Source organism: Streptomyces sp. NPDC050085 (genome assembly GCF_044460595.1).
Lineage (GTDB): Bacteria > Actinomycetota > Actinomycetes > Streptomycetales > Streptomycetaceae > Streptomyces.
The window spans coordinates 115,344-346,029 of the sequence record NZ_JBITJZ010000001.1; the positions used below are offsets into that span (position 1 = coordinate 115,344).

The following is a 230,686-nucleotide window of genomic DNA, read 5'->3' on the forward strand; positions in this document are numbered from 1 at the left end:
CGCACTCACGTGCATCCGGATCTGCTCCTCGCACCCACCCAGCGCGACCAGCACCCCCAGAGTCACCAACTCCCGTTGCTGGGACGTCAGCCCGGGCCTCGTATAGATCTCGCCATAGGCCCACCCCACGATCTGCTCGGCCAGCGCGGGCGAGACGTCCGCCAGCGCCTCCACGACCCGCCGCGCCGCATCGGGCTCCACCCCGGCCAACACATCCAGGCCCCGCTGCCACCGCTCCTCGTCCCGCCCGTTCACCATGACCGTCAGCCTTCGCTCTTTCCGGGTGATCTCCGAATACGTACGTACAGACACTGCCCAGAGAGGCGGATGATCACAGCTGGAACGGCCCGTGTCCGGGAGTCCCCTCGATCCGATAGGGACCCTTCCCCGAAGCGTGGACACGTCCTATGCCACTGGTTCATCTTGCCAACGCCATCCCGGAAGCAGGGACTTCACACCAATCCCCAAACGCTGGGCGGTCGAGCGGACCTACGGCTGGCTCATGCTGAACCGCCGCCTCGCCCGCGACTACGAGAACCTCCCCGCCCGCTCCGAAGCCATGATCCGCCTCGCCATGACCGACCTCATGGCCCCCGCCTCACCGGCGAGAACACCACCTCCTGGCGCGACCCGACACCAGCACACCAAAGCCGCATCTCCGGATGAAACAACAGGATGAGACGACCTCTTGGTTTGGCTCTTATCCTCTGTCCGTGTCGTACGGCGGTGACGGATGGTTCCAGACGTCGTCGAACCTGCTGATGATCTGACGGAGTTCGCGAGCAGTTCGAGGTGACATGGCCTGCGTCACGGTGTCGAGGAGGGCACGCGCTTCAAGGGGATTGCCGCAGCAGTACCAGTGCACGTTGCCCCACTCGTAGTCGTGCCACAGCTCGCGCTCAAGACGACGGGCGTAGTCCTTCCACTAGCGCATGGCTACGCTGACGTCGCCAGACCGCAGATAATTGCGGGTGCGCTCAAGACGGTAGATCCCTGACAGCGCACGCGAGGACAGGCCGTCGATGACGGGGTTTGCGTCTGGCGTCCGGCGGCGCGAGATGCCAGCCCGGTTGCGTCCTGGCCGTCTACACGGCAGTTCGCCTAGAGCTCCTCCACCTGGTCGCGGGCGGGCAGCCTCCCGGACCTCCAACTCCTCGGACAGCGAACCCATCGAGCACCCCTCCCCCGCCCCAAAGCAGAGACGGACCACTCCGAGGACACCCCACCCGGCGATACCGCTCAGGCATCCCTTGGGAGGAACCGCACCCAATGAGCATTGTGCATCTTGAAAACGGCTGGTCATCAGGGCTGGTGTCGGTGGGTGGTCGTCTCCTCGGCTGGTCGCGGGCGGGTGCCTGTGGTGAAGATCGTCCGTCAGGGCGATGAGTAGGGCCGCCATGCCAGGTCTACATGCAGTGAAACCAGTCTGGCGGAGGACCACAGGAGGTCGAAGTGTCCAGATCAGTGCTCGACATGTCGGTGTCAGTCGACGGGTACGTCGCCGACACAGAGGATTTTCTCGGCGGCGACGACGGCGAGCGGCTGCATAAGTGGGCCGACGCTGACGGGGAGTCCGGCCAGCCGTCCGGGCCGGCCGCGCAATTCCAGGACGAATGGAATGCGGCCGGTGCGGTGCTCGCGGGACGGCGGACTGCCGAGCTCATGGATCACTGGGGTGGTGATCACGGCGGTCTCCCCATCTTTGTGCCCAGCCACCGCCCGCCCGGCCCGGCCGCCCGCTGGGGCTATCCACTGGTGACGTACGTGACCGATGGGATCGAGAGCGCGATGGCACAGGCCAAAGCCGCAGCCGGAGGCAAAGACGTGCAGGTGCGCGGCGCGTACACGGCGCAGCGGGCGCTCGAGGCCGGGGTGCTGGATGAGGTGCAGATCCATCAGATACCGGTGCTTCTCGGGCGTGGCCATCGACTGTTCGACGTGTTGCCGTCAGAGATCGAGTTGGAGATCGTCCAGGTGATCGACACACCGCAGGCCACCCACATCCGCTACCGGGTCCGTCGCTGAGCGCACGGGCAGACGATCTTGAGCGTGAGCAACCGCCCGTAACCAGCACGAGTACGCGATCAACGATCCGCACCAACCCCGTGATCAGCAACTTCAAGTTGCACAAGCTGCAATTGGAGGTGTGCAAGCTGAAGTTGCTGGTCACAGGACTGGTGCGCGTGGGCATCAGGATGCTCGTGCCGGTCGCTGGCAGGTGACTTTGGTGAAGATCGTCGGCCATCGGGCGACTTCGCGGTTCGTGAGGACCAGCAAGGCCCTGACCAGGGCTGTCACCCAGGCGGGGGCGGTGCGCACCTTGCCGAGGACGCGCCAGTTCTCGAGGTGGGCAAAGCCGTGCTCGACGGGCGCCCGGACGGCCGCCAGTGCCGTATCGGACAGCTTCCGGCCTCGCGTCAGGGGCCGGTTCCGGGCGGCCGTGCAGCCGGTGATCACCGTCGGGTCGGCGTCGGGGCCGCCGCCGTCGAGGCCGACGAATCCCAGGTCGGCGATGGCCCCGAGCCCGACTTCCCGCAGTTTCTGGGTGAGCGTGTCGTGCCGGCACACGGTGATCTCCGAGCTGCGCCCGGGGCGGGCCGCCGAGATCCACAACAGCAGGCCCCGGTCGTCGGTGAGGGCGATCACGAGTACCCTCCCGCGTTCTCACGGCGTGTCGACCTGCTGACGGATCGTAGGCGGGGGCCGGTCGTGGGCGAGGCCGAACCCGGCATCCCGCCGGACCCGGACCCGGACCCGGACCCGGACCCGCCCGATGATCTACTCGATGGTCATTGGCCGCCGACCGGCACGAGTGTCCAACTCGCCCTTCACACCAGACCTGTGATCTGCGACTTCACGATGCGCACCGCTCCATGCCGAGCACGAGGATCAACGTTGGACAGGAGATCATCACGTCGATCAGGCGCAGGCCCGCCGCTGCCCTTGCGAGTACGGCAGTGACGATCTCGGTGACGCCGTCCCAACCGCCGGTTGGCCCCGTGCCGCAACGGACTGCGCCCAAGGCGGACTGGATCGCACCGATGTCAAGAAGCATCGGCAACGGCGCAGACCCCACAGCTCCATCACTCTGCGCCGCCGCCTGCAGCCGGCCCAATCCGCTGTCCGCCTGGGGTGCGGTCACGAGACACAGGATGTCGTCGGGCCTCCGGTGTCGTCGAAGTTGTCCGCCAGCCCCCGCGACGTGGTGCGGGCCTGCCAGCGGTGGGCGGTGAGACCCAGTCCTGCTGTCAAGGGACCGATGAACGCGCGGACGCGGTCCAGGCGGGCGGGAACCTCTGTCCGCAGCGCTCGTGTCTGTGCGGCCGTCAGCGTGCCGTTCTCCAGGTGCCAGGCGGCCGCATCCCGCACAGTGAGCAGGCCGTACAAATCCCGTACCGCTTCCAGCGCCTCCCGGTCACTCTGCGCGGGCGTCCGCCGGACCAGGGCGTCCAGGGCCTCACACATCAACCGGGTCGTGTGCGCCTCCGCGAACGTCAGGGCGTCGGGGAGCAGCTCGTTCCAGAGCCGGAATCCCTCCTGACCGGATGTGGTCCCTTCCGCGACGCGATCGGCGTGCTCGCGGTGGAGACCGGCCTCCCGGGCCCGCGCCAACGCCACAGGGCCGTCCGCCGTGAGAGGGTCCGGTGCCGTGCCCGGCGGTGGCGGCACGGGCGGGGAGTACTCGACACCGCACAGCAGGCTGCGGGCGGCGTCCGCGGTCATCAGAAGGTTGTCCCCGGCTGCGGAGTTGGACACCTGAGCCAGGCCCTCCATGTCCGTCAGGCGGAACGACGAGACATTGCCCTGGCCTCCGCAGCGTCGCCGCGCCTCACCGGTGACCTGCTCCGCGACCGCCGTGGAACGCGCCTTGAGCAGCGCCAGCGAGCGGTTGACGGCCGCCCAGGGCGCCGTGTTCATGCGCTCCTCGGCGCCGGGGGCGGGTGCGGCTGTGGGGCCGCCCCGGGCCGCGTAGTCGCCGATGACCTCACCGGCCCAGGCCGTGAGGGCGTAGGCGCGGGCCATGCCCCCGTACAGGGCTTCCTGTTGGGTGCGGTGGTCCATCAGGGAGCGCACCGGTCCGTTGCGCTCACGGCTGGGGCGGTCCGCGCAGAAGCTCAGGGCTCCGTAGACCGCGCCGCGGGCGGCCGTGGACACCGCCGCCGCCATCGTCGCGGCGGCGGGCGCGAAGGTGACGAGCGAGCGCAGCAGCCTCTGGTCGGTGTTCGGCACCGGGTCGCACACCGCGCCGTCCACGATCTCCGCCGAGTCGCGCAGCCAGTACTCGTACGGGATGTGTACACCGTCGAGGCGGACGGCGGCGTAGTCCAGGGGCGCGCCGGGCATCTCGACCCGCTCGCCGAACCGCAGTCCGGGCGGCGCAAGCCCGTCGGGTCCCTGGAAGGGGAGGAGAAAGACGTGGGTGCCGAACGGGGTTCCGTCGACGACGAGTTGAGCGAAGACCACGTCGTGGCGCGGGTTGTCCGTCAGGGCCGCGCCGGCCAGGAGCTTGACCGCTCCGGGATGCGGGGTGCGCAGAATGAAGCCGTGCCGGTCCGGATCGTAGTGGGCCTCGGTGTCGACTCCCAGGTGGCTGTTGCTGCGCCCGGCCTCGGTCAGCAGGATGCCGCCGATGTGGGTGCCCCGGTCGAGTTCGTCGAGGGCCTTGTCGATGGCCGGACCCGGGCGGTGCAGGGCGAGCACCGTGGGCAGGGCGATGGCGTAGTGGATGAGGCCGGCCAGTGCGAGCGACGGGCCGCGCACCGCGCACCACTCCACGAGCGCGGTGAGCGAGAGGGGGTCGTTCAGCAGTGTGCGGCCACCGCCGACAACCGCGTTGACGGCGCGCAACTCGCGGTACGCCTGACGGGCCTGCCCCGCGTGCGTGTCCGGCCGGGGAGCGGTGAAGGGCGGTTCGTCCAGGCAGCGGTCGAGTGCCGCGATCAGTTCGGGGCGGGTCGCTCCGGTGCTGATGTCCAGAACGCTGCGGTCGAGGCGTGCAGGGGGCGGGAGTGCACTCATACGGGTGGCTCCGGGAAGTAGAGGGTGCAGGCCGCGCTGGGGCCCGCGCCGGCTGTGAGGAAGAGGAGGGGGCCTTCCGGGGACGAGGCAGGGGGTGAATCCGGGGTGGGCCTGCGGGCGTTGAGGTAGCCCAGGACGGGTGCCGCCGTGTGGGCGCGGATGTCCGGGAGCCCGCAGGAGACGAGTGAGTCCGGGGGGAGCCCGAGTCGGCGTGCGACCTCCGCGTCGAGGCCCGGCGGGCTGCTGGAGGAGATGAGCCGGACCGACTCGGTGCCGAGCCCGGCCTCCTCCAGCGTCCGCAGCGCGAGCGAGGCCGCGCACCGGGCGATGCGGTCCACGGCGTCCGGGGCCGTGCGGACGGTCACGGCCCCTGGCGCGTCCGGGGCGGACAGGTCGCAGTAGCCCTCGACGGCCCAGCCGCCGGTGGTGGTGAGCGCCGTGCGTACGGGCCCGAACCCGACCCCGGTCCGGTCGCCCCCGGTCAGGAGAAGGGCACCGCCGCAGGCGTCGTGGGGGAAGTCGGGTGGGGGTGATCCGGGCCCCGGGTGGGCGTCCGCGGTCACGACCAATGCGTAGGCGATCGGGTCGACCGCCAGGAACGCCTGGGCCACGGCGATGGCGTCGAGCATCCCGCAGGCGCCGTTGGCCACGTCGAAGGAGACGGTAGGGGCGGGATGAGTGGTGTCGCAGGCGAAGTTCGGGTTGATACCGAGCTGGTGCTGGACCAACGCGGCCATGGCAGGCTCCATGAGGTTGCCGTCGCGGTAGACGCCCGCGTGGATGAGCAGGCCGATCCGCTGCGGCGCCACGTCTGCCTGCGCCAGGCATGAGCGTGCCGCGCGAACACAGTGCGCGATGGAGCCGCTGTCGTCCGGCCCGGCGGCGTCCGGCAGGGAGCCGGTCCCGCCGTCCGTGCTGAGAGCAGCGGACTTGATGACCACACTCATGTCGGCTCTCCGGGGGGCGAGATCGTCAGGGCCATGAATCCGGCGACGAAGCCGGAAGCGCTGGCGACGAGGAGGTAGGTCGACGGGCCCTCACTCCGCGAGGCCAGGTGATCGTGCAGCGTGACGAAGAGCGAGTTGGATGCGGTGTTCCCGTAGCGCTCCAGGCTGGAGAGCATGGGCGGCATGGGACCGACTCCCTTCTCACCGGCCTCCTTCACCCTGTCGATGAAGCTCCGGCTCACCTGGTGCGCGATCAGATGGTCGAAGTCTCCCGGCGTGAAGGGCCGCCCGGTCCGGGCGAGGAACGCCCGGTACAGGGCGGGCCACTGCTCCATGACCGATGTGTCGTGCAGCGCCCGGCTGTCGGTGAACATCGACATGCCGGTGTGCGGGCCGCTCGGGCCGGCCAGGCAGAGCCTGGCGAAACTCCCGCTGGTCATCTGCTCGACGTAGTGCACACGATCCGGGGCGTCGTCGGTGGCGGCGTCCATGATGACGGCGCTGGCGGAGTCCCCGACGGTGAGGGAGGCCAGCCGTTTGTCCCGCAGTCCGGTGATCTCCCGAAGAGCGGTGTCCGTGATGGTGGTGACGCACTCGCCGCTCACCACCATGCCGTTGCGCACGGTTCCCGCCTTGATCATCCGGTCGAGTACGAGCACCCCGCTGAACATGCCCGCGCAGGCGTTGGAGAGGTCGAAGTGGAGGGCCGACGCCGCCCCGGTCTCCCTGCACAGCAGCGCGGCGAACGACGGTTCCCAGCGCATGCGCGGCCCTTCGTGCAGCCGCGTGATCGACGCGGAGATGACGACGTCCAGATCGCGGGGGCGGTAGCGCGAACGGCTGAGGCAGTCACGGGCCGCTCGCAAGGCGAAGAGGTACGAGTCGTCCGCGCCGTCCGGTGGAGCACGACGGACCCTCCGCTCGCGGATACCGGTCAGGGCAGCGAGATCCACCCGTACAGGACAGTCCAGTTCAGCGATCAGCCGTTCGCTGGTGACCACGGTCTCGGGCACGAACGCCGCCAGGGACTCAATTCGGGTCAGCACGGGTTCCGGCCCCTTCCCGTGGGATGGTGCCGTTCGTGCCACGGGCGTCGGACGGCACCGGTGGCTGCGACAGCACCGTGCGTACGGTGAAAGCGGGCGCCACTGCCTTCATCAGCGGAGTGAGCAGCAAACGCGGCGCCGCCTCGATGACGACCGTCGTGCCGGCCAGGGCGAGGACACTCGTGGTCTGCCGGAAGCACACGGGCCGGGTCAGATGGTGGGTGACGGCGTCCCGCAGTGCGGCAGGGTGACGGGGCGGTGGGACGGGTGCCGCCGAGCGCACCGGGAACCGGGGCGTGGCGAAGGGAAGACGTGCAGCGACATCCCTCACGTCGTCCGCGACCGCGCGCAGCACCGGGCTGTGGAACAGCGTGCGTGTGGCGACACGCACCGTCTTGACCGAGCGGCCCCGCGCGGCGGCGCTCAGTGCATCGAGCTGCTCGGCCGGGCCACAGACCACGCTCTGGCGCGGCGCATTGTCGCAGGCCAGACGGAGACCGGGAAGGCTCTGCTCCCGCAGCAGCCGTGCGGTGTCGGACGCCGAGAGCCGCAGGGCCAGCAACCCGCCGGGGGGTACGCGGTGGCGACGGCGTGCGGCCTCGGCTGCCAGGAGCAGCTTGGCGCCGTCCCCCGCCGTGACGGTGCCGACGGCTGCGAGCGCGGCGATGTCACCGAGACTGTGCCCGAGGACGGTTGCGGGGCGCATGTCCTCGGTCGCCAGGAGAAGGCGGAAGAGGGCGAGCGCCTGTGTGTAGACGGCGAGGTGCAGTGCGACTTCGACGGAGCCCGACGCACCGGAGGTCCGCTCCTCCGAGGCCCCCAGGAGCAGCGACGAGGGCAGCGGCCCGGGGTAGGCGGCTGCGACCGCCTCGTCGACCTCGGACAGCGTTGACCGGACCGCCGGGTGGTCGCCCACCTGCGCGAGTGCACCGGGCACGTACGAGCCGATGCCGGGAAGGAGGACGGCGCATGTCGTACCGCCGCCGTTCACGCCGGCCGGCCGGGGGCGGAGGAGGGAAGGGTGCGCAGCACGACGGCAACGTTGTGCCCGCCGAAGCCCAGGGAGTTGTTGAGCGCGACCACCGGGCCGTCCGGCAACGGCCGGGGTTTGTCCCGCACCAGTTCCAGTCCCATGTGCTCGTCCGTGTCGTAGGAGTTGAGCGTGGGTGGGACGGTCCTGTGGCACAGGGACTGGGCGGTGATCACGGTCTCCACCGCGCCTGCGGCCCCTTGGAGGTGCCCCATGCCGGACTTGGGAGCGCACACCGGTACCTCCGGCAGCCGCTCGCCCAGGACGGTGTGCAAGGCCCGCGCCTCGGCGGCGTCGCCCATCGGGGTCGACGTCGCGTGGGCGTTCACCAGCCCCACCCGCTCAACGGGCTCCCCGGCCTGACGCAACGCCAGGCCCATGGCGGCGGCCAGCCCTCTCCCGTCCGCGAAGGGCTGCGCGATGTGATGGCCGTCCGAGGTCACGCCGCCTCCGGCGACCTCGCAGTACGCCTTCGCTCCCCGGCTCCGTGCCAGGGAGGCGTCCTCCAGCACCACCATCCCGGCGCCCTCCCCCACGACGAAGCCGTCCCGGGCCCGGTCGAAGGGGCGCGACGCGGCGGCCGGGTCCCCGCTGTGCCGCGAGAGGGCGCGCATCGCGCAGAACGCGGCGATCGTCAAGGGAGTGACGGTCGCGTCGGTTCCGCCCGCCACCACCACCCTGGCCCGGCCGGTCCGGATCAGATCCAGCCCGAAGGCAACGGCCTCCGCCCCGCTCGCACACGCGCTCGACACCGTGTGGACGCCTGCCCGCGCACCGACCGCGATACCCACCTGCGCGGCAGCCGTGTTCACCAGGTACATCGGCATCGCATAGGCGGAGACCAGCTCCGCTCCATGGCTCTTCAGACGCTCATAAGTGGACAGGATCGTGTCCTGCGGGCCGTGCCCCGTACCGACGACGACCGCGACGTCCTCGGGGCGCATGGGGCAACCTGCCCGGTCGCCGCCGCCCCCGAGGCCCGCGTCCGCCCACGCCTCCCGGGCCGCCACCATGGCCAGTTGGGCTGAGCGGTCGAGTCGTGCGAAGCCCCGCTCCCCCGGAGCCGCCACGGGTTCGGCCGCAACGGGTGCGGCGATGCGGACAGGGAGCTCCTGGGCCCACGGTTCGGACAGGGCACGGATTCCGGAGGTCCCGGCGAGCAGGGCACGCCACATTGATGGGGCATCTGCTCCGAGCGGGGTGAGGGCGCCCACTCCGGTGACGACGACAAGCGGTGGTTCCGAGTCCATGCCAAATCCCCTTCCAGCAGCCGGATCCGGATGACTCAGAGTTCGCCGCACACACGGGCGACGACATCGTCCACGGTGAGCAGCACCTCGGCCTGGTCGTCGGGAACGAGCACCCCCAGGCGGTCGTGGAGGGCGGTGAGCAACTCGACCAGCCCCAGCGAGTCGAGGCCCAACCCCTCGCGCAGGGACTGGTCGGGGCGGACCTCTTCCAGCGGAGTCTCGGCGATCTCCGCGACGATCTCCGAGACGCGGGGCAGGACATCGTGGGCACTGGCAGCCATGGACAGCTCCTCTGCTGACGGGAGAGGCGGACGACAGGCCGATGGCCGACCGTCCGGGGACAGGGACCATTAGGCGGCCGGACCCGTGGGATGAGGAATCGCTCGTCCGGGCAGAGCGTGTTGAATGGCGTTGAACACCCGGAAGCGCGACGCGGTACACGCCGACCCCACCGGTACCGCGCATGTCAGCTGCCCCAGCGATGTATCACCGGCATATGCGCCCCCTTTGCCGCAGAGCGCCCTGTTGCTGTCGGGGAAGACGCAGGCTGAATGGATCATGCCGACCCGCCGCCGGAAGTTGACCGGGATGGTTGCCATGCCCCTCACGAAAACCCCGAACCCTTCGCTGCGCGCGCTGCTCGCGGAAGCGGGCTGGACCCAGCAGGCACTGGCCCGTGCCGTGAATCTCATCGCCGCCGAAGCAGGCGGGGAACTCCGTTACGACCGCACCACGGTCGCCCACTGGCTTCGCGGCAGCCGCCCCGCGGCCACCATCGTGCCCCTCGTCTGCGAGGCCCTCGGCCGCCGCATCGGCAGAACCGTCACGCCCGAAGACCTGGGCTTCACCGACCCCGTGCGCGTCGTCCGCCAGCGGGCCCGCCCCGGTCCGCAGCCATCGCCGGGCCAGACACTGGACCGCCTGTTCGCAGTGCCCCTGAACGCCATGCTCTACCACCCCAGGGACTGTCTCCCCCCTGCCCCGCCCTCCTCCTGGCTCACCCCACAGCCACCCCACGGCACGGCGGCTCGCGCTCTGCCCGGGGCGAGGCCCGTCCAGCCCGCCTCGACCGCGGTGCAGTTCTTCGCGGAACTCCTCGGCACGCAGGGCGGCGCCCACGCGCCGGCAACCCTGCGGACCTACCTGAGCGAAGTGGTGACCGGCCGGCTGCGCAGACTCGGCATGGCGACGCAGGAGGAGTACGTGGAGGGTGCCCGCCTGGTGCTGCTGCTGGGCCGCATGTACGAGGACCAGCTGCTCCACGGGCCAGCTCAACGGTGCTACATCACCGCCAGGGAACTGTCCGTGACGGCGGACGACCCAGCCACCTGGGCCGTCGCGGTCCGGATGGTGAGCACCCAGGCCCAACGACTGGGGCATCTGCGCGCCGCGGGCTTGAGCGCGCGGGCAGCCGTATCCGCGGCAGCCGCCGCGCAGCACGGAATCCAGGCCTACACCCAGGCACAACTCGCCGTCGTCCGAGCGGTGGTCGGCGACCGCGCCGGGGTGCAACTGGCCCTGTCGGACGCGCTCGTGTCCCTCCGTCACCAGGGTGCCACGGGCGAGGCGTTCGTCACCTACTCGGCCACCTCGTTCGAGTACCAGCGGGCAGAGGCCCTCCTCGCCCTGGGCGACGTACCCGGAGCCGTGACGGCACTCGAACGCTCGCTTCGGCTACGGCCGGCTCAGGACCAGTGTGGGACGGCCCTGATCCAGGCACGCCTGGCCTGCGCTCTGCTGTATGCGGGCCGGGTCGACGAGGCCCTGCGCCACGGCCGCGACCTGTGCGAAGTCGGTCCCTCGCTGAGATCGGCCGCGGTGGGGCGGGCCATGGCTCAGTGGCGGGCCGCGGCGCGCGGGCTGCTGGGGCGGGAACCTCCCGCACCGCCCGCGGGATGCCGTTCAACAGAGTTCAACAGGCGCCTGCTCCGGACCGGTTGCCGCAGCCGGGCGAGGCAGGGCTCACTGGGAAAGCGGCCGGTCACCGCCCGGATCATGCGATCCGCCTTCCGCACCGGCCGCGGGCCGAGGCTCGTTCCGCCCCACCACAGGAGTGTGTGATGTCCGTATTCGACGCCTTTCGCATCGACGGAGCGAAAGCACTGGTCACCGGTGCGTCACGCGGCATCGGCCGCGCCGTGTCCCTGGCACTCGCCGAGGCGGGAGCCGATCTCGCGTTGTCCGCGCGGACAACGGACGCGCTCAAGGAGACCGCGTCCCTCGTCACGGGCCTCGGCCGCACCTGCGTCCTGACCTCCGGCGAACTCTCGGAACCGGGAGCCGCGGCGCGCGTCGTCGACGAGGCCGCCGGGCAACTGGGCGGACTGGACATCGTGGTGCACAACGCGGGGATGCTGCCGTCCGGCGCCGACGGCGCGACCCGCGTCGTCCCGCTGGAGGACTCCGCCCAGGAGGACTGGGACGCGGTCCTGTCCGTGAACCTCAATGCCACCGCCGCGGTGTGCCGCAGCGCCTACCCCCACCTGGCCCGGTCCTCCCGCGCCGCCGTGGTCCTGATGTCCTCGGCCGCGGCCCTCGTGGGGGCTTCGCGCATCGAGGCGTACGGGGCCTCGAAGGCGGCCCAGATCTCACTGGCCCGCAGCCTGGCCGTGCACTGGGCACGTGACGGTATCCGCGTCAACGCGATCTGCCCGGGCTGGATCCGCACGGACCTGACCACCTTTGCCTCCGGAACCGATGCGCTGTCCGACTGGCTGATGGCCCATGTCCCGATGGGGCGTTGGGGCGAGCCGCACGAGGTCGCCAGCGCCGTGCTGTACCTTTCCTCGCCTGCCGCGGCGTTCATGACGGGCCATGCTCTGGTCCTCGACGGCGGCGTCTCCGTCCCGGACGGTGGCCTCGCGGGCATCCCCAAGCCCCCGTCCCCGTTCGCCGCCTGAGCCACTGTCCTGCTCCTGCGTCTTCAGAAGCCCACGACCGGAGGAACGGGACGCCCTTCGTGAACCTGCGAACAGGGAGGCCGGGAGAATGGCGTCCATCGGCTTCCGCCCTCGGAGACCTGTGCCCCGGCCTCGGAACCGATCCTGCTTGGCCAAGGTCCAAGACCGCTGGGTTCGTTCGTTCGAGGGCGAGCCGACGATCCGGCGGTCCGGGCGCCGCTCCAGCGGATCGCCGGAACGCTCGACACGGTGCTTCCTGAGCTGTTCGCGCCTGACTACGAAGTTCCGTCGCTGAGCATGGCAAAACTCGTCAGTGGAATGCGCCTTACAGCCAGACGGGTTCCGGCCGCCGCGTGGGCGATGCCAGCAGTTCTGTTCAGGTACGGGCGAAGGTGCGCAGGTCCTCGTTGAGGCGGTCCGCGTGGGTCGCGAACAGTCCGTGGCCGGCGTTCTCATACACGTGCAGTGCCGCACCCGGGATCAGGGCGGCTGCGCGGCGGCCGCTGAGGTGGAGCGGGGCGGAAGCATGCGTGACGAGGACCGGACGGTCGATCTTCGCCAGTTCCGGTACGAGGTTCAGTGAGGGCAGAAGGTCGTTGAGGGCGGTCCCGGCCCGTGCCGTCGCCCCACGGCAGAGGCCCACCATGTGCGCCACGTACGCGTCCGGCGCCGAGGGGCCCGGAAGATGGCGGGCGAAGAAGGCATCCGCCCCGTCGGCGAAGAACTTCGCCCGGTCCTGCCGGAAGGTCTCGTTGAACGCGCGAAGGAGCTCTGGATCAAGTCCCTCGGCGTGATCCGAAGACCGGGCCGGCCCCGGCGCCACTCCGCTGTTGGAAACGACCCGGGCCACCCGCTCACCGCTGAGGGTCAGGTGGCGGACGGCCTCGGCGGTACCGAAGGAGTGCCCGACAAGCGTGACGTCGCGCAGGTCCAAGTGGTCGAGCAGGGCACCCAGGTCGCCAGCCAGCATGTCGAGGTCGAAGCCGCCCCAGACGTCCTCGGACCTGCCGTGTCCCCTGCGGTCGAACGCCACGTACCGGAACCCCTCGGTTGCCAGCGGCAGCATCTGGCACTCCCCCATCTCGGTGCCGAAGTAGGAGCCGTTGACGAAGACGATGGCGGGGCCGCTCACCGGACCGTGGTCGACGAAGTGGAGCGGCTGTGGGGGGGCGCCCTCCTTGCCGGGTGCCACTGGCCGGGCCATCGCCTTCGAGGTCATGGCTGCGGCAGACCGGTCATCGCGGTGGTTCATCAGATGCCCCCGAGGAAGTCCCGGACCGCGGTGGCCAGGCCCTCGGGGTCGGCCTGTGCGACGAAGTGGTCGGTGTCCAGCGGGCGGTAGACCGTGCCGGGGCGCCTGGAGCACATGGCACGGGCCTGTTCGGCGGGCAGGACCTGGCTGCGCAGCCCATGGACGAGGAGCGCGGGGCAGTCGGTGGCGAGCCACTGCTTCCAGTGGTCACCGTGGACGAGGTTCTCGGAGTCGACGGTGTCCTGCGGGTGGAAGGGCAGCCGCCAGCCGGCGCCGCCGGGCAGCGGGCGCAGCACGGGGCCGAGAGCGGCGGCGAGGGGTCCGCAGGCGGCGGCCAGTTCCTCGCGGGTGGCAGCGGTGTAGGGGAAGTCGAGCACGAAGGCGAGGGGGCTGGTTCCGTGGTCGGGGAGGTCGACGGCGGTGTCGATATTGATCAGGGCCTCGACCAGTTCGGGGCGTTCGGCGGCCAGGTGGCAGGCGTTGACCGCTCCGAGGGAGTGGCCGAGGAAGACCGCCCGGTCGATGCCGAGGTGGTCGAGGAGGGCGAGGAGATCGGCGAGGTAGCCGGCGCGGGTGTACTCGTGGGCACGCTGGGAGTCGCCGTGGCCGCGCTGGTCAGGGGCGATCACGCGCCACTCGGGGCCGAGGGCGGAGGCCAGGGCGGCGAAGGACGCGCCTTCGGAGAGGTGGCCGTGCAGCGCTACGAGGGGGCGGCCGTTGCCGCCGTGGTCCAGGTAGGACAGGGTGCGACCGTCGAAGGTCAGGGCGGCACGGGTGGGCAGGGCGGTCATCGCGTTGACAATCCCTCGGTTCGACGTGCGGGGCAGTGGGTCCTGGGGCGGGGTCAGGCGATCTGCTTCTGCGGGTGCAGGTCGAGGGTGATGTGCGGGGCGAGCGCGTGCAGGAAGTCCGGGGCGTCGAAGATCTCCCCGGCGGAGGCGACGCCGGTGGTCTTGGTGCGGCCGGCCAGGACGCGCTCGAGGGCCTCGGCGACCAGGGGCGCGGTGACCGCGTAGATGTCCTGGCCGCCGGCCGTGGCCCGGCGTTCGGCTCCGCCCGAGCGCACGACGACATCGATGAGGAAGGTCTGGTCCGAGCGCCCGCTCTGGTCGGCGGCGGTCGGGGCCGGTGTGTCGGGGGCGGCGATGTCGCGGACGGCCTCGGTGGTCATGTAGGTGGTCACATCGGGAATGGACAGGTGCTGGGGGACGGTGACGACGTCCGCCATCGTGAACTCCCCGATCACCTGCCGGGGTCCCATCGGGTCCGGGAAGGTCCACTCCAGGGTGGGCGCCTGGTCGATGCGGCGCTCCCACTGTCCGCCGCTGTAGCGCAGGCGGTGGTCGCCGCGCCGCTCACGGGAGACCGCGCCCGAGAGCCGGGTGCCGGCGGTGGGGTGCCAACTGCTCAGCGCGTAGGCGATGTGCGCCTCGTCGGCTTCGGTCCAGTCGCCCATCGCCGCGGTGGCCAGCAGGTCGCCGAGACCGCCGAAGAAGGCCATGGCCGGGACGATCACCGCTCCCGCGTCGCGGGCCCGCTCGCGGTAGTGGGCGAAGGTGTCGAGATTTGCCTCCAGTTCGGCGGCCACGTCCAGGTACGGGATCCCCGCGCGCAGCGCGGCCTCGATGACAGGGCCGGTGGTCGAGGCGAAGGGGCCGGCGCAGTTGATGACCGCCGCCGTTCCCGCCAGAGCCCGGTCCAGCGAAGCCGGGTCCCCGACCGATGCCACCCGGGCCTCCAGCCCGTGCTCGCCGGCCAGTTCCGCCAGAGCCTGCGCGTTGCGCCCCGACGGCACCGGGACGAACCCGCGCGCGGCCAGCTCTGCGACCACGAACCGCCCCGTGTGACCGTACGCGCCGAAAACCGCTACCAGCTGACCCGACCCCATGTGACTGCTCCCCTGCACTCGGACTCCCGCTGCGATGGTGATCCGCTGCGGCCTGACACCCTCATCCTGTCCTCGTGGCAGCACCCCGCACGAGCGTCGGAAACGACATGGTGCGTACAGTTTCGGACATGACCGCTGTCGCGCTGGCCGTCACCGACGGCATGCTCCACTACGAACTCTCCGTGGCCATCGAGATCTTCGGGTCCGACCTGACCCACGTCGTGGACCCCTGGTACGACTTCTCCCTCTGCGGGAACAGCCCGGTGCGCGTCAACCGCTTCCTCCTCGAACCCGATCACGGACTCGACCACCTCGCGCAGGCGGACACGGTGATCGTCCCCGGCTGGGCCGACACGGACCGCGAACCTCCCGCCGAACTGGTCGAGGCGGTGCGCGCCGCTCACGCGGCCGGTGCCCGCGTGGCCTCACTGTGCACGGGCGCCTTCGTCCTGGGCGCGGCAGGACTGCTCGACGGCCGGCGCGCCACCACACACTGGGCCCACACGCGGGAACTGGCCCGGCGTCACCCGGCGGCCACCGTCGATCCGGACGTCCTCTACGTCGACAACGGAGACGTCCTCACCTCCGCGGGCAAGGCCGCCGCCATGGACCTGTGCCTGCATCTGGTCCGCCTCGACCACGGCTCCGCCAACGCCAACAAGATCGCCCGACGTCTGGTCATCCCACCCCACCGCGACGGCGGCCAGGCCCAGTTCATCGCCACTCCCCTCCCCGCCCCCGGCAACCACCCCCTGAGCGAACTCTTCCCCTGGGCACTGGAGCGACTGGACCAACCGCTCACCGTGGAGGACCTGGCCCGCCAGGCCCGCATGAGCTCACGCCACCTCGGCCGGCACTTCAAGCACCTCACCGGCACCACACCGCTGCAGTGGCTCCACACCCAACGCATCCGCCACGCCCAGCAGTTGCTGGAGACCACCAACGCCACCGTGGACACCATCGCCGCTGCCACCGGTATGGGCACCGCCACCACCCTGCGCCGCCACTTCCACCGCAGCGTCGGAGTCCCACCCGACACCTATCGCCGCACCTTCCGCCCCTGAGAGCTCGTCTCCGTGTGCCTGCTCCAGCAGTAGCGGCATCCACGATCCGTACGGTCGCTCGATGGGGTCACTCGACCGTGAGTTCTTCCGCTGTCGCGCCCCGTGGGACGCGATGCTCGAAAGGACGGCGTGTGTCCAGGGTCGGCCGGAGGAACGACGGACGAGGGAGATGGCGTGACGCAAGAAACCGGACAGCGCGCAGGCTTTGGCCACCAAGCTCTGCTGCTGGCTGCCGGGCTGGCCGATCTGACGGTGAGCACCGTGGGTTCGGCCCTGGGGACCGTGCGGGGACTGCTGCACCGGTCGGACGCCGCGGAGCTGACGGCGGAGGCCGAGCACGAGCTCGTGGCGCGTGGGCGTCTGGTGCTGGACCGGTACGCTGCCGTGCCGCCGGCCCACCTGGAGATCCTGGCCCGGCGTGCCCTGGCCCGGAAGGCCGCCGACGGTGTCTGACCGGTGGGAGCCGGACGCGTTCAAGGCCCGCGTGGACAAGGTGCTGCGGCAGTTCGTCGCCCGGGAGGCCGACGAGTTCGCGGCGGTCGATCCGATGCTCGGCGCGGTCGCCGAGAGGTTGGAGGCGGCGGTCTGCGATGGCAAACGGCTGCGGGCGGCGTTCTGCTACTGGGGGTGGCGGGCCGTGAGGCAGCCGGACAGCGACGCGCTGGTGCGGGCGGCGGCCTCCATGGAGCTGGTGCACGCGGCCGCGGTCGTGCACGACGACCTCATCGACGACAGCCCGCTGCGGCACGGGCGGCCCACCACCCACGTCGCCCTGCTCGGGGTCGTAGGAGATCGTCCGGACGCCGAGGCCGCCGCACGGTCGTTGGCGATGCTGGTGGGAAACCTGCTGATGGCGCTGGCCGGGCAGTTGTTCGCCACCAGCGGTCTGCCCGCCGCGTATCTCGTCCGGGCCCGCCCCTTGTGGGCGGTGATGGCCCGTGAGCTGATCGCGGGCGAGTGCCTGGAGATCCTGCGTACCGGAGCCGGTCCTGACACCGAGGTGTCGTTGAAGGTGATCCGGTACAAGACCGCCAAGTACACCGTCGAACAGCCCTTGTTGATCGGTGGCGCACTGGCCGGCGCGGGTGCGCGGCTGCGCGAGGGCCATCCCGCGTACGGGCTGCCGCTGGGCGAGGCGTTCCAGCTCCGGGACGACCTGCTCGGGCTCTTCGGAGACCCCGAGCACACCGGCAAGGCCAACGCCGATGATGTGCGCGGCCGTCGCCCCACCGCGCTGCTGGCGGAGACATGGCGGCTCGCCGACGACGCGGAGCGGGAACTGCTGCACTCGCTGCTGGGCAGGGACGACCTGGACGGAGAAGGGCTGGACGCGGTGCGCGAGGTGATGCGCCGGCTGAGGGCGCCCGACCGCATCGAGGACATGATCAGGACACGGGTCGAAGAAGCCCTCGGCGCCCTCCACGACCTGGACCTACCGGCGCACGCCGCCACCGAACTGACCGCGCTGGCCCATTCCGCGGCAGTACGCCTGTCCTGACGCCCGCATCCGGGCGGCGCGAGCCCGGCCCTCCCGGGCAGGCGCCGCTCGCGTCTGCCGTCAACGCCCCCGAAGAAGACGAGGAACTCTGCCATGACCTACACGGACGCATCGCTGGACGCCCTGAGGCGGGCCGGTGACGAACTCGCCGATGCCACCGTCGCCGAGCTCTTCGAACGCGGTGAAGTGGGCAAATTCAACTCCCTGATGCGCTACGTCTCCACCGCCGGAGCGCCCCTGCCGGACGGTCTGCCCGCCGTCGCGCGTGAGTACCTCGAAGCCACCCGCACCCCGCCGAGCTGGGTGGACTGGGCGGAGATGGAGAAGGCCCGGCTCTTCTTCATCGACAACAACGTGCACATCTCCACCGCGCTGGCCTTCGCCTCCATGCCCGCCTGCTACCTCGTCCAGCGGGGGGCCAAACTGCTGTCGGCCACTCACGGGCTGCAGTACCCCTCCAAACGAATGGCGGAGACCGGCCAGTTCACCGTCCATCTGATGCAGCCCGACGCCTTCGAGGCCGGAGGCCGCTTCATCCCGGCCGCCCAGAAGGTCCGCCTCCTGCACGCCTCCATCCGCCACCACCTCGTCCGCGAGAACCGCTGGGACACCGCGGCCCACGGAACGCCAATCTGCCAGGAGGACATGATCGGCGGGCAGATGCTCTTCTCACTGCACGTCCTGGACAGCCTGCATCGTCTGGGTATCCACATGTCGACGGAGGGCGCGGAAGCGTACTACTACGCGTGGCGCGTCGTCGGCGCCATGCTCGGCGTCGACCAGAGTGCCGTTCCCCAAACCCTCGACGAGGCCCGCCAGTTCCTCGACCTGTACATGGTCCGGCACATGGGGCCCTCCGAGGAGGGCATCCAGCTGACCCGGCAACTGATCGACCTCTACGAGGAAGTAGTGCCCGGTACCTTCTTCGACCCCGTCGTCTCCGCCCTCATCCGCCACCTCATCGGCGACACCTGCGCCGACTGGCTCCACGTGCCGCGCACGCCGTGGGACACCGTCGTCAAGGCCGTACCCCACCTCCTCGGCGTCCTGGAAACCGTCGAGGACCGCTCCCCGCTCGGCGCATGGGCCCTGGACCGCCTTGGCCACCTCACCACCATCCTCGAACTGTCCTCCCTCACCCGTGGACGCGTCATGCACTACGCGATCCCCGAAACCCTCCAGAAGGACTACGGCATGTCCGACGCGGTACCTCGCACCCGCCGGTGGATCCCGCCGGCTGCCACCGTCTGACGCCCCTCGCCCCCCGTGACAGCGACTCTTGAGCAACCGTATCCAGCGTTCTTGTCGACGCCGATCCCCACAAGGCTCTGCAGGCTGCGGAGTTGGAGTGCCAGAGGTGCGCCATCGTGGTGTCCGAGACGTCTCCGCATGCCACGGCGGCGAGCGATTCGCCCTGGCCTCCACGCCCCACTCGGCGGTGGCGACGTCGAGGAGCGCGCGGATGTCGAGGTTGATGCGGTCGATCCCCGACAGGGTCTCGTCCAGCGTATGGCGGCCGGCGACCTTGCGCAGGGTGGTCCGGGCGATCCGGTTGGTCGCGGCGTGGACGCTCTCGATGGCGACGAGCGACTTCACGGCGTCCACGACGCGGAAGTCCCGTACGAACCCTCACCGCCCCCCGGGGACCCATACTTCAAGCTCCGGTTCCTCTTCGCCGGGCAGCTCGACCCCGACATCACCCGCGAACTCCTGCGCACGGCGCTCGACTACCGACTGGCCCAACTCCGTGAACCGGGCTGGATGGACTTCACCAGCACCGGCCTCGGCCCGGTCCCCACATCGAGAGGACGTGGCGCGCACCGTCCAACTCGCGACCCACGAGTTCGGCTACAGCAACACCGCCCGTACATCGCCTGGTTCCGACTGACCCTCGCCAAGAAGCAGATCGCACCGGGCCTGCCTCCCGGCGTCACCCCCTTCCGCGGCGCCGCGACCACTACCACCCCACACGACCGGTAGGCGGGACCGGTACGACGACTACCGGCATAGGCCTCGACGCCCGCGCCGTCGCAGATCTACGGGAGGCAGCGACACGCGGCAGAACCCAGCCCCACAAGCAACTCCACCGGCGCCACCACCAAGAACGGGCCAGGCGGGCGGCGTGAACGCCGAGACGTGGTTGGGAGTTGGCAGCAAGCCGACGCGAGCCACGAACGCAGGGCGACCGCCCGCAGCATCAGATGTCGCACCGATCACCCTCGTCCTGCCAGGGGTTGCGCTGCCACCGCGTCATGTTCCTGCCGCCGGTGACCGGGTGAATCCCGGGCGGTGTCGAGCGTGTCCCGGGCGGCGGCCCTCACCTGCCGTAAGGGTGCGCGGCATGGACATCACCCCTTCCCGCCGCGTGGTGCTCGCCGGTTCGGCGAGCGCCATGGCCGCCGTCGGCGCCGCCGCGCTCCCTGCCCACACTGCCGCACCACGCGGACCCGCCGCCCCCGCGACGCAGGATGCGGACGTCTGCCGGGCGGTGGCCCGCGCCGTTCTCGTCCTCGACGAGCACGGTGAACCGCTGGTGCCCCGCTACAAAAAGGTACTGCTGGACGGTGGGCTGCCACGTCGCCGCGCGGCGGGCAAGAACGTGCTGATCGTCGGCGCGGGTCCGGCGGGACTGGTGGCGGCCCGACTGTTGAGGGACGCAGGTCACCGGGTGACGGTGATCGAGGCGAACGCCAACCGGGTCGGCGGCCGCATCAAGACCTTCCGGACCGGCGGGCACGAGCAGGCGAAGCCGCCGTTCACGGACCCGCACCAGTACGCCGAGGCCGGCGCCATGCGCATCCCCGACAGCCACCCCCTGGTCACCGGACTGCTCGACCAACTCGGCCTCGCACGCCGCCCGTTCTACCTGACCGACGTCGACCACGACGGGCAACCGGCCCTCCGCACCTGGATCCACGCCAACGGGATCCGGGTGCGCCGCGCCGACTACCGGAAGCGGCCGTACGCCCTGAACCGCTCCTTCGGCGTGCCGAAGAAGTACGAGAACACCCCGTCGACCGAGATCCTGCGTCAGGCCCTCGCCCCGGTCCGCACCCTCATCGACGGCAAGCAGGGCACCGAACTGGTCGACGGCTGGGCGAAGATCCTTCGCGTGTACGGGAACTGGTCGATGTACCGCTACCTCACCGAGGCCGCCGGTCTCGACGAGCGCACCATCGACCTGATCGGCACGGTCGACAACCTCACCTCCCGCATCCATCTGTCCTTCCTGCACAGCTTCTTTTCCACCGCCCTGATCAGTCCGGCCACCCGCTTCTTCGAACTGCCCGGCGGCACCGCCACGTTGGCCGACGCACTGTATGAACCGGTGCGCGATCTGGTGCGCCTCGACCGGCGGGCCACGCGCATCGAGCACCACGAGGCCGGGGTAACCGTGCACACCGTCTCCGAGAACCGGACCGGCGCCGACGTGGTCGAGGAGGCGTTCACGGGCGACGCGGCGATCCTCACCGTGCCGTTCGCCGGGCTGCGGCACCTCACCTTCAGCCCCGCCCTCTCGTACGGCAAACGGCGCGCGATCACCGAGCTGCACTACGACGCCGCCACCAAGGTCCTGTTGGAATTCTCCCGCCGCTGGTGGGAGTTCACCGAAGCGGACTGGCGGCGCGAGCTGGAGGCGGTACGGCCCGGCCTGTACGACGCCTATCGCCTGGGCCGCGCCCTCGCCGACGGCTCACTCCTCGGCGCCCATCCCTCCGTGCCGCCCGGACACATCAGCACCGCCCAGCGCGTGCACTACAACGCCTGCCGCGCCACCCAGCGCGACCAGCCCGCGGCCGCGCACGTCATCGGCGGCGGGTCCACCACCGACAACCCCAATCGCTTCATGTTCCAGCCCTCCCACCCGGTCCCCGGCTCGGCCGGAGGCATCGTCCTGGCCTCCTACAGCTGGTCCGACGACGCCCTGAAATGGGACGCGTTCGACGACGAGGAACGCTACCCGCGCGCGCTCGGTGGAGTGCAGGACGTATACGGGCAGCGCATCGAGGTCTTCTACACCGGCGCGGGCCGCACCCAGTCCTGGATGCGCGACCCCTACGCCTACGGCGAGGCATCGGTCCTGCTCCCCGGCCAGCACACCGAACTCTTCCCCCACGTCCCCACCCGCGAGGGCGTCCTCCATTTCGCGGGATGCCACACCTCCGTCAAACCCGCCTGGATCGAAGGCGCCCTCGAGTCGGCGGTACGCACCGCCCTGGAGGTCCACGCCAACTGACCCGTCCTCGCCCACGGCGAAGACGACGCGGATGCGGCACTACCTCTGCATCACCTGCGACCGCAGAGCTGATCGCCGGCCTGCTCATCGACAAGTTCCAGGTCGACCCGGCGGCCTCACGACATCGCCTATCCGCCCGGGGGCCGCAGCGATGCCCGCCCCGGCCGGGGCCGAAGGCCCGGCAGAAGTGGTCCACGGCCTCGGTGATCCGCCCGCCCGAGCAGGTCGTCGCCGACGCCTTCGCCCAGGCCCAGGCCCGTGACCCGGCTGGTCGACGGCGCCCGCCACCAACTCGATGTGATCCACGCCGAGGCAGCCCGCCGCGGCGCCGGTATTCAGGTCCTGCTCGATTTCGTGCACGTCACGGAGTACACATGGGCTGCCCCGCACGCCTTCCATCCGCCCGGCAGCCCAGAGGCCGAAGCCTGGGCCGCGGACACACTCACCGCGATCCTCGCCGGACACGCCGAGCGCGCGGCCACCGAGATGACCGCCCAGGCCAGCGCCGACCGCCTCCCGGCCGCCCGTCGCGACGCGGTCGCCGCCTGCCACCGCTACCTCACCGGCCACCTCGACCAACTCCACTACGACACCGCACTCACCGCCGGCTGGCCGATCGCCACCGGCGCCCGCTGGGGACTGAACGGCGCCGAAGCCGTCCTCCAACTCCGCGCCCTGATCACCAACGGCGGCCTCGACGCCTACTGGCGCTTCCACGCCGCCCGCGACTCATTCCATACCGAACCGGAAGACCATGTCGGGCCAGTCGGTGTCAGGCATTCCGTCGTCGAGTGCCTCGCTGATCGCCCGCTCTTCATAGCTGAAATGTGATTCCATGATCGCCGCCAATCCGTCAAGCTCACCCCCGATCGCCTCCAGGACCGGGCCACGCGATTCGGCAGCCCTGTCAGCGAGTTCGCGCACCCGGGACAGGATCGAGGCGATCATTCCATGATCTTCAACAAGATTCGCGACCGTCGTTGCGAGATCCGGGCGTGCGCGCAGCAACTGGGAGAACATCCCGTCGTCCTCGCCCTGATGGTGCGACGTCAATGCGGTACAGAAGGCCAGGCAATGGGTGACAAGTGCCTCGTCGCTCAACCGGCGGTGTCCGAGACTTTTCCTGATCTCGTTGATCTGGCGACGCAGTTCTTGATGTGCTTGTGAGAGCTGCAGGCTCAAGGCGGCGGCACGGCAAGCACGCCGCCCGCCCGCCCGCCCGCCCGCACCTAAAACCAGCTCCGTACCCCCGTTCTGCCAGCTCAGCCCTTCACCCCAGAACTGGGCTCATACAAGATGGGCACACGCTCACTTCAACTGAGCCGAACTGCCGGTGGACTGGGTCTGTACCGTGAGCGGTTTAACTCCCGAGCTGGAAGCGACAGTTGATGACTGACGTGGCGAGTGACATCAAGGCCGGGGAGGTCGCTGTGGGTGCGAGGGACGCCGTGGATGAGGGGCTGCCGCCGAGCTGGTGGCCCGGGCCCAGGCCGGTGGCGTGAAGCTCACCGGCGAGGGCGGCCTGCCAGTGAGGGTGGAGGCTCTGGCAGGTGAGTCGATCGGTTCGCGAGTCTTGATCGCTACCTGAGCCTGCTGATCAGCTAGCCAGCCTGCGACCGAACGGCTCCGGGCTCGCCACGGCCCTTACGGAAGCGGACACCGCTGACACGACCGTCCGATGAGCCGCGCACGACCTATTACTCGTCGACGGCCGCCTGCACTACAACGCTGCAGTCCTCTCGCAGGAGGGGATGAGGACCTGCTGGCGCACTGGTTCGCCTTCAGGCAGAGGGCTGCGGGGTCATGCGGTGCAGACCCTTGCGGTCGTAGTAGCGGGTCATCATGAACCCGAAGGCCGCAGCGACTGCGGCGCCGATCGCGATCATCAGCCAGGCGCGGGAGAGGCCGGCATCGGCGCGGGCGTCGAAGAACAGGATGGAGCGGACTCCGCCGCTGAGCTGGCGCATGGGCTCGAAGATGCCGAGGAAGCGGTAGAAGCCGGGGACGGCCTCCAGCGGGATGGTCGCACCGGAGGAGGGCAGGCCCAGGACGATGAACACGAACATGGACACGAGCTGGCCGATCCCGCCGAAGGCGGCGTTGATGGCTTGGACTCCCAGGCCGACCGCCAGGCTGGCGCAGTAGGAGAAGATCCACAGCAGCGGCAGGTGGGAGGCGTCCATGCCGAGGATCGCGATGGTGGCCACCATGACCAGGGTTGCGGTGAGGACGGTGATACCGGCGGTCATGGCCATCTTCAGCAGCAGCGTCTGGGTGCGGCTGATCGGCACGGTCGGGCGGCGGGTGTGCCAGGGGCCGATCTCACTGTCCGCGTACCCGAGAGCAGCGTCCGCGCCCATGTTGATGAGGTTGGCACCCAGGAACCCGGCCAGTACGAGCAGCAGGGTGTAGTAGAACGCGCTCAGGCCCAGGCCGCTGTTGTCGCCGATGGGGTGGCCGACCTGCGTGATGACGCCGACCGGGTCGGCCAGCAGCGGGCTCGCGGTGGTGCCGGCTGCGTGCGTGGCGGCCGCTGTCGTCAACTGCTTGCCGATGCTCTGGGACGACTGCTGGGCGGCCGTCGTGGTGATCTTGCTGGCCAGGGAGGAGCCGAGGCTGCCCATGCCGGGGTTGGTCAGCACTGTCATCGTCGGCCGCTTTGTGGCCTGGGAGGTGGTAAGTGCGGCGACGGAGTCGGTGAAGTCCGCGGGGATGACCAGGGCGCCGTAGATCTTGCCGGAGGCCATCTCGTCCTGGGCCTGGGCCTGGGTGAGCGGACGCCAGTCGGCTTTGCCGCCGGAGGTCTCGGCGAGGACGGCCCGGGTGACCTGCGCCCCCAGGTTCTCCTTCTGCCCGGCGAGCGGTTTGCTCCGATCCGTATTGACGACGGCGATGGGCAGATCTCGCAGGTCGCGGTTCGGGTTGATGATGCCACCCATGTAGAGCAGCGACAGCAGTAGCGCGAGCAGCCCCGTCAGGGCGGTGGGCACCAGCCACAGCTTGGGGAGACGCAGAAGCGCGAAGGCGCGGGCCCCTGCAGCAGGGGGAGGGGGAGCGCTGTCGTCATCCATGGTTCTCCGTAGTTCGGCGGTTCTGGGACAGGCGGCCGTATCGAGGTCCGTGCTGTCGTCCGCTGACGCACCCTGGTCCGCGGATGAACAGCGGCATCACGTCTTGTGACGCCTGAGAGCAACTGACTCCCGAAACCACCTCGAAACGGCTCTCTCTCGAACTGACACAGACAGGGGACGCTGCTGGGGTGGCCGCCGTCGCGCACGGGCGGGGGACGTCGAGCGGTGGGCGGTCAGCCCAGCGGCTTGTCCAGCACCGCCTTGGTGTGGCTGAAGGTGTCGATCGAGTACTCACCGTGGTAGCGCCCCATCCCGCTCTCGCCCACGCCGCCGAACGGTAGCTCCGGGGCAGTGAGATGAGCGACCGGCAGGCCGAAGGTGAGTGCGCCGGAGGAGGTCTCGGTCAGCAGCCGATGCTTGGTGTCGTCGGAGTCTGTGAAGGCGTACAGCGCCAGCGGCTTGTCCCGGTCGTTGATGAAAGTGATCGCTGCGTCCAGGTCGGGGACCGCCACGATCGGCAGGATCGGGCCGAAGATCTCCTGCTGCATCACCGGGGCGTCGGGGGAGACATCGGCGAGGACGGTGGGGGCGAGATAGCGCTCGGCGCGGTCGTGGCCGCCTCCGATGACTGTGCGGCCGCTGTCGAGGAGCGCGGTCAGCCGGTCGAAGTGGCGCTCGTTGACGATCCGCGAGTACTCGGCGGCGGTGGCCGGGTCCGCTCCGTAGGTCTCGCGTACGGCCTCGGCGAGGTGCTGTTCGATGTCCCTGGCGGTGTCGCCGATGGCCAGGACGTAGTCGGGGGCGACGCAGGTCTGGCCTGCGTTGAGGAATTTGCCTGCGGCCAGCCGACGGGCGGCGGCGGCCAAGTCCGTTCCGGAGTCGAGGAGAGCGGGGCTCTTGCCGCCGAGTTCCAGGGTGACCGGTGTCAGATGCTGGGCAGCGGCCGCCATGACGATCCGACCGACGGCGCCGTTACCGGTGTAGAAGATGTGGTCGAAGCGCTGAGCCAGCAGTGCGGTGGTCTCCGGGATGGCGCCCTCCACGACGATCACCGCGTCGGTGTCCAGGTAGCGCGGCAGCAGCCGGGCGATGGCGGCCGAGGTCGCAGGGGCGAGCTCGCTGGGCTTGACGACGGCGCAGTTGCCCGCGGCCAGCGCGCCGACAAGCGGGGCGAGCGCCAGCTGCAACGGATAGTTCCAGGGGGCGATCACCAGGACGACGCCGAGCGGTTCGCGGACGACCTCGGCGGTCGCCGGGAGCAGCCGCTCGGGCAGCTCCGCGGGCCGGGGCGTCAGCCAGTCGTCGAGCCGGTCGAGGGTGTGGTCGATCTCGTTGACGGTGAAGCCGATCTCGGTGCGGTACGCCTCCTCGGGGCCCTTGCCGAGGTCGGTGGCGAGCGCGGCGAGGAGGTCGTCGCGATGGTCCGTGAGGAGGGCGCGCAGGGCGGTCAGCTGGCCGCGCCGCCAGTCCGGAGCGGCGGTGCGGCGGGTGGCGAAGGTCGCGCGCAGCCGGCTGACAAGGGCGGCCGCGTCCAGGTCGGCGGTGGGGTCCTGTGATGCCATGACGACGACGCTACGCCCGCCCGGCCCTGGCCGCCCCCGGACACAGAACGTGACCGGGCGCTACTGGAGGCCACCGTCCAGGGCCCGCAGGCGAGCGGCTGAGGAGGGCTGACCACGACCGCGTTCGGCCAAACGGACCGGAGTGTCCACCCAGGCTCTCTGCTGCCGCTGGCGCTGCAAGGAAGACCTGGTCGTGGGCTCCGTCGGCACCGGCGAGCGCCCTTGACCCCAGCCGGACACCGGCAGCCGCGAAGGCGACCTGGCCGCGCTGCTCCGCGACGAAGACGAGACGCTGGAGGTCCGGGAGATCGGCTGCTGCACGTCCTGATCGGCGAGTCCGCGGGCTACGAGGCGCTGGCCCTGATGGGGCGGCCCTGGCTGGCCGGCGTTGGCAGGGCGCCCGCAGCGGGGGTTGGTGCCGGGCGGGTAGCTGCCTGCCGGGCCGCTGCTGGACTGCAGAGCAGCACAATCCGCACAACAGGGCAGTGGAGTCGATTTATGTCATTGGATGACAATATTCCGGACGACGTCAAGCATCGAATTCACGTACCAGATCCCGAACGCAGGCTGTGCAACGAGCTCGTGCATGGTTGGCGGTGGCGCGTCGAAACCTTGAGCGTCGATCATGGTCGGTGCGGTGGGGAGCCGAGCGCGTGCAGCAATCATCCGAAGCCTGCAGATCACCGGGCTGGCCTCTGGAGTGATCACTGAACTCGTCGCCGAGATAGGTCCGTTGTGGCACGAGCGGCAACAGGCCGAACTAGAGTCACAGCCCCGCCGCCGGGCAGTCGGCGCGGGAGCGAAACACAAACCGGTCTTCGTCGACCGGCTGTTGGCGACCGGATCAACCTCCGCCACGGAACGACGCAGTGCAGCTCTGCTCTCTGAGCAGAGCTGCACCGTCGTACCCGGTATCCGCCTTCGCGCGCTCGTCGAAGTCATCGAACACCTCAGCACCGACGGACAGACCGGCATCATCGACGGCACCGAGGTCCACGTCCGCCGCCCGGCCGCGGGGCGCAAGGATCGGGAGAAGTTCGCCTCCGGCAAGAACAAGCAGAACGCCATGAAATCGATGGTCGTCACGGACGCGGAGGGAAGGCTCGCAGTCTGCAGCCCGGCCGAACCCACGCATCACACCTTCAAACCTCTTCAGGTTGGCTCCGTTGAGGTTATCCGGCTCATCCAGGAATTCGTCGGGGTGCGCATGGAACTTCTTGCTCATTACCTTCTGGCTGGAGAAATCAGCCTTGTCCCGGATCCTGCCCTGAAGATGGAGCTTCCAAGATCAAGGCAGTCCCGCATTCGGGTGGGCGGTGTGGTGCGGATTCCAGGACGGCACGGCAGAGCCTACTGCCTTGTGTGGTGGTGACTTTGCGCGCCAGATGTGCCTCGGCTGCCCTTCGGCGTAGGCGAGGCGGGAGCAGTGACCTGCGGGGGCTTCGTCGCGGCCCTGCGGGCCGACGCACGGTCAGCCGCTGGCGCGCAACGCCGTGAGGCGCGAGCCGTCGGCGTAGACGAGCCGGTTGTCGCCCAGGAAGAACGGCGGGCCGCTGACGAGCCGTCGCCAGGTGACCGTTCCGTACACGTTCACGGCGATCACCGTGCCCTTCCGGCCGTCACCGGGCGCGTACCAGATCCCGCCGCCCAGTGGCTGCGCGGCAGGTGGGAGCTCTGCGGGGCGGAGCGCCGCATCGTCCGGCTTCGCGGGGTTCGGATCTCGGAATCCGCGGCCGGCCCGATAGGCAAGGACGCGAGCTCCGTATGCCACCGGATACTCACCGCGACGCAACCGCAGTGGGAACTCGCCGTCGTAGTCGTTCCCGATGAGTGCGCCCGCCGCGTCCGGCAGAGTGAGGTCGTAGCCCATCAGCAGGGGGATCGTTGGATCCTGGCGGCAGCCGTCGCGAACGGCCGCCTGGGGCTGCTCCCAGGCGAAGTCCCGCTGCCAGACCGGTGCCGGAGCCTGGTTCCCCGTGTCGTACGCCGCTACCCGCACGCGGCATGCGGGGCCGTGCGGGACCGTGACCACCAGGGTGCGGTAGGTCGTGGGGTACACCCCTGCGACCTCGCCCGGTGGGAGTTGCACCCGCCAGCCGTGGGGCCGTTGCTCACCTTGTCGGAGGACTTCGATGCGGCCGTCGGCGACGAACGTCATGGGATGACAGGCATGCGGCACCGGCTGGCCCGGCACCTTCCAGCCGCGCTGTTGCACGCAGGGTGCGGCGAAGGCAGCGGGGCCGCGTGTTTGCCGCGTCCACTGGACCTGGCCTGTGCCGGTATCCCAGGCGACGAGGGAGCAGGAGCCGTGTGACCGGCAGGTCGCAGCCACGGCCTGCCGCGAAGGCGACACGGTGATCGTCTGCAACTCCCCTGCGGGGCGCGGCGGGGAGGGTGCGAGCCGCTGGAACCGGCCGGTGTTCGGGTCCACGGAAGCAAGGGCGGGAAGCAGGCCCGGCGAGGCGGTGCCGACAAGTACGCTCGGGCTCGGGCTCGGGCCGGAGGCGGCTGCGTGGGGTTGGCCGGGACGCGTCGTCAGGGCGAACTCGGCGGGGAGATGCGTGCGCCACAGGGCTCGTCCGTCCTCATCAACCCTCGCGATCCATCTGCCCTGCCCGATGATCCCGTTGGGGGCGTCCACCAGCGACCAGTCGCCCACGTCGTCGGTCGGTACGGGCAGCGGCACGCTGAAGGCGCGTTCTGGCTCGTCCCGCGCGTCCAGCTGCGGCGGTTGCGGCGCGAAGCAGCCGGCGAGCGTGACCACCAGGAGCAGCAGGACGAATAATCGGCGCATGTGCACCACAGTGCCCACGGCGCGCATGGCTGGGTGAGCACGGAATGCCACCAGATCGATCACAGTTTGATGCGGTCTCTTCAGCACACCAGGGTCCGCCTGGCGTATCGCTCTCGTCCGGCTCGGGCCAGGGCGCCAGGTGACGGCCAGTTCGATCAGATGACGCCTGTCGCGCAGAGTCGCGGTCGTGCCCACTCCCACTCGACGGAGAAGCGATGTCAGACCTGCATGCAAGGATCAACGCGACCTGGAACACGCCCAGTTGACTGCGGAACACTGACAGATCACGGACCCACGGAGGCCACAGATGTCCACCGACCCCATGTATCTCATCAACGACGGCATAGCGCGCATGGAGCACACCCCGTATGACACCGAGGCCGAGCTCCAGACCCTGATCGCCGACTTCCCGCAGCTGCTGGCATGCGGCCCGCTGGCGCACGAACCGGACCTCGTGCTCGTACGCCAGGAGATGCCCACCCCGCTGAGCGAGGACAGCTCCGGAGGACTGAGCCTCGACCACCTCTTCATCGATGCTGAGGCCCTGCCCACCCTGGTCGAGGTCAAGCAGGCCAGTGACACCCGCATACGACGCGAGGTCGTGGGCCAGATGCTGGACTACGCGGCGAACGGCGCCCGCTACTGGACCGAGGACACTCTCAGGTCCAGCTTCGAACAGACCTGGGGTGCCCGGGGTATGCAGCCCGAGCAGGCGTACGCCGAGCTCCTCGGCGACAGGGACCCCGAACTCTTCTGGCGCGAGGTGCGCCAGAACCTCCGCCAGGGCAGGATGCGGCTGCTCTTCGTCGCCGACCACATACCCGACGAGCTGCGCGTCATCGTCGAGTTCCTCAGCGGCAGCCTGACCGGAGCGAGCTTCCTGGCGATCGAGCTGCCCAGATTCCGTCACGACGGAGGCGCTGCGGTGCTGTCCCCGCGGGCCTACGGTGCGACTCCGCCGAAGTCCGTCCACCGCCCTGCGATCGAGAACGGCAAGGTGGACGAGTACTTCTGGAGCGCCCTGGAGAAGCACGGCGGCCCCGAGCAACTCCGCGTGGTCCGAGACATCGCCACCTCCTGGGAGGCCAAAGGCGGCGACCTCTGGTTCACGGTGGCCGAGGGCGGCGCCAGCACGATGACGTTCCGGGCCCCCACGCCCGACGGCCACTACGCGTGGCCGGCGTGGATCGGCGTCAACGCATCCCACCAGGTCTCCACCAAGGTGACCGTCGACCTCACTTCCGCCTCCCAGAAGCGAGTCCTCGCCGACGACTCCGTGCGCGAGGAGCTGCTGTCCAGGATGAGCACGGTGGCCGGTACGACGCTGCGCACCTCGGGTTACCCGAACTTCCCGTTAGCTGAGCTCCTCGACGAAACGGCGCTCAAAGAGTTCAAGAGCGCTGCGTCCTGGTATCGACAGGTTGCCGGGTCCGTAGCGCTGGGGTTCGACGAAGGCGCCCCCGAGGGGTAGACATCCGTTCCACGAGGAGGAGTGGAGGTGGCTGGGGCCGAAGAAGACCGTCCACGGTGCGGGTCCCACCGGGCGTTCCGCCACCCAACTCGGCGTCCACCACGGCCTGTTCTCGCATCTCCTCGCACTGACCGGCATTCACGATGGCCTGCAACGGCACCTTGCGCACCACCACGAAGGTGCCCCCAAGGGCGTCCCCGACGCGGAACCTGCGGCCGACGAGCAGCGGGTCGCGAGACGAGCGCACCACGATCAACACGTCCCTCAGCGTTGACGCAGGGGCCGTGAGCGGCAACAGAGCCGAATACGTGGTCCCGGCCCTCTTTGAGAGAACGAGCGCCTTGCAGCATTCCCCTATCATCGCTCTCAAGGCTGATGAATCGCGCGCGCAGCTCAATCACGACCTTCCACTCAGGACCGCCGCGATGCCACGTGGAAAGATCGAGGTTGAACCACCGCGACTTCCGCGACCTGAAACCACATTTCCGATCCTTCGGCGTCAATGGACACGAAGATGCCATTCGCACACGCAGGGAGCGGTGTCCACGTTCATCATCACGTGGAACACCTCGGTTACTGTGAACGGCGTGCCGCCGTCGGAGCGGCCGACAACTTCGAGGCCGACCTGACGGAATCATTCAGGCTTCGTCGACGTAGGCGGTCAGCGTCGAGATGAAGACTGTTGCGGCATTCGCCTGAAGGTGGACCCCAGGAGCTGTCACACGCACATTGACTCCGTCACCTTCGGTGATCGACACATCGGCTGAGATTTCACTTTTGAATCCACCCAAAGAGACGGAGCGAAGGCCGCTGAACGAGATCTCGATCTGCACGGTGTTGAATTTCTGGACCGCCCATTTCCGTGGCGGCCGGTCAGGATATTCGGGCAGATCGAGGCGGAGTTTCAGCGTCGGACCTTCGACTTGGAGGGTCACTTCGTGCACACGAACCCCACGGAGGTCCGGCGGGTTTCCCTGATATGCAGCGTTGACGCCTTCAGGGTTGTGTAGCAATGATGTCCACCGCATGCCGACTCGATTCTCCATTTCGCGGCTAGTACTCGTAGTGCTGAGCAGTCCCGGGGACCTTACCAGTTCGCGGGTTTTCCGATGGGCGGACGTTGAAGTGTGAACCTTGGTCCCCAACTCCACCTTCACCGTAATAATGCCCGTACCCGTGATCCTGAATGATCACTTTACTGCCGTCGCTTCGCGTGAATGTGTATTCGCGCGTCATCACCGGGTTATGCGAAGCGTCCATAATTTGTTGACCTGTTCGGTCCGTCATAGGGACCCTGCTGATCGCGTCAGGCTGCTGCGACATGGGGATGTCCAGGTCGCGTTTCGCCATCCTGAAGGCTTCGTTTCGACTGCTCGCCGTCTTGTGTGAGATCGCGTCGGGGCAGCCCTCATCAGGTGCAAGACCGAGCGGGTCCCTCCATGTGTGAGGATTGTGAACATACGTGGACGGGTTGGGTGCCGGGACAAATCCGAGGGGGTCCGACGTCAGGTATCGCGCGCTGTCCGGGGCGTAGTGGCGGAAGTAGTTGTAGTGCAGCCCTGTCTCGGGGTCGAAGTACTGGCCGGGAAAGCGCAGGGGCGTGTAGGCCGTGGAGTCAGTGCTCCAGGTCGTGGTTCCCCAGAGTGTGCTGCGGGTGTGCCAGGCGATTTCGCCGTCCTCACCGACAAGTTCGCTCGGAGTGCCGACGAGATCGGTGACGATGGCGAAGAAGCGGGAGTCGATGGCCTCTTGCGAAGCATCGGACGCGGTGATGCGTTCCGTCTGGGCGATCGGCCGCAGGCCCTGGTGGTCCCAGGTGAGCGTGACCGGGTCGGGCAGCTCGGGTGCGTGCGCGATCTGTTCACACAGCGTGGTGCCATCCCACGTGAACGTGACCCTGCGCCTGCCGAAAATGTCATCCATGCAGATCAAGGGCGTCATCGATGGTGCGGCAGGATGATTTCGTGTTGCTTCGTCTCGCCTACCTGACCGTCACCAACCTGTTCACCGCCCTGCGATTGCTACCGATGAGCGACCGCGACAAGGACGCGGAGATCCTCTCCCTACGCCACCAGATCACCGTCCTTGAGCGGCAACTCGGCACGGACCGCATCAAGTTCACTCCCGCGGACCGGGCGTTCCTCGCCGCTCTGCTGACCCCCCTGCCACGCCAGGCCCTGCGTCAATTCCGGTTACTGATCCGGCCTGACACGGTGCTGCGCTGGCATCGCGACTTGATGAAGCGGCGCCATGCCCGCACCAGCCGGCCCAAGAAGCCCGGTCGACCGCCCACGGTCCACTCGATCCGCAGACTGGTCCTGCGCCTGGTCCGTGAGAATCCATCGTGGGGCTATCGCAGGGTGCACGGCGAACTCACCACCCCCGGCATCAAAGTCGCGACCTCCACCGTCTGGGAGATCCTCACCTCCGAGGGCATCGACCCCACGCCCGACCGAGCCGCCACCACCTGGGCCGACTTCCTGCGCTCGCAGGCAGACGCTCTCCTGGCCTGCGACTTCATCGAGACAGTGACTTTGGCGGGGCAGCGCCAGTACATCCTCGCGGTCATCGAGCACGCCACCCGCCGCATCCGGATCCTCGGCACCACCGCCCACCCCACCGCGGCCTGGGTGGCCCAGACCGCCCGAAACCTGGCCATGGACCTCACGGACGCCAACACCACCTTCGTGTACCTGATCCGGGACCGTGACGCGAAGTACCCCGCCCGATTCGACGACATCCTGCGCAACGCCGGAATCCAAGTCGTGCGCACCGGCGTCCGGATCCCCCGCATGAACTCGATCATGGAACGCTGGGTGCAAACCTGTCGCCACGAACTCCTGGACCGCACTCTCATCTGGAACGAGCGCCATCTACGCCACGCGCTCCACCAGTTCGAACTGCACTACAACCTCCACCGGCCCCACCAAGCGATAGTCCAGGCAGCACCCCTACGCGCCGCCCCCGAACCGCTCCCCCACGCACAGATCACCCAGCTGACGGTACGCCGGAGAGACCGCCTCGGCGGAGTGCTGCACGAGTACCAACATGCCGCTTGAGCGGCGCGGATGAGGTTTTCGGCAGGCGCACGGCCACGTACGGCGCGCATATGGGCGAGGGCTTCATCTCGGTTCACCCGGCCCGCCATGCGACCGACGACGCAGCGCCCAACCTCTGCCTGCCCCGCGGTGCCTCCACCTACTGCCACCCATGTCCGCGACACACACCGCCCTGCGCCCGGCGTCCCTCAACGTCCGCCAATTGCTCCCGCGTTCAACACCTCCATGCATCCCGCAACGGTGCTCGACGAAATCCGACATACCCGTCCATCCCGAATCGGAACTGGGGTCAAGATTTCGCATGACCCCATACCCTCGCCGCCGGACAAGGTGTCACCGCTCCCACCCCGCTCCCGACCCCACTCCCACTGGGAGCACCCCTTGCCAGCACGAAGAGCGCCAGCCCATAACCAGAAGTCGACCCGATCGACGGCAAATGGGCCGCGAACCCAAGTCACAAACCGGGCACGAACGTGAACGTACGCGCAAGGAATCAAACATGCGCGCAGCGGCCCGAGTGGGAGTGAACAGACAAGGGGACAGTGGGAGCGCGCTCCCACTCCCGTCGCTCCCACCGGGAGCGCGCGAGCAACAGAAAAAGGGCCGTTCGAAAACGGCCCTTCACCTGCGACGTTCGATACGTTCGAACTGTCGGGACGACAGGATTTGAACCTGCGACCCCTTGACCCCCAGTCAAGTGCGCTACCAAGCTGCGCCACGTCCCGATGCTCGCTGACCTGGGCTTTCCCCGGGCCGAACGTGCACGGAAACCATACCGCACTCGGGGCCGTGGTCGCGCATCCCTTTCCCGCGCGGGGCGGGCTTGACCTCAAGCAAAGTTGAGGTTGCACGCTGCGTGTCATGACGACAACAGCGCAACGCAACGGGTACGGGTACGACGATCTGGCGCGCCTGATGGGCGTGCTGACCGGGGACGAGAAGCACGGGCCCGCCGCCACGTCCACGCTCGACGTGCTCTGGGTGCTCTACGACCGCGTGCTGCGGGTCACGCCGGAGACCGCAGAGGACCCGGGTCGCGATCGCTTCCTGCTCTCCAAGGGGCACGGGCCGATGGCGTACTACGCGGTGCTGGCCGCGAAGGGGTTCGTGCCGGTCGAGTGGCTGGACGGGTTCGGCCGGTTCGACTCGCCACTCGGGCACCATCCCGACCGGGTCCTCGTGCCCGGCGCGGAGATCGGCAGCGGGTCGCTCGGGCACGGGCTGCCGATCGCGGTGGGCACGGCGCTCGGGCTGCGTGCGCAGGGGCTGCACGAGCCTGCCGTGTGGACGCTGGTCGGGGACGCGGAGCTCGACGAGGGCAGCAATCACGAGGCCATCGCGTTCGCCGGGGCCGCCGGTGTCGAGCGGCTGCACACCGTCGTGATCGACAACCTGTCGGCGACCTACGGCCGGGCGGGAGGCATCGCGGCCCGGTTCGACGCGGCCGGGTGGTCGACGGTGTCCGTGGACGGTCGTGATCACGCCGCGCTGTACGAGGCGTTCACCGCGCCGCATCCGGGGCGGCCGCACGTGGTGGTCGCGCGCGTCGAGCCGAAGTTCTCGTGAGCCCGACACTGCCGCGCCTACCGACTCCGCCATCCCCATCGCCCATCCCCATCCCCATCCCCATCCCCATCCCCATCCCCCATTCTTCTGGTCCAGGAAGGACGCCGTCATGGACACCATGCGTGACCGCTTCGCCCCCGTCGTCTCCCGGCTGCTCGACGAGGACCCCCGGGTCGCCGTCGTGCTCGCCGAGATCGGTCTGGCGCAGTTCGCCGGGGCCGCGCGCCGCCACCCGGAGCGGGTGATCAACGTCGGCATCAGGGAGCAACTGCTCGTCGGCGCCGGGGCGGGCCTGGCGCTGACCGGGATGCGGCCCGTGCTGCACACGTTCGCGAGCTTCCTCGTGGAGCGGCCCTTCGAGCAGATCAAGCTGGACTTCGGGCATCAGGACGTGGGCGGGGTGCTGGTGAGCGCCGCCGGTTCGTACGACGTGTCGGCCGGTGGCTTCACGCACATGGCGCCCGGCGACGTGGCCGTGCTCGACACCCTCGACGGCTGGACCGTGCACGTGCCGGGCCACCCCGACGAGGCGGAGACGCTGCTGCGGCACGCGGTCGGGGACGGCAACGAGCGGGTGTACGTCCGTCTGTCGACGCAGTCCAACCGGGAGGCACTCGCGCTGGACGGCTCGCGCTTCCTCACGGTGCGCGAGGGGCGCGGGGGCGTCGTGGTGGCCGTGGGGCCGCTGCTCGACAACGTGCTCGCGGCGACCGAAGGGCTCGACGTGACCGTGCTGTACGCGACGACGGTGCGGCCCTTCGACTCCGGTGCCCTGCGCCGGGCCGTCGGGGACGTCGCCGACGTCGTCGTCGTGGAGCCGTATCTGGCGGGCACGTCGACGGCCGCCGCGAACGACGCCCTCGCCGATCTGCCGCACCGCGTGCTCGGGCTCGGCGTGGGCCGCCGGGAGCTGCGCCGCTACGGCGGTGTCGAGGAGCACGTCGCCGCGCACGGGCTCGACGCGGCGTCGCTGCGTGAGCGGATCAGCGGCTTTCTGGCCGCGCCGGTTCCCGCCTAGGCGCGGGTGGCGCGGGCAGGGAACGCAGCCGCGGGGCGTCGGCGCGGACGAGGCCGCGGATCGCCGGGACCGCGAGCAGTGCCGCCGCGCACAGGACGGCGACGCCGCCGCCGGTCAGCAGGACGTGCCGGGTGCCGAACGCTCCGGCGGCGGGCCCGGCGAGCGCCTGGCCGACCGGCGCCATGGCGAGCGAGCCCGCGACGTCGTAGGCGTGGATGCGGTTGAGGACGTCGTGCGGCACCTGCGTCTGCACGCTGGTCGCCCACATCACTCCCCAGAACGACATCCCCGCTCCGGCGATCACACAGCCCGCCATCATCCCGGGCACGCCGAGGCCCGCGCCGACGGCCGCCGGGAAGAGCGCGAAGCCGAACAGGGCGACCGTCCCGGCCCGCAGCATGCGCCGGGGCCGCACCCGCAGGGCGATCAGGCCGCCGATGACGGTGCCCGCGCCGAGGGCCGAGTTGACCAGGCCGTAGGCGCGCGGCCCGTACTCCTGCGTGACCTGGGTCGCGACGAGGGGGACGGCCGGGCCCGACGCGCCGATCTGCAGGACGCACCAGACGGCGATCACGGCCCACAGCCAGGTGCGGGACCGGAACTCCTGCCAGCCCTCGATCAGGTCCTTGCGGAACCCGTTGCTCGGGGCGTGGCTGTCCGGGGCGGCCGGGGGCAGGCGCAGGAGCACCAGGCACAGGGCGCTCAGTGCGTACGTTCCCGCGTGCGCGGCGAAGACGAGACCGGGCGATGCGAAGGCGACGAGGAGGCCTGCGACGGCAGGGCCCGCGAGCTGCGAGCCGGACTCGGCCACGCGGATCGCGCCGTTCGCGGCCTGTACGTCATCGGCGAGGCGGGGCACGGTGCTCGCGACGCCCGGCTGGAAGAGCGCGGAGGCCGCTCCGTTGACCGCGCCGATGACGCAGATCTCCCAGAGCACGACGTGTCCCGTGAAGAACATGACGGCGGCCAGGGACTGCGAGACCAGGCGCGTGACGTCGGCGCCGATCATCAGCAGGCGGGTGCTGAAGCGGTCCGCGAAGACGCCGCCGAAGATGACGAGTCCGGCGAAGCAGCCCACGGACGCGGCCATCGCGAGGCCGACGGCGCCCGCCCCGTATCCGTACTGGAGCAGGCCCGCGGCGAGTGCGACGGGCAGCATGGTGTCGCCGAGCTTGGCGACCGCCCGCGCGGTGAAGAACAGCCCGAAGTCCCGTGACCAGATGCTGTGTCCGACCCGTCCGACCCGTCCGACCCGTCCGACCGGTCTGCCCGTGCCGTCCCCGCCCATGTCCGCCCGACTCCGTCCCCGGCTCACCGCCGTGCCGTCCACCCCTACGGGCGGATCATGCCACGCACCGCGCGGCGGGCCCCAGGGAGTTTCAGCCCGCTGAACGGCCGCCGCTCCGCGTGCCGTTGAGCGATCCGCCGGGTCCGGTCAGCGCGCGCTGCCGGGCGCGCCGAGCTTCGGGTGTGCCTCGAGCAGGCGGGGCGGTGCCGCCTGGCTCCAGGAGTCGGTGAGGATGTCGCGCAGCTCGTCCGTGTCGTCGAGCGCCGCGAGCCGGACGCGGACCCAGGCGAAGGACGCCTCGTGATCGGCGATCCAGAACTTCTTCGGCTCGGCGAGCACCAGCTCGTCCCGCTCCTCCTTCGGGCAGCGCACGGCGATCGACGTCTCCTCCTCGGGCAGCGTGGCGAACATCTTTCCCGCCACCCGGAACGTGGGCATGCTCCAGGCGATCTTCTCCGTCGTGTCCGGCAGGGACAGGGCGATGGTGCGTACGTCTTCGGCATCCGGCATGACAGGAACCGTAAGGGGCCGCACTGACAATCGCGGACGACCGGCAGGTCACGGCACGCGTTTGTCCAGCCATGCGGTGAGGTCGGCCTGGACCTCGGCGCGGTTGGTCTCGTTCAGGATCTCGTGGCGGGCGCCCTCGTACCCCCGCCAGGTGAGGTCGGTGACGCCGGCGTAGCGGAAGTCCTCGAGGAGTTCGTGGACGAGGGTCATGCGCTGGTTGCAGGGGTCCTCGGTGCCGACGGCGACGTGGATCGGCAGGTCGGCGGGGATGCGGGCGAGGTTCGCCGGGTCGTTGATGCGGCGCACCGCGCGGACGAAGTCCAGGGACAGGCCCGCCGAGAACGGGAAGCCGCAGCGCTCGTCGGCGACGTACGCGTCGACCTCGGCCTCGTCGCGCGAGAGCCATTCGAAGCCGGTGCGGTGCGGGTAGGGGTCGTTGAAGGAAGTGAACAGGTCGGGGACGAAGGAGGAGAGCGCCGCGCGTCCCTCGCGGGCGATCTCGGCCTCGAGCAGCGCGATCGATCCCTCGTTGTCGGCGCCCGGCAGGGAGCGGAAGGTGCCGGACAGGACCAGGCCGACCAGGTCGTCCGCGTACCGCTGCGCGTAGTCGCGTGCGAGCAGTGAGCCGAGGCTGTGGCCGAGCAGCACGAAGGGCACGTCCTGGTACAGCGCCCGCGTGCTGTCGCCGATCGCCTTGAGGTCCTCGACGATCGCGATCCAGGCGTCGACGGTGCCGGGGCGTTCGTCGTCCGTCACGCCGAGGCCGCCGGTGGTCGCGGCCGTGGCGCCGTGGCCGCGGTGGTCGGAGGCGATGACGGCGTAGCCGTGGGCGGTGAGGTGGCGGGCGAACCGGTCGTAGCGCAGGGCGTGTTCGGCCGCGCCGTGCGCGATCTGGACGAAGGCGCGCGGCCTGCCGCCCTCGGGCAGCCAGGTGTACGTGGCCACGGCGGCGCCGTCGCCTGTGCTCAGGGCGCTGGTGGTGTACGCCGGGTGGTCGGTCATGGGGCGGCTCCTGTTCGCGGGAGGGCGTGGGCTGTCCTGCACCTCCCCTGCCCCGCCCGCACTCATGCCCGCCGGCCGCCGGGGCGCTTGTAGAAGAGCGTGGTGGGGCGCGGGATCCCGGCCGGGTCGCCCGCGTAGTCGGGGATGACGCCGACGGGGGTCCAGCCCGCCGTCCGGTACAGGGGCTCGGCGGGGCTGCCGGTCTCCGTGTCGAGGACGAGGAGGGTGAGACCGGCGTCGGCGGCGACCTGCTCGACGGTGGTGAGCAGCGCGCGGGCGAGACCCTTGCCGCGGGCCGTCTCGTGCACCATCAGCTTGACCACCTCGCCGCGGTGGCGGCCGTTGGGCCAGTCGTTGAGGGCGAGGGAGACGGTGCCGACGCAGCGGCCCGAGGCCTCGTCGACGGCGACGCACACGACGAGGTCGCCACGGTCGACGGCGGGCGTGCGCGCGCGCCACCAGTCGGCGGCCTGCTCGGCGGTGAGTCCGGCCAGAAAGCCGAGCGAGGCGCCCCCGGCGACGACGTCGGCCAGCAACCGCCCCAACTCGTCGGCGTGGGAGGTGAATTGAGCTGCCGTCAGCGTGCGCACGGGAGGTGTCACGGCAGCACCACCACCAGCGCGTACCGTACGGCCTCGGGCCCGGGGCAGTGGAAGTGCGTCGGCCCCCACAGCCGGAAGCGCAGGCAGTCACCGGCGACGAGGGTGTGCGTGACGCCCTGCACGGTCAGGTCGAGTCGGCCGTCGAGCACCCAGATGTGCTGTTCGAGACCGGGCACGGGCGGCCGGTCGTACACGATGTCGGCGTACGGTTCGAGGCGCCCCTCGACGACCTCGGCCCGGAGTCCTGCGAGTGGCGGCGACACGGAGCGCCGCACGAATCCGCTCGCCTCGTCGCGCCACACGGGCTGTTCGGCGGCGCGCACGACCTGCGCCGGAGCGGACTCCACCTCGCTCAGCAACTGCGACATGGTGCGCCCGTAGACGGCGCACAACCGGTTGAGGAGCGCGGCCGTCGGGCTGATCTCGGCGCGCTCGGCACGGGACAGCGTGGACCGGCTCACGCCACTGCGGTCGGCCAACTCCCCCAGGGACCAGCCGTGTTCGGCCCGCAGCTCGGCAAGGCGCGCGCCGAGCCGGGCATCGACGGGGTCCGACTCGGGTCCGGTGTCGCCTCTGGGAGGCACTTCACTCTCGCGTCTCATATTCGGCACGGTATCCCAGATATGAAACAACGCGGTTACGTGCGTTCCGCCACTGCGGGCGTCAGTCCCGCGCCGCCTCCCCGAGGGCGTCGAGCACCGGCCGGATCAGCGGATGCGTCTCCGCTCCGTGGCGGACCGCCGCGAAGACCTTGCGGGTGGGGGCGACGCCGTCGATGGGGCGGACGACCACCTCGGTGAGGTCCATGCCGACCAGGGCCGAGCGCGGCACGAGGGCGACGCCCGCGCCCGCCGAGGCGAGGGCGACCACCGCACGGAAGTCGTCGGAGGAGTGCTCGAACTGCGGGGAGAATCCCGCGTGTTCGCAGGCGAGCACGACCACGTCGTGGCAGGGGTTGCCGGGGTAGGGCCCGATCCAGGTGTCCTTGGCCAGGTCGGCGACCGGCACCCGCTCGGCGTCGGCGAGCCGGTGCGCGACGGGCAGGACCGCGTCGAAGGGTTCCGCGTAGAGCGGCACCCGGGTGATCCGGTCGTCGTCGGCGTCGGGCGCGCCCCGGTACTCGACGGCGACGGCGACGTCGATCTGCCGCTCGAGGAGCATCGGCAGGCTGGCGTCGCCCTCGGCGTCCCGGACACGGACGCGGATGCCGGGTGACTCCTTCGCCAGGCGGGCGAGGGCGGGGCCGACGACGAGGCCGATGCCGGTCGCGAAGGAGGCGAGCGTCACGGTGCCCGCGTCGCCGGTGCTGTACGCGGCGAGCTCCGCCTCGGCCCGCTCCAGCTGGGCCAGGACGGCGTTCGTGTGCGTGAGCAGGATCTCGCCGGCGGGGGTGAGCCGGACGCCGCGGGCGCCGCGCTCGACCAGCTTGTGGCCGGTCTCCTGCTCCAGGGCGGTCAGCTGCTGGGAGACCGCTGAGGGGGTCAGGTACAGCGCGGCGGCAGCCGCCGTGACCGTGCGGTGGTCGGCCACCGCTCGGAGGATGTGCAGCCGCCGCGCTTCAATCATGTTCCCGATTGTCGCAAACCGGTCAGCCCAGCTCGGCGCGGGCCTCGACGAACGCGTCCACGGCCCGGTTCACGTCCTGGGTGGAGTGCGCGGCGGACAGCTGGACGCGGATGCGGGCCTGGCCCTGCGGCACGACCGGGTACGAGAAGCCGATCACGTACACGCCGCGCTCCAGGAGCAGCTCGGCCATCCGGCCCGCGACGGAGGCGTCGCCGATCATCACGGGGGCGATCGCGTGGTCGCCGGGGAGGATGTCGAAGCCCTCCTCGGTCATCCGCGTACGGAACAGCTTGGTGTTGGCCGCCAGGCGTTCGCGCAGGTCACCCGCCTGCTCCAGGAGGTCGAGGACCTTGAGCGACGCCGCCGCGATGACCGGGGCCAGGCTGTTGGAGAACAGGTACGGGCGCGAGCGCTGGCGCAGCAGGGCGACGATCTCGGCGCGGGCCGCGACGTAACCGCCGGAGGCGCCGCCGAGGGCCTTGCCGAGGGTGCCGGTGATGATGTCGACGCGGTCCATGACGCCGTGCAGCTCGGGGGTGCCGCGGCCGCCGGGGCCGACGAAGCCGACGGCGTGCGAGTCGTCGACCATGACCATGGCGTCGTAACGCTCGGCGAGGTCGCAGATGTCACCGAGGGGGGCGACGTAACCGTCCATGGAGAAGACGCCGTCGGTGACGATCAGCTTGCGCCGGGCGTCACCGGCCGCCTTGAGCTGGGCCTCCAGGTCGGCCATGTCGCGGTTGGCGTAACGGAACCGCTTGGCCTTGGACAGCCGGATGCCGTCGATGATCGAGGCGTGGTTGAGGGCGTCGGAGATCACCGCGTCCTCGGGGCCGAGCAGCGTCTCGAAGACGCCGCCGTTGGCGTCGAAGCAGGAGGAGTAGAGGATCGTGTCCTCCTGGCCGAGGAAGGAGGACAGGCGCGCCTCCAGCTCCTTGTGGACCTCCTGGGTGCCGCAGATGAAGCGGACGGAGGCCATGCCGTAGCCCCAGCGGTCCAGGGCGGCGTGGCCCGCGGCGATGACCTCGGGGTGGTCGGCGAGGCCGAGGTAGTTGTTGGCGCAGAAGTTCAGCACCTCACCCGGGCGGCCGCCCGCGGTGACGCCGACGGTGGCGGACTGGGGGGTGCCGATGACCCGCTCGGGCTTGTGCAGGCCCGCGGCGACGATCTCGTCGAGGGTGGCCTGGAGGTCTTCGCGTACGTTGTCGAACATGCCGAGAATCCTTACGGGCGTGGGGAGTTCAGGAGGTCCAGTCCAGGATGACCTTGCCGCCGCGGCCGCTCGCCGCGTCGTCGAAGGCCGCCTCGAAGTCCGTGTGGGCGTAGCGGCCGGTGATCACGGGAGCGAGGTCGAGGCCGCCTTCGAGGAGGACGGACATCGCGTACCAGGTCTCGAACATCTCGCGGCCGTAGATGCCCTTGATGGTGATCATCGAGGTGACGATGCGGGCCCAGTCGACGGCGAACTCCTGCGACGGCAGGCCGAGCATGGCGATCTTGCCGCCGTGGGTCATGTTGGCGAGCATGTCGCGCATCGCGACCGGGTTGCCGGACATCTCCAGGCCGACGTCGAAGCCCTCGCGCAGGCCGAGCGTGCGCTGGCCGTCGGCGATGGTGGACTCCCCCACGTTCAGGGCCAGGCTCACGCCCACCTTGCGGGCGAGTTCGAGGCGCTCCTCGCTGACGTCGGTGATCACGACGTTGCGGGCGCCTGCGTGCTTGGCCACGGCGGCGGCCATCAGGCCGATCGGGCCCGCGCCCGTGCTCAGCACGTCCTCGCCGACCAGCGGGAAGGACAGGGCCGTGTGCACGGCGTTGCCGAACGGGTCGAAGATCGCCGCGACGTCCAGGTCGACGGGGACGCGGTGCACCCACACGTTCGACGCGGGCAGGGCGACGTACTCGGCGAACGCACCGTCGCGGCCGACGCCGAGGCCGACGGTGGCACGGCACAGGTGCCGGCGGCCCGCGAGGCAGTTGCGGCACTTGCCGCAGACGAGGTGGCCCTCGCCGCTGACCCGGTCGCCGACGGCGATGTCGGTGACGCCTGCGCCGGTCTCGACGACCTCGCCGACGAACTCGTGGCCGACGACGAGCGGCGCGGAGATCGTGGACTGCGCCCACCCGTCCCAGCTGCGGATGTGCAGGTCGGTGCCGCAGATCCCGGTGCGCAGCACCTTGATCAGCACGTCACCGGGGCCGATGGACGGCTCGGGCACGTCCGTCAGCCAGAGTCCCGGTTCGGCCTTCTCCTTGACCAGCGCCTTCAACGGCTCGGCTCCTGTCGTCGCGCACGCGGGCAGGGCGGAGCACGGCCCGGCCCGGGTACGAGGGAAGAGTGGGGTGGCGGTGTACGGAAGAGCCTGCCGCCACGACAGACTCTTCCGTACGAAGGTGCCCCCGGTCCATCGAGGTTTGCTTAAGCGCCGCCACAGCTTTCCTACAGGCCTATGCCGTGCGCACCTGTCCGCGCTCGAAATACGCGATCAGCTCCGGGGCGAGACCGGGGATCTCGCGGGGCGTGCCGCCGTCGCGCAGGGACTCGGTGGCCCGCACCCCGGCGGCGACCGCCATGCGTGCGGCGACGGGCGAGGTGTCGGTGGTGCCGCCCTCGCGGGCGAAGCGCACGAACTCGTCGATGAGCAGCGGGTCGGCGCCGCCGTGCCCGGCGTTGTCCTCGGCGTCCGGCACGGGGTACTCGGCGTCGGCCTCGCCGCGGTACGTGGAGCGGCGGGAGTTCCACACCTTCACGACTCCCCCGGGTCCGTCGCCGAAGTTCTCCAGGCGGCCCGCGTCGCCGATGACGGTGTAGTTGCGCCAGTAGTCGGGGGTGAAGTGGCACTGCTGGTAGGCGGCCAACACCCCGTTGTCCAGGCGCATGTTGACCATCGACACGTCCTCCACGTCGATGACGGGGTTGAGGCCGCGCTGGGTGTGCGGCGGCCAGTGTCCGTCCTTCGTGTACCAGTCGGCGTGCTTGGCCTCGCCGGGCTCGCGCCGGTGCGGGTTGTCGCCGTACACCATGAGGTCGCCGAGGGCCTGGACCTGTCGCGCGTATCCGTTGGCGAGCCAGTGCAGTACGTCGATGTCGTGGGCGGCCTTCTGCAGCAACAGGCCCGTGGTGTACTGCCGTTCGGCGTGCCAGTCCTTGAAGTACCAGTCGCCGCCGTACCCCACGAAGTGCCGTACCCACACCGTCTTGACCGCGCCGATCTCGCCGCGCGCGATGATGTCGCGCATCAGGCGGACGACCGGCATGTGCCGCATGTTGTGGCCGACGTAGAGCCGGGTCCCGGTCTCGTACGCGGTGCGCAGGAGTTCGTCGCAGCGTTCGACGGTGACGTCGAGGGGCTTTTCGACGAAGACGGGCTTGCCCGCCTTGAGGGCTTCGCAGGCGACGTCGGTGTGGGTGTGGTCGGGGGTGAGGACGACGACCGCGTCGACCTCGGGGTCGCCGATCACCTTCTTGTGGTCGCTGGATATCAGGGCGCCGGGAAACGCGAGGGCGGCCTCCGTCCGCGCCGCGGGGTCGTGGTCCGCGAGGGCCGTGACCCGGGAGCCGGCGCCGGGCCGGTGGGCGGTGCGGGCGAGCGAGCCGCGCAGGCCGTAGCCGAGGACACCGAGGCGCAGATCGGAGGAGCCGGTCATGGAAGTTCCTTTGCTCGTGCGGGCGTTGCGGGCGCTACGGGTGGACCAGGACGTGCGCCAGGGCGACGCGTCCCGTGCCGGTGAGCTTGATCCTTACGTATCGGGCTTCCGTGTCGGTGTCCAGCAGGGTGGGCCTCAGAGCCTTGCCGGTGACGTGCGTGGTCGTGGCGTCGGAGAAGTCGGCGGACCGGGCGAGCTGGACGTCGAAGTCGGTGGTGGTCATGGAGGTGTTGTTCCAGACCTCGACCTGTCCGACGTGCCGCGCCGCACCCAGGTCCACCTGCCACCAGGCGCCCGGCTCGGCGAGCGTGCGGGTGTCGGTGGAGGTGTCGCCGTCGGTCGCGTACGCGGCCGTGGCCGTGCCGTCCGTGGAGGACTGCGTGGCCGTGCCCGCGCGGGCGAGGTCGGGGCGCAGCTGTTCGACGCGGCCTGGCCCGTCGGCGCCCGCGGCCGCGGCGACCTCGATCGCCTCCGCCGGGAGCCGGTCCAGTTCGGTGTGGTTGTCGGCCATGGTGGAACCGGTGCCGGCCAGGGCGGGGGCGTCGGTGTCCGTCCAGTTGCCGGTGGCGTGGTTGTCGATGCCGTAGTCGGCCCAGTTGGAGACCCACTTGTAGCCGAGGCGGGTCAGCACGTTGCCGGTGACGGTGATGTGGCTGGACTGTTCGTCGAGGTAGATGCCGTTGCCGTCGCGCTCGGTGTTCCCGTAGGCGCTGCGGTTGATGTAGTTGCCGGAGACGACGGTGCCGGGCTGGGCGCCCTGGGTGTAGATGGCACCGCCGTCGTGCTGGGCGTACGCGACGCGCATGACGTTCGTGATGCGGTTGCCGGTGATGCGGTTGTCGCGCAGGACGGACTGCTTGGCCTCGGGCTGGTTCCAGCCCCAGCCGACGGAGATCCCGGAGTACGGCAGGTCGTCGAGGGAGTTGTGGTCGATGACCGTCGCGGCCTCGTAGCCCGCCCAGATGCCGACGGAGTCCGTGTACTCGACTCCGGTACGCCGAACGGTGTTGTACGAGACCGTGTTCCGCGTGCCTACGCGTTCAGGGGCGGGCACGGGTTCCGTGTCGCCGACGTACACGCCGCCGGAGGACAGGTCGGTGAAGCGGGAGCGGGTGAGGGTGGAGTCCTGGGTGCCCTGCTCGAGGACGGCTCCGGCGCCGCCGAGGTGGGTGAACTCGGCGTGGTCGACGGTGATGTGCCTGCCTGCGCGCACGGTGAGCGCGGCGGCGGGCTTGGTGTAGTAGCGGCCCGCGTGGTCGACCGGGCCCGTGGCGCCGGTCAGGGTGAGTCCGGCCTGCATGCCCGCGTAGCCCTCGTCGGTGGAGGGCTGCTGGTAGGCGGCGTACACGAAGCCGATGCCGGTGACACGGACGTCATGGGCGCCGTCGAGGACGAGGAGGTTCTCGGTGACGGGGGTGACGGCGTGGGCCCGCCGCATGTTCTCGCCCTTGCGCGGCAGGTACGTGACAGTCCGTGCGGCCGAGTCCCAGACGAACTCCCCCGGCTGGTCGAGCAGTTCGCGGGCGTTCTCGAAGTAGGCGACCCCGGAGTAGCGCGTGGAGTCGACGGCGGTCGAGTCCCAGGCGGGGCCCGTGCGGTTCGTCCCCGACGCGGAGTTGGCCCAGCAGGGCTGCGCGAAGGTGAGGTTGTCGCCGCTGACGCCCGTGATCCGGCAGTGGTAGTTGCGCCACCGCACGCGGATGACGGCCTCGGCGTCGGTGGGCCGCGCCCAGGTGGCGATGCCGGTCTTCTCGGCGCCGCTCATCCCGGTCGTGGTGGCGTCGCACACGGAGGCGGCGCAGGCCTCGCCGCGGGCGCGCACGGCACGGACCCCGTCGACGAAGAGCTGGCGCGGGGTGACGCCGTCGGGCACGTCCGCGCTCCAGGTCCCGTCGGCGTTGGCGCTCCAGCCGGTCAGCGCGCGGCCGCCGGAGAACACGGGGTGAGCGCCGCGTTCGGCGGCCCAGGTGACGCCGGAGTCGTCGGCGTCCAGCGTCAGCGGCTTGTTCAACCGATAGGTGCCGTCGGCGAGTTGGATGCGGTCACCGGAGTCCGCCGCGTCGCGTGCACCCTCCGGCGAGCAAGGGTGTCCGACGGTGCAGGAGGTGCCGGATCCGTGAGGCGCGGCGTGCAGGACCTTCGCACCGGGGGCCGCCTGCGCGGCGGGCAGCGGGACGAGGGCGACGGCCGCGGCGACGAGGAACGCGGCGGCCGCGCTGCGGAGCGTGCGGGTACGTGGGCTCATGCGAGGACCTTCCGATGGGGCGGGTCGACGGCTCGGTCGGGGGGTGGGTTGATGGATGGGGCGGGTCGACGGCTCGGTCGGGGGGTGGGTTGATGGATGGGGCAGGGCACGGGCAGAACAGAGGCGAGCCAGGGGCGGGGCGCGGACGGGGCAGGGACGGGACAGGGCCAGCCAGGGGCGGGGACGGGCAGAGACGGGGGCGGGGACGAGCCGGGTCCGGGGCGCGCGGTCGCGCGCGGCGTCCGAGGCCCGGGGGTGCCGGGGCCCAGGGGTGCCGGGGCCCAGGGGTGCCGGGGCCCAGGGGTGCCGGGGCCCAGGGGTGCCGGGGCCCGGGGGTGCCGGGGCCCGGAGGCGACGCTTGAGGCCCACAAGCCCGGCGGCCGACACTCGACACCCGAGGCCCGCAAGCCTGGCGGCCGACACCCAAGGCCCGACGCCCGGTGGCCGGGGGCCGGAGGCCAAGACCCGGAGGCCCGGAGGCCCGGAGGCCGACACTCGACGCCCAGGGCCCGGAGGCCGGAGGCCAAGACCCGGAGGGCCGACACTCGACACTCGACGCCCGACGCCCGACGCCCGGAGGCCGGGGGCCAAGGCCCGGAGGGCCGACACCCGACGCCCCGACACCCGACGCCCGGAGGCCGGAGGCCGGAGGCCGGAGGCCCCGGAGCCGAAACCCGACACTCGAGGCCCGCAAGCCCGGCGACCGAAACCCAAGACCCGACGCCCCGAAGCCCGACGCCCAACGCCCAACGCCCGGAGGCCGGAGGCCCGGGAGCCGAAATCCGACACCAAGCACCCGACACCCGAGGCCCTGGGCCGACACCCGAAGGTCCCGGGGCCTATGCGGCACGCAGCGCGGAGCCGCATCCGGCGGGGGATCCCCGCCGCGCTCACACCACGACGGAGGCACGGGCCCCGTGCGGCGCGGCGCGGCGATCCCGAGCGCACCCGGACGGCGGGGCGAATGCCCAGGTCCGAACAGCCCCGGTCCGAACACCCGGTCCGGACACCCGGTCCGGACACCCAGGTCACCCCAGACACGGGACCTCGCCCACGCGGGCCCCGGCGGGCGGAACGTGGGCCGACCCCTGTCCGGCCCCTGGCCGGGTGTCACGCCGCGGCGGACCAGTCCGGATGCCCCGGCATCGGCGGGTTCTTCGCACCGAAGAGCCAGTCCCGCAGGAACGCGTCGAGGGACCGGTCCCCGGCCACGTCGACCGCGTGCCGGATGAAGTCCTCGCTGGTGACCGTCCGGTCCTTGAAGCGGCGCGGCCACTGCCCCATGATCCGGTCGAACGTCCGCTGCCCGGCCTGGAGTCGGAGGGCGTACAGGACGAGGGCGCCGCCGTCGTAGATGTTGGTTCCGCCGAGCGCCTTGGGCAGTCCGGGCGGGCCGTCGCTCGCCCGGATCGCGTCGAGCTTCTCGTACGTCGTCTTCATCTTGTCGACCATCAGCGACCAGCCGCGCTCCTCGCTGTGGAGAGCGGCGTAGTACGTGGCGGGTCCCTCGTTCAGCCAGGCCTGCTGCCAGTCGTTCGGGGTCACACAGTCGCCGAACCACTGGTGGGTCAACTCGTGGACCATGGTGTTCTCGTACGTGGGGTTGCCGTCGGCGTTGAGCTTGAACCAGTTGGTGCCCATGAGGGTGAGCGTCGAGTTCTCGAGGGCGTCGGTGTACCCGTCGTAGATGTGGATGCCGTAGACGGAGAAGGGGTACGCCCCGAACTTCGCCTCCAGCCAGGCGAGATGGTCCGGCGTGCGGGCCACGATCGGGCCGTACTTGTCCTCCTGGCCCTGCGGGACGACGTGCCGCAGCGGCAGGCCCGTGTGCGAAGTGCCGTACAGGTACGTGCCCTTGACCACGGCGATGCCGAGCAGCTCGGTGGGCATGCGCTCGCGCAGCGCGAAGTGCCACACGGTCGAGCCGTCCGACCGTTTGTCCTTGCCGGTCAACCTGCCGTTGGCGGCGGCGACGTAGCCCTCGGGCGCCGAGATGTGGAACGTCCAGGTGGCTTTGTCGGACGGGGTGTCGTTGCACGGCAGGAAGGTGTCGGCGCGCGAGGACTGCACGGCGGAGGCGAAACCGCCGTCGGTGCCGAACTTCCAGCCGGACAGGCCGGTGCGGGGCGCCTTGCCGTTTCCGTGATAGGTGACGGTGGCCGTGAACGGCGCGTTCTCGTGCAGCGGCCGCGCCGGCGTGACGGTGAGCTCCTGGCCCGACTTGCCGACGGACAGGGCGAATTGAGCGGCGCGGCCGTTCACGGTGACCGCGTCGATCGTGTGGCCGTCGGTGTCCAGGTTGAAGGAGGACAGGTCCTGCGTGGCCCGGGCGGAGAGCGTGACCTCGCCCGTGAAGTCGTACGTCACGGGTGTGAAGTCGAAGGTCAGGTCGTAGTGCGTGACCTGGTAGCCGCCGTTGCCGAGGGTCGGGTAGAGCGGGTCTCCGACGCCGTCCGAGCCGGGCCGGGGGTCGAAGCCGTGGGCGGCGAACGCGGGTGGAGCCAGGACCGGTACGGACACGGCCGCGGCGACCGCGGCCGTGGTGAGGAATGAGCGTCTGCTGGAGGTCACGTCGTCCCCTTACTTGGAAGCCTTGGAAGCCTTGGAGGAGCTGGAGGAGCTGGAGGCCTGCTCGAACTCGGCGCGGCACGTGTCGCCGCCGGCGTTCCGCCACTTCTTGACGAGGGCGTCGTAGTCGGACATCGACTTGCGGCCGGTGATGATGTCCTTCTCGCCGTCCAACTGGATGGTGTAGAGGCTGCCGAGCCCCTTGGAGTCCCAGGTCGGTGAGGAGTAACTGAGGGTCGGGTCCTCGATGAGCTTCGGGATGAGTTTCGTATAGGCCTCGTGCGCGTACTTCGCGGCGTCCGGCTGCGTGGCGCTGAAGAGCGGCTGGCCGGCGGAGGCGAGCTTGGTCCACGGCACGGTGACGTCCTGGGCGCCCTGATCGGTGAGGACCGGGGTGCCGTCCTTGTCGCGCTTGTAGTCGGTGCCTTCGACTCCGTACGTCATGAGGGTGTACTCGACCGAACCGAACGGCGAGGCGGCGAAGTCGGCGAGCCTCAGGAGCTCCTTGACGCGCGACTCGCTCGCCTTGCTGATGTAGCAGTTCTGCAGCGAGACGTTGTCGGTCCACGTGACCGCCTTCTCGCCGACGGGCACCATGGGCCGCACGTCGAAGGTCTTGTCGATGGCCGCCATGGCGTCGACGTAGCCGGTGCCCGGGGTGAAGTAGCCGGGCATGCCGTCGTACACGTAGGCGGCCTTGCCGTTCTTGAACAGGTCGGTGTACTGGGCCTTCTGGGCGCCGGACATCTGCACGGTGCCGGGGTAGAAGCAGCCCGCCTTGTAGAGCTTGGCGAGGGTCTCGATGGCTTCCCGGTAGGCCGGGTCCTCCAGCTGGTACGTCCACTTGCCGGTGGTGTGGTCGCGCTTCCAGTAGTGCTGGCCGCCGTTCGACATCGCGAACAGGTTCTTGGCGCCGCCGGAGAAGAAGTACTGCTTCTTCTTCTGGTTCGTCAGCTCCTTGGCGAGCTCGACGAGCCGGTCGAGGCTGTCGATCTGGTCGAGGCTCGTGACGCCCGCCTTCGCGAACAGGTCGGCGCGGTAGAAGCCGGCGCCCGCGCTGCCCGCGCGGGCGATCGGGATGCCGTAGAGCTTGCCGCCCTTGATGGCGTCCTGCCAGGCGAACTTCGGGATCGCGGCGAGGTTCGGGTAGTCCTTGACCTTGTCGCCCGACAGGTGCGGGCCGAGGTCGGCACACTTGGTGCTCAGGAACGCCGCCATGTTGTCGACGCCGCCGGTCTCCGGGTACATGAAGATGTCCGGCAGCTGGTCGCCCGCGACCATCGTGGAGAACTTCGCGGGGTAGTCGTCCGCCGGCACGGCCGTGAAGTCGACCTCGGTGCCGAGCAGCTTCTCGATCGCCTGCCAGGCCGCGTTCTTGCCGCGCGCGGGCGGCAGGGGCGTGAAGGTCTCGGTGACGGCCGAGATCTTCTTGGCGCCCTTGAGCGGGGTGCCCTTGGTCGCACGGGTGAGCTCGGTCGGGTACTTCAGGTACGTGGCCGGCACCCCGGCCGCGGTGCCCGGCAGGTCGGCCGTGATGCCGATGTTGCGCACGGTGGTCGTCGGCAGCAGCGTGGCGCTCTTCGCTTCGGCCTTGGCGGCGGTGCCTCCGTCGCCGCACGCGGCGAGCAGCGGGGCGGCGGCGACGGTGAGACCGACCCCCGCGCCCCAGCGGAACAGGGTGCGGCGGTTGATGGACGTGGCCGGGTACATCGGGGGCATCGAGGGCTCCTCAACAAGGAGAGGGAAAGGGGAAGTCGGGGGGGTGCGAGGGACGGTGCACAGGACGGTGGGAGGGGGCGGTGCAAGGGGGGGCGGTCAGCCCTTGACGGCGCCGGTGAGCACGCCCTTGGTGAAGAACCGCTGGAGGAACGGGTAGACGAGCAGGATCGGCACGACCGCGATCACGAGGACGGCCATCTGCACGGCCTGCTGCGGGGCGACCGCCTCGCCCGCCGTCGCGGTGTCGATGCCCTGGCCCTGAAGGATGAAGGTCCGAAGGACCATGGGCAGCGGCCACTTCTCGTTGTCGCCGAGGTACAGCAGGGCGTTGAAGTACGCGTTCCAGTACGCGACCGCGTAGAAGAGTCCGACGACGGCGATGACCGCCTTGGACAGCGGCAGGACGACCTGGATCAGCGTGCGGAAGTCGCCCGCTCCGTCGACCTTCGCGGCGTCGTACAGCTCCTCGGGCAGGTTCATGAAGAACGCCCGCATGACGACCAGGTTGAAGGCGCTGACCATGGTGGGCAGGACGAGGGCGGCGAAGGTGTTGTAGAGCCCGAGTTCCTTCACCAGGAGGAAGTTGGGGATGACGCCCGCGTTGAACAGCATCGTGAACAGGGCCGTCATGAGGATGAAGCGGCCGCCGACGATGCCGCGCCGGGAGAGGCCGTACGCCATGCCGATGGTGGCGAGCAGGCTGCAGAGCGTGCCGAGGACGGTGATCCCGATGCTCACGAACAGCGCGCGGGTCACGCGGCCGCCCGTGAACGCGCTGCGGTAGGCGTCGAGGTTGGGATGGTCGGGCCACAGGACCAGGCCGTTGGACCGGATGATGTCGGCCTGCGAGGCGAAGCTGGTCCCGATCACGCCGAGCAGCGGGTACGCGACCAGGCCGACGACGATCACGAGGGCGAGGCCCTTGAAGAACAGGCCGAGTTTCGTGGGTCGTTCCATCCAGGGCGGACGGGCGCCGGAGGGGCGCAGGTCGCCGGCTGCCGGTGCGGTGGCGCGGGCCGGGCGGCGCGTCTTCACTGCGGTCGTCTCAACGGTCAGCACCGCGGTACACCCCTTCGTGGCCGAGTCGGTGGGCGAACTTGTTGGCGCCGATCACGAGCACCGTGCCGATCACGGCCTTGACCATGCCGACCGCGGCGGCGGTGCCCCACTGGTTGTCCTTGATGCCGTGGAAGTAGACGTAGGTGTCGAGGACTTCACCGGCGCCCGCGCCCACCGCGTCGCGCTGCAGCAGGATCTGCTCGAAGCCGACGGTGAGGATGTTGCCGAGGTTGAGGATCAGCAGGAGGACGAGCACCGGGGACAGGCCGGGCAGCGTGACGTGCCAGAAGCGGCGCCGGCGGGCGGCGCCGTCCATGGCCGCGGCCTCGTACAGGCCGCGGTCGATGGAGAGCAGCGCGGCAAGGATGATGATGGTGCCCCAGCCGGCGTCCTTCCACATGACCTGGAGCGCGAGCAGCCAGGGGAAGGCGTTCGGGTCGGTCATCATGTCGTAGCGCGGCAGGCCGATCGTTTCGAGCAGGTCGGGGACGACGCCCGCGCCGCCCAGGATCTGCTGGAAGATCGAGACGATGATGACCCATCCGATGAAGTGCGGCAGGTACACGACGCTCTGCACGAAGCGGCGCAGTTTGTCGCTGACGATGCTGTTGAGCAGCAGGGCGAGCCCGATCGGGACCGGGAAGAACAGGACCAGTTGGACGAGCGCGATCTTCAGCGTGTTGCCGGTCGCGGACCAGAAGTCGGGGTCGGCGAAGGCGTTCGTGAAGTTCGTGAAGCCGGACCAGGCGCTGTGCATGTAGCCCAGGTAGGGCTGGTAGTCCTGGAACGCCACCATGTAGCCGAGCAGCGGCACGTAGTGGAACACCACGAAGTACAGGAAGCCCGGCAGGCACAGCAGCAGCATGACCCTGTCGCGCTTGAGGCGCTGCCGGAGGGTCCTGCGGGGGACGGCGAGTGGTGGTGCCGCGGCGGATGGTGTGGGAGCAGTCATGGGGCGGTCCTGTTCGGCTTCGGCCGGCTGGCGCAAGAACTGCGGTACTGCGGCGGCAAGTTAGTAAGCGGTTAACCCCATCGTCAAGAGATGCGCGAAACAGCTGGGTTACGCGCACCTTTCAACATGCCTTTCCTGGCAGGCATTTCAGGCATCACTGGACAACTCCCTCCCTCAGAACGTCACTTGACCTTGACGGTCGAGCCGCACGCTCCCTAGCGTGCGGTCACGTCATAGAACACGTTTACTGTCCGGAGGCAGGGTGCGTACCACTGACGAAGTGCCGGTCGAGGCCGGGACCGCCGACGCCACACCGCCCCCGCGGCGACCCCGTACGGTTCTCGCGATGGACTCCGCGGCCGTCGACGACGTCTTCCCGCCGGCCGTACGGGTCCGCCTCGAGGAGACCGCGGACATCCAACCGCCGCACGTCGTACGGGAGTTCAGCAGCCCGCAGGCACGGGCCGCCCTGGCCGACTGCGAGGTCCTGCTGACCGGCTGGGGCTGCCCGGCCATCGACCGCGCCGTGCTCGACCGGGCGCCCCGACTGCGCGCGGTGATCCACGCGGCCGGCACCGTCAAGACGTTCCTGACCAGGGACGCGTACGAGCGGGGCATCACGGTCTCCTCGGCGGCCGCGGCCAACGCGGTGCCGGTCGCCGAGTTCACCCTCGCCGCGATCATCCTGGGAGCCAAGCGGGCCTTCCCCCTCGCCCACCTCTTCCGCACCCGGCGCACCCATCGCACCGGCGCCGACCTGGACCGGCACCACTGGATCGGCACCCGCGGCATCACCGTCGGCGTGGTCGGCGCCTCGCGGATCGGCCGCCGGGTCGTCCAGCTCCTGCGCTCCCTCGACGCCGAGGTGCTGCTGTACGACCCCTACGTCGGCGACGCCGAGGCCGAACTGCTCGGCGCGACCCGCACCGACCTGGACACGCTCGTCGCCACCAGCGACGTCGTGACCCTGCACGCGCCCGACACCGACGAGACCCGGCAGCTGCTCGACGCCCGGCGGCTCGGCATGATGCGCCCGGGCGCGCTGCTCGTGAACACCGCGCGCGGCCCGCTCGTGGACACCGAGGCCCTCACCGCGCACCTGGTCAGCGGCCGGATCGATGCCGTGCTCGACGTCACGGACCCGGAGCCGCTGCCGCTCGACCACCCGCTGTGGAACCTGCCCAACGTCTTCATCACCCCGCACATGGCGGGCGCCCAGGGCAACGAGGTGGGGCGGCTCGGCGCCCTCGCCGTCGACGAACTGGCACGGTACGCGCGCGGGGTGCCGCTGAACCACCCCGTGCTCCTCGAGGACCTGGAGCGCATCGCGTGACCGGCCGCACGCCGCACCGCTTAGGCTCTGCAGCGGGCGGACGACCAGCGCGGGGCGGCGGACGCGCCCCGCGGACCAGCACGAGCATCAGGGGGTGAATCGGATGTCCCGGCAGAGTTCCACGGCACCCGGAGACGGCAGGGCGGCCGGCCGACGGCGCGCGACCGTCGTCGACGTGGCCAAGCACGCCGGCGTCTCCACGGCGACCGTGTCCCGTGTGATGAACCGCAACTATCCGGTGGCCGCCGAGACCCGCGAGCGCGTCGAAGCGGCGATGCGCGAGCTCGGCTATGTGGTCAACGCCCACGCCCGGGCCCTCGCCGGCGTCTCCGGCCGCACGGTCGGCATCATCGTCAGCGAACTGATCGACCCCTTCTACGCGTACATCGCACGCGGCGTGGAGCGCGAGGCCACCGACGGCGGACGCCTGTGCCTGGTCTGCTGCACCCAGGGCGAACCGCAGCGCGAGCTCGCCTTCATCGAGCTGATGCACGAGCGGCGCGCGGACGCCGTGGTGCTCGTCGGCGGCAGCGTCGACGACCGGGCGTACAAGGCGGAACTGGCGCGCCGCGCCCGGGAGTTGGACGCGGGCGGCTCCAAGCTCGTGCTGTGCGGCCGTCCGTCGATCGGCGCGGACGCGCCCACGGTCGGGGTGGAGTACGACAACGAGGGCGGCGCCTTCGCCCTCACCGACCACCTCATCTCCCAGGGGCACGAGCGGATCCTGTACCTCGGCGGTCCGCCGGGCCTGTCCACGGCCATGGACCGGCTCGCCGGGCACCGCCGTGCACTGGAGCTGCGCGGTGTCGCGCGCGATCCCGAGCTCGAGCAGCCCGGCGCGTTCAGCCGCGCCTTCGGCTATCGGCGCATGACCGAACTCCTGCGGGAGGGCCCGCGGTTCACGGCCGTCTTCGCCGCGAACGACATCGTGGCGGCCGGTGCGGCGCAGGCGCTCGAGGAGGCCGGGGTATGCATCCCGCAGGACGTGTCGCTGGTCGGCTACGACGACATCCCGGTGGCGCAGGAGCTGCGGCCGCGCCTGACGACGGTGCGGATCCCGCTGGAGGAGATGGGCCGCCAGGCCGTGCGGGTCGCGCTCAACGGGGGCGACGAGGACGACTGGCGCGCGCCCACCACCGGCACGCTGCGGCTCGGCACGCACCTCGTGGTCCGGGACTCGGTGGCCCCGCCACCGGCGCGCCGCCGCCCGGTCTGAGCCGCAGCACCGGCCCACCGGATGCACAATCCTGCTCGCATCCGGCCCTGTTGACGTAGTAACGAACAGAAACTCTCCGGACCCTCTTGCGGTCGGATAGCAAACGCTTACATGCTGGCGCGCAGCTCGCACGCTCGTCCCGCCCATCACCCCGACGTTCCTCGTCCCCATGGGAGTCCCCGGATGCGCCCTGCCCCCTTGCCCCGTCACGCCCTCGCCGACTCCCGCGGCCCCGGTCGCCGTGCCGTGCTCGCCGGACTCGCGGGGGTCGGTGCCGCCGCGGTCGTCGGCGCCGGCGCGACCGCCGCCGCGGCCGCTCCGTGTGCCGACGCCCTGCTGGTCAGAGCGTTCCCGGACGCCGAGTCGGAGCGGCTGCGGCTGGCCACCACCTACCGCGGCAGCGACTTCGTCGCGACCGGCCACTACGCCCCCGCGGGCGCGCAGCTCACGGTCCGGGTGCAGGCGCTCGACGGGGTCCTGCCGACGCTGCACATCGGCACCTTCGACAACCACCCCGACAACCCGGACCTCATGACGCCCCGCGCGACCACCCTGGCCGAGGGCGTCAACACCGTCAGCGACCCCTACGGCGGCCCGATCCACCTGCGCCTGCCCGGCCACGGGGAGCGCGCCCGGGTCACCTTCGTCCAAGGCGCCGTGCGCATGCCGACGTTCGTCCTGGGCACCACCACCGAGGCCCAGTTCCAGAAGCAGCTCGACACCTTCACCGACTCGCTGTACGTCGAACTGTCCTCGCCGCACGCCCTCGTGACCGTGACCCGGGCGAACTTCCTGCCCTACCGCGCCGAGGACCACACCGCGCTGATGCAGACCTTCGAGAAGGTCATCGCCTCCCATGCCGAGGTCGCCGGGCTCGACGGCTCCGCCCCGCTGCACCGGCGCAAGGCGGGCCCCTACCAGTTCAGCGAGGTCCCGAAGGTGCCCGCCGGGGTCGGCGCGTACGCCACGCACTACTACAACGCCTTCCCGCCCGCCTACTTCGACCGGCTGCTGACCGTCCAGGGCCTCAACACGCGCGGGTGGGGGCTGTACCACGAACTCGGCCATCTGCACCAGCAGTTCGCCTGTCGCCCGTCCGGTCTGACCGAGGTCACCGTCAACATCTACTCCCTGGCCGCACAGCGCGTCCTCGGGCAGCCCTCCAACCTCCTGACCCCGGACGCGAAGACCGGGCTCACCCCGTTCCAGTCCGCGCTGCCGAAGCTCGGCACGCCCGGGCTCGCCTTCGGCACGTCGTTCGGCGCGTACGAGAAGCTCGTGTCGCTGCGCCAGCTGGAGCTCGCCTTCGGCACGGACATCTGGCCGCGCCTGCACCGGCTGATCCGCACCGAGAACCCGCAGTCCGACTGGCAGACCCAGGACGCGCTGCGCTGGACGAACTTCGCGGTGTACACGAGCCGCGTCACCGGCTACGACCTCACCGACTTCCTCGTGTCCAAGTGGGCGTACCCGATCGACGCCGAGGGGCTCTCCACGCTGGCCGCGCTCGGCCTGCCGAAGCCGCCCGTCGACCCGGCCACCCTGTCCGACTGAGCCGGAGGGCGACGACCGACCATGGACCTGACCCGACGCCAGTCCCTCACGCTCGCCGGAGCGGGCGCCGCCGCGGCCCTCCTCCCGGTGGCGGGCTCCGCCGCCGCGGCCGACGCGGCCGACGCAGACCCGTACGAGCCACTCCTCGCGCGCGCCGAACAGCAGCTCACCGGCGGCCCGTTCGACCCCAACGACCCCGATTTCGCGGCCGCCCTCACCGCGCTGGACACGCAAGCCGCCGCCTGGTGGGGGCAGCTCGACACGTCGGCGGGCCGCACCGCCCTGTGGGCGGACCTGTCCCCCGCCTCCGATCCCGGCATGTTCGGCCAGAGCTACCAGCGGCTGCGCACGCTCGCCACCGCCTGGGCCACCCCGGGCACCTCGCTGTCCGGTGACGCGGCCGTACTCGCCGGGCTCCTCGACGCCCTGCGCTACGTGGGCACGGCCGGCTACCGCGCCGACCGGTCCGAGTCCGGCAACTGGTGGTTCTGGGAGATCGGCGCACCCCGGGCGCTCATGGACACCTGCGTCCTGCTGCGCGCGCACCTGCCCGCCGAGGACCTCGCCGCGTCCGTGCGGACCGTCGCCCGCTTCGTCCCGGACGCGGACCGCCGCACCAACTCCCCCACGCTCGCCGAGACCGGCGCCAACCGCGCCGACAAGGCCGTCATCGTCGCCCTGCGCGGCCTGCTCGCCCGGGACGCGGCCACGCTGGTGCTCGCCCGCGACGCCCTGTCCGACGTCCGCGACCAGGGGCGCAACAGCCTCTTCCAGTACGTCGCTTCGGGCGACGGGTTCTACGCCGACGGCTCCTTCGTGCAGCACGGCAACGTGGCCTACACGGGCACCTACGGCAGTGTCCTGCTCGGCAGTGCGGGCCAGCTCATCGCCCTGCTCGCCGGGTCCGCCTGGGCTGTTGCCGACCCGGCGGTCTCGGTGCTCCACGAGGCCGTCGACCGGACCTTCGCTCCCTTCCTGTTCGACGGCGTGATGATGGACGCCGTGCGCGGCCGTGCGATATCGCGCGAACGGGCCCGCGACCACACCGACGGCGCCGTGACCGTCTCCTGCATACTCCAACTCGCCGAAGGCGCACCGCAGTCGTACGCGGACCGCTGGCGTGCGGCGGCCAAGGGCTGGATCCTGCGCAACAAGGAGACCCCGTACACGAGCCTCGTCGGCGTCCCCGCGCTCGCGCGTGCGAAGGCCGTGCTCGACGATCCGGCCGTGCGGCCCGCGCAGCGGAGCACCGGGCACTTCGTCCTCGCCGACATGGACCGCGTCGTGCACCGGCGGCCCGGCTGGGCGTGCGCCCTGTCGCTGTCCTCGAAGCGCATCGCCGCCTACGAGGCGGGCAACGGCGAGAACCTGCACGGCTGGTACACCGGCGACGGCATGACGTACCTGTACGACGGCGACGACCTCGACGCCTTCGGTGACGCCTTCTGGCCGACCGTCGACCCGTACCGGCTGCCGGGCACGACGGTGGACACCCGCTCCCGCACCGACCTCGGCACGGGCGGCGGAACCGGCACGTTCCGCCCGGCCAACGCCGTGGCGGGCGGCGCCGTCCTCGACGCCCGCCACGGCGCGGCCGCCATGCAGCTGATCGCCGACGGATCGACCCTGCGCGCCAAGAAGGCGTGGTTCTTCGTCGACAACGCGGTCGTCGCGCTCGGCGCGGACATCACGGCGAGCGACGGCCGCACGATCGAGACGGTCGTGGAGAACCGCAATCTGCACGGCGGCACCGCACCCCGGCTCGTCGTCGACGGACGGCCCCAGCCCACCACGCAGGGGTGGTCGGCCTCCCTCCCGGACGCGCACTGGGCGCATCTGGAGGGCACCGGCGGCTTCGTCTTCCCCGCCGGCGGACCCCTGCACGCCCTGCGCGAGGAACGCACCGGCACCTGGCGCGCCCTCAACACCGGTGCGGACACCGGCGGCAGCACCACCCCGGTCACCCGCCGCTACGCCACTCTCTGGTTCGACCACGGCACCTCCCCCTCCTGCGCCACCTACGCCTATGTCCTGCTTCCGGGTGCGACCGCTGCCGCCACCGCGGTCTGGTCCCGCTCCCGGCCGATGCGGATCCTCGCCAACGACGCCACCGTCCAGGCCGTCACCGCACCCCGGCTCGGGCTGCTCGCCGCGCACTTCTGGACGGCGGGCACCGTCGACGGGCTGCGATCGGACGGGCCCGGCACCGTGCTCGTGCGCCACGACGGCCGCACCTGGTCGGTCGCCGTCGCGGATCCCGGCCGTACGGGGACGACCCTGACCGTCCAACTCCCCTTCCCCGTGAGCCGCGTGGTCCGGGCCGACGACACGGTCACGCTCACCCCGGGGCGCCGTCCGGTCCTCACCGTCCGGGTCGGCGGTTCACGGGGTCACACGCACACCGCTCAACTGGCTTGACGCCAGGCACACTTCAGTGACCGGACATCCAGCCGTCCCGCGTCTGCACCGCACGCCGATCGAGGAGCCAGCGAACCATCATGCCCGCCCCGCACTTCTCCCTGCCGCCCACCGACCGCGTCCGCTCCCCGCTGACGGGCTGGACGCGGGCGCACTGGGAGGCCCTGGCCGACCGGCAGCTGGACGCCCTGCTGCCGTACGCGACTCCGGGCCTCGCCCAGTACCGGCTGCCGGGGCGGGCCAGCTGGTCCGGGGTCGTCTCGGACGGGCTCGAAGGGTTCGCTCGGACATTTCTGCTGGCCTCCTTCCGGATAGCGGGCGCGGGCGGCGGGGACGACGATCCCGCCGTTTCCCCCTTGATCGAACGGTATACGCAGGGTCTGACAACGGGCACGGACCGTGACAGCGGCGAGGCCTGGCCCGAACTCACGGACTGCTCCCAGCAGATGGTCGAGGCCGCCTCGATCGCGATCGGGCTGCACGAGACCCGCCCCTGGATCTGGGACCGGCTCGACACCCGGGTCCAGGAACGGGTCGTCGACTGGTTCTCGGGGTTCGTCGGCGGCCGCACCTGGGACAACAACTGGCGCCTGTTCCAAGTGGTGTCGGAGCAGTTCCTGGCGTCGGTCGGCGCCCCGTACAGCCAGAGCGACATCGACGGCGGACTCGACCGGATCGAGGACTGGTACGTCGGCGACGGCTGGTACACGGACGGCGACGGCCGCAACTTCGACTACTACATCGGCTGGGCGATGCACCTGTACCCGCTGCTGTGGGCCCGCATGACAGGTCCCGAGGGCGACGGCGGCCGCGGCAAGGTCTACCGCGAGCGACTGACCCAGTTCCTCACCACGTACCCGCGGTTCTTCGGCGGGGACGGTGCGCCCGTGCACCAGGGCCGCTCCCTGACCTACCGGTTCGCGGCGACCGCCCCCGTGTGGATGGGCGCCCTGGCCGACTGCACGCCGCTCGCGCCCGGCCTCACCCGCCGCCTCGCCTCGGGCACCGCCCGGCACTTCGTGGAGCGCGGGGTGCCGGACGAGCGGGGGCTGCTGCCGCTGGGCTGGTACGACACGTTCCTGCCCGCCACCCAGGCGTACTCGGGGCCCGCATCCCCGTACTGGGCGAGCAAGGGCTTCCTGGGGCTGCTGCTGCCCGCGGACCACCCGGTGTGGACGGAGCGCGAACTCCCGCTGCCCGTCGAGCAGTCCGAGCGGGCCGATCACTGCACGGCGCTGCCCGCACCCGGCTGGCTGCTGCACGGCACCCCGCACGACGGCATCGTCCGCCTGATCAACCACGGCAGCGACCACAACGCACTCGACGGGCCCGCCACCGACGACCCGCACTACGCCAAGCTCGCCTACTCCACGGCCACCGCACCCGAGTCCGCGGCGCACGCCTGGGCGCGCACCATCGACAACCACCTGGCCCTGATCGCCCCCGACGGCACGCCCTCGCGCCGCCTCCGCATCCACCCCCTCACCTGCGAGGGACGCCGCGCCTCTTCCCGTCACCACGCTCAACTGCCGGGCAGTGACGAAGAGTTCCCGATCGAGTCGACGAGCGTGCTGCACGGGCCGTGGGAGCTGCGCGTGCACCGGGTCCAGGCTCCGGCGGGCGTCACCGTCCGCGAGGGCGGGTACGCGGTCGCCGACGCGGTCCGGCCGCAGGCCGAGCAGGGTCCCGGCTGGGCACTGACCCGCACCGAGTCGGGCCTGACGAGCGCGCTGGTGGCCCTGTACGGCTGGGACGAGGAGGCCTGCGTCGCGCGCGAGGTCGAGGCCAACGCGTACGGACCGCACTCCGCGACCCCGTACCTGCGCAGCCCACGGCATCCCGGCGGAGCGAGCGTCCACGTCACGCTGGTCGCCCTGACCCGCGACCTCGTCCACCCGCAGGCACTGCGCGAGGCGGTCGACTGCGCCGTGGACGAGGACGGGCAGGTGCACCTCACGTTCCCGGACGGCGAGACGGTCACGGTGTAAGTACGTGAGCGCCTGAGTGCCTGCGGGTCGGGGCCGGTCACACCATGAGGTCCCCGCGCCGTCGCACCACGTCCATGAGCTCCCTGGCCATGGCTTTGATGGTCTCGAGCCCGGCCCGTCCCCACGGGCACGGTTCGGTGTCCACCACGCACACGGTGCCGAGCGCGAGGCCCGTACGGTCGTCGATCAAGGGCGCGCCCAGATAGGAGCGGATTCCGATCTCGTCGACCACAGGGTTGCCCGCGAACCGCGGGTAGTCGCACACGTCTTCAAGGACGAGCGCTTTGCGCCGTGCGACTACATGAGGGCAGTAGCCGTGGTCGCGCGCCATGTAGCGCCCCGTCCCGCCGGCGGCGGACTCGGCGGCCACCGCGCCGAGTTCGCCGCCGCGGTGGTCGCCGTCCGGTGTGTGCAGTCCGGCGAAGAACTGCCGGTTCTCGTCGATGAAGTTGACCATGCCGTACGGCGCTCCGGTCACCTCGGCGAGCCGGTCCGCGAACAGGTCGAAGGCCGGTTCCGGACGCTGTCCCAGGTCGAGGCGGCGCAGTCGGCGGGCCCGCTCGGGCCCTTCCCGGTCGACCGGTGTCAGCAGCAGCCGCCCGGTCGCGTCGTACGTCATGCGGCGGCTCCGCGGCGATCGACCGTCATGTGTGGACCCCGAAGCCCGAGGCCGTCGGGGCGGCATGGGCCAGCAGGTGACGGACCAGCTGCAGCAGGGTCTGGATGCCGGAGCTCGAGATGCGCGCGTCGCACCGCACGACCGGCACCTCGGGGTCGAGGTCGATGGCGGCGCGCACCTCCTCGGGTTCGTAGCGGTAGGCACCGTCGAACTCGTTGACCGCCACGATGAAGCCCATCCCGCGCTCCTCGAAGAAGTCGACGGCGGCGAAGCAGTCCTCGAGGCGGCGGGTGTCGGCGAGGATCACCGCGCCGAGGGCGCCCTCGGACAGCTCGTCCCACATGAACCAGAAGCGCTCCTGCCCGGGCGTGCCGAACAGGTACAGCACGTGTTCCGGGTCGAGGGTGATGCGTCCGAAGTCCATGGCGACGGTCGTCTCGACCTTGTTCTCGATGCCGTCGAGGTCGTCGGTCGCGGCGCTGACGGTGGTGAGCAGCTCTTCGGTGCTGAGCGGGGCGATTTCGCTGACCGCACCGACGAAGGTGGTCTTGCCGACCCCGAACCCGCCCGCGACCAAGATCTTCAGTGCGGTGGGGAAGGGGTCAGAGCTGTCGTCGTAGTCCATCGAGCACTGCCTCCAGTAGGGACCGGTCAGTGGGGTTTTCGTGGAACATGGGGGGCTTGGTGGTGAGCGCCCCGCAGTCGACGAGGTCGGACAGCAGGACCTTGGTGACGACCGCGGGAAGTTTCAGGTGGCCGGCGATCTCCGCGACCGATGTGGGCTGGGCGCACAGTTCGAGCGCTTGGTTGTGTTCGGGCCCCAGGTAGCCGAGGGGTGTCGTCCCGGTCGCCATGACCTGGGACAGCAGGTCCATCGACGTGCTCGGCCGGGTGCGCCCGTTGCTGATCGTGTACGGGCGCACGAGCCGGCCCGCGGCGCCGTCGAGCCACGGCCCGTCCTGCGGGGCCGACACCCTCAATTCCTCATCGCCGTGGGTTCGGCCGAGTGCTGCCGCGGTGCCGTCACCAGGTAGGGGCGCACGCTCTTGACGAGCATGGCCATCTCGTAGCCGAGGACGGCCGCGTCGGCCTCCCGTCCGGCGAGCACCGCGAGGCAGGTGCCGGACCCGGCGGTCGACACGAACAGCAGCGTCGAGTCCAGTTCCACGACCACCTGCCGGACGTCTCCGCCGTCCCCGAACCGCACACCGGCGCTGCGGCCGAGCGAGTAGAGCCCGGAGGCGAGGGCCGCCATGTGGTCGGCGCTGTCGGCGTCGAGCCCGTGCACGGACTTGACGAGACCGTCGGAGGACAGCAGCACGGCGCTGTGGGTGTGGGGAACGCGCTGGACGAGGCCGCTCATCAGCCAGTCGAGATCGGACACATGACCCGTCGGCACATCGCTCGCCATGGGGGATCGACTCCTTGGTGGACTGCTGGGTGTGGTGCTGGTCGGGGGGACGGCGGGGGCGGGACGCGGCCCGCCGGGTATCGCCTCGCGGTGCGCCGCCGCGGGTGCGGGGGTCATCCGGTACGGCCGCTCTCGTCGTCCCCGGGCCGCGGCGGCGTGCCGGGCATCTGGCGCGGCTCGGCCGCCTCGGCGAGGGTGATGCCGCGCTGGAACGCGGCCATGAGCCCGGGGTCGTGCCCGACCGGCGGTTCGTCGTCCGGGCGCTGGGCGGGGCCGCCGCGCAGTTGCGGGGCGAGGTGCTCCTGGGCTCTGCGGCGCGGGAGTTGGGGGCGGCCCATGGTGCCGCGCACCGGGGTGGGCGGGGTATCGGCGTGTGCGGCGTGCTCGGCGGCGGCCTGCCGGTCCTCGGGCCGGATGCCGGGCAGCGCGTCGGCGGGGGTGGGCCGCGGGTCGCCCGTGTGGCGCTGCGGCAGCGGTGCGGGTCCGTGCACGCCCGGTGACGCCGCCCCGGTGCGCGGCTGACGCGGCACGGCGGCGACGGCCCCGTGCGGCGCGGCCGGGGCGGCCGGGGCGGCCTGCACGGGCTGGTTCTGCGGAGCTGCCGCCGGCTGGACGCCGGAGGGGTGGACGAGTGCGCTGTGCCCGTTGGCCGCCGCGGCCCCGGGCGCGAGGACGCTGTCGGCGGTCGCCGCGGCGGCGGCCCGGCGGACGTGGGGCGCTCTGTCGGCCCCGTCGTCCCGGTCGGCGCCGAGCAGCCCCTGCGGGAGCACGAGGACGGCCTGGACGCCGCCGTAGATGTTGGTCTGCAGCCGTACGGTGATGCCGTGGCGCCGCGCGAGCTGCGAGACGACGAAGAGCCCGATGCGCCCGTCCTGGAGCAGGCTCGCCACGTTGACCTGGTCGGGGTCGGCGAGCAGCGCGTTCATCTTGTTCTGCTCGGTGACGGGCATGCCGAGGCCCCGGTCCTCGACCTCGACGGCAAGCCCTGAGGTCACCAGGTTGGCGCGGAGCAGGACTTGGGTGTGCGGGGCGGAGAACACCGTGGCGTTCTCGACGAGTTCGGCGAGCAGGTGGATGCAGTCGGCGACGGCGTGCCCGCGCAGGGTGCCGTCGATCGGCGGCACGAGTTTGACGCGGGAGTACTGCTCGACCTCGGCGATCGCGGAGCGCATCACTTCGGTCATGGAGACGGGGTGGCTCCACTGGCGGCGCGAGACGGCGCCGCCCAGTACGGCGAGGTTCTCCGCGTGCCTGCGGATGCGGGTCGCCAGGTGGTCGACGTGGAAGAGGCCCTTGAGCAGGTCGGGGTCCTCGACGTCGTTCTCCAGGTCGTCGAGGATCGAGATCTCGCGGTGCACCAGGGACTGCAGGCGCCGTGCGAGGTTCACGAAGACCTCGACCTTCTGCTGGCTGCCCGCCTGGCTGGACAGCTGGGTGGCCTGGACGACGGCGGTCACGGCGACGTCCTGGGCGCGCGCGAGATCGGCGGCGAGCTGGTCGAAGTCGTCGGCGCCCGGCGCGAGCGGCTTGGGCGCGCGACGCGGCGGAGGACCTTCGCCCTTGCGCAACTGGTCGACGAGTCCGCGCAGTTCGGCCTGCCCGCGCGCGCTGGTGCGGCGCAGGGACACGACCCGGTCGCGCACGGCGGTGGCGGCCCGGTCGGCGGCGACGGCCGCGATGACGATCCCCGCGACGGTCACGAGACAGGCCCCGGCGAGCACGCTCCACAGCGCGAGGCCGGGGCGCGCGCCGGTGGAACGCACGGTGAACAGCACGGCCGCGCACGCGCTGAGCGCCACCGCGAGCGGCGGCAGCACGGCCAGGCGCAGCAGTTGGGACCGTATGTGGGTCTCGGCCGGGTGCGGCGCGGCCCGCCCGGCCGGCCTGCCGTGCCGACCGCTTTCGCGACGGTCTGCGCGAGCGGGCGGCTGGCGGAGCTGAGACATACGGCGTCCTCGTCCTCGGTTTCTGGGAGGCTGTGGCAGAACGGCGCGACGACAGGCAGGGGCGACCGGGCGTCGCGCGGCGGGCACTCACGGTAGTCGTCAACGCCTCATGTGCGGTGGGCAGTTGCCAAACTCCGACGGCCGAGGTCCCGCTCTGGTATGAGCCCTCGCACGGCCGACCGATTACGCCGCTGGACGCTTGTTCGCCGATGGGGAACCTCGGAGTCAGGACCAGCGGATCTCGCCGCTCCCCCGGTGGACCCGTCCGTCGCGGGTGACGACCTCGGCGCGGCCGCGCGGCCGCAGCGCGCCCGATCCGTCGGGGTGGACCGTCAGCACGCGGCTGTCGAAGAACGCGCCGCCGCCGACGGCGAGTTGTCCCCGGTCCGTGGGTTCGACCCCGAGGAGGCGCAGGTGGCCGAGGAGTGGCTGGGCATGGCTGTGCAGGTTGCCCACGGGCCAGGCCTGCATGGCGACGCCGACGTCGGGCAGCGCCCAGGTCTGCCCGGGCCGCTCGCTCCCGGGCGCGAGGTAGGCGTCGGGTCCGGACAGGGTGCCCTCCCAGATCTCCGGGTACGCGGCCGCGTGCGCCCGCAGCGACATGCGCCGCCACTGGTCGTGGGCGAAGGCGGGGTCGATGCGGGCGGCGGCCCACACCAGCGTCTGGTTGATCGCGTACCAGATGGAGCCCCGGTCGGTCTCGGGCGCCGGCCAGCGCAGGCGCGCGCCCAACGGGGAGCCCTGGACGCAGAGTTCGTCGATGGTGGCGAACAGCTCGCGCGCGCGGGAGTCGTCGGCCGCGCCGCACAGGACGGCCCACGGCTGCACTTCGAGCCACAGGTCGTGCTCGCCGACGGGCGCGTCTCCCGGTCCGTGCGCCCGGCGGAACCAGCGGCCGTTCCACTCCCCCGCGACGGCCTGCCGCAGCCGCTCCGCGAAGGTGCGCGCCTCGGCGGCGGTGGCGCGGTCGCCGAGGCGCTCGGTGAGCCCCGCGTAGACGGGCAGCACCCAGGCGGCCATCGCGGAGTTGAGCACGGACTCGCCGCGCTCGATCATGGTCTGCCGGTCGGTCCCCGGCTCGTCGAGGGCGAGGTCGTTCCAGTCGGCGTTGCGGATCCGCACGTGCCCGTGCTCGCCGGTGCCGACGACGTCGACCTGGTAGCGGAACTGTCGCCGCAGATGCTCCGCGAGGGTCACCTCGGCCGCCCCGTGCACCGGGTGGAACCCGACGGGCTCGGCGAACGCGGCCAGGTCGCCGGTGGCCGCGGCGTACTCGGCGGCGAGCCACAGCGCCCACAGGTTCTGGTCGGAGGGGCTGAACAGGTCGGTGCGGGGCTGCTGTTCGGCGTCGAGGCTGTAGGGCAGCTCTCCGTCGGGGCTCGCCCAGGCGCAGGTGTTGCGCAGCACGGAGAGCGCGAGATCGGGCTCGGTGTAGACGAGCGGCAGGGCGTGCTGCAGCGGGTCCCGGGCCGCGCCGTTGAAGCCGTGCCGGTACGAGTAGGCGGATGCCTGGTCGAGCGTGTGCCCGCCGAGCAGGCCGTCCGCGCAGGCGCCACCGGTCAACAGGGCGGCGTGCCAGGGGATTTCACAGGTGGCCTCCGGGGCCTGCGGGTCGGCGGCGCGCGGCAGCCGGGCCCGTACGCCCTCGATGCTCTTCTCGTACGTGACCGAGGGGTCACCCTCGTAGGTCGCGTCGGCGAGGCCGAACCGGAACCAGTAGGTGCCCTGCCCGCCGGGCCCGAGCTCCACCTCACGCCGCACTTCGAGCGTGCCCCGGTCCCCGACGACGCGCGGCCCGCCGATCTCGTCGAGCGCCAGCGCCGCGCCTCCCGGATGTGCGGCCGGCTCCGTGCGCTCGCCCACCTCCAGGTACGCCAACTGCCGCTGCCGTACGTCCCACTGCTCGGCCAGCACCCAACGGACGCTGTCCGACGAGAGGTTCGCGACCTCGACCCGCACCAGCACCCAGGGCGCTTCCCCTTCGGGACACAGCACGGTGCGGACCAGCTCCGCCCTGTCGCTACGCGTGCGCACACGCGCGTAGGTGGGTCCGAACCGCACCTCGCCGCCGGGCGCGTCCGAGCGCACGAGCGCGTCGGGCGTGGTCAGCAGGCTGATGCCGGTGCCCTGCGGCTCGGGTTCGGTCAGCCAGCGCAGCCCGTCGTGCTCGTCCCACAGCCCGCTGCGGCCGTCCGTGTCGGCGACGAGGGTGATGCGGCGGTTGCCGAGGTGGATCCAGCGGCGTCCGGTCGGCGGGTCGATGATGCGGTCCCACGGGGTGCGCGGCGCGCTCGGCGACACGTCGAAGACGGGCAGCGCGCCCTCCTCGGCCCAGGCGCCGTAGGCGCTCGGCGGGCCGGGGAGGGCGCGGCTGTCGTCGTCGGGGGTGGGGCGGCTGTCGAGGTGCATGGTGCGATGTGTACCCGCGAGGGCCGTCGCGCCACAGATGTCCCCCGGTCAGAGTCCGACGTCGCGGCTGCGGTAGTCGTCGAGGGACTCGCGGCGCACCAGGAGGCGGGCGTGCCCGTCGGCCACGGCGATCACGGGCGGTCGGCCGACGAGGTTGTAGCCGGAGGCCATGGACAGGTGGTAGGCCCCGGCGACCGGGACGGCGAGGAGGTCGCCCGGGTGGATGTCGCCCGGGAGTTCGACGTCGGCGGCGAGGACGTCGCCCGCCTCGCAGTGCCGGCCCACGACGGTCGCCGTGGCGGGCGCCGCGGTCGAGGCCCGGCCGATCAGCCGGGGCGCGTAGCGGACGCCGTACAGGGCGGGTCGGGGGTTGTCGCTCATGCCGCCGTCGACGGCGACGAACACCGTGGCGCCGGTGTGCTTGACGGCGAGGACGCGGTAGACGGCGACACCGCCGGGTCCTGCGACCGCTCGCCCCGGCTCGATGAGCAGGCGCGGCACGGTCAGGCCCGCGCCTGCGCAGGACTCGACGAGTTCGGCGCGCATCCGGCGGGCCAGTGCCGTGATGTCCAGCGATTCCTCGCCCGGCCGGTACGCGATGCCGTGGCCGCCGCCCATGTCGAGCTCGGGCAGGACGACGCCGTGGCTGTCCCGGATGCGGGCCATGAGCCCGACCATCCGGCGGACCGCGGTCAGATAGGGCTTCACGGTGGTGATCTGTGAGCCCAAGTGACAGTGCAGTCCGGTGAGTTCGAGCTGCGGCTGGTCGAGGATGCGGGCGATGGCGTGGTGCGCGTAGCCGTCGGCCAACGAGAGGCCGAACTTCTGGTCGTCGGTGCCGGTGCGGATCTTCTCGTGGCCGCCCGCGGTGATGCCGGGCACGATGCGCACCATCACCTTCTGGTGGCCGTCCGGGCCGACGGCCGCGGCGAGCCGGGCGATCTCGGAGGGGCTGTCGATGACGATGCGGCCGACGCCGAGGCGCAGGGCGGCCTCGATGTCGTGCGGCGACTTGGCGTTGCCGTGCAGCACGATCTTCTCGGCGGGGAACCCGGCGGTGACGGCGAGTTCCAGCTCACCGGCCGAGCACACGTCGAGCCCGAGGCCTTCCTCCTCGACCCAGTGGACCATGGCTCGGGACAGGAACGCCTTGGCCGCGTACAGGACTTCGGCCTCGGGGAAGGCGGCGCGGTAGGTGCGGCAGCGCTCGCGCACCTCGGCCTCGTCGAGGACGTAGGCGGGTGTCTCGAAGCGCTCGGCGACCTCGGTGAGCGGGACACCGCCGACGGCGAGTCCGCCGTGCGGCAGCCGGGTGGCGGAGGTCGGCCACACCGACAGGTCGTCCTCGACGGCGGGGGCGGGAGCGGAGGGGTGCGTGAGGGTCATGGTGTGCGTACTCCCTTGTTCATGTACGTACTCCCTTGTTCAGTGGATCCACAGGGCGAGGGCGTCGGCGACGGCGGCGATGCCGGTCACGCGCGCCACGCCGGTCACCTGCTCCTGCCACCGGTCCCGGGCGAGCGGGGCGGCGGCGGCCGGCGCGGAGAAGGCCGGGTCGACGGTGACGGAGGTGACGCCGAGGGGCTCGGCGAGCGTCCTCAGCGCGTGTTCGCCGAGGCGGATCCACTGCTGGTGCGGGCCGAGTGTCGCGGTCAGCCGCTCGCGGCTGGTGAATCCGACGGCGGTGCGCTCACCGAGCGGGGTACGGAACATGCGGGCGGTGCATCCCGTGGGTCCCGGCCGGACAGGGACGTAGAGCGGTCCGGCCGGGACGCGTTCGGAAGGCTCCGGGTCTTCACCGCACAGCAGGTCGGGCATGGGACTCCCCCTGGAGAATCCTCGTGGTGGACATGGGCGCCCCGCCCGTCACTCGAAGGCCGGGGCGTGACACGGACGCTATGCCCGCACCCCCGGGTCACCGGACGCCTCATGACGCGACGCTGACGCCGCGCGCCCGACAACTGACGCGCCACTGACGCACCACTGACCCGCCACTGGGACACCAGGGCGTCGGGGACTAAGGTGCCGCCGCCATGACCAGATCGACCACGTAGCTCTCCTCCACCGCGTCTCCGGGGAACAACTGCCGCAGGCGCGCCCCCTCTTCGGCGAGGAAGTCGCGGACGGCTGCCTCGTCGCGCACGAGGAGCGCCGACCGGCTGCCGATGTTCGCCAGATGCGTCCGCAGGGGTACCGTCCGGGTCCACGGCCGGCGACGCCGCACGGCCCGCAGGCCCGTGAAACCGGCCAGGGCGATGGCCTCCGCGTCGTCGGGACGGGTCCGGGCGCGCGCCGGTACACCTCCGAAGCGGGCGATGCGCTCGTGCTGGGCGGCGATCCACGGCACGTCGAAGTCGGTGGTGTTCCACCACACGGCGAGCACACCGCCGGGTCGCAGCACGCGCAGCGCCTCGGGTACGGAGCGGTCGGTGTCGGTCCACTGCCATGCCTGCGCGTACGTGATCAGGTCCAGGCAACTGTCGTGCAGCGGAAGGGCGTTGCCGTCGCCCCGCACCACCGCGGCATCGGGAAGGTCGGCGCGGAGCCGCGCCGCCATGTCCTCGCCCGGTTCGACGGCGAGGACCTCGGCTCCGCGCTCCCGCAGCAGGGCGGTGGCGATCCCGGTGCCCGCCCCGACGTCGGCCGCCCGGGCGCCGGACAGGGGACGCGCGAGGAACTCCTCGACCGCGTCCAGCACGAAGGGCGGATAGGAGGGGCGGCTCTCGGCGTACCGGGCCGCGGCCCGGTCGAACGAGCGGGCGCGGGACACAGCTGACATCGCCGCATCGTCGCACGTACCACCGCGATCTCCCCTCCGGGCCCACCGCGGCGAGGCATTCCCTAAACTGCGGCCGATGACCACCTCATCGACCGCGGCGCTGGGCCCGGACTTCAACACCCCTGTACAGGAACGGTACTTCGAGGACTACGTCCCCGGATCGACGTACACCTACGGCAGCATCACGGTGACGGAGGCAGAGATCCTCCGTTTTGCCGCGCAGTTCGATCCGCAGGACATCCACACCGACCCCGAGGCGGCGGCGTCCGGTCCCTTCAAGGGCCTCATCGCCAGCGGCTGGCACACCGCGTCCGTGATGATGCGTCTCTACGCCGACCACTACGTCAGCAAGGTCGCGAGCCTGGGTTCGCCCGGCGTCGACGAACTGCGCTGGGTCCGGCCCGTGCGCCCCGGCGACAGCCTGTCCATCCGTACGACCGTGAAGAGTGCCCGGCCCTCGCGCACGAAGCCGGATCGCGGGATCGTGCACACGGACATCGAGGTCCTCGACCAGGACGGCGAGGTCGTGCTCACCATGGCCGCGATGAACCTGCTGCTGCGCCGGAAGACGGGCTGACACCAGAGCCGGACCCGTGCCCGGGCCCAGGGGCAGGCCACGGGCGCGGGCCAAGGGGGCCAAGGGTGCGGGTCAGGCGCTCACCGCTCGCCCGCCATGTCGAGCTCGCCGCGCACCGGCGGCGCGGCGACCGACCCGTCGGCGCGGCGCCAGGGCCGCGCGACGGGCCCGGACACGGCCCGCCACCACGGGTCGACGGGAAGCTTCCCGCCCGGCTCGAACGGCTCGCCCGGGCGGGGCAGCGCCACCGCCTGTCCCGCGTCCTCGGCCGCGTCCTTCGTCCACTCGCCGGGCTCGGCCCACGCGTGCGGGGCGAGGTTGAACGTGCCCCAGTGGATCGGCATCAGCACGCCGCCCGGCTGCCCGCCCTGCAGATCGAGGTGGGCCCGCAGGCCCTCCTCGGGCGTCATGTGGATGTCGGGCCAGAACTCCGAATAGGCACCGACCTGGATCATGGCGATGTCGAACGGGCCGTGCTGCGCCCCGATCTCCCGGAAGCCCTGGAAATAGCCGGTGTCCCCGCTGTGGAACACCCGGTGGTCCGGGCCCGCGGCGACCCAGGACGCCCAGAGCGTGTGCTGCGGATTGCGCAGGCCGCGGCCGCAGAAGTGCCGGGCGGGCGTCGCGGTGAGCGTCACCCCGCGGACCTCGGTCGACTCGTGCCAGTCCAGCTCGCGCAGCCGGCCGGCGGGGACGCCCCAGTGCTCCAGGTGCGCACCGACGCCGAGCGGCACCGCGAAGACCGTGTCCGTCCCGGTGAGCGCCTTGATCGTGGGCATGTCCAGGTGGTCGTAGTGGTCGTGCGAGATGACGACGACGTCCACCGGGCCGAGCGCCGCGAGCGGCAGCGGCGCGGGGTGCAGCCGCTTGGGTCCCGCGAAGGCGAACGGGGAGCAGCGCTCGCCCCACACCGGGTCGAAGAGCACCCGCACGCCGTCGATCTCGGCGAGCACGCTCGAGTGCCCCATCCAGGTGATCCGCAGCCCGCTCGCGGCCGGCTTCGCCAGGTCCGCGAGGGTCGTGGCGTGCACCGGGACGGTGCCGGTGGGCGCACGCAGGGCGCGCTCCTCCTTGCGGAAGTAGGTCTTCGCGAATTCGAGCATGGACCCGTCGGGACGGGTGCGTGCGTCCTCCGGATTCCGGAAGGAGCCGTCCACGAAGTTCGGCGACGTGCGGATCCGCTCCAGGCGCGCACCCTCGGCCTCGGCGCCGAAGGAGGCGGGCTGCAGTGAGCGCAGTCCGGTTGTCAGGGAACGTGGCACGGCGCCTCCCGTTGATCGATCAGGTTTCTCCATTATGTGCCGCGGCACGGACAACGTGCCTGTCCCCCTGAGGAGCACCCTCGCGGCACCGGCCGTCACGCCGCCATGAACTGATCCATCATTCAGTAGCCCGTCCATTGACAGGGCTCTCGACCGCTTCAGATACTGACTGGCGATTCAGTAAAGCCATCTGGAGGCAGCGTGTCGGAACTCCCCACCGAGCTGGTCCCCCTCACCGCCGAACAGCGCACCGTCGTGGATCTCGCGCGCACGTTCGCGGCCAAGGAGATACGTCCACGCGCGCGTGCCGTCGACGAGGCGGACGTCGAGACGCCGTGGGACCTGTGGCGCAAGGCCGCCGAGGTCGGCATCACGGGCTTCATGCTCCCGGAGGCGTACGGGGGCGGCGGCTGCACGGACGTCTTCACGCAGGTCCTCGTCCAGGAGGAGCTCTGCGTCGGCGACCTGGGCATCGGCAATCTGCTCTGCTCGAACGGGTTCTTCGCCGACCCCGTGCTCGCCCTCGGCACCGAGGACCAGAAGCGGGCCTGGCTCACACCGCTGACCGGCCCCGACTCGCCCATGACGGCGCTCGCGACCACCGAGCCCGGCGCGGGTTCCGACGCCGCGTCGATCACCACGACCGCCACCCGCACCGAGGGCGGCTACCTCCTCAACGGCCAGAAGGCATGGATCTCGAACGCCGGGGAGGCCGAGCAGTACGTCGTGTTCGCCAAGACGGACCCCGCGCTGCGCTCGCGCGGCGTGAGCGCCTTCCTGCTGCGCAAGGGCGCCGAGGGCGTCTCGTTCGGCGAGCCGATGCGCAAGATGGGACAGCGCGCCATCGTGTGCCGGGAGGTCTTCTTCGCCGACGCGTTCGTGCCCGAGGAGAACCGGCTCGGCGCCGAGGGCGAGGGCTTCGTCGGGCTGATGCGCACCTTCGACGTCTCCCGCGCGGTCCTGGGCGCCGCGGCCACCGGAGTTGCCCGGGCCGCCTACGAATACGCACGCGACTACGCGCGCACGCGCGTGCAGTTCGGCAAGCCGATCATCGAGCACCAGGCGGTCGCCTTCCGCCTCGCCGACATGCGCACGCGCATCGAGCAGTCCCGCCTGATGACCTGGCGTGCGGCCCGGCGCCTGGACGCGGGGCTCGACGCCACCGCCGAGGCCGCGATGGCGAAGCTCACCGCTTCGGAGACGGCCGCGTACTGCACGTGGGCCGCGGTGCAGACGCTGGGCGGCTGGGGCTACTCGCGCGAGTTCCCGGTCGAGCAGTGGATGCGCGACGCCAGGCTGGAGGAGATCGAGGAGGGCACCTCCGACATCATGCGCCTGATCATCTCGAGGTCGCTGTGACCGGGAGCCCCCGCGTCCTCACCGGCGGCGAGGCCGTCGTCCGCGCCCTCGCCGCCCACGGCGTCAGTCGCGCGTTCGGCATCCCGGGCACCCACAACCTGGAGGTCTACCGGCACCTGCCGGCCTACGGCATCGAGCACATCGTCCCACGCCACGAACAGGGCGCCGGGTACGCGGCGGACGCCCACGCGCGCGTGACGGGCACTCCTGGTGTCGCGATCACCACGACGGGCCCGGCCCTGCTGAACATCGCGGCGGCGGTCGGCCAGGCCTACTCCGACAGCGTGCCGCTGCTCGTGGTCTCGCCCGGCATGCCGCTGCGCCACCCGCGCCAGTCGACGGGCCTGCTGCACGAGATGCGCAGCCAGACCGAGGCGCTCCGGGGCGTCGCCGCGTTCAGCCACCGGGTGTCGTCGGTGGCCGAGATCGGCGCGGCGGTGGCACGTGCGTTCACCCTGTTCCGTACGGAGCGGCCGCGCCCGGTGCACCTCGAGATCCCGCTCGACCTCCTGGAGACGGCGGATCCGGCGGGCCCTGTGCGGCTCGCCCCGCCGGCCGGGCCCCGGATCCCCGACACGGCGGCGCTGCGGGCCGCGGCCGCACTCCTGGCCGGCGCCGAGCGCCCGGCCCTGGTCCTGGGCGGCGGCGCACGCGGCGCCGCCGTCCCATGCCTCGCCCTGGCCGAGGAGTTGACCGCCCCGGTCGTCACGACGGCGAACGGCAAGGCCGTGGTCGACGAGCGCCACCCGCTCTCCCTCGGGGTGTCCCTGCACAGCCCGGCGATCCAGAAGTGGCTGTCCACCCGGGACGTGATCCTGGCGGTCGGCACGGAACTGGCCGAGTCGGACCTGTGGGCGGAACTCCCGCCCCTTCAGGGCCGCTTGATCCGGTTGGACATCGACCCGGCACAGATGTACGCGGGCACTCCGGCGGACATCCCCCTCGTCGGTGACGCGCAGGCCACGCTGAACGCCCTCAGGGGCGAGGGACTTCGTGAATCAGCGGCTCCGTCGCGGGCCCCCGTGGGCGCCGTACAAGAGGCGGCAACCCTCAGAGCAACCCGCAACGAGGAGACCGGCCCGCGGGACGCCCGCTGGCTCCCGTACCTGGAGGCGATCGGCTCCACCCTCGCGCGGGACGCGATCGTCACCTCCGACAGCGCCCAGTGCTGCTACTACGGAGCCCTGCCGCACCTCCTCCTGGGCCCTCGGGCCCGCTATCTGCATCCCACCGGATTCGGCACGCTCGGCTACGCCCTGCCCGCGGCCATCGGCGCGAAGGCCGCTCACCCGGACCGCCACGTCGTCGCCCTCAGCGGCGACGGCGGCCTGCAGTTCACCGTGCAGGAGCTCGCCACGGCGGCGGAGCTGCACCTGCCGCTCCCCGTGGTCGTGTTCGACAACGGGGGCTACGGCGAGATCCGCGAGGAGATGACGGCCCGCGGCGACAGTCCTCTCGCGGTCGACCACGCGCGCGTGGACCTGTCCGTCCTGGCACGCGCCTACGGAGGCCGCGGCGCACGTGCCCACTCCCCCGGGGAACTCGCGGCACTGCTGGCCCGCGCCCTCACGACACCGGGCCCCACCCTCATCACCGTTCCCGAGGAGCTCTCATGACCACCCCCACGCCCCCCACCGCACCGCTGATCGAGCTCACCTGGACCGACCACGTCACCGGCCGCACCGGCTACTTGGTGGTCGACCGCCTGGTGCGCGGCGTGTCCAGCGGCGGCCTGCGGATGCGCCCGGGCTGCACCCTCGCAGAGGTGGCGGGGCTCGCGCGCGGCATGACCATGAAGGAGGCCCTGCACTACAACCCGCAGGGCCGGTACGTCCCGCTCGGCGGGGCCAAGGGCGGCATCGACTGCGACCCGCGCTCCCCGGAGGCGTACGGCGTCCTCGTGCGCTACCTGAAGGCGATGCGCCCGTACATCGAGGCCTTCTGGACGACGGGCGAGGACCTGGGCCTCACCCAGGACCTGGTGGACCGGGCGGCCGCTGAGGCGGGCCTCGTCTCCTCGATCCAGGCCGTGTACCCGCTCCTCGACGACGAGACAGCGGCCCGGGAGCGGCTCGCCGCCGCGTTCGCGGTGGACGTCGACGGGATCGGCCTGGACGAACTCGTGGGCGGCTGCGGTGTCGCCGAGTCGGTCCTCGTGGCCCTCGACCGGGCCGGCGTCCCGTACGCGGGCACCCGGGTCGCGTTGCAGGGCCTGGGCACCATGGGCGGAGCCACGGCCCGCTTCCTGTCGCGGGCGGGCCTGAAGGTGGTCGCCGTCGCCGACCTGAAGGGCACCGTCGCGAACCCCGAGGGGCTGGACGTGGAGGCGCTGCTGGCCGCCCGGGACGCGTACGGCACGGTGGACCGCTCGGTGCTGCGCCCCGAAGACCGTGAACTGCCGGGCGACGCCTGGCTGTCGGCCGACGCCGAGGTGCTCGTGCCGGCCGCCGTGTCCTACGCGATCGACGCGGCGAACCAGGCGTGCGTCACGGCCCGCTGGATCGTGGAGGCGGCCAACATGCCCGTCCTCGCCGACGCCGAGGAGCTCCTCGCGCGCCGCGGCATCACGGTCCTGCCCGACGTGGTCGTCAACTCCGGGACGAACGCCTGGTGGTGGTGGACCCTGTTCGGCGACATCGGCGCGGACGCGGACGAGGCGTTCGCCCACACGCGCCGCTCCATGCGCGCCCTCATCGACCAGATGCTGGCTCGCGCGGAGGCCGACGGGACGACGCCGCGGGCCGCCGCGCACGCCATCGTGGCGGACCGGCTGCCGGTCATCGCGGAGCGCTTCGGGTGGCACAGGTGACCGCGCCCGTCGCACCGCACGGCCTGGACGCGCTGTACGACCCGGCGTCCGTGGCCGTCGTCGGCGCCTCCGACAACCCCGCGAAGTGGGGCTACTGGCTGGCCTCGGGCGCGCTGACGGGCCGCACCCGGCGCGCCGTCCACCTCGTCAACCGCAGGGGCGGGCACCTGGAGGGCGAGCCGTTCCTGCCGGACCTCGCGTCCCTGCCCGCGCCGCCGGAGCACGTCGTCGTCGCGGTGCCGCCGGGGCAGGTGCGGCCGGTCGTCGCCGAGGGCATCGCCGCCGGGGCGCGCTGCTTCACGGTCATCACGTCCGGCGGTGCGAGCACGGACGAGGAGCGGTCCCTCGCGGACCTCGTCACCTCGAACGGGGCCCGCCTCCTCGGCCCCAACTGCATGGGCGTCGTCGACACCACGACCCAACTACGGCTCAGCTGGGGCGACTTCCCCGCGGGCGGCCTCGGCCTGGTCTCGCAGAGCGGCAATCTCGCCCTGGAGATCGGCCGCCACCTCGCGCGCGCGGGCCAGGGCTTCTCCCGGTTCGTCTCGCTCGGCAACCAGCGCGACATCGACGCCGCGGACGCACTGGCGTCGCTGATCGCGCACGAGCCCACGAGAGCGATCGCCGCGTACGTCGAGGACTTCCGGGACGGGCGGCGCCTCGCGGACGTCCTGGCTGCCGCTCACGCCGCTGCGAAGCCGGTCCTGCTGCTGACCGTGGGGCGCAGCGCCGCGTCGGGCCGTGCCGCCGCCTCGCACACGGGCGCCCTGGTCAGCCCCTACGCCACGGTCGCCGCGGTCTGCCGGGACGCGGGAGCCCTGCTGCTCGACTCGGCGGGTGAACTCGTGGACGTCGCCGTGCACGTGATGGCGCGGGACGTACGGGAGCGGCGAGCGCCTCGCGGCAGGCCCCCGGTTCCCGTCCGCCGCATCGCCGTCATCGGCGACAGCGGCGGCCAGGGCGCGCTCGCCGCCGACGCGCTCGCCGCGCGCGGACTCGACGTCCCCGCGCTCTCCGCGGACACGGTCGCGAGCCTCGGCGCACTCCTGCCGTCCGGCGCGGGCACGGCCAACCCCGTCGACCTCGCCGGTGCGGGCGAGGCCGACCTGGGCACCTACGCGCGCGTGGCGGCCACCGCCCTGCACAGCGGTGACGCGGACGCGGTCGTCCTCACGGGCTACTTCGGCGACTACGCGACCGCCCACCCGGCGCAGGCGGACCGCGAGTGCGAGGTCGCCCAGGCCCTCGCCGACGCCTCGCTCGCCTCGGGCCGCCCGCTCGTCGTCCACACGATGGCCCGTGACACCCCGGCCCTCACGGTGCTCAGGGAGCGCGGCATTCCCGTCTACGAGCGGGTCGAGCAGGCGGCGACGGCCCTGGCGGCCGCGGCGCGCCTGGACACGGCCGCTCCCCCGGTGCGTCCGGCGCGGACGCGGACGGCGCCTGCACCCACGTACGAGCTCGAGGACGGCGGCTACGAGAGCGTCCGCGAGCTGCTCGCCTCCTACGGACTCGCCTTTCCTGTCGCGGAGTTCGTCGGCGACGCGGACGCGGCCGTGGCGGCGGCGCAGCGCACGGGCTTCCCCCTGGCGCTCAAGGCGATGGGGCTCGCCCACAAGACGGAGGCCGGCGGCGTCGCGCTCGGCATCGGCGACGAGCGTGCGCTGCGGTCCGCGTTCGAGCGGATGAGCGCGGCCACCGGAGCGGCCCGCTACGCGGTCGAGGCGATGGCCACGCCCGCGTACGCGCGCGAACTCATCGTCGGGGTGCGGCGCGACGCGGCGTTCGGCCCGGTCGTCATGGTCGGCGCGGGCGGCGTCACGGCCGAGCTGCAGGCCGACACGGCGCTCGCCCTCGCCCCGCTCACCCCGGCACGCGCGCGTGCCCTGCTGGCGGAGTTGCGGCACGCGCCGCTGCTCACCGGCTGGCGCGGCGCCCCCGGCGTACATCTGGAGGCGGCCGCGGCGGCCGTGTGCGCAGTGGCCCTGGCAGCCGCCGACCACCCCGAGCTCACCGACTTGGAGGTCAATCCGCTGCTGGTGCATCCGGGCGGTGCGATCGCCCTGGACGCCCATGGTGTGCGAGGGAGTTGAGCCGCTGCGCGGTCTCGTCGTCGAGCGGCAGGAACGCCTCGAGCCGCAGCTCGGCGACGGTGACGTCCACGGCCGTGCCGAAGCGCGTGAGCGTGCTCAGCAGGCGCAGCTCGCCGACGTGGGAGCGCAGCCGCAGCGGGACGGCGTAGCCGAGGTAGTCCGGGTCGGTCCGCGCGGGCCGCTCCGGCATCAACGAGTTCAGTTCGGCGAGGACTTCGGCCGTGCGCGGATGCGGATTGTCGGCTGACTCGTCGCGCAGCGCGTCGACGACGTGCCACGCCCACTCGGCGAAGTTCTCGATGCGCGGCGCGAGGCCCCGCGGATGCAGCAGCACGCGCGCGAGGTTGAACGGCGCCACCAGCAGGCTCTCGTCCACGCCGTGCGTCAGCGCGTGGAAGGCGTCGTTGGCGGCCACGAGGTCGGCGCCCCGGTCGATGATGACGGCCGGGTACGGCTGATGCGCCTCCATGATGCGCTCCAGCGCCCTACGGACCGCGGCCAGGCCGGGATCGCCGAACCGCGTCTCCTTGTAGGCGGGCGCGTAACCGGCGGCAAGTAGGAGCGCGTTCCGCTCCCTCAAGGGCACCTGCAGCGCCTCCGCGAGGCGTACGACCATTCCGCGGCCCGGCGCCGAACGCCCGCTCTCTATGAAGCTCACATGACGCTGGGTGGTGCCCGCGCGCGTGGCGAGTTCCAACTGGCTGACCCTGCGCCGCACTCGCCATGAGCGCAGTGCTTCGCCGAGGTCAGGCCGTCGCGTCGTCTCCGTGGTCACCGGCCCGTGTCTACCCGATGCCGGGCCGATCGGCCATTCCCTGCCGGGAATTGAGGCGATACCCGGCAGAGCGGCACAGTCCTGAGCACAGGGCATTCCCGCGCTCAGGGCATTCCCGACCACACCGCATTCCGTACGAGGAGGAACCGTGCCGCACATCGACGCACAGGACCTGGCCGCCCGTTACGCCGCCGTCTGGAACGAGCCCGACCCCGATCAGCGCCGCAAGGCCGTGTCCGACCTCTGGGCGCCCGACGGGGTCCATGTGCTGCAGCCGCCGCAGGAGATGATCGAGGAGGCGCGGCGCATCGGTTTCGCGCAGCCCGCCCTCACGGCGCGCGGCCTCGACGAGCTGGAGGCCCGGGTCGCGCGCGCCCACGAGGAGTTCGTGGCGACCGGCGAGTACACGTTCCGGGCCGCGCCCGACACCGCGGTCGCACTGGAGGACGTGGTCACGTTCCGCTGGCAGACCGTCCTCGTCGCCTCGGGTGAAGTGACGGGCGGCGGACTGGAGTTCGTGACCGTGGACGAGGACGGCCGGATCAGCCGCGACTACCAGTTCCCGGGTCGGTAGCGGCGCCGCCCCTGCGGGCCCGCGCCCCGCAGGCGTAGAAGACGAGGCCGATGCCGATGAACAGCGCGAGCGGCACCACCTGGCTGAGCGTGTACGCGAGCCGCTGCCCGGCGAAGGACGCGGGCAGCGAGTCCGCCGCGCTGCCCGCCGTGCCGAACCAGCCCACCCCGAATCCCGGCCAGACCAGCACGACCACCGTGAACGCCACGAACGCGGTGGCCAGCAGGCTCACGACCCGGGCGCCCGTCCGGCCGCCGGGCACGGCGTACGGGCGGGGCTGGTCGGGGTACTTGCGGCGCAGGACGGCGAGGCTCGGGAACGTGATCACGTACGAGATGAAGGTGGTGCAGATCGTCAGGCCGAGGCCGGCCGCGAAGTACTTCTCGCCGTTGCCGCCGGTGAGGTTGAGGGCGACGACGAACAGGAGCGAACCGAGCACCGCGGACAGGAGGTTGACCCGTACCGGCGTGCCGTGTTTCTCGGAGATGTGCCCGAGCCAGGCGGGCCCGGCCCCGTCCGCGCACGCCACGGCCTGCGCCCGGTGGGCGCCCATCGCCCAGGTGACGCCCGAGGTGAGCAGCCCGACGATGAGTCCCGCGGCGGCGACCCCGCCGAAGACGGCGCCGAGCCCGGTGAGCGTGACCGTGCCGTCGGCGGCGACCGATCCTCCGTAGACGGTGAAGACGGCCTTGCACGCGTCGATGAACCCGCCGAGGCTGCCGATCTCCTTGCCCGGCAGGACGAACAGGATGCCGAGGATGGGGCCGCCGTACAGGAGCACGGCGGCGAGCCCGGAGCGCAGGATCGACAGGGGGATGTCGCGGCGCGGGTTCGTCATCTCCTCGGCGGCCGAGCTGGGCAGTTCGAAGCCCACGTAATTGAAGATGAGCACGGGAACCAGAGCGACGAAGCCCGCATACGTAGGCGTGAATTCGCCCGCGGGCAGCGCGTGCACGCCGTGCTCGGCGGCGAAGACGACCACGGAGACGAGGAAGAAGCCGAGCAGCACGATGCGCGCGACGGCGCCCGCGATGGGCACCCACTTGCCGATGCGCACGGACTGTACGACGGCGAGCGCACCGCCCCAGATGAACAGCAGCCCGCCGACGTACTTCCACGCTCCCGGCAGCGGCGTGAAGAACTCCTCCCAGGTCGTGAGCGCGATGATGCACAGGCTGCCGCCCACCCAGACCGGGTTGGATATCCAGTACAGGAGCTGGTTGACCCCGGCGACGAGCCGGCCGAAGGCGAGCCGCGTCCACACGTACGGGCCGCCCTGCACGGGGAAGGCGGAGCCCAGTTCGGCGACGAGCAGGCCGTACGGGAGGAAGAAGACCAGGGCCAGGATCGCCATCCAGGTCAGCCCCTGCGGGCCCTGGGCCGCGACCGAGCCGATGGTGTCGAGTCCGACGAGGGTGCAGATGAGGAAGAACAGCACGTCCAGGCGGCGCAGATCCTTGCGCAGCCGGGAGCGCTGCTCGCCGAGGGCTGCGGAGAGGTCGGGCGCCTCGGCGGCGGACGGGTTCGGGGGGACGGGCGGCGCTTGGGTCACGGGGATGCTCCTGGCGGCGACAGGACTGCTCCGGCGGGGACGACAGCCCCTCCGTCGACCGGCTATTGACTGAACAGCCAGTCAGTAGAGGGGAGTAGGAGGGACTGTGGCGCGCCCATCAAGAGGGTGTCAAGACTCCTGCACGAAGCCGCTGCGCACGCGGCCCGCCGCCTGCCCGCACGCCGCCTGCATGCCACCCCCGCCGCGTGAACAACTAGGGTGACCACGTGACCAGAGTCCGGTTGAGCGTGGCCGAGCGGCGCGAGGAGCTGCTGCGGGCCGCCATCGAGCAGATCGAGGCGCGCGGGGTCGCCGCCGTGCGCATCGCCGACGTGGCATCGGCGCTGGGCGTGAGCAACGCGCTGGTGCTGTACCACTTCTCGACCAAGGAGCAACTCGTGTCGGCGGCGTTCACGTACGCGGCCGAGGACGACCTGGCCCGGCTGCGCAAGCTGCTCGGCCGGCGCACCACGGCGCTCAAGCGGCTGCGGGCGGCGGTGCGCTGGTACGCCCCGACGGGCCAGGCCAAGGGCTGGCGCCTGTGGATCGAGGGCTGGGCGGTCTCCCTGCGCGAGCCCGCACTGCGCGACGTGACGCGCGACCTCGACCGGCAGTGGAAGGCGGCGCTCGCCGAGGTCGTCACCGAGGGCGTGGCGGCGGGCGAGTTCACCTGCCCCGACCCGACGGCGACGGCCCTGCGCCTGACCGCCCTGCTCGACGGCCTGGCCGTGCAGATGACGGCGTACGAGGGCGGCGTGTCCCGGGCCCGTACGCAGGAGTGGGTGGACGAGGCACTGGCACGCGAACTGGGCCTGGACCGGGCCGAGTTGACACGGACCGGGAGCTAGCCCCGGTCCCCTCGCACCACGTCCCCCGCTCCCTCTTCCGCCTCGAAGCGCGCCCCGACCTTCCGCAGGAACGCCGTCCAGCGCTCCACGAACCCCGGGTCGTCCGGCGCGAAGCCCGTCACCATGCGGGTGATCTGCGGAAGCAGCCGGGGGTAGCTGGCGACGGCGAAGCCGAGCAGGCGCAGCAGTTCCGGGTCGAGGTCTGCGGGCAGCCGGCCCGCGCTCTGCCGGCGGCGCACCTCCTCGACCTGGGCGCGCAGCGCGGGCACCCGCTCCGCTTCGTGCGGCACCGTTCCGTCGGCGTGGGCGAGCGCCTCGCGCTGGAGGTACGCCAGCCAGGCGGCGTCCTCGGCCAGGGCCCCGTAGTGGTAGGCGAGGAAGTCGCCGAAGCCCTCGGGGGCCTCCTCGACGCGGCGCAGTCTGCGCTCGCGCACGTGCCGCAGGACGTCGGCGAAGAGCCGGTCGCCGATCCGTCCGCCGCTGGCCAGGAACATCGAGTACGCGAAGCCGCTCGCCCACCCGGGCAGTCGCTCCACCAGGGCGTTCGACGCCTCTCCGACCGGCGCGGGGAAGCGGGCGATGCACACCGCGCCGAGCAGCAGCAGGGCCGCGCACACCGGCAGCACGACCGCGAAGGCGTGGGCCGAGTCGGCACCCGTGCGGCCGTCGCCGAGGACGGTGAAGAAGAGCAGGCCGCCGAGTGCGACGCCCAGCACATTGCCCGTCTGGAGCGTGGTGGTGACCACGCCCGCCCCTGAACCGGCGTCGCGTGGCGGCACCCCGGCGATGATCGTGCCGACGAGCGGGCTCATCGCACACCCCTGCCCGAGCCCGGTGACCAGCAACATCGGCGCCAGCTGCCAGGGTTGGAGGTCCGCCCCCGCCGCGGCGACGGTCGCCGCGGCCCCGAGCAGGCCGAGCGCGGCGGTGACCATGCCGAACGTCAGGACGTGCTTGCCGAGCAGCGGCACGATCCGGGGCGCGGCCAGCGAGGTGAGGAAGAAGCCGACGGCGCCGGGCGTGAAGGTGAGCGCGGAGCGCAGCGGCGAGTAGCCGAGCCCGGTCTGCAGGTGGACGGCGAGGGTGAGCAGATAGCCCGCGTACGCGGCCATGAACAGCGCCGCGGCGGGTACCCCGAGCGCGAAGCCGCGGTTGCGGAAGAGCTCCATCCGCACCAGCGGTTGCCCACCCGCCGCGGCGACCTTGCGCTCGTACGTGACGAACGCCCACCCCACGGGCAGCGCCGCGACGAGCGCCACGTCCAGCCAGAGCGGCCAGCCCAGATCGCGGCCCTCGAGGAGCGGTACGGAGAGCAGCAGCAGGAACGCCACGCCGAGCCCGACGCCGCCGCGGTCGATCGTGGTGTCCTCGGCGGGTTGGTCGGCGGGCAGCACGCGCAGGGCGGCCAGCGCGGCGAGCACACCGAGGGGCACGTTGACGAGGAAGACCGAGCGCCAGCCGAGCCCGAACGGATCGAGCGCGAGCAGCGAGCCCCCGACCAACTGGCCCGCGATGGACGCGATCCCGATGACCGCACCGAAGGTGCCGAGCGCCCGCCCGCGTCGCTCCCCGTCGTACGTGGTCTGAATGATGGCGAGCACCTGCGGGTAGAGCAGCGCGCCACCGATGCCCTGCAACGCCCGTGCGGCGACGAGGACTTCGACGTTCGCGGCCGCCCCGCACAGTGCGGAGGCGGCCGCGAACACGAGCAGCCCGGCGATGAACATCCGTTTGCGGCCCAGCAGATCACCGAGCCGCCCGCCGGTCACGAGCAGACAGGCGTACGTGATCGTGTACGCGGAGATGACCAGCTCCACGCCGCCGTAGCCGGTGTGCAGATCGGTACGGATGGCGGGCACCGCGACGTTGACGATCGCCACGTCGAGGATGGCCATGAACGTACCGACGAGGACGGTGGCCAGGATCAGGCCGGGACGTGGCTGCCTGGGCATGACGGGCTCCCCCGGGACGGTCGTGCGCAGCTCGGACGCGTCACACAAACATCAACTGCCCTGCGCTCCAAGGTTCCTGACGAACACTTGGACCAATCCTGACCGCCCGTTCACCCTCCCGTGCACCCGCCCGCGTGGCGTCAGTTCAGCTCGTAGACCGCCGTCACGCTCACCTCGTCCTCGATCTCGCCGGGCGCCACCGGCACCTTCGCCGCGGACTCGTCGAAGGCGACGGCGGGCATCGCCACCGGGCGCGGGCGGCCGCTCGCGCCCTCGTCCAGCGAGACCAGCCGGCCGAGCTTGCGCCCGCTCAACTCGGCGTACTGGACGGCCTTTTCGTGTGCGTCGGCGTGCGCGGCCGCCCGGGCGTCGGCGCGCAGCCGGCTCGGGTCGGCGACGTCGAAGACAACCGCGTTGACCCGGCCCGCGTCACCGGTGGCGTCCACGATGGCCTGGATGACGGCGCCGGTCTTCTTCAGCGCGCGGACCTTCACGGAGAATCCCTGCGCGGCCTGGTACCCGGTGAGCTTCGGGGCGGCGCCCGGCTCGGGTCCGGTCTCGTACACGGCGGACAGGGACAGGCTCTCGGTGCGGACGTCGCGGTCGGCGACACCCGCCTTGTGCACGGCGGCAAGCAGTGCGTCGGCGGCGCGGCTCTGCGCGGCCAGGGCCTCCTTCGCGGTGCCGCCCTTGACCTCGACGCCCGCCGTCACGGTCGCCATGTCGGGCGCCGCACTGGCCAGCCCCTCCCCGGTCACGGTCAGGGTCGTGGGCCTGGGCGCCACGGCGCTCGCCGCGGGCGGTGCCCCCTGCGCGGCGACGGCGGGAACCGCGGGCAGTCCGACGGCGAGCAGGGCCACGGCGAGCGCGGCGCAGTGGCGGGTGCGTACAGACATGGGATCGGGGTCCTTCCCGGTCGGGCCCGCCGGACGGCGGGCAGCCGACATCCCAGCACCCGCGCACACCCGGCCCGCGCACGCCACTCCGCCCGGTCACCTCACCGGCGGGACAGGACCCCTCTCACGAGGACCCGTCCCAGGAAGACCCCTGTCAGGAGGCGGACTCCAGGTGCGCCTTGATGGTGTGCGGGTCCAGGAACCCCTTCGCCTCCACCCGGTCGCCGGAGGACTCGCCGCGCAGCCGCCGCCCGATCCACGGCACGAGGAACTCCCGCGCCCAGTGGATGTCGTCGCGCCGCACCTCCAAGGTGCCGCGCGGCGGCAGCGGCGGCCAGGCCTGCTCCGGATCGGCGGGCACCTCGAGGCCGAGCGCCTGACCTGCGCGCAGGGCGACCCGGGTGTGCCCCTCGGCCGACAGGTGCAGCCGGTCCTCGTCCCAGGCCCGGCGGTCCTGGATGGACTTGAGGGACCACAGGTCGAGCACGGGGCAGTCGTACCGGTCGGCGATCGCGCGCACGTGCATGTTGTACGTGGCGATCTTGCCGCGCAGATGCTTGAGGACGGCCACGTCCCGGGTGTCGAAGCCGGTCGCGACCATGACGGTCCCCACAGCCTCGGAGAGCCGGGCCACGGCCTTCTCGAAGCGCTCGGCCACGTCGTCCGGGTCGGTGCCGGGCCGGATGATGTCGTTCCCGCCGGCGACCAGCGTCACCAGGTCGGGGGCGAGGTCGATCGCCCGCGGGACCTGGTCCTCGACGATCTGGTCGATGAGCTTGCCGCGCACGGCGAGGTTCGCGTACTGGAAGGTGTCCTCGGGCACGCGGTCGTCCAGGAGGACGGCGAGCCGGTCGGCCCACCCCACGAAGTTCCCGTCCGGCCCAGGGTCCCCGACGCCTTCGGTGAAGCTGTCCCCCACCGCCGCGTAGGACCGAATCGTGCCGCCGCTGAGTGATCTCGATTCGTTTGCCACGACCACACATCTTTCACCCTCGGATGTGACCTACGCGATCGTAGGGAGGGGTTGACGGGTGGTGAGAAAACCCACTCGGCACCCGGGGAATATCCCCGGGTGCCGAGTGGATCGCGCGTGGAGCGGCCTCGCGGACCGGCCGGTCGGGCAGACCGGTCGGACGGGCAGACCGGTCGGACGGGACCGTCAGACGGAGACGCCGTGCGAGCGCAGGTACGCCAGCGGGTCGACGTCCGAGCCGTAGCTCGGCGAGGTGCGGATCTCGAAGTGCAGGTGCGGGCCCGTGACGTTGCCGGTCGCACCGGACAGGCCGATCTGCTGGCCCGCGGTCACGGTCTGCCCGGCGGAGACGCCGAGGGACGACATGTGGGCGTACTGGGAGTAGTAGCCGTCGGCGTGCTTGATGACGACCTCGTTGCCGTACGCGCCGTCCCAGCCGGCCGAGACGACGGTGCCGGCGCCGACGGCCTTGATGCCGGTGCCCGTGGGCACGACGAAGTCGGTGCCGGTGTGGTAGCCGCTGGACCACATGGAGCCGGACTGGTGGTAGGCGGTGCCCTCGGTGCCGTCGACCGGCTTCACGAAGTCGGCGGTGGTGGTGGCGCTCGCCGTCGTGGCCGTGGTGGCGGAGCCCTTGGCGGCCGCGCCGTCCAGCGTGAGCTTCATGCCCGGCTTGATGAGCTCGGCGTTCGCACCGACCACGCTCTTGTTGGCCGCGTACAGCTTCTTCCAGCCGCCGTCGACGTCCTGCGCCTTGGCGATCTTCGAGAGCGTGTCACCGGCCTTGACCGTGTACGTCTTCGCGGTGGTGTCGGCCGTGGCCGCGTGGGCGCCGGTGGCACCGATCAGCGGCAGGGCGAGCGCGGCGCCACCGGCCGAGGCGACGGCGGCGGCACGGGTGAAGCGGCGGGACGTGGAACGGCGGTGCTTTCCCTTGGCGGGCATGGCGGATTTCCTCTCCGTCGCCTACGAGGTGAGCTGTCGGGTTCGGACTGGAGATGTCCGGCCGGGCCCGGGGAACGGGCACGGCTTCACCCCTAGCCGCATGGGGAATTCCCGGGCGGCGTACTGCCTGTGGGTCCCCCGCTCCTGCCGTCACGGGTCGTGGTTCGGAAATCCGGATCGGTGGCAGGACTAGGCGTTCCGACCGGAGTGATTGGCGACCGTAAGGCAGTGGGAATGACGGCGACAAGCGGCGAATTCACCCGCGGTGCCACTTTCTTGATCGTCTGAGAGTTCCCTGTGTCACCCTGCGTCGACGGCCCTGCTTTACCGGTGCCTTACCTGCGGGAATTTCCGGGAGGGAAATCCGGGACGGCAACCACGGACCGTCACGGTTATGAGCCTGCTCACGCGCCGTCTCTCAACCCCCCGTGAATTAGGGACAGTTAGCCAAGAACGGATCAATTCGGACAGATCGTTGCCCTGGGAACCCATGTCGTATCGTCAGGAACGCGCGGCGGGCGATTCACGCCCGCGACCCGACCGGGAGGAGCCCCCGTGACGCAGCACGCCCCGTCCACCGAGCCCGAGCTGAGCGGAGTGCGCAACTTCCGGGACGTGGGCGGCCTCCCCACCGTGGACGGCCGGCGCGTGCGCCCGGGCGTGCTCTACCGCAGCGGTCACCTGGCGCACGCCACGGACGAGGACGCGGCGTTCCTGACCACGCTCGGCCTGCACACGATCTTCGACTTCCGCAACGCCGCCGACCAGCGGCTCGAGGGCGCCGACGTCGAGCTCCCCGGTGTGCGCAACGTGAACCTGCCGCTGTCCGACCCGGCGGACGGCGCCGGGTTCTGGGAGATGGTCCGCGAGGGCGACATAGAGCAGCTACGCACCCTGCTCGGCGAGGGCCGCGCCGCCGACCGCATGATCGGCTCGTACCGCACGATCGTCACGGAGCGCACCGCAGAGCACAGCCACGTCCTGCATGCGATGGCCGAGGACAGCACGCCGGCCCTGATGCACTGCGCGGCGGGCAAGGACCGCGCGGGCCTGTCGATCGCGGTGACGCTGCTCGCCGTGGGCGTGGAGCGCGACGCCATCGAGGCGGACTACCTGAAGTCCAACGAGAAGCACCGCCGCTACAAGGTCCGCCGCAGCGGCACCGCGGGCAGCGACGCCTACTCCCCCGAGATCATGGAGCTGCTCAGCCCCCTCTTCGACGCCCGCGCCACCTATCTGAACGCGGCGTTCGACACCATCGAGCAGACCTGGGGCAGCACGGACCGCTACCTCGAAGAGGGTCTGCGCCTCACCGCGGCCGAGCGCGACCGGCTCCGCGAGCGCCTGCTGGACTGAGCCCTGACCGGACCGGGCTCCTACTGGCCGCCGCCCAGCATGAAGAGCAGATAGATGAAGGCCGCGAGGGCATGCCCCGCGAAGACGTACACGAGGACCCGGATCCAGATGCCGCGGGGCAGCTTGTCCTCGATGTCGCGGTGTTCGCTCACGGTCAGACCTCCCGGATCTGGCCGGCCGCCGGGCCGAGGCACAGCGCGGCGGTCGGGCTCTGGAGAAGGGTGTGTACGAAGAGGAGCTCGGCCCCGCCCTCGTCCGCGGCCGCGAGCCGGTGCGGGGTGAGCGAGTCGAAGTGCGCGCTGTCCCCGGGGTCGAGCCGGTACGACGTGTCCCCGAGGCGCAGCCGCAGCCGCCCCTGAAGGACGTAGAGCCACTCCTCGCCGGGGTGGACCCGCACCATGTCGCCCTGCGACCCGTGCGGGATGTGGACGCGCAGCGCCTGCATCCCGCGCCCCGGGGCGCCGGCCTGGAAGTAGGTCCAGCCGCCGGCCTCGGTGGGCTCCATGGCGCGGGCGCGGACCACGGCGTCCCGGTCTGCGGGGGTCTCGCCGAGCAGTTCGGAGACCGTCGTACCGTAGGTACGAGCGAGCAGGAGCAGCATCGGCAGCGACGGCTGACGCTGACCGGTCTCCAGGCGGGACAGATGCGCCGGCGACAGGCCGGCGGAGCGGGCCGCCACCTCGAGCGTGAGGGCGGCGCGGCGGCGCAGGGCGCGCAGCTGGGGCGCGACGGCGGGCAGCTCCGGGGGCTCCGGGCTCTCCGCCGGGAGGGCAGGGCTCATGCTGACGATTCAGCCAGAGCCCTGCCTGTGCGGCAACTTTCTTGCCTCAGAGGCAAGGCGGGAAAGGCGCCTCCGAGTCCCGGAGCGAACGGTCAGCGGTTGGCGACCGCCTGCTTGATGAGCGTCTTGCTGAAGTCCCACATCAGGCCGCCCCCGCTGTGCGCGTCATCCATGACGGCGGTGAACGCCTCGACGAACCGTTCGACGTCGGCCTCGTCCACGACGAGCGGCGGGATGAGCTTGATGACTTCGAGGTGGTCGCCGGAGACCTGGGTCAGGATCCGGTGCTTCTGCAGCAGCGGCACGACGACCATCTGCGCGAACAGGCCCTTGCGCGCGGCCTGCAGCATGGTCCAACGGCTGCGCAGCTTCAGGGACTTGGGCCTGCCGAACTCGATGCCGATCATCAGCCCGCGGCCGCGGACGTCGCTCAGCAGCTCGTAGCGGTCGATGAGGGCGGAGAGCCGGGACGCCAGCAGGTCCCCCATCACCCGCGCGTTGGCGACGGTCTCCTCGTCCTCCATGACGGACAGGACGGCGAGCCCCGCGGCCATGGCCTGCGCGTTCGAGCCGAAGCTCGCCGAGTGGACGAGGACGCGGTCCATGGACGAGTAGACCTTCTTGAAGATCCAGTCCTTGCCGAGGGTCGCGCCGACCGGCACGTAGCCGCCGGAGAGCGCCTTCGCCACGCACACGAGGTCCGGCTCGACACCGTCCTCGTGCTGGTACGCGTAGAAGTCGCCGGTCCGTCCGAGACCGGTCTGCACCTCGTCGGCGATGAGCAGCGCCTTGTGCTTGTGCAGGAGTTCCTGCGCGGCCCGCAGATAGCCGGGCGGCGCCTCGTGCACGCCCTTGCCCTGGATCGGCTCGACGATGAGCGCGGCGACGTCGCCCTTCTTCAACTCCCTTGCCAGGGCGTCGAGATCACCGAGGGGAACGGCGGTGTCGGGCAGCAGCGGCGCGAATCCGTCGCGGAACCCGTCCTCGCCGTTGACCGACAGCGAGCCCGTCGTCAGCCCGTGGAAGGAGTGCGCGCAGTACAGGACGCGGGGCTTGCCGGTGGCGTACCGGGCGAACTTGAGCGCGGTCTCCACCGCCTCCGTGCCGCTGTTGCCGAAGAACACCCGGTCCAGGTGCGGGCTGTGCGTGAGCAGCTTCTCGGCGAGCAGCCCCGGCAGCGGCTGGCAGTCGAACCGGGTCAGGTCGGCGAGCGAGGCGTCGAGGACGTCGTGCAGCGCCTTGCGGACGACGGGGTGGTGCCGGCCGAGGCCCATGACCCCGAACCCGGCGAGCATGTCCAGGTAGTCGTTGCCGTCCGCGTCCCAGAAGTGCGCACCCTCGGCCCGCTCGTAGACACGGTCGAATCCAATGGTGTGCAGCATCTTCGGCAGTTGGTGGTTGAGGTACTTGGCGTGCAGCTCGTACCGTTCGGCACCGCGCTCGGCCAGCAGCGTGCCGAGGTCGAACTCCTTGCTCATACGTCGTTCTCCTTGCCGGCTTTCAATGACAGGCTGGTGCCGATCCGCCCCGCGATCTCCACGGGGGTCAGGCCGATGTCGGCGAGCACCTCGCCCCGCTTGGCGTGCGCCAGGAACTGCTCGGGAATCCCGAACCGCCGTACGGGTACGTCGACTTCGGCCTCCCCGAGGGCGAGGGCGACGGCCGAACCGACGCCCGCCGCACGGGAGTTGTCCTCCACGACGGCAACGAGTTCGTGCGCGGCGGCCAGCGGCGCGAGGTCGGGGTCGACGGGCTTGACCCAACGGGGGTCCACGACCGTGCAGTTGATGCCGCGCTCCTCCAGGAGCGCGGCGGCCTGCAGACACACGGGAGCCATGACGCCGACGGAGACGAGCAGGACGCGCGGGGCGTCCGTCCGGTGCAGGACGTCGATGCCGCCGATCCGGTCGATCGCCGGGATCTGCGGGCCCACGGACTCCTTGGGGAAGCGCAGCATGGTCGGCGCCTCGTCCACGGCGACGGCTTCCCGCAGCTGCAGCCGGAGTTGATCGGCGTCGCGCGGCGCGGCGATCCGCAGACCCGGCACGACCTGCAGGACGGACATGTCCCACATGCCGTTGTGCGAGGCCCCGTCGACGCCGGTCACGCCGGCCCGGTCGAGCACGAAGGTCACCCCGCACTTGTGCAGGGCGACGTCCATCAGCAGCTGGTCGAAGGCGCGGTTGAGGAAGGTCGCGTAGACGGCGACCACGGGGTGCAGCCCGCCCGTCGCGAGCCCGGCGGCCGACACGGCGGCGTGCTGCTCGGCGATCCCGACGTCCCACACCCGGTCGGGGAACTGCTCGGCGAACTTGGTCAGCCCCACCGGGTGCAGCATGGCCGCGGTGATGGCGACGACGTCCTCGCGCTCCCGCCCGATCGCGGCGATCTCGTCCCCGAACACGGAGGTCCAGGAAGGCCCGTTGGAGGGCGCGAGCGGCTCGCAGGTGAGCGGGTCCATCACGCCGACGGTGTGGAACCGGTCGGCCTCGTCCGCGAGCGCGGGCTCGTAGCCGCGCCCCTTCTCGGTGAGGCAGTGCACGAGTACCGGTCCGTGGAAGCGTTTCGCGCGACGCAGCGCGGACTCGACCGCCCCCAGGTCGTGTCCGTCGATCGGCCCCACGTACTTCAGGCCCAGGTCCTCGAACATGCCCTGCGGCGCGAACGCGTCCTTGAAGCCCTTCTTGGCGCCGTGCAGCGACTCGTACACCGTGGGCCCGACGACGGGGGTCCGCAGCAGGACGTCCTTGCCCCAGGCCAGCACCTTCTCGTACGAGTCGGTGGTGCGCAGGGTCGCCAGGTGGTTGGCGAGGCCGCCGATGGTCGGTGCGTAGGACCGCTCGTTGTCGTTGACGACGATGATGAGCGGGCGGTCCTTGGCGGCCGCGATGTTGTTCAGCGCCTCCCAGGCCATGCCGCCGGTCAGCGCCCCGTCACCGATGACGGCGACGACGTGCCCGCGCTCGCCCTGCACCTGCCGCGCCTTGGCGAGGCCGTCGGCCCAGCCGAGCGCGGTGGAGGCGTGGCTGTTCTCCACGATGTCGTGCTCGGACTCCTCGCGCGAGGGATAGCCGGACAGGCCGCCCTTGCCGCGCAGCTTGGAGAAGTCCTGACGGCCCGTCAAAAGCTTGTGCACATAGCTCTGGTGGCCGGTGTCCCAGACCAGGCGGTCGACGGGCGACTCGAAGACCCGGTGCAGCGCGATGGAGAGTTCCACCACGCCCAGGTTGGGCCCGAGGTGACCGCCGGTCCTCGCGACCGCGTGGATCAGGAACTCCCTGATCTCGGCGGCCAGTTCGTCGAGCTCCTCCTCGCTCAGCGCCTTCAGGTCGCGCGGCCCCCGGATGTTTTCCAGAATCGTCACGCTCGAGCCCCCTTCCCGTCCGTCCTCAAGAACTCAGCTCACGGTGACGTCGGGCTGTCCCGACGCGACGCCGTCCTGCTCCATCTGCTCCGCGATCTTCATCGCCTCGTCGATGAGCGTCTCCACGATCTTCGACTCGGGCACGGTCTTGACGACCTCGCCCTTCACGAAGATCTGCCCCTTGCCGTTGCCGGAGGCGACCCCGAGGTCGGCCTCGCGGGCCTCGCCAGGACCGTTCACCACACACCCCATGACGGCCACGCGCAGCGGCACTTCCATGCCGTCGAGCCCGGCGCTCACCTCGTCGGCGAGCTTGTACACGTCGACCTGGGCCCGGCCGCAGGAGGGGCACGACACGATCTCCAGGCGCCGCTGGCGCAGGCCGAGCGACTCCAGGATCTGGATACCGACCTTCACCTCCTCGGCGGGCGGCGCGGACAGTGAGACGCGGATGGTGTCACCGATGCCTTCACTGAGCAACGCCCCGAAGGCCACAGCGGACTTGATCGTGCCCTGGAAGGCGGGCCCCGCCTCCGTCACCCCGAGGTGCAGCGGATAGTCGGACGCGGCGGCGAGCTGCCGGTACGCGTTGACCATCACCACCGGGTCGTTGTGCTTGACGGAGATCTTGATGTCACGGAACCCGTGCTCCTCGAAGAGCGACGCCTCCCACAGCGCCGACTCGACGAGCGCCTCCGGCGTCGCCTTCCCGTACTTCTTCAGCAGCCGCCGGTCGAGCGAACCGGCGTTGACGCCGATCCGGATCGGGGTGCCCGCGTCGGACGCGGCCCGGGCGATCTGCTTGACCTGGTCGTCGAACTTCTTGATGTTGCCCGGGTTCACGCGCACTGCCGCGCACCCGGCGTCGATCGCGGCGAACACGTACTTCGGCTGGAAGTGGATGTCCGCGATGACGGGGATCTGCGACTTGCGCGCGATGGTAGCGAGCGCGTCGGCGTCGTCCTGCGTGGGGCACGCCACGCGCACGATCTGGCAGCCGGAGGCGGTCAGTTCGGCGATCTGCTGCAGCGTGGCCCCGATGTCGGAGGTCCGCGTCGTCGTCATCGACTGCACGGACACCGGCGCACCGCCCCCCACGGCCACCGGTCCGACCTGGATCTGACGGCTGACGCGCCGTACAGCCAGAGGTCGGACCGGCACCTCGGGGAGGCCCAGTGAGACAGGCTCTCCGGAACTCATGGCGTCGTCACCGGTTCCCGGCGACGGTCTCGGTCATGGCCCGCAGCGACTCCTTGAGGGAGCCCATGGTGGCGAGGACGGCGGTCGGCTCGTAGCCGCAGTGCGCCATGCAGTTGGCGCACCGCGGATCCTTGCCGCGGCCGTAGGCGTCCCAGTCCGTCTTCTCGATCAGCTCCCGGTACGTGGGCACGTACCCGTCGCTCATCAGGTAGCAGGGCTTCTGCCAGCCGAAGAGCGAGTAGTTCGGGATCGCCCACGCGGTGCAGGGGAAGTCGACCTTGCCCTCGAGGAAGTCGAGGAACAGGGGCGAGTGGTTGAGGCGCCAGCGCCGCCGGTTGCCGCCCGCGAAGGCCTTCTTGAACAGCTCGCGGGTCTGCGTCACGCCGAGGAAGTGCTCCTGGTCGGGAGCCTTCTCGTAGGCGTACGCGGGCGAGATCATCATCTCGTCGACCGAGAGGTCGTCGTTGAGGTAGTTGAGCACCTCGATGATGTTCTGCGGGGTGTCGGTGTTGAAGAAGGTCGAGTTCGTGGTGACCCGGAAGCCGCGCTTCTTGGCCTCCTTGATCGCCTCGACCGCCTCGTCGAAGACGCCTTCCTTGGCGACGGACTCGTCGTGGCGCTCGCGCATGCCGTCGATGTGCACGGTGAACGCGAAGTACGGCGACGGCTTGAACTTGTCCATCTTCTTGCGCAACAGCATCGCGTTGGTGCACAGGAAGACGTACTTCTTCTTGGCCACCAACTGCCGCACGATCTCATCGATCTGAGGGTGCATCAGCGGCTCGCCGCCGGCGATGGACACCATCGGCGCACCGGACTCGAGCACGGCGCCGACGGCCTGCGCCACCGGCATCCGCTGCTTGAGCACGCCCGCCGGGTGCTGGATCTTTCCGCAGCCCTCGCACTTCAGGTTGCAGGCGAAAAGCGGTTCCAATTCGACGATGAGCGGAAACTTGTCCCGCTTGCGGATCTTCTGTTCAGCGAGATAAGTCGCAACCTTGATGGACTGACGCAGCGGCATGGCCATCTGGCTCACCTCCGAGGGAGCAGCAAAGAACGGTGCCATTCGAAAAAAGCGGGAAGGACGGAACGAAGCACGCGGAAAGCCGATAGTCCACCGCGAACCGTGCCGATCCTGACGAGTTCATGTTCTGGAGCGTCCACGACCACCCGGACGGCCGCAACAGGACGGCCCTCCCGTGCGGCGGCCGTGCGCAGCGTGGCCGCCGACTCCATGTCGACCGCGATCGCGCCCGTGGCGAGGAGATCGCCGCGCTCGTGACCTCGTACGACGTGATCGGAACCGGTGAGCGGACCGGTGTGCACGGTGCGCCCGGGCACGGCCTTCACCAGCTCCTTGACCAGCAGGTCCGTGCCCGCGCAGGGCGTCGCGCCGTGCGCGTCACGGGTCTCTTCGGCCACCACCAGGTCACCGGGGTGCATCCCGGGCGCGAGCCCGGCGCAGAACCCGGTGGCGACCACGGCGGCGTCGCTCAGCGCGGCGTCCCCGAGGGCGCGCGCCATGGCCCGCTCGGCGGCCTTGGGCCCCATGCCCGTACGCAGCACCTTCACGTGGCCGTGGGTTCCGGCCCGGCTGCCCGTGCGCAGGGCGACGTGCTCGATGCCCAGCGCACACGCGACGAGCAGCGGGGTCGTCTCCGACGGGCTCGGGGCCGCCGGGTTGTCGCCCATCAGCGGTCCTTGAACGGTTCGCCGTGGACGTAGCGTCCGAGCGCGGTGAGCGGGAAGACCTGGCGGTACAGGTGGTAGTTGATCGAGAAGTCCCAGGGGAAGCCCGTGCCGGTGAAGTACGGCTCGTCCCAGGTGCCGTCCTCGGTCTGGGTGTCGACGAGGAAGGAGATCCCCCGCTCGACGGCCTTGGAGTCGCGCGCCCCCGCCGACAGGAGCGCCATCAGCGCCCAGGCGGTCTGCGAGGCGGTGGAGGTGCCGCGGCCCTTCCAGTCCTCGTAGCGGTACGAGCGCAGGTCCTCGCCCCAGCCGCCGTCGTCGTTCTGCACCGACTCCAGCCAGCTGACCGCGCGGCGGATCGCGGGGTGCGAGGCGGGCAGTCCGGCCGCGGTGAGCGCGGGCACCACCGACCCTGTTCCGTATACGTAGTTGACGCCCCAGCGGCCGAACCAGGCGCCGTTCGCCTCCTGTTCGGCGAGCAGCCACTCGATGCCGCGCCGGGTGCGCGCGTCGTGCGACCGGCCCTCGATCGCGAGCATCTCGACGACGTGCCCGGTGACGTCCGCGGACGGCGGGTCGATGACCTCGCCGAAGTCGCAGAACGGCAGGCGGTTGGGGAAGGGGCTGGTGTTGTCGACGTCGAAGGCGCCCCACGCGCCGTTCTTCGACTGCATCCCGAGGTTCCAGCGCACCCCGCGCTCGATGGCCTTCTCCACGCGCACCTTGTCGGGGTGCCGGACGCGGCGCAGCGCGAGCACGACCTCGGCGGTGTCGTCGATGTCGGGGTAGTTGTCGTTGTGGAACTCGAACGCCCAGCCACCGGGCTCGAGGCGGGGCTTGCGCACCGACCAGTCGCCGGGCCGGTCGATCTGCTCGTCCAGCATCCAGGTGGCGGCCTTGACGAGGCCAGGGTGGTCGGCGGGCAGTCCGGCGTCCGCGAGTGCGATGACCGCGAGGCAGGTGTCCCACACCGGGGACTGGCAGGCCTCGATCATCCGGGCCCCGTCCTCGCGCCACACGGCGAACCGGTCGAGCGAGGCGAGCCCCGCCTTGAGGACCGGGTGGTCGAGGTCGTAGCCGAGCAGGTGCAGGGCGATGACGGAGTACACGGCGGGCGGCTGGATCCCGCCCCAACACCCGTCGTTCTCCTGCCGTTCGATGATCCAGCGCGCCGCCGAGTTCATCGCGGACTTGCGCAGCTTCTTGAGGGCCACCTTGTGGTAGCCGTGCATGATCTTGTCGAGCCGCTGGAACGCCCCGTCCCAACTCGCCACCGGAGCAAGGGGCTTGGCGGGGTTCGGGTTCCTGGCGTCGGTGTGCAGCTCGTCCAGCGGGAAGGGTGCGGGACGCACCGGGCGCTTCGCGGACACGACGGTGAGCGGCACGATGGTCTGCCGCGCCCAGCATCCGAAGTCGTAGATGTTGAGCGGCATCCACTTGGGGAAGTAGAGCAGCTCGGGCGGGAGTTCGGGCAGGTCGTCCCACTTCCACCAGCCGAACAGGGCCAGCCAGATCCGGGTGAAGACGCGGGCCTCGGCGATGCCGCCGCGCTCGCGGACCCACGCGGAGGCCCTGGCCATGTGCGGGGCGTCGGGGCTGTCCCCCGCGAGCCGCAGGGCGACGTACGCCTCGATGGTGGTGGAGAGCTCGCCCGGTCCGCCGTAGAAGGTGGCCCAGGTCCCGTCCTCGCGCTGCTCCCCGCGGATGAAGAGGGCGGCGGCGTCGGTGGTGGCCTTGTCGCGGATGCCCAGGAACTGGCGCAGCAGCAGGTCCTCGGCGTCCATCGTCACGTTCGTGTCGAGGTCGCCCTTCCACCAGCCCTGGGCGTCCTGCCGGGCGAGCAGGAAGTCCGTGGCGCGCTGTATGGCTCGGCCGGCGGCAGCTTGGGTCCCTGCTGCCTCAGGGGTCGTGTCGGTAGGTGGGGCAGTGGTGGCCGAGGTCGCCTCGGGAGCTGCCGCTCCGGTGCTTCCGTCGGTCGTCGCTGTCATGGCTATCCCTTCGTGCAGTGCTTCTTGTCTGCTGGGTAACCGTCGGCCGATGCCCTGGCGGGACACCGGCCGGCGACTGCGAGTCATATGCGGCCGATAGTGATCATCTCTTTCGTACGACGACGAAGTCGGCGAGCGCCGCGAACTGGGCGCGCACCGTGGCGGGCATCTGGACCGTGTCCAGGGCTTCGAGGGCGACCGTGTGCTGGCGCCGGGCCTCCTGCGCGGTCCACTCGCGCCCGCCGGCCTCCTCGATGAGGGCGGCGCGGGCGGCGAAGTCCGCTTCGGTGAAGGTGTCGAAGTCGTTGTTCTTGGCGTCCGCGGCGAGCAGTTCACCGAGGCGCTCGGAGGCCGGGCCGCCCGCGCCGAGCGCGGCGACGACGGGCAGCGACTTCTTGCGCTGACGCAGGTCGCTCCAGGTCTGCTTGCCGGTGGACTCCGGGTCGCCCCAGATGCCGAGCAGGTCGTCGACGGCCTGGAAGGCGAGGCCCAGGTGGTAGCCGTACTTCTCCAGGGCGTCGGCGGTGGCGTCGTCGGCGCCGCCGAGGACCGCGCCGATGGAGGAGGCGCAGGCCAGCAGGGCGCCGGTCTTGTTGCCCTCCATCTCCAGGCACTCCACGACGCTGACGCGCTCGCGGTGCTCGTAGGAGATGTCCTGTGCCTGGCCGTCGATGAGGGCGCGGGTGGCGGTGGTCAGGCGGCGCGTGGCGCGGCCCGCGTCCACGGTCTCCAGCTCGAGCAGCACCTCGTTGGCGAGGGCGAACAGGGCGTCGCCCACGAGGATGGCCTGCGCGGGGCCGTGCACCTTCCACACCGTGTCGCGGTGGCGGCGCTGTTCGTCGCCGTCCATCAGGTCGTCGTGCAGCAGCGAGAAGTTGTGGACCAGCTCGACCGCGACGGCGCCGGGCACGCCGACCTCGGGCGAAGCGCCCGCGGCCTGCGCGGACAGCACGGCGAGGGCAGGCCGCACGGCCTTGCCGCCGTCCCCGTCGGAGGGGTTGCCTTCGGCGTCGATCCAGCCGAAGTGGTAGGCGGCCACGGTGTCCATGGGCGGCGCGAGGCGGTCGACGGCCTTCTTGAGGACCGGGGTCGCCAGGGTTCGGCCGCGCTCCAAAAGCGCGGTCACGTCCACCGCGTCGGCAGCCTGTTCGGCCGAGGGCACAGGTGGCACAGTCTCTCCTTGTGGTACGGGGTCTACCGGATCTACCGATGTCGGCGTCACCGCCGTGGGTGTTTCGGTGCTCACGCCGCCTCCCGGAACAGATGGCCGCGCGGGCGGCCGAGTGCGGCGAGCGCCGCGTCCGCGGCGCTGCTACCGCTGCGGACGGCGCTTTCCATGGTCGCGGGCCACCCGGTGGCGGTCCACGCGCCGGCCAGGTACAGGCCGGGGACATTGGTGCGGGCCGAGGGCCGCAGGGCGCCGACGCCGGGGGTCGGCGCGAAGGTCGCCGTGCGCTCACGCGTGACGAAGAAGTCGTGCACCTTCGCACCGCGCGCGGCGGGCAACAGCCGCTCCAGCTCGGGCAGGTAGCGCTCGCGCAGCGCGGCGACGGGCTCGTCGATCTCGTCCTGCGCGGCCGACTGCGAGACCGCGAGGTACTGCCCTTCGGTGAGCCCGGACGCCTCGGTCCGGTCGAAGACCCACTGGACCGGGGAGCCGAGCGCGGTGAAGAAGGGCTGCTTGAGGACCTTGCGGTCGTAGACGACGTGGAGGTTGAGGATCGGCGCGGTGCCGATGTCGAGCAGCCGGCCGGCGTCGTCGAGCGCGCCCTCGGGCAGCAGGTCGTGCGTCTCGCGCTGCGGCACGGCGAGCACGACGGTGTCGGCCTCGAGGATCTGTCCGGAAGTGTCCGGTCCCTCGGGAACCTCCACGCCCCAACGCCCGTTCTCCCTACGGGAGATGGAGGTGACGCGTGTACGGAGTTCGGTGCGTACGCCCGCGGAGTCGAGCGCCTTGCGGGCGAGCGTGTCGTGGAGTTCACCGAGGGGCACCCGGGCCCACCCGATGTCGGCGGCACCCGGCTCGGACAGCAGTCCGGTCTTGAACACCTTGGCGGCGAGCCCGAGCGAGGAGTCGCCCGCCACCGCGTTCAGGGTCGCGACGCCGACCAGGTCCCACAGCGCCTCGATGGCCCGCTGCGACTGACCGTGATCGGCCAGCCAGGAGCCGAAGTCCCGCTTGTCGAGCGCCGGATCGTCGGGATCCAGGCCCTTGAGGGCGAGCGCGGCACGTCCTACGTTGGCCCGCTCGGCCAGCGACAGGTGCGGGTAGGTGGCCAGGCTCTTGGCCAGATGCAGCGGTACGGGCAGGGCCGTGCGCCGCAGCCTGCCGAGCCGGTTCTTCTCGGCGTCGAGTACGGGCACGTCGAGACGTTCCTGCACGGGCGCGAGCGCGGTGGCGTCGATCCGGTCCAGGAACCAGCGGTAGGCGGTGCAGCAGCGCAGGTACACGTGCTGGCCGTTGTCGACGGTGAGGTCGCCGCGCTTGAAGGAGAAGGCGAGACCCCCGAGCCGGGGCCTGCCTTCCAGGAGCGTGACGTCCATGCCTCCGTCGGCAAGGGCGAGCGCCGCGGTGATCCCTGCGAGCCCGCCGCCGACGACCACTGCGGCGGGCCGCGGCCGCGCCGCGGCGGAATCCGCGTCCAGCCCTTCCGGTGCCGTGTTGCCGGTGCTCATGCGCCCTCTCCCTCGATGGTGCCGACGGTGCGAACGGCCAGCGTGCGGCGGGGATCGACAGGGGTGTCGGGTGTGACGAACATGCGGCCGGTCGTTGCATGCAGGGACGCCGCGCTGCCCCGGAGGGTTGCGCGCCACTTCGCGGCCGAGCCGACAGAGAGCACCGGAATGCCCATCAGGCGCGCCCCCTGAGGGCGGCTCGGGAGACAGTACGCGCATCGAGGCCGGACAGACCGCGAACGGCGACGTACGCCTTCTCGTGTCCGGGGAGCGAGACGCGGCCGCGCAGCACGGCCTCCGGCTCGCGCTCGATGCGGTCGAGGAGGCGGCGGTAGATTCCGGCCATCGCGGCGACGCAGGCGCCCGAGCGCCGGTCCAGGAGCGGAAGCAGCCGGTAGCCCTCGGCGAACAGGGCGCGGGCGCGCCGCACTTCGAAGTGCACGAGCCCGGCGAAGTCCGAACCGGCGGGCGGCACCGGGCCGTTGAACCCGGCGGAGCAGCCGAACTTGGCGAGGTCGTCGGCGGGCAGATAGGTGCGCCCGTCGGCGGCGTCCTCGCGAACGTCCCGCAGGATGTTGGTCAGTTGGAGCGCGAGCCCGAGCGTGTCGGCATACTCGGGCGCGCGCTCGGCACCGCGCGCCCCCGGCTCGGTCCCGAACACGCCGAGGGAGACCCGGCCGATGGCGCCCGCGACGCACCGGCAGTACACCTTCAGGTCGTCCCACGTCTCGTACGTCTCGCCGCGCAGGTCCATCAGGACGCCGTCGATGAGTTCGTCGAGCCCGCCGAGCGGGATCGGGAAGCGGTCGGCGGCATGGGCGAGCGCGACGGCCACCGGATCGGTGTCGTCCTCGTCGACCTTGCCCTCTCGGACGCGATCGAGCAGCGCCCGTGTCTCGCCGAGCCGGTGCGCCTTCACGTCGGGCGCCAGCGTGCCGTCGGCGATGTCGTCGACGCGGCGCGAGAACGCGTACACCGCCGACATGGCGCGCCGCTTCGCGGCCGGCAGCAGCCGGATGCCGTAGGCGAAATTGCGGGCCTGCTGGCCGGTGACGGTCTCGCAGTAGCTGTATGCGGCGAGCACCGGTGCCGACACGTGCTGGTCAGACTCCACGGCCTTGCTCACCCCTCTCCTCGCAGAGTCGCTCCCACCTCGCGCAGCAGCTGGAGCTTGGTGGGTTTGGGCGGTCCAGGAAGGACGTCGTACTTGACGGCGGTGATCGCGTGGACCGCCGCCTTCCCCCCGGCCACGAAACCGGCCAGCAGCAGCTTCAATCTGCCGTGGACGCTACCCACGAGGGGGGTGCCTTCATTCAGGAGGCAGAGGGCGCGTTCCGCTTCGAACGCGACCAGGGCGCGCACCGATGCGCCCGCGGTCGGTGCGGCGAGATCCGACTCCTGAACGTGGAACTGTTTCATGTCCTCGGCGGGGAGGTAGATGCGGTCGCGCTCCAGGTCCTCGCTGACGTCCTGGAGGTGCTCCACGATCTGCAGCCCCGTGCAGACCGCGTCCGAGAGCCGGATGCGCTCGGGGGTCTCGGTGCCGGAGATCGCGAGGACGAGGCGGCCGACCGGGTTCGCGGACAGCTCGCAGTACGCGAGGAGATCGTCGTACGTCTCGTAGCGCGCAACGAGTTGGTCCTGGCGGTTGGCCGCGACGAGGCCGAGGAACGGCTCGGGGGTCAGCGAACGGCGCCGGACCGTGGGCTGGAGGGCACGCAGCAGCGGGTGGCGCGGCGTCCCGTCGAACACCCGGTGCAGATCGGCCTCGAAGGCGTCCAGCATCACGAGCCGATCGTCGGCCTGTTCGGGTGACACACCCAGGAAACGGGCGTCGGCACCACCGGGGGCGAGGTCGCCGTCGCCGATGTCGTCGACCAGGCGCGCGTACCCGTACACGGCCATGAGGTCGTCGCGCCAGGCGCGCGGCAGGAAGAAGGGGGCCACCGGGAAGTTCTCGTCGGCGGCCTTGTCGAGGGTGGTGCTCTGCGGGCCCTGCGCGGCCGCCCGACGCACTCGGGAGGGAGCGCTCACCGGGCTCGATCCGCTTCCGGAACGACGGCGAAAGCCTCGTGGACCTGGAGAGTTTCCGTAGCCATTGCCGTCACATCTCCCGTTCTACACTGCGGACCCAATACATCCCATTTCGGACACGCCGCCCGGACGTCCGCGCGGTCGACCCTCCCCATCGGGCCGGGGCGTCGCGAATTATCGCCCCACTTGCCGCGAATAAGCACCGGTACAGCTTACGTTGTACAACGACGGCCGCCACGGCGGGGCGTTCTGCACATCACAACAACACACCGATCGACGCCAAGATTCCTTGCACACAAGGAAGTTGACCCGCCCTTGACCTTGATCGCCAATTAGTTGGCACCTACAGACATATCAGAGGCCCCACCGAGAGGATTTCGGTGGGGCCTCTTATGACGCGGGCGGAAGTCGGGCGGTTACTTGCCCGTGAACTTCTCGTACTCCTTCAGTACCTCGGCCGTCGGACCGTCCATACGCAGTTCCCCGCGCTCCAGCCAGAGAACGCGGTCGCAGGTGTCGCGGATCGACTTGTTGTTGTGGCTCACCAGGAAGACCGTGCCGGCCTCCTTGCGCAGCTCACGGATGCGGGCCTCGGAGCGCTTCTGGAAGGCGCGGTCGCCGGTGGCCAGGGCCTCGTCGATCATCAGCACGTCGTGGTCCTTGGCCGCCGCGATCGAGAAGCGCAGGCGTGCCGCCATGCCCGAGGAGTACGTACGCATCGGCAGCGTGATGAAGTCGCCCTTCTCGTTGATGCCGGAGAAGTCGACGATGTCCTGGTAGCGGTCCTTGATCTCCTCGCGGGACATGCCCATCGCGAGGCCGCCGAGGATCACGTTGCGCTCGCCCGTCAGATCGTTCATCAGGGCCGCGTTGACGCCGAGCAGCGAGGGCTGGCCGTCGGTGTAGACCTTGCCCCTCTCAGCGGGGAGCAGGCCCGCGATGGCGCGCAGCAGCGTGGACTTGCCGGAGCCGTTCGAGCCGATCAGGCCGATGGCCTCGCCGCGGTAGGAGGTGAAGGAGACACCGCGCACGGCGTGCACCTTGCGCACCCCGCGCTCCTCGCCGCGCTTCATTATGCGGCTGAGGGCGGAGGTGGCGCTGCCCTTGCCGGTCTTGGCGCCGTTGACGCGGTACACGATGTGCAGCTCGTCGGCGATCACCGTCGGGATGCGCGCGTCGGTCTTCTTGTCGGGATCAGCCACGGCCGTACCGCTCCTCTGCCTTCCAGAAGTAGACGAAGCCGCCGACGGCCACCAGCACGGCCCAGCCGAGCGCGACCGCCCACACGTGCGGCGGGAGGTTCTCCCGCCCGTAGTCGTCGATGAGCGCGAAGCGCATCAGGTCCATGTAGATGGCGGCCGGGTTCCACTGGAGGACGTCCGCGATCCAGTCCGGCTTGCCCTTGAGCATGATCGGGATGGAGAACATGACACCGGACGCGTACATCCACGTACGCATCACGAACGGCATGAGCTGCGCGAGGTCCGGGGTCTTCGAACCGGCCCTGGCCATGATCAGCGCAAGGCCCGTGTTGAACAGGAACTGCAGGGCCAGGACCGGGATGATCAGCAGCCACGACAGGCTCGGGTAGCTGCCGAAGGCGCACGCCACGATGAACAGCACGATCATCGAGAACAGCAGCTGCTGGAGCTGCTGGAGCGCGAAGGAGACGGGCAGCGAGGCGCGCGGGAAGTGCAGGGCGCGCACGAGGCCCAGGTTGCCGGAGATGGCCCGCACGCCCGCCATCACGGAGGACTGCGTGAAGGTGAAGACGAAGACGCCCGTCACCAGGAACGGGATGTAGACCTCCTTGCCCATGCCGCGGTCCGCGCCGAGGATCAGGCCGAAGATCAAGTAGTAGACGAGTGCGTTCAGGAGCGGGGTCGCCACCTGCCAGACCTGGCCGAGCTTGGCCTGGCTGTACTGGGCGGTCAGCTTCGCCTGGGAAAAAGCGACGATGAAGTGGCGCCGCCCCCACAGCTGGTGCACGTACTCCATCAGGCCGGGGCGGGCTCCGCTGACGGACAGGCCGTACTTGGCGGCGAGCTCCGTCGGGGAGAGCCCGTCGTCGGGTGACGGGGCCGCGGTCACCGCGACCGGTCCGTCATGCGTTGTCTCACTCACAGAAGGGAACTTTCGTCTTCAAAAGCGCAGCCTGAGCGGGCATGGACGCAGCCGGGAACCTGACGTTCGGCCCGCATGCTCTCAGACTCGAGCTTGTCAGATGACAGGAGGTCGGCCCAGTCGGGTCAGCCGCCACACCGTACGCCACTTCATCGGACGCCTCGGTCCGCAGGGCGTGGTCCAGCCCTCCTTGAAACCGCCGAGCCAGGCCTTCAGGGCCGGGCCCGAGGGGCGGCGGGCCAGGGTGAGCAGCAGCCAGACGCCGAGGTACACGGGGACCAGGGGCGCGGGCAGGTTGCGGCGGGCGAGCCAGACGCGGTTGCGGGCCACCATGCGGTGGTAGACCGCGTGCCGCGAGGGGGCCGTGGTCGGGTGGTGCAGGACCATGTCGGCGCGGTAGTCGATCAGCCAGCCCGCGTCGAGGGCACGCCAGGCGAGGTCGGTCTCCTCGTGGGCGTAGAAGAACTCGTCGGGCAGGCCGCCGACCTCGGCGATGACCCGCGTACGGCAGGCGTTGGCGCCGCCGAGGAACGTGGTCACGCGCGAGGAGCGCATCGGGTCCGCGGCACGCAGCCGCGGGACGTGGCGGCGCTGGGTCTCGCCGGTGTCCGGGTCCGCGATGCGGAAGCTGATGATCCCGAGCTTGTCGTCGGCGGCGAAGGCCTCGCGGCACAGCTGGGCCGTGTCGGTCAGCGGCAGCAGGCCGTCGTCGTCGAGGAAGAGCAGGACGTCGACGTCGGAGCCGGCGGGGCCGAAGGCCTCGATGCCGACGTTGCGGCCGCCGGGGATGCCGAGGTTCTCGGGCAGCTCGACGGTGCGTACGACCGACGAGAACTCCGAGACGTCCGGCACCGGCGCGCCGTTGCCCACCACGACCACCTCGACCGGATCGCCGTCCTGCCCCGCGACGGAGTCGAGGAGTGCGCGCAGTTCGGCCGGCCGGTTGCCCATGGTGATGACAACCGCGCCGACCTTCAACTGCTGGGCGTTCCCCGTCACTTGAGCCTGCTCGACGCGAGGATGGAGACCAGGTGCAGCAGGGTCTGCAGCAGGGCGATGCCCGCCAGGACCGCCACGCCGAGGCGCGTGAAGAAGAGGTCGCCCCGGATCTGGTCGACGATCGCGAGAACCAGGATCAGCAGCGACGCCTCGATGCCGAGGATGAGGCGGTGGAACTTGAGCGCGCCCGCGGCCCGGCGGGCGAGCGCCATTCCGGAGGACCGCATCTCGGACGCGGTCTCCTTGACCTGCTCCTTGCCGTTCTGCGCACGGGCCACGCCGACCAGGTCCGTCTCGGCCTTGATCAGGATGGCGCCGAGCGCGGCGAGCGTGCCGAGGAAGGCCCACAGCCAGTCGATCCGGCCGGAGCCCCACAGGTCGGCGGCGCGCAGGCCGAAGCCCACGAGCACGGCGGCGTCGGTGAGGTACGCGCCGACGCGGTCCATCCAGACGCCGGCCAGCGAGTACTGCTTGCGCCAGCGGGCGATCTCGCCGTCGACACAGTCGAGCAGCAGGTACAGCTGGACGGCGACGACGCCGAGGACGGCGCCCCAGATGCCCGGGACCAGCAGCGCGGGCGCCGCGAGGACGCCGCAGACGGTCATCAGGTAGGTCAGCTGGTTGGGCGTGACCTTGGTGTTCACGAGGTGGCGGTCGATGCGCAGCGAGATCTCGCGCATGTAGAGCCGGCCGCCCCAGTGCTCACCACTGCGTCGGTCCTTCACACCCGCGGGGTGAACGACCGGGCGGAGCTCAGCTACCGATGGCTTTTGCATAGTCGGCGTAGGCGTCCCTGATCTGATCGGATGTGAGGTCGAGGTGTTCGAGGATCGTGTAGCGGCCCGGGCGGGTCTGCGGGGCGAAGAGCACGGCGTCCACGAGGTCCTGGTCGCTGTAGCCCATCTCCTTCGCGAGGACCGGCAGGCCGTGCCGGCGCAGCGTCGCGACCATCTCCCTGGCGGTGTCGCGATCACCGCGCAGGAACGTGGCGAACGCGCCGCCGAATCCGCACTGCTCCCCGTGCTGCGCGTTGCGCTTGGGGAAGAGCAGGTCGAAGGCGTGGCAGATCTCGTGGCAGGCGCCCGATGCGGGCCGTGAGTCGCCGGCGACAGACATCGCGAGACCGCACATCACCAGGGACTCCGCCAGCACGCTGAGGAAGTCGTCGTCGCCGATGCCGCCCGGGTGCCGCAGCACCGCGTGCGCCGCCTGGCGGGCCATGGCGGCGGCCAGGCCGTCGACCTGCTCGCCGTTGACCTGGTGGGACAGCTCCCAGTCCGCGACGGCGGAGATCTTGCAGATCACGTCGCCGATCCCGGCACGGACGAACCGGGCCGGGGCGTCCCGGATGACGTCCAGGTCGATGACCACGCCGATCGGGTTCGGCACGCCGTAGGAGCCACGGCCCGCGTCGTTGTCCAGCGTGGCGACCGGCGAGCACAGGCCGTCGTGCGCGAGGTTCGTGGCGACGGCCACCAGCGGCAGGCCCACGCGGGCCGCCGCGTACTTCGCGCAGTCGACGACCTTGCCGCCGCCGAGCGAGACCACCGCGTCGTAGCGGCCGGCCTTCTTGATCGAGTCGGCGAGCTTGACCGCGCCGTCGATCGTGCCGTCGGCGTCGTCGAACCAGTCCGCGCCGGGGAAGGCCGACTCGAACCGCTCCTTCAGCACCTTGCCGGAGCCGCCGCTGCTGATCGCGAAGGCGAGCTTGCCGGTGGGGGCGATGCGCTGGTCCGTGAGAATCGTGGCCAGATCGTCCAGCGCGCCGGCCCGGATGTCGACGACGACCGGGCTCGGCATGAGCCGGGTCAGTACTGGCACGCGATCTCCCGTCCCTTGGCCAGGTCCTCGTGGTTGTCGATCTCGACCCACGGGACGTCACCGATGGGCGCGACGTCGATCTTGAAGCCGCGGTTCACGAGCTCCTGGTAGCCGTCCTCGTAGTACAGCTGCGGGTCACGCTCGTACGTGGCCTTCAGGGCGTCGGCGAGCTCGTCGGCCGCCTCGCCCTCGATGAGGGTGACACCGATGTACTCGCCGGTGGCCTCGGCCGGGTCCATGAGCTTGGTGATGCGCTGGACGCCCTTGTCGGGGTCCACGATGACCTTCATCTCCTCGTCGCCGAGGTGCTTCACCGTGTCCAGGGCGAGGATGATCTTCTTGCCGTCGCCGCGGGCGGCGAGCAGCGTCTTCTCGACGGAGACCGGGTGCACGGTGTCGCCGTTGGCGAGGATCACCGAGTGCTTGATGGCGTCACGGCCGCACCACAGGGAGTAGGCGTTGTTCCACTTCTCGGCCACGTCGTTCTCGATGAGCGTCAGCTTCAGGCCGTACTTCGCCTCGAGCGCGGCCTTGCGCTCGAAGACGACCTCCTTGCGGTAGCCGACGATGATGCCGACCTCGGTGAGGCCGATCTCGGCGAAGTTCTTCAGCGTGAGGTCGAGGACGGAGAGCTCGTTCTCCGTTCCCTCGCCCACGACGGGCACGAGCGCCTTGGGGAGCGTCTCGGTGTAGGGACGGAGCCGGCTGCCGGCGCCGGCGGCCAGGACGAGGCCGATCATGCGGGTTCTCCTTCATCGTGTACGGCGGGTGCTCCAGCAGAGACCCAGAAGCGGATGCTCTCGGCGAGCACCACGAGTGCCACGAACACGGCCAGGACCGTGAGCGCGACGGTGAAATTCGTCGGAGTGAGCAGCGCGGCCAGCACCGTGACCACCAGCGTCCGGCCTTCGTGTCCGCCGATCGCCCGGACCAGCCAGTGCGGCGGTGCTCCGGTGCCGCCGCGGATGCGGTACACCGTGTCGTAATGATGGTAGGCGACTGCTGCCACCAGGCCGAAAGCCGCGGGCAACGCCCCGTTCACGTCCGCCTTGGCCGCGAGGAGCAGGATCGTGCCGTACTCGGCTGCCCGGAAGATCGGCGGAACGAGCCAGTCCAGAGCGCCGGTCAGAGGTCCGCTGACGGCCACGTCGGACAGGAGCACGTAGGCGCACGCCCCGGCGACGACGCCCCAGGATCCGAAGCCCTCGACGGTGGCATTGATCACAAGGATCGCGGCGCCGAACAGGGCCACCAGCGGGGCGGCGAAGCCCCCGCCGCGCAGCTTGCGGATGGTGACATCCGTGAGCGGCCCGGAGTCGGCGAGGTCCGCCAGTGCCTGGGCCGCGCGCGGGGTGCGCTGCGCCTTGCGGGTCAGCGAGCGCAGGACGCGGCCCGCGGTCGTGTACAGGGCGGCGAGGGCGCAGCCGACGAGAAGGACGTAGAAGGTGATGCGCGGTGTGGTCAGCGCGGTGAGGATCGCGATCAGCGCCCAGCGTTCGCCGATCGGCAGGACTATCATCCGGCGCACCCAGACCGTCCAGCCGACGCTGTCGAGCTTGTCGGAGAGGGCTGCGGTGGGGCTGGTGTTGGCGGTGGCGTCGTGGTTCGCCTCGTTGAAGGAGAAGTCGACGACGTGGCGGCAGGTCTGCAGGACCATCGCGCCGAGGGCGAGGGCCCACACGTCGTCGCCGTTCGCGTGGGCCGCGCCGAGCGCGAGGCCCGCGTAGTACGCGTACTCCTTCGCGCGGTCGAAGGTCGCGTCCAGCCAGGCGCCGAGCGTCGAGTACTGCAGGGAGTAGCGGGCGAGCTGCCCGTCCGTGCAGTCCAGGACGAAGGAGAAGAGCAGCAGGAGGCCCGCGGCGACGAAGCCGAGGCGGGTGCCGGTGGCCGCGCAGCCCGCCGCGATCAGGGCGGTGAGCAGCGATGCGGTTGTGACCTGGTTCGGGGTCAGACCGCGGCGGGCGCACCAGCGCGCGATGTAGCGGGAGTACGGGCTGATGCAGTACGTGGTGAAGAAGCCGTCCCGCGCCTTGACCGCCGTGCGCAGGCGGATCGCCTCGTCGTCGACGGCGGCGACGGCCTGTCGGGCCTCGTTGCGCGCCTGCGGGTCGGTGGGCACGGCGGCGACGAGCTCGCCGAGCTCGGGGCGGTGCACGTCGGTGCCGGCCGCCTCCAGGCTCTTGGCGAGGGCGTCGGGCGCGATGCCGCTCTCCTCGACCGCCCGGCTCAGGGCCTGGCGGGCGGAGGGCAGCGCGGTGACCGCGCCGGGGATCGCCGAGGCGTGGAAGCGGGGGTCGGTGAGGCCGAGACGCAGGGCGTGGACGTGGCCCACGAAGCCGGCGTCGACGACCGCGACCCGCTGGTCGCCGGGGACCGTGGCGAGCGCCGCTTCGGCGTCCGCGACGTCCGGGGCGAGCCGCACGTCGAAGCCGAGCGCTCGCAGATCACCTTCCAGGGGCGACCCGGGGACCGGCTGACCGGTGACGATGGCGGTCGACAGACGAACTCACTCCTTGGGTGCCGACGCGAGCGCGCCGGGCTCATGCACGGGGGACAACACCCGGTTCCTGATGCGTACCGGGCGGCATGTCGGCAGAGGCTATCGGATGATCTGATGCAGGCGTTCACCGCCTGTTTACGGTCCGATCGGCCCCTGTCCCACGCGGTCTGCGTAGGCGAGGCCGCCCGTTCATCATTGTCGATCAAGGCCTCGGGCCACAAACCAGGGGCTTACGGTGCCCGGCTTAGGGTGGTGCGCCATGACATGGATGATCACCGGCGGGGCCGGATACATCGGGGCACACGTGGCACGGGCGATGGCGGGTGCCGGGGAGCGCGTCGTCGTCCTCGACAACGTGACGTCGGGGGTGCCCGACCGGCTGCCCGCGGACATTCCCCTGGTGCGCGGCTCGGCCCTGGACGCCGGGCTCGTGGCCCGGGTCTGCGCCGAGCACGAGGTGACCGGCGTCGTGCATCTCGCCGCGCACAAGCAGGTCGGCGAGTCGGTCGAGCAGCCCGAGATGTACTACCGGGAGAACGTCGGCGGGCTCGCCACGCTCCTGGAGACGGTCGCGGCGGCGGGCGTGCGCCGCTTCGTGTTCTCGTCGTCCGCCGCGGTCTACGGGAATCCCGACATCCCGGCGGCCGAGCTCATCACCGAGACGACGCCGTGCGCGCCCGTGAACCCGTACGGCGAGACGAAGCTCGCGGGCGAGTGGCTGGTGCGGGCGGCCGGCCGGGCGCACGGGATGGCGACGGTGTGCCTGCGCTACTTCAACGTGGCGGGCGCCGCCGAGCCGCAGCTCGCGGACATCGGCGTCTTCAACGTCATCCCGATGGTCTTCGACCGCCTCACGCGCGGCGAGGCCCCGCGCATCTTCGGCGACGACTATCCGACGCCGGACGGCACCTGCGTGCGCGACTACATCCACGTCGCGGACCTCGCCGAGGCGCACCTGGCGGCGGCCCGGCGGCTTTCGCGCCCCGACGCGGGCGGCGATCTGACGCTCAACATCGGCACCGGGCAGGGCGTCTCCGTGCGCGAGTTGATCGACGTCATCGCCGATGTCTCCGGGAGCGGCATTTCCGCGCTGGTGGAGCCGCGGCGTGCCGGTGACTCGCCGCGCGCGGTCGGCTCCTCGGCGCTGGCCGGGAAGGAGCTGGGCTGGACGGCCTCGCGCGGAGTGCGCGAGATGGTCGAGTCGGCCTGGGCCGGCTGGTGCCTGCGCCACCCGGAAGCGGCCGGCAAGTAGCGCGGCGGCCGATCTTGTCAACGCCCTGACCTGCGGACATGCCCATGTATCCCAGGCATGCCGTTTCCGCAGGTCAGGGCACATGACAACGGTGTTCAGTGCAGTGTTTGCAGATACCCCCTCCCCGTAGTTCACTGTGATCGCCGTCCCGGTGCGGGGCGGTGCGGGCGAACCGATACGGAGGGCGGTTTCCATGGGGGCCGGACACGACCACGGGCACAGCCACGGGCCGACGACCGGGACGGCCGCCGCCGCCCACAAGGGCCGGCTGCGCATCGCCCTGTCGATCACGCTGACCGTGATGGTCGTGGAGATCGTGGGCGGCATCGCGGCCGACTCGCTCGCGCTGATCGCGGACGCGACCCACATGGCCACGGACGCGCTCGGCCTCGCGATGGCCCTGCTCGCGATCCACTTCGCCAACCGCCCGGCCAGCGAGCAGCGCACCTTCGGCTACGCGCGGGCCGAGATCCTCGCCGCGCTCGCCAACTGCCTGCTCCTGCTGGGCGTCGGCGGCTACGTCCTGTACGAGGCGATCCAGCGCTTCATGGAGCCGGCCGACACCGCGGGTGGTCTGACCATCGTCTACGGAGTCATCGGCCTGGTGGCGAACATGATCTCGCTGTCCCTGCTGGTCAAGGGCCAGCAGGAGAGCCTGAACGTGCGCGGCGCCTTCCTGGAGGTGGCGGCCGACGCCCTCGGCTCGATCGCGGTGATCGTCTCGGCCGTGCTCATCCTGACGACCGGCTGGCAGGCCGCCGACCCGATCGCCTCGATCGTGATCGGCCTCATGATCGTCCCGCGTACGGTGAAGCTGCTGCGCGAGACCCTGAACGTCCTCCTTGAGGCGGCGCCCAAGGGCGTCGACATGGCGCAGGTCAGGGCCCACATACTGGCGCTGCCGGGCGTCGAGGACGTCCACGACCTGCACGCCTGGACCATCACTTCGGGAATGCCGGTCCTCTCCGCGCACGTGGTCGTCAGCGCGGACGTACTGAGCGGGATCGGCCACGAGAAGATGCTGCACGAGCTGCAGGGCTGCCTCGGGGACCACTTCGACGTCGCGCACTGCACGTTCCAGCTGGAGCCCAGCGGTCACGCGGAGCACGAGGAAAAGCTCTGCCACTGATCACGGTCCGTGTTAACGTGGCCATGGATCTTTGAGGAGGTGGGTTGATGACTGTCGTCGCGGTGAGCGCTGCCGTGTGCAGCGACAAGTGCATCCCCATCTCCCGGGCCGTCGCCTGAGCGAGGCCCCTTCACTCAAGGGTTACTACGTTGACCGACGACAACAACGTCGTACGCGATTCCTTCTTCTCCCTGCACCACGGACTTCCCCGGCAGGGTCCAGGCTCCGACGCCACGACGCGGCGTCTGCTCTCCTTCGCGGGCGCGCTGCCCGCCCGGCCGCGCATCCTCGACCTGGGCTGCGGTCCCGGCCGGTCCGCGCTGCTGCTCGCCGCCGAGACCGGCGGTGAGGTGACCGCCGTGGATCTGCACGAGCCGTTCCTCGACGAACTGCGGGCGGCCGCGCGCGAGCGCGGACTCACCGACCGCGTGCACGCCGTCAACGCGGACATGGGCGAACTCCCCCATCAGGACGGTTCGTTCGACCTGATCTGGGCCGAGAGCTCGGCGTACAGCATCGGCTTCGACACCGCGCTCGCGCGCTGGAAGCGACTGTTGGCACCGGGCGGGACGCTCGTCCTCACCGAGTGCGAGTGGACGACCGGCTCCCCCTCCCCCGAGGCCCGCGCCTTCTGGGAGGAGCACTACAAGCTGCGCACCACCGAGGAGAACCTGCGGGCGTGCACGGCCGCCGGGTACTCCGTGCTCGGCGTGCACCGGCAGCCCGAGTCCGACTGGGACGAGTACTACGGGCCGCTCGCCGAGCGCGCCGAGGCGGCCGACCCCGGGCGCCCCGGGATGGCCGAGGCGCTGGCAGGCACGCGCGCGGAGCTGGCCATGCGGCGCGAGCACGGCGGCGAGTACGGGTACACGGGCTATGCGCTGCGGCCCGCGGACGGCTGGGTGACCCGGCCGGAGACGGACGGCGACCGCGCGGCGGTGCACGCCGTCAACGCGGCCGCGTTCCCGACCCCCGACGAGGCCGGCCTCGTGGACGCCCTGCGCGCCGACGAGGGCGCCTGGCTCGAGGGCCTGTCCTGTGTCGCCGAGGCACCGGACGGCACGGTCGCCGCGCACGCGCTGATCACGCGCTGCACGGTGGACGGCGCGCCCGCCGCCGCGCTCGCACCCGTGGCCGTACTTCCGGAGTACCAGCGCACCGGCGCCGGTTCGGCCGTCGTACGCGCGGTGCTGGAGGCGGCCCGCGCGCGTGGGGAGCGACTCGCGCTGGTGCTCGGACACCCCGAGTACTACCCGCGGTTCGGCTTCACGCCTGCTTCGGCGTACGGCATCAAGGCGCCGTTCGAGGTTCCGGACGAGGCGATGATGGCGCTCGACCTGGGCGGCGGTGCCGCGTCCGGGCCGCTGCCGAAGGGCACGATCGCCTACCCGGCGGCCTTCGGCGTCTGAGTCCCGCCTACGGTGGTCCCGCCCGGTTCCCCGACCGGGCGGGACATGCGGGGCGGCTGGCGCGGGGACTGTCGGTCCCGTACGGCAGACTTGGGGCCCGAGGACCGAAGCGAAGGATGGGTATGCCGATCACACCTGCCACCGCGGCGAACAGCTCGTCGAACGGCACCGGAGAAGCGATCTTGCTGGAACTCGTGGACGAGGACGGCAGGACGATCGGCACAGCGGAGAAGCTCGCCGCACATCAGCCGCCCGGCCAGTTGCACAGAGCCTTCTCCGTGTTCCTCTTCGACGAGCAGGGGCGGCTGCTGCTGCAGCAGCGGGCGCTCGGCAAGTACCACTCGCCCGGCGTGTGGTCGAACACCTGCTGCGGGCACCCGTACCCGGCGGAGGCCCCGTTCGCGGCGGCCGCCCGGCGCACCTTCGAGGAGCTGGGCGTCTCGCCGTCGCTGATGGCGGAGGCCGGCACCGTGCGCTACAACCACCCGGACCCGGACTCGGGCCTGGTGGAACAGGAGTTCAACCACCTGTTCGTGGGGCTCGTGCAGGCACCGCTGAATCCGGACCCCGAGGAGGTCGGCGCGACCGCGTTCGTGACGGCCGCCGAGCTCGCCGAGCGGCACGCCAAGGACCCGTTCTCGGCGTGGTTCATGACGGTGCTCGACGCGGCGCGCCCCGCGGTCAGGGAGCTGACGGGCCCGTCCGCGGGCTGGTAGGCGTCACAGCGTCGACGGTGGCTTCAGGGGCAGGGCGGCCCAGATCACCTTGCCCCCGCTCGCCGTGTGCTCGACGTCGCAGACGCCGCCCGCCTCGGCGGTGATCTCCCGGACGAGCAGCAGACCGCGCCCGCCGGTCTGGCCGCTGGTGGCCTCAAGTGCCGTGGGGCGGTAGGGGTGTTCGTCCTCGACGGACACCCGCACCCACTCCGCGCCGACCGCGACCTCGACGGCGAGCATCGGCGAGAGCAGGGCGGCGTGCTTCACCGCGTTGGTGACGAGCTCGGAGACGATCACGAGCAGCCCGTGGACCAGGTCGTCGGGGGCGGGCACCCCCTGCCGGGCGAGCAGTTCACGTACCGCGCGCCGGGCCTGGGGCACGGACGCGTCGACCGCCTGGGCCGTGAACCGCCAGACCCCCTCGTAGGGCAGCGGACCGTCCGTGGTCCGCTCAAGGGGCGCTCCCCCACTGTCCAGAGGACGTGGGCGAGTCGCCGACCCGTCGTCGCTCATCGTCCGGTCGCCGCCCTTGCGCTCGATTGTCACCACCCTTCGAGTGTTGATAACGCGCTGGTCCGGACCGGATGACTGACCAGAAGTCAGCGACTATCGACGCAATTTGATCGTTGGCATACGACACCGTCAGGTGTGCGACTGGTCTTGCCCCACTTGTTCCGTGTTGGGGGGCTCTTCAGCTTGTTGTACGAGGTTCACGATGCGGCGGCCGCCGAGACCGGTCGCCAGCAGCCCGAGCCCGTCGAAGAGCAGGGCGAGGGAGAAGAAGCAGCCGAGGACGTAGCGGCTGCTCTGTGGCCAGTTGCCGAGGACCAGGACGCCGAGCAGGATGCCGAAGGCGCCCTGCACCAGGGTCCAGCCGAACTGCGGCCCGCGGACGACGAGTCCGCCGACCAGGCGGAAGACGCCACCGGTCAGGAAGAGCAGCGCGGCGAACATCGTCAGCGCCTCGGCAGTGCCCTCGGGGCGGCGGATGACGACGATGCCGGCCGCGAGGTTGAGCGCGGCGACGACGACGCCGAGCCAGAAGAAGTTGCTGCCGCGCGACTGGATCGCGTGCAGCAGTCCGACGAGACCGCCGATCAGCAGCAGCCAGCCGAACAGCAACATCGAGGTCAGGGTCGCGAAGGCCGTGTAGAACAGCCCGATCACGCCCGCGAGGACCAGCAGGCCGCCGAGGGCGGCGAGCCAGCCGAACCCGCGGCTCAGCTTTCTGCGCTCGTGCGCGGGACCGCGCTCGTCGGCGGTCGTGACCTTTCCGGTCAGCGGGCCCGCGTCGTCTGCTGCTTCTGCGGCCATCGGCGCCTCCTGTCGGCACCCCCTTCTTGATCGTACGTTCGACCGTGGCGGATAGCATCCGGCGCATGGCTTCCCCTTCCCAGGCGCCCTCGGCCCCCTCCGGCTCCCCGTCCGTGCAGCGGCTCACGCACGCCGTCCACGACGGGGTCGCCACCGTCGTCATCGACCACCCGGCCAAGCGCAATGCCATGACGGACGCCATGTGGGCGGCGCTGCCGCCGCTGCTCGACCGGCTCGCGGCGGATCCGGCGGTGCGGGTGCTGGTGCTGACCGGGGCCGGGGACACCTTCTGCGCCGGGGCGGACATCTCCACGCTCGGCACGGGCGCGGGGGCCGCACAGGAGCTGGCCGTCGCCGCGGAGGACGCGCTCGCCGCCTTCCCCAAGCCGACCCTGGCCGTCGTCCGCGGGTTCTGCGTGGGCGGCGGCAGCCAGCTGGCGGCGGCGTGCGATCTGCGGTTCGCCGCACGGGGCGCGCGGTTCGGGGTGACCCCGGCCAAGCTCGGGATCGTCTATCCCGCGTCGTCGACCCGGCGTCTCGCCTCGCTGGTGGGTCCGGCGACCGCCAAGTACCTGTTGTTCTCGGGCGAGTTGATCGACACGGAGCGTGCGCTGCGGACCGGGCTCGTGGACGAGGTCATGGACGCGGCCGAACTGGACGAGCGGGTGGCCGGGTTCACCCGCATCCTGGCGTCCCGCTCGCAGCTGACGCAGGCCGCGGCCAAGGAGTTCGCCGCGGGGCGCACGGACCGGGACGCGTACTGGGCCGAGCAGGCGCGCGGCAGCGGCGACACCGCGGAGGGTGTCGCCGCGTTCCTGGAGCGCCGGGCGCCGCGCTTCACGTGGACCGTGCCGCCTACGTCAGGATGAACCGGCTCTTGGAGCGGAACTCCTCGACGAGGTGCGCGGGGGCCTTCTGCGGCGAGCCCGCGTCGTAGGGCGGCTGCGGGTCGTACTCGGTCAGCAGCTGCACGGCCTGGGCGTGCTCGTCGCCCGCGATCTTCCCGAGCAGGGTCAGGCCCATGTCGATGCCGGAGGAGACACCGGCCGCGGTGACGTACTTGCCCTCGATGACGACGCGCTCCCCCGTCGGCTCCGCGCCGAACTGCTTCAGGAAGTCCAGGGCCAGCCAGTGCGAGGTGGCGCGCCTGCCCTCCAGCAGCCCTGCGGCCGCGAGGAGCAGTGATCCGGTGCAGACCGACGTCGTCCACGTACTGGTCGCGTCGGCCGCGCGCAGCCAGGCGAGAAGGGTCTCGTTCTCCATCTGCGGGGTCTGCCCCGGGCCGCCGGGGACGACGACGATGTCCGGGTGCGGCACCTCGTCGAAGGTCCTGTCGGCGACGATCGCGAGGGTGCCGGTGTCGCTGCGCACCGGGCCGCGCTCCTCGGCGACGAAGACGAGCTCCGCGTCGGGCAGGCGGCCGAGCGTCTCGTACGGGCCGACGGCGTCGAGCGCGGTGAAGCGGTCGAACAGGACAACGGCGATCTGCACGGTGTTCCCCTTTCGGTAGGTCACTGGGTGGGCTGCGGCGCGTGGAACCGGCGGCGGTACTCCGCCGGGGACGTGCCGAGGGTCTTGAGGAACGCGCGCCGCATCGCCTCGGGGGTGCCGTAGCCACTGGCGCGGGAGATCTCCTCGACGCCGTCGTGGGTGTCCTCCAGGAGGCGGCGGGCGTGCTCGACGCGGACGCGTTCGACGTACTTGCCCGGTGTCTGGCCCGTCTCCGTCTGGAAGGCGCGGGCGAAGTGCCGGGGCGAGAGGCGGGCGCGGACCGCGAGCGACTCCACGGACAGGTCGTCGTCGGGGTGCTCGGTGATCCACTGCTGGACCTCGCGCAGGGGCTCGCGGCGGGCCGTCTGGGCGGAGAGCTGGGCACTGAACTGGGCCTGGTTTCCCGGGCGTCGGAGGAAGACCACGAGGTGACGGGCGACGGTCAGGGCCGTGTCCCTGCCGTGGTCCTCCTCGACGAGCGCGAGGGCGAGGTCGATGCCGGCGGTGACCCCGGCGGACGTCGCCACGTTTCCGTCCCGTACGTAGATGGGGTCCGGGTCGACGTCGATCGCCGGGTGGTCGCGGGCGAGCTTGTCGCAGTACGCCCAGTGCGTGGTGGCCCTGCGGCCGTCCAGCAGGCCCGCCCGGGCGAGGAGGATCGCGCCCGTGCAGACGGACACGAGGCGCTGGGCGCGCGGCGCGTTCTCCCGCAGCCAGTCGATCAGGCGCGGGTCGGGCCTGCGCGTGCCCTGGCCTCCGGGGACCAGCACGGTGTGCGGGGCGGGTGCGTCGGCCAGGGCGTGGTCCGGGGTGAGGGTCAGGCCGCTCGACGTCCGCACCGGGGCGCCGTCCAGCGAAGCCGTGCGGATGCGGTACCCGGCGCCCGGCCGCACGACGTGACCGGCGCCGGCGAAGACCTCGACGGGGCCGGTGACGTCGAGGCTCTGGACGTCGTCGAAGAGGAGGACCAGGACGGTTCGCGGCGGCATGCGTCTCATTCTTCGGCGGTCGCGGCATGGCTGCAATGACGAGTACCCCTCCTTTCCTGCCATGGTCGGTGTTCGCGGTCTCCCCGGGATTCCGCACGTACCAACCGGTCGGTAACGTACGGGCATGACCCCTGACCCGCGCCTGCGCGCCGCCCGTCGCTGTCACAACGTCCTCAACCCGTTCCACTCGACGCACTACTTCTCGCCCGACCTGGGCAAGGAGCTCGCCGCCGTGGGTGTGCCGGACCGCGATGCCGCCTACTTCGCGGTGCGCGCCGCGCCCATGGGGGCCGTCGGCGCGGGCACGGTGACCGCCGCCTTCTACAACTTCAACCACGAACTCGTGGCCCGGCACGTGCCCGAGGTGTGGAACGTGGCCTCCCCCGAGACGGTTCTCGCGGCACGCGCGCGTGCCGTCGACACCACGCTGCGCCGCCTGCTCGGCGAGGAGGCACTCGCCTCCAAGGAGATGGCCGAGGCGGCCGAGCTCGCTCTGCGGGCGACGGAGGCGTGCACCCGGCACGCCCGCCCCCTGTACGCGGCCCACGCGGACCTCGCGGTGCCCGAGGCGCCGCACATGGCGTACTGGCACGCGGCGACGCTGCTGCGCGAGCACCGCGGCGACGGCCACCTCGCGGCGCTCCTCACCGCGGGGCTCGACCCGGTGGAGGCGCTCGTCAGCCACGTGGCGACCGGCAAGGGCATGGCGCCGAAGTGGCTGCTGGCCACGCGCGGCTGGAGCCGGGAGGAGTTCGACGCGGCCGCCGGGCGGCTGCGCGCGCGTGGACTGCTCACCGCGGACGAGGAGTTGACCCTCACCGAGGACGGCATACAGCTGCGGGCCGAGCTCGAAGTACGTACGGACGTGCTCGACCGGGCACCCTACGACCACCTCGGCGACGACGGCGTGGCCCGCCTGACCGAGCTGGCCACGGGGTTCATCGGCACGGCGCTCGGCAACGGGGCGTTCCCCGCGGACCTCATCGGCAAGGCGGCCTGAGGCCTGCCGCGTCCGGGCCGGTCGGCGCCCTGATCCCCCGTTGTCGGTGCCACCTGCCACAATTGCGGCGCAACGTCAGTCGACATAGGCGGTACGGGATCGTGGCGACACCCACTGTTGGGTCCATCGAAGGCAGGATTGCCGAAGAACTCGGCGTACGCGAGCGGCAGGTGAAGGCCGCCGTCGACCTCCTTGACGGCGGTTCGACGGTGCCCTTCATCGCCCGCTACCGCAAGGAGGCGACGGAGTCCCTGGACGACGCCCAGCTGCGCACCCTCGAGGAGCGGCTGCGGTATCTGCGCGAGCTGGAGGAGCGGCGCGCCGCCGTGCTGGACTCCGTACGCGAGCAGGGCAAGCTGACCGAGGAGTTGGCGGCGCAGATCCGCGCCGCCGACACCAAGGCGCGTCTGGAGGACATCTACCTCCCGTTCAAGCCGAAGCGGCGCACGAAGGCGCAGATCGCACGCGAGGCGGGCCTCGAGCCGTTGGCGACCGGGCTGCTCGACGATCCGTCGGTCGACCCGCTGGCCGCGGCGACGGCGTTCGTCGACGCGGACAAGGGCGTGGCCGATCCGCAGGCCGCCCTCGACGGGGCCCGCGCGATCCTCACCGAGCGGTTCTCCGAGGACGCCGACCTGATCGGTGAGTTGCGCGAGCGCATGTGGGGGCGCGGGCGGCTCGCGGCGAAGGTGAAGTCGGGCAAGGAGGAGGCGGGCGCCAAGTTCGCCGACTACTTCGACTTCGCGGAGCCCTTCAAGGAGCTGCCCTCGCACCGCATCCTGGCGATGCTGCGCGGCGAGAAGGAGGACGTGCTCGAGCTCGTCCTGGAGCCGGAGGAGCCGGTCGAGGAGGGTCCTTCCTCGTACGAGCCGATCGTCGCCGACCGGTTCGGGATCCGCAATCAGGGCCGCCCGGCCGACAAGTGGCTGCAGGACACGGTCCGTTGGGCCTGGCGCACCCGCATCCTCGTGCACCTCGGCATCGACCTGCGCCTGCGGCTGCGTACGGCCGCCGAGGACGAGGCCGTCAAGGTGTTCGCGGCGAACCTGCGCGACCTGCTGCTCGCCGCCCCCGCGGGCACGCGCGCGACGCTGGGCCTCGACCCCGGTTTCCGCACGGGCGTGAAGGTCGCGGTCGTCGACGCGACGGGCAAGGTCGTGGCGACCGACGTCATCCACCCGCACGTCCCGGCCAACCGCTGGGACGAGGCGCTCGCGAAGCTGGCCCGGCTCTCGAAGGAGCACGCGGTCGACCTGATCGCGATCGGCAATGGCACGGCGTCGCGCGAGACCGACAAGCTCGCGGGTGAACTCATCACCAAGCACCCGGAGTTGAAGCTCACCAAGGTCATGGTGAGCGAGGCGGGCGCCTCCGTGTACTCGGCCTCCGCGTTCGCCTCGCAGGAGCTTCCGGACATGGACGTGTCGCTGCGCGGCGCCGTGTCCATCGCGCGACGGCTGCAGGACCCGCTGGCCGAGCTGGTCAAGATCGACCCGAAGTCGATCGGAGTCGGTCAGTACCAGCACGACCTGAGCGAAGTGAAGCTGTCGCGCTCGCTGGACGCCGTGGTCGAGGACTGTGTGAATGGTGTGGGGGTGGACGTGAACACCGCGTCCGCGCCGCTCCTCGCGCGCGTGTCGGGCATCGGCGCCGGTCTCGCGGAGAACATCGTGGCGCACCGCGACACGAACGGCCCGTTCAGCAACCGCAAGGGCCTCAAGGACGTCGCGCGGCTCGGCCCGAAGGCGTACGAGCAGTGCGCGGGCTTCCTGCGCATCCTGGGCGGCGACGACCCGCTGGACGCGTCCTCGGTGCACCCCGAGGCGTACCCCGTGGTGCGGAAGATGGCCAAGTCGACCGGTGGCGCGGTCGGTTCGCTGATCGGTGACACCGGGACGCTGCGCTCGCTCAGGGCGGCCGACTACGTGGACGACACGTTCGGTCTGCCGACCGTGACGGACATCCTGAAGGAGCTCGAGAAGCCGGGGCGCGACCCGCGGCCCGCCTTCAAGACGGCCACCTTCAAGGAGGGCGTCGAGAAGATCTCCGACCTGGAGTCGGGGATGGTCCTGGAGGGTGTCGTGACGAACGTCGCCGCCTTCGGGGCGTTCATCGACATCGGCGTGCACCAGGACGGGCTCGCCCATGTGTCCGCGCTGTCCCGTACGTTCGTGAAGGACCCGCGCGACGTCGTGAAGCCCGGGGACATCGTGAAGGTCAAGGTGCTCGAGGTCGACGTGCCGCGCAAGCGGATCTCGCTGACGCTGCGCCTGGACGACGACGCCAAGGCCTCCGGCCCGGAGCGGGGCGGGCGCGGCGGTGACCGCAAGCCGCCGCGGCAGTCGTCCCGGCAGGGGCAGCAGTCGTCCCGGCAGGGGCAGCAGGGCGGGCGTGGCGGTTCCGGTGGCGGGGGCAAGGGGCGGCCCGTGGCCGCGCCGGCCAATTCCGCCATGGCCGATGCGTTGAAGAAGGCCGGGTTGGCGTAGCGCCGCTGGGGTGGGTGAGCGTGGGGAACTGTGCGCCGGTTCGTGGCCGGGCGCGCAGTTCCCCGCGCCCCCTAAACGGCGTTCACCTTCCCGGCGCTCACTTCGAAGCGCCTTGTCGTGCTCACCGCGTTGAGCATTCTGCGGTCGTGCGTGACCAGGAGCAGCGTGCCCTTGTACGTCTCCAGGGCGGACTCCAGCTGCTCGATGGCCGGCAGGTCCAGGTGGTTCGTCGGCTCGTCCAGGACCAGGAGGTTGACGCCCTTGCCCTGGAGCAGGGCGAGGGCGGCCCGGGTGCGCTCGCCCGGTGAGAGCGTGGCCGCCGGGCGCAGCACGTGGTCCGCCTTCAGGCCGAACTTGGCGAGCAGGGTGCGGACCTCGGCCGGTTCGGTGTCGGGGACGGCCGCGCAGAACGCGTCGAGCAGGGTCTCCGGGCCGTGGAACAGCGCGCGGGCCTGGTCGACCTCGCCGACCACGACGCCCGAGCCGAGTGTCGCGTGGCCGGAGTCGAGCGGGATGCGGCCGAGCAGGGCGGCGAGCAGCGTGGACTTGCCCGAGCCGTTCGCGCCGGTGATCGCGACGCGGTCCGCCCAGTCGATCTGGAGCGTGACCGGGCCGAAGCGGAAGTCGCCGCGTCGCAGTTCGGCGTCGCGCAGCGAAGCCACGACCGCGCCGGAGCGCGGGGCCGCAGCGATCTCCATGCGCAGCTCCCACTCCTTGCGGGGCTCCTCGACGACGTCGAGCCGCTCGATCATCTTCTGCGTCTGGCGCGCCTTCGCCGCCTGCTTCTCGCTCGCCTCGCTGCGGAACTTGCGGCCGATCTTGTCGTTGTCGGTGGCCTTGCGCCGGGCGTTCTTGACGCCCTTGTCCATCCAGGAGCGCTGCATCTGGGCGCGGCCCTCGAGCGCGGACTTCTTGTCGGCGTACTCCTCGTATTCGTCGCGGGCGTGCCTGCGGGCGACGTCGCGCTCCTCCAGGTAGGCGTCGTAGCCGCCGCCGTAGAGGTTGATCTGCTGCTGGGCGAGGTCGAGTTCGAGGACCTTGGTGACGGTGCGGGTGAGGAACTCGCGGTCGTGGCTGACGACGACGGTGCCCGCGCGCAGCCCTCGGACGAACGTCTCCAGGCGCTCCAGGCCGTCGAGGTCGAGGTCGTTGGTGGGCTCGTCCAGGAGGAAGACGTCGTAGCGGGACAGGAGCAGGGACGCGAGGCCCGCCCGCGCGGCCTGGCCGCCGGACAGGGACGTCATCGTCTGGTCGAGGCCGACGGTGAGGCCGAGCTGCTCGGCGACCTCCTCGGCACGCTCGTCGAGGTCGGCGCCGCCGAGGTTCAGCCAGCGGTCCAGGCTCGTCGCGTACGCGTCGTCGGCGCCCGGGGCCCCGTCGACGAGGGCCTGCGTGGCCTCGTCCATGGTGCGCTGGGCCTCGGCGACGCCGGTGCGGCGGGCGAGGAAGTCGCGGATCGTCTCGCCGGGGCGGCGGTCCGGCTCCTGCGGGAGGTGGCCCACGGTCGCGGTCGGCGGGGAGAGGCGCAGCTCGCCCTCCTCCGGGGTGGCGAGGCCCGCGAGGAGTCGGAGCAGGGTGGACTTCCCGGCTCCGTTGGCGCCGACGAGGCCGATCACGTCTCCGGGCGCGACGACGAGGTCGAGATCGGCGAAGAGCGTGCGGTCGCCGTGACCGGCGGCGAGGTTCTTGGCTACGAGGGTGGCAGTCATCAGGGCGTTGATCCTAATCGGCGTCGGGTGGACAGGCGCCCGGCCGGGGGGGGGTGCGCGGCCTGTGCGGCGGGGAGGACCCGGACGCGAGCGGCCCGGCGTGGTGCCGCGCGCCGCAACGCGGCAGATGCGCGGGCCGGCCCCCGCGAGGCAGACGCAGCAGCCCTGCCGTCTACGGGTGGTCCCGGCAGGAGCGGGCGCGGGGCCGGATCCGGGGGTTCATCGCGCCATGGAGGCGCACCTCCGAGACGTGCCAGGGTTCATCGTCGTACGGCGATCAGCGGCTCGCCGGGGCCGGTGCGTGAACGGGTGGGTCAGCGCGCCATGGGCGCCACCAGCACACTCCCGGTGGTGCGTGCCACGAGGAAGGATTCCCCTTTGGTCGCCTTGTTGTCGAGCGGAATCCGGTGCTTGCCCGGCTGGAGGACCTCGTCGAAGACGGCGTGGGTGTGGGTGCGGTAGAGGCGGTCGAGGCGGTACGCGGTGAGCTGGACGCGGCACGTGGACGTGACCTCGAGGCCCGCCTCGCCGTCGGCGGCGACCAGGCGGGTGAGGCGGCGGCGCTCCTGGGGGCTGCGGTCGAGGGCGCTCTCGATCTGGGCGACGAGCAGCGGGATGATCGGCGCGAGTCCGTCGACGTAGGCGGGGTCGGCGTCCGCCTGCTCGAACTGGCGCCTGACCAGGGCCCGTTGACCCTCGTCGACCGCGCGGCCGAAGGCGACGGCTCCGTAGGTGCGCAGTTCCTCGACGGAGACGCCGGACGCGTCGTGGGTGATCTCGGCGCCGATGCCGATGGTGCGCAGGGCCGCGGCGAGTTTGGCGAGGACGGCCACGCGGGCGCCGATGAGCAGGACGCGGCGGCGGGAGGCGGGGTCGGCGGGGGCCGTGAGCAACTGGCCGAGGGCGGTGCGGTACTCGGCGCCGCGGAAGCGGAACGGGCCGATGCCGTGGTACCCGTTGAGCTCCAGGTCGGCCTCTTCGTCGGTCTGCCAGGCGAAGTCGCGCCACACGAAGTCGTCGCTGCCGTCGTCGGCCCGCTCGATGACGGCGGTGACCGCGCCGCACTCCAGGCCCTCGCATTCGGGGCAGCCGTATATGACGTACCGACCGTGCGCGAGCGGGGCCTCGGCCTCCAGCAAGAGGCTTCTGACGTGGTCGGTGAAGATGGCGGGCGGGATGTCGGCGGCCAACGGCGAGACGGCGTCGAGATCGGAGAGCTGGAACAGCAGCGGGCGGCCGTCGACGATGAAGTCCACGAAGTCCCGGTGGACTTGGTAGTCACCGTTGGCGAGGACACCACCGGCGCGCATCGCCGGTGCCAGGCCGAAGGTCGCGTACTCGGCAGACATGCCCTGAGTATCCCCACCTGGCACGTGATGTGAGCACGGCATGACATATTCCGCTAACGTCCCCGCGTGAACAGGGACTTGAGCAGTGACGTGATCGTGGTCGGCGGCGGAGTCATAGGGCTCGCGTCCGCCCTGGTTCTGGCCGGGCGGGGACGGCGGGTGCGGGTGTGGTCGCGGGACCCCGCCGAGGCGACCACCTCCGCTGTTGCGGGGGCGCTGTGGTGGCCGTACCGGATCGATCCGGTGGAGCGCGTGGGTGCGTGGTCGGTGCAGTCGCTGCGCCGGTACGAGAAGTGGGCGGCGCACCCTGAGGAAACCGGCGTACGCATGGTCGAGGGCGTACACGAGGGTGTGCGGCTGGACGGGCTCGGGGCGTGGGCCGGTGAGGTGGCGGGGCTGCGCGACACCGACGCGGGGCTCGCGGCGCGGCTGCCGCTGATCGACATGCCGGTGCATCTGGCGTGGCTGCGGGGCGAGTTGGCGGCGGGCGGGGTGGAGATCGAGTCGCGTGCGGTGACGTCCTTCGACGAGGCGCTGGCGCAGGCGCCGGTCGTGGTGAACTGCACGGGGCTCGACGCGCGGGACCTGGTACCGGACGCGGCGGTGCGGCCGGTGCGGGGTCAGCTCGTGGTCGTGCAGAACCCCGGGGTCCACACCTGGTACACGTCCGCCGACCCGGCCGCGGACACCACGACGTACTTCTTCCCCCAGCCGGGCGGTCTCCTCCTCGGGGGCACCGCGGAGGAGGACGCGTGGTCCCTGGAGCCGGATCCCGCGGTGGCGGAGTCGATCGTGCGGCGGTGCGCGGCGGTCCGGCCGGAGATCGCGGGGGCCCGGGTGATCGGGCACCGGGTGGGACTGCGTCCGGCGCGTCCCGCGGTGCGGATCGAGCGTGAAGTGACCCGGGGCGGGCGGGTGTTGGTGCACAACTATGGGCACGGTGGGGCTGGGGTGACGGTCGCGTGGGGGTGTGCGGAGGAAGTGGCGGGGTTGGTGGGGACGGCGGGGTGATGGGGACGGGGGGTTGTGGGGACGGTGGGGTGATGGGGACGGGAGGTTGCAGGGACGGTGGGTTGTAGGGGCGGGGGGGGTGTAGGGACGGTGGGTTGTAGGGACGAGGCGGTTGTAGGGACGGCGGGTTGGTCGTGCCGCTGGTTGATGGGGCCGAGTTGACGGGAACAGCGGATGGCAGGGCTCCCGGCCGGGAGCCGTTGCGGCCGGGGCGTCGGGCTCGGCGTCGGGGCTGAGGGCGGCAGAGGGTGTAGGCGGGACAGAGGGCGAAGGCAGGGCAGAGGGCGAAGGCGGGACAGGGGGCAAGGGGCACGCTGGGGACGAGTGGAGTCCACGTCCCTCAAGCCCCGTTCACCCCTGGCCCGATCCCACCACCAGCCCGATCGCCGTCGCCGCGTCAGCGGCCACGCGCGTCGGCGTGAAGTCCCGCTCCGCCCAGGAGCGGCCTCGGGACACCCACACCGTCCGTACCCCGAGCGCCCCCGCTCCCCCGACATCCGCCGGGGCCGAGTCCCCCACCATCCACGCCGCCCGCAGGGAGCGTCCCGCAGCCGCCGCGTGGAAGATCTCGGGGGCCGGCTTCTTGTGGCCCACGGCCTCGGAGATCACCCAGCTGTCGACCAGGAGGTCCAGGCCGGTGCGGCGGATCTTCACGGTCTGCTGGTGCGTTCGGCCGTTGGTGACGATGACCGGGGTCCAGCCGGCGGCGCGCGCTTCGAGCAGTGCCGCACGGACCGTGTCGTCCAGCGTGACCCGGTCCGCCGCACCGCGGTCGAGGACCTCGTGGATCGCGGCAAGCGGGACTCGATCGCCGTAGCGCCGGGTCATGGCCCGGGCGACGTCCGGTCGCGGCCGGTATCCGTCGTCGTCCACCGCCATGATCCAGGCCAAGTCGCCCGCCGGGAGCCCGTGTTCGGCCAGGAACGTCGTCATCGCGGAGCGGAACGCGGCGTCCCGGTCGATCAGTGTGTTGTCGAGGTCCAGCAGCAGCAGGGGCATGGCCCGGAGTAGACCATGCCCCTTGCGCGCAGCCTCAGTGGTGTCCGATCGGGTCGCCCTCCGTCTCGGGCCCGTCGCCGGGGCCGATGCGGATCTCGAACTCGCCGCCGTACTGCTCGTGTCCGGCGACCACCGCCGCCTCCACGACTTCCGCGCCCATGTGGCCGCGGACGATCAGCGGATCCTGGCGCAGGTCCCGCATGAGGGACACGCACATGCCGATCATGACCAGGGTGAAGGGCGCCGCGACGAGGATGGTGAGGTTCTGCAGGCCGGTGAGCGCATTGCCGGAGCCGTTGCCGATCATGAGCATCACGGCGGCCACCGCGCCCGTCACCACACCCCAGAAGATGACGACGAACCGGCCGGGTTCGAGCGCGCCCTTCTGCGACAGCGTGCCCATGACGATCGAGGCGGCGTCCGCACCGGAGACGAAGAAGATGCCGACCAGGACCATGACGAGCAGGCTCGACGCGGTCGCGATCGGGAACTCGTGCAGGACGCCGAAGAGTTGGGCCTCCGGCGTGGTGGCGCCGGCCAGCTGGCCGTGCTCCTTCATCTTCATCGCCGTACCGCCGAAGATCGCGAACCAGACCAGGCTGACCGTGGACGGGACCAGGATGACGCCGCCGACGAACTGACGGATGGTACGGCCGCGGCTGATGCGTGCGATGAACATGCCGACGAACGGCGTCCAGGAGATCCACCACGCCCAGTAGAAGACCGTCCAGCTGCCGAGCCAGTCGGCGACGCCCTTGCCGCTGGACGCCTCGGTGCGGCCGATGAGTTGGGGCAGGTCGCCGAGGTAGGCGCCGATGGAGGTGGGGAGCAGGTCGAGGACGATGATCGTGGGCCCGGCGATGAAGACGAAGACGGCCAGGATCAGCGCGAGCACCATGTTGATGTTCGACAGCCACTGGATGCCCTTCTCCACCCCGGAGACGGCGGAGGCCACGAACGCCACGGTCAGCACCGCGATGATGGACACGAGCAGCGCCGTGCTCGCCTTGTCCATCCAGTTCAGGACCTCGAAGCCGGAGCCGATCTGCAGCGCGCCGAGGCCGAGCGAGGCCGCGGAGCCGAAGAGCGTGGCGAAGATGGCGAGGATGTCGATGACCCGGCCCCAGGCCCCGTGCGCGTGCTTCTCGCCGATCAGCGGGACGAAGACGGAGGAGATGGTCTGGCGCCTGCGGCGGCGGAAGGTGGAGTAGGCGATGGCGAGGCCGACCACCGCGTAGATCGCCCACGGGTGCAGCGTCCAGTGGAAGAGGGTGGTCGCCATGGCGGTCTCCATGGCCTCGGCGGCGTCGGCCGGGTCGGTGCCCGGCGGGGGCGTGCCGAAGTGCGCGAGGGGCTCGCTGACGCCGTAGAACATCAGGCCGATGCCCATGCCGGCGCTGAACATCATCGCGACCCAGGACACCGTGCGGAACTCGGGGTCCTCGCCCTCCGCCCCCAGGGTGATCTTGCCGTAGCGGCTGATGGCCAGCCACAGCGCGAAGACGACGAAGCCGGTGGCGGCGAGCATGAAGGCCCAACCGCCGTTGTGGATCAGCCCTTTGAGCGCCTTGGTGGAGACGCTCTCCAGGTTGTCGGTGGCGACGGAGCCCCAGACCACGAAGGCCAGGGTGAGCACGGCGGTCACGCCGAACACGATCCGGTCCGTGGCGGGACTCCGGCCGCCGTTGGCGCCCTCGGCGGGCTCTTCGGAGCCGGGCGCGTCGCTGGGTGGTTTTTGAGGGGTTGTCACGGTTTACGGCCTACCACACCCGACGCGTCCGGGCCGTGCTCAACAGCTGGTGTCGGGCGCCCCTTCCGTCAAGTGGTAGGGCGCGCGGGCGTCGAGCAGCAGCGCGACGAGGGCCCGCTCGGACTGGCGCAGCGACACGTACGCCCCGTCACCCGTCCTGCGTACGGTGATGCCGTGCAGCGCCAACTCGTCCTTGTACGCGGCGAATTGGTCCGCGGTGAGGCGGTAGCCGCAGGGCGGGTCCTGGATGATCTCGGCGGGTTCGGCCGGGTCGTTGTCGGCGCCGCCCACGTAGATCGGTCCGGTGTCGCGGAATCCGGCGACGCGGGCGGCGCTCGTGGCGGCCTCGATCTTCCCGAGCCGCTCGCCGGTGAAGCGGAACAGGCCGCCGAGTGCGGTGAGTTGGGAGTCGCGGCGGCGCCGGTTGTTCAGCGCCGGGTCGGCCTCCTCCGCCGGGGTGCCGGGGTCGACGCGGCTCTCGATGAGCAGGCCGAGGGCGTGTTTGACCCCGGACATGTTGCGCAGGATGCGCTCCTGGCCGTCGCCCGCGGTCTGCTTGATGGGGTCGCCGGTGACGGGATCGGTCCAGATGCCGTACGTGCCCGTGGTGTACCCGGAGGCGTTCGCCGCCGGGCGGACGTACCCCTCGGACAGCGTCTCGGCCTCGTCGTGCACGGCCGGGGCCGTGTTGAGGTTGCGCGGCCAGAGGTCGAAGAGGTCCTTGTCGTAGTACTTGGGGGTGGCCCCGTACTCGTGCAGGTCGTAGATGACGTCGGGTTTGCGGTCCCGTACGACGGCCGCCATGGCGCGGGCCTCGGCGGTCTGCAGGGCGAGGTGGTCGCGGTTGATGTCGATGCCGTCGGAGTTGCCGCGGGTGTCGGCGGCGCGGCCGTCGGGGTTCGCGGTGGGGACGACGAGCAGGGTCGTACGGGCGAGGAAGCGCCGGGTCGCCTCGTCCTTGGCGTACGCGAGGTCCCGGATCTTGGTGAGACACGCCTCGCGGCCCGAGGGTTCGTCGCCGTGCTGGCTGCAGATCAGCAGCACCGTGCTCGCGGTGCGGTGCTCGCCGATCCGCACCAGTTGCACCGGGCGGCCCTGCTTCGTCGTACCGATGCGGGAGACGGAGACACGGTCGGACGCCTTGTCGACGGTGGCGAGGAGCTGTTGTTCCTCGGGCTGCGAGGTCCAGCGGGCGCCGCCGGTCTGCTCGAAGCCGGTGCGCGGCGATGTGGTGGCGCCCGCCTGGGCGGGTGCCGTGATCGCGAGGGCGGCCACGGCGGTGGCGAGGACGAGGGTGCGCTTGCGCGGGTTCATCGGGTGCTGCCTCCCGGGACGGGGCGGTCCTGACGGAACGTGCTCAAGCCGTCCGCCGCGTACGCGTACGCGGCGGCGACGCCGGATCCGGAGGTGGCGGCCGCGAACGCGGCGGCGCCACCGACGACGGGGACGCGGGCCACGGTGCGGGCCAGGTCGAGGGTGAGGGTCGGCCTGGTGGACGCGGGGACGATCAGGCCCTTGTCCGTGCCCGCGACGATCAGCGCGAGCCGGTGCCCCTTGGGCACGACGTGGTCGCTCGCGGCGAGTGAGAGCGTGAGGGTGTACGACTTGCCGGGGGTGAGGGGACGACCCTTGTCCGGGTTCGCATAGGTGCCGAGGTCGGCCCAACCGCGGCTGAAGACCGTCGAGTTGACGTCGGCGGTCGCGGTCCGCGTGTTCTTGAAGCAGGCGCTGTCACCGGTGGTGCTCGCGCCCCAGCAGCTGCGGTCGGGCAGCGTCGTGATGCCCTCGCCCGCGCCCGTGTAGTCGCGGACGGTGGCCGGTCCGAGGTCGACGAGGACGGCGCTCAGGTGGGCGCTGGTGGTGGTCGGCGTCGCGGTGACCGTCACCTTCGAGGAGCCGGACAGGCGCAGGTCCTTGCCGAGCGGGCGGCTGATGAACCCGGCCTTGCCCGGCGTCGACGCATCGATCTGCGCGGCCCAGTCGGTCTCGGCCAGGGCCGGGTCGTCGGTGAACGTCTCGGTGCCGCGGCCGGGCTCAAGACCAAGGGTGCCGACGCCCGCGGCGCTGCCCTCGGCGGGGCGCAGCGCGGTCGTGGCGGTCGCGGCCGGGGGCCAGACGCGGTCGGTGGTCCAGTGGTCGGGGGTGCGCTCGATGTCGGCCGTCGGCTCGCGGTCGATGCCGTTGTCGTAGCCGAGGAGTTCGTGGTCGAACCAGCGGTGCAGGGTGTCGACCCAGGCGCCGCGGCGGTAGTCGAACGGGTCGACGTGGCCGGTCTGCGACAGCCAGATCTTGCGGTCGACGCCGTTCTTCGCGAGGGCGTCCCACCACTGGCCGAAGTGCTTGGCGCGGACGTTGAGGTCCTGCATGCCGTGGACGACGAAGACGCTGGCCCGCACCTTGCGGGCGTCCTTGACGTAGTCGCGCTCCTGCCACAGGGCTGTCCGGTCGCCGGTGCGCGGGGCGCCGTCGACCAGGTGTTTCTGCACGGCGGCACAGCGGGCTCGGGCCTCGGGGCTCTCGACGCCGTTGGCCAGGCCGTCGGGGCCCGAGCCGAAGAGTGCGGCGCCCTGCTGGAAGTAGTAGTCGTACCAGGAGGAGATGCCGCCGATCGGGACGATGGTCTTCAGGCCTTCGACGCCGGTCGCGGCGACTCCGTTGGCGATGGTGCCGTCGTAGCTCTTGCCGATCATGCCGGTGCGGCCGTTGGACCAGGAGGCCTTGGCGCGTGCGGTGCCGGTGCGGGTGGTGTAGCCCTTGGCGCGGCCGTTCAGCCAGTCGACGACGGCCTTGGCGGACTGGATGTCGGAGGGTCCGCCGATGTCGACGCAGCCGTCGGAGCGGTTGGTCCCGGCGAGGTCGACGGCGACGAAGGCGTAGCCGCGGGGCACGAAGTAGTTGTCGTAGAAGAGCGGCATCTGGACGACGTTGCCGTTCGCGTCGTACGTCTTCTTCTGGCTCTCGTTGCCGCGCCCGCAGCAGGAGTAGTACGGGCTGGCGTCCATGATCACGGGTATCTTGCGGCCCTGTGCGGCGGGTTCGTGCGGGCGGACGATGTCGACGGCGACCCGGTCGGTGCGCCCGTCGCCGTCCCCGTCGAGGCGGGTGTCGACCCACACCGACTCGCGGACCGCGTTCTCGTACGAGTAGACGGGCTCCGACGCGCGGGGGGCGGAGGCCGCGTGGGCGGTGGGTGCGACGAGAACCGCGAGCAGGGCAGCGGTGACCGCGGCCGCGAACATTCCCCAGAGGCGGTGCGTGCGTCTGGCAGGTATCGGCATGGCCGGAAGGTACACGGGTCAACTCCCTCGCGACAGGGGGCAGTAGTGGGCTGCGACAGGCCAGGACAGGCGCATGGGGCGGAAAGGCACATGTCGGCCGAATGGCGATCGTGTGACAAGAGAGGCCATGGACATGACCGGGGCGCGGGGTGCTGAATAGGCTCGCGGACGAGATCAACCCTCGTCTTGTTCCTACGACTTGGAGCTTCCGTGTACCGCAGACTCATCGCCCCCGGCGCACTCGCGGCCGCCCTGCTGCTGGCGATCCCGGCATCGGCCGCCGACTTCCGGCCTGGGGCCTCGGGCATCGGCGACCCCTACTACCCGACGTACGGGAACGGCGGCTACGACGTCTCCCACTACGACCTGCGTCTGAAGTACCAGCCGAAGACGGACCTGTTGGAGGGCACGGCGACGATCCTCGCCTCCTCCACCGAGGACCTGTCGCGCTTCAACCTCGACTTCGGGCTGACCGCGAGCGAGGTACGAGTGAACGGCAAGAAGGCGAAGTTCGCCACGTCAGGGGTGCAGGAGCTGGAGGTGACGCCCGCGGCCGGGCTGCCGAAGGGCACGCCCTTCACCGTCGTGGTGAAGTACGCGGGCAAGCCGACCGACGTGAAGCTGTGGGGCTTCACGTCCCCGCAGCGCACCCCGGACGGCGCCGTCTTCGCCAACGAGCCGGAGTCGGCGGCCTGGTGGTTCCCGTCGAACGACCACCCGCTCGACAAGGCGACCTACGACGTGTCGGTGGCCGTCCCCGACGGCACGCAGGCGATCTCCAACGGCACGCTGCAGTCGCAGAGTTCGAAGCTGGGCTGGACCCGCTTCAACTGGCGTTCCAGCCACCCGCAGGCCACGTACCTGGCGACGCTGGCGATCGGCAGGTTCGACATCACGACGGACACGACCGCGGACGGCGTGCCGGTCGTCAACGCGTACAGCAAGGACCTCGGCGCGAACGAGGGCGCGGCGAAGGCGAGTGTGGAGCGCACCACCGAGGTCGCCGAGTGGCTCGAGTCGGTGTACGGGAAGTACCCCTTCGAGGCGCTCGGCGGATACGTGCCGAACGTGCCGTCGCACTTCGCCCTGGAGACGCAGACCCGGCCGTTCTACAGCCCGGCGCAGTTCGCGAACGGCTCCAACGTGTCCGTGGTCGTGCACGAGTTGGCGCACCAGTGGTACGGCGACAGCGTCTCCGTCGACGGCTGGAAGGACATCTGGATCAACGAGGGCTTCGCCCGCTACAGCCAGTGGCTGTGGTCGGAGAAGGAGGGCGAGGGCACGGCCCAGGAGCTCGCCGACTACGTGTACGCGCAGCACCCGGCGGACGACGCGTTCTGGAAGGTGAAGCCGGGCGACCCGGGGGCGGAGAACCAGTTCGACGCCGCGGTCTACGACCGGGGGGCCGTCGCGATCCAGGCGCTGCGCAACGCGGTCGGTGAGAAGAAGTTCTTCAAGATCCTCAAGGGCTGGCCGACGCAGCACGCGTACGGCAACGCGAAGGTCTCCGACTTCGTGTCGTACGCCGAGAAGGTCTCGGGCAAGCCGCTGGCGCCGCTGTTCGACACGTGGCTGTACCAGCCGGTGAAGCCGGCTCAGCCCGCGGTCCGTTCGGCGGCCGCGCCGAAGCAGCCCAAGTCGTGGAAGCAGATCGCCGCCACGAACGGGGTTCACGCGGAGCGCTGAGCCGCGGCGCGTGCCCGTCTCGCGAGCGGCAGATAGCGCAGGCGCTCCGGCAGGCGGGGTACGAGCAGGCGCACCGCCACCGCGCACCGGCGCAGTCTGCGCTCCTGCCGCGGGGTCCAGGGGAGGCCGATCGCCTCTCGGGCCTCCGGCGGGAGCAGGCCGACCGACAGGAAGGCGCTCGCGCGGGTGAGGGCGGGACGCAGCACGGGCCACAGCAGGCGCGGGACGAGGTGGTCCGGGGGCGGGACGGCGCGGTCGGGCGCCGTCAGCTCGTCGACGACGGTGTTCCGCCCGACCCCGCCGGCCAGCATCTTGCGGTAGTACGGCCAGAACTCCTCGGTGGTCTGCGGCATGTCCCGGTCGTGGATGCCGAGGATCCGCCCGACCTGCAGCCACTCCGCGTAGAACCGCTCGTCCTCGTCCGGGGTGAACGGGCGCGCGAAGTAGCGGCGGGCGTAGCGGGCCACGGGGTAGCCGGTGGCGTGGACCCAGGCGTAGTGGGCGGGGGTCAGCGCGTGGTAGCGGCGGCCGTGCGGGTCGGTGCCCCGGATGTCGCGGTGGACGCGGCGCAGGCGGCGGCCCTCCTCGGCGGCGCGCTCTCCTCCGTAGACCCACGTCAGGACCGAGGTGAGGGAGCGCTGTCCGCGGCCCCACGGGTCGGTCCGGAAGACGGAGTGGTCGTCGACGCCGGCGCCGACGGCGGGGTGCGCGACCTGCAGGACGAACGCGGCGGGCAGGGCGAGCAGCGAGCGGACGTCGCCCGCGGTCTCCCAGAGGATGCCGCCGGTCGGGGGCGGCGGTGGATCGGCGTCGTTCTGCTTCATGCCGCTTCCTGTGGGGCGTACGGGGCCGGTGTTCTCTGCGGTACGTATGCCCCAGTATGCGCCGCCGCGGTGGCCGGTCTTCGCCGCCGCCTCTCGAAAGTACGACCGAAGTGCGCTAGACCCTGGCCATGGGCCGTTACAGCAGACTGCGCGAGATACGCCGGATGGATCCCGAGCGGGACTACGAACGGATCCACAAGCTCATCGCCCAGTACGAGTTCCCGTGGGACTACAACCAGGGCATCGGGGTGGCGTTCCTGCGCGACTACGGGGTGCCGAGGATCTCCCGGCTCCTCGACCGCACGCAGGAGTTCGAGAAGGCCGGGCAGAAGCGGTACGACGACACGGTCCTGTTCGCGTTCGAGATGACCGAGGACGGCTTCGACTCGGAGCGCGGGCGGGCGGCGGCGCGGCACCTCAACCGGGTGCACGGCCGCTACGACATCGCGAACGAGGACTTCCGCTACGTCCTCGCGACCACGGTCGTCGGTCCCAAGCGCTGGATCGACGCGTACGGGTGGCGGCCGTTGTGCGCGAACGAGACGCGGGCGCTGGCGCTGGTGGGGCACCGGATGGGTCTGATGATGGGGATCCGGGACGTGCCGCGCTCGTACGCCGACTTCGAGAAGCTGATGGACGACTACGAGCGGGAGATGTTCGCCTACGATCCGGCCAACCGGCGGGTGGCGACGGCGACGTTCCGCGTGATCGCGTCCTGGTATCCGGGTCCGCTGCGGCCCCTGATCGCCCGGTTCTCCCTCGCCCTGCTGGACGAGCCGCTGCTGCGGGCGCTCGGCTACCGGCCGCAGCCGCGGTGGGTGCGGGCGCTGTCGGTACGGGTGCTGCGGGCGCGCTCGGCGTTCGTACGGCTGCTGCCGCCGCGCCCCGCCCGCCGGCCGCGCCTGCCCAAGCCGCGCACCTACCCGTTCGGCTACGTCCTCGACGACCTGGGCCCGCACTGGGCACACACCCGCCCGCTGCCCGCACTGCCGGACGAGGGCTAGACCTGCTCTCCCCCGTGGCGCTTGGCCAGGTCCGAGGCGAGTTCGGAGACGCGGGTGCACAGGTCGGTGACGGCGGCTGCGTGCCGGGGGTCGGCCGGGGTGTGGTGCGTCGGCACGACATGGGCCCGCAGTCGCGGGGGCGCGGGCGGCGCCTCCGGTGGGGCCGAGCCCGCCGCGCGGGGCCGCCGCCGCGCGGAGGTCACGAGGGCCGTCGCCAACGCGGCCGCGAGTACGGCCAGTTGACCCGTCTTGCGATGGACGTGCAACGGAACCAGGGCCATGCCTGTGTCCTACCCGGATGGCACCGCGCCGCAACGCGCGACGGACCCGACTCCGGCGCCGCTCAGCCGTCGTGGTCGTACACGGTCACGGATATCCCGCGCGCGACGAGCTGCTCGGCGACGAGCGGTTCGACACGGGCCCACTTCCCTCCGGCGAGACCGCAGCCGATGCGGGGCATGTGGACGGAGGCGCCGAGTCCGGCCGCCTTGGCCGCCACGGTCTCAAGCCCCTTGCCGATCGCCTCGTAGCGCACGGGTACGCCCTTGCTGCCGGTGCGGATGCCGCGCTGGCCGATCACGTTCGCTATCCACAGGTACGGCTCGACCTGCACGAACTGGACGGCGCCGAGCCCGAAGTCGTTCGCCGCGCGTTCGCGGTGCCACCGGCGGTACTCCTTCTCCGGTGCGGGCCAGCGCCGCGACAGGGCGAGGACGAAGCCCTTGCCCCAGCCCCCGATGTCGTTGCAGACATGGACGATCAGCCGCGGTCCCTTGCCCAACGGAACGGTGGCGTCACCCCGGACATACGTGATCTCCGACATGACGCCACCGTAGGGGCAGGCACTGACAGCGGGGCCGGGGCTAGTCCCCCTGGGTCACCTTCGTCAGTTCGGCGTCCGCCTGGCGGGCGATCTTGCGGCGGGCGCCGAACCAGCCGGCGACCAGGAGCACCGCGACGACCGGGATCAGCATCAGGGTCTTGCGGCCGGTCTCCTCGTCGTTCCACATCAGGCCGAGGACCAGGAGCAGGAAGACGATCGTGACGATCTCCGTGACCGGGGACCACGGGAGGCGGAAGGCGGGGCGCTGGACCAGGCCCTGGTTGGCACGGCGGACGAAGGCCAGGTGGGCGACCATGATCATCACCCAGGTGCCGATGATGCCGATCGAGGAGACCTCGATGACGATCTCGAACGCGTCGTGCGGGAGCAGGTAGTTCAGGCCGACGCCGAGGACGCCGACGCCCGCCGTGAGCAGGATGCCGCCGTAGGGGACCTGGCTCTTGTTCATCCTGGCCGTGAACTTCGGGGCGGAGCCCGACATCGCCATCGAGCGCAGGATGCGGCCGGTGGAGTAGAGGCCGGAGTTGAGCGACGACATGGCCGCGGTCAGCACGACCAGGTTCATGATGTCGCCGATGCCGCCGACGCCGAGCTTGGAGAACAGCGTCACGAACGGGCTCTCGTTCGACGAGTACACCGAGGAGGGCAGCAGCAGCGCCAGGAGCAGCACCGAGCCGCAGTAGAACAGGCCGACACGCCACATGATCGAGTTCACCGCACGCGGCACGACCTTGTGCGGCTCGGCCGTCTCGCCCGCGGCGACGCCGACCAGCTCCAGGGCGGCGTACGCGAAGACGACGCCCTGCATGACGAGGACGACGGACATCGTGCCGCCCGGCATCCAGCCGCCGCCCTCCGTGATCATGTGCAGGCCTGGTGTCTGCCCGTCGATCGGGTGCTGCGTGGCGACCAGGAAGATGCCCACGAACAGGAAGGCGACGAGCGTCGCCACCTTGATGATCGCGAACCAGAACTCCATCTCGCCGAAGTACTTCACCGAGATGAGGTTCACGCCGAGCACGACCGCGAGGGCGATCAGCGCGAGCACCCACTGCGGGATGGTCGTGAAAGCGCTCCAGTACTGCGTGTACAGCGCGATGGCCGTGATGTCCGCGATGCCCGTCATCGACCAGTTGAGGAAGTACATCCAACCGGCGACGTAGGCGCCCTTCTCGCCGAGGAATTCACGCGCGTACGAGACGAACGAACCCGAGGACGGGCGGTACACGACCATCTCGCCGAGCGCGCGCACGACCAGGTACGCGAAGACTCCGCAGATGAGGTACGCGAAGACGAGCGCGGGGCCCGCCGAGTGGAGGCGGCCGCCGGCACCGAGGAAGAGTCCGGTGCCGATCGCGCCACCGATCGCGATCATGTTGACGTGGCGGGCCTTGAGGTCCTTGCTGTAACCGGCGTCGCCCGCGTCGGCGGGCGTCTGGGCCGCATCCGTGGGGGATGCGTCCAGGGCCGTGTTGACGGCGTCCTTGCTCACGTGGGGGTGTCCACTCTGTGGTGCCCGGCGACGCGCGGGTCACCGGGGTCCGGATGTGCTGCGGCCCGCGACACCCCTGACAGTGCGCGGACCGACTGTGCACCTTCCCCCAAAGATCACGACGAATGCGGTGGTGGAGATCACATAGCGGTTCTTCTCACATGGCGGGACTGCTCTGTACAGGCGGACGGGTCAGGCGTATAAGGCGGCGAGTTCGTCCGCGTACCGCTCGCGGATCACGGCGCGGCGCAGCTTCAGGGACGGGGTCAACTCGCCCGTCTCCGGGCCCCATTCGCCGGTCAGGACCCGGTAGCGCTTGATCTGCTCGGTGTGGTTCAGGCGGGAGTTGGCGGTCTCGACGGCGCGGGCGATCTCGTCCCGGAGGGCGTGGTCGTCGCTGCCGTGGCGCTCGGTCCAGGCGGCGGTCGTCTCGGCATCCAGGACGAGCAGCGCCACCAGGTAGGAGTGGCCGTCGCCGTGGGCGAAGGCCTGGCCGATCAGGGGGTGCTCCTTGAGCGTGTTCTCGACGAGCGCGGGCGAGACGTTCTTGCCCGTCGACGTGACGATCATTTCCTTCTTGCGGTCGGTGAGCCACAGGTAGCCGTCGGCGTCGAGGCGGCCGATGTCCCCGGTCGCGAACCAGCCGTCCGCGTCGTGCGCCGCGTCCACTCCCCCGTCGGCCCGCAGATAGCCGTCGCACACGGTCCCGCCGCGCACGAGGATCTCGCCGTCCGCGGCGACCCGGACCTCGACGCCGTCGATCGGCCGCCCGACCGAGCCGAGGCGGAACGCCCCCGGGTGGTTCGTCGTGGCGACCCCGGTCGTCTCCGTGAGCCCCCAGGCGTCCATGATCGCGATGCCGAACCCGGCCCAGAACCGGACGACCTCGAGCAGCATCGGCGCGGACGCGCTCGCGGTCCACACGAGCCGCTCGAACCCGGCGAGGGACAGGATCGGGTCGAGGACCTGCTCCTTCGCCTCCTGGTACGCCGAGGAGAGCTCCGGCGTCGGCTCCTCGCCGCGCTCCTGGCAGGCCACCCACGCGCGGGCGACGTCCCCGGCGTCGGCGACGGCCTTCTGCTGCGCGTCCGGCAACCGCGTCAGGGCGGCCCGCACCGCGGCGGCGAGCTTCTCCCACACGCGCGGGACGCCGAAGAACTGCGCGGGGTGCAGCTCGCGCACGGTCGCCGCGACCGCCGTCGGGTCCGCACACAGGTGGACGTGCGAGGCGCGGAACACCGGCAGGTAGATGCCGAGCATGCGCTCCGCGATGTGCGCGAAGGGGAGGTAGCAGACGTGTTCCACGTGGGCAGGGAGCTCGACGACCGCGTCGAGGGCGAGCGCGTTGCGCACGACGTTGCCGTGCGTGATGCGGACGCCCTTGGGGTCGCCCGTCGTGCCGGACGTGTAGACGACCGTGAGCGGATCGTCGGGCGCGCTCTCGCGCCAGGTCTTCTCGAAGGCGTCCGGGCGGAACAGGCGGGCGCCCGACGCGTGCAGTGACCCGTACGTCGCGTGCGGCCCGGCGGCGGCCGCGTCGGCGACCACGAGCCGCTCCAGCGGGGTGTCCCGGTCCGCCAACAGGGGCTCCCACAGGGCGAGTTCGCGTTCCCCCTCGACCAGGGCGAGGCGGGCGCGGCTGTGCCGGGCGATGTGGGTGATCTGTTCGGGGGCGGCCGTGCCGTAGACGGTGACGGGGACGGCGCCGAGGTGGGTGAGCGCGAGATCGGTGAGCCAGTGCTCGGGCCGGTTGCCCAGCATCATGAGGACGTGGTCGCCGCGCTCGACGCCGAGCGCCGCGTACCCGGCGGCGAGGACGCCCACCGTGCGGCGGACCTCGCGCCAGGTCCGGGTGGTCCAGGCGGTGTCGGGCCCGGTGCGCCAGGACAGGGCGGGCAGGTCGCCGTGGTCCTCGGCGTTGCGCAGCAGCAGGGCGGGGAGGGTGAGTTCGCCGGGTTCCCCGGGGAGTCGCAGGATCGTGGTCATGACCGCCTCCTGTCGCCGTGGGCTGCGCCGGACACTTTCACAACATCGGTGTGTCAGCAATACTGTTGAACCCGATTGGTACGCGTACGAGTACGTGTGAGAGCGACCCGCGAGGCGGACATGACGACGTACACCCAGGACGCCGAGGACGCCGAGGACGCAGGGACCGCGTCGGCCCCCACGCTGACCGTCGACGAGCTCGCCGCGCGCGCGGGTGTCACGGTCCGCACGATCCGCTTCTACAGCACGCGGGGGCTGCTGCCGCCGCCGGTGATCGGCCCCCGCCGGGTCGGCCACTACGGGCAGGACCATCTGTCGCGCCTCGCGCTGATCGAGGAGCTGCAGCAGCAGGGCATGACGCTCGCCGCCATCGAGCGCTATCTGGAGCAGCTTCCGGCGGACCTGAGCGCGCACGATCTCGCCATCCACCGCGCGGTGGTGGCGAGTTGGGCGCCGGACGCGGCGGAGGAGATGCCCCGTGCCGAGCTGGAGCGGCGGGCCGGCCGCGCCTTGTCGGGCACGGACCTGGAGCGGCTGTCCGCCATGGGCGTGGTCGCGTACGTGGAGGACGGGGACGCGTACCGCGTGGACACGGGGCTGCTGCGACTCGGTGCGCAGCTCCTCGACGTGCCGATCGCGCACGAGACGATCCTGGCCGCGCGCACCGTCCTGATCGAGCACACGCGGCAGGCGGCGCACGAGTTGTCGCGGCTGTTCCGTGACGAGGTGTGGGGGCCCTACCGGGACCGGGAGACGGACCCCGAGGACCCCGCGCACGTCGCCGCGATGAAGTCGCTGTCGGCCCACATGCAGCCGATGGTGGTGCAGGCGCTGGTGACCGCGTTCCAGCGGTCGCTGAAGGAGGAGCTGCGCGAGGCGTTCCGGCACGCCGAATAGCGGGCGGCGCCGGTCGCCGGACTTCGGCAACTTCCGCACCGCGTACGGCCGTTGTGCACGGTGCGGGGCGCATGATCACGCACCCCGCACCTGCACGACGTAAGGCAAAGGCCGCCGGTTTCCCGGGCGGATCAGGCCGCGTCGGTGAACGTCTCGCCCTTCTCCGCCTTCTCGACCAGCAGCGCGGTCGGCAGGAAGCGGTCGCCGTAGCGGTCGGCCAACTCCCGTGCGCGGGCGACGAATCCGGGCAGGCCGCCCTCGTACCCGTTGATGTACTGCAGCACGCCGCCGGTCCAGCCGGGGAAGCCGATGCCGAAGATCGAGCCGATGTTGGCGTCGGCGACGGACGTCAGGACGCCCTCCTCGATCAGGCGCACGGTGTCGAGGGACTCCGAGAAGAGCATGCGCTCCTGCATGTCCCGGAACGGGATCTCCGTGCCCGCCTTGGTGAAGTGCTCGCGCAGGCCGGGCCAGAGTCCGGCGCGCTTGCCGTCCTCGCCGTACTCGTAGAAGCCCGCGCCGCCGCTGCGCCCGGTGCGCCCGAACTCGTCGACCATGCGGTCGATGACGCCCTCGGCCGGGTGCGGGGTCCAGGTGCCGCCCGCCTCGACGATCGCGGCCTTCGTCTCGTTGCGGATCTTGCGGGGCAGGGTGAGCGTCAACTCGTCCATCAGGGACAGGACCTTGGCCGGGTAGCCCGCCTGGCCCGCCGCCTGCTCGACCGACGCGGGCTCGACGCCCTCGCCGACCATCGCGACGCCCTCGTTGATGAAGTGGCCGATGACGCGGGAGGTGAAGAAGCCGCGCGAGTCGTTGACGACGATCGGCGTCTTGTTGATCTGGCGTACGAGGTCGAAGGCGCGGGCCAGCGCCTCGTCACCGGTCGCCGCGCCCTTGATGATCTCGACGAGCGGCATCCTGTCGACCGGCGAGAAGAAGTGCAGACCGATGAAGTCGGCCTGCCGCTCGACGCCTTCGGCGAGGACGGTGATGGGCAGCGTCGAGGTGTTGGAGCAGAGCAGCGCGTCGGGCTCGACGACGTGCTGGATCTCCTGGAACACCTTGTGCTTGAGCGAGGGGTCCTCGAAGACGGCCTCGATGACGGCGTCGCAGCCGGCCAGCGCCTGCGGGTCGGCGGTGGGCGTGATGCGGGCGAGCAGCGCGTCCGCCTTCTCCTGAGTCGTGCGGCCGCGCTGCACCGCCTTCGCGCAGAGCTTCTCGGAGTAGGCCTTGCCCTTGGCGGCGGCCTCGGCCGACACGTCCTTGAGGACCACGTCGATGCCTGCGCGGGCGCAGGAGTAGGCGATGCCCGCGCCCATCATGCCGGCGCCGAGGACGGCGACCTTGCGGACCTTCCGGGGCTCGACTCCCTTGGGGCGGTTGGCCCCTGAGTTGACGGCCTGGAGGTCGAAGAAGAACGCCTGGATCATGTTCTTCGCGGTCTGACCGGTGACCAGCTCGGTGAAGTAGCGGGCCTCGATGGTCAGGGCCGTCTCGAAGTCCACCTGGGAGCCCTCGACGGCGGCGGCGAGGATGTTGCGCGGGGCCGGGTACGGCGCGCCGTTGAGCTGCTTCTTCAGGTTCGCCGGGAAGGCCGGGAGGTTCGCGGCGAACTTGGGGTTGGCGGGGGTGCCGCCGGGGATGCGGTAACCCGGCTTGTCCCAGGGCTGCTGCGACTCGGGGTTCGCGTCGATGAAGGCACGGGCCTTGTCGAGCATCTCCTCGCGGGTGGCGGCCACTTCGTGGATCAGGCCGTTCTCCAGGGCGCGCTGCGGGGCGTACTGCGTGCCCTGCAGCAGGACCTTGAGGAGGGCGTCGGCGATGCCCATGAGACGGACGGTGCGGGTGACACCGCCGCCGGCCGGGAGCAGGCCGAGCGTGACCTCGGGGAGGCCGATCTTGGACCCCGGTGCGTCGAGGGCGACGCGGTGGTGGCTGGCGAGGGCGATCTCGTAACCGCCGCCCAGGGCCGCGCCGTTGATCGCCGCGACGACCGGCTTGCCGAGCGTCTCGATGCGGCGCAGCGAGTTCTTGATGCCGACGCCCGTCTCGAAGACGGCCTGCGCGTCCTCGGGCCCGGCCTTCATCATGTCCTTGAGGTCACCGCCCGCGAAGAAGGTCTTCTTGGCGGAGGTGTAGATGATCCCCCGGATCGAATCCGGGTTCTCGGCGAGCGCGGCCTCGGCGCGGTCGGCGATCGCCGCGATGGAGTCCTTGAACGCCTGGTTCATGGTGTTCGCGGACTGGTTGGGGTCGTCAAGGACGAGCGTGACGATGCCGGTCTCGTCCTGTTCCCAGCGGATGGTGGTGCTTGCGGTCATGTGTGTCTCCGTGAAGTGAAGTGCGGCGGGGTTGCGGGCGGCTGCGAGGGAGGGGGCGCGTGGTGTGTTGCCGGGTGCGGGCCGGTGGGGCTTCTCGCGCAGTTCCCCGCGCCCCTGAAATGCAGACGCTTCGCGTCGCATTTCCCCGATGAGACGCGGAGCATCTCCAGGGGCGCGGGGCTGTGTCATCAGCGGCTCCGCCGCGGGGCGCGACCAGCCACGACGCAACCCGCACCCGGCAACGGACGAGCGGCCCCTACGGCGCTACACCCGCTCCACGATCGTCGCGATGCCCATGCCCCCGCCGACGCACAACGTGGCCAGGCCGTACCGGAGATCCCGCCGCTCGAGTTCATCGACGAGCGTGCCCAGGATCATCGCCCCGGTCGCCCCCAGCGGGTGCCCCAGAGCGATCGCACCCCCGTTGACGTTCACCTTGTCCAGGCTCAGCCCCATGTCCCGCACGAAGCGGAGCACCACCGCCGCGAAGGCCTCGTTGATCTCGACGAGGTCGATGTCGTCGATGGTCAGGCCCGCCTTGGCGAGGGCCTTGCGGGTGGCGGGCGCGGGACCGGTGAGCATGATGGTCGGCTCGGAGCCGGATACGGCCACGGAGACGATGCGGGCCCGCGGGGTGAGGTCGTAGCGCTCCCCGACCTCGCGCGAACCGATGGCCACCAGCGACGCACCGTCCACGATCCCGGACGAGTTGCCCGCGTGGTGCACGTGGTCGATCTTCTCGACCCAGTGGTACTTCTGCAGGGCGACTGCGTCGAACCCGCCCAGGTCGCCGATGTCCTTGAAGGACGGCTTCAGCCTGGCCAGCGAGTCCGCGGTCGTACCGGGCCGCAGGAACTCGTCGTGGTCGAGGACGGTCAGGCCGCTGCGGTCCTTGACCGGGACGACCGAGCGGTCGAAGCGCCCGTCCTTCACCGCGGCGGCGGCCCGCTCCTGGGAGAGCGCCGCGTACTCGTCGACGTCGCGCCGCGAGAAGCCCTCGATGGTGGCGATGAGGTCGGCGCCGATGCCCTGCGGCACGAACCCGGTGTCGAAGTTGGTCATCGGGTCCGCGAACCACGCGCCGCCGTCGGACGCCATCGGCACCCGCGACATCGACTCGACGCCACCGGCGAGGACGAGGTCCTCCCAGCCCGAACGGACCTTCATCGCGGCCAGGTTGACGGCTTCGAGGCCCGAGGCACAGAAGCGGTTCTCCTGGACGCCGGCGACCGTGTCGGGCAGCCCGGCCGCGATGGCGGCGATGCGGGCGATGTCCGAGCCCTGGTCACCGACGGGGCCGACGACGCCGAGCACGATGTCGTCGATCGCGGCCGGGTCGAGGCCGGGGAAGCGCGCCCGGATCTCGTGGATGAGGCCGACGACGAGGTCGATCGGCTTGGTGCCGTGCAGGGAGCCGTTGGCCTTGCCCCGGCCGCGGGGCGTGCGGATCGCGTCGTAGACGTACGCGTCTGTGGTCACGGAAGTGCCTTTCGGTGAAAGCCGTGCGAGGGGTGCGGAGTCGGGTTCAGGACAGCAGCGAACGGCCGATGATCTCCTTCATGATCTCGGTCGTGCCGCCGTAGATGGTCTGGATGCGTCCGTCGGTGAAGGCCTTCGCGACGCGGTACTCGCTCATGTAGCCGTATCCGCCGTGCAGTTGGAGGCAGCGGTCCGCGACGCGCTTTTGCAGTTCGGTCGCCCACCACTTGGCCATGGAGGCGTGCACGGCGTCGAGCGTGCCGTCCGAGTGGTCCTCGATGCACCGGTCGAGGAACGTCCGCGTGACGGCGCACTCGGTGGCCATCTCGGCGATCTCGAACCGGATGTGCTGCAGCTTGGCGAGCGGCCGCCCGAAGGCCTCGCGCTCCTTGACGTAACTCGTGGTGATCTCCAGCAGGTACTCGGCGGCGGCGATCGCGGCGACGGCGATGCCCATGCGCTCCTGCGCGAGGTTCGTCATCAGGTGGATGAAACCGCCGCCCAGCTCACCGAGGAGATTCTCCTTCGGGACACGGACGTCGTTGAAGAACAACTCGGCCGTGTCCTGAGCCTTCTGGCCGATCTTGTCGAGGTTGCGGCCGCGCTCGAAGCCCTCCGTGCCGCGCTCGACGACCAGGAGGGACAGGCCGTGGGCGCCGCCCTCCGGGGAGGTCTTCGCGACGACGATCACCAGGTCGGCGAGGATGCCGTTCGAGATGAAGGTCTTGGAGCCGTTGAGCAGCCAGTGGTCGCCCTTGTCCTCGGCGGTGGTCCTGATGCCCTGGAGGTCGGAGCCCGCGCCCGGTTCGGTCATGGCGATGGCCGTGATGGTCTCGCCGGTGCAGAACCCGGGCAGCCAGCGCCGCTTCTGCTCCTCGGTGCCGAGCGAGGTGAGGTACGGGCCGATGATGTCGTTGTGCAGGCCGACGGCGAGGCCCGCGGCGCCCGCGCGCGTGAACTCCTCGGCGAGCACGGCGCTGTAGCGGAAGTCGGTGGTGCCGCCGCCCCCGTACTCCTCGGGCACGGCGAGGCCGAGCAGTCCCTGGCGCCCGGCGGCGAGCCACGCCTCGCGCGCGACGATGCCGTCCTTCTCCCACTGCTCGTAGTGCGGGGTCACCTCCTTGGTGAGGAAGGTGCGGACGGTCTCGCGGAACGCCTCGTGCTCGGCGGTGAACAGGCGTCGTTCCATGCTCGCGATCAACTGCCTTTCGTCGGGGAATCGTTGGGCTCGGCGAGCTCCGGTACGCCCCAGTCGCGGGCGACGTCCGCGGTGTCGGCGCCGGGCTGGGCCGGTCCTGTGCGGACGGCGGTGTGCGTGGCGGAGAAGCGCGGCGCGGGGGCGGGCTGGGTGATGCCGCCGTGGTCGACGAAGGTGCCGCGGGCGGCGAGGTGCGGATGGGCGGGGGCTTCGCGCAGCGACAGGACGGGCGCGACGCAGGCGTCCGAGCCCTCGAAGACCGCGGTCCACTCGTCTCGCGTACGGTCCTTGAAGCGGGCGGCGACCGCCTCGCGCAGTTCGCCCCAGCGGGACAGGTCCTTGCGTGCGGGCGCGACCTCGGCGAGGCCCATCAGGTCGATGAACTCGTCGTAGAACTGCTGCTCCAGGGCGCCGACCGCCATGTGCCGGCCGTCGGCGGTCTCGTACGTGCCGTAGAACGGGCAGCCGCCGTCGAGCAGGTTGGCACCGCGCCGGTCCTGCCAGCCGCCGGCCGCGAGCATGCCGTGGATCATCGCGCTGAGGTGGGCGGTGCCGTCGACGATGGCGGCGTCGACGACCTGGCCCGTGCCGGTGGCGCGGGCGTGGTGGAGGGCGGCGAGGATGCCGACGACGAGGTAGAGGGAGCCGCCCGCGTAGTCCCCGACGAGGTTCGCGGGGACGGTCGGCGGCTCGTCCGGTCTGCCGATCATGCCGAGGGTGCCGGTGAGCGCGATGTACGCGATGTCGTGCCCGGCGCGCTGGGCGAGGGGGCCTTCCTGGCCCCAGCCGGTCATCCGGCCGTAGATCAATTCGGGTTTGCGCGCGTGGCAGTCGGCGGGGCCGACTCCGAGGCGCTCGGCGACGCCGGGGCGGTAGCCCTCGATCAACACGTCGGCGCGCTCGACGAGTTGGAGCACGCGCTCGGCTCCGCCCGCGGCCTTCAGGTCGACGATCACGGACCGCTTGTTGCGGTTGGTGATGTCGAACTCGGGGTTGACCGCGAGGCCCGCGCCGCCGGGCCGGTCGACGCGTACGACATCGGCGCCGAGGTCGGCGAGGAGCATCGCGGCGAACGGTCCCGGGCCGATTCCCGCGAGTTCGACGACGCGCACCCCGGCGAGCGGGCCACCGTGCTGATCACGGGCTTCCGTGCCTGCCACTGCCATCCCGCCACGCCCCCAGTCTGTGACACAACTGATGTAACACCAGTGATGCTAAGAACAGGCGGGACCCGGCACAACCCCTTGACGAGCAAGCGCTTAGCCGAGTGCGGGGCTCAGTGGTCTCCCGTGCCCGTGCCACCACCCTCGTCGAGCTCGGCCACGCGCTTCTTCGGTGCGACCGCCCGGTAACTCTCCTCCGCCCAGTCGCACAGCAACTCGGCGGCGGGCGTCTGCTTCTCGTCCAGCGGGATGCGCACCCAGCCGGCCTTGCCCAGCCCGTATCCGGCCGGTGCGGCGCCGGGCGCGGTCAGCGCGTGGGCGTGCGCCGCCTCGTCCGTGAGCTTGACCGTCATGCCCATGGGGTACGTGCCGTCGTCCACGCCCAGGAAGACGAACACCTTCTTGTTCACCTTCGCCACCGTCTCGCCCCAGGGGAACTCCTCGGTGGCGCCCGGCAGCCCGAGGGCGAACTCCCGCACCCGCGCCCAGGTGCGCCGCGCGCGCTGCGACGGCTTCGCCGGTTGCTCCGGTTTGCGCACTTCGGCCACGGCGGCCTCCGCCCGTGAAGTGCGGGGTCCCGGCGACCCCGCCCGCCTGTCACGCTAGCCTCAGCCACCGACAACGGCGCGCGAGCACGGTGAGGGGTGTCATGAACAGGCCTGGTAGTCCTGGGGAACCTGGGCGCACGGACAGGGCGTACGACGTGGTGCTGTTCGGGGCGACGGGTTTCGTGGGGGTGCTCACCGCCGAGTACCTCGCGGCGCACGCCCCCGAGGGGTTGCGCTGGGCGATCGCGGGCCGCGACCTCACCAAGCTGGAGCGGCTGCGCGAGCGGCTCACCGGCATCGATCCGGCATGTGCGGTGCTGCCGCTGGAGCGCGCGGACGTCGCCGACGCGGCGTCGCTGCGCGAACTCGCCTCCCGCGCGCGCGTGGTGGCCACGACCGTGGGTCCGTACCTGGAGTACGGGGAGGGGCTGGTCGCCGCGTGCGCGGAGGCGGGCACCGACTACGTCGACCTCACGGGTGAGCCGGAGTTCGTGGACCTCATGTACGTGCGGCACGACGCCCGCGCGCGGGAGACGGGTGCCCGCCTGGTGCACGCCTGCGGCTTCGACTCGATCCCGCACGACCTGGGCGCGTACTTCACCGTGCAGCAGTTGCCGCAGGACGTGCCGCTGCGCGTCGACGGCTTCGTACGGTCGAACGCCACGTTCTCGGGCGGCACCTTCGCCTCGGCCCTCAACCAGTTCGGGCGGGCCCGGCAGATGCTGGCCGCGCAGCAGGAGCGGCGGCGCCACCAGCCGCGGCTGGTGGGGCGCACCGCGTACGCGCCGACGGGGGCGCCCCGGTTCGCGAAGGAGATCGGGGCGTGGGCCCTGCCGCTGCCCACGATCGACCCGCAGGTGGTACAGCGCTCGGCGCGGGCCATCGCGCGCTACGGCCCGGACTTCCGCTACCGGCACTACGCCGCGGTGAAGTCGCTGCCGGTGGCGGTGGGCGGGGTCGCGGCCGTCGGCGCCGTGTTCGCGGCGGCCCAAGTGCCGCCCGCGCGGCGCTGGTTGGGCGGGCGGCTGCTCCCCGGCGACGGCCCCGACGAGGCCCGTCGCGCCAAGAGCTGGTTCTCGGTGCGCTTCGTCGGCGAGGGCGGCGGGCGCCGCGTCTTCACGGAGGTGGCCGGCGGGGACCCCGGATACGGGGAGACGGCGAAGATGCTGGCCGAGTCCGCGATGTGCCTGGCCCAGGACGAACTCCCGGACACGGCGGGGCAGGTGACGACCGCCGCGGCGATGGGCGACGCGCTGATCGGGCGGCTGCGCGCGGCCGGGATCACGTTCAGGGTCGCGGCCGAGCGCTGAGTCCGTTGGGACTCAGCTCGAGCAGCGCGTCGCGGCACAGCCGGTCGGCCCTGCGGGTCGTCTCCGGGAGGCGGTAGGCGGGGGTCAGGGCCAGCGTGTGTGCGCACGCGTGGGCCAGGGACACCCGGTGGCCCACCGAGACGTACACCGGCTTGACGTCCGCGCGGGTGCGCAGCGCGCGGCCGGCCTCCTCCGTGCCGTCGAGGAGCGCGGCCGCGCTGCCCCTTTCGCGCCCGGGCGCCGCGTGCGTGAAGGCGAACGGATTCTTGGCGACGCCGATCGTCGGGAGTCCGGTGAGCACGCCGAGGTGGCTCGCGAGCCCGAAGCGGCGGGGGCGCGCGAGGCCGTAGCCGTCGCACACGACGAGGCCCGGGTCGGTGCGCAGTGCCTCCAGGGCGCCTGGGGCCTGTGTCGAAAGTGGCGTCGTCCGCCCGGAGGGCGGGCCGGGCGGCGTCTGGTGCGTGCTCTGGGGGTCCCCCGACCAAAGGCTGGGGGAGCGCGCCAGGCGTCGGACGGCAGACGCCACTTTCGACACAGGCCCCAGGACGGCCGGGATCTCGCGGAACGCCAACAGGCCCGGCACGCAAGGGAAGGCGACGTGCCCGACGGCCGTCGCCTCCTCGACGACGTCGAGCGTCGCCGCGTCCAGGACGACCGCGGCCGCCGCGACGAGGTCGCGCTCGTCGTCGTACACGACGTCGATCCCGGTGACGTGCCCAGAGCCGGGCAGGGGCCTGGTCTCGTCGAGGACCGCCCTCCCCCGCAACGCGCCCTGCACGGCGCGCGCCGCCCCCTCGTCCGTCGGCCAGCCCTCGGGGATCCCCGTGATCGTCTGCATGGGCCGACCCTGGACAGGGCGGTCGGCGACACCCTTATGATGTAAGGCATGAGCGAGATGAGTGACCCTTACATGATCGAGGCGGGCGTCCCGACCGTCGATGTCTACCGACGGCTGCGCACGGACGCCGGACTCTCCGACAAGGCACCCGAGGCCGCCGCGCTCGCCCTGCCGAACACCTGGTTCGGCGTGCTTCTGCGACACGAGGGAGTGCCGGTCGGGATGGGCCGGATCATCGGGGACGGGGGCACGGCGTTCCAGGTCGTCGACATCTGCGTCCACCCCGACCACCAGGGCCGCGGCCTCGGCAAGCGGATCATGGCGGCGCTCAGCGACGAGCTGGACCGGCGGGCACCGGCGACCGCCTACGTGTCGCTGATCGCGGACGGTCCGGCGAGGTTCCTGTACGAGAAGTTCGGCTTCGTCGAGACGTCGTCGTACGACTCCGTGGGCATGTCGCGGACGATGGGCTAGACCCGGCTCCCCGCCGCCGTGTCCGACGACAGTCGCTGGGCCACGTACACCGGGATCACCGACAGCAGGACGAGGACGACGGCGACCACGTTCACCACGGGGGCCTGCTGGGGGCGGGCCATGTTGGAGAAGATCCAGATGGGGAGCGTCTGGATGCCGGGGCCCGCGGTGAACGTCGTGACCACGATCTCGTCGAAGGACAGCGCGAACGCGAGCAGGCCGCCGGCCGCGAGCGCCGAGCGGGTCAGCGGGAACGTGATGTCGCGGAACGTGCGGAACGTGTCGGCGCCCAGGTCCATGGCGGCTTCCTCGTACGAGCCGGGCAGGCGGCGCAGGCGGGCGGCGACGTTGTTGAAGACGACCACGACGCAGAACGTGGCGTGGCCGACGACCACCGTGAACAGGCCGAGGCCGATGCCGATCGGCTCCAGGACCGTGCGGAAGGCCGTGTTGAGGGCGACGCCGGTGATGATGCCGGGCAGTGCGATGGGCAGGACGACGGCGAACGAGATCGCCTCCCGGCCGAAGAAGCGGTGCCGGGCGACCGCGAACGCGATGAGGGTGCCGAGGACGAGCGCGATGAGCGTGGCTCCGAGGCCCGCCTTCACCGACGTCCACAGCGCGTCCCTGGCGCCCGCGCTGTGCCAGGCGTCCCGCCACCAGCGCAGGGTGAGCCCGTCCGGCGGCCAGCTCGAACTCCGGTCCTGGTTGAGGGAGTTGACGACCACCAGGAGCAGAGGGACGTAGATGACGGTGAAGCCGAGCAGGGCGCCGATGCGGAGCGCGATGCGTGCGGTGCGGGACAGGTGCACCGTCGGTTCCCCTTCCGAGAGGTCCGTCAGAGGCTGCTGAGCGCGCCCGTGCGGCGCACTGCCAGCAGGTAGAGGACGATCACGACGACCGGGACCGTGCCGAGCGCTGCGGCGAGCGGCAGGTCGAGGGTGATGTTGGAGTAGACGAGGTTGCCGATGAGCTGGGTCTTCCCGCCGACGATCTGTACGGCGATGTAGTCGCCGAGGCTGAGCGAGAACGTGAAGACGGAGCCCGCCGCGACCGACGGCAGGACGAGCGGCAGCAGCACCGTGCGGAAGGTGCGCCAGGTGCGGGCGCCGAGGTCGGCGGAGGCGTCGAGGAGGCCGTCGGGGACGCGTTCGAGGCCCGCGTGGATCGGCAGGATCATGTACGGCAGCCAGAGGTAGGTCAGGACGAGGATCGTGGCCGTGAGGCCGTAGCCGGGCCCGTTGACGCCGAGCGGGCTCAACAGCCAGTCCAGCAGGCCTCCTTGAGCGAGCATCACGCGCCATGCGTACGCCTTGACGAGGTAGCTCGCCCACAGCGGGGTGAGGATCGCGACGACGAGCAGCGGGCGCCATCGCGGGCGGGCGACGCGCGCCGTGTAGAAGGCGATCGGGAACGCGAGCACGATGCACAGCGCCGTGACGCCGAGGGCAACTCCTATGCTGCGCAACGCCACTTGGCGGTACACGTCGGTCGTGACGAGGGTCCTGAAGTTGTCCAGGGTCCAGGTGCGCACGATGTCCGACGTGAACGGGTCCGTGGTCCACAGCCCCGACAGGAACAGCACCGCGAGCGACCCCAGGTACGCGACGACGAGCCACGTCAGGGGCGCCGCGAGGAGCAGGGTCAGGCGCAGCCGGGGGCTGCGGTGCAGCGCCCCGGCGGCCTTCTTCCCCATGGTCACCCGCGCGTCAGCCCTTGATCTCGGTCCACGCCTGCACCCACTTCGCGTACGGCACGCACTTCACGTCCGTACGTCCGTCGAGGCACTGCGGGATGGGCGTGGTCCAGAAGTGGACCTGCTTCCAGTACGCGGCGTCGTCGGCGTGGAACGTCGTGCAGTGGTTCTTGTCGGTCGTCTCCGCGCACGACTTGGCGTTCGCGGGGGCCTCGCCGAAGTACTCGGCGACCTGGGCGTTCACCTTCGGCGAGACGATCCAGTCGAGCCATTTGTAGGCGCAGTTGGGGTGTTCGGCCCGTGCCGAGACCATCCACGTGTCGGACCAGCCGGTGGCGCCCTCCTTGGGCAGGACGGCCTTGACGGGGGCCTTCTCGCCCTGGGCGGTGTTCACGATGACCTGCCAGCTGGTGCCGATCACCGAGTCGCCGCTCTTGAAGGCGGAGACCTCCTTCAGATAGTCGCTCCAGTACTCGCCGACGTATCCGTTCTGCTTCTTCAACAGGCTTACGGCGGCGTCGAATTGCTTCTGGTCGAGGGCGTAGGGGTCCTTGATGCCGAGGTCCGGTTGCGTCTTCATCAGGTAGAGGGCGGCGTCGGCGATGTAGATCGCCGAGTCGTACGCCGTGACCCTGCCCATGTGGCGGGGGGCGTCGTCGAAGACGGCCTTCCACGAATCCGGGGCCGGGGTGACCTTGTCGGTGCGGTACATGAGGACGTTGGCGCCGCGGCCGTGCGGGATGCCGTAGGCGACGTTCTTGACCGAGTTCCAGGGCTGCATCTTCAACCCCGGGAAGACGTCCCGGTAGTTGGGGACGAGGTCGGTGTTCACGGGGGCCGCGTCGCCGGAGGCGATCAGGCGCAGGGACGCGTCGCCGGATGCGGAGACGGCGTCGTACTGCCCGGTCTTCATCAGGTTGACCATCTCGTCGGAGGTTCCGGCGACCTTGGTGCTGACCTGGCAGCCCGTCTGCTTCTCGAAGGGCGTGACCCAGTCGACCTTCGGGTCGTTGGAGCCGTCCTCTGCGTAGCCCGCCCACGCGATGAGGTTGACCTTGCCCTCCGTCTTGCCGAGGGACTTGGGGGCGGACAGCTTCGGCGGGACGAAGCCCTGCCCGCCGGGCGCGCCCTTGCCGCCTCCCCCGTCGTCGGAGGAGCCGCAGGCGGTGGCGAGCAGCAGCGCGCCGCACGCGGTGGCGGCCATGAGGGTTCGGGTTGCGCGCACGAGGTCTCCCCTGTCGGTCGATTCGTGTGGATCGCTCCGCTTCCGGGACGCTCCGGATCACTACGGGTCGCTCAAGTCGCCGTACTCAGTGGGATGTTGTGCCGTCGGTGCCAGCGCAGCAGGACCCGGCTGCCCGGCAGTGCGTGGGCGTCGGCCGCCGTCGTGTCGAGGTTCTGCCGTACGACGACGAACCGGACCCCCGCGTCGATGTCGACGACGACGCGGGTGCTGTCGCCCAGGTACACGGCGTCGACGACGGTGCCGTGCGCCTCGCTGTGGTCACGGCGATCGTGCTCCCCCGCCTCGGACAGGACCCGGATCTTCTCGGGTCTGACGCCGAATGTCCCGGGTTTCCCCACGATCAGCTGGGCGGCCGCGCCGGTGAGGGTGTTGGAGGTGCCGACGAACGACGCGACGAAGGCGGTGCCGGGTGACTCGTACAACTCCCCCGGCGTGCCGACCTGTTCGATGCGTCCGGCGTTCATGACGGCGACGCGGTCACTGAGGGCGAGGGCCTCGGCCTGGTCGTGGGTGACGAGCACGAAGGTGATGCCGACGTCGCGCTGGAGCTCCTTCAGCTCGGTCTGCATCTGTTCGCGCAGCTTGAGGTCGAGCGCGCCGAGCGGTTCGTCGAGGAGCAGGACCCGGGGCCGTACGACCAACGCCCGTGCCAGCGCGACGCGTTGGCGCTGCCCTCCGGAGAGCTGCGCGGGCCTGCGCGCGCCGAACCCGTCGAGGCGGACGGACTCCAGGGCGGCCCGGACCCGTTCGGCCTGCTCCTTGCGCGAGGCACCCCGCACTTTCAGGCCATAGGCGATGTTCTGCTCGACGCTCATGTGCGGGAAGAGGGCGTAGTCCTGAAAGACGGTGGTCACGTCCCGTTCGAAGGGGGCGCGGCGGGTGACGTCCTGCCCGGCGAGGGTGACGGTGCCCCGGGTCGGCGTCTCGAACCCGGCGATCAGACGCAGCACGGTCGTCTTGCCCGAGCCGGACGGTCCGAGCAGCGAGAAGAACCCTCCTTCCGCGACGTCGAGTTCGATGCCGTCGACGGCGTGCACGTCACCGAACTTCTTGTGCAGATCGCGCAGGGCGATCGCGGTGGTCCCGTTGCCCGTAGCCATACGCGTAGATCTTGCACAGTTCAACGAGGTCCACAAGAGTGCCCGCCCGATCCGGGCCCCGCGACTTGGGCCGGGGATTGCCTTGAGTTCCCGGAGCGTTCAACTCAGGGTCCCTGTGGGGGACTTGTGGTCTCCCTATGGTCCTTGAGGCTCAGGGGAAAGGGAGGCACATGGACGGGGACAGACCCGGCGCCGTACGCGCGCGCGGCATCACCAAGACCTTCGGCGACGTCGTGGCGCTCGACGGCATCGCACTCGACGTGGCGCCCGGCCGGATCCACGGCCTGGTCGGTCCGAACGGGGCCGGCAAGACGACCCTGCTCGGACTGCTGCTCGGGCTCGCCGTCGCGGACAGCGGCAGTCTGGAGATCCTGGGGGCACCGGTCGGCCGGGCCCTCGCCGCGCCCGAGGGCGTCGCGGGCTTCGTGGACGGGCCCGGGCTGTATCCCTCGCTCACCGCACGGCAGAACCTCGCGGCGCTCGCCACGCTGCACGGACGTGACGCGAAGGGCCCGGCGATCGACGACGCGCTGGCGCGGACCGGCCTGACCGATGTCGCCGACGACCGTACGCGCGGCTTCTCGCTCGGCATGCGGCAGCGGCTCGGCCTCGCGGCGGCCCTGCTCACCGAGCCCCGGCTGCTGGTCCTCGACGAACCCGCCAATGGGCTCGACCCGGCGGGCAAGCGCCATGTGCACCAGGTGCTCACCGAGTTGGCCGCGGACGGGACGAGCGTCGTGCTCTCCAGTCACCGCATGGACGACGTGGAGGCGCTCTGCTCGGAGGTCACCATCCTGGCCACCGGGCGCGTCGTCTACTCCGGCCCGCTGAGTGAACTCGCCACCGACCGCCAGGAGTTGGACTACCGCCTGGTGACGTCCGACCCGGCGGCCGCCCGCCGCGTGGCCGCGGACGTCCCCGAGCTGCGGCTCGTCGGCGACCCGGCGACGCTCGTGGTCCGCGCCCGGGTGCCCGCGCTCGACGACCTGGTGACGCGGCTCGTGAAGGCGGGCGTCGCCCTGCGTGAACTGGCGCCCGTGGTCTCGCCGTTGGAGGCGGCCTTCCTCGCACTCACCGACCGGTCACCCGTGGGCGCCGAGGCCCAGGAGGGGCGTTCATGACGGCGACGACGGTCGGTGCCGACAACGTTGCCGCGCCCGGGCCGCCGCAGGTGCGCCGCGTCCCGGTCCTGCGCGGCTACCGCTTCGAGCTGGTCAAGCTGTTCGCGCAGTGGCGGATCCGGTTGCTCGTCCTGGTCTGCTGGCTCGCGCCCGGCCTGTTCGTCGCCGCGGTCAGCCGTCAGAGTTCGCTGCCCGTGGACACGCTGTTCGGGCGGTGGATGCACGCCACCGGCTGGGCGGGCCCCCTGGTGATGCTCGGCTTCGCCGGGAGCTGGGCGCTGCCGCTGGTCACCTCGGTGGTGGCCGGTGACGTGTTCGCGGCCGAGGACCGGCTCGGGACGTGGCGGCACCTGCTGGTCGCGGTCCGGTCACCGCGCCGGATCTTCGTGGCGAAGGCGCTGGCCAGCCTCACGGTGATCCTGCTCCTCGTGGTGGGACTCGTCGTCTCCAGCACGCTGGGCGGGCTCGCGACGGTGGGCAACCATCCGCTGGTCGGGCTCGACGGGCACGTGCTGCCCGCGTCGGACGCCGCGCAGAAGGTGCTGCTCGCCTGGGTGTGCGCGCTCGCGCCGACCCTGGCGCTCTCGGCGGTCGGGCTGCTCGGCTCGGTGGCGCTCGGCCGCTCCCCGATGGGGCTGCTGCTGCCCGCGCTCGTCGCGCTCGCGATGCAACTCGCGCAGATGCTGCCGCTGCCGGTCACCGTCCGGCTCGCGCTGCCCGGCTACGCCTTCATCTCGTGGAACGGCCTGTTCACCGACCCGGGGCAGCCGGGCCCGCTGCTGATCGGCATCGCGGTCGCCCTGGTGTGGGCGGTGACGGCGACCGCGCTCGCGTATCTGCTGTTCCTGCGGCGGGACTTCACGAACCTCACCGCCGACGGCGCGGGGCACCGGGCGCTGACCGTGGGCGCGCTGCCGCTGCTCGGGCTCGGTGCTGCGACGGTCGCGGTGCTGGCCGCGGCCGTCCCCGCCACCGGCTCCGGCATCACGCAGGACAAGGTGCAGCGTTCGGTCGCCACGGCCTTCGCGCACCTGTACCGCGTCCAGACCGACGAGCTGAACCGGCCCGCGGTCACCGAGGCGCAGCTGCGCGCCACCGCGTCGTGCGACAAGGGCAGCGTCCGGGTCGACGCCGAGGGGCCGGGCAACGACTGGCGCTGCGTCGTCTCCTGGCACCTGCCCGGCATCGACGCCACGGGCCAGGCCGTCTACCAGCTCGACGTCACCGCTGACGGCAGGTTCGTCGCGGACGGCGACGGCCCGAAAGAGGTCAACGGCTACTTCCTGGTCCGCACGCCGACCGGGGACGGTCCGAATCCGCTGTGGCAGTTCGACGCCAACGTCGAGCTGCCGAAGGCCACTTCGAAGGGATGAGTTCCATGCAGGTGACACGCCGGAGGCGGGTCCGCACGGGCCCGTTCGGCCGACGCAGACCGCTGTTCCTCGCCGGCGGGACGGCGCTCGCCCTCACCGCCGCGGGCACCGCGTTCGCGGGCACCCACCAGTTCGGCTTCGACCAGGTCGGCCAGAGCACCCGCGACGGCCAGGTGATCTCCAGCGACCAGTACATAGATCCGTACGGCGAACGGCTCGTCCTCAACGACGGCAAGATCATGTCGTCGTCCCTGAGCCCCGACGGCTCCCATCTGGCCGCCTCCGTGACGGACGGCGGGATGGCCCTCGAGGTCGTCGACGTGAAGACCTGGACGGTGCAGCAGCGCATCGGCAACAACGCCGCCGCCGACCTGCGGATCAAGGGCAACGACGTGGGCCAGGAAGGCCCGGCGTACTCGCCCGACGGCAGGCAGCTGTGGCTCGGCCAGACCGACGGCTACACCCGCTTCACCGTGGCCGCGGACGGCACGCTGTCGGCCCCGACGTCCGTGCCGATCCCGGCGGACGGCCCCCGGCACGCCCTCGTCGCCGAGCCGGTCTTCTCCGCCGACGGCTCGACCGTGTACGCGGCGGTCAACGGCCAGAACCGGGTGGTCGCGCTCGACGCCGCGACCGGCGCGATCGAGCGGAGCTGGAGCGTGGGCAACGCGCCGCGCGACATGGTCCGCGTCGGCGACAAGCTCTACGTCAGCAACGAGGGCGGACGCACGGCCCGGCCCGGCGACACCACCATCAACTCGTACAACACGCAGGTGCCGGCCGACCCGAAGACGGCGGCCACGACCACCGGCACGGTCAGCGTCATCGACCTGGCCGCGCCGTCCACCGCGACCGATTCCGTCGCCCACATCTCCGTAGGACTGCATCCGACGGCGGTGTACGCCAAGGACGGCGCGGTGTTCGTCACGAACACGGCCACCAACGACGTGTCCGTCATCGACCCGCGCAAGGACAGGGTCGTCCAGACGATCTCGACGAAGCCGTGGCCCGAGGCATCCGTGGGCTACGAGCCCGACGGCGTGACCCTCACCGACGACGGCCATCTGCTGGTCACGCTCGGGCGGGCCAACGCGGTCGCGGTCTACCGGTTCACCTCCGCGCAGGAACCGGTGAGTTACGTCGGTCTGCTGCCCACCGACTACTTCCCCGCGGAGGTCGCCACCGCCGGGGACCAGGTCGTGGTCTCCAACACCCGTGGCGTCGACGCCCGCCGCCCCACGACCAAGGCCGGGCACGCCACCCACGACACGACGTCGAGCGTGCAGCACTTCACGCTGCCGAGCGACCGGACGATCCGTTCGTACACGTCCAAGGTGTTCCGGCAGAACGGCTGGACCCGCGGCTCCGTCGAGAAGGCCGCCAAGGGGCACCATCCGCGCCCCGTGCCGGTCCCCGCGCGGCTCGGCGACCCGTCGACGATCAAGCACGTCTTCCTGATCGTCAAGGAGAACCGCACGTACGACCAGGTCTTCGGTGACGTGGCCGAGGGCAACGGCGACCCGGCGCTCGCCGAGTTCGGCGAGAACGTGACGCCCAACCAGCACGCGCTCGCCGAGCAGTTCGGCCTGTACGACAACACGTACGACATCGGGACGAACTCCGCCGAGGGCCACAACTGGCTGATGCAGGCGGACGATCCGGAGTACACCGAGTCCTCGGCCGGTGAGTACGCGCGCAGTTACGACACCGAGGACGACGCGCTCGGCCACCAGCGCACCGGGTTCCTGTGGACCGGCGCGCAGGACGCCGGGCACTCCGTGCGGGACTTCGGCGAGTTCCAGCAGTTCCTGACCAAGCCCGCGGACGCCAGCTGGCAGAACCTGTACTGCGACGCCAAGAACATGCGCTCCACCGGTGCCGACACGGCGTACCCGCTGGTCTCGTCGTCGCCGATCCCCTCCCTCAACGACGTGTCGGTGCACGGCTTCGCGAAGTTCGACACCAGCGTCCCCGACATCTACCGCTCCGAGATCTGGCAGCAGGACTTCGCCAAGAACGGCGCGGCCGACCTCAACATGTTCTGGCTCTCCAGCGACCACACCGGCGGCCCCGCGAACGCGCCCGCCCAGGTCGCCGACAACGACCTCGCGACCGGCCGGATCGTCGACTCGATCTCGCACAGCACGTACTGGAAGGACTCCGCGATCTTCGTCGTGGAGGACGACTCCCAGGCGGGTCTCGACCACGTCGACGGGCACCGGGCGCCGGTCCAGATCATCAGCCCCTGGGCGCAGCGCGGCACGGTCGACAGTCACTACTACTCGCAGATCACGCTGATCCGCACCATCGAGCAGATCCTCGGGATCCACCCGATGAACCAGAAGGACAGCGCGGCGAGCCCGATGACGGGCGCGTTCACGAAGAAGCCCGACTTCACGCCGTTCACCGCGCTGCCCAACCGCACGCCCCTGACGGACGGGCTGAAGACCCCGCCGTCGTGCGGCGTGGACGTGCCCGCGCCGCAGGATCCGACGGCGGCGGCCGTGCCGTCGACCACCGTCCCGGCCGACAAGAAGGCCCTCGCCGGCCAGTGGGACGCCTGGAAGGCCAAGCAGCGGCTGACCGGCCCGCACGCGGTGCCGGACTTCGCCAACCCGGCCCAGATGAACCACTTCACCTGGTACGAGACCCACGGCTGGACCAAGCCGTATCCCGGGGAGAAGAAGCTGTACGCGCCCCAGGACGTTCCGGGGGCGGCCATCCCGTCCTCGGAGAACGACGGGTAGACGGGTGGAACGGGTGGACGGGTAGCCCCTGACTGTGAGCACCGGGAGAGGGGCGCGGCGAACGCCGCGCCCCTCAGTGCTCGGTTCAGCGATCCCGTCAGCTTCGCGCGACCCGGCCCTTCTCGCCGGCGGCCCAGCACGCGCCGTCGTGCGTGCACGTCACCGTGTCGAACGACCCGGAGTCCACGGTGCGCCACGTGCGGCCCCCGTCGAGCGTCAGGTCCGTGCCGGTGGGCCCGACCGCCAGCGCCGCGGAGCGGGACCGCGGCAGCCAGGCGACGCCCGAGCGGTACGCGGGCGGGGGCTGCGCCGACGGCGTCCAGGTGCGGCCCGCGTCGCCGGTGACGGCCGCGGCCCGCGGCGACGCCTGGTCGGCGCGGTAGTCGCCGCCGACCGCGATGCCGTGCGTACGGTCGCGGAAGGCGAGCCCGAAGACGCCGCGCGCCGAGTCGCCCGCCGGGATCGGGGTGTCGGTCGCGGTCCAGGTCAGGCCGCGGTCCGCGGAGTGCATCACGCGGCCGCTCGCCCCGCCGCCCGTGGCGAGCCAGACGTCCTTCGGGCCCGAGGCGACCAGGCACTGGCCCGACGCAGCGAAGCCCGCCTCGCCGGTCTGCGCGGGCGGCATCCCCGCGCTCGGCAGCACGCGCCACGAGCGGCCGCCGTCGCCGGTCGACAGGATGCGGTACTTGCCGTCGACCGGGTCGCTCAGGGCGACGCCGTGGCGGTGGTCGAAGAACGTGACGCAGTCGTAGAACGCCTTCGGGTCGGTGTTGCGGAACGACTCCGTCCAGGTCGCTCCCCCGTCGTCCGTGCGGAAGATCCGGGACGCCTCGCCCTCGCCGATGGACAGGGCCACCGCGCGGCGGGCGTCGAACGCCTCGACGTCACGGAACTCGAGCTCGGCCGCACCGGGCGGCGACACGTTCCTCCAGTGCGCTCCGCCGTCCGTCGTCCGCAGCACCGTGCCCTTGCTCCCGGCCACCCAGGCCGTGCTCCGGTCGACGGCGGCCAGGCCGCGGAACCGGGCGTCGGTGCCGGTGTCCTTCAGCTTCCAGACGGCCGGGTGGGCGGCGGCCGTTCCGGGCGCGGCGCCCAGCGCGACGGCGGCGAGGGCCGTCACGCCCAGGACCGCCCCGATGCGCCCGGCCCCTCCCGACCGTCCCGTGCGTCCGGCCCGTCCCGTCGTTCCCTCGCGCCCCGTGGTTCTCCATGGCCTCAGCGTGCTCAGTCCCCTCATGGCGCGCGAAGCTAGCCCACTGCCCCACCCGCGTCCAGAGCACCCCGCATGAAACCGGTGACAGAGGTCACTCGTTTTTCGTCCGGCTTCAGATGCACGGATTCCCTCGTTCCGCCGTCTATTCAAGTGAGGCCGTCCGACCGTCCGTCGGGTCCGTCCAGTCGTCACAAGGGAGCAGGCGTTGTCATTCGTCATCGAGCATGCCGTAGAGGCCCGTCTCGTCGCCGCCGCACCGCGGATGGCGAGCATCCCCGCGACCCTCGGCTACGACGCGCGTGACCCGTTCGCCGTGCGCATGTCCTTCCCGGCCCCGGCCACGCTGGAAGGCGTCGACGTCTGCTGGACGTTCGCCCGCGAGCTGCTGTCCTGCGGCCTCGACGAGGGAGCGGGCGCCGGTGACGTACGCGTGCGCCCGTACGGCTACGACAGGACGGTCCTGGAGTTCCACGCCACGGAGGGCACGGCCATCGTGCACGTGCGCACGGGCGAGCTGCGACGGTTCCTTTCGGACACGACGAAGCTGGTCCCGGTCGGCCAGGAATCGCTGCACGTGGATGTCGACGCCGACCTCGCCGAGCTGATGCGGGACGCCTACTAGTCCCCCTGGAAACGGCTGACATTCATGTCGCCGGATGCCAGGATGCGGTGAACGGACGTTCGGGGAAGCGTCCGGCTGGGGGAAGCGCATGGTGCACGGTGGACGGGGCGGGCCCGACGGGCAGCACCGCCGTCGGCCGCCGTCGGGGGTGACGGTCGCCGCAGGCGTCGTCGTCCTGCTGGCCGTGGCCGCGCTGGTGCTGCGCCCCACCGAGGACCTGCTGCACTCCGGCAACGGACCGCTGGGACGCCTCGGCATCGTCGCCATCGGCCTCACCCTCGCCTGGGCCGTCGGCCTCACGCTCGTGACGAAGCGGCTGCGGGCCCGCGTCGACCCCGATCCGGCCACCGCGTCGCCGCGCGAGGAGCGCCTTCGGGCAGCCGCGGTGCCGATCCTGCTGGCCGGACCCGTCGCGCTCGGCGTACTCGCCCTGGTGCTGCACCACTTCACCCGCAGCGGCACGGACGCCTCGCCCGTGCCGGTGCCGAGCGTGACCCGGCTCCCGGACCTCGACCCGGGGCGCCCACCGGACGGTTCGTCCGACTCCGGCTCGCATCGGACCCTGTACATCGTGCTGGGCGTCCTCCTCGCGGCCCTCGTGGTGTGGGCCGTCGTGTTCCTCGTACGTCGCGTGCGCCGCCTGGGTCTCACGCCGCCGCCCGCCGACGCCCTCGCCCCGCAGGGCGAGGACGCGGACGACCGTCAACTCCTGCTCTCCGCGGTGGAGTCGGGCCGCCGGGCGCTCCCCGACGGGGCCGACGCGCGGGCCGCCGTGATCGCCTGCTACGCCGCGATGGAGGAGGCCCTCGCCGCCTCCGGGGTGGACCGGCGCGCCTCGGACAGTCCGGCCGATCTGCTCGCGCGTGCCACGCGCGCCGGGCTCGCCGCGGGCCCGGCCGCACCGCGCCTCACCGCCCTGTTCCGCGAGGCGCGTTACTCCTCGCACCCCATGGACGACAGCCGGCGCGCCGCCGCCGCGGCGGCCCTCGAGGAGATCGCGGCGCAGCTCCACGAGCGGGAGGCGGCACAGTGACACGGCCTGGGAGCCGCACCCTGACGATCCGTCAACTCCTGTTGGTGTGCGGCGTGATGGGTGCGTCCGCCGTGCTGCTGGTCCTCCTCGTGGACGGCACCGAGGCCGCCGCCGCCGTGGTGGCCGTGCTCGCCGCGGGCGCGCTCCTCGTCGCGCGGTACGTCGCAGGGGCGGGCGCCGTCGACTCCGGGCGGCGCGACGACGCCCGGCTGCTGCGGACGCGGGCGCCCGGCATGGGCGAGTGGCGGCACGACATCCGCACGGCGACAGGACCCGACGGCGCCCTCTACTACCGGGCCATGCTCAGGCCGCGGTTGCGCCGCCTGTTCGCCGCCGTGCTCGCCGAGCACCACCACGTCGCGCTCGAGCACCAGCCGCTGCGCGCCGCCGAGTTGATCGGGCCAGAGCTGTGGCCGTGGCTCGGCCACGACCTGCCCGGCGCGGGGCCCGACGGCGATGTGCCCGCCGAGGTGCTGCGCCGCCTCGTCGACCGCCTCGAAGCGCTCGCCGCGCCCCATGCCCGTACGCGTACCCGTACCGACCCCCTGGCAGGATGAGGAAGATCGACGTGACCCACCCCTCCCCACCCCGGCCCCTGACCCCGCGACAGGCCGGCGAGCAGGCGTCCGCCGTGCTGCGCGAGATCGGCCGTGCCGTCGTCGGCAAGCAGGACGCGCTCGAACTCGTGATGCTGGGCGTGCTGGCCCGCGGCCACGTGCTCGTCGAGGACCTGCCGGGGCTCGGCAAGACGCTGCTGGCCCGCTCGTTCGCCACGACGCTCGGCCTCGACTTCCGGCGCATCCAGTTCACCCCCGACCTGCTGCCGTCGGACGTGACGGGCGCCTCCCTGTACGACCAGCGGACCGGCGAGATGGTGTTCCACCCGGGCCCGGTGTTCACGCACCTGCTGCTCGCCGACGAGATCAACCGGACGCCGCCCAAGACGCAGGCCGCGCTCCTGGAGGCGATGGCCGAGTCGCAGGTGACGGTGGACGGGGCGACGCGCCCGCTGGCGGACCCGTTCCTGGTCGTCGCCACGGCCAACCCCATTGAGTACGAAGGGACTTACTCGCTGCCCGAGGCCCAGCTCGACCGGTTCCAGATCCGGGTCAGGATGGGCTATCCGGCCGCCGGGGAAGAGGTGTCGATCCTGCGGGCCCGGGTCGAGCGGGCCGCCCCCGAGGCCGTGCTCGGCACCTTGGCGAGCCCCGCCGACGTCGTGGCGTGGCGGGACGTGGTGGAGCGCGTCGAGATCGACGACGACCTGCTCGCGTACGCCGTCGCGCTGGTCGGCGCGACCCGCGAGCACCCCCAGATCAGCATCGGCGCCTCGCCGCGCGGCGGTCTCGCCCTGGTCCAACTGGCGCGCGCCCGCGCCGTGTTGGACGGACGCGACTACGTCGTCCCGGAGGACGTCAAGAGCCTGGCGGTGCCCGCGCTCGCCCACCGGGTGTCGCTGCGCCCCGAGTTGTGGGTGCGCGAGGTGTCCACGGACGACGTGCTGCGGGAGATCGTCGACCACGTCGGTACGCCGACGACGCGGCGCACCGCCGCCGTGCCGTCGTGAACCCGCCCGCGCCGCGGCCCGACGCGGCGGTCCTGCGCGCGCTCGAAGGGCGCACCGAGCCCGCGAGGCCCGCGCCGGCGCCGCCCACGGGGCCGCGTCCGGGCGAGCGGGCGCTGCGGCTGCTGACGGTCGCGGCGTGCGCGCTCGCCGCCGCGCTGCTCACGGGAAAGGCGTGGCTGCTCGCGCTCGCCGCGGCGCCGCTGGTGCTGCTCGCGCTGTCGTTGCCGCGCGCCTGCCCGACCCGGATCGAGACGAAGGTGACCGTCGAGCCGCGGCGCTGCTTCGAGGGCGACACGGTCACCGTGCGCATCGACGTGGCCCACGACGGCGGCGACGTGCGCCTCGATCCGGGCGTCACGCTCGGCCCCGGCCTGCGGCTCGACGCGGTCGGGGCGGGCCGCTCCACGGTGACGTTGCGCCACACCGCGCTCCTGTGGGGCCGCTGGACGCTCGGCCCGGTCGACCTCGACGTGTACGACGCCGGGGGCACCGTCCGTCGCACGGTGCGGGTCGACGCGGGCGACGTCGCGGTCTTCCCGTACGCCGCGCAGGCCCGCTTCACGCCGATTCCGGTACGGCTTCCGCAGCGCCTCGGCGAGCACACCTCGGCGCAGCGCGGCGAAGGGGTCGAGGTCATCGGCGTACGGGCGTGGGAGCCGGGTGAGCGGCAGCGGCGCATCCACTGGCCGTCGACGACGCGGCGCGGCTCGGTGCAGCTGCACCGGTTCGCGGCCGAGCGGGCCGTCGACACGGTGCTGCTCCTGGACGCGTTCGGGGACGTCGTCGATCCGGTGACCGGGGTGTCGTCGCTCGACGAGACGGTACGCGCGGCCACCGGGCTCGCGCGGGCGTATCTGCGCACGCACGACCGGGTCGGGGTCGTCTCCACCGGTGGGACGACGCGGTGGCTGCGGCCCGCGACGGGCGACGCGGCGTTCTACCGGATCGTCGAGTCCGTCCTCGACGTCCGCAAGGACCGGCGTCTCGACTCCCCGGGCCTGGAGCGCGTGCCGAGGCCCGCGCTGCCCGAGGGTGCCCTCGTGTACGTGTTCACGCCGCTCAGCGACGCGCGCGTCCTGAAGGTGCTGCGGGATCTGCAGGCGCGGGCGAGGCGGGCCGTCGTCGTGGAGATCCCGAGCGGGGACCCGCTGGTCGAACCGGGCGACGTGGCGGGCGAGTTGGGGCTGCGTCTGTGGCACGCGGACCGGGACGCGATGCGGTTCGCCCTGCGGGACAGCGGCATCCCGGTGCTGCGGCACACGGCCGGCGAGCCGCTGGACCTGGCCCTTGCCCCGCTGCTCCCGGGCCGGGTCGGAGGGCGCCCGCGATGAGTCCTCTGCGACAGCACCTGGCGTACTGGGCGCGGACGATCCCGGTCCGGATCGTCGGCGTCGCCCTGGTGGTCCTCGCGTACCGGCCGTGGGAGTCGCTCCACGGTGTGGCGCGGGTGGTGGTGTTCGCGGGTGCGGTGCTGTACGCCGCGTGGGCGGCGCCCGGCGTGGACCGGCGGCCGTACGTCACGGCGTTCCGCTGGTACGAGCTGGCCGCGGCCCGGCGTACGACGGTCCTGGCGGCCGGGGTCGTGGTGCTCGCGGCGTTCGGTGACCCGGCGTGGTGGGAGGCGGCGTCCGTGGCCGCGCTGCTCGTCGGCTACCTGGTGACGAGTGACCCGTGGTCCGTCGGGGCGACGGCGGTGCGCCCGGCGCGGCGGGTGTGGGGCGAGGCCGCAGGCGCGTGCGCCGGGGCCCTGCTCGTGGCGGCCGCCGCGGGCGCACCCGGCGTGACCTCGGGCGCCGGGCGCGCGGTGGGAGGCGTGGTGCTCGGGGTGGGCCTGGCGCTGGCGTGGTGGGGTCTTCAGGGGGCTCGGCGCCGGGCCTAGGGCGTGTCTTCAAACTCCCGTCGTCGCCCGCAGGGCGGCCGCGCGGCGTCTGGTGCGTGCTCTCGGCGTGCCGGGTGCAAGGCCTCGTACTGGATGTACTTGGCCTTACGCCCGGTGCGGCGAGAGTGCGTGCCAGGCGTCGTGAGGCAGACGGGAGTTTGAAGACACGCCCTAGGCGGCGGGTGGCCCGATCTTCCGGGTGGCCCGATCTCTGCGGAGCGCAGCTCACCCGCCCCCGGACGACCTCGCCGCCTCCGCCGATTTGACCGCCGCCTCCAGGGCCCGGGCGATCGGCGGCACGTGCGGGCCGGCCCGGACCGACAGGGCGGACAGGCGGGTGGCGTGGAGACGGCGCGTGCGGGTGGGGATCAGGGAGCGGAGGTGGCCCGATGCCGCGAGGACCAGGAGGGTCGCGTCCTCGGGCGGGACGTCGTCGGCGGGTGCCGGGGACGTCAGCACCGACAGCAGCCCGGCCCGTTGCGCCTCGACGTAGCCGGGGCGCCGCAGCCGGTAGCGGGTCACCGGGAGGACGCCGAGGACGCGGCCGCGCTCGCGGCGCAGGAGGCCGTCCGTGACCAGGCCCCGGCGGGCCAGGTCGTGCGTCGCGCGGGCGTGGTGCGTGATCAGGCGCCGCCACCGTCTCGGCCTCGACTCCTCGATGAGTTCCAGGAGTTGGTCGAGGACCGCGTCACCGGTCCTGGCGCCGAGCACCGGCGTCACGACGCCGTCCACCTCCTGGACGAGTCCGCGCGCGGCGAGCTCCACGAGGGCCGCGGCACGCAGCGCGAGAGGCAGGTCGGGGGCGCCGGTGACCCGGTCCTTCCCGGGGTCGTACGCCAGCAGGAGAAGGCGGGCGGGCAGGGTGAGCGCGGGGCCGGAGGGCACGGTTTCACGGTAATTGTTTGACAGCCTCACCAACAGACTCTTACGGTGTATGACGGTTCTGTTGTCGTCGATTGGAGAAGGACGTTGCTCGTCTGAGGTCCTGAGACACCGCGCATGTCGCGCCGCGCACGTCACGACGTTCACCACGTCACGTGCCCCGCGCCCCGTACATGTCGCCGTGTGAGACCTCGATGCACGAGCATCCGAGCCGTCCTTCCGCCGGTACAGGGCTTTTTTGTTGCCCCGTGGCCCTCATGGCCCCCGCGGTGTCTCGAACGCGTTGCACCCCGTCACCGTTCGCATCCAGCAACCGCGAGGCCTGCCCGCATGTCAATGACCCCCCATTCCTCTTCCCATTCCTCTTCCCGTTCCCCCGCCACCTCCATCGCTGTCACCGCCCTGACCTACGCCTGGCCCGACGGCACCGGCGTCTTCGACGGCCTGCAGGTCGCCTTCGGCCCGGGCCGCACGGGCCTGATCGGCGTCAACGGGTCAGGAAAGTCAACCCTGTTGAAGCTGATCGCCGGTGAGCTCTCGCCGGCCGACGGCAGCGTGCGCGTGTCCGGCGAGATCGGCTACCTGCCGCAGAACGTCACGCTCGACACGTCGCTCCGCGTCGACGACACGCTCGGCATCGCCGGGACCCGCGCCGCGCTGCACGCCATCGAGGCGGGCGACGTGCGCGAGGAGCACTTCACCACGGTCGGCGACGACTGGGACGTCGAGGAGCGCGCCGTCGCCATGTTGTCCCAACTCGGCCTGGGCCACGTGGACCTGGACCGCACCCTGGGTGAGGTCTCCGGCGGCGAGTCCGTGCTCCTGCGGCTCGCGGCGCTGCTGCTGCGCAGGCCCGACGTCCTCCTCCTCGACGAGCCGACCAACAACCTGGACCTGCACGCACGGCAGCGCCTGTACGCCGCCGTGGAGGGCTGGTCCGGAGTGATGGTCGTGGTCAGCCACGACCGTGAACTCCTCGACCGCGTCGACCAGATCGCCGATCTGCGCGGTGGGGAGGTCGTCTGGTACGGGGGGAACTTCTCCGCGTACGAGGAGGCGCTCGCCGCCGAACAGGACGCCGCCGAGCGCATGGTGCGCGTCGCCGAGTCCGATCTGAAGAAGCAGAAGCGCGAACTGGCCGACGCCCAGGTCAAGTTGGCCAGGCGCAAGCGTTACGGCCAGAAGATGCAGGACACCAAGCGCGAGCCGAAGATCGTCATGGGTGAGCGCAAGCGGGCCGCCCAGGTCTCGGCGGGCAAGCACCGCATCATGCACGAGGAGAAGCTCGCCGAGGCCAAGGACCGCCTCGACGAGGCCGAGCTCGCCGTGCGCGACGACGACGAGATCCGCGTGGACCTGCCGTACACGGCCGTCCCGCCGGGCCGCTCCGTGCTCACGCTGCGCGAGCTCCACCTGGCCTACGGGGCGCACGTGGAGGGCGAGTTCGAGCTGCGCGGGCCCGAACGCATCGCCCTCGTCGGGCGCAACGGGGCCGGCAAGACGACCCTGCTGCGCACGATCGCCGGAGAGCTGGCGGCGGTCGAGGGCGAGGCGGTCGCGCACGTGCCGCTGCGGTTCCTGCCGCAGCGACTCGACGTACTGGACGAGGAGTTGAGCGTCGCGGAGAACGTGGCACGGTTCGCGCCCGACGCCACGAACAACCGAATCAGGGCCCGGCTCGCCCGCTTCCTGTTCAAGGGGGCCCGCGCCGATCAGCGGGCCGCGACCCTGTCCGGCGGCGAACGCTTCCGCGCGGCGCTCGCCGCGCTGATGCTCGCCGAGCCCGCGCCGCAGCTCCTCATGCTCGACGAGCCGACGAACAACCTCGACATGGCGAGCGTGGCCCAGCTGACGTCGGCCCTGGAGTCGTACGAGGGTGCCCTGGTCGTGGCCTCCCACGACCTGCCGTTCCTCGAGTCGATCGGCGTGACGCGGTGGCTGCTCCTTGACGGGACCTTGAAGGACACCACCCCGGAGGAGGTACGCACCCTGTAGGAGCACGAGGAACGGGGCCGCCGACGAAACCCGACAAAAGGTGTCGGGTATCCGGCCTAGCGTCGGAGGCATGTCGTACATCCACATCGTCGGCGCCCGCGAGAACAACCTCCGGGACGTCACCCTGCGCATCCCCAAGAACCGGCTCACCGTGTTCACGGGGGTGTCCGGCTCGGGCAAGTCCTCGATCGTGTTCGGCACGATCGCGGTGGAGTCGCAGCGCCAGCTGGGCGAGACGTTCAGCTGGTTCGTCCGCAACCGGCTGCCGAAGTACGAGCGGCCGCACGCGGACGCCCTGGAGGACCTCTCCCCCGCGATCGTCGTCGACCAGAAGCCGATCGGCGGGCACTCGCGCTCGACGGTCGGCACGATGACGGACGTCTACTCGGTGCTCCGCGTGCTGTTCTCCCGGCACGGGACGCCGAGTGCGGGAGCGGCGACCGCGTACTCGTTCAACGATCCGAGCGGGATGTGCCCGCACTGCGACGGCCTCGGGCGGGCCGTGCGGCCCGACTACGACCGCATCCTGGATCCGGCCAGGTCGCTCGCGGACGGCGCCGTGCTGTTCCCGCCGTTCGCCGCCGGCACCTGGCAGGGCCAGACGTACACGAACACCACCGATCTCGACACGCACCGGCCCGTGGGCGAATTCACCGCCGCCGAACGGGAGTTCCTGATGCGCGGGCGCGGCGCGCAGGTGAGCGTGGACAACACGGGAGGCAGCCGGGAGATCCCGTTCGAAGGGCTCGCGGACCGGTTCGAGCGGCTGTACCTGAAGCGGGACCTGTCGGCGCTCGGCCAACGGACCCGCGACATGGTGCAGCGGTACCTCACGGAAGACACCTGCCCCGAGTGCGCGGGGGCGCGGCTGAACGCGGCCGCGCTCGCCACCCGTATCGGCGGACTGAACATCGCGGACTGTACGCGGATGGAGGTCGACGAGCTCATCCCCGTCCTGCGGCGGATCGCGGAGGGCGGCGACCCGGTGGCGGGGCCGGTCGCCACGGCCGCCGTCACCGCGCTGGAGCGGATCGAGGCGATCGGGCTCGGCTATCTCAGCCTGGACCGGCCGACGGCGACGCTCTCCGGCGGCGAGGGCCAACGGCTCAAGACGGTGCGGCACTTGGGGTCGAGCCTGACCGGGATGACGTACATCTTCGACGAGCCGAGCATCGGCCTGCACCCGCGCGACGTGGGCCGTCTCAACGACCTGCTGCTGCGGCTTCGCGACAAGGGGAACACGGTGCTGGTCGTCGAGCACGACCCCGATGTGATCGCCGTCGCCGACCACGTGGTGGACATGGGGCCGACGGGCGGCGCGGACGGCGGACGCGTCATGTACGAGGGGACGCCGGACGGGCTGCGGCACGCCGACACCCTCACCGGACGCTGTCTGCGCCGTCGCGGCGGCGTGCGGGAGCGGCCGCGCGAGGCCACCGGCGGGGTGTGGATCGAGGGCGCGCGGCTGCACAACCTCAAGGACGTGACCGTGCGCGTGCCGACCGGGGTGCTCACCGCGGTGACCGGCGTCGCCGGGTCCGGCAAGAGTTCGCTGGTGTCGGGGGCGCTGGTCGCCGCGCACCCGGACGCGGTCGTCGTCGACCAGTCCGCCATCGGCATCTCGGGCCGCTCCACCCCGGCGACGTACCTCGGGATCATGGACACCGTGCGGAAGGTCTTCGCGCGCGAGACGGGCACGGAGCCCGGCCTGTTCAGCTTCAACTCAACGGGGGCGTGCGGCAGTTGTCAGGGCCGCGGGGTGGTGTACAGCGACCTCGCGTTCATGGATCCGGTCACCACGGTGTGCGAGGAGTGCGACGGGCGGCGGTTCGGGGAGGACGTGCTGCGGCTGACCGTGCGCGGGCGCAGCATCGCGGACGTGCTCGACATGACGGCGGGGCAGGCGCTCGACCACTTCGCGGACCTGCGCGAGGAGTCCGTACGGCGTCGGCTGCGCGCCCTGCGTGACGTGGGCCTGACGTATCTCACGCTGGGGCGGTCCCTGAGCACGCTGTCCGGCGGTGAGCGTCAGCGCATCAAGCTGGCGACGCACCTGCACCGCACCGCGGCGACCTACGTCCTGGACGAGCCGACGACCGGGCTGCACATGGCGGACGTGGACGGGCTCGTGGCCCTGCTCGACCGGCTGGTCGACGCGGGCAACACCGTGGTCGTCGTCGAGCACAACCTCGACGTGGTCCGGCGTGCGGACTGGGTGATCGACCTGGGCCCCGAGGGCGGCCGGCACGGCGGGCGGGTGATCTTCGAGGGGACGCCGCGCCAACTGCTCGACGCGGACGACTCGTTGACCGCCCGGCACCTGCGGCGCGCGGTCGCGGGCACGGTCGGGCGCGGTGAGGGGGAGGTGACAGCCGCGTAACGGGGGATTCCGCCGGGGCGCCGGGCTGGGCATGATGAGCGCCGTCGCACCTCGCACCGCCCCGCATCCGTCCTGGAGTTCACCCGTGCCCAGCAAGAAGGCTCTCGTCCGCCGCCCCGGACCGCGCATCGCGGAAGGGCTGGTCACGCATGTGGAGCGCACGCCCGTCGACGCCGAGAAGGCGGCCGCGCAGTGGCAGGAGTACGTCGGCGCGCTGGAGGCGCACGGCTGGGAGACGTTCCTGGTGGAACCGGCCGACGACTGCCCGGACGCGGTGTTCGTGGAGGACACGATGGTCGCGTTCCGCAACGTGGCGCTGATCGCCAGGCCCGGCGCCGAGTCCCGGCGGGGCGAGACCGCCGGGGTCGAGGAGGCCGTCGCGCGACTCGGCTGCTCCGTCAACTGGGTGTGGGAACCCGGCACCCTCGACGGCGGCGACGTACTGAAAGTGGGCGACACCCTCTACGTGGGGCGCGGCGGGCGGACGAACGCGGCGGGGGTGCAGCAGTTGCGGGCCGTCTTCGAGCCGCTCGGCGCCCGGGTCGTCGCCGTCCCCGTCAGCACGGTCCTGCACCTGAAGTCGGCGGTGACCGCTCTGCCCGACGGCACGGTCATCGGGTACGAGCCGCTGGTGGACCACGCCTCGCTGTTCCCGCGGTTCCTGCCGGTGCCGGAGGAGGCGGGCGCCCACGTCGTGCTGCTCGGCGGTGACCGGCTGCTGATGGCCGAGAGCGCCCCGAAGTCGGCGGAGCTGTTCGCTGACCTCGGCTACGAGCCCGTTCTGGTGGACATTTCCGAGTTCGAGAAGCTCGAGGGCTGTGTGACGTGCCTCTCAGTCCGGCTCCGGGGGCTGTCCTCGTAACCACGACTCTTTATCGAGCGCTTAACCTACGGCAACGTAACCTACGACACCGTAGGTAGAACCCGTTCGTACCGCTCGCTGTACCTCCGTCCCCCAGGAGCCCTCGTGACCGTCATCTCGCCCCGCCTCGGATCATCGACCACATGGACCGACGCCCGGCTCTTGTACGCGTTGGAGGAAGTGGTCGAGAAGGAGCTGAACCGGCACCTGGCCGTCGCCAAGGACTGGATGCCGCACGAGTACGTGCCCTTCTCCGACGCCCGTAACTTCCCCGGCTTCTTCGAGGACGGCGAGGCCTGGGACAAGGAGCAGTCGAAGGTCACCGAGGTCGGCCGGACGGCGCTGATCGTCAACCTGCTGACCGAGGACAACCTCCCCAGTTACCACCACGAGATCGCGACGCTCTTCGGCCGCAACGGCGCGTGGGGCACCTGGGTGCACCGCTGGACCGCCGAGGAGGGCCGGCACGGCATCGTGATGCGCGACTACCTGCTCGCGTCGCGCGCCGTCGACCCGGACAAGCTGGAAGCCTTCCGCATGTCGCACATGAGCGAGGGCTACGAGTCGGACAACAACCACTCGATGCTGCACTCGATCGCGTACGTCGCGTTCCAGGAGCTGGCCACCCGCATCTCGCACCGCAACACCGGGCACCAGTCGGGCGACCCGGTCTGCGACCGGATGCTGGCGCGCATCGCGACGGACGAGAACCTGCACATGGTCTTCTACCGGAACCTGCTCAAGGCCGCGTTCGAGCTCGCCCCCGACCTCACGATGCGCGCCGTGCGCGACGTCGTCGTCGACTTCCGCATGCCGGGCCACGGCATCCCCGGCTTCGAGCGGGCCGCGGCGCAGATGGCGATCGGCGAGGTCTACAACCTGCGCATCCACCACGACGACGTGCTCCAGCCGGTGCTCCGCTTCCTGAAGGTCATGGAGATCGACGGGCTCGGCCCCGAGGGGATCAAGGCGCAGGAGGAGCTGGGCCTGTTCATGAACGGCCTGGACGCCGAGGCCGGCAAGTTCGACGAGAAGCTGGCCGCCCGCAAGGCGCGCCTCGCGGCGCGCGCGGCCGGCGCCTGACCGTCCCCCCTTCGCTCACCCTTGAAGGCCGTCGCCGTACCCCTCGGCGGCGGCCTTCAGGTCGTGCAGCCAGCCTTCGAGCCCGGCGGCGAGGATCTTCGTCGCGGTGGGCACGTCCGCGTCGACCTGCGGACCGGTGTGCGTCTCCTCGGTGCGCACGAGGACGCCGCCCTTCACCCGGGTGAAGTTCCAGACGTGGACGCCGTCGATGCGCAGCCCGTCGGCCACCCCGGGCCCGGTCCAGCGGATGCAGGAGCCGCGCCGCAGCTGCTCTACGGTCGAGGTGATCTCCAGGGTCGTGGCACCGGTCGCAGGGTTCGGCGGCAGCGGCGTCGTCCAGTGGAACGCCGATCCTGCACGCAGGGGCCCGTGATCGAGACGCCGGGCGCTCTGGACGGGTGCCTGCCAGGACGGCCAGCGCTCCACGTCGGTCTGCAGCTTCCAGACGGTGGCGAGCGGCGCGTGGATCACGGTCTCGGTGCGGTGGCGGACCCGCGCGTCGGGGTCGACGCCGACGCCGCGGCAGGTCAGCGAGTCGGGCGCCGCCCCGGCGGGCACGGCGGCCCCGCCGACGAGGCCGAGGACGAGCGGGACGGTGAACAAGGCGGTGCCGACAGCGCTACGCGTGGCGGGCATGGCGTACTCCTGGTCAACTCGGCGGTGACAGCGGGCAGTTGATTTCGTTTACTCACGTTCGTTAGACGTTCTAACACGTTCGTTCGCGGAGCGTCAATAACCTTCGTGATAGCCTCTAACTCATGGTCGAGAAGGACACGAAGACCCCGCGCGAGCGCTACCGGGCCCAGGTGCGCGCGGAGATCAAGGAGCACGCGCGGGAGCAGATCGCCACGGCGGGCGCGTCCGCGCTCTCGCTCAACGCGATCGCCAAGCGGATGGGGCTGAGCGGCCCCGCCCTCTACCGGTACTTCGCAGGCCGCGACGAGCTGATCACCGAGCTCGTGAAGGACGGGTACCAGAGCCTCGCCGACACGTTCCGCGCAGCGTCGCACGCCGCCGCGTCAGGCGATCAACTGGCCGCGCTGGCAGGGGCGTTGAGGGCCTGGGCGCTGGAGGACCCGCACCGCTACTTCCTCCTGTACGGCACCCCCGTACCGGGGTACGAGGCGCCCGGCGACACCACCGCCATCGCCTCCGAGATCATGGCCATGCTGCTCGACGCGTGTGCGGCGCTGCCGGACGAACGGAGCCCCGGGCCGTTCGACGCGCACCTCGCGGAGCACCGGGACTGGGCGGACGGTCACCCCGCAGGGCCCACCGCGCTGCACCGGGCGCTGACCGTGTGGACCCGGCTGCACGGGGTCCTGTCCCTGGAGGCGGCCGGGCAGTTCGGCGGGATGGGCTTCGATCCCGCCGAGTTGTACGCGGCCGAGCTCCAGGACCTGCTCGCGGGCGGCTGAGCTCAGGCGAGTCCCGCCGCGATCGCGCGGCGCACGGCGTCGGCCCGGTCGCGGATGCCCGCCTTGGCGAAGAGGTTGTTGATGTGCGTCTTGACCGTGGCCTCGCTGATGAACAGCCGTTCCGCGATGGCCCGGTTGGGCAGGCCCTGGCCGATCAGCCCGAGCACCTCGCGCTCGCGCGGCGTGATGTCCTGCGGCAGTGACGTCGCCGAGGGACCCGGCCCGGTGCGGACGGTGGCGAGCAGCCGGTCCTGGACCTCGCGGTCGAGCACGGACTGGCCGGCGGCCGCCGCACGCAGCGCGCGCACGATGTCCTGGCGTCCGGCGTTCTTCGTCAGATAGCCGCGGGCCCCGGCGCCGAGGGCGGCCAGGATCGACTCGTCGTCGGCGAACGTGGTCAGCACGACCACGGCCACGTCCGGGTGCTCCTCGCTGAGCCTGCGGGTCGTCTCGATCCCGTCCATGACCGGCATCCGCAGGTCCATCAGCACCACGTCGACCGGGGCACCGGCCACGGCCGTCAGCACCTCGGTGCCGTCCGCGGCGGCCGCGACGACCTCGATGTCGTCGGACAGGCCGAGGACCGCGGCGAGCGGTTCCCTGACCGCGGCCTGGTCGTCGGCGACGACCACCCTCAACTGCTGCTGCTTCTCGGCCTGTTCACTCATCGCCGCTCGTTCGCCGCCCATCGCCACTCGCTCGCCGCTCATTCGTCGTTCGTCACTCGTCACTCGTCACTCGTCACTCGTTCGTCACGCATCGGGGATCACTGCCTCGACCTGCCAGCCGCCCCGCTCGGGCCCCTCCGCGACCGGGCCCGCGGTGATCGTGCCACCCAGCAGGGCGGCGCGCTCGCGCATGCCGATCAGGCCCATCCCGCTGCCGACACCCGCGGTCACGGTCCGGGTGGGCGGACCGTTGCGGATCCGCAGGGTGGTCGACGCGGGCGCGAACGCCAGCTCCACCGCGACCGCTGCCCCGGGTGCGTGCCGGCCCGCGTTCGTCAGGGACTCCTGGGCGATCCGCAGCAGGTTCTGGGTCACCCGTGCTGGTACCTGGCGCACGGTCCCGGTGACGGTGAGGGCGTCGCGGTGCCCGGACGACTCGACCATCGCGGACAGGCTCTCGACGAGCGGCAGGGAGTCCTCGCGCAGGGCGTGCACGGTCCACTGCGCCTGCTTCAGGCTCTCCTTGACCATGCTGTGGGCCTTGTCGTTGGCCTCCCTGACCTTGTCCAGGTCACCGGTGTCGAGCAGGGCGTCGGCCAGTTCCAGCTGCATGTTGATCCCGGCCAGCGAGTGCGCGAGCACGTCGTGCACGTCCCGTGCGATCCGGCTGCGCTCGGTGAGCACCGCGGCCTGGGCCTCGGCGCGGGCGGCCCGCCCGGCGGACTCGGCGGCCGAGATCACCGCCTGGACGGCGCGCTGCCGGCTGCGCTTGAGCATGCCGACCACGACGGGGGCTCCGGTGACGAGGCCGAGCGTCCACGGCAGTTCGTGGTGGCCGGGGCCGAGGCGGAGGTACAGGACGCCGCCGCACAGCACGCTGCACAGCAGCGCGAGGGTGAGGGCCGTCCGGGCCGGGAGCCGGTATCCGATGTGCCCGGCGAGGAAGAACGCGAACAGATAGCTCGACCCGCTGCGGCTGACGCCGATCAGGGCGGCCGACGCGATGATGCCGCAGGTCAGCCAGACCACGGCGACGCGCGGGGAGACCTTCTCCTCGGGCACGGCCCGGGCGAGCAGCGCCACGCAGCACAGCACGTACAGGACGGCCACCGCCAGGCCGCGGCCACTGAGGCCCATCGGGCGGATGGTCACGGCACCGGAGACGACGACGGCGATGTTCAGGACCCACTGCATCCAGGGTTCCCGGCCGGGAACCGGCCGCGGGCCGGCCCCTTGGGAGGGGGCCGGCCCGGACGGCGGAGAGGTCTCGGTTGCGGACACGGCCAGACCATAGCTCACGGTCGCACGGCCCGGCCGGGGACGGGCGCGGCCGTCACGGTGGCGGTCCCGGTGGGCACGCGCCGGCTGCGGAGGTAGATCGTCGCCAGGCGGGTGACGACCTCGGTCAGTGCCATCAGGACGAACGCCGCGACCCAGGCCTGGTCGCTGGTGATGTGGTGGGTGATGCTGAAGCGCGCCACGGTGCCGGCGCCGCCGCCGTGCTCGGTCCACAGCTGGAAGGCCATCCGGGCGCCCATGCCGAGCACCCACAGGGCCGCCGAAACCGCACCGGCCTTGATCAGGAGGTGTCCGTCCAGGGCCCGGATCCGGGTGTAGACGCCACCGGCGATGCCGAGCGCGGCGCCCACGGCGACCAGGGTGCCGATGAGGACCAGGTCGTTGCCGCCGGTCGGAACGGTGTCGAGGTAGGAGTAGGCCACGAAGGCCACGATCCCCAGCGGGATCAGGAAGGACCTGAGGTCGAGTCGTCCTTCCCGCAGCTGCCGGAAGACGACGAGGAGGAGGGCGATGTCGGTGATCCACTCAGTCGTTGTCATGCCCTCAAGACTGCTGCGGCACGGCCTGAAGCACCTGGACCCATGGGTGGAAGCGAGGGTGGAGATCGACCTCTCCCCCGATGTCCACCCCTGGCTGCCGACCCACTAGCCGGACTCCCGCAACGGTGCCACGGTGCGACCAGGGGGTGAACTCCATGGCGCAGACGCACGAGTGGATGTTCTACGAGGTCATGTGGCGCAGCTGGGCCGGGCGGACGCAGGTGCCGTATCCCGTGCCGTGGTGGGCGCAGCAAGCGTTCCGGCGGTGGAGCGACGACTTCGACGCCGGGACGTACGACTCGAAGGAGGCGGCGTTCGCCTCGAACGCGCTGTACCGGTACTGGGGCATGGTCGGGGTCAAGGACCACCGGCAGGAGTCCCTGATCGGGCAGGCCGGTGAGATCGAGCCGGTCTACGACAAGTACTGCCTGTCGTTCTTCCTGTTCGACCCGGCGACGGGCGCGCTGCACCTGCCGCAGCTGACGGACGGCGGGACGGTGCAGCAGCGCACGGAGGCGCCGCACCTGCCGGTGGTGCTGACCACGTTCCGTACCGCGGACGGGGTCGAGTTCGTGCAGCGGACGTTCGCGGTGCCCGTCGGGGTGCGGCAGCGGGACGCCGTGGTGACGCGGCTGACCGTGGGCTCGCCGACGGGCCAGGCGCGCGAGGGGCTGCTGTGCGCGGCGCTGATGCCGGCCGGGCCGAGCGGTTTCCAGCGGCACGACCGCAACGGGCGCGAGATCACCGACCGGCGGCTCACGTTCCTGCGCTATCTGCAGGGTGAGCAGCGGGTCGAGACGAACAGCGGCTGGGGGCCCGCCTTCGACACCGCCCCCGAGCAGTTCGGGGTGTACGGCAACGCGGACTTCAGCCCGGACCCGGACGTGTACGTGCACCACAGTCCGTTCCGCGACCTGGTGATGGGCGGCAAGCTGAACGGGGCGGCCGAGGCGCAGGACCAGGTGGCGGGGTTGTGCAGTGCCGTGTTCGCGTGGCCGTACCGGGTGGTCGAGGACGAGCTGATGGAGGTCGACGTGCGGCTGCCCGTCGACCTGTACAGCGGGCCCGACGACCTGGCGGAGCTGCGGGCGACCCCGGCGGACGAACTGGAGTCGGCCAACCGCCGGTTCTGGACGGAGAAGCTGCTGCACCAGGGCGTGCAGCCCGAACTGCCGCTGCCGGTCGCCCACTTGACGGACCTGTTCCGGCAGGCGCGCTCGGAGCTGCTGATCCTGTCCGACCTCGGTGAGATCCATCCGGGGCCGACGGTGTACGACTCGTTCTGGATCAGGGACTCGTCGGTGGAGGCGACCGCGTGCTCGCTGGTCGGTGACGCGGCCCTCGCCGAGCACCAGTTGGGGACGCACTATCCGCTGAGGTTCAACCGGGGCGGCGGCCGGATCGGGCCGTGCGCGGAGTACGGGTTCTACGGCGGCCCGCACGAGAAGGACGACCGGGAGTGGGACAGCAACGGGCAGGCGCTGTGGGCGATCGGCCGGTTCGACCGCACCGCGGGGCGGGCCGCCGCGTTCGGCACCAAGCTCTACAACCCGTACGTCCTCGACGGCGCGCGCTGGCTGCGCGACAACCGGGACGGGTACGGGCTGCTGCACAGCGGCTGGAGCGCAGAGCACCTTGGTGAGCGGGACAAGCCGCACTACTGGGACGACCTGTGGGGGCTCGCCGGGCTCTACGAGGCCGCGCGCCTCGCGGAGCGGATCGGCGCGCCCGAGGTGCCCGAACTGTGGGGCGCCTTCGACGACTTGAAGGCCGCGACGGGCGCGTCGATGCGCTGGGTCCTCGAGGAGCAGCGGCGGCGCGGGTCCTGGGAGACGTACCTGCCGACCGGCCCAGGCGACGTCGGACGGCTCGACTCGACGATGATCGGCGCGGCGGCGTACTTCCATCCGCTGCGTCTGCACATGGGCAGCAAGCTGGGCGACGACATCGACCGGGCGGCGCGGTGCACGCTCGACACGATGTACGCGCACTTCGTGACCGGCGGCTACCGGCACGAGGCGGCGTGGAACGCCTACGGGCCGTACCTGACCATGCAGGTGGCGCACGCCTATCTGCTGGCGGGCCATCCGGAGCGGGCCGACGCGCTGCTCGGCTGGGTGGTCGGCGCGGCGTTCCCGCGCACCCAGGACCGGGCGGTGGCGCTCGGCGCGTGGAACGAGCAGCACGCGTTCCCGATCGCCTCGGACTTCCGCGAAGTGCCGGACCGGCACTGGTACATGGGCGACATCCCGCACGGCTGGGCCGCCGCCGAGTACCTGATGCTGATCCGCGACATCCTGTTCTTCGAGGCCGACGAGGACCGGGATCCGCATCTGTACATCGCCCCGGGCGTGCGCCCGCACTGGCTGGCGGACGCGCAGCCCGTGGCGGTCGAGGACGCACCGACCCTGTTCGGGCAGCCCTTCGGGTACCGGCTCACGCACGACGCGGGCGCGCACCGGGTGAACGTCCGGATCCAGACGGCGCCGGACGGGGTGCGGTTCGTCTATCCGTGCCGGTTCGGGACGGTGGTCTCCGCCGTCGCCGACGGGCACGACCTGGACGTGACCGGGTTCGGCGACGACGTCCATGTGCCCGCAGGGACAAGGGAGTTCACGGTCACCTACGCCTGAGCTGGTGGCGCTCCTTCTCGGAGAGGCCGCCCCAGACGCCGAAGCGCTCGTCGTGGGTCAGCGCGTACTCCAGGCAGGCCGGGCGGATCTCGCACATCGTGCAGATCTGCTTGGCCTCGCGGACGGAGCTGCCGGGCTCGGGGAAGAAGAAGTCTCCGCCGGTCTGGGCGCACAGGGCCTGGTCCTGCCAGGTGGGGCCGGCGGGCGTGAGGGTCGTGTTCGCGTGCATGGTGACGAGGGTGCCGCCCGGCGAAAAACGTCCGATCAACGAGTGATCAACGCGGCGCGCCGGGCGGCACCGTCGACTTCAGGCCGCGCCTGTGACGGCCGCGCCCCTGACAGTCGTGTCTCTGACAGTCATGCCTCTGACAGTCCCGTCTACTGCTGGTTCGGATCGCCCTTGATCACCGCGAAGCCCGCGCCGTACGGATCCGCGAACTTGGCGATCCGGCCCACACCGGGCAGGCTGATCGGCCCCGAGCGCACCGTCCCGCCCAGCTCCTGGACCTTGCCGGCGACGGCGTCCACGTCCGCGACGTGGATGTACGGAACCCAGTGCGGGCCCGCGCTCGCCTCGACCGGGTCGAGGTCGAGCGGGACGAGGCCGCCGAACATCCCGTTCTCGTCCGTGCCCGCCGGGTTCACGCTCGTGTACGTGCCGCCGTCGAACTCCACGTCGAAGGCGCCCCAGCCGAGGACCGATCCGTAGAACTCCTTCGCGGCGGCGACATCGGGCGCGTACAGCTCCACCCAGTTCAGCCCGCCGTCCTCCGTCACGTATCCGAAGCCCTTGTGCTGCCGCGGCTGCCAGATGCCGAAGGCGGCACCTCCCGGGTCGGCGAAGATCGCCATCCGGCCCTGGTCGAGCACGTCCATCGGCTGGAGGAGCGCGGTGCCACCGGCCTGCTCGACGGCCTTGGCCGTGGCGTCGGCGTCCCCGCTCTGGAAGTACACGGTCCAGGCCGGGCCGCCCTGGTCGGGAGTGACGGTCATGCCGCCCCCGACGCTCTTCCCGTCGATCTGGAACATCCCGTACCCACCGGTCTCGGGGCCGCCCGGCTGGAACTGCCAGCCGAAGACGCCTCCGTAGAAGGCGATCGCGCCGTCCAGGTCCGGGGTACCGAGGTCCATCCAGATCGGTGCGCCGTTCACGAAGTCCGTGGTGATCATGGTCCTGCCCTCCTCGTCGAGGGTTTCTCTTCCGGACTGCCGAGTCTTGCACCGCCCACTGACAATCGCCGTCGCACCGCGCTGACCAGGAAAGGTACGGACCAATAGCCATTCACAGAACGTCTTCAACTATTGAAGGGAAACAAATCGTGGGAGCGCTCCCCGTCATAAGTCTTGACGCTCCTGGCCCCTCTCGCCACAGTGGGGCTCCCCACACACCCCCACACTTCAGGAGTGTCGATCGTGATATCGCGCAGGATGTTCCTCGCCGGTACCGGAGCGACCGTCGCCACTGCCGCCGCATCCCTGGCCGTCCCCGCCCGGACCGCGGGCGCCGCGCCCGCCACCTGTGAACTGGCCCTGTCCAACAAGTCGTTGCCCGGTACCGTGCGCGCGTACGTGACCGGGCACGACCAGTCCACCGGCAACTGGCTGCTGCTGCGCGCCGACGGCAGCGTCTACCGGCCCGCGTCCCCCAGCGCCCCGCAGACGCCGCTCCCGGTGGACTGCGCGATCCCGCTGGGCGCCGCGGGCTCTGCACCCAAGGTGCTGACGCTTCCTCAGATGTACGGCGCCCGCGTCTACTTCGTCCGGGACGACACCCTCGACTTCTTCCTCAACCCGGGCCCCGCGCTCGTCGAGCCGGCCTTCGCGACGCCCGCCGACGCGAACTACGGCAAGACCTGGTCGTTCTGCGAATTCACCTTCAACACCGACCAGTTGTACGCCAACATCAGCTATGTCGACCTGGTGACGGCGCTGCCGATCGGGCTGACCCTGGAGGGCGACGCGACCCACACGGTGGCCCCGCTGCCGGACGGCGCCGTCGACCGGATCGCCGCGGACCTCACGGCGCAGGCGGCCAGGGACGGGCAGCCCTGGGACAAGCTCGTCATCAAGGGCGGCGACGGCAAGGTGCTGCGCGTCATCTCGCCGCAGAACCTCATGGCGCCGTACTTCGGGCAGCCCGACCAGATGCCGTTCCGCGACTACTTCAACGCGTACGCCGACCAGGTCTGGGACACGTACCGCTCGGCCGACCTGAAGATCGACCTGCAGGGCGGGCGCGGGGTGTTCACCGGCCGGGTCAGCGGCGACACCCTCACCTTCAACGGCGGCCACACCTTCGCCAAGCCGACCGCGAAGGACGTCTTCACCTGCAACTACGGGCCGTTCGCGAACAATCCGGGTGACTCCGACGACAAGAAGGGCCTGCTGGCCAGGCTCGCCGCCGGATTCAACCGCAGCATCATGCTCACGCACCCCGAGCAGCCGAACGGTGCGACGAGCGCCGACTACTACCAGGGCGCCACGACGAACCACTGGTCGCGGATCGTGCACGCCAACTCGCCGATCGGGTACGCCTTCCCGTACGACGACGTACGCCCCGACGGCCAGGCCGACGTGTCGGGCGCCGCCAACGACGGCAACCCGCGCCGCTTCACGGTGAGCGTCGGTTCCTAGCCAACTCCCCCTGCCTACGGGTCACTTGTCGGCGTCCTCGCGGATCAGCTCGACGGCCTTCTCCGCGAGGGCGACCGTCGGCGCGTGCGTGTGGCCGCGCGTGATGTGCGGCATGACGGAGGCGTCGACGACGCGCAGCGCCTCGGTGCCGCGCACTCGTAGGCGCGGATCGGTGACCGAGCCCGCGTCGGTGCCCATCCGGCAGGTGCCGACGGGGTGGTACAGCGTCTCGGCGCCCGCACGGATCGCGCGGGTGAGCGTCTCGTCGTCGACGACGCCCGGGTATCCGGCCATGGGCTCCGAGTGCAGGGGCCGCAGCGCCGGGTCGGCGAGCAGTTCCTCGGCCCGGCGCACGCCCGCGACGAGGGTGCGCAGGTCCTCCTCGTCGGCCAGGTAGCCGGGGTCGATGCGCGGCCGTCCGGCGGCGCCGGTCCCCGTCGGGGTGATCCGCCCGGCGCTGCGCGGCTGCAGCAGGACCACGCCGACGGTGAGGCCGTGCTCGGTCGGCGGCACCAGGCCGTGGTCGACGAACGGCACGGGCGCCCAGAGCAACTCGATGTCGGGGGCGGTGAGTTCGGGCCGCGTCTTGATGAAGGCGACGGCCTCGCCGATGTTCGAAGTGAGGGGCCCGCGTCCGCCGAGCAGGAAGCGGGCGATGTTCGCCGGGGTGTCGGCGCCGGTCAGGGAGAGCGGGCGCGGGCAGCGGACGGTGACGGCGTAGGACAGGTGGTCCTGGAGGTGGCGGCCCACGTCGGGCGAGGCGACGCGGGTGTCGGTGCCGGCGCCGGCGAGCGCGGCCGGGTCGCCGATCCCGGCCTGGTGCAGCAGGTGCGGCGAGCCGATGGCGCCCGCGGCGAGGATCACCTCGCGGGTGGCGCGCAACGTCCCGACGGACACGCCGTCGGCGACGACTCCGGCCGCGCGGATCCCGTCGAAGTCGATGCGGCGGACGCGGGCGCCGGTGTGGACGTCGAGGTTGGGCCGGCGGGCGGCCGGTTTGAGATAGCCGTCGGCGGCGCTCCAGCGGCGGCCGCGGTACTGGTTGACCGGGGTGGGCGCGAAGCCCTCGTGGTCTGCCTGGTTCAACTCCTCGAGCTCGCGCAGCCCTTGGGCCCGGCAGGCGTCGAGGAACGCTGCCGTGGTGGTGTTCGGGGCGCGCAGCGGCGAGATGTGCAGCGGGCCGAGCGTGCCGTACACCGACTTCTCCCGCCGGGGCCCTTCCCACCGCTCGGCACGCCGGAAGTAGCGCTCGAACCGGTCGTACGCCCACTCGGGCCCGGCGGCCTCGCCCCAGGCGTCGTAGTCGTCGCGGTGCCCGCGCACCCACATCATGGCGTTCATCGACGACGAGCCGCCGAGCATGTGACCGCGCGGCCAGTACAACTCCCTGTCCTCCAGGGCGCCTTGCTTGGTCGTGGCGTAGTCCCAGTCGTACGGCGTCCTGAACAGTTTCGGGAACGCGGCCGGTATCCGGATCTCCGGCTTGCGGTCGCGCGGCCCGGACTCGACGAGGGCGACCCGCACCGACGGGTCCTCGCTCAGCCGCCCGGCGAGCACGCACCCGGCGGACCCGGCCCCGACGATGACGTAGTCGTACGTACGGTCCTTGCTCAACTCGGCTCCCCTGGAGGCTTGTTGGCGCATACAGCTGTCACCGATGTCTACACCCGCGCCGGGCCCGGCAAAACCGGTTGTACGAGGTCGGGGCGGACCGGATCATCTCGGGGTGACCGATGTGCCGCTGCACCCGTACGCCCGACTGCCCCGCCGCCACCACGACCGCCACGTCACGGCCTCGGCCGTCGACGCGTTCGGCCGCGCCCACTGGCTGCTGCGGGACCGCACCCCGGGCCGGCTGCCGCGCCCCTACGACGCCCTGGTCGTCACGGTCGGGACGGACGCATCCTCGTACGAGATGCAACTCACCGGCGTGCGCGCCCGATTCGCGAAGATCGACACGCTGCCCGACGGCGGATTCGTCGTCGCGGACAGCGGGCCGGGCGGGCGTGGCGGTGCCGTGACCTGTGGGACGCGGGGGCGCGCGTGGTGCTCGGCTCGGACTGGCCCATCGCCGCGTACCCGCCGCTCGGCGTGCTGGCCGGCGCCAGGTACCGCCGCCCCAGCCGTGATCTCTCGCTGCCGCCGCACGGGCCGGAGCAGGCGCTGACGGGGCTCGAGGCGTTGCGGGCCATGACGCTCAACCCGGCGTACGCCTCCGGCGAGGAGCGGGAATCAGGGGCGCTGGCCGTCGGGTTCCGGGGCGATCTGTCGGTGTTCGCGGCGGACCCGGTCGGCACACCGGCGGTCGAACTCCCGGACGTGCCAGTGCGGTTGACTGCCGTCGGGGGGCGGGTCACGTTCCGCTCGGCCGAGGTGTAGCGCGCGACGGGGTAGGGGCCGAGGGATGCGCAGTTCCCCGCGCCCCCGAACTGCCCACCCGCCGTTGCCGGTTGCGGCACGCTCGCCAGTGCCGCGCCATCGCGGCTGATCGCGCAGTTCCCCGCGCCCCTGGAGGCGCGGCTTCGCCGCTGCCTCCACCGATTCCGACGCGACCCGGCAGACGCAGCCACGCAGGACCCCCGCACTCAGTGATGCGGGTCGTCATACGGCGGGATCGTGCCGTCCGGCTTCTTCACCAGGAACAAGCCCGCCATCCCCATGTCCGAGTGGCTCTGGACGTGGCAGTGGTACATCCAGGCGCCCGCTCCCACGCCCTCCCCCGCGATGATCTGGAACCCGAACGAGTCCGCCGGGCCGCAGATCTTGTTGTCGAGGACCTGGGACGGGTCGTCGGGGCCCGTGAGCATGCCGGTGCGGTTGTCCGCCCAGCGATGACCGTGCATGTGGAACGTGTGGTAGTACTCGCCGTGCGTGATCATCACGATCTCGACGCGGTCGCCGACCGTCGCCTCGAACGTCGGGGCCTCGTGCATCCCCTTGTTGTTGATCGTCATGTCGTTGAAGACGATGGTGAACGTCTTGCCCGGGTCGGGCAGGACGTCGCCCTTGCGGCGCACGATCACCGGGCCGTAGAGGCCCTTCTTGATGCCGCCCGTTCCGTGGTCCGTGCCGACGACGTGGTCGTGGTAGTGCCAGTAGCCCGCCGTGCCGGGACGCCACGTGCCGTCCGCCCGGCGGCCCGGCGCATGGGTGCGCCAGGTGTACGTGCGGGTGCCGCCGGGCTCGACGTGGCTGCGGTTCATCCGCGTGCCGTCGCTGGTGATCTCGTAGTCCATGCCGTGGACGTGCAGGCTCGCGTCGACGTCCGTGAGGTTCTGGAACTCGATGTGCAGCGTGTCGCCCTCGTTGAGCTCGATCAGCGGGCCCGGGATCGACGCCTTGCCCTTCTCGAAGCCGTAGCCGAGCTGCCCGTCCGCGAGCTTCTCCGCGTACAGCTTGATGCGTTTGACCTCGCCTCCGGCGGGCGCGGTGCGCGGTGGCGTGTCGGCCCCTGCGGCCGGTGAGGCGAGCGCGCCGACCGACAACGACGTCACCCCCGCCGTCGCGGCCACGGCACCGCCGATCAGCATCCGCCGGCTCAGCGCCCCGCCGTCCCGCGCACTCGTCTCGTGTTCCGTCACAGCCAACTCCCCACCCTCGTACGGGCTTTCACGTCGCGCTGAGCACCGTAGCCACGTGATCTTCGTTTATCCACACTCAGGACAAAGTTTGTGCCATCACGGTCATACCTATTGGCGAGCCATGAAAAGAGGTCTAGCTTTCTCGGCGCTGTTGCTGTGTCCGATGAGGGGTGGGTGAACACATGCGGCGCGAACCGCATCAAAAGCCGTTGCCCGTACGAGAGTTCAGAGCGAGCAGGAGCAGATCCGGCAGGCGCAGGCGCGTCTGGGCCGTCGGGGTCGCCGCGGGTGCGGTGGCCGCCGGGCTGCTGAGCGGGCCCGCCGCCAGCGCCTATCCGGATCCGGGTCCGCGCGTGACAACGATGTCCGTGAAGTCGCCGCCGGGCGGCGACAACGTACGGGTCCTGGTGTACTACGGGTCCGCGGCCGCCGGCGACGAGTCGCCCACCGTGAACGCGGGCATCGAGGCCATCGAGAAGATCGGCCAGTCGGGACCGGCCGGGCAGCGGTTCACGATCACGGCGACGGACGACGCCTCCGTGTTCACGAACGGCACCAAGATGGGCCGGTTCAACTCCGTGGTGTTCCTGACCGGCGGGGGCGACGTCCTCGACGCCGATCAGGAGGCGGGGCTCGAGGCGTACATGGAGGCGGGCGGCGGTTTCGTCGGCATCCACGACGCGGCCCGCGCCGAACCGTACTCGGACTGGTTCACCGGCCTGATCGGCGCCAGGCCCGCCGCGTCGTCGCCCACCACCGCCCAGCGCGCGACCGTTGAGGTCGGCGACCGGCAGCACCCGGCGACGAAGGACCTGCCGGTGCAGTGGAAGCGGCCGGACCAGTGGCTGAACTGGGTGAAGAACCCGTCGGGCGACGTGCACACGGTCGCGCGGGTCAACGAGACGACGTACAAGCCGGGCGCGGGCGCGAACGGCGCCGACCACCCGGTGTCGTGGTGCCGCGACTACGACGGCGGGCGCTCCTTCTACACCGGCATGGGCGGCACGGTCTCCTCGTACGACGAAGTGGACTTCCGCGACCACCTGCGCGGGGCGCTGCTGTGGACAACGCGGCTCGTGCGCGCCGACTGCAAGGCGGCGATCAACGCCAACTACAAGGCCGAGCGGCTGACCCAGCCCAACCAGGCCGGGCAGAACGACCAGATCGGCGAGCCGCACGGGCTCGTCACGGCTCCCGACGGCCGCGTGCTGTACATCGGGCGCGGCGGCGCGGACTCGTCCCAGCCGGTGATCACCGACTGGAACAACCCCGACGTCGGCAAGGGCAAGGGCCAGATCCACGTCTACGACCCGAAGACCAAGAAGGTCACCCTCGCCGGCGAGCTGAGCATCTTCGGCAACAAGGGCGGCGGCGACGAGCTGATCAAGGTCGAGGAAGGGCTGCTCGGGATCGCGCTCGACCCGGCCTTCGAGCAGAACGGGTGGGTGTACCTGCACTACACGCCGCACTCCGGACTCGACCGCGACAAGCAGATCGCGCAGCGCCAGGTCTCCCGGTTCACCCTCGACCTCAACACGAACAAGCTGGACCTCAGCAGCGAGAAGGTGCTGCTCAAGTGGCCGGTACAGGTGCACAGTTGCTGCCACGCGGGCGGCGGCATGGCCTGGGACTCCAAGAACAACCTGTACATCGCGACGGGTGACAACAACTCCTCGCAGTTCAGCGACGGGTACTCGGGCAACAACCCGCAGCCGAACTACAAGGGCGTCTCGTTCGCGGACGCGCGCCGCACCGCGGGCAACACGAACAACCTCAACGGCAAGATCCTGCGCATCCACCCGGAGGCCGACGGCACGTACACCCTGCCGGAGGGGAACCTCTTCACCGGCAAGGAGACGGCCGAGGGCGGCGGCAAGACGCGCGGCGAGATCTATGTGATGGGCGTCAGGAACCCTGCACGCATCTCCATCGACAAGAAGACCGACACCCTGTACGCGGGATGGGTCGGCCCGGACGCCGGCGAGCCGTCGACGACGTGGGGTCCGGCCAAGTACGACCAGTTCGCCGTCATCACCAAGGCGAGCAACCGCGGTTGGCCGTACTGCATGGGCAACAAGCAGCCCTACCGCGACCGCAATCTGCCGGACCCGACGAAGCCGCTCGGCTGGTACGACTGCGACCACCTCAAGAACGAGTCGCCGAACAACGACGGCCTCGTCAATCTGCCGCCGATGACCGCGAACAACATCTGGTACTCGCCGCAGGGCGGCGCCCCGGACTACCCGCGGGACGCGAACGGCATCCCCTCGTACAAGAAGGAGGAGGCCACGTACCTGCTGCCGTGGCTCAAGGGCGGCGGCCAAGCGGCGATGGACGGCCCCGTGTACCGCTACGACGCGTCGATCCCGAACGCCGACAAGTGGCCGAGCTACTGGGACGGCAAGTGGTTCGTCGGGGACTTCTACGACTCCACCCAGCCGCGCAACGCCGTTCTCACCGACCCGAAGACGCACGGTGACGGGTCGATCCCGGTCCACTCGGAGTCGCTGAAGAAGATCATCCCGATCGGCAACGACGGCATCAAGAACCTCATGGACTGGAAGTTCGGTCCCGACGGTGCCCTGTACGTCCTCGACTACGGGCGAGGCTTCTTCACCTCCGACGCCAAGTCGGCGCTGTGGAAGGTCACTTACACCGGCGGCGAGGCGACGCCGGCGGCCGATCAGCTGGCCAGGAAGGGCTGACCCATGCGGAGAACCATGCGTAGACCCCTGCGTGGACAGAGAGTGCTGACGGCGCTGCTCGCCGCGCTGCTGCTGTGCCTCGGGCTCGGCGGCACCACGACGGCGTACAGCCAGACGGAGCCCGCCGCGGCCGCGCAGGTGCTGACCTGGACGGCGGGCGACGACATCACCAAGTACGGCTCCGCGCCGACCACGGCGGTCGCGGGGCAGGCCACGATCGTCTTCGAGAACAGCGCCGCGACGGGCAACACCACGGGGATGCCGCACACGTTGACGTTCGACGTGTCGGATCCCGAGTACAACAACGACGTGCCGCTGAACATCATGGCCAACCCCAACGACGACCAGGGCGGCAAGCACACCGCCGAGGTCACCCTCTCCCCCGGGCGCTACCGCTACCACTGCACGATCCCCGGCCACACCAGCATGCAGGGGATCCTGGTGGTGACGGACGGTGGCGGCGGTGACGACACGACCGCGCCGGCGACCTCGGCGAAGGCCGAGGGGCAGACCAACGCGGACGGCGCGTTCATCGGCTCCGCGTCCGTCTCGGTCACCGCGACCGACGACGGTTCGGGCGTCGACCGGATCGAGTACGCCCTGGACGGCGGCGCGTACACGCCGTACACCGCGCCGGTGGTCGTCGACCGGGTCGGGGCGCACACCCTGAAGTACAAGGCGACCGACAAGGCGGGCAACGCCGCCGCCGAGAAGTCGCTCGACTTCACGGTGGTCGCGCCGCCGACCGACGACACGACGCCGCCGGAGACCTCGGCGACGGTGACCGGCGACAAGGACGACGCCGGCGCGTACGTCGGCATGGCGACCGTGACGGTCTCCGCGTCCGACACCGGCTCGGGCGTCAACTCCCTTGAATACGCAGTCGGTTCGGACGGCGCCTGGCAGCCGTACACCGCACCGGTGATGTTCCACGACCCGGGCGCCTACAAGGTGCGCTACCGGGCCGCGGACAAGGCGGGCAACCAGGCCGCGGAGAAGTCCGTCGACTTCTCGGTGGTGGCGCCGCCGGTCAAGGACACGACGCCGCCCTCGGTGTCCCTCTCCGTCGCCGGGGACAAGAACTCCGACGGCGCGTACATCAACAACGCGAAGCTCACCGTGACCGCGACCGACGACGAGTCGGGCGTGGACAAGGTCGAGTACTCGCTGGACGGAGGCCCGTACCTCGCCTACACCGCCCCTGTGGTGGTGGACCGCGTGGGCGCGCACTCGGTGGCGTACCGGGCGAGCGACAAGGCGGGCAATGCCGCCACGGCGCAGACGTTCGTGTTCGCGGTCGCCTCGGGCGGCGGCGTCCCGGCGCCCAACTGCCCGGAGCTGGACGAGCGTTCGACGGTGTTCGTGGGCACGACGGACACGGGCGTCCCGAACCGGGTCACCAACAACCGGTGCAGGATCGGCGAGTTGATCGAGGACGAGAAGGAGTGGACGTCGCACGCGCTGTTCGTCAAGCACGTGAAGACGGTCACCGACAAGCTCCTCAAGGAAGGTGTCGTCGACCAGCGCGAGTACAACAGGATCAACACGGCGGCGCGGCAGTCCCCGATCGGCAAGCCGGGCCAGACCGACGGCTACACCAAGATCCTGGACGGCACGCAGGCGCAGTTCGACAAGTGGGAGCAGGTCGGCGGCGGGAAGTTCACGCTGAACGCCGACGGCTCGATCACCAGCCGCACCGACGTGCAGGGCATGGGGATGCTGTGGTTCCCGCAGCGCAAGTACGCCAACTACTCGCTGAAGCTGCAGTGGCGTGACGACGCGCCGGGCACGGGCAACGCCAACGGCGGTGTGTTCGTGCGGTTCCCGTGGGTGCACGACAACCCCGAGGAGTCGCGTCCGGAGTGGGTCGCCATCAAGTACGGGCACGAGGTGCAGGTGCTCGACCGTCCCGACGGCGACATGTACAAGACCGGTTCGATCTACGGCTTCGACCGGGTCGGCCTCGCGGGCGCGGGCGTCACCCAGAAGGGCACGTGGAACGACTACGAGATCAAGGCGGTGGACCAGCACTTCTCGATCTACCGCAACGGTGTGCTGATCAACGAGTTCGACAACACCGGCGGCCAGGTCTTCGAGCCTCCGCGGGGCGACGACCCGGGCACGGACGGCCGGCGCTACTCCTCCGGCTACATCGGGCTCCAGGTGCACAGCACGACGGACGTCGTCTCGTACCGCGACGTCCGCGTCAAGGAGCTGCCGTAGCAGGGCAGTGGTGAAGGCCGCCCGCCCGCCGGACCCCCGGGTTCAGCGGGCGGGCTTCACCCTGCCGGTCTCACTTCCACCTGGATCGTGCCCGAACTCCCCTGCGTGAGCACGGAGTTGCTTTGTACGGACACGAAGTCCTCGGGTGCGACGACGCCCGAGCCGTCCACGTCGGCGTGGACCCGGACCGTGTAGCGGGCCCGCGGGTCCGGCGGCGGCACCGCGAGCGTGAGGTGCGGCGCGGCCGCGAGGTCGACGTCCGTGGCGGCGGTGCGCGCGACGATCCGGGCGGGCGCGTCGGCCGCGGTGATCTCCTCGACCTGGACGCGCAGGGTCACCGGGCCCTTCGGCGGCTCGGTTCCCGGCGCGAGACGGACAGCGATTTCTACGTTTCTCATACGCCTGCCCAGCCCCTTGTTGTCGGCATGTGCCCCCAGTACTTTCCCCAGTACTTTCCGCAGCACTTTCGCAAAATAGCGCCCTTCATGGGAGGGCGGGAAGTCCAAGGCCAGGGGGAAACGAATCATGCCTGCTTCCGAGTCACGCGTTCATGGTGAGGGGCACGGGGGACACGGGGAATTCCGGTCCGCGCGTGAGGTGAAAACCGGCCTGATCCACGGCGCAACGTTCGAGATCAAACCGGTTCAGTACGTCGACATCGACGGTCTCGCGATGTTCGAGGGCGACATCGTGCTCGGCACGGTCGCCGAGGTGGAGCGGCGCACCGCGGAATTCCAGGCCGAGTCGGAGGGAAAGCCGCCCACGATGACGGCGGTCGCGGTCACCGGGCAGCAGTTCCGATGGCCGGGCGCGCTGGTGCCGTTCGAGATCGACTCGGCGCTGCCGAACCAGCAGCGGGTGACCGACGCGATCGCGCACTGGCAGTCCCGCACACGGATGCGCTTCGTGCAGCGCACGTCGGCCAACTCCGCCCAGTTCCCCGACTTCGTGCGGTTCGTGTCGGGCGGCGGCTGTTCGTCGTTCGTGGGGCGGCAGGGCGGCGCGCAGAACATCACGCTCGGCAGCGGCTGCACGACGGGCAACTGCATCCATGAGATCGGGCACTCGGTCGGCCTGTGGCACGAGCAGAGCCGGGAGGACCGGGACCACTTCGTCACGATCGTCTGGGCCAACATCACGGCCGGCTTCGAGCACAACTTCGACCAGCACATCAGCGACGGCGACGACATCGGGGCGTACGACTACGGCTCGATCATGCACTACCCGAGGGACGCCTTCTCCAAGAACGGCCAGGACACCATCGTGCCGACGGTGCAGGGCGTCAGCATCGGGCAGCGCACGGGCCTGAGCACGGACGACATCGCCGCCGTGCACGCGCTGTACGGTCCGTCGCCGCAGTCGGGGCCGGTGGTCTCGTGGGAGTCGGAGCGGCTCGACGTGTTCGGGATCGGCACGGACTCGGCCATGTTCCACAAGTGGTGGGACGGCAAGACCTGGGGTCCGAGCGTGCAGAACTGGGAGTCGCTCGGCGGCATCTGCACCAGTCCGCCGACCGCGCTCGCCTGGGCGCACGACCGGCTCGACGCGTTCGTCGTCGGCACCGACTCGGCGCTGTGGCACAAGTGGTGGGACGGGAACTCCTGGGGTCCCGGGGTCAAGGACTGGGAGTCGCTCGGCGGCATCTGCACCAGCCCGCCCGAGGCCGTGTCCTGGGGTCCCGAGCGGCTCGACCTGTTCGTCACGGGGACGGACTCGGCGACGTGGCACAAGTGGTGGGACGGAAAGTCCTGGGGCCCGAGCGTCAAGGGGTGGGAATCCCTCGGCGGCATCTGCATGACCAAACCGAAGGCCGTCTCGTGGGGCGCGAATCGACTCGATCTCTTTGTGATCGGGACCGATTCGGCGCTCTACCACAAGTGGTGGGACGGAAAGGCGTGGGGCCCGAGTGTCCAGGGCTGGGAATCGCTCGGCGGAATCTGCATGAGCGAACCCGTCGCGGTTTCCTGGGGGCAGAACAGGCTCGACGTATTCGTGATCGGTACCGATTCCGCCTTGTACCACAAGTGGTGGGACGGGAATGCGTGGGGCCCGAGCCTCAAGGGCTGGGAATCGCTCGGTGGTATCTGTGAGCGGACTCCGGTGGCGGTTTCGTGGGGTGCAGACCGCCTCGATCTCTTCGTGGTCGGCACGGACTCGGCGCTCTTCCACAAGTGGTGGGACGGCAAGGCGTGGGGCCCGGGCGTCAAGGACTGGGAGCGGCTCGGCGGCATCTGCACGGGCTCGCCGACCGCGGTGTCCTGGGAACCGAACCGGCTCGACGTGTTCGTGCGGGGCACGGACTCGGCGCTGTGGCACAAGTGGTGGGACGGCAAGGCCTGGGGCCCGAGCGTCACGGGCTTCGAGTCCTTGGGCGGCATCCTGACCGCGTTCACGGACTAGGTACGCACCACGGCGGCGGCCGGGTCAGTCCTCGTGTCTGGCCCGGCTCGGCTGTACGCGCTTGGGCTCGCCCGGCATCTTCGGGTACTCGGGCGGGTACGGCAGGTCGCCAAGGCCGCGGTCCTTCTCGTCCTGGTCGGCGAGTTCGAGCAGCGCCTGCAGGGAGTGCCGCTCCTGGTCCATGTCGGCGTGCACGTCGCCGAGTCGGGCGTAGCGCCTGGGCATGGTGACGATGTCGAAGTCCCGGGGCAGCGCGTCGCCGAGCTCGTCCCAGGTGAGCGGGGCGGAGACGGGGGCGTGCGGGCGGGCGCGGACCGAGTAGGCGGAGGCGATGGTGCGGTCGCGGGCCGTCTGGTTGTAGTCGACGAAGATGCGCTCGCCGCGTTCCTCCTTCCACCAGGCGGTGGTGACGAACTGCGGCATCCTGCGCTCCAGTTCGCGGCCGCAGGCGATGGCGGCACGGCGCACTTCGACGAAGGTCCAGCGCGGTTCGATGGGTACGAAGACGTGCAGACCGCGGCCGCCGGACGTCTTGGGCCAGCCGCGCAGTCCGCCGAAGTCGTGGAGCACGAACCGCAGTTCGCGGGCGGCGTGCACCGCGTCGGCATAGTCGGTGCCGGGCTGCGGGTCGAGGTCGATGCGCAGTTCGTCGGGCCGGTCGGGGTCGGCGGACCGCACCGGCCAGGGATGGAAGGTGAGGGTGCCGTACTGGGCGGCCCAGATGACGGCGGCGACCTCGGTGGGGCACATCTCGTCGGCGGTGCGGCCCGAGGGGAAGGCGATGGTGGCGGTGGGGATCCAGTCGGGCAGGTTCTTGGGGGCCCGCTTCTGGTAGAAGGACTCGCCGGTCACGCCGTCGGGGTAGCGCTCCAGGGTGGTGGGCCGGTCGCGCAGCGCCCGCAGGATGCCGTCGCCGACCGCGAGGAAGTACTGGGCGAGGTCCAGCTTCGTATAGCCCGACGCACCGCCGTCGGGGAAGAACAGCTTGTCGGGGCTGGACAGCCGTACCGTCCGTCCGCCCGCTTCCAGCTCCACTGCCGCGCCCTTGCTGCCCATGGGCCCACGCTAGGCCGACGGGACGTACCCCGCATACCGGGCGACAACCGGGCATGAGCGACAGAATCGACGCATGGATCTTCCCGTGATGCCGCCGGTCCGCCCGATGCTCGCCAAGTCCGCCGCCAGCATCCCCGCGGGGATGCACTACGAGGCCAAGTGGGACGGGTTCCGGGCGATCGTGTTCCGCGACGGGGCCGAGATCGAGCTCGGCAGCCGCACGACCAAGTCGCTGACCAGGTACTTTCCCGAGCTGGTGGCGGCGCTCGCCGAGCGGCTTCCGGAGCGCTGCGTGCTTGACGGGGAGATCGTGATCGCGCGGGACGGGCGGCTCGACTTCGACGCGCTGACCGAGCGGATCCATCCGGCCGCCTCCCGCGTGAACACCCTCGCCGAGCGCACGCCTGCCTCGTTCGTGGCCTTCGACGTGCTGGCCCTGGGCGACGAGTCCCTGGTCGACGCCCCGTTGACCGAGCGCAGGCGGCGCCTGGAGGAGGCGCTCGCGGACGCGTCGGCGCCGGTGCACGTGGCGCCCGCGACGACCGATGCCGAGCTGGCCGGGCGCTGGTTCGAGCAGTTCGAGGGCGCGGGCCTGGACGGCGTCGTGGCCAAGCCGCTCGATCTGCGGTACCGGCAGGACGAGCGCCTGATGTTCAAGATCAAGCACGAGCGGACGGCGGACTGCGTGGTCGCCGGGTACCGCTTCCACAAGAGCGGCCCGGTCGTCGGCTCGCTGTTGCTCGGCCTGTACGACGACGCGGGCGCGCTGCAGCACGTCGGGGTCTGCGCCGCGTTCACGATGAAGCGCCGCACGGAACTGATCGCCGAGCTGGAGCCGCTGCGCATGGAGGACCCCTCGGACGGCGAGGGTCACCCCTGGGCGGCGTGGACGGACGAGGCGGCGCACGCCGCGAAGCGGATGCCGGGCGCGACCAGCCGCTGGACCGGCAAGAAGGACCTGTCGTGGGTGGCGCTGCGACCCGAGCTCGTGGCGGAGGTGGCGTACGAGCACATGGAGAGAGGGGCGAGAGGGGAGAGAGGGGCGAACGGGGCACGTTTTCGGCACACGGCCCGCTTCCGCCGCTGGCGCCCGGACCGCACGCCCGACAGCTGTACGTACGCGCAGCTGGAGGAGTCGATGCGCTTCGACCTGGCGGACGTACTGCGCTGATGCCGCGCCGGTGTCGCACCGATGGTCCACCGGACCGCCCCTGACCGGGTTTCGGCCATGAGGGACGCGTGGGTCTTCCGAGTCCCGGGTGACGCCCCTATGCTCCCGCGTCCATCGGGCTTACCGCCGGTAAGCCCCTCAGGTGCGCAGGGGGACGTATGGCTGGGACGACGCGGCGCGGGTTCATGGCGGGGACGGGGGCGGCCGCGGCCGGCCTCGCGATCGCCGGGGCGCCGCAGGCGGCGGCCGCTCAGGAGCCGGGCCGGGCGGTCGCGGTGCTCGGCGGCGGTGTCGCGGGGCTGACCGCGGCGCACGAGCTGGCGGAGCGCGGCTTCGCCGTCACCGTGTACGAGCGCCGGGCGCTCGGCGGCAAGGCGCGCAGCATGGACGTACCGGACAGCGCGAAGGGCAACCGCAGGCCGCTGCCGGGCGAGCACGGCTTCCGGTTCATCCCGGGGATCTATCACAACCTCCCGGACACGATGCGCCGCATCCCCTTCCCCGGGAATCCGAACGGGGTCTGGGACAACCTCGTGGCCCCGCCCGAGATGATGTTCGCGCGCTCGGGCCGGGAGGACATCCGCCTGCCGCTGCCGTGGCCGGGGCACAAGCCGGCGGATCTGACCCTGGACGACATCCGGCGCGCGCTGACCGCGGTGATGGAGACGGTCGCGAACCTGCCGCTGCACGAGACCGCGTACTTCGTGAACCGCATCCTCGTCTTCCTGACCAGCTGCGACGAACGCCGCGACCGGCAGTGGGAGTCCACCCCGTGGTGGGACTTCACGCGGGCCGGGCAGATGTCGAACGACTACCAGCGCATCCTCGCCGTCGGCGTCACCCGCAACATCGTGGCGACGAAGGCCGAGGAGGCCAGTACGCGGACGGTGGCGACGCTGCTCGAGGCGTTCGCGTTCAACGCGCTGGGCCGCGGCGCCGACGGCCCCCTCGACCGCATCCTGGACCGGCCCACGAACGAGGCGTGGATCGACCCGTGGGAGACGCATCTGCGCTCGCTCGGCGTGGAGTTCCGCATCGGCTGGACCGTGCGCGAACTGGCGTACGGCGGTGGGCGGATCGCCAAGGCCGTGATCGAGGATCCCGACGGCGTACGCCGTGACGTGGTCGCCGATCACTATGTGCAGGCCATGCCGGTGGAGCACGCGCGCGGCACCTGGGGCGCCGAACTCAAGGCGGCGGACCCGCAGTTGGCGGCGTGCGACCTGCTGGACACGGACTGGATGACGGGCATCCAGTTCTACCTGACCGAGCGACCCGACATCCTCGACGGGCACCTCAACTGCATTGACTCCCCTTGGTCGTTGACCGCGATCGCGCAGGCCGCGCACTGGCCCGACCGGGACTTCCCCGCCGACTACGGCGACGGGGTCGCCGTCGACTGCCTGTCCGTGGACATCTCGGAGTGGGACAAGCCCGGGATCCTGTACGGGAAGACGGCCAAGCAGTGCACGCGCGAGGAGGTCGCGAAGGAGGTGTGGGCGCAGCTGAAGGCCGCGCTGAACGACACCGGGAAGACGGTGCTGCGCGACAGCACGCTGCACGCGTGGTTCCTCGACCCGGGCGTCGACGGCATCGGCACCCCGAACCCGACCAACGAGGACCAGCTCCTGATCCACCCGGTGGGCACGCTGCACCACCGCCCGTCGGCGAGGACGGCGATCCCGAACCTCTACCTCGCGGGCGACTACGTCGCGGTCCCCATCGACCTCGCGACGATGGAGGGCGCGAACGCGTCGGCGCGGCTCGCGGTCAACGCCCTGCTGGACCGGGCGGGTTCGACCGCGGCCCGCTGCACGGTGGCCTCCCTGCACCGCGAGCCCGCCCTCGAACTGCTCAAGCGGCACGACCGCACCCGCTACCGGCTCGGCCTGCCCAACGCGCTCGACTTGGGGTGAGCCCGCGGCGGGTAGGGAAGGTCCGTGGACACCAATGCGATGGGCAGACGGGCCTTTGTCACCGGTGCGCTCGGCGTGGCCCTGGCCGGGTGCACCGGAGTGCCGCCCGACGGGCAGGGCTCCGCGTCGCCCTCCGCGCGCGGCGCGGCACTGCTGGCGGTGAAGATCGACAACGTGGGCGCCGCACGGCCGCAGACCGGCATCGAGGAGGCCGACCTGGTCTACGCGGAGCAGGTCGAGGGCGGTCTGAGCCGGCTGATGGCCGTGTTCGGGTCGCGCCTGCCGGACGTCGTGGGGCCGGTGCGCAGCGCACGGGAGACGGATCTGCAGCTCCTGCGCGCGTTCGACCGGCCGACGCTCGCGTACTCGGGGGCGCAGGGCAAGGTGCAGGCGCTGATCGACGCGGCACCGCTGCGGGCCGTGCCGGACGGTTCGGCGGCCGGTGCGTACTTCCGCAGCGGTACGAAGCCCGCCCCGCACAACCTCTATCTGCGGCCGGGCAAGTTGGGACGTACGACGTCGGGGGCGAACGCGGCGACGGCGGCGGGCTTCCGGTTCGCGGCACGGACACCCCCGGGCGGCCAGCCCGGGACGACGCGGACGGTGCGCTTCCCCTCGGCACGGTTCGGCTTCAACTGGTCGGCAGGGAAGGGGCGTTGGCAGGTGAGCATGGACGGCCGTCCCGCTCTGACGGCGGGCGGGGCGCGGCTCGCGGCGGCGACGGTCGTCGTGCAGTACGTCACCGTCGAGGCGTCCCGCTTCCACGACAAGCTCGGCAACACCTCGCCGCTGTCGCGCACGGTCGGCTCGGGGCGGGCCGTGCTGCTGCGGGACGGACGGGCGTACGACGCGCGATGGGAGCGGGCGAGCGACGAGGAAGGGACGCAACTCACGCTGGACGGGCGGCCGTTGGCGTGCGCGCCGGGTCCGGTGTGGGTGGTGTTCGCGAAGAAGTGACGCCGGGTCAGGCCTGCGGGGCCGCGGTCGGCTCCGATGGGTTGCGCAGGTGTTCCGCCGCGTCCGCGACCCGCTGGATCAGGTCGAAGAACACCGTCTGCTCGTCGGCGCTCAGCGGCGCCAGGAAGATCTGGTTCATCCGGGCCGTGCGCACCGTGAGCTTCTTGTGCGTGCGCAGCCCCTCGGCGGTCAGCCGCAGCAGCCAGCGCCGTCCGTCGCCCGGATCGCGCACCTTGTCGATCAGGTCGCGCCGGGTGAGCCGGCTGATCACCTCGGCGATCGTGGACCGGTCGAGGCCGACGCGCTCGCCGACCGTGCGCTGGTCCAGGCCCGGCTCCGCGACCAGCGCGTTCAGGACCGCGAACTGGGGTGACGTGATCTCCTCCGAGACCATCGTGTTCCACAGCAGGTAGTGGGCCTGCTGCAGGCGCCGGGCGAGGTGCCCGGGATGGGTGGTCAGCTCCACGGCAGCCATCGCTGTCGTCCCCTTACGTAGGTGTACTGAGCGATCTTAGGCCCTTGACGGCCAGCTGGCTCGATGGCAGCGTGAGGCCCGCTCGAAAAATACTCAGTGCGCTGAGTAATTCCTTGACGCGGAGACGGACACGGAGATCGCACACATGGACAAGGTGGTCGCCACCGCCGCGCAGGCCGTCGCCGACGTCGGGGACGGCGCGTCCCTCGCGGTCGGCGGCTTCGGACTCAGCGGCGTGCCGAACGTACTGATCAGGGCGCTGTACGAGCAGGGCACCACGGGGCTTTCGGTGGTCTCCAACAACTGCGGCGCCATGGAGTCGGGCCTCGCCGTGCTGCTGGCCGCCGGCCGGATCGCCCGGGTCACCGGCTCGTACATCGGGGCGAACAAGGAGTTCGCCCGGCAGTACCTGGCCGGCGAGATCGAGGTCGAGATGATCCCGCAGGGCACCCTCGCCGAGCGGCTGCGCGCGGGCGGCGCCGGGATCCCCGCCTTCTACACCCCGGCGGGCGTGGGCACCCAGGTCGCCGACGGCGGACTGCCCTGGCGCTACGACGGCTCCGGGGGCGTGGCGCTCGCCTCGCCGCCCAAGGAGGTCCGGGAGTTCGACGGCACCGAGTACGTCCTGGAGCGCGGCATCCGCACCGACTTCGCCCTCGTGCGCGCCGCCAGGGGCGACCGGCACGGGAACCTCGTGTTCAACAAGTCGTCCCGGAACTTCAACCCCCTTGCCGCGACGGCCGGAAGGGTCACGATCGCCGAGGTGGAGGAGCTGGTGGAGCCGGGCGAGCTCGACCCGGACGCGGTGCACCTGCCGGGGATCTTCGTGCAGCGGATCGTCGCGCTCACCCCGGAGCAGGCCGCCGACAAGGCGATAGAGAAGCGGACGGTGAGTTCCTGATGGCGTGGACGCGAGAGCAGATGGCCGCGCGGGCCGCGCGTGAGCTGCGCGACGGTCAGTACGTGAACCTCGGCATCGGTCTGCCGACGCTGATCCCCAACTACCTTCCCGGGGACGTGGAAGTGGTCCTGGAGTCGGAGAACGGCATCCTCGGGACCGGCCCCTACCCGGCCGACGACGCGGTCGACCCGGATCTCATCAATGCGGGCAAGGAGACCGTCACGGTCCTGCCCGGCGCCTCCTTCTTCGACTCGGCACTGTCCTTCGGGATGATCCGCGGCGGCCACATCGACGTCGCCGTGCTCGGCGCCATGCAGGTCTCCGCCCGCGGGGACCTCGCGAACTGGGCCGTGCCCGGCAAGATGATCACCGGGATCGGCGGGGCGATGGACCTGGTGCACGGGGCCCGCACCGTGCTCGTGACCATGACGCACACCGCGAAGGACGGCTCGCCCAAGCTCGTCGAGGAGTGCACGCTGCCGCTGACCGGCAAGCGTTGCGTGGACCGGATCATCACCGACCTCGCGGTGCTCGACGTCACCGAACAGGGCCTGGAACTGGTCGAGTTGGCGCCGGGCGTCAGCGCGGACGACGTCGTGGCGAAGACCGCGGCGACGGTGCGGATCCCGGAGGGCGGCGCCGTCGCCGCTCCCTCGAACGCCAAGGAAAGCGAGGTTTCGGCATGACTCTCACCCAGCACGACATCGACGCCGAAATGGCCGCCGAGCGCGCCGCGTACGAGAAGCGCGTCGCCGACGGCGGCCCCGTCGAGCACCACCCGCGCCGCGACTACGCCCCCTACCGCTCCTCCCTCCTTCGCCACCCGCGGCAACCTCCGGTCACCATCGACGTCTCCAAGGACCCGGAGCTGGTGGAGCTGGCCTCCCCCGCGTTCGGCGAGCGCGACATCACGGAGATCGACAACGACCTCACGCGGCAGCACACCGGCGAGCCGATCGGCGAGCGGATCACCGTCTCGGGCCGGCTCCTCGACCGCGACGGGCGCCCGGTGCGCGGCCAGCTCATCGAGGTGTGGCAGGCGAACTCCGCGGGCCGCTACGCCCATCAGCGCGAACAGCACGACGCCCCGCTCGACCCCCACTTCACCGGTGTGGGGCGGACGTTGACCGACACCGAGGGCCGCTACCACTTCACGACCATCCAGCCGGGCCCCTATCCGTGGCGCAACCACGTCAACGCGTGGCGTCCGGCCCACATCCACTTCTCGATGTTCGGCACGGCGTTCACCCAGCGGCTCGTGACGCAGATGTACTTCCCGAGCGATCCGCTGTTCCCGTACGACCCGATCATCCAGTCCGTCACCGACGACGCGGCACGACAGCGGCTGGTGGCGACGTACGACCACGGTCTGTCCGTGCCGGAGTTCTCGATGGGCTACCACTGGGACATCGTCCTCGACGGCCCGCGGGCCACCTGGCTCGAAGAAGGGCGCTGAGCACCCACCATGACGAAGATCGACACGAGCGACGCGGCGCACGTCCTGCCCACACCGTCCCACACCGTCGGCCCGTTCTACGGGTACGCGCTCCCGTTCCCCGGCGGCGGCGACATCGCGCCCGTCGGGCACCCGGACACCGTCACCGTGCAGGGATACGTGTACGACGGTGAGGGCCGTCCGGTGCCGGACGCGTTCGTGGAGCTGTGGGGTCCCGACCCCGACGGGAACCTCCCGAAGGTCGACGGCTCGATGCGGCGCGACCCGGCGACGGGCGGCCATCTCGGGCGCAACGGGGTGGAGTTCACCGGCTGGGGCCGCATCCAGACCGACGCCAACGGGCACTGGTACGCGCGCACGCTGCGGCCCGGCGGGCGCGGGTCCCACGCGCCCCACCTGAGCGTGTGCGTCTTCGCGCGCGGCCTGCTCGTCCATCTCTTCACCCGGATCTACCTGCCCGGTGACGAGGCGGCCCTCGGCGCCGACCCGCTGCTCTCGCGCCTCGAGGCCGCGCGCCGCGACACGCTGATCGCGCGGCGGGACCCGGACGGAACGTACCGTTTCGACATCCGCCTTCAGGGCGAGGGCGAGACGGTCTTCCTGGAGTTCACGTGACCCTGTTCGACCCCGGCAGCGAGGACGCGCCCGCCGAGCGCACCACCTCCGAAGAGGCCTTCCTCCAGGCCCTGTTGGACGCGGCGGCGGGCCTGACACGGGCCCAGGCGTCCCTCGGACTCGCACCCGAGGCGGCGGCCGCCGCCGTGACGCGCGGAGCGGTGGCGTCGTCCTTCGACGTACGCGATCTCGCACGCCGGGCCCGCGCCGGGGGCAACCCGGTGATTCCGCTCGTCGCCGATCTGACGGCGGCGGTGCCGGCGGAGTACGGGCCCTACGTGCACCGGGGGGCGACGAGCCAGGACGTGCTGGACACGGCGCTGATGCTGGTGACGGCGCGCACGCTCGACACGACACTGGTCGAACTCGAGGTCGTGGAGCGGGAGTTGGCGGGGCTGGCGGCCACTCACCGCCTCACCGCGATGCCCGGCCGTACGCTCACCCAGCACGCCGTGCCGACCACGTTCGGGCTGAAGGCGGCCGGATGGCGGGCGCTGGCGCTCGACGCACGGGACCGCCTGCGGGCCGTACGCGCGGCTCTGCCGGTCCAACTCGGCGGTGCGGCAGGCACGTTGGCTGCGTCCGAGGCGTACGGCTCGCGCGACGCCCTGGCCCTCGTGTCCGCGTACGCGCGTGAACTCGGTCTGGCCGAACCGCAGTTGCCGTGGCACGTCCTGCGCACGCCGATGGCGGACCTGGCGGGCGCGTCGGCTTTCACGGCCGGGGCGCTCGGCAAGATCGCCGCGGACGTACTGACGCTGTCCCGTACGGAGATCGGTGAGCTGGCCGAGGGGACGGGCGGGGGTTCCTCCGCGATGCCGCACAAGGCCAATCCGGTGCGGGCCACGCTGATCGCCGCGGCGGCCCGGCGGGCGCCCGGGCTCGCGGCGACGCTGTACGGGTCGCTGACCGCGGAGGACGAGCGTCCCGCCGGGGCGTGGCACGCCGAATGGGCCACGCTGCGGGAGCTGTTGAGACTGGTCGGCGGGGCGGCGCGGGACGCGGCCGAGCTCGTCGGCGGCCTTGTCGTCAGGACCGACGTGATGCGCGACCACCTCTCGCTCACGGGCGGGGCGATCGTCTCCGAGCGGCTCTCGGTGGAGCTGGCGGGGCGACTCGGGCGGGCGCGGGCCAAGGAGCTGCTCGCGGCTGCCGCCGGGCGGGCACGGCAGGAGGGCCGTACCTTGGGCGCGGTCCTGTCCGACGAGGCCGAGCTCGCGGGTGTCGACCTGGCGGGGCTGATGGACCCGGCGGGGTACGTGGGGGCGGCGGGGGTCCTGGTGGACCGGGCGCTGACCCGCCGATGATGCATCCCCGCCCAGCCCCGCACCGCTGGCCTCTGAACCTCTGAACCGCTGGTCGGCTGCACCTCTGGTCCCCTGAACCTCTGGTCCCCTGAACCTCTGGTCGCCTGAACCTCTGGTCGCCTGGCCCCTGGTCCCCTCACTCCCGAAACGCTGGAGCTCGCCCGATGGCCCGCACCACCACTCCCCTCCTCCACCACCACGCCGAGGGATCACCCACCGCTCCCCCGCTCCTCCTCGGCCCCTCCCTCGGGACCTCGTTGGCATTGTGGGACCGGGTCGCACCCGAGTTGTCGAGTGCGCACCGGGTCGTCCGGTGGGATCTGCCGGGGCACGGCGGGTCGGACGCCTCGCTGCTGCGGGCGGGGGCCACCGTCGGGGATCTGGCCCGGCAGGTGCTCGCGCTCGCCGACGCCCTCGGGATCGGGCGGTTCGCCTACGCGGGGGTCTCGTTGGGCGGTGCCGTCGGGCTGCACCTCGCCGTGCATCACCCCGAACGGATCGACCGGCTCGCCGTGCTCTGCTCGTCCGCGCACTTCGGCGTGGCCGCCCCGTGGGAGGAGCGGGCCGCGCTCGTACGGAAGGAGGGGACCGGCCGTGTCGCCGAGTCCGCTCCGTCGCGGTGGTTCACACCCGCGTACACCTCAGGGTTGGCACCCCGGCTCGTGCGGGACAACCGGGACGCCGACCCCGAGGCGTACGCCGCGTGCTGTGACGCGCTCGCCGCGTTCGACCTCAGGGACCGGCTCGGGGAGATCACCGCTCCGACCCTCCTGATCGCCGGGCGCGACGACCCGGCGACCCCGCCCGCCCACCTGCGGGAGATCGCCGACGCCGTGGCCGGATCGGAGCTCGCCGAGCTCGCCGGGGCCTCGCACCTGGCGGTGGCCGAGCGGCCCGAGGCGGTGCTCGGGCTGCTGCGCGCACACTTCGGACAGGGCGCCGCGCGGGGCATGGAGGTGCGGCGCGAGGTGCTCGGGGACGCGCACGTCGACCGGGCGCAGGCCCGGCAGACACCGTTCACGGCCCGGTTCCAGGACTTCATCTCGCGCTACGCCTGGGGTGAGATCTGGACCGACCCGACCCTGTCGCGGCGCGAGCGCAGCATGGTCACCCTGACCGCGCTCGTCGCCCACGGCCACCTCGACGAACTCGCCATGCACGTACGGGCCGCACGCCGCAACGGCCTCACCGCGGACGAGATCGGCGCGGTGCTGCAGCAGTGCGCCGTGTACGTGGGCGTGCCCGCGGCCAACGCGGCGTTCGCCGTGGCCCAGCGGGTGCTGGCCGAGGACGCGGCTGGCTGACCCTGGCAGGCGTAGGTTCAGCCGGGCCTCCCGTTCGGCCCGGACGGGCTTCTAGCCTGGCCGCATGGCCACTCTCCTGATCACCGGTGCCACCTCCGGCCTCGGCCGGTACCTCGCCTTCGCACTCGTCCGCGACGGACATGTCGTGCTCGCCCACGGCAGGGACCGCGCACGGACCGACGCCCTCGTCGCCGAACTGAACGCCGCCGCGGGCGGCGCAGGACACGCCGAGGGTTTCGTCGCCGACCTCGCCTCACTGGAGCAGGTCCGCGACCTCGGCGCGCGCGTCGCCAAGGCCCACCCCGATCTCGACGTGCTCGTCAACAACGCCGGTGTCGGCGCGGGCCCGCGCGGTGCGGGCCGCGAGGTGAGCGCCGACGGGCACGAGCTGCGCTGGGCCGTGAACCTGCTCGCGCCGGTCGCCCTCACCCGCGTACTGCTGCCGGTCCTGGTCGCCAACTCCCCGGCCCGGATCGTGAATTGCGGCTCGCTCGGGCAGAGCCCGCCCGCCTTCGACGACCTGGGTTTCACCCGGGGCTACAGCGGCACCGAGGCGTACTGCCGCTCCAAGTTCGCCCTGGCCGCGCACACCTTCTCCCTGGCGCGCGAGGTGTCCGGCACCGGCGTCACGGCCCACGTCGTCCACCCGGCGACGTACATGGACACGGCGATGGTGCGGGACGCCGGGATCACCCCCTGGAACAGCGTGGCGGACGGCGCGGCGGGCGTACTGGCCCTGGCCGTCGGGGAGTTGGGCACCGATCCCACCGGCCGGTTCTACGACGGCGCCCGTCCGGCGCGGGCCCACGACGCCGCGTACGACCTCGACGTACAGCGGCGCCTGGACGCCGAGCTGGCACGGATGCTCGCACAGAGCAGCGCTAGCGCAGCCCGCGCCCCGTCTCCAGTACCTCACGCGCCCGCGCCGCAAGGCCGTCCGCGCCGCAGGAACGCGCCAGGGTCAGACCGCGGTTGAGCTCGGACAGCGAGCGTGCCGCCATGCCGTACTCGACGCGGGCCAGCGCGTGCTCGTAGGCGCAGGGTGACGCTTCGAGGTACGTCACCGCCTTGGCGTACAGGGTGAGTTGCTTCTGGCCGGTCGCCAACGACGCGGCGCAGCGGAGCACTTCGCCGATCGCCGTGTCCGTGCCGAACCGCTCGGCCTGGACGCGGGCCTCCGTGAGCAGTTGGTCGGCCCGGCGCGGGTCGGTGGAGGCGAGGGCGCGGGCCAGGTCGAGGGCCCACGGCGCCATGATGGTGTTGTGCCCGCCGCGGGCGATGGCGGCCTTGGCCGCGGTCTCCAACTCGTTGATCCCCTCGTCCACTTGGCCGGTGGCGAGCAGCAGGCGCCCGCGGACCGAGTGGGCGTCCGGGAGGACGATAGTCGACGGGTAGGGCGGGCCGAAGGAGTAGCGCTCGGCGATCTCCTGCGCCTCGCCGGCCTTGCCGCGGGCGAGCAGGGTGTCGATGAGCATGCACGCCGCGTCCCAGTGCATCGGCAGTCCGCGTCCGACGCGGTCGGCGAGCCGCAACGACTCGCGCAGGAACGCTTCGGCATCGGTGAGGCGGCCGCGTCTGCGGTGCACGTAGCCGACGAAGGCGTGCGCGATGGCGAGGTGGCCGCCGCTCCAGCCCGCCGTCTCGTACTCGCGGACGGCCTCCTGGAACAGGCTCTCGGCCCGGTCGAGCCGGTCGGAGAACAGATACGCGCTGCCGAGCATGGCGAGGACCTCGAAGCCCCACTCGGGGTCGAGCCAGCCGAGACCGGGCGCGAGGCGGCTGTTGACGAGGGCGCGGTCGCAGCGCTCGACGACCTCCTCCGCGTTCTCCCCGCGGGTCATCGCGTCGAAGGCGCGCAGGATGAGCAGCACCCGCTCCGGGTTGTCGCGGCCCGCGAGCCGGTCCGCGATCGTCGCCAGGTTCCGCGAACGGCCCGGGGAGTCCTCCTCGCCCGCGTGGATGCCCTCCCACATGAAGTGGACGGCCTGCAAGCGCAGCCGGGCGGGGCCCGGTTCGAGGCGCTCGGCCTCCGTGTCGATGAGCTGCAGGGCCTCTTCCAGCTGGTCGTTGTGGACCAGGGCCTGGGAGAGGCGGCACACCGCGTCGACCCGCTGGTCGCCGTCGAGTCCCGGCGTCGTGTCCAGGGCCGCGTCGAGGTGCTTGATGGTGGTGACCGGCGAGGTGAGCAGGGTGGCGCAGCCCAACTCGTAGAGCAGGTGCGGCCGTACGTCGAGCAGCGGCGGCTCGCGCAGCGCGCGCTCGAGACAGCGGCGTGCGGCGTCGGGCGCGCCGACGGCCAGGTGTTCGCGGGCGGCGGCGCGCATCTGCTCGACGAGCTCGGGATCGTCGTCCGGGTGCACTTCGAGGAGGTGGCGCGAGGCGGCGGCGGGGCCGTGCCCGGAGGCGGTGACCGCCCAGGCGGCCTGACCGTGCATGGCGGTGCGGGTGGCCGGCGGGATCGCGTCGTAGACGGCGGATGCGATCAGCGGGTGGACGAACTCCAGTGAGCTCTCGTCGCCGTACGTGGAGTCGGTCAGGATGCGGGCGGCGCGCAGCCGCTCGGCGCAGCGGCCGGCCTGCTCGGGGTTGAGTCCGGCGAGGAGTGCGGCGAGCCCGGACTCGATGCGGGTGCCGAGGATCGCGGCGGCCCAGGCGAACTTGGTGGCCTCGATGCCGAGCCCTTCGAGGCGGGCGACGAGGCCGCGGCCGCGCGCCGACTTGTTCAGGGCGCGCAACTGGCCGGCCGAGTCCTCGTCGGGCTGCAGGTCGCTGTCCTGCACCTTGGCGAGCAACTCGACGCTCTCGTAAGGGTTTCCGCCGGTGACCGCCCACACCTCGCGGCAGAACGGGTCGTCGGCGTGGTCGCCGAGCGTGGCGCGGGTCAGGCTCGCGGTGGCGTCCGGGGTGAGCGCCCGCAGCCGGGTGGTGCCGGGCCGGGCGGCGGCGGCCACCGCGTCCAGGAATCCGGCGGTGGCCTCGTCCACGGCGTCGCGCTGCGCCACGACGACGAGCACCGGCAGGTCGTCGAGGCGCTCGGCGAACGCGGCGAGCCACTCGAGCGTCTCCAGGTCGGCCCAGTGCGCGTCGTCGATCAGGAGCACCAACGGCCAGTGCAGCCGGGCCATCCGGGACACGGCGGCGACGAGACCGTCACGCACGCCCTGCGGGTCGGCCTGGCGCCCGCTGGGCTCGGCTATGCCGACGGCGGGGCCCGCGATGTCGTACCAGTCACCGAAGTACTCGCGGGCCTCTTCCTCGGAGAGCGCGAGCAGCGCGGGCTGCAGCAGTCCTCGTACGACGTTGAAGGGGACGGAGGTGACCGTCTCGCCGCCGCGGGCGGACCAGACGGTCGCCCGGCCCTCGGCGATCTCGCGCACCCGGGCGAGCAGGGCGGTCTTGCCGATGCCCGCCTCCCCCTTGTACACGACGAGGCTGCCCGAGGCCCCCGACGGTGCAGCGTCGGCACACAGGTCGTCCAACGCCCGCTGCGCCACGTCGAGTTCGGACTCTCGCTCCCACAATTGCGGGCCGGAGGCGGCGTCGGCGTGCCGTCCCTGAGTCATCCCGCGACCCTCCCGGTGTCGTTCGCCCCGGCCGAGCGGTTCGGCCGGTCGCTGTGCTGGTCACGAGAGTAGTGCGCGGCGGCCCGGCGCGGCGGCGGGTCTCGGCAGCCGGTGACATTTGGTGGGACCTGGGCGGTTCGCTCCGCCTGTGACGGAGACGGTACCGATCCCGACCGCAATGCGGACCGCCTCATTGCCTCGTGAGGCGAACCGTCTCATCCTTATTGCCTCGTGAGGCGAACCGTCTCATCGCCTCGTGACGCCGACCGCCTCACCACCTCGTGAAGCGAACCGTCTCATCACCTCGTGACGCCGACCGCCTCACCACCTCGTGACGCCGACCGCCTCATCGGCTCGTGAGGCGAACCGTCTCATCACCTCGTAACCCGGACCGCCTCAACCCCTCGCGAGGCGGACCGCCTCAACCCCTCGCGAGGCGGACCGCCTCAACCCCTCGCGACGCCGACCGCCTCATCACCTCGTCACCCGGACCGCCTCAACGCCTCGTGACGCCGACCGCCTCACCACCTCGTGACGGCGACCGCCTCATCACCTCGTCACCCAGACCGCCTCAACGCCTCGTGACGCCGACCGCCTCATCGGCTCGTCACCCAGACCGCCTCATCACCTCGTCACGCAGACCGCCTCATCGCCTCGCAATGGGACCTCTCGCCGCGTCTTAATGCGGACCCTCTCATCCCCTTTTCAGGCAGGCCTCATAGTGTTCCGTGCATGACGTCGCAGACTCCAGCAGGCTGGTACCCCGATCCCGGCCAGGTCCCCGGCGGCCCGCGCACCGAACGCTGGTGGGACGGCGCCCGCTGGACCGACCAGACGCGGCCGGCCACGACCCCGCCGCCCCTCCCGCCGCAGCCCGCACCGCAGGTGGCGCCGGGCCCCGCCGCTCTGGCGCAGCAGCCGACCGCCCCGGGGACCATTCCGGCATATCAGAACTATCCCGGATTTCCTGGGCAGTTGCCGCCGAAGCCGCGCAGCCGGGCCCGGATCGCGATCGCGGCCGCCGTCACGGTGGCGGTGCTCGCCGGCATCGCGGGCGGCGTCTACGCGCTCACGTCGGACGACGGCAAGGGCAGCGGCAAGGTCGCCGCCGATTCGCAGCGGCCGACGGAGCCGGGCGGGCCCGGCGGCAACGAGGGCGGCGGGCCCGGCGGTGGCAACGGCCAGGGCGACGGCAGCCCTTCGCCGGACGGTTCGCCGCAGCCCCCGCTGGACGAGGGCTTCGCCACCGACGTCGCGAACGGGGTGGCGCTGCCGATCCTCGACGGCTGGACCGGTGGCGACGGTGCGGGCGTCGCGGGCATACAGACCGGCCCATACAAGTGCCCGGACGACGTGGAGCAGACGTGCGTGCGCGGCGGCGCGTCCACCTCGTCGGCGAAGGCCCTGAAGCTGGACGCGACGACCGCCGAGGCCGCGGCGAAGGAGGACATCCTCAAGAACGCCCAGCAGTCCTACGGCGGCAAGACGTACGGCGGTCTCCTCAACCACGACGAGCTGCTGTCGGAGAAGGTCACGGTCGCCGGCCAGCAGGGCTACCGGGTCCGCTGGAACGTGGACACCAAGTCGAACATCGACGCCTGGGTCGAGTCCGTCGCGTTCCCCTCGCCGTCCAACCCGAAGACGCTCGTCGTCGTCCGGATCGGCATCGACATCCCGCGCACCAGCAAGGAGAAGGCCGCAGGCCCCGACAACACGGCGATCGACAAGATCGTCAAGGGCATCAAGAAGGCCGAGATCACCGGCGGTTCGGGCGGCAACGGCCAGGACGTCTGACTCCCGTGGCCTGCTTCTGACCCGAAAACTGGGCCGGGCGGGTTCCCCTCCGCTCGTGGAGGAACCCGCCCGGCCCGGGGGTGCGCGCCGCCCCCGTCCCCACGGTGCGGCGCGGGCAGACCACCGGTCGGTCATCCCTGCGACCGGTGGCCTCCCGTTCAGGTGGCCTGATCCACGGGGGTCAGGCCGAGTCCGGGAACGAGCACTTTCTCGACGAAGCCGACGAGGTAGTCGGCGTCGGCGTCGCGCCCTTCCAGGACAGGACGGCTGCGCATCACTCCGAAGAGCTGCGCGGCCAGATAAGGCAGCGCCGGATGGTCGGCGGCGATCTCGCCGCGGGCCACGGCCCGCTCGACCATTTCCCTGATCGACGCGAGCTCCGGCTCGATCAGCGCGTCACGCAGCGCCCGCTTCAGCTCGTCGTCCTGGAGGACGGCGTGCCCGAGCGCCTGCAGCAGCGCGGAGTCCTTCATGCCCTGCGACGCCGCGTTGCGCGCGGCGGCCGCGAGGTCTCCTGCGAGCGTACCCGTGTCGGCGGCGAGGAACTTCACACAGCGGCCCGCGCGCAGCGCCGCCGCGACCAGCTGTGGCTTCGTCTTCCACTGGCGGTAGAGCGTGGACTTGCTGCAGCAGGCCTGCGCGGCGACGCCCTCCATGGTGAGCGCCTCGTACCCGTTGCTGCGCAGCTGGTCGAGGACCGCGTCGTAGAACTCCTGCGCCCGCTCGGGCGTGATCTTGGAACGGCGCACCGGGGTCGTCGCTGTCGCGGTGGCCTGCTCCGGCGCCGTCATGGTTCCGCTCCTCGCTGCTCGGGCCTGGACCGTCCGGTTCCGGATCGTCCCGCCTGTCGATGAGATCACACTGTCTATCGATACGCCAGTGTACCGGTACGCCAGCGTTTCGGTACACTGGCGTATCGATGAGCACGATCCTGTGCTCACGCCCAATCCTGTGCTCATGCTCAAGCGCACCTCGAGCGCGCCGAGACACCATCACGCAGCACCCAGTCGTCATGAAAAGGGGCCGGGGGATGAATTCCCTTACCGAGCCTGCCGAACCGGAGACGGACAGTCGCTCTGCCCGACCGCCCCTGGTCCGCGAGCTCCTGCTGGTCGTAGGACTCTTCCTCGTCTACAAATTCGGGCGGCAGCTCGCCAACGGCCACACCTCCGAGGCGTTCCGCAACGCCGACCACGTGTGGAACTTCGAGCGGGCCGTCCACCTGCCCGGCGAGGGCGCGGTCCAGACCGTCCTGCTGGACAGCGACACCCTCGTGCACGCCGCGAACATCTACTACGCGAGCGTGCACTTCCCCGCGACCCTTGCCCTGCTCGTCTTCCTGTACCTGCGCCGCCCGCGCCACTACGTGTGGACGCGGCGCGTGCTCGCCGCGCTGACGGCCGCGGCCCTCGCACTGCACCTCGCGTTCCCGCTGGCGCCGCCGCGGATGCTGAAGGCCGCGCACCTCGTCGACACCGCCCAGGTCTACGGCCCGTCGGTGTACTCCGCCAAGCCCTCCACCGACACGATGGCGAACCAGTTCGCCGCCATGCCCTCGCTGCACTTCGGCTGGGCGCTGATGGTCGCGATCGGCCTGATCGTCGCGACACGGTCGCGGTGGCGCTGGCTGTGGCTGCTGCACCCGCTGTTCACCCTGCTCGTGGTCGTCGGCACCGCGAACCACTACTGGCTCGACGCCCTCGTGGCGACGGCGCTGCTCGGCATCGCACTCGCCGTGATCCGCATGCCGCACGCCGTCGGCCCCTCCGCCCTGCGCCGGCACCTGCTGCCCGCCCCGGCCCACCCGGTCGTCCCGGCGGGCACCGCGGCGCAGGCCGCGTTCGAGCCCGCGCCGTGGTCGCCGTCGACGGCGTTCCGTACGCCCCCCGACGCGCTGACCGCAGCGGACATCCTGGCCCACCGCGTGCCGATCCGGATCCCCCTGCAGATCTCCACGACGCCGGGGTCGACCTCGGCGGCGACCGCCCCCGAGCCGGTCCTGACCGGGGTCGGCCGATGAACGCCACGCTGCTCGCCGTCGCCCTCTCGCTCGTCTCCGCGGTGGCGTACGCCGCGGCCGCGGTGGCCCAGGAGCGGCTCGCTTCCGGCGCCGGGGCGGGCCTCGGGCATCTGCTCACCAGGGGCGCGTGGTGGTGGACGGTCGTCCTGAACGCCTCGGCCGCGCTGCTGCACGTCGCCGCTCTCAAGTACGGGCCGCTCACGCTGGTCCAGCCGCTCGGCGCGCTCACGCTCGTCGCGGCGGTGCCGCTGGGCGCCCGGATCGCGGGGCGCCGGGTGACGACCGGCGAGTGGCGGGGCACGGCCCTGACGCTGATCGGTCTGGCCGCCCTGCTCGTCACGGCGTCGGGGCCCGCCCCCGACACCACGCTCTCGCTGACCGAGGCGCTGCTGGTCGCCGGGGCCACGGCCGCGCTCATCGGCGCCCTGTCCCGGCGCGGCACGAAGCCGGGCCTGCGGCACGCGACGGCGTCCGGGATCGCCTCGGGCGTCGCGTCGGCGCTCACCCAGACCGTGACCGTCGCGGTGACGGACCGTTCGGGTCCGCTGCTCGGCGCACAGGTGATCGTGGTCGCGCTGCTGGTGGCGGCGTTCGCCGCGGGCGGCCTGCTGCTCTCGCAGACCGCCTACCGCGGGGGCCTCGGCGCCCCGCTGGCGATGGTGACCCTCTCGAATCCGGTGGCGGCGGCGCTCATCGGGCTCGTCCTGCTGGGCGAGCGCCTCCAGGGCGGCGTCGCGGGTCTCGCGCTCGCCGCGCTGGGAGCGGCGTTCGCGGCGCGGGGCGTGGTGCTCCTCACCAGGAGTGCAGCACCGAGTCCGACACCGGCGGCCGAGCCGCAGGTACCGGCGGTCGAGCCTTGGGTACCGACCGTCGAGACGCGGGTACCGGCGGTCGAGACGCGGGCATCGACCTTCGAGACGCAGGTACCGGCCATCGCGGCACGGGCTTCGGCCTTCGAGGTGCGGGCCGAGGTCGTGACCCTGCCGTCCGTCCCGGCGCAGCCCGAGCCCGAATCGCTGACCCTGCGCGCCTCCTGAGGCCGCGGGGCCCGGGCGGCTCAGCGCCGCCGGATCCCGTCGAGCACGAACCCGAGCACGCGGTCCCGCTGTGCGTCGTCCACGTACGCGGCCCCGCTGACGCCCGACACCATGCGCAGCAGGTCGTCGAAGGTCAGGTCGTCCCGTACGGCCCCGGCGCCCCTGGCCCGGTCGAGCAGCGGCTCCCCCGCGTCGAGCATCGCGCGCCGGCAGGCGATGAAGATGTCGGACTCCCCGTTCAGCGCGTCCCTGATGGCGCGCTTGGTGACGGTGTAGTCCACGAACCGGCGCAACCACGTGGCGAGCCCGTCCCACGGCTCGGCGTCCACGAGTTCGTCGGCGAGCCGGCACAGCGCGTCGACCTCTTCCGCGTACACCGTCTCGAACAGGACGCGCCGCGTCGGGAAGTTCCGGTACAGCGTGCCGATGCCGACGCCCGCCTGCCGGGCGATGTCCTCGAGCGAGGCGTCGGCGCCCTTGTCGGTGAAGGCCTCGCGGGCGGCGGCGACCAGCGCGTCGAAATTGCGCCGGGCGTCCGCGCGGCGCGGGCGCTGCGCGGCGAGCACACCGCCCACGCGTTCCCTGTCCGTCGTCATCCGTGCACCACGCCTCTCCCGCCGAGAAGTGCCCGAGGTTGAATCCGGAGGCACCCCTCCGCTATCGTCTTCTAAGTCGAGGGTTGCCTCCACTTTAGCAGGGGCGACCTCTGCCCTGGCGTACCCGGTGAACCGACGGCTCCGTACGACCAGGCCCTCATCCTTTCAAGGCTCACGACCCGCGTCCCGCCACGGGTCGTCCCTGTCCAGAGAGAAGCCCACCTTGAACCGGAACAACCGCCTCACCTTCGCGGTGCTCGCCACCGGTGCCGGCGTGTTCTCGATGATGCAGTCGCTGGTCGCGCCCGCGCTGCCCACGATCCAGCACGCCCTGCACACCTCCCAGGCCACGTCGACCTGGGTCATGACGGCGTATCTGCTGTCCGCCTCCGTCTTCACACCGATCCTCGGCCGGGTCGGCGACCTCGTGGGCAAGAAGCGCACCATGGTCGCCGCGCTCACGGCCCTCGTCGTGGGCTGTGTGCTCGCGGCCCTCGCCCCCTCCATCGCCGTCCTCATCGTCGCCCGGGTGATCCAGGGCATCGGCGGCGCCCTGTTCCCGCTCTCCTTCGGGATCATCCGCGACGAGTTCCCCGCCGAGCGGGTCAGCCCGAGCATCAGCAACCTGTCCGCGGTCATCGCGGCGGGCGGCGGCGTCGGCATGGTCGCCGCCGGGCCCATCGTCGGCGCGCTCGACTACCGCTGGCTGTTCTGGCTGCCCTCGGCGATCGTCGCCGCCACCGCCCTGATAGCGCTGCGCTACGTGCCCGAGTCCCCCAACCGCGGTGCGGGACAGGTCAATTGGCTCGGCGCCGTGCTGCTCTCGGGCTGGCTCGTCGCCCTGCTGCTGCCCATCAGCCAGGCCACGTCCTGGGGTTGGGGTTCGGTGAAGGTGGTCGGGCTGCTCGCCGCCGCCGTCGTCCTGTTCACCGCCTGGCTCCTCGCCGAGGCGCGTGCGAAGAGCCCGCTCATCGACCTGCGGGTGATGCGGCTGCCCGCCGTGTGGACCACGAACACCGCGGCGCTGCTGTTCGGCGCGGGCATGTACGCGGTCTGGTCGTTCCTGCCGGGCTTCGCGCAGACGCCGTCCGCGGCCGGGTACGGCTTCGGGGCGAGCGTGACCGGCGCGGGGCTGCTGATGCTGCCGATGCTCGTCGCGATGTTCCTCGCGGGCGTGCTCACCGGACGGCTCGAACCCGTCGTCGGCGCGAAGGCGCTGCTCACCGTCGGCGCCGCGCTCGGCGCCGTGTCCTGCGCGATGCTCGCCCTGTGGCACGGGCAGCAGGCGCAGATCGCGGTGGCGGCCGGGGTGTTCGGCCTCGGCATCGGACTCGCCTTCGCCTCCATGGCGAACCTGATCGTGCAGAACGTGCCGGCCGCCCAGACCGGCGCCGCCACCGGCATGAACGCCAACATCCGCACCATCGGCGGCTCGATCGGCGCGGCCGTGATGAGCAGCATGGTCACCGGCCATCTGCAGGCGTCCGGGCTGCCGTACGAGTCCGGGTACACGCACGGCTTCACGCTGCTGGCGTTCCTGTGCCTGGCGGCGGCGCTCGCCGCGCTCCTGGTGCCGGCCGGGCGCCGGGCCCGCGTCGTCCGGGTCGCGGCCTCGGAGCCCGTGGTCACGGCGCAGCGGGAGACCGCCGACCGCTGAGACGTACGAACCGAGACGTACGAACCGCTGCGTGCGAATCGCTGCGTACGAGTCGCTGCGTACGAAAAGGAGGGGCGGGCCGCTCGGCCCGCCCCTCCCGTCATGCTTCCGGTCAGGTCACCCGAAGCCGCGTGAGTCCTGCTTCAGCGCGGTGTCCACCGTCAGCGCCGTCGCCACGACGAGGCTGAGCAGCGGCTCGGGGAGCTGGAAGTGGATCTGCAGCACGTAGTTGTCCGCGGTTGTGAACATCGTCTTCGCGAGGCCCTCCCACGTCTTCGTGATGCGGGCGACCTCCTGATCGTTGTGGTCGACGATCGCGAAGTTCCACGCGCGCCAGTTCTCGGCCTTGATGGCGCCGACCTGCTGGCCGTTCACGTTCATCGCGAAGTTGATCTTCCCGATGGCGTTCTGCTGGACGATCTCACCGACCGGCGAGCCGTCCGGGCGCTCCACGACCACCCGGGACTTGATGAACTTCGCGGGCCGCGTGAGCACCATCTGCGGCTGCCCGTACGCGTCCCGGATCTCCAGCTTGTGCGTCATGAACTGGTCGACGGACGACACGAAGCGCAGGGCCTTCTTCAGGCCGCTCTGACCGATCTCGGTGACCGAGCCCAGCATGTTGCCGTGCTGGTCCATGACGCTGTACTCGTTGGTCAGCTCGATCAGCTTGGCCTTCTGGTTCACCACCAGGACCGGCTCGGTGAACAGCGTGCCGCCGCCCTGCGCGCCCGGCGCGACCCCGGCCTGCTGCTGCACCTGACGCTGCACCCGGCCGACGTCCGCGTTCTGCTGCGCCTGGGCGGCGTACGGCTGCTGCGCCTGGGCGTGCTGCACCTGCGGCTGCTGCATCTGCGGCTGCTGCGCCTGCGGCGGCACCTGGCCCGCGGCCTGCGCCTGCGGCGCGGCCTGAGCCGGTGCCTGGCCCTGGGCGTGCGTGTGCTCGGTCCACTGGGAACCGTCCCACCACCGCAGCGTCTGAGGAGCCCCCTGAGGGTCCGGGTACCAGCCAGCAGGGGTGTTCGATTGCGTCGTCACCGGGGCACACTATCGCGCCACCCCAGGAACGTAACCAGGCCGGACGAATGTGACGTGCGCCCCTTCGCCCGCGGCTGCGGCTGCGGCCGCGGGCGAAGGGGCGCTCGGCTCACGCGGTGGCGAGGCCCGGGTCGCTCACTCCGGCCTGCCCGTTCTCGACGTGCCCGGCCAGGCGCCGCAGATAGCCCGCGTTGCCCTCCAGGGCGACCTTCAGGTCGTACCAGCGCTTGGTGGCGCGCAGGTCGACGGTCTGCTCCGAGGTGGCCCCGGCGCGCACCGTGTACGTCTGCGGCTGACCGCCGTAGGCGTTGGTGACCGTGAGGTGGACGTCGGCGGCGGTCGGGTTCTTCAAGGTCAGCTTCAGGTTGCCCGTGCCGCCGTCGTGACGGGCGACGACCTCGGGCTCCGCGACCTTGTTGTTGCCCTTGAAGGCCCGCAGGAAGCCGTTCGGGCCGTGCGCCGTGAGGTCGTAACTACCGGCCGAATAGGCCGAGTTCCAGCTGTCGGCGATCGACTTGGCGGCCTCGGCGGTGTACGTCCACGGGCCGTCGGTGCGGTTCTGCGAGCGCACCTGGAAGGCCGCGCCCGCCAGGTCGCCGCCGCTGAACGTCAGCTTGAACTTGCCGGTCGCGACGTCCTGCGCGCCGTCCACGTACGGGGCGTACGCGAGCGGGCGGCTGGGCCGGGAGCCCGCCTCCTGCTTGGGCAGCGAGCCCTGTGCGGGCGGCTTCGGGACGTAGCTGTCGTGACGGTTGCGGTCCGGCGGCTGGTAGCCCGCGGTGTCGGGCAGGTCCGCAGGGTCGGTGACCGTGAGGGAGAAGTCGAACGCCGAGGTGAGGTCGCCGCAGATGGCGCGCCGCCACGGCGAGATGTTGGTCTCCTGCACGCCGAACCGCTTCTCCATGAAGCGGATGATCGAGGTGTGGTCGAAGGTCTCGGAGCAGACGTAGCCGCCCGTCGACCACGGCGAGACCACGAGCATCGGCACGCGCATGCCGAGTCCGTAAGGGCCCGCGGCGCGGGTGCCGCCCGGGTAGTAGTCGAGCTTGGTGTCGACGGTGGACAGGCCCTGGCTCGCGGAGGCGGGCGGGTACGGCGGGACGACGTGGTCGAAGTAGCCGTCGTTCTCGTCGTACGTGATGAACAGGGCGGTCCTGCTCCACACGTCGGGGTTCGAGGTGAGGGCGTCGAGCACCTGCGAGATGTACCAAGCGCCGTAGTTCGCGGGCCAGTTGGGGTGCTCGGAGAACGCCTCCGGCGCCGCGATCCAGGAGATCTTCGGCAGCTTCCCGGCCTTCACGTCGGCCTTGAGCACGTCGAAGTACCCGTCACCGGCCTTGGCGTTGGTCCCCGTGCGGGCCTTCTCGTAGAGGGCGTCGCCCGGCTTGGCGTTGCGGTAGGTGTTGAAGTACAGCAGCGAGTTGTCGCCGTAGTTGCCGCGGTACGCGTCGTTGATCCAGCCCCAGCTGCCCGCCGCGTCGAGGCCGTCGCCGACGTCCTGGTACACCTTCCAGGAGACGCCCGCCTTCTCCAGGCGTTCGGCGTACGTGGTCCAGCCGTATCCCGCTTCCTCGTTGCCCAGGACCGGGCCGCCGCCGGTGCCGTCGTTGCCGACGTAGCCGGTGAGCATGTAGTAGCGGTTCGGGTCGGTCGCGCCGATGAACGAGCAGTGGTAGTCGTCGCAGACGGTGAACTTGTCGGCGAGGGCGTAGTGGAACGGGATGTCGTTGCGGGTCAGGTACGCCATCGTGCCGGTGCCCTTGGCGGGGACCCAGTTGTCGTACTTGCCGTTGTTGAACGCGCTGTGCCCGCCCGCCCAGTCGTGGTCGAGGCCCGCGATGAACTGCATGCCGAGGTCGGCCGCGTCCGGGTGGTACGGCAGGGTCTCCTTGCCGCCGCTCGACTGGTTCCACACCGGCTTGCCGCTGGGCAGCGTCACCGGACGCGGGTCGCCGAAGCCGCGTACGCCCTTCATCGACCCGAAGTAGTGGTCGAAGGAACGGTTCTCCTGCATGAGCACGACGATGTGCTCGATGTCCTGGACGGTGCCGCTGCGGCGCGCCGCCGGGATCGCGGCGGCGCGGTCGATGGAACCGGACAGGGCCGTGAAGGCGGCGGTGCCGCCGGCGATCTGAAGGAAGCGGCGCCGATTGAGTTCGGTCATGGGTGTGGGGGTCTCCTGTTGCTTCGACGGTGGTCGTCCACGAAGAGGGGCAACGGGAGTGTTCAAGACGAGGGGGGTTGAACGAAAGGGGGCGGAAGTGACGGTCGCGCAAAATGTGAGCGGCCGTTGCGCTACGGCTCCGCCGGGGGGGGCGGGAGGAATGAACCCCGGGGCGGACGGCCGGGACCCGGGACGTCTGTGTGCGCGGACCGTGCAATCCCGTCAGCGCCGGAGGCGGGCGTGGGTGCCGTCGATCCGCAGGACGCACCCGTCGAACAGGACGAGCGCCGGACCGCCCTCGTCGGGGACCAGCGTCAGCCGCAGCTCCCGCAGCGGCCCGATGGGCCCGCGCGGTGCGGCTCCCGTCGGGGTCCGGTCCGCGCACGTCCGCCCAGGCCTCGAAGAGGGGCCGCACCGCGCCCCAGCCGGGGCCGGGAGTGCAGCGGCACAGGAAGAAGGGCTGATCGACCGCGTACTCGCGCACGCCGCCCACCCGTTCCTCGCCCCGCAGGAGCCGCCACTCCCCCGCACTTGCCGCGGCCCGCGCCACGTCGTCCCAGGGCATCAGCGCAGGTCCCGCCACAACTCCCGCTCCCCGGACCGCGGGTCGCTCTGCGTGCGGCACGCCCCCTCGTCGAAGACCATCGTGGTCCGGGCCCCCGAAGGGTCGTACGCCGGCCAGCCCGGGTCGCCCGTCGTCGCGAACGCGATCCACGCCGCGTGGACCGTGCGGGCCAGGTCCCGCGGGGCCTTGTCGCCCAGCATCGGGGTGTAGCCGGGGTCGTCGACGAGGTCGAAGACGAAGCCGAGTTCGACGGCGTGGCAGGCGCCGAGTTCACCGTCGTACTGCGGGGAGCGCCACGCGAACTCGTAGACGTGCGTGCCGGGGACGGACTCGGCGAGGCGCAGGGCCGGGACGCGGTAGAACCAGTCCGTGCCGATCGCTTCGAGGAGTTCGCCCGGGCTCGCCCCGGGCCGGCTCGACGCGTAGGCGTCCAGGTCCATGCCGTAGGCCGCGGCGCCCTTGCGCGCCCGCTCCTCGCTGATGGTCGTGAAACGGCCGGTCGGCACCATGAACAGGCGGTTCTCCTCGCGGTTGCTGCCGACCAGGAGGTCCACCGCGAGGTCGGCACCCGGAAGGGTGAGCTCGTCCGCGACCGGTTCGAAGACCATGCCGTTGAGCGCCGCGTCGCCCCAGACCGCCGGGTCCGGGCGGGTCGCGTACGCGAGCCTCAACGCGGCCTGCGCGGCGATGAGTTCGGGCAGCGGGACCGCCGCGAACGCCTCCGCGCTGTGCTCCACGCCGAGGTGGGAGGCCATGCGGGCGCCGATGCGGTGGGCCGTGTCGGGGCGGACGAAGTGGTGGCAGGCGCCGCTCTGCAGGGCGGCCCGGCGGAACAGGCCGCGGGCGCGCGGCTCGGTCAGCAGCAGCCCGATGGCCATCGCACCGGCCGATTCGCCGAAGACGGTGACCCGGTCGGGGTCGCCGCCGAACGCCGCGATGTTGTCGCGCACCCACTCCAGGGCGGCGATCTGGTCGAGCAGCCCGCGGTTGTCCGGGGCGCCGGGAAGGTGCAGGAAACCGTCCGTGCCCAGGCGGTAGTTGACGCCGACGAAGACGACGCCGTCGCGGGCGAACGACTCGCCGCGGTAGGCGGGGGAGTTCGCGGAGCCGTTGGAGAAGGAGCCGCCGTGCAGCCACACCATGACGGGCAGGCGGGCGCCGGGCCCGGGCTCGGGTGTCCAGATGTTGAGGTTGAGGCAGTCCTCGCCCTCGGCGTGCGTCTCGGGGATGAGCGTGTCGAAGGGCGGCAGGTACGGGGCCTTGGGCGCGGCGGCGCCGTACGCGACGGCCTCGCGCACCCCGCTCCACGGCTCGGCGGGCGCGGGTGCGGCGAACCGGCGCGGCCCGAACGGGGCGGCGGCGTACGGCACCCCGAGGAACGCGGTGACGCCCTGCTCGGTGCGGCCGCGGACGGCGCCCTGCCCGGTGGTGACGACGTGGCTCATGCGGTGGGACTCCCTCGGGGGTTCGCTGTGCGCCGGGTGCCCGGCGTCGGGCACCCCCACCTCTCCTATCGCGCCGCCCCTCTCCGCGTAAAGATCAAGGAGGTGTCCCGTTCCGGCGGGCCTTCAGGCGGGTGCGGGCCCGAACGGCTCCCCCGCGAGCCACTGGGCCACGGCCCGGCCGATGGGCTGGCCCGTCTCGATCTCCACGAAGCCGAACTGCCCCGACTGGTTGCACTCGAGGAACCACCAGATCCCGTCACTGTCCTCCGCGAAGTCGAAGGCCCCGTACGCCAGTTGGGCGCGGGTGAGATAGGCCTGGACGCCGTCGGCGACGCGCCGCGGCACGCTCACCGGGCGCCAGGGCCCGGCGTCCGGGTCGAAGCGGACGTCGACGACCGCCTCGGGGTCGTCCGGTGCGCCCTGCGCCCGTGCGGCGAACATCCGGTCCCCCACGCAGGTGAGCCGGATGTCGGCCCGCTTGCGCACCCGGCGCTGCAGCAGAGTCGGCCCGTGCGCCACGTCCCGGTAGTCCTCGCCGGGGCGCACCCGGGTCGTCGGCACGGCGAGCGTGCCGCCGTCGGGGTGCGCTCCGGAGACCGGCTTGACGACGAGGTCGGGGTAGCGCTCGGCGAACTCCCGGGCCACCCGCGGGAAGGTCGTGATCAGCGTGGCCGGCACGGGCAGCCCGCAGGCCCGCGCCAGCCATAACTGCCAGGGCTTGTGCCGGGCCTGCCGGGCCGCGTCCGGGTGGTTCATCCACCGCGCGTCGGTGCAGCGCAGCATTCCGTACAGCGCCTGCGAGGCCTCCTCGGTGAGCCAGGCGGACGCGGCACGGGAGCGCGCGGCCGGTGCCCCCGGTCTGCGCACCCAGATGGAGCGCAGGCCGCTCATGCTCACGACGCGGCCGCCGACGGACAGATGGCCGTGGAACGTACCGTGCGCGTACTCCCCGGACACGTCGACGCCGCCCGGCAGTTCGGCCGGGTCGAGCCGGAGGACCGGGATTCCCCTGGCGTTCAATTCGACGACCGCCATGTCGGCCGTCACATCCTGTTCGCTCGTCAGGATCAGCACCGTCATTTCCGAACGGCCGATCAGTCGTCGAAATGGGTTTTGGAACCCGCCGTGGACGTGGTGGCCGCGCATTCACGCAACACTGCGTAGTCGCGTGCGGCCGCTCCGCCGTCGGGCAGCACGTTCAACTGCAGTGCGGAGTCGTATGTGTACGGCGCGCTGACCTCGGTCTCTCGCACAGGGCGAGCATAGTTCAGGGCGAACGGTCGCATGTGTACTCCTAGTTGGGGGGTGCACCAAGTCAAGCGCATGGTGACTCTCCGGCGTCACTCTCCTGAGGAAATTCTCAGATTCTCTCTGTAGAACGCGTCACACCTGCGGAGGAGTTGCTTCCGCACGGAGCGTGATGACGCGACGTCAGGAACGAAATAGGGGCGGCCCATTCGGGCCGCCCCTTCCCAATACCGCCTTTACAAGCCTTTACACGTCCTTACGCCGTCCTCCACGGGAGAGGTCCTTCAGGTAGGAGAGGCCGGGGTGGGCACTGGTGTACGCGGCGACCAGTCGTTCGGCAGTGGTGACGGAGTCGACGAGCGGGTGCAGGGCGAACGCCTTCACGGCCGTGGCCCGCGAGCCGGACTCGGCGGCCGCGAGCACCTCGCGCTCCACCGCCTTGACGGCGGTGACCAGACCGGTGGCGTGCAGCGGCAGCGGGTCGACGGCGACGGGGTGGGCGCCGTTGGCGTCGACCAGGCACGGCACCTCGATGACGGCGTCCTCGTCGAGGGCCGAAAGGGTGCGCCGGTTACGGACGTTGAGGATGAGCGTGGCCCGCTCGTCGCGGGCGATGGCGCGCATCAGGGCGAGGGCCACCTTTTCGTAGCCGCCGCCCTCTTCGAGGTCGGCGGCGTCCCGCTCCCCCGCGCCGGACGCCTCCCGGTTGTCCGCCATGTACGTGGCCTCGCGTTCGGCACGCGTGCGGTCCCAACCGGCGTAGGAGGAATCGGCGTAGAACGCGGCCTGCTGGTCGGCGAGGAAGGCGCCGCGGGTGCGCTCTGCCTCGCGGTACGCGCGGACGGTCTCGCGGTTGAAGTAGTAGTAGTGCAGGTATTCGTTGGGGATCGCGCCGAGCGAGCGCAGCCAGTCCGTGCCGAAGAGACGGCCCTCCTCGAAGGAGCCGAGGAGCTTGTCGTCAGCGAGCAGGCGGGGCAGTTCGTCGCGGCCGTTCACCTTCAACCCGCGCAGCCAGCCGAGGTGGTTGAGCCCCACGTAGTCGATCCAGGCGTCGGCCGGGTCCGCGCCGAGCACCCGGGCGACGCGGCGGCCGAGGCCGACGGGCGAGTCGCAGATGCCGATGACGCGGTCGCCGAGGTGCCGGGACATGGCCTCGGTGACCAGGCCCGCCGGGTTGGTGAAGTTGATGACCCAGGCGTCGGGGGCGACGGCCTTGACGCGGCGGGCGATGCCGACGGCCACGGGCACGGTCCGCAGCCCGTACGCGATCCCGCCCGCGCCGACCGTCTCCTGCCCCAACACGCCTTCCGCGAGGGCGACTTGCTCGTCGGCGGCACGGCCCGCGAGCCCGCCGACGCGGATCGCGGAGAACACGAAGTCGGCGCCGCGCAGCGCCTCGTCGAGATCGGTGGTGGCGCGCACGGCGGGCGCGTCGGGCACGCCGGTGGCTTGTTCTGTCAGTACCCCGGTGATCGCCCGCAGCCGGTTCGCGTCGACGTCGTGCAGCGTGACCTCGGTGACCCGGCCCTCCGCATGGTCGCCGAGCAGTGCCCCGTACACGAGGGGCACCCGGAATCCGCCACCGCCGAGAATCGTCAGCCTCATGGCGCGATCGTAGGGCAGCCTGGTCTCCGACCTGATCTTCGACCGGCGGAGGCCCCCCATGAATCGGCGCACGAGACGCCAACTCCTCACCCTGACCGCTCTGACGGGCGCGCTGACGCTCGGCGCGGGCGCCGCGTCGGCCACGGCCGCACCGTCCTGGACCGAGACCGGCACGTCGTACGTGAACTCGCTGACCGGCAGCCAGGGCCTGGCCAGCCGCGCCGACGGCTCGCTGGTGCGGCGGGGGCTCGCCTCGGTGCCGCTGGATCTGCGGATAGCGGGCTGGACGCACGTCGGGGACCCGGACGTGGCGGGCGGCTACACCTTCGACGCGTACCAGGGAGGCGACGACGCGACGAAGAAGATGTTCGCGGCGACGGCTCCCGACGGCAAGCGGACGACGTACGAACACGCCCTGGACCAGGGCGAGTTGCTGAACAATTCGTTCGCGTCCGTCTCGCCCGACGGGCAGTGGCTGGTGTCCGGCGAGTGGGGCACCATGAGCCGCCTCCAGGTGTTCCCCACGCCCGTGCTCAACGCGTCCGCGCCCGCGCCCGGCGCGAATCTCCCGCAGGCGGGGCAGATCTCCCTGGACAAGCCGGTGCAGAACATCCAGGGCTGCGACTTCACCGACACCACGCATCTGCTGTGCTCGTCGGACGACGCGGCGAAGGAGGTCCTGGCGGTCGCCCTCGACCGCCCGCTGGACGGGAAACCGGTCGCGGGTCACGTCACGACCGCGTTCGCCGTGCCGCAACGGAGCATCTGCTCGGGCACGTTCGAGACGGAGGGCATCGACTACGACGCCGCGCGCGGGACCCTGCGCGTCGCGATCGTGCCGCCCGCGCCGTGCCTGGTGACGACGGCCGTGATCGCGTACGAGCAGCAGTAGCGCGCCCCGTCAGCGAAGGGTGCGGGCGGGGTCGAGGAGTTCCTGGATGCGCAGGCCCACGTCGTAGGGGGCGAGCGCCTCGGTCAGGAAGGCGATGCGCACGTCGCCCTGCTCGCCCGCCCGCTCCCAGCGCAGCACGAGCCCCTTGCGGTCGAGCCGCACGGGGCGGATGCGCGCGACGCCCGGAAGGTCCAACTCGGCGACCAGGGCGGCCAGTTCGGGCAGGACGTCACCGTGACCGCTGTCGAGGTGCGAGAGCAGCTCCGCCTCGCACGTCGCCAGCGGGTCGGGCGCGGCGTCGGCGAGCGCCGCCGCGTCCAGGGCGCGCACCGTGTCCCCCTCGGTGAGGGCGCCCCGCGCGGGCCGCAGCACCAGCGTGTCGGGCCCCGCCGGGGTCAGCCGTCCGCTGAGGCTGAGCCGGGCGCGCACGCGGTCGCGTACGACAACGGGCGCGACGTCGGTCAGTTCCGCGTAGACGGCCAGCCCGGAGCGCGGGGCCGCGGCGAGTTCGGCGGTCAGGTGCGGGTCGGCCGGGTCGAGCAGGACGAGCCGGGACGCGGCGTCGACGGCGTGCAGCCCCACGCAGTCGAGCCGGTGGCCGTCGCCGGTGGTCAGCGTCAGCGAGCAGGCGGCGGCGAGGATCGTCCGCGCGCGCTCGGCGTCGGTGGGCTCCGTGGGCATCACAGGGTCAGCCATCTCCACTCCAACATGTCCACTGCAAGGATAGGTAAGGCTTACCTTATCTAGTCCACGAAGTGGGCGGCACGTGTGGGTCGGTCGCGATCTGGGGATGGTCGCGATCATGACAGAACGCACGTCCCCCTCCCCCACCCTCACCACGGACCCGGCGACCGCTCCCCCGCGCCGTCCCCTGCGCCAACTCCTCGCCGCCTCCGTCGGCAACGCGGTCGAGTGGTTCGACTGGTACGCCTACACGTTCCTGGCCACCTACATCGCCGGCCAGGTCTTCCCCAAGGGCGCCGACAACTCGCTCGTCCCGCTCCTGTCCACGTTCGCCGTCTTCGCGGTGGGCTTCTTCATGCGACCGGTCGGCGGGCTGCTGATGGGTGCGGTCGCCGACCGGCGCGGCCGGCGCGCCGCGCTCACGGTGACCATCCTGCTCATGGGCGGCAGCAGCCTCCTGGTCGGCATCACACCGACGTACGCGTCCGCGGGCGTGCTCGCACCCGTCGCGCTCGTCCTGGCCCGGCTGCTCCAAGGGCTGTCCGTGGGCGGCGAGTTCGCGGCGTCGACGACGTTCCTCGTCGAGTCGGCGGGCCCGGGCAGGCGCGGGCTCTTCTCGTCGTTCCAGTACGTGTCCACGTCCATCGGGCAGTTGCTGGCGTCCGGCATCGCCTGGCTCCTCGTGCGCACCCTCGGCGACGGGCAGATGGACTCCTGGGGCTGGCGCATACCCTTCGTCGTGGGCGCGCTGCTCAGCCTCGTCGGGTTCTGGATCCGGCAGGGCGCGCACGAGACCCACGACGCCGCACCCGCACAGCGGCCGGGGCTTTTCGACGCGCTGCGCAAGCACCCGCGCCAGTCGCTCCTCATCTGCGGCATCACGGCGGGCGGCACGCTCGCGTACTACACGTGGACCTCCTACCTGCCGACGTACGCGGAGCTGAACACCGGCATCGACAAGTCGGACGCGCTGCTCGTCGGCACGGTCTCGCTCGGCTTCTTCGCGCTGCTCCAGCCGCTCGGCGGGCTGCTCTCCGACCGCTTCGGGCGCAAGCCGCTGCTGCTCTTCTTCGGGCTGGGATTCGCCCTGCTGAGCGTGCCGTTGCTGCACGCGCTGACCGGCTCGGTCGCCTCGCTGCTGCTCGTGCAGTGCGCGGGCATGGTGCTGCTGACCGGGTTCACGTCGATCTCCGCCGCGGTCAACGCGGAGGTGTTCCCGGCGCGGGTGCGGGCGGCCGGGATCGGGTTCCCGTACTCGCTGACCGTGGCGCTGTTCGGCGGCACGGCACCGTACATGGGCACCTGGTTCAAGGAGAGCGGCCACAGCGGGCTCTTCCCCTGGTACGTCGCCGCGCTCTGCCTCGTGTCGTCAGTGGTCTATCTGCGGCTGCCGGAGAGCTCGCACCGCGAGCTCGACCGCTAGGGCGTGTCCCGCATTGCACAGGGCGCAACTACCGTTGCCCCTCTTGCCAGTTGACCAAGGAGCAAGGAGGGTGAGGACGTGGCCGTGCCCCACCCGACCCAGGAGGTGCCCCGGATGTCAGGGACGAGCAGGAGCAACACCGGACGCCGGGGGTTCCTCGGCGCGGCCGCGGCGATCGGCGCCGCCGTCCTCGTGCCCGCATCGGCGGCCCCCGCGCTCGCCCGGCCGCGGCCGCGCGGTCAGCGCCCCCTGTTCCTGGGCACGTACACCTCGCAGCAGGGCGGCGGCACCGGCATCGGACTGGCCACCTACGACGCCGACAGCGGAGCGATCAGCGCGGCCGGGACCGTCGAGGGCGTCGCCGATCCGTCGTACCTCGCCGTGCATCCCGACGGCCGGACGCTGTACGCGGTCGACGAGCGGCAGGACGGCGGGGTGACGGCGGTCAGGATCGCGGACCGCCGCGTGCTCGGCACCCGCCCCACCGGAGGGGCGGGCCCCTGCCACCTCTCCGTGCACCCGTCCGGACGCTGGCTGCTCAGCGCCAACTACCTGTCGGGGAACGTCGCCGTGCACCCGATCGACGCGTCCGGTGCGCTCGGCGAGCGCACCGCGCTCGTCACGCACAGCACCCCCGCGCCCGGCCCCGGGCAGGACGGGCCGCACGCGCACCAGATCGTGACGAGCCCCGACGGCGGCCACGTCCTCGCGGTCGACCTCGGCAACGACACCGTCTACACGTACCGCCTGGACACCTGCGCGGGGACGCTCACCGAGGTCTCGTACGCGGCGCTGCGGCCCGGTGCCGGGCCGCGGCACCTCACCTTCCACCCGGGCGGCCGGTACGCGTACCTCGCCAACGAGGTCGACAACACGGCGGTCGTCTGCGCGTACGACCCGGCGAGCGGCAGGCTGACACCGGGTGGGCCGCAGTCGACCGGCACGGGCGCGGGCACCAGCTATCCGGCGCAGATCCTCGTCACGCGCGAGGGCACGTACGCGTACCTCGCCAACCGGGGGCACAACAGCCTGACCCGGTACGCGATCGAGGCCGGCGGGGCCCGGCTCCGGCTGCTCGACACGGTGCCGGTGGGCGGGGACTTCCCGCGGCAGATCGCGTTCTCGCCGGACGAGCGACTGCTGTTCACGGCGAACCAGAGGTCCGGGTCCGTGACGGTGTTCCGGGTGGACCACGCGACCGGTGAACTCGCCTCGGTGGGGCGCCCGTTCGCCGCGCCGATCGCCGTGTGCGCGCTGCCCCTGTAGGGCGGTCCGTGCCGTAACGGCCGTGAAGCACGTGCTCAACGGGAAGTTCACGGGCGGGTGGTGGAGTCCCCCTACCCGTGAGCGATCTTGAAGGAGCCGTGAGTGCCGTGAGCGAGGATGCCCTCGGGCAGGAGCAGTTGGACGCCTACATAAGGGCGCGGCTGTCCCTGGCCGGATTCGACCTGACCAAGCTGCCCGAGGAGGCCGATCCCGCCACGGGCGTGCCGAGCCGGGCCCAGGCGCTCGCCGCGCTGCGTGCGTTCGTGACGTCGACACCCGCGGCGCTCGCCTCGTGGACACCGCCCGCGCAGAGCCCGGCGTACGCGCAGCAGGAGTCGGCACCGCTGATCTATCCGTCGATCGCCGAGGCATGGGGCGGTGAGCGATGACCACGCGCCGCGCTCTCAACAGGCGTACGTTCCTTGCCGGTTCGGCCGCGGCGACCGCCGTGGCGACGGGCGGCAGCGCGCTCACCACGACCCCGGCGGCAGCCGCGGCCGGGAAGCCGCCGACGCTGCCCGACGTCGAGGTCCGCGCGGCCGCGCGCACCGACCCGTCGGAGGCCACGCTCGCCGAGGCGGCCGTCCTCATGAGACGGGGGCGGCTGACGGCCGTCGAGCTCGTGGAGTCCCACCTCGACCGCATCGAGAAGTACGACGCGACGTACCAGGCGTACGCGGAGGTCACCGGTGACGCGGCGCTCGCGGCGGCCCGCAGGGCCGATCGCGGGCAGGGGCCGCGGGGCGTACTGCGCGGCATACCGCTGTGCATCAAGGACAACTACTTCACGGACGGCGTGCCGACGCGCTGCAACTCGTACGTCTTCGAGGACTTCGTCCCTGCGTACGACGCGACGGCCGTGGCCCGGTTGAAGGCGGCGGGCGCCGTCGTGCTCGGCAAGGGGCAGATGGGGCCGCTCGCCACGACCCGCGCCACGAAGCCGAACGGGACGGTCACGACCGTCAACGCCTGGACGCCCGGGGACCCTTCGGTCGATCCGGGCGGCTCGTCCACCGGGCCCGCGTGCGCGGTCGCGGCGCGGCTCGCGGTGTCGTCGATCGGCACGCAGACCGGCGGTTCGATCGTGCTGCCGTCCAACCAGCAGAACCTCACAGGCCTGAAGCCGACCATGGGACGCGTCTCGGTCCACGGCGTGATCCCGCTGTCGTACACCCGGGACCACGCGGGCCCGCTGGCGCGCGACGCCATGGACGCGGCGCTGATGCTGGCCGTGATGGCGGGTCCCGACCCGGCCGATCCGCGCACCCTCGGGCTGCCCGCCGTGCCGGACCTGGTGCGGGCGGCGACGCCGGTCGTGGGGCGCGGCGGGGCCGTGCGGATGCGGCGGGCGACGCGGGTCGGGGTGCCGGCCGACTTCCTGACCGGGGACAAGGAGGGGCTGCGCAAGGCGTTCCTCGACCGGCTCGACGCGATCTCCGGGATCACGCTGGTGGAGGTGGCGTATCCGGCGGACTGGGAGCTGCTGACCGGGGCGTTCAACGCGGCGCGCCTGTCCGAGCGGACCGAGCCGTTCCGGCACTGGCTGCGGGACGACCCGGCCAAGTTCGGTGTCTCACTGCTGAGTTGGCTGCAGGGCCTGATGATCTCGGGCGACGAGTGGATCACTGCCCAGCGCGCCAAGTCCCATCTCCTGCGGGAAGTGCTGGACGGGGTCATGGCGCGGTGCGACGTGCTGCTGCAGACCGGGCCCGTGCCGTTCGACATCCTCGGGCTGCCGGAGATCGCGTTCCCGGTCGGCTTCTCCGCCGCGGGCGTACCGGCCGGAGTGATCCTCGGGGGTCAACCGTACGAGGAGGACCGGCTGCTGGAAGTCGCGGCCGCGTACCAGGCGGTGACGGACTGGCACACCCGGCGACCGGCGGATCCGGCGACCGCACACCTGCGGTCCGCGGGGGCACGGCCCCGGCTCGACGCCGAGGAGGCGGCGGCTCAATCGGCGTGATCCGCTGCGGTGTTGAAGCGCATCGACTGATCACCAGACCCTGGGTATGCGTCAAACGACGTACACCCAGGGTCTTGTCGTGCCTCCTTCGCCCTGAATACCCTCCCCGTGATCGAAGCGCTTCGATTCGCATCGACGCGCTTCGGCGAGCTTCGCTGCGCTTGTCGACATCACGGAGAGGCCCCGCATGTCCGGCGGACACCCCGTCATTCCCGGTTTCCACCCCGACCCCAGCGTCTGCCGCGTCGGCGACGACTACTACCTGGCGTGCTCGAGCTTCGAGTACGTCCCCGGGGTGCCGCTGTTCCACAGCCGCGACCTGGTCCACTGGACGCAGATCGGCAACGTCCTCGACCGGCCGGAGCAGTTGAGCCTGTCCGACGACGCGGCCTCGTCCGGCGGGATCTACGCCCCGACCCTGCGCCACCACGACGGCCGGTTCTGGCTGATCGTCACGAACGTGAACGGCGGCGGCAACCTGCTCGTCACCGCGACCGACCCGGCGGGCCCCTGGTCGGACCCGCTCCCGCTGCCCGGTGTCCCCGGCATCGACCCGGATCTCGCCTGGGACGACGACGGCACCTGCTGGTGCACGGTCGCCGGCATCTCCCAGGTCCGCATCGACCCGTACACGGGCGAGACGTCCGGCCCGCCCCGCCGCCTCTGGTCGGGCACGCCCGGCGCCAAGGCCCCGGAGGCCCCGCACCTGTACCGGGTCGGCGACTACTGGTACCTGCTCATCGCGGAAGGCGGCACCGAGCGCGGGCACGGGGTCTCCGTCGCCCGGGGCCGCACCCCGAACGGCCCCTTCGAGCCGTGCCCCGCCAACCCGGTCCTCAGCCACCGCTCCACCGACGACCCGGTCCAGAACACCGGCCACGCCGATCTGGTGCAGGCCCCCGACGGCTCCTGGTGGCTGGTGCTGCTCGGGGTGCGCCCCGGCGGCGGCACCCCGGGGTGGCACGTCCTCGGCCGCGAGACGTTCCTGGCACCGGTGACGTGGGAGGACGGCTGGCCGGTGGTCGGCGCGCTGACGGCCGCCGGGCCCGGGCCCCTCGTCCCGTTCCACGAC

General features: G+C 71.5%; 195 protein-coding genes, 1 tRNA gene, 4 pseudogenes and 1 riboswitch (2 of these 201 only partly in view). Of the genes and pseudogenes, 82 read left to right on the forward strand and 118 right to left on the reverse strand.

The window, feature by feature from the left end; genetic code table 11:
* A protein-coding gene (locus tag ACIBUY_RS00460; RefSeq protein ID WP_399152133.1) for a carboxymuconolactone decarboxylase family protein crosses the window boundary here: on the reverse strand, positions 1–258 show its 5' portion. It extends 147 nt beyond the left edge of the window; only the first 258 of its 405 coding nucleotides appear in the window; it begins with the start codon at positions 256–258; its stop codon lies beyond the left edge, outside the window.
* A 172-nt stretch (positions 259–430) separates the two neighbouring features.
* Here ACIBUY_RS00460 and ACIBUY_RS00465 point away from each other — a divergent pair.
* Both ACIBUY_RS00465 and ACIBUY_RS00470 read left to right on the forward strand, forming a co-directional pair.
* Positions 431–666: pseudogene (locus ACIBUY_RS00465) on the forward strand (transposase); the annotation flags it as partial.
* Between the two features lie 786 nt (positions 667–1,452).
* The gene (locus ACIBUY_RS00470; RefSeq protein WP_365562452.1) at positions 1,453–2,025 is read left to right on the forward strand and encodes a dihydrofolate reductase family protein; all 573 of its coding nucleotides are present in this window, start codon (positions 1,453–1,455) and stop codon (positions 2,023–2,025) included.
* 165 nt (positions 2,026–2,190) lie between these two features.
* Here the strand turns inward: ACIBUY_RS00470 and ACIBUY_RS00475 are convergent, their stop codons facing one another.
* The 8 genes from ACIBUY_RS00475 to ACIBUY_RS00510 form a co-directional block, all read right to left on the reverse strand.
* Positions 2,191–2,646, reverse strand: a complete 456-nt coding sequence (locus ACIBUY_RS00475) for a transposase family protein (RefSeq protein ID WP_399151259.1) — start codon at positions 2,644–2,646, stop codon at positions 2,191–2,193.
* Between the two features lie 208 nt (positions 2,647–2,854).
* Positions 2,855–3,142, reverse strand: coding sequence for a hypothetical protein (locus ACIBUY_RS00480; protein ID WP_399151260.1), 288 nt, complete (start codon positions 3,140–3,142; stop codon positions 2,855–2,857).
* Positions 3,139–5,019 carry an acyl-CoA dehydrogenase gene (locus ACIBUY_RS00485; RefSeq protein ID WP_399151261.1) on the reverse strand — a complete coding sequence of 627 codons (1,881 nt, stop codon included), beginning with the start codon at positions 5,017–5,019 and terminating at the stop codon, positions 3,139–3,141. The genes ACIBUY_RS00480 and ACIBUY_RS00485 overlap by 4 nt, the downstream gene beginning before the upstream one ends.
* Positions 5,016–5,966, reverse strand: a complete 951-nt coding sequence (locus tag ACIBUY_RS00490) for a hypothetical protein (RefSeq protein WP_365562448.1) — start codon at positions 5,964–5,966, stop codon at positions 5,016–5,018. The genes ACIBUY_RS00485 and ACIBUY_RS00490 overlap by 4 nt, the downstream gene beginning before the upstream one ends.
* Positions 5,963–7,012, reverse strand: coding sequence for a 3-oxoacyl-[acyl-carrier-protein] synthase III C-terminal domain-containing protein (locus tag ACIBUY_RS00495; RefSeq protein ID WP_365562446.1), 1,050 nt, complete (start codon positions 7,010–7,012; stop codon positions 5,963–5,965). Before ACIBUY_RS00495 ends, ACIBUY_RS00490 begins: the two co-directional genes overlap by 4 nt.
* On the reverse strand, positions 6,996–7,949 hold the full coding sequence (locus ACIBUY_RS00500) for an ACP S-malonyltransferase (RefSeq protein ID WP_399151262.1): 954 nt from the start codon (positions 7,947–7,949) through the stop codon (positions 6,996–6,998). The genes ACIBUY_RS00495 and ACIBUY_RS00500 overlap by 17 nt, the downstream gene beginning before the upstream one ends.
* A 50-nt stretch (positions 7,950–7,999) precedes the next feature.
* Complete coding sequence (locus ACIBUY_RS00505; RefSeq protein WP_365562442.1) at positions 8,000–9,292, reverse strand: beta-ketoacyl-[acyl-carrier-protein] synthase family protein; 1,293 nt, start codon at positions 9,290–9,292, stop codon at positions 8,000–8,002.
* A gap of 35 nt (positions 9,293–9,327) precedes the next feature.
* Positions 9,328–9,573 (reverse strand): acyl carrier protein, encoded by a 246-nt coding sequence (locus ACIBUY_RS00510; protein WP_365562440.1) that lies wholly within the window; start codon positions 9,571–9,573, stop codon positions 9,328–9,330.
* 316 nt (positions 9,574–9,889) lie between these two features.
* Here ACIBUY_RS00510 and ACIBUY_RS00515 point away from each other — a divergent pair, with 316 nt between their 5' ends.
* Together ACIBUY_RS00515 and ACIBUY_RS00520 are read left to right on the forward strand one after the other, a co-directional pair.
* Positions 9,890–11,353, forward strand: coding sequence for a hypothetical protein (locus tag ACIBUY_RS00515; protein WP_399151263.1), 1,464 nt, complete (start codon positions 9,890–9,892; stop codon positions 11,351–11,353).
* Positions 11,353–12,192, forward strand: a complete 840-nt coding sequence (locus ACIBUY_RS00520; protein ID WP_365562435.1) for an SDR family NAD(P)-dependent oxidoreductase — start codon at positions 11,353–11,355, stop codon at positions 12,190–12,192. Before ACIBUY_RS00515 ends, ACIBUY_RS00520 begins: the two co-directional genes overlap by 1 nt.
* Before the next feature lie 376 nt (positions 12,193–12,568).
* On the opposite strand, the gene ACIBUY_RS00525 is transcribed toward ACIBUY_RS00520, so the two are convergent.
* From ACIBUY_RS00525 to ACIBUY_RS00535, 3 genes are read right to left on the reverse strand one after another with little or no spacing between them, the layout of a single operon-like run.
* Complete coding sequence (locus ACIBUY_RS00525; protein WP_399151264.1) at positions 12,569–13,444, reverse strand: alpha/beta fold hydrolase; 876 nt, start codon at positions 13,442–13,444, stop codon at positions 12,569–12,571.
* Positions 13,444–14,235: an alpha/beta hydrolase gene (locus tag ACIBUY_RS00530; RefSeq protein WP_365562430.1), complete on the reverse strand. Its 792-nt coding sequence runs from the start codon at positions 14,233–14,235 to the stop codon at positions 13,444–13,446. The genes ACIBUY_RS00525 and ACIBUY_RS00530 overlap by 1 nt, the downstream gene beginning before the upstream one ends.
* A gap of 53 nt (positions 14,236–14,288) precedes the next feature.
* Positions 14,289–15,332, reverse strand: a complete 1,044-nt coding sequence (locus tag ACIBUY_RS00535; RefSeq protein ID WP_365562428.1) for a saccharopine dehydrogenase NADP-binding domain-containing protein — start codon at positions 15,330–15,332, stop codon at positions 14,289–14,291.
* Positions 15,333–15,460: 128 nt separating this feature from the next.
* On the opposite strand from ACIBUY_RS00535, the gene ACIBUY_RS00540 reads away from it, so the two are divergent.
* The 7 genes and pseudogenes from ACIBUY_RS00540 to ACIBUY_RS00570 form a co-directional block, all read left to right on the forward strand.
* Complete coding sequence (locus ACIBUY_RS00540) at positions 15,461–16,396, forward strand: helix-turn-helix domain-containing protein (RefSeq protein WP_399151265.1); 936 nt, start codon at positions 15,461–15,463, stop codon at positions 16,394–16,396.
* A 174-nt stretch (positions 16,397–16,570) separates the two neighbouring features.
* Complete coding sequence (locus ACIBUY_RS00545) at positions 16,571–16,849, forward strand: polyprenyl synthetase (RefSeq protein ID WP_365562422.1); 279 nt, start codon at positions 16,571–16,573, stop codon at positions 16,847–16,849.
* On the forward strand, positions 16,842–17,894 hold the full coding sequence (locus ACIBUY_RS00550; RefSeq protein WP_399151266.1) for a polyprenyl synthetase family protein: 1,053 nt from the start codon (positions 16,842–16,844) through the stop codon (positions 17,892–17,894). The genes ACIBUY_RS00545 and ACIBUY_RS00550 overlap by 8 nt, the downstream gene beginning before the upstream one ends.
* A 93-nt stretch (positions 17,895–17,987) precedes the next feature.
* Positions 17,988–19,145, forward strand: a complete 1,158-nt coding sequence (locus tag ACIBUY_RS00555; RefSeq protein ID WP_399151267.1) for an oxygenase MpaB family protein — start codon at positions 17,988–17,990, stop codon at positions 19,143–19,145.
* A gap of 312 nt (positions 19,146–19,457) precedes the next feature.
* Positions 19,458–19,874, forward strand: a complete 417-nt coding sequence (locus ACIBUY_RS00560) for a hypothetical protein (protein WP_365562414.1) — start codon at positions 19,458–19,460, stop codon at positions 19,872–19,874.
* Positions 19,875–20,235: 361 nt separating this feature from the next.
* The gene (locus ACIBUY_RS00565) at positions 20,236–22,131 is read left to right on the forward strand and encodes a flavin monoamine oxidase family protein (protein ID WP_399151268.1); all 1,896 of its coding nucleotides are present in this window, start codon (positions 20,236–20,238) and stop codon (positions 22,129–22,131) included.
* Positions 22,132–22,209: 78 nt separating this feature from the next.
* A pseudogene (locus tag ACIBUY_RS00570) lies at positions 22,210–22,962 on the forward strand (ISKra4 family transposase); the annotation flags it as partial.
* Here ACIBUY_RS00570 and ACIBUY_RS00575 read toward each other — a convergent pair.
* The 3 genes from ACIBUY_RS00575 to ACIBUY_RS00585 form a co-directional block, all read right to left on the reverse strand.
* On the reverse strand, positions 22,861–23,313 hold the full coding sequence (locus ACIBUY_RS00575; protein WP_399151269.1) for a hemerythrin domain-containing protein: 453 nt from the start codon (positions 23,311–23,313) through the stop codon (positions 22,861–22,863). The pseudogene ACIBUY_RS00570 and the gene ACIBUY_RS00575 sit on opposite strands and share 102 nt — an antisense overlap.
* A gap of 599 nt (positions 23,314–23,912) precedes the next feature.
* A complete protein-coding gene (locus ACIBUY_RS00580; protein ID WP_365562406.1) occupies positions 23,913–25,202 on the reverse strand; it encodes a DUF3533 domain-containing protein in 1,290 nt (429 codons plus the stop codon).
* 233 nt (positions 25,203–25,435) lie between these two features.
* Positions 25,436–26,764, reverse strand: coding sequence for an aldehyde dehydrogenase family protein (locus ACIBUY_RS00585; RefSeq protein WP_365562403.1), 1,329 nt, complete (start codon positions 26,762–26,764; stop codon positions 25,436–25,438).
* Positions 26,765–27,389: 625 nt separating this feature from the next.
* On the opposite strand from ACIBUY_RS00585, the gene ACIBUY_RS00590 reads away from it, so the two are divergent.
* The gene (locus tag ACIBUY_RS00590) at positions 27,390–28,136 is read left to right on the forward strand and encodes a hypothetical protein (RefSeq protein WP_365562401.1); all 747 of its coding nucleotides are present in this window, start codon (positions 27,390–27,392) and stop codon (positions 28,134–28,136) included.
* A 99-nt stretch (positions 28,137–28,235) separates the two neighbouring features.
* Here ACIBUY_RS00590 and ACIBUY_RS00595 read toward each other — a convergent pair whose 3' ends face one another.
* Positions 28,236–29,558, reverse strand: a complete 1,323-nt coding sequence (locus ACIBUY_RS00595; protein WP_399151270.1) for a PQQ-binding-like beta-propeller repeat protein — start codon at positions 29,556–29,558, stop codon at positions 28,236–28,238.
* 307 nt (positions 29,559–29,865) lie between these two features.
* Between ACIBUY_RS00595 and ACIBUY_RS00600 the strand changes: the two genes are divergently transcribed.
* Positions 29,866–31,029, forward strand: a complete 1,164-nt coding sequence (locus ACIBUY_RS00600; protein WP_365562397.1) for a hypothetical protein — start codon at positions 29,866–29,868, stop codon at positions 31,027–31,029.
* Here the strand turns inward: ACIBUY_RS00600 and ACIBUY_RS00605 are convergent.
* The 3 genes and pseudogenes from ACIBUY_RS00605 to ACIBUY_RS00615 all read right to left on the reverse strand — a co-directional run.
* Positions 30,950–31,390, reverse strand: coding sequence for a DUF6093 family protein (locus ACIBUY_RS00605; protein WP_365562671.1), 441 nt, complete (start codon positions 31,388–31,390; stop codon positions 30,950–30,952). The two genes, ACIBUY_RS00600 and ACIBUY_RS00605, sit on opposite strands and share 80 nt — an antisense overlap.
* A 277-nt stretch (positions 31,391–31,667) precedes the next feature.
* Positions 31,668–32,075: an Imm50 family immunity protein gene (locus tag ACIBUY_RS00610; protein ID WP_399151271.1), complete on the reverse strand. Its 408-nt coding sequence runs from the start codon at positions 32,073–32,075 to the stop codon at positions 31,668–31,670.
* Between the two features lie 7 nt (positions 32,076–32,082).
* A pseudogene (locus ACIBUY_RS00615) lies at positions 32,083–32,925 on the reverse strand (HNH/endonuclease VII fold putative polymorphic toxin); the annotation flags it as partial.
* Between the two features lie 68 nt (positions 32,926–32,993).
* On the opposite strand from ACIBUY_RS00615, the gene ACIBUY_RS00620 reads away from it, so the two are divergent.
* A complete protein-coding gene (locus ACIBUY_RS00620; protein WP_365562394.1) occupies positions 32,994–34,088 on the forward strand; it encodes an integrase core domain-containing protein in 1,095 nt (364 codons plus the stop codon).
* Between the two features lie 651 nt (positions 34,089–34,739).
* Here the strand turns inward: ACIBUY_RS00620 and ACIBUY_RS00625 are convergent.
* Positions 34,740–34,813 (reverse strand) — tRNA-Pro (locus ACIBUY_RS00625).
* Between the two features lie 136 nt (positions 34,814–34,949).
* Between ACIBUY_RS00625 and ACIBUY_RS00630 the strand changes: the two genes are divergently transcribed.
* Both ACIBUY_RS00630 and ACIBUY_RS00635 read left to right on the forward strand, forming a co-directional pair.
* On the forward strand, positions 34,950–35,654 hold the full coding sequence (locus tag ACIBUY_RS00630) for a transketolase (protein ID WP_399151272.1): 705 nt from the start codon (positions 34,950–34,952) through the stop codon (positions 35,652–35,654).
* Between the two features lie 109 nt (positions 35,655–35,763).
* Entirely contained in the window at positions 35,764–36,672 is a 909-nt protein-coding gene (locus ACIBUY_RS00635) for a transketolase family protein (protein ID WP_399151273.1), read from the forward strand.
* Here the strand turns inward: ACIBUY_RS00635 and ACIBUY_RS00640 are convergent.
* The 14 genes from ACIBUY_RS00640 to ACIBUY_RS00705 form a co-directional block, all read right to left on the reverse strand.
* Positions 36,638–37,960 (reverse strand): MFS transporter, encoded by a 1,323-nt coding sequence (locus ACIBUY_RS00640; RefSeq protein ID WP_399151274.1) that lies wholly within the window; start codon positions 37,958–37,960, stop codon positions 36,638–36,640. The two genes, ACIBUY_RS00635 and ACIBUY_RS00640, sit on opposite strands and share 35 nt — an antisense overlap.
* Positions 37,961–38,107: 147 nt before the next feature.
* Positions 38,108–38,470 (reverse strand): MmcQ/YjbR family DNA-binding protein, encoded by a 363-nt coding sequence (locus ACIBUY_RS00645; RefSeq protein ID WP_399151275.1) that lies wholly within the window; start codon positions 38,468–38,470, stop codon positions 38,108–38,110.
* Positions 38,471–38,518: 48 nt separating this feature from the next.
* Positions 38,519–39,472: an alpha/beta fold hydrolase gene (locus ACIBUY_RS00650; RefSeq protein WP_399151276.1), complete on the reverse strand. Its 954-nt coding sequence runs from the start codon at positions 39,470–39,472 to the stop codon at positions 38,519–38,521.
* A gap of 62 nt (positions 39,473–39,534) precedes the next feature.
* On the reverse strand, positions 39,535–40,074 hold the full coding sequence (locus tag ACIBUY_RS00655) for a GNAT family N-acetyltransferase (RefSeq protein ID WP_399151277.1): 540 nt from the start codon (positions 40,072–40,074) through the stop codon (positions 39,535–39,537).
* Positions 40,071–40,676, reverse strand: coding sequence for a helix-turn-helix domain-containing protein (locus ACIBUY_RS00660; RefSeq protein WP_365562293.1), 606 nt, complete (start codon positions 40,674–40,676; stop codon positions 40,071–40,073). Before ACIBUY_RS00660 ends, ACIBUY_RS00655 begins: the two co-directional genes overlap by 4 nt.
* A 61-nt stretch (positions 40,677–40,737) precedes the next feature.
* A complete protein-coding gene (locus ACIBUY_RS00665) occupies positions 40,738–41,640 on the reverse strand; it encodes a LysR family transcriptional regulator (protein ID WP_399151278.1) in 903 nt (300 codons plus the stop codon).
* A 22-nt stretch (positions 41,641–41,662) separates the two neighbouring features.
* Positions 41,663–42,853 carry a glycine C-acetyltransferase gene (locus ACIBUY_RS00670; RefSeq protein WP_365562289.1) on the reverse strand — a complete coding sequence of 397 codons (1,191 nt, stop codon included), beginning with the start codon at positions 42,851–42,853 and terminating at the stop codon, positions 41,663–41,665.
* 28 nt (positions 42,854–42,881) lie between these two features.
* Positions 42,882–43,910 (reverse strand): L-threonine 3-dehydrogenase, encoded by a 1,029-nt coding sequence (gene tdh, locus ACIBUY_RS00675; RefSeq protein ID WP_399151279.1) that lies wholly within the window; start codon positions 43,908–43,910, stop codon positions 42,882–42,884.
* 178 nt (positions 43,911–44,088) lie between these two features.
* Positions 44,089–45,288, reverse strand: coding sequence for a Gfo/Idh/MocA family protein (locus ACIBUY_RS00680; protein WP_399151280.1), 1,200 nt, complete (start codon positions 45,286–45,288; stop codon positions 44,089–44,091).
* A 34-nt stretch (positions 45,289–45,322) separates the two neighbouring features.
* A complete protein-coding gene (locus tag ACIBUY_RS00685) occupies positions 45,323–47,533 on the reverse strand; it encodes a right-handed parallel beta-helix repeat-containing protein (RefSeq protein WP_399151281.1) in 2,211 nt (736 codons plus the stop codon).
* A 1,110-nt stretch (positions 47,534–48,643) separates the two neighbouring features.
* Positions 48,644–50,104: a M1 family metallopeptidase gene (locus ACIBUY_RS00690; protein WP_399151282.1), complete on the reverse strand. Its 1,461-nt coding sequence runs from the start codon at positions 50,102–50,104 to the stop codon at positions 48,644–48,646.
* A 9-nt stretch (positions 50,105–50,113) separates the two neighbouring features.
* Positions 50,114–51,820 carry a hypothetical protein gene (locus ACIBUY_RS00695; RefSeq protein WP_399151283.1) on the reverse strand — a complete coding sequence of 569 codons (1,707 nt, stop codon included), beginning with the start codon at positions 51,818–51,820 and terminating at the stop codon, positions 50,114–50,116.
* A gap of 96 nt (positions 51,821–51,916) precedes the next feature.
* Complete coding sequence (locus ACIBUY_RS00700; protein WP_399152134.1) at positions 51,917–52,777, reverse strand: carbohydrate ABC transporter permease; 861 nt, start codon at positions 52,775–52,777, stop codon at positions 51,917–51,919.
* A gap of 88 nt (positions 52,778–52,865) precedes the next feature.
* Positions 52,866–53,744: an ABC transporter permease gene (locus ACIBUY_RS00705; RefSeq protein ID WP_399152135.1), complete on the reverse strand. Its 879-nt coding sequence runs from the start codon at positions 53,742–53,744 to the stop codon at positions 52,866–52,868.
* A gap of 349 nt (positions 53,745–54,093) precedes the next feature.
* On the opposite strand from ACIBUY_RS00705, the gene ACIBUY_RS00710 reads away from it, so the two are divergent.
* The 5 genes from ACIBUY_RS00710 (at position 54,094) to ACIBUY_RS00730 (ending at position 62,340) form a co-directional block, all read left to right on the forward strand.
* A complete protein-coding gene (locus ACIBUY_RS00710; protein WP_399151284.1) occupies positions 54,094–55,164 on the forward strand; it encodes a hydroxyacid dehydrogenase in 1,071 nt (356 codons plus the stop codon).
* A gap of 103 nt (positions 55,165–55,267) precedes the next feature.
* Positions 55,268–56,380, forward strand: a complete 1,113-nt coding sequence (locus tag ACIBUY_RS00715; protein ID WP_399151285.1) for a LacI family DNA-binding transcriptional regulator — start codon at positions 55,268–55,270, stop codon at positions 56,378–56,380.
* Between the two features lie 198 nt (positions 56,381–56,578).
* Positions 56,579–57,934, forward strand: coding sequence for a M60 family metallopeptidase (locus ACIBUY_RS00720; RefSeq protein WP_399151286.1), 1,356 nt, complete (start codon positions 56,579–56,581; stop codon positions 57,932–57,934).
* 21 nt (positions 57,935–57,955) lie between these two features.
* Positions 57,956–60,352, forward strand: a complete 2,397-nt coding sequence (locus ACIBUY_RS00725; RefSeq protein WP_399151287.1) for a polysaccharide lyase 8 family protein — start codon at positions 57,956–57,958, stop codon at positions 60,350–60,352.
* 80 nt (positions 60,353–60,432) lie between these two features.
* Positions 60,433–62,340 (forward strand): DUF2264 domain-containing protein, encoded by a 1,908-nt coding sequence (locus ACIBUY_RS00730; RefSeq protein WP_399151288.1) that lies wholly within the window; start codon positions 60,433–60,435, stop codon positions 62,338–62,340.
* Positions 62,341–62,377: 37 nt separating this feature from the next.
* On the opposite strand, the gene ACIBUY_RS00735 is transcribed toward ACIBUY_RS00730, so the two are convergent.
* The 9 genes from ACIBUY_RS00735 to ACIBUY_RS00775 all read right to left on the reverse strand — a co-directional run bounded on the left by ACIBUY_RS00735 (position 62,378) and on the right by ACIBUY_RS00775 (position 71,504).
* Complete coding sequence (locus tag ACIBUY_RS00735) at positions 62,378–62,959, reverse strand: GAF domain-containing protein (RefSeq protein WP_365562259.1); 582 nt, start codon at positions 62,957–62,959, stop codon at positions 62,378–62,380.
* Positions 62,960–62,984: 25 nt separating this feature from the next.
* Entirely contained in the window at positions 62,985–63,584 is a 600-nt protein-coding gene (locus ACIBUY_RS00740) for an ATP/GTP-binding protein (RefSeq protein ID WP_365562256.1), read from the reverse strand.
* Complete coding sequence (locus ACIBUY_RS00745) at positions 63,562–63,933, reverse strand: DUF742 domain-containing protein (RefSeq protein WP_365562254.1); 372 nt, start codon at positions 63,931–63,933, stop codon at positions 63,562–63,564. The genes ACIBUY_RS00740 and ACIBUY_RS00745 overlap by 23 nt, the downstream gene beginning before the upstream one ends.
* 2 nt (positions 63,934–63,935) lie before the next feature.
* Complete coding sequence (locus tag ACIBUY_RS00750) at positions 63,936–64,370, reverse strand: roadblock/LC7 domain-containing protein (RefSeq protein ID WP_365562252.1); 435 nt, start codon at positions 64,368–64,370, stop codon at positions 63,936–63,938.
* A 113-nt stretch (positions 64,371–64,483) separates the two neighbouring features.
* Positions 64,484–66,316: a sensor histidine kinase gene (locus ACIBUY_RS00755; RefSeq protein WP_399151289.1), complete on the reverse strand. Its 1,833-nt coding sequence runs from the start codon at positions 66,314–66,316 to the stop codon at positions 64,484–64,486.
* Between the two features lie 225 nt (positions 66,317–66,541).
* A complete protein-coding gene (locus ACIBUY_RS00760) occupies positions 66,542–68,725 on the reverse strand; it encodes a GH36-type glycosyl hydrolase domain-containing protein (RefSeq protein ID WP_365562247.1) in 2,184 nt (727 codons plus the stop codon).
* A 48-nt stretch (positions 68,726–68,773) separates the two neighbouring features.
* On the reverse strand, positions 68,774–70,111 hold the full coding sequence (gene lysA / locus ACIBUY_RS00765) for a diaminopimelate decarboxylase (RefSeq protein WP_365562245.1): 1,338 nt from the start codon (positions 70,109–70,111) through the stop codon (positions 68,774–68,776).
* Positions 70,112–70,150: 39 nt separating this feature from the next.
* Positions 70,151–70,543, reverse strand: coding sequence for an SAV_915 family protein (locus ACIBUY_RS00770; RefSeq protein ID WP_365562242.1), 393 nt, complete (start codon positions 70,541–70,543; stop codon positions 70,151–70,153).
* A 199-nt stretch (positions 70,544–70,742) separates the two neighbouring features.
* On the reverse strand, positions 70,743–71,504 hold the full coding sequence (locus ACIBUY_RS00775) for a class I SAM-dependent methyltransferase (RefSeq protein WP_365562239.1): 762 nt from the start codon (positions 71,502–71,504) through the stop codon (positions 70,743–70,745).
* A 76-nt stretch (positions 71,505–71,580) separates the two neighbouring features.
* On the opposite strand from ACIBUY_RS00775, the gene ACIBUY_RS00780 reads away from it, so the two are divergent.
* Entirely contained in the window at positions 71,581–72,081 is a 501-nt protein-coding gene (locus ACIBUY_RS00780) for a MaoC family dehydratase (protein ID WP_365562236.1), read from the forward strand.
* Between the two features lie 80 nt (positions 72,082–72,161).
* Here the strand turns inward: ACIBUY_RS00780 and ACIBUY_RS00785 are convergent, their stop codons facing one another.
* Positions 72,162–73,343 (reverse strand): MBL fold metallo-hydrolase, encoded by a 1,182-nt coding sequence (locus ACIBUY_RS00785; RefSeq protein ID WP_399151290.1) that lies wholly within the window; start codon positions 73,341–73,343, stop codon positions 72,162–72,164.
* A 201-nt stretch (positions 73,344–73,544) separates the two neighbouring features.
* Here ACIBUY_RS00785 and ACIBUY_RS00790 point away from each other — a divergent pair, with 201 nt between their 5' ends.
* Genes ACIBUY_RS00790 through ACIBUY_RS00805 form a run of 4 tightly spaced genes read left to right on the forward strand, consistent with a single transcriptional unit; the run spans position 73,545 to position 79,604 of the window.
* The gene (locus ACIBUY_RS00790) at positions 73,545–74,702 is read left to right on the forward strand and encodes an acyl-CoA dehydrogenase family protein (protein WP_399151291.1); all 1,158 of its coding nucleotides are present in this window, start codon (positions 73,545–73,547) and stop codon (positions 74,700–74,702) included.
* Complete coding sequence (locus tag ACIBUY_RS00795) at positions 74,699–76,318, forward strand: thiamine pyrophosphate-dependent enzyme (protein ID WP_399151292.1); 1,620 nt, start codon at positions 74,699–74,701, stop codon at positions 76,316–76,318. The genes ACIBUY_RS00790 and ACIBUY_RS00795 overlap by 4 nt, the downstream gene beginning before the upstream one ends.
* Positions 76,315–77,511 (forward strand): Glu/Leu/Phe/Val dehydrogenase dimerization domain-containing protein, encoded by a 1,197-nt coding sequence (locus tag ACIBUY_RS00800; protein ID WP_365562226.1) that lies wholly within the window; start codon positions 76,315–76,317, stop codon positions 77,509–77,511. Before ACIBUY_RS00795 ends, ACIBUY_RS00800 begins: the two co-directional genes overlap by 4 nt.
* A complete protein-coding gene (locus tag ACIBUY_RS00805; RefSeq protein WP_399151293.1) occupies positions 77,499–79,604 on the forward strand; it encodes an acetate--CoA ligase family protein in 2,106 nt (701 codons plus the stop codon). Before ACIBUY_RS00800 ends, ACIBUY_RS00805 begins: the two co-directional genes overlap by 13 nt.
* Here the strand turns inward: ACIBUY_RS00805 and ACIBUY_RS00810 are convergent.
* The gene (locus tag ACIBUY_RS00810; protein WP_365562221.1) at positions 79,537–80,379 is read right to left on the reverse strand and encodes a helix-turn-helix transcriptional regulator; all 843 of its coding nucleotides are present in this window, start codon (positions 80,377–80,379) and stop codon (positions 79,537–79,539) included. The two genes, ACIBUY_RS00805 and ACIBUY_RS00810, sit on opposite strands and share 68 nt — an antisense overlap.
* Before the next feature lie 148 nt (positions 80,380–80,527).
* Here ACIBUY_RS00810 and ACIBUY_RS00815 point away from each other — a divergent pair, with 148 nt between their 5' ends.
* The gene (locus tag ACIBUY_RS00815) at positions 80,528–80,953 is read left to right on the forward strand and encodes a hypothetical protein (protein WP_399151294.1); all 426 of its coding nucleotides are present in this window, start codon (positions 80,528–80,530) and stop codon (positions 80,951–80,953) included.
* Here the strand turns inward: ACIBUY_RS00815 and ACIBUY_RS00820 are convergent.
* A complete protein-coding gene (locus ACIBUY_RS00820) occupies positions 80,922–82,505 on the reverse strand; it encodes an APC family permease (protein WP_399151295.1) in 1,584 nt (527 codons plus the stop codon). The genes ACIBUY_RS00815 and ACIBUY_RS00820 overlap by 32 nt on opposite strands.
* 227 nt (positions 82,506–82,732) lie before the next feature.
* Here ACIBUY_RS00820 and ACIBUY_RS00825 point away from each other — a divergent pair, with 227 nt between their 5' ends.
* Positions 82,733–83,353 (forward strand): TetR/AcrR family transcriptional regulator, encoded by a 621-nt coding sequence (locus ACIBUY_RS00825; protein ID WP_399151296.1) that lies wholly within the window; start codon positions 82,733–82,735, stop codon positions 83,351–83,353.
* Here the strand turns inward: ACIBUY_RS00825 and ACIBUY_RS00830 are convergent.
* The 4 genes from ACIBUY_RS00830 to ACIBUY_RS00845 form a co-directional block, all read right to left on the reverse strand.
* Positions 83,350–85,305, reverse strand: a complete 1,956-nt coding sequence (locus ACIBUY_RS00830) for an MFS transporter (protein WP_365562209.1) — start codon at positions 85,303–85,305, stop codon at positions 83,350–83,352. The two genes, ACIBUY_RS00825 and ACIBUY_RS00830, sit on opposite strands and share 4 nt — an antisense overlap.
* 140 nt (positions 85,306–85,445) lie before the next feature.
* Positions 85,446–86,201, reverse strand: coding sequence for an SIMPL domain-containing protein (locus ACIBUY_RS00835; protein ID WP_365562207.1), 756 nt, complete (start codon positions 86,199–86,201; stop codon positions 85,446–85,448).
* Positions 86,202–86,355: 154 nt separating this feature from the next.
* Complete coding sequence (locus tag ACIBUY_RS00840; protein ID WP_399151297.1) at positions 86,356–87,174, reverse strand: SGNH/GDSL hydrolase family protein; 819 nt, start codon at positions 87,172–87,174, stop codon at positions 86,356–86,358.
* A 186-nt stretch (positions 87,175–87,360) separates the two neighbouring features.
* On the reverse strand, positions 87,361–88,119 hold the full coding sequence (locus tag ACIBUY_RS00845) for a peptidoglycan DD-metalloendopeptidase family protein (RefSeq protein ID WP_399151298.1): 759 nt from the start codon (positions 88,117–88,119) through the stop codon (positions 87,361–87,363).
* A gap of 5 nt (positions 88,120–88,124) precedes the next feature.
* Positions 88,125–88,294, reverse strand: a riboswitch (cyclic di-AMP (ydaO/yuaA leader).
* A gap of 380 nt (positions 88,295–88,674) precedes the next feature.
* Here ACIBUY_RS00845 and ACIBUY_RS00850 point away from each other — a divergent pair.
* The gene (locus tag ACIBUY_RS00850; RefSeq protein WP_399151299.1) at positions 88,675–89,475 is read left to right on the forward strand and encodes a tyrosine-protein phosphatase; all 801 of its coding nucleotides are present in this window, start codon (positions 88,675–88,677) and stop codon (positions 89,473–89,475) included.
* Positions 89,476–89,495: 20 nt separating this feature from the next.
* On the opposite strand, the gene ACIBUY_RS00855 is transcribed toward ACIBUY_RS00850, so the two are convergent.
* The 20 genes from ACIBUY_RS00855 to ACIBUY_RS00950 all read right to left on the reverse strand — a co-directional run bounded on the left by ACIBUY_RS00855 (position 89,496) and on the right by ACIBUY_RS00950 (position 110,651).
* Positions 89,496–89,627, reverse strand: coding sequence for a DUF6126 family protein (locus tag ACIBUY_RS00855; protein WP_365562197.1), 132 nt, complete (start codon positions 89,625–89,627; stop codon positions 89,496–89,498).
* Positions 89,628–89,629: 2 nt separating this feature from the next.
* Entirely contained in the window at positions 89,630–90,256 is a 627-nt protein-coding gene (locus ACIBUY_RS00860) for a helix-turn-helix domain-containing protein (protein WP_399151300.1), read from the reverse strand.
* Between the two features lie 92 nt (positions 90,257–90,348).
* Positions 90,349–91,734 (reverse strand): aspartate aminotransferase family protein, encoded by a 1,386-nt coding sequence (locus ACIBUY_RS00865; protein WP_365562193.1) that lies wholly within the window; start codon positions 91,732–91,734, stop codon positions 90,349–90,351.
* Positions 91,731–93,620: a 1-deoxy-D-xylulose-5-phosphate synthase gene (gene dxs, locus ACIBUY_RS00870; protein ID WP_365562191.1), complete on the reverse strand. Its 1,890-nt coding sequence runs from the start codon at positions 93,618–93,620 to the stop codon at positions 91,731–91,733. Before dxs ends, ACIBUY_RS00865 begins: the two co-directional genes overlap by 4 nt.
* A gap of 33 nt (positions 93,621–93,653) precedes the next feature.
* Entirely contained in the window at positions 93,654–94,820 is a 1,167-nt protein-coding gene (ispG, locus tag ACIBUY_RS00875; protein WP_365562188.1) for a flavodoxin-dependent (E)-4-hydroxy-3-methylbut-2-enyl-diphosphate synthase, read from the reverse strand.
* A 7-nt stretch (positions 94,821–94,827) separates the two neighbouring features.
* Positions 94,828–95,847, reverse strand: a complete 1,020-nt coding sequence (gene hpnH, locus ACIBUY_RS00880) for an adenosyl-hopene transferase HpnH (RefSeq protein ID WP_365562185.1) — start codon at positions 95,845–95,847, stop codon at positions 94,828–94,830.
* Positions 95,848–95,852: 5 nt separating this feature from the next.
* Positions 95,853–96,512, reverse strand: a complete 660-nt coding sequence (locus ACIBUY_RS00885) for a 1-hydroxy-2-methyl-2-butenyl 4-diphosphate reductase (protein WP_365562182.1) — start codon at positions 96,510–96,512, stop codon at positions 95,853–95,855.
* Entirely contained in the window at positions 96,512–98,497 is a 1,986-nt protein-coding gene (gene shc / locus ACIBUY_RS00890; RefSeq protein WP_399151301.1) for a squalene--hopene cyclase, read from the reverse strand. Before shc ends, ACIBUY_RS00885 begins: the two co-directional genes overlap by 1 nt.
* 103 nt (positions 98,498–98,600) lie before the next feature.
* Positions 98,601–99,659, reverse strand: coding sequence for a polyprenyl synthetase family protein (locus ACIBUY_RS00895; protein WP_399152136.1), 1,059 nt, complete (start codon positions 99,657–99,659; stop codon positions 98,601–98,603).
* Positions 99,660–99,739: 80 nt separating this feature from the next.
* Positions 99,740–101,173, reverse strand: a complete 1,434-nt coding sequence (hpnE, locus tag ACIBUY_RS00900) for a hydroxysqualene dehydroxylase HpnE (RefSeq protein WP_399151302.1) — start codon at positions 101,171–101,173, stop codon at positions 99,740–99,742.
* On the reverse strand, positions 101,170–101,349 hold the full coding sequence (locus ACIBUY_RS00905) for a DUF6380 family protein (RefSeq protein ID WP_365562174.1): 180 nt from the start codon (positions 101,347–101,349) through the stop codon (positions 101,170–101,172). Before ACIBUY_RS00905 ends, hpnE begins: the two co-directional genes overlap by 4 nt.
* Complete coding sequence (hpnD, locus tag ACIBUY_RS00910; protein ID WP_365562172.1) at positions 101,349–102,299, reverse strand: presqualene diphosphate synthase HpnD; 951 nt, start codon at positions 102,297–102,299, stop codon at positions 101,349–101,351. Before hpnD ends, ACIBUY_RS00905 begins: the two co-directional genes overlap by 1 nt.
* Positions 102,296–103,207, reverse strand: coding sequence for a squalene synthase HpnC (gene hpnC, locus ACIBUY_RS00915; protein ID WP_365562170.1), 912 nt, complete (start codon positions 103,205–103,207; stop codon positions 102,296–102,298). Before hpnC ends, hpnD begins: the two co-directional genes overlap by 4 nt.
* Positions 103,208–103,623: 416 nt before the next feature.
* The gene (locus ACIBUY_RS00920) at positions 103,624–104,409 is read right to left on the reverse strand and encodes an ABC transporter ATP-binding protein (protein ID WP_365562167.1); all 786 of its coding nucleotides are present in this window, start codon (positions 104,407–104,409) and stop codon (positions 103,624–103,626) included.
* Positions 104,402–105,331 (reverse strand): ABC transporter permease, encoded by a 930-nt coding sequence (locus tag ACIBUY_RS00925; protein WP_365562165.1) that lies wholly within the window; start codon positions 105,329–105,331, stop codon positions 104,402–104,404. Before ACIBUY_RS00925 ends, ACIBUY_RS00920 begins: the two co-directional genes overlap by 8 nt.
* Positions 105,332–105,427: 96 nt before the next feature.
* Positions 105,428–106,309, reverse strand: a complete 882-nt coding sequence (locus ACIBUY_RS00930; protein WP_365562657.1) for a glycosyltransferase — start codon at positions 106,307–106,309, stop codon at positions 105,428–105,430.
* Between the two features lie 17 nt (positions 106,310–106,326).
* Positions 106,327–107,106 (reverse strand): CDP-alcohol phosphatidyltransferase family protein, encoded by a 780-nt coding sequence (locus ACIBUY_RS00935; protein WP_365562162.1) that lies wholly within the window; start codon positions 107,104–107,106, stop codon positions 106,327–106,329.
* Positions 107,084–108,151 carry an iron-containing alcohol dehydrogenase family protein gene (locus ACIBUY_RS00940; protein WP_399151303.1) on the reverse strand — a complete coding sequence of 356 codons (1,068 nt, stop codon included), beginning with the start codon at positions 108,149–108,151 and terminating at the stop codon, positions 107,084–107,086. The genes ACIBUY_RS00935 and ACIBUY_RS00940 overlap by 23 nt, the downstream gene beginning before the upstream one ends.
* Positions 108,139–108,891, reverse strand: a complete 753-nt coding sequence (locus ACIBUY_RS00945) for a phosphocholine cytidylyltransferase family protein (RefSeq protein WP_365562158.1) — start codon at positions 108,889–108,891, stop codon at positions 108,139–108,141. The genes ACIBUY_RS00940 and ACIBUY_RS00945 overlap by 13 nt, the downstream gene beginning before the upstream one ends.
* Positions 108,888–110,651, reverse strand: a complete 1,764-nt coding sequence (locus tag ACIBUY_RS00950; RefSeq protein ID WP_399152137.1) for a DUF5941 domain-containing protein — start codon at positions 110,649–110,651, stop codon at positions 108,888–108,890. Before ACIBUY_RS00950 ends, ACIBUY_RS00945 begins: the two co-directional genes overlap by 4 nt.
* A gap of 259 nt (positions 110,652–110,910) precedes the next feature.
* Between ACIBUY_RS00950 and galE the strand changes: the two genes are divergently transcribed.
* From galE to idi, 4 genes are all read left to right on the forward strand, one after another.
* Complete coding sequence (gene galE, locus ACIBUY_RS00955) at positions 110,911–111,903, forward strand: UDP-glucose 4-epimerase GalE (protein ID WP_365562155.1); 993 nt, start codon at positions 110,911–110,913, stop codon at positions 111,901–111,903.
* A 193-nt stretch (positions 111,904–112,096) separates the two neighbouring features.
* Complete coding sequence (locus ACIBUY_RS00960; RefSeq protein ID WP_365562153.1) at positions 112,097–113,032, forward strand: cation diffusion facilitator family transporter; 936 nt, start codon at positions 112,097–112,099, stop codon at positions 113,030–113,032.
* Between the two features lie 149 nt (positions 113,033–113,181).
* Complete coding sequence (locus ACIBUY_RS00965) at positions 113,182–114,441, forward strand: GNAT family N-acetyltransferase (RefSeq protein WP_399151304.1); 1,260 nt, start codon at positions 113,182–113,184, stop codon at positions 114,439–114,441.
* A gap of 122 nt (positions 114,442–114,563) precedes the next feature.
* Positions 114,564–115,157 (forward strand): isopentenyl-diphosphate Delta-isomerase, encoded by a 594-nt coding sequence (gene idi, locus ACIBUY_RS00970; RefSeq protein ID WP_365562147.1) that lies wholly within the window; start codon positions 114,564–114,566, stop codon positions 115,155–115,157.
* Between the two features lie 3 nt (positions 115,158–115,160).
* Here the strand turns inward: idi and ACIBUY_RS00975 are convergent, their stop codons facing one another.
* Entirely contained in the window at positions 115,161–115,706 is a 546-nt protein-coding gene (locus ACIBUY_RS00975; protein ID WP_399151305.1) for an ATP-binding protein, read from the reverse strand.
* A gap of 93 nt (positions 115,707–115,799) precedes the next feature.
* On the reverse strand, positions 115,800–116,471 hold the full coding sequence (locus ACIBUY_RS00980; RefSeq protein ID WP_365562145.1) for a DUF308 domain-containing protein: 672 nt from the start codon (positions 116,469–116,471) through the stop codon (positions 115,800–115,802).
* 65 nt (positions 116,472–116,536) lie between these two features.
* Here ACIBUY_RS00980 and ACIBUY_RS00985 point away from each other — a divergent pair, with 65 nt between their 5' ends.
* On the forward strand, positions 116,537–117,340 hold the full coding sequence (locus ACIBUY_RS00985; RefSeq protein ID WP_399151306.1) for an enoyl-CoA hydratase/isomerase family protein: 804 nt from the start codon (positions 116,537–116,539) through the stop codon (positions 117,338–117,340).
* Here ACIBUY_RS00985 and ACIBUY_RS00990 read toward each other — a convergent pair.
* Both ACIBUY_RS00990 and ACIBUY_RS00995 read right to left on the reverse strand, forming a co-directional pair.
* Positions 117,327–117,962, reverse strand: a complete 636-nt coding sequence (locus ACIBUY_RS00990; RefSeq protein WP_365562140.1) for a DJ-1/PfpI family protein — start codon at positions 117,960–117,962, stop codon at positions 117,327–117,329. The two genes, ACIBUY_RS00985 and ACIBUY_RS00990, sit on opposite strands and share 14 nt — an antisense overlap.
* Before the next feature lie 20 nt (positions 117,963–117,982).
* A complete protein-coding gene (locus ACIBUY_RS00995) occupies positions 117,983–118,951 on the reverse strand; it encodes a GlxA family transcriptional regulator (RefSeq protein WP_365562137.1) in 969 nt (322 codons plus the stop codon).
* 124 nt (positions 118,952–119,075) lie between these two features.
* Here ACIBUY_RS00995 and ACIBUY_RS01000 point away from each other — a divergent pair, with 124 nt between their 5' ends.
* Complete coding sequence (locus ACIBUY_RS01000; protein ID WP_365562134.1) at positions 119,076–119,951, forward strand: hypothetical protein; 876 nt, start codon at positions 119,076–119,078, stop codon at positions 119,949–119,951.
* 101 nt (positions 119,952–120,052) lie between these two features.
* Positions 120,053–122,437, forward strand: a complete 2,385-nt coding sequence (locus ACIBUY_RS01005) for a Tex family protein (protein WP_399151307.1) — start codon at positions 120,053–120,055, stop codon at positions 122,435–122,437.
* A gap of 71 nt (positions 122,438–122,508) precedes the next feature.
* On the opposite strand, the gene abc-f is transcribed toward ACIBUY_RS01005, so the two are convergent.
* Both abc-f and ACIBUY_RS01015 read right to left on the reverse strand, forming a co-directional pair.
* Positions 122,509–124,146 carry a ribosomal protection-like ABC-F family protein gene (gene abc-f / locus ACIBUY_RS01010; RefSeq protein ID WP_365562128.1) on the reverse strand — a complete coding sequence of 546 codons (1,638 nt, stop codon included), beginning with the start codon at positions 124,144–124,146 and terminating at the stop codon, positions 122,509–122,511.
* Positions 124,147–124,460: 314 nt separating this feature from the next.
* A complete protein-coding gene (locus ACIBUY_RS01015; RefSeq protein WP_365562125.1) occupies positions 124,461–125,495 on the reverse strand; it encodes an oxidoreductase in 1,035 nt (344 codons plus the stop codon).
* 66 nt (positions 125,496–125,561) lie between these two features.
* Here ACIBUY_RS01015 and ACIBUY_RS01020 point away from each other — a divergent pair, with 66 nt between their 5' ends.
* The gene (locus tag ACIBUY_RS01020; RefSeq protein ID WP_365562122.1) at positions 125,562–126,506 is read left to right on the forward strand and encodes an FAD-dependent oxidoreductase; all 945 of its coding nucleotides are present in this window, start codon (positions 125,562–125,564) and stop codon (positions 126,504–126,506) included.
* 351 nt (positions 126,507–126,857) lie between these two features.
* On the opposite strand, the gene ACIBUY_RS01025 is transcribed toward ACIBUY_RS01020, so the two are convergent.
* The 4 genes from ACIBUY_RS01025 to ACIBUY_RS01040 form a co-directional block, all read right to left on the reverse strand.
* Positions 126,858–127,505: an HAD family hydrolase gene (locus tag ACIBUY_RS01025; protein ID WP_399151308.1), complete on the reverse strand. Its 648-nt coding sequence runs from the start codon at positions 127,503–127,505 to the stop codon at positions 126,858–126,860.
* Positions 127,506–127,539: 34 nt separating this feature from the next.
* The gene (locus tag ACIBUY_RS01030) at positions 127,540–129,162 is read right to left on the reverse strand and encodes a BCCT family transporter (protein WP_399152138.1); all 1,623 of its coding nucleotides are present in this window, start codon (positions 129,160–129,162) and stop codon (positions 127,540–127,542) included.
* Positions 129,163–129,294: 132 nt separating this feature from the next.
* A complete protein-coding gene (locus tag ACIBUY_RS01035) occupies positions 129,295–130,569 on the reverse strand; it encodes a M14 family metallocarboxypeptidase (protein ID WP_399151309.1) in 1,275 nt (424 codons plus the stop codon).
* Positions 130,566–132,533, reverse strand: coding sequence for a Xaa-Pro dipeptidyl-peptidase (locus ACIBUY_RS01040; RefSeq protein WP_399151310.1), 1,968 nt, complete (start codon positions 132,531–132,533; stop codon positions 130,566–130,568). The genes ACIBUY_RS01035 and ACIBUY_RS01040 overlap by 4 nt, the downstream gene beginning before the upstream one ends.
* A 210-nt stretch (positions 132,534–132,743) precedes the next feature.
* Between ACIBUY_RS01040 and ACIBUY_RS01045 the strand changes: the two genes are divergently transcribed.
* Positions 132,744–134,219, forward strand: coding sequence for a M1 family metallopeptidase (locus ACIBUY_RS01045; RefSeq protein ID WP_399151311.1), 1,476 nt, complete (start codon positions 132,744–132,746; stop codon positions 134,217–134,219).
* Here the strand turns inward: ACIBUY_RS01045 and ACIBUY_RS01050 are convergent.
* The gene (locus tag ACIBUY_RS01050) at positions 134,204–135,043 is read right to left on the reverse strand and encodes an oxygenase MpaB family protein (RefSeq protein WP_399151312.1); all 840 of its coding nucleotides are present in this window, start codon (positions 135,041–135,043) and stop codon (positions 134,204–134,206) included. The two genes, ACIBUY_RS01045 and ACIBUY_RS01050, sit on opposite strands and share 16 nt — an antisense overlap.
* Before the next feature lie 128 nt (positions 135,044–135,171).
* Here ACIBUY_RS01050 and ACIBUY_RS01055 point away from each other — a divergent pair, with 128 nt between their 5' ends.
* Entirely contained in the window at positions 135,172–136,047 is an 876-nt protein-coding gene (locus ACIBUY_RS01055; RefSeq protein WP_365562106.1) for an oxygenase MpaB family protein, read from the forward strand.
* Here ACIBUY_RS01055 and ACIBUY_RS01060 read toward each other — a convergent pair.
* From ACIBUY_RS01060 to ACIBUY_RS01075, 4 genes are all read right to left on the reverse strand, one after another.
* Complete coding sequence (locus ACIBUY_RS01060; protein ID WP_365562103.1) at positions 136,044–136,328, reverse strand: hypothetical protein; 285 nt, start codon at positions 136,326–136,328, stop codon at positions 136,044–136,046. The two genes, ACIBUY_RS01055 and ACIBUY_RS01060, sit on opposite strands and share 4 nt — an antisense overlap.
* A gap of 62 nt (positions 136,329–136,390) precedes the next feature.
* Positions 136,391–136,870: a macro domain-containing protein gene (locus tag ACIBUY_RS01065; RefSeq protein WP_365562100.1), complete on the reverse strand. Its 480-nt coding sequence runs from the start codon at positions 136,868–136,870 to the stop codon at positions 136,391–136,393.
* Between the two features lie 40 nt (positions 136,871–136,910).
* Entirely contained in the window at positions 136,911–138,383 is a 1,473-nt protein-coding gene (locus tag ACIBUY_RS01070) for an amino acid permease (protein WP_399151313.1), read from the reverse strand.
* Between the two features lie 192 nt (positions 138,384–138,575).
* Positions 138,576–140,369, reverse strand: coding sequence for an AMP-dependent synthetase/ligase (locus ACIBUY_RS01075; protein ID WP_399151314.1), 1,794 nt, complete (start codon positions 140,367–140,369; stop codon positions 138,576–138,578).
* 120 nt (positions 140,370–140,489) lie between these two features.
* Here ACIBUY_RS01075 and ACIBUY_RS01080 point away from each other — a divergent pair, with 120 nt between their 5' ends.
* The gene (locus ACIBUY_RS01080; RefSeq protein ID WP_399152139.1) at positions 140,490–141,266 is read left to right on the forward strand and encodes a MerR family transcriptional regulator; all 777 of its coding nucleotides are present in this window, start codon (positions 140,490–140,492) and stop codon (positions 141,264–141,266) included.
* A gap of 131 nt (positions 141,267–141,397) precedes the next feature.
* Here ACIBUY_RS01080 and ACIBUY_RS01085 read toward each other — a convergent pair whose 3' ends face one another.
* The 5 genes from ACIBUY_RS01085 to ACIBUY_RS01105 all read right to left on the reverse strand — a co-directional run bounded on the left by ACIBUY_RS01085 (position 141,398) and on the right by ACIBUY_RS01105 (position 147,975).
* A complete protein-coding gene (locus tag ACIBUY_RS01085) occupies positions 141,398–143,587 on the reverse strand; it encodes a 3-hydroxyacyl-CoA dehydrogenase NAD-binding domain-containing protein (protein ID WP_399151315.1) in 2,190 nt (729 codons plus the stop codon).
* Between the two features lie 264 nt (positions 143,588–143,851).
* Positions 143,852–145,066: an acetyl-CoA C-acetyltransferase gene (locus ACIBUY_RS01090; RefSeq protein ID WP_365562085.1), complete on the reverse strand. Its 1,215-nt coding sequence runs from the start codon at positions 145,064–145,066 to the stop codon at positions 143,852–143,854.
* Between the two features lie 46 nt (positions 145,067–145,112).
* Entirely contained in the window at positions 145,113–146,255 is a 1,143-nt protein-coding gene (locus ACIBUY_RS01095) for an acyl-CoA dehydrogenase family protein (protein ID WP_365562082.1), read from the reverse strand.
* A gap of 8 nt (positions 146,256–146,263) precedes the next feature.
* The gene (locus ACIBUY_RS01100; RefSeq protein WP_399151316.1) at positions 146,264–147,430 is read right to left on the reverse strand and encodes a CaiB/BaiF CoA transferase family protein; all 1,167 of its coding nucleotides are present in this window, start codon (positions 147,428–147,430) and stop codon (positions 146,264–146,266) included.
* A gap of 110 nt (positions 147,431–147,540) precedes the next feature.
* Positions 147,541–147,975 carry an MmcQ/YjbR family DNA-binding protein gene (locus ACIBUY_RS01105; RefSeq protein WP_399151317.1) on the reverse strand — a complete coding sequence of 145 codons (435 nt, stop codon included), beginning with the start codon at positions 147,973–147,975 and terminating at the stop codon, positions 147,541–147,543.
* 101 nt (positions 147,976–148,076) lie between these two features.
* Between ACIBUY_RS01105 and ACIBUY_RS01110 the strand changes: the two genes are divergently transcribed.
* Positions 148,077–149,285 (forward strand): saccharopine dehydrogenase NADP-binding domain-containing protein, encoded by a 1,209-nt coding sequence (locus ACIBUY_RS01110; protein WP_365562076.1) that lies wholly within the window; start codon positions 148,077–148,079, stop codon positions 149,283–149,285.
* Here ACIBUY_RS01110 and ACIBUY_RS01115 read toward each other — a convergent pair.
* Positions 149,263–150,123 (reverse strand): endonuclease V, encoded by an 861-nt coding sequence (locus ACIBUY_RS01115; RefSeq protein ID WP_399151318.1) that lies wholly within the window; start codon positions 150,121–150,123, stop codon positions 149,263–149,265. The genes ACIBUY_RS01110 and ACIBUY_RS01115 overlap by 23 nt on opposite strands.
* A gap of 48 nt (positions 150,124–150,171) precedes the next feature.
* On the opposite strand from ACIBUY_RS01115, the gene ACIBUY_RS01120 reads away from it, so the two are divergent.
* Entirely contained in the window at positions 150,172–150,597 is a 426-nt protein-coding gene (locus ACIBUY_RS01120) for a GNAT family N-acetyltransferase (protein ID WP_365562070.1), read from the forward strand.
* On the opposite strand, the gene ACIBUY_RS01125 is transcribed toward ACIBUY_RS01120, so the two are convergent.
* The 4 genes from ACIBUY_RS01125 to ACIBUY_RS01140 all read right to left on the reverse strand — a co-directional run bounded on the left by ACIBUY_RS01125 (position 150,594) and on the right by ACIBUY_RS01140 (position 154,639).
* Complete coding sequence (locus tag ACIBUY_RS01125) at positions 150,594–151,409, reverse strand: ABC transporter permease (RefSeq protein ID WP_399151319.1); 816 nt, start codon at positions 151,407–151,409, stop codon at positions 150,594–150,596. The genes ACIBUY_RS01120 and ACIBUY_RS01125 overlap by 4 nt on opposite strands.
* 26 nt (positions 151,410–151,435) lie before the next feature.
* A complete protein-coding gene (locus tag ACIBUY_RS01130) occupies positions 151,436–152,293 on the reverse strand; it encodes an ABC transporter permease (protein WP_365562064.1) in 858 nt (285 codons plus the stop codon).
* Between the two features lie 13 nt (positions 152,294–152,306).
* Positions 152,307–153,518: an ABC transporter substrate-binding protein gene (locus ACIBUY_RS01135; protein ID WP_399151320.1), complete on the reverse strand. Its 1,212-nt coding sequence runs from the start codon at positions 153,516–153,518 to the stop codon at positions 152,307–152,309.
* A 71-nt stretch (positions 153,519–153,589) separates the two neighbouring features.
* On the reverse strand, positions 153,590–154,639 hold the full coding sequence (locus ACIBUY_RS01140; RefSeq protein WP_399151321.1) for an ABC transporter ATP-binding protein: 1,050 nt from the start codon (positions 154,637–154,639) through the stop codon (positions 153,590–153,592).
* A gap of 170 nt (positions 154,640–154,809) precedes the next feature.
* On the opposite strand from ACIBUY_RS01140, the gene ACIBUY_RS01145 reads away from it, so the two are divergent.
* From ACIBUY_RS01145 to ACIBUY_RS01155, 3 genes are read left to right on the forward strand one after another with little or no spacing between them, the layout of a single operon-like run.
* A complete protein-coding gene (locus ACIBUY_RS01145) occupies positions 154,810–155,760 on the forward strand; it encodes an ABC transporter ATP-binding protein (RefSeq protein ID WP_399151322.1) in 951 nt (316 codons plus the stop codon).
* Entirely contained in the window at positions 155,757–157,133 is a 1,377-nt protein-coding gene (locus ACIBUY_RS01150; RefSeq protein ID WP_399151323.1) for an ABC transporter permease, read from the forward strand. Before ACIBUY_RS01145 ends, ACIBUY_RS01150 begins: the two co-directional genes overlap by 4 nt.
* A 5-nt stretch (positions 157,134–157,138) precedes the next feature.
* On the forward strand, positions 157,139–159,880 hold the full coding sequence (locus ACIBUY_RS01155; protein WP_365562049.1) for an alkaline phosphatase family protein: 2,742 nt from the start codon (positions 157,139–157,141) through the stop codon (positions 159,878–159,880).
* A gap of 97 nt (positions 159,881–159,977) precedes the next feature.
* Here ACIBUY_RS01155 and ACIBUY_RS01160 read toward each other — a convergent pair whose 3' ends face one another.
* Entirely contained in the window at positions 159,978–161,000 is a 1,023-nt protein-coding gene (locus tag ACIBUY_RS01160; protein ID WP_365580807.1) for an oxidoreductase, read from the reverse strand.
* Between the two features lie 298 nt (positions 161,001–161,298).
* Between ACIBUY_RS01160 and ACIBUY_RS01165 the strand changes: the two genes are divergently transcribed.
* The 6 genes from ACIBUY_RS01165 to ACIBUY_RS01190 all read left to right on the forward strand — a co-directional run bounded on the left by ACIBUY_RS01165 (position 161,299) and on the right by ACIBUY_RS01190 (position 166,194).
* A complete protein-coding gene (locus ACIBUY_RS01165) occupies positions 161,299–161,715 on the forward strand; it encodes an SsgA family sporulation/cell division regulator (protein ID WP_365580810.1) in 417 nt (138 codons plus the stop codon).
* 88 nt (positions 161,716–161,803) lie between these two features.
* A complete protein-coding gene (locus tag ACIBUY_RS01170) occupies positions 161,804–162,748 on the forward strand; it encodes a DUF4129 domain-containing protein (RefSeq protein WP_365580813.1) in 945 nt (314 codons plus the stop codon).
* On the forward strand, positions 162,745–163,305 hold the full coding sequence (locus ACIBUY_RS01175) for a hypothetical protein (RefSeq protein WP_399151324.1): 561 nt from the start codon (positions 162,745–162,747) through the stop codon (positions 163,303–163,305). Before ACIBUY_RS01170 ends, ACIBUY_RS01175 begins: the two co-directional genes overlap by 4 nt.
* Positions 163,302–164,315, forward strand: a complete 1,014-nt coding sequence (locus ACIBUY_RS01180) for an AAA family ATPase (protein WP_399151325.1) — start codon at positions 163,302–163,304, stop codon at positions 164,313–164,315. Before ACIBUY_RS01175 ends, ACIBUY_RS01180 begins: the two co-directional genes overlap by 4 nt.
* On the forward strand, positions 164,312–165,646 hold the full coding sequence (locus ACIBUY_RS01185; protein WP_399151326.1) for a DUF58 domain-containing protein: 1,335 nt from the start codon (positions 164,312–164,314) through the stop codon (positions 165,644–165,646). Before ACIBUY_RS01180 ends, ACIBUY_RS01185 begins: the two co-directional genes overlap by 4 nt.
* Entirely contained in the window at positions 165,643–166,194 is a 552-nt protein-coding gene (locus ACIBUY_RS01190; RefSeq protein WP_365580821.1) for a hypothetical protein, read from the forward strand. Before ACIBUY_RS01185 ends, ACIBUY_RS01190 begins: the two co-directional genes overlap by 4 nt.
* 225 nt (positions 166,195–166,419) lie before the next feature.
* Here ACIBUY_RS01190 and ACIBUY_RS01195 read toward each other — a convergent pair whose 3' ends face one another.
* Entirely contained in the window at positions 166,420–167,079 is a 660-nt protein-coding gene (locus ACIBUY_RS01195) for a GPP34 family phosphoprotein (RefSeq protein WP_399151327.1), read from the reverse strand.
* Between the two features lie 333 nt (positions 167,080–167,412).
* Between ACIBUY_RS01195 and ACIBUY_RS01200 the strand changes: the two genes are divergently transcribed.
* From ACIBUY_RS01200 to ACIBUY_RS01215, 4 genes are all read left to right on the forward strand, one after another.
* Positions 167,413–169,071, forward strand: coding sequence for an ABC-F family ATP-binding cassette domain-containing protein (locus tag ACIBUY_RS01200; protein ID WP_399151328.1), 1,659 nt, complete (start codon positions 167,413–167,415; stop codon positions 169,069–169,071).
* A gap of 70 nt (positions 169,072–169,141) precedes the next feature.
* A complete protein-coding gene (locus ACIBUY_RS01205) occupies positions 169,142–171,451 on the forward strand; it encodes an ATP-binding cassette domain-containing protein (RefSeq protein WP_399151329.1) in 2,310 nt (769 codons plus the stop codon).
* 85 nt (positions 171,452–171,536) lie between these two features.
* Entirely contained in the window at positions 171,537–172,313 is a 777-nt protein-coding gene (gene ddaH / locus ACIBUY_RS01210) for a dimethylargininase (protein WP_399151330.1), read from the forward strand.
* A 105-nt stretch (positions 172,314–172,418) separates the two neighbouring features.
* Positions 172,419–173,396 carry an acyl-ACP desaturase gene (locus ACIBUY_RS01215; protein WP_365574912.1) on the forward strand — a complete coding sequence of 326 codons (978 nt, stop codon included), beginning with the start codon at positions 172,419–172,421 and terminating at the stop codon, positions 173,394–173,396.
* 15 nt (positions 173,397–173,411) lie between these two features.
* Here ACIBUY_RS01215 and ACIBUY_RS01220 read toward each other — a convergent pair whose 3' ends face one another.
* The gene (locus ACIBUY_RS01220) at positions 173,412–174,032 is read right to left on the reverse strand and encodes an SRPBCC family protein (RefSeq protein WP_399151331.1); all 621 of its coding nucleotides are present in this window, start codon (positions 174,030–174,032) and stop codon (positions 173,412–173,414) included.
* A gap of 122 nt (positions 174,033–174,154) precedes the next feature.
* Between ACIBUY_RS01220 and ACIBUY_RS01225 the strand changes: the two genes are divergently transcribed.
* Positions 174,155–174,814: a TetR/AcrR family transcriptional regulator gene (locus ACIBUY_RS01225; protein ID WP_399151332.1), complete on the forward strand. Its 660-nt coding sequence runs from the start codon at positions 174,155–174,157 to the stop codon at positions 174,812–174,814.
* A gap of 2 nt (positions 174,815–174,816) precedes the next feature.
* Here ACIBUY_RS01225 and ACIBUY_RS01230 read toward each other — a convergent pair whose 3' ends face one another.
* The 3 genes from ACIBUY_RS01230 to ACIBUY_RS01240 all read right to left on the reverse strand — a co-directional run bounded on the left by ACIBUY_RS01230 (position 174,817) and on the right by ACIBUY_RS01240 (position 177,320).
* Positions 174,817–175,482 (reverse strand): response regulator, encoded by a 666-nt coding sequence (locus ACIBUY_RS01230; protein ID WP_399152140.1) that lies wholly within the window; start codon positions 175,480–175,482, stop codon positions 174,817–174,819.
* Positions 175,483–175,566: 84 nt separating this feature from the next.
* Positions 175,567–176,676, reverse strand: a complete 1,110-nt coding sequence (locus tag ACIBUY_RS01235) for a sensor histidine kinase (protein WP_399151333.1) — start codon at positions 176,674–176,676, stop codon at positions 175,567–175,569.
* A 101-nt stretch (positions 176,677–176,777) separates the two neighbouring features.
* A complete protein-coding gene (locus tag ACIBUY_RS01240; protein ID WP_399151334.1) occupies positions 176,778–177,320 on the reverse strand; it encodes a hypothetical protein in 543 nt (180 codons plus the stop codon).
* A gap of 155 nt (positions 177,321–177,475) precedes the next feature.
* Here ACIBUY_RS01240 and ACIBUY_RS01245 point away from each other — a divergent pair, with 155 nt between their 5' ends.
* Positions 177,476–179,953: a hypothetical protein gene (locus ACIBUY_RS01245; RefSeq protein ID WP_399151335.1), complete on the forward strand. Its 2,478-nt coding sequence runs from the start codon at positions 177,476–177,478 to the stop codon at positions 179,951–179,953.
* Here the strand turns inward: ACIBUY_RS01245 and ACIBUY_RS01250 are convergent.
* Both ACIBUY_RS01250 and ACIBUY_RS01255 read right to left on the reverse strand, forming a co-directional pair.
* Positions 179,940–180,182 (reverse strand): WhiB family transcriptional regulator, encoded by a 243-nt coding sequence (locus ACIBUY_RS01250; protein WP_365574895.1) that lies wholly within the window; start codon positions 180,180–180,182, stop codon positions 179,940–179,942. The genes ACIBUY_RS01245 and ACIBUY_RS01250 overlap by 14 nt on opposite strands.
* Positions 180,183–180,331: 149 nt before the next feature.
* Positions 180,332–181,123, reverse strand: a complete 792-nt coding sequence (locus ACIBUY_RS01255; RefSeq protein WP_399151336.1) for a VOC family protein — start codon at positions 181,121–181,123, stop codon at positions 180,332–180,334.
* Positions 181,124–181,366: 243 nt separating this feature from the next.
* Between ACIBUY_RS01255 and ACIBUY_RS01260 the strand changes: the two genes are divergently transcribed.
* Positions 181,367–182,587 (forward strand): glycoside hydrolase family 64 protein, encoded by a 1,221-nt coding sequence (locus tag ACIBUY_RS01260; protein ID WP_399152141.1) that lies wholly within the window; start codon positions 181,367–181,369, stop codon positions 182,585–182,587.
* A gap of 21 nt (positions 182,588–182,608) precedes the next feature.
* Here the strand turns inward: ACIBUY_RS01260 and ACIBUY_RS01265 are convergent, their stop codons facing one another.
* The gene (locus ACIBUY_RS01265) at positions 182,609–184,201 is read right to left on the reverse strand and encodes a GMC family oxidoreductase (protein ID WP_399151337.1); all 1,593 of its coding nucleotides are present in this window, start codon (positions 184,199–184,201) and stop codon (positions 182,609–182,611) included.
* A 21-nt stretch (positions 184,202–184,222) separates the two neighbouring features.
* Between ACIBUY_RS01265 and ACIBUY_RS01270 the strand changes: the two genes are divergently transcribed.
* On the forward strand, positions 184,223–184,966 hold the full coding sequence (locus ACIBUY_RS01270; RefSeq protein ID WP_399151338.1) for an amidohydrolase family protein: 744 nt from the start codon (positions 184,223–184,225) through the stop codon (positions 184,964–184,966).
* 206 nt (positions 184,967–185,172) lie between these two features.
* Here ACIBUY_RS01270 and ACIBUY_RS01275 read toward each other — a convergent pair whose 3' ends face one another.
* Positions 185,173–186,117: a multicopper oxidase domain-containing protein gene (locus tag ACIBUY_RS01275; protein WP_365574929.1), complete on the reverse strand. Its 945-nt coding sequence runs from the start codon at positions 186,115–186,117 to the stop codon at positions 185,173–185,175.
* Between the two features lie 233 nt (positions 186,118–186,350).
* Here ACIBUY_RS01275 and ACIBUY_RS01280 point away from each other — a divergent pair, with 233 nt between their 5' ends.
* Positions 186,351–188,873, forward strand: a complete 2,523-nt coding sequence (locus tag ACIBUY_RS01280) for a ThuA domain-containing protein (protein WP_365574887.1) — start codon at positions 186,351–186,353, stop codon at positions 188,871–188,873.
* 15 nt (positions 188,874–188,888) lie between these two features.
* The gene (locus tag ACIBUY_RS01285) at positions 188,889–191,096 is read left to right on the forward strand and encodes an OmpL47-type beta-barrel domain-containing protein (RefSeq protein ID WP_399151339.1); all 2,208 of its coding nucleotides are present in this window, start codon (positions 188,889–188,891) and stop codon (positions 191,094–191,096) included.
* Positions 191,097–191,152: 56 nt separating this feature from the next.
* Here ACIBUY_RS01285 and ACIBUY_RS01290 read toward each other — a convergent pair whose 3' ends face one another.
* Positions 191,153–191,494: a hypothetical protein gene (locus ACIBUY_RS01290; protein ID WP_399151340.1), complete on the reverse strand. Its 342-nt coding sequence runs from the start codon at positions 191,492–191,494 to the stop codon at positions 191,153–191,155.
* Positions 191,495–191,693: 199 nt separating this feature from the next.
* Here ACIBUY_RS01290 and legP point away from each other — a divergent pair, with 199 nt between their 5' ends.
* Entirely contained in the window at positions 191,694–193,496 is a 1,803-nt protein-coding gene (gene legP, locus ACIBUY_RS01295) for a Dot/Icm T4SS effector Zinc-dependent metalloprotease LegP (RefSeq protein WP_399151341.1), read from the forward strand.
* A 24-nt stretch (positions 193,497–193,520) separates the two neighbouring features.
* On the opposite strand, the gene ligD is transcribed toward legP, so the two are convergent.
* Positions 193,521–194,552: a non-homologous end-joining DNA ligase gene (ligD, locus tag ACIBUY_RS01300; protein WP_399151342.1), complete on the reverse strand. Its 1,032-nt coding sequence runs from the start codon at positions 194,550–194,552 to the stop codon at positions 193,521–193,523.
* Positions 194,553–194,625: 73 nt separating this feature from the next.
* Between ligD and ACIBUY_RS01305 the strand changes: the two genes are divergently transcribed.
* From ACIBUY_RS01305 to ACIBUY_RS01315, 3 genes are all read left to right on the forward strand, one after another.
* Entirely contained in the window at positions 194,626–195,723 is a 1,098-nt protein-coding gene (locus ACIBUY_RS01305) for an ATP-dependent DNA ligase (RefSeq protein ID WP_399151343.1), read from the forward strand.
* A 158-nt stretch (positions 195,724–195,881) separates the two neighbouring features.
* Complete coding sequence (locus ACIBUY_RS01310; protein WP_399151344.1) at positions 195,882–197,639, forward strand: FAD-dependent oxidoreductase; 1,758 nt, start codon at positions 195,882–195,884, stop codon at positions 197,637–197,639.
* A gap of 39 nt (positions 197,640–197,678) precedes the next feature.
* Positions 197,679–198,596 carry a DUF3048 domain-containing protein gene (locus tag ACIBUY_RS01315; RefSeq protein WP_399152142.1) on the forward strand — a complete coding sequence of 306 codons (918 nt, stop codon included), beginning with the start codon at positions 197,679–197,681 and terminating at the stop codon, positions 198,594–198,596.
* A 7-nt stretch (positions 198,597–198,603) separates the two neighbouring features.
* Here ACIBUY_RS01315 and ACIBUY_RS01320 read toward each other — a convergent pair whose 3' ends face one another.
* Positions 198,604–199,071 carry a MarR family transcriptional regulator gene (locus ACIBUY_RS01320; protein ID WP_365574863.1) on the reverse strand — a complete coding sequence of 156 codons (468 nt, stop codon included), beginning with the start codon at positions 199,069–199,071 and terminating at the stop codon, positions 198,604–198,606.
* Positions 199,072–199,216: 145 nt separating this feature from the next.
* On the opposite strand from ACIBUY_RS01320, the gene ACIBUY_RS01325 reads away from it, so the two are divergent.
* The 7 genes from ACIBUY_RS01325 to ACIBUY_RS01355 all read left to right on the forward strand — a co-directional run bounded on the left by ACIBUY_RS01325 (position 199,217) and on the right by ACIBUY_RS01355 (position 205,630).
* Entirely contained in the window at positions 199,217–199,972 is a 756-nt protein-coding gene (locus ACIBUY_RS01325; protein WP_399151345.1) for a CoA transferase subunit A, read from the forward strand.
* Positions 199,972–200,658 (forward strand): CoA transferase subunit B, encoded by a 687-nt coding sequence (locus ACIBUY_RS01330; RefSeq protein WP_399151346.1) that lies wholly within the window; start codon positions 199,972–199,974, stop codon positions 200,656–200,658. Before ACIBUY_RS01325 ends, ACIBUY_RS01330 begins: the two co-directional genes overlap by 1 nt.
* Positions 200,655–201,428, forward strand: coding sequence for a protocatechuate 3,4-dioxygenase subunit beta (pcaH, locus tag ACIBUY_RS01335; protein ID WP_365574854.1), 774 nt, complete (start codon positions 200,655–200,657; stop codon positions 201,426–201,428). The genes ACIBUY_RS01330 and pcaH overlap by 4 nt, the downstream gene beginning before the upstream one ends.
* A 9-nt stretch (positions 201,429–201,437) precedes the next feature.
* Positions 201,438–202,043 (forward strand): protocatechuate 3,4-dioxygenase subunit alpha, encoded by a 606-nt coding sequence (pcaG, locus tag ACIBUY_RS01340; RefSeq protein WP_399151347.1) that lies wholly within the window; start codon positions 201,438–201,440, stop codon positions 202,041–202,043.
* Positions 202,040–203,350, forward strand: a complete 1,311-nt coding sequence (gene pcaB / locus ACIBUY_RS01345; protein WP_399151348.1) for a 3-carboxy-cis,cis-muconate cycloisomerase — start codon at positions 202,040–202,042, stop codon at positions 203,348–203,350. The genes pcaG and pcaB overlap by 4 nt, the downstream gene beginning before the upstream one ends.
* A gap of 164 nt (positions 203,351–203,514) precedes the next feature.
* A complete protein-coding gene (pcaD, locus tag ACIBUY_RS01350; RefSeq protein ID WP_399151349.1) occupies positions 203,515–204,654 on the forward strand; it encodes a 3-oxoadipate enol-lactonase in 1,140 nt (379 codons plus the stop codon).
* Positions 204,655–204,718: 64 nt separating this feature from the next.
* Positions 204,719–205,630: an SDR family NAD(P)-dependent oxidoreductase gene (locus tag ACIBUY_RS01355; protein ID WP_365574842.1), complete on the forward strand. Its 912-nt coding sequence runs from the start codon at positions 204,719–204,721 to the stop codon at positions 205,628–205,630.
* Here the strand turns inward: ACIBUY_RS01355 and ACIBUY_RS01360 are convergent.
* Positions 205,536–208,217, reverse strand: a complete 2,682-nt coding sequence (locus ACIBUY_RS01360; protein ID WP_399151350.1) for an ATP-binding protein — start codon at positions 208,215–208,217, stop codon at positions 205,536–205,538. The two genes, ACIBUY_RS01355 and ACIBUY_RS01360, sit on opposite strands and share 95 nt — an antisense overlap.
* 732 nt (positions 208,218–208,949) lie before the next feature.
* Here ACIBUY_RS01360 and ACIBUY_RS01365 point away from each other — a divergent pair.
* The gene (locus tag ACIBUY_RS01365; protein WP_399151351.1) at positions 208,950–210,011 is read left to right on the forward strand and encodes a DUF2510 domain-containing protein; all 1,062 of its coding nucleotides are present in this window, start codon (positions 208,950–208,952) and stop codon (positions 210,009–210,011) included.
* A gap of 158 nt (positions 210,012–210,169) precedes the next feature.
* On the opposite strand, the gene ACIBUY_RS01370 is transcribed toward ACIBUY_RS01365, so the two are convergent.
* The gene (locus tag ACIBUY_RS01370) at positions 210,170–210,802 is read right to left on the reverse strand and encodes a TetR/AcrR family transcriptional regulator (protein ID WP_365574833.1); all 633 of its coding nucleotides are present in this window, start codon (positions 210,800–210,802) and stop codon (positions 210,170–210,172) included.
* A gap of 239 nt (positions 210,803–211,041) precedes the next feature.
* Here ACIBUY_RS01370 and ACIBUY_RS01375 point away from each other — a divergent pair.
* Positions 211,042–211,818 (forward strand): annotated as a pseudogene (locus ACIBUY_RS01375) (phosphatase PAP2 family protein); the annotation flags it as partial.
* Between the two features lie 209 nt (positions 211,819–212,027).
* Positions 212,028–213,068: a hypothetical protein gene (locus ACIBUY_RS01380; protein WP_365574827.1), complete on the forward strand. Its 1,041-nt coding sequence runs from the start codon at positions 212,028–212,030 to the stop codon at positions 213,066–213,068.
* Positions 213,069–213,088: 20 nt separating this feature from the next.
* Here the strand turns inward: ACIBUY_RS01380 and ACIBUY_RS01385 are convergent, their stop codons facing one another.
* Positions 213,089–213,664, reverse strand: a complete 576-nt coding sequence (locus ACIBUY_RS01385; protein WP_365574824.1) for a helix-turn-helix domain-containing protein — start codon at positions 213,662–213,664, stop codon at positions 213,089–213,091.
* Between the two features lie 283 nt (positions 213,665–213,947).
* Here ACIBUY_RS01385 and ACIBUY_RS01390 point away from each other — a divergent pair, with 283 nt between their 5' ends.
* Complete coding sequence (locus ACIBUY_RS01390) at positions 213,948–215,321, forward strand: MFS transporter (protein ID WP_399152143.1); 1,374 nt, start codon at positions 213,948–213,950, stop codon at positions 215,319–215,321.
* Between the two features lie 117 nt (positions 215,322–215,438).
* On the opposite strand, the gene ACIBUY_RS01395 is transcribed toward ACIBUY_RS01390, so the two are convergent.
* The 6 genes from ACIBUY_RS01395 to ACIBUY_RS01420 all read right to left on the reverse strand — a co-directional run bounded on the left by ACIBUY_RS01395 (position 215,439) and on the right by ACIBUY_RS01420 (position 223,386).
* Positions 215,439–216,359: a phospholipid scramblase-related protein gene (locus tag ACIBUY_RS01395; protein WP_399151352.1), complete on the reverse strand. Its 921-nt coding sequence runs from the start codon at positions 216,357–216,359 to the stop codon at positions 215,439–215,441.
* 109 nt (positions 216,360–216,468) lie between these two features.
* On the reverse strand, positions 216,469–218,523 hold the full coding sequence (locus ACIBUY_RS01400) for a phosphocholine-specific phospholipase C (protein WP_399151353.1): 2,055 nt from the start codon (positions 218,521–218,523) through the stop codon (positions 216,469–216,471).
* A gap of 564 nt (positions 218,524–219,087) precedes the next feature.
* Positions 219,088–220,533, reverse strand: a complete 1,446-nt coding sequence (locus tag ACIBUY_RS01405; RefSeq protein ID WP_399151354.1) for a carboxylesterase/lipase family protein — start codon at positions 220,531–220,533, stop codon at positions 219,088–219,090.
* Between the two features lie 123 nt (positions 220,534–220,656).
* A complete protein-coding gene (tgmB, locus tag ACIBUY_RS01410; RefSeq protein ID WP_399151355.1) occupies positions 220,657–221,613 on the reverse strand; it encodes an ATP-grasp ribosomal peptide maturase in 957 nt (318 codons plus the stop codon).
* 14 nt (positions 221,614–221,627) lie between these two features.
* Complete coding sequence (gene tgmA / locus ACIBUY_RS01415) at positions 221,628–221,819, reverse strand: putative ATP-grasp-modified RiPP (RefSeq protein ID WP_399151356.1); 192 nt, start codon at positions 221,817–221,819, stop codon at positions 221,628–221,630.
* Between the two features lie 208 nt (positions 221,820–222,027).
* The gene (locus tag ACIBUY_RS01420; RefSeq protein ID WP_399151357.1) at positions 222,028–223,386 is read right to left on the reverse strand and encodes a 6-phospho-beta-glucosidase; all 1,359 of its coding nucleotides are present in this window, start codon (positions 223,384–223,386) and stop codon (positions 222,028–222,030) included.
* A gap of 58 nt (positions 223,387–223,444) precedes the next feature.
* Between ACIBUY_RS01420 and ACIBUY_RS01425 the strand changes: the two genes are divergently transcribed.
* Positions 223,445–224,278, forward strand: coding sequence for a hypothetical protein (locus ACIBUY_RS01425; protein WP_399151358.1), 834 nt, complete (start codon positions 223,445–223,447; stop codon positions 224,276–224,278).
* A gap of 9 nt (positions 224,279–224,287) precedes the next feature.
* On the opposite strand, the gene ACIBUY_RS01430 is transcribed toward ACIBUY_RS01425, so the two are convergent.
* A complete protein-coding gene (locus tag ACIBUY_RS01430; protein WP_365574794.1) occupies positions 224,288–224,974 on the reverse strand; it encodes a DUF2470 domain-containing protein in 687 nt (228 codons plus the stop codon).
* Between the two features lie 106 nt (positions 224,975–225,080).
* Between ACIBUY_RS01430 and ACIBUY_RS01435 the strand changes: the two genes are divergently transcribed.
* From ACIBUY_RS01435 to ACIBUY_RS01455, 5 genes are all read left to right on the forward strand, one after another.
* Positions 225,081–226,385 carry an MFS transporter gene (locus tag ACIBUY_RS01435; RefSeq protein ID WP_399151359.1) on the forward strand — a complete coding sequence of 435 codons (1,305 nt, stop codon included), beginning with the start codon at positions 225,081–225,083 and terminating at the stop codon, positions 226,383–226,385.
* 114 nt (positions 226,386–226,499) lie between these two features.
* Positions 226,500–227,651: a lactonase family protein gene (locus ACIBUY_RS01440; RefSeq protein ID WP_399152144.1), complete on the forward strand. Its 1,152-nt coding sequence runs from the start codon at positions 226,500–226,502 to the stop codon at positions 227,649–227,651.
* Positions 227,652–227,758: 107 nt separating this feature from the next.
* Positions 227,759–228,040, forward strand: a complete 282-nt coding sequence (locus ACIBUY_RS01445) for a hypothetical protein (RefSeq protein WP_399151360.1) — start codon at positions 227,759–227,761, stop codon at positions 228,038–228,040.
* Positions 228,037–229,614: an amidase gene (locus ACIBUY_RS01450; RefSeq protein ID WP_365574785.1), complete on the forward strand. Its 1,578-nt coding sequence runs from the start codon at positions 228,037–228,039 to the stop codon at positions 229,612–229,614. The genes ACIBUY_RS01445 and ACIBUY_RS01450 overlap by 4 nt, the downstream gene beginning before the upstream one ends.
* A gap of 187 nt (positions 229,615–229,801) precedes the next feature.
* Positions 229,802–230,686 carry the 5' portion of a glycoside hydrolase family 43 protein gene (locus ACIBUY_RS01455; RefSeq protein ID WP_399151361.1) on the forward strand. 579 nt of this gene lie beyond the right edge of the window, so the window shows 885 of its 1,464 coding nt (coding positions 1–885); it begins with the start codon at positions 229,802–229,804; its stop codon lies beyond the right edge, outside the window.

Coding starts and splice junctions, on each gene's coding strand:
- ACIBUY_RS00485 (WP_399151261.1), bottom strand. CDS start 5,019: ATGAGTGCACTCCCGCCCCCTGCACGCCTCGACCGCAGCGTTCTGGAC.
- ACIBUY_RS00490 (WP_365562448.1), bottom strand. CDS start 5,966: ATGAGTGTGGTCATCAAGTCCGCTGCTCTCAGCACGGACGGCGGGACC.
- ACIBUY_RS00505 (WP_365562442.1), bottom strand. CDS start 9,292: ATGGACTCGGAACCACCGCTTGTCGTCGTCACCGGAGTGGGCGCCCTC.
- ACIBUY_RS00510 (WP_365562440.1), bottom strand. CDS start 9,573: ATGGCTGCCAGTGCCCACGATGTCCTGCCCCGCGTCTCGGAGATCGTC.
- ACIBUY_RS00515 (WP_399151263.1), top strand. CDS start 9,890: ATGCCCCTCACGAAAACCCCGAACCCTTCGCTGCGCGCGCTGCTCGCG.
- ACIBUY_RS00520 (WP_365562435.1), top strand. CDS start 11,353: ATGTCCGTATTCGACGCCTTTCGCATCGACGGAGCGAAAGCACTGGTC.
- ACIBUY_RS00525 (WP_399151264.1), bottom strand. CDS start 13,444: ATGAACCACCGCGATGACCGGTCTGCCGCAGCCATGACCTCGAAGGCG.
- ACIBUY_RS00530 (WP_365562430.1), bottom strand. CDS start 14,235: ATGACCGCCCTGCCCACCCGTGCCGCCCTGACCTTCGACGGTCGCACC.
- ACIBUY_RS00535 (WP_365562428.1), bottom strand. CDS start 15,332: ATGGGGTCGGGTCAGCTGGTAGCGGTTTTCGGCGCGTACGGTCACACG.
- ACIBUY_RS00540 (WP_399151265.1), top strand. CDS start 15,461: ATGACCGCTGTCGCGCTGGCCGTCACCGACGGCATGCTCCACTACGAA.
- ACIBUY_RS00555 (WP_399151267.1), top strand. CDS start 17,988: ATGACCTACACGGACGCATCGCTGGACGCCCTGAGGCGGGCCGGTGAC.
- ACIBUY_RS00565 (WP_399151268.1), top strand. CDS start 20,236: ATGGACATCACCCCTTCCCGCCGCGTGGTGCTCGCCGGTTCGGCGAGC.
- ACIBUY_RS00580 (WP_365562406.1), bottom strand. CDS start 25,202: ATGGATGACGACAGCGCTCCCCCTCCCCCTGCTGCAGGGGCCCGCGCC.
- ACIBUY_RS00585 (WP_365562403.1), bottom strand. CDS start 26,764: ATGGCATCACAGGACCCCACCGCCGACCTGGACGCGGCCGCCCTTGTC.
- ACIBUY_RS00590 (WP_365562401.1), top strand. CDS start 27,390: ATGGTCGGTGCGGTGGGGAGCCGAGCGCGTGCAGCAATCATCCGAAGC.
- ACIBUY_RS00595 (WP_399151270.1), bottom strand. CDS start 29,558: ATGCGCCGATTATTCGTCCTGCTGCTCCTGGTGGTCACGCTCGCCGGC.
- ACIBUY_RS00600 (WP_365562397.1), top strand. CDS start 29,866: ATGTCCACCGACCCCATGTATCTCATCAACGACGGCATAGCGCGCATG.
- ACIBUY_RS00605 (WP_365562671.1), bottom strand. CDS start 31,390: ATGATAGGGGAATGCTGCAAGGCGCTCGTTCTCTCAAAGAGGGCCGGG.
- ACIBUY_RS00610 (WP_399151271.1), bottom strand. CDS start 32,075: ATGGAGAATCGAGTCGGCATGCGGTGGACATCATTGCTACACAACCCT.
- ACIBUY_RS00630 (WP_399151272.1), top strand. CDS start 34,950: ATGACGACAACAGCGCAACGCAACGGGTACGGGTACGACGATCTGGCG.
- ACIBUY_RS00635 (WP_399151273.1), top strand. CDS start 35,764: ATGGACACCATGCGTGACCGCTTCGCCCCCGTCGTCTCCCGGCTGCTC.
- ACIBUY_RS00640 (WP_399151274.1), bottom strand. CDS start 37,960: ATGGGCGGGGACGGCACGGGCAGACCGGTCGGACGGGTCGGACGGGTC.
- ACIBUY_RS00645 (WP_399151275.1), bottom strand. CDS start 38,470: ATGCCGGATGCCGAAGACGTACGCACCATCGCCCTGTCCCTGCCGGAC.
- ACIBUY_RS00650 (WP_399151276.1), bottom strand. CDS start 39,472: ATGACCGACCACCCGGCGTACACCACCAGCGCCCTGAGCACAGGCGAC.
- ACIBUY_RS00660 (WP_365562293.1), bottom strand. CDS start 40,676: ATGAGACGCGAGAGTGAAGTGCCTCCCAGAGGCGACACCGGACCCGAG.
- ACIBUY_RS00665 (WP_399151278.1), bottom strand. CDS start 41,640: ATGATTGAAGCGCGGCGGCTGCACATCCTCCGAGCGGTGGCCGACCAC.
- ACIBUY_RS00670 (WP_365562289.1), bottom strand. CDS start 42,853: ATGTTCGACAACGTACGCGAAGACCTCCAGGCCACCCTCGACGAGATC.
- ACIBUY_RS00680 (WP_399151280.1), bottom strand. CDS start 45,288: ATGACCGGCTCCTCCGATCTGCGCCTCGGTGTCCTCGGCTACGGCCTG.
- ACIBUY_RS00685 (WP_399151281.1), bottom strand. CDS start 47,533: ATGAGCCCACGTACCCGCACGCTCCGCAGCGCGGCCGCCGCGTTCCTC.
- ACIBUY_RS00695 (WP_399151283.1), bottom strand. CDS start 51,820: ATGCCCCCGATGTACCCGGCCACGTCCATCAACCGCCGCACCCTGTTC.
- ACIBUY_RS00700 (WP_399152134.1), bottom strand. CDS start 52,777: ATGGAACGACCCACGAAACTCGGCCTGTTCTTCAAGGGCCTCGCCCTC.
- ACIBUY_RS00705 (WP_399152135.1), bottom strand. CDS start 53,744: ATGCTGCTGCTGTGCCTGCCGGGCTTCCTGTACTTCGTGGTGTTCCAC.
- ACIBUY_RS00715 (WP_399151285.1), top strand. CDS start 55,268: ATGTCCCGGCAGAGTTCCACGGCACCCGGAGACGGCAGGGCGGCCGGC.
- ACIBUY_RS00725 (WP_399151287.1), top strand. CDS start 57,956: ATGGACCTGACCCGACGCCAGTCCCTCACGCTCGCCGGAGCGGGCGCC.
- ACIBUY_RS00730 (WP_399151288.1), top strand. CDS start 60,433: ATGCCCGCCCCGCACTTCTCCCTGCCGCCCACCGACCGCGTCCGCTCC.
- ACIBUY_RS00735 (WP_365562259.1), bottom strand. CDS start 62,959: ATGACGTACGACGCGACCGGGCGGCTGCTGCTGACACCGGTCGACCGG.
- ACIBUY_RS00740 (WP_365562256.1), bottom strand. CDS start 63,584: ATGGACTACGACGACAGCTCTGACCCCTTCCCCACCGCACTGAAGATC.
- ACIBUY_RS00750 (WP_365562252.1), bottom strand. CDS start 64,370: ATGGCGAGCGATGTGCCGACGGGTCATGTGTCCGATCTCGACTGGCTG.
- ACIBUY_RS00755 (WP_399151289.1), bottom strand. CDS start 66,316: ATGTCTCAGCTCCGCCAGCCGCCCGCTCGCGCAGACCGTCGCGAAAGC.
- ACIBUY_RS00760 (WP_365562247.1), bottom strand. CDS start 68,725: ATGCACCTCGACAGCCGCCCCACCCCCGACGACGACAGCCGCGCCCTC.
- lysA (WP_365562245.1), bottom strand. CDS start 70,111: ATGACCCTCACGCACCCCTCCGCTCCCGCCCCCGCCGTCGAGGACGAC.
- ACIBUY_RS00770 (WP_365562242.1), bottom strand. CDS start 70,543: ATGCCCGACCTGCTGTGCGGTGAAGACCCGGAGCCTTCCGAACGCGTC.
- ACIBUY_RS00775 (WP_365562239.1), bottom strand. CDS start 71,504: ATGTCAGCTGTGTCCCGCGCCCGCTCGTTCGACCGGGCCGCGGCCCGG.
- ACIBUY_RS00780 (WP_365562236.1), top strand. CDS start 71,581: ATGACCACCTCATCGACCGCGGCGCTGGGCCCGGACTTCAACACCCCT.
- ACIBUY_RS00800 (WP_365562226.1), top strand. CDS start 76,315: ATGACCACCCCCACGCCCCCCACCGCACCGCTGATCGAGCTCACCTGG.
- ACIBUY_RS00830 (WP_365562209.1), bottom strand. CDS start 85,305: ATGCCCAGGCAGCCACGTCCCGGCCTGATCCTGGCCACCGTCCTCGTC.
- ACIBUY_RS00835 (WP_365562207.1), bottom strand. CDS start 86,201: ATGTCTGTACGCACCCGCCACTGCGCCGCGCTCGCCGTGGCCCTGCTC.
- ACIBUY_RS00845 (WP_399151298.1), bottom strand. CDS start 88,119: ATGCCCGCCAAGGGAAAGCACCGCCGTTCCACGTCCCGCCGCTTCACC.
- ACIBUY_RS00860 (WP_399151300.1), bottom strand. CDS start 90,256: ATGAGCCCTGCCCTCCCGGCGGAGAGCCCGGAGCCCCCGGAGCTGCCC.
- ACIBUY_RS00865 (WP_365562193.1), bottom strand. CDS start 91,734: ATGAGCAAGGAGTTCGACCTCGGCACGCTGCTGGCCGAGCGCGGTGCC.
- ispG (WP_365562188.1), bottom strand. CDS start 94,820: ATGAGTTCCGGAGAGCCTGTCTCACTGGGCCTCCCCGAGGTGCCGGTC.
- hpnH (WP_365562185.1), bottom strand. CDS start 95,847: ATGGCCATGCCGCTGCGTCAGTCCATCAAGGTTGCGACTTATCTCGCT.
- ACIBUY_RS00885 (WP_365562182.1), bottom strand. CDS start 96,512: ATGGGCGACAACCCGGCGGCCCCGAGCCCGTCGGAGACGACCCCGCTG.
- shc (WP_399151301.1), bottom strand. CDS start 98,497: ATGACAGCGACGACCGACGGAAGCACCGGAGCGGCAGCTCCCGAGGCG.
- hpnE (WP_399151302.1), bottom strand. CDS start 101,173: ATGAGCACCGGCAACACGGCACCGGAAGGGCTGGACGCGGATTCCGCC.
- ACIBUY_RS00905 (WP_365562174.1), bottom strand. CDS start 101,349: ATGGGCATTCCGGTGCTCTCTGTCGGCTCGGCCGCGAAGTGGCGCGCA.
- ACIBUY_RS00935 (WP_365562162.1), bottom strand. CDS start 107,106: ATGCAAAAGCCATCGGTAGCTGAGCTCCGCCCGGTCGTTCACCCCGCG.
- ACIBUY_RS00945 (WP_365562158.1), bottom strand. CDS start 108,891: ATGATCGGCCTCGTCCTGGCCGCCGGCGCCGGCAGCCGGCTCCGTCCC.
- galE (WP_365562155.1), top strand. CDS start 110,911: ATGACATGGATGATCACCGGCGGGGCCGGATACATCGGGGCACACGTG.
- ACIBUY_RS00960 (WP_365562153.1), top strand. CDS start 112,097: ATGGGGGCCGGACACGACCACGGGCACAGCCACGGGCCGACGACCGGG.
- idi (WP_365562147.1), top strand. CDS start 114,564: ATGCCGATCACACCTGCCACCGCGGCGAACAGCTCGTCGAACGGCACC.
- ACIBUY_RS00980 (WP_365562145.1), bottom strand. CDS start 116,471: ATGGCCGCAGAAGCAGCAGACGACGCGGGCCCGCTGACCGGAAAGGTC.
- ACIBUY_RS00985 (WP_399151306.1), top strand. CDS start 116,537: ATGGCTTCCCCTTCCCAGGCGCCCTCGGCCCCCTCCGGCTCCCCGTCC.
- ACIBUY_RS00995 (WP_365562137.1), bottom strand. CDS start 118,951: ATGCCGCCGCGAACCGTCCTGGTCCTCCTCTTCGACGACGTCCAGAGC.
- ACIBUY_RS01000 (WP_365562134.1), top strand. CDS start 119,076: ATGACCCCTGACCCGCGCCTGCGCGCCGCCCGTCGCTGTCACAACGTC.
- abc-f (WP_365562128.1), bottom strand. CDS start 124,146: ATGACTGCCACCCTCGTAGCCAAGAACCTCGCCGCCGGTCACGGCGAC.
- ACIBUY_RS01015 (WP_365562125.1), bottom strand. CDS start 125,495: ATGTCTGCCGAGTACGCGACCTTCGGCCTGGCACCGGCGATGCGCGCC.
- ACIBUY_RS01025 (WP_399151308.1), bottom strand. CDS start 127,505: ATGCCCCTGCTGCTGCTGGACCTCGACAACACACTGATCGACCGGGAC.
- ACIBUY_RS01035 (WP_399151309.1), bottom strand. CDS start 130,569: ATGAACCCGCGCAAGCGCACCCTCGTCCTCGCCACCGCCGTGGCCGCC.
- ACIBUY_RS01040 (WP_399151310.1), bottom strand. CDS start 132,533: ATGCCGATACCTGCCAGACGCACGCACCGCCTCTGGGGAATGTTCGCG.
- ACIBUY_RS01050 (WP_399151312.1), bottom strand. CDS start 135,043: ATGAAGCAGAACGACGCCGATCCACCGCCGCCCCCGACCGGCGGCATC.
- ACIBUY_RS01055 (WP_365562106.1), top strand. CDS start 135,172: ATGGGCCGTTACAGCAGACTGCGCGAGATACGCCGGATGGATCCCGAG.
- ACIBUY_RS01060 (WP_365562103.1), bottom strand. CDS start 136,328: ATGGCCCTGGTTCCGTTGCACGTCCATCGCAAGACGGGTCAACTGGCC.
- ACIBUY_RS01065 (WP_365562100.1), bottom strand. CDS start 136,870: ATGTCGGAGATCACGTATGTCCGGGGTGACGCCACCGTTCCGTTGGGC.
- ACIBUY_RS01075 (WP_399151314.1), bottom strand. CDS start 140,369: ATGACCACGATCCTGCGACTCCCCGGGGAACCCGGCGAACTCACCCTC.
- ACIBUY_RS01080 (WP_399152139.1), top strand. CDS start 140,490: ATGACGACGTACACCCAGGACGCCGAGGACGCCGAGGACGCAGGGACC.
- ACIBUY_RS01085 (WP_399151315.1), bottom strand. CDS start 143,587: ATGACCGCAAGCACCACCATCCGCTGGGAACAGGACGAGACCGGCATC.
- ACIBUY_RS01095 (WP_365562082.1), bottom strand. CDS start 146,255: ATGGAACGACGCCTGTTCACCGCCGAGCACGAGGCGTTCCGCGAGACC.
- ACIBUY_RS01100 (WP_399151316.1), bottom strand. CDS start 147,430: ATGGCAGTGGCAGGCACGGAAGCCCGTGATCAGCACGGTGGCCCGCTC.
- ACIBUY_RS01110 (WP_365562076.1), top strand. CDS start 148,077: ATGAACAGGCCTGGTAGTCCTGGGGAACCTGGGCGCACGGACAGGGCG.
- ACIBUY_RS01115 (WP_399151318.1), bottom strand. CDS start 150,123: ATGCAGACGATCACGGGGATCCCCGAGGGCTGGCCGACGGACGAGGGG.
- ACIBUY_RS01120 (WP_365562070.1), top strand. CDS start 150,172: ATGAGCGAGATGAGTGACCCTTACATGATCGAGGCGGGCGTCCCGACC.
- ACIBUY_RS01130 (WP_365562064.1), bottom strand. CDS start 152,293: ATGGGGAAGAAGGCCGCCGGGGCGCTGCACCGCAGCCCCCGGCTGCGC.
- ACIBUY_RS01140 (WP_399151321.1), bottom strand. CDS start 154,639: ATGGCTACGGGCAACGGGACCACCGCGATCGCCCTGCGCGATCTGCAC.
- ACIBUY_RS01145 (WP_399151322.1), top strand. CDS start 154,810: ATGGACGGGGACAGACCCGGCGCCGTACGCGCGCGCGGCATCACCAAG.
- ACIBUY_RS01150 (WP_399151323.1), top strand. CDS start 155,757: ATGACGGCGACGACGGTCGGTGCCGACAACGTTGCCGCGCCCGGGCCG.
- ACIBUY_RS01155 (WP_365562049.1), top strand. CDS start 157,139: ATGCAGGTGACACGCCGGAGGCGGGTCCGCACGGGCCCGTTCGGCCGA.
- ACIBUY_RS01170 (WP_365580813.1), top strand. CDS start 161,804: ATGGTGCACGGTGGACGGGGCGGGCCCGACGGGCAGCACCGCCGTCGG.
- ACIBUY_RS01180 (WP_399151325.1), top strand. CDS start 163,302: ATGAGGAAGATCGACGTGACCCACCCCTCCCCACCCCGGCCCCTGACC.
- ACIBUY_RS01190 (WP_365580821.1), top strand. CDS start 165,643: ATGAGTCCTCTGCGACAGCACCTGGCGTACTGGGCGCGGACGATCCCG.
- ACIBUY_RS01200 (WP_399151328.1), top strand. CDS start 167,413: ATGACCCCCCATTCCTCTTCCCATTCCTCTTCCCGTTCCCCCGCCACC.
- ACIBUY_RS01205 (WP_399151329.1), top strand. CDS start 169,142: ATGTCGTACATCCACATCGTCGGCGCCCGCGAGAACAACCTCCGGGAC.
- ACIBUY_RS01220 (WP_399151331.1), bottom strand. CDS start 174,032: ATGCCCGCCACGCGTAGCGCTGTCGGCACCGCCTTGTTCACCGTCCCG.
- ACIBUY_RS01225 (WP_399151332.1), top strand. CDS start 174,155: ATGGTCGAGAAGGACACGAAGACCCCGCGCGAGCGCTACCGGGCCCAG.
- ACIBUY_RS01230 (WP_399152140.1), bottom strand. CDS start 175,482: ATGAGTGAACAGGCCGAGAAGCAGCAGCAGTTGAGGGTGGTCGTCGCC.
- ACIBUY_RS01235 (WP_399151333.1), bottom strand. CDS start 176,676: ATGCAGTGGGTCCTGAACATCGCCGTCGTCGTCTCCGGTGCCGTGACC.
- ACIBUY_RS01240 (WP_399151334.1), bottom strand. CDS start 177,320: ATGACAACGACTGAGTGGATCACCGACATCGCCCTCCTCCTCGTCGTC.
- ACIBUY_RS01245 (WP_399151335.1), top strand. CDS start 177,476: ATGGCGCAGACGCACGAGTGGATGTTCTACGAGGTCATGTGGCGCAGC.
- ACIBUY_RS01250 (WP_365574895.1), bottom strand. CDS start 180,182: ATGCACGCGAACACGACCCTCACGCCCGCCGGCCCCACCTGGCAGGAC.
- ACIBUY_RS01255 (WP_399151336.1), bottom strand. CDS start 181,123: ATGATCACCACGGACTTCGTGAACGGCGCACCGATCTGGATGGACCTC.
- ACIBUY_RS01275 (WP_365574929.1), bottom strand. CDS start 186,117: ATGCTGATCGGCGGTGCCGTGGCCGCGACGGCGGGGGTGACGTCGTTG.
- ACIBUY_RS01280 (WP_365574887.1), top strand. CDS start 186,351: ATGCGGCGCGAACCGCATCAAAAGCCGTTGCCCGTACGAGAGTTCAGA.
- ACIBUY_RS01285 (WP_399151339.1), top strand. CDS start 188,889: ATGCGTAGACCCCTGCGTGGACAGAGAGTGCTGACGGCGCTGCTCGCC.
- ACIBUY_RS01290 (WP_399151340.1), bottom strand. CDS start 191,494: ATGAGAAACGTAGAAATCGCTGTCCGTCTCGCGCCGGGAACCGAGCCG.
- ligD (WP_399151342.1), bottom strand. CDS start 194,552: ATGGGCAGCAAGGGCGCGGCAGTGGAGCTGGAAGCGGGCGGACGGACG.
- ACIBUY_RS01305 (WP_399151343.1), top strand. CDS start 194,626: ATGGATCTTCCCGTGATGCCGCCGGTCCGCCCGATGCTCGCCAAGTCC.
- ACIBUY_RS01310 (WP_399151344.1), top strand. CDS start 195,882: ATGGCTGGGACGACGCGGCGCGGGTTCATGGCGGGGACGGGGGCGGCC.
- ACIBUY_RS01315 (WP_399152142.1), top strand. CDS start 197,679: ATGGGCAGACGGGCCTTTGTCACCGGTGCGCTCGGCGTGGCCCTGGCC.
- ACIBUY_RS01320 (WP_365574863.1), bottom strand. CDS start 199,071: ATGGCTGCCGTGGAGCTGACCACCCATCCCGGGCACCTCGCCCGGCGC.
- ACIBUY_RS01325 (WP_399151345.1), top strand. CDS start 199,217: ATGGACAAGGTGGTCGCCACCGCCGCGCAGGCCGTCGCCGACGTCGGG.
- ACIBUY_RS01330 (WP_399151346.1), top strand. CDS start 199,972: ATGGCGTGGACGCGAGAGCAGATGGCCGCGCGGGCCGCGCGTGAGCTG.
- pcaH (WP_365574854.1), top strand. CDS start 200,655: ATGACTCTCACCCAGCACGACATCGACGCCGAAATGGCCGCCGAGCGC.
- pcaG (WP_399151347.1), top strand. CDS start 201,438: ATGACGAAGATCGACACGAGCGACGCGGCGCACGTCCTGCCCACACCG.
- pcaD (WP_399151349.1), top strand. CDS start 203,515: ATGGCCCGCACCACCACTCCCCTCCTCCACCACCACGCCGAGGGATCA.
- ACIBUY_RS01355 (WP_365574842.1), top strand. CDS start 204,719: ATGGCCACTCTCCTGATCACCGGTGCCACCTCCGGCCTCGGCCGGTAC.
- ACIBUY_RS01360 (WP_399151350.1), bottom strand. CDS start 208,217: ATGACTCAGGGACGGCACGCCGACGCCGCCTCCGGCCCGCAATTGTGG.
- ACIBUY_RS01365 (WP_399151351.1), top strand. CDS start 208,950: ATGACGTCGCAGACTCCAGCAGGCTGGTACCCCGATCCCGGCCAGGTC.
- ACIBUY_RS01370 (WP_365574833.1), bottom strand. CDS start 210,802: ATGACGGCGCCGGAGCAGGCCACCGCGACAGCGACGACCCCGGTGCGC.
- ACIBUY_RS01380 (WP_365574827.1), top strand. CDS start 212,028: ATGAACGCCACGCTGCTCGCCGTCGCCCTCTCGCTCGTCTCCGCGGTG.
- ACIBUY_RS01385 (WP_365574824.1), bottom strand. CDS start 213,664: ATGACGACGGACAGGGAACGCGTGGGCGGTGTGCTCGCCGCGCAGCGC.
- ACIBUY_RS01390 (WP_399152143.1), top strand. CDS start 213,948: ATGATGCAGTCGCTGGTCGCGCCCGCGCTGCCCACGATCCAGCACGCC.
- ACIBUY_RS01400 (WP_399151353.1), bottom strand. CDS start 218,523: ATGACCGAACTCAATCGGCGCCGCTTCCTTCAGATCGCCGGCGGCACC.
- ACIBUY_RS01405 (WP_399151354.1), bottom strand. CDS start 220,533: ATGAGCCACGTCGTCACCACCGGGCAGGGCGCCGTCCGCGGCCGCACC.
- tgmB (WP_399151355.1), bottom strand. CDS start 221,613: ATGACGGTGCTGATCCTGACGAGCGAACAGGATGTGACGGCCGACATG.
- tgmA (WP_399151356.1), bottom strand. CDS start 221,819: ATGCGACCGTTCGCCCTGAACTATGCTCGCCCTGTGCGAGAGACCGAG.
- ACIBUY_RS01420 (WP_399151357.1), bottom strand. CDS start 223,386: ATGAGGCTGACGATTCTCGGCGGTGGCGGATTCCGGGTGCCCCTCGTG.
- ACIBUY_RS01425 (WP_399151358.1), top strand. CDS start 223,445: ATGAATCGGCGCACGAGACGCCAACTCCTCACCCTGACCGCTCTGACG.
- ACIBUY_RS01430 (WP_365574794.1), bottom strand. CDS start 224,974: ATGGCTGACCCTGTGATGCCCACGGAGCCCACCGACGCCGAGCGCGCG.
- ACIBUY_RS01435 (WP_399151359.1), top strand. CDS start 225,081: ATGACAGAACGCACGTCCCCCTCCCCCACCCTCACCACGGACCCGGCG.
- ACIBUY_RS01440 (WP_399152144.1), top strand. CDS start 226,500: ATGTCAGGGACGAGCAGGAGCAACACCGGACGCCGGGGGTTCCTCGGC.
- ACIBUY_RS01450 (WP_365574785.1), top strand. CDS start 228,037: ATGACCACGCGCCGCGCTCTCAACAGGCGTACGTTCCTTGCCGGTTCG.